General features: G+C 68.6%; 231 protein-coding genes, 2 tRNA genes, 2 pseudogenes and 1 riboswitch (1 of these 236 only partly in view). Of the genes and pseudogenes, 137 read left to right on the plus strand and 98 right to left on the minus strand.

Annotated features, from left to right (window positions below):
• Nucleotides 1-215: 215 nt before the first annotated feature.
• Nucleotides 216-530, minus strand: coding sequence for an IS200/IS605 family transposase (gene tnpA / locus KME78_RS39615; protein ID WP_219534632.1), 315 nt, complete (start codon nt 528-530; stop codon nt 216-218).
• Between the two features lie 24 nt (nt 531-554).
• On the opposite strand from tnpA, the gene KME78_RS39620 reads away from it, so the two are divergent.
• Complete coding sequence (locus KME78_RS39620) at nt 555-1,868, plus strand: RNA-guided endonuclease InsQ/TnpB family protein (RefSeq protein ID WP_308127319.1); 1,314 nt, start codon at nt 555-557, stop codon at nt 1,866-1,868.
• Between the two features lie 28 nt (nt 1,869-1,896).
• Complete coding sequence (locus tag KME78_RS39625) at nt 1,897-2,046, plus strand: hypothetical protein (protein ID WP_219534633.1); 150 nt, start codon at nt 1,897-1,899, stop codon at nt 2,044-2,046.
• Between the two features lie 277 nt (nt 2,047-2,323).
• On the opposite strand, the gene KME78_RS39630 is transcribed toward KME78_RS39625, so the two are convergent.
• Entirely contained in the window at nt 2,324-3,454 is a 1,131-nt protein-coding gene (locus KME78_RS39630) for an NAD(P)/FAD-dependent oxidoreductase (protein WP_219534634.1), read from the minus strand.
• Nucleotides 3,455-3,504: 50 nt separating this feature from the next.
• Nucleotides 3,505-4,884, minus strand: coding sequence for an FAD-dependent oxidoreductase (locus KME78_RS39635; RefSeq protein ID WP_219534635.1), 1,380 nt, complete (start codon nt 4,882-4,884; stop codon nt 3,505-3,507).
• A 97-nt stretch (nt 4,885-4,981) separates the two neighbouring features.
• Here KME78_RS39635 and KME78_RS39640 point away from each other — a divergent pair, with 97 nt between their 5' ends.
• Nucleotides 4,982-5,359, plus strand: a complete 378-nt coding sequence (locus KME78_RS39640) for a glutaredoxin domain-containing protein (RefSeq protein WP_219534636.1) — start codon at nt 4,982-4,984, stop codon at nt 5,357-5,359.
• A gap of 13 nt (nt 5,360-5,372) precedes the next feature.
• Here the strand turns inward: KME78_RS39640 and KME78_RS39645 are convergent, their stop codons facing one another.
• A complete protein-coding gene (locus KME78_RS39645) occupies nt 5,373-5,945 on the minus strand; it encodes a hypothetical protein (RefSeq protein ID WP_219534637.1) in 573 nt (190 codons plus the stop codon).
• 126 nt (nt 5,946-6,071) lie between these two features.
• Here KME78_RS39645 and KME78_RS39650 point away from each other — a divergent pair, with 126 nt between their 5' ends.
• Nucleotides 6,072-6,761: a TetR/AcrR family transcriptional regulator gene (locus KME78_RS39650; protein WP_219534639.1), complete on the plus strand. Its 690-nt coding sequence runs from the start codon at nt 6,072-6,074 to the stop codon at nt 6,759-6,761.
• A gap of 251 nt (nt 6,762-7,012) precedes the next feature.
• Here the strand turns inward: KME78_RS39650 and KME78_RS39655 are convergent, their stop codons facing one another.
• The 3 genes from KME78_RS39655 to KME78_RS39665 form a co-directional block, all read right to left on the minus strand.
• Complete coding sequence (locus KME78_RS39655; RefSeq protein WP_219534640.1) at nt 7,013-7,375, minus strand: hypothetical protein; 363 nt, start codon at nt 7,373-7,375, stop codon at nt 7,013-7,015.
• Nucleotides 7,376-7,559: 184 nt separating this feature from the next.
• Nucleotides 7,560-7,871 (minus strand): XRE family transcriptional regulator, encoded by a 312-nt coding sequence (locus tag KME78_RS39660; RefSeq protein WP_219534641.1) that lies wholly within the window; start codon nt 7,869-7,871, stop codon nt 7,560-7,562.
• A complete protein-coding gene (locus KME78_RS39665; RefSeq protein WP_308127305.1) occupies nt 7,861-8,217 on the minus strand; it encodes a type II toxin-antitoxin system RelE/ParE family toxin in 357 nt (118 codons plus the stop codon). The genes KME78_RS39660 and KME78_RS39665 overlap by 11 nt, the downstream gene beginning before the upstream one ends.
• Before the next feature lie 387 nt (nt 8,218-8,604).
• Between KME78_RS39665 and KME78_RS39670 the strand changes: the two genes are divergently transcribed.
• Nucleotides 8,605-9,273 carry a Type 1 glutamine amidotransferase-like domain-containing protein gene (locus tag KME78_RS39670; RefSeq protein WP_219534642.1) on the plus strand — a complete coding sequence of 223 codons (669 nt, stop codon included), beginning with the start codon at nt 8,605-8,607 and terminating at the stop codon, nt 9,271-9,273.
• A gap of 70 nt (nt 9,274-9,343) precedes the next feature.
• On the opposite strand, the gene KME78_RS39675 is transcribed toward KME78_RS39670, so the two are convergent.
• Nucleotides 9,344-10,330 (minus strand): aminoglycoside phosphotransferase/kinase family protein, encoded by a 987-nt coding sequence (locus tag KME78_RS39675; protein ID WP_219534643.1) that lies wholly within the window; start codon nt 10,328-10,330, stop codon nt 9,344-9,346.
• Between the two features lie 25 nt (nt 10,331-10,355).
• On the opposite strand from KME78_RS39675, the gene KME78_RS39680 reads away from it, so the two are divergent.
• Nucleotides 10,356-11,063, plus strand: a complete 708-nt coding sequence (locus tag KME78_RS39680) for a 2'-5' RNA ligase family protein (protein WP_219534644.1) — start codon at nt 10,356-10,358, stop codon at nt 11,061-11,063.
• 83 nt (nt 11,064-11,146) lie between these two features.
• Here KME78_RS39680 and KME78_RS39685 read toward each other — a convergent pair whose 3' ends face one another.
• The 3 genes from KME78_RS39685 to KME78_RS39695 all read right to left on the minus strand — a co-directional run bounded on the left by KME78_RS39685 (nt 11,147) and on the right by KME78_RS39695 (nt 15,904).
• Nucleotides 11,147-11,536 carry a hypothetical protein gene (locus KME78_RS39685; protein ID WP_219534645.1) on the minus strand — a complete coding sequence of 130 codons (390 nt, stop codon included), beginning with the start codon at nt 11,534-11,536 and terminating at the stop codon, nt 11,147-11,149.
• Between the two features lie 83 nt (nt 11,537-11,619).
• On the minus strand, nt 11,620-14,877 hold the full coding sequence (locus tag KME78_RS39690; RefSeq protein WP_219534646.1) for a tetratricopeptide repeat protein: 3,258 nt from the start codon (nt 14,875-14,877) through the stop codon (nt 11,620-11,622).
• A 340-nt stretch (nt 14,878-15,217) separates the two neighbouring features.
• On the minus strand, nt 15,218-15,904 hold the full coding sequence (locus tag KME78_RS39695; RefSeq protein ID WP_219534647.1) for a response regulator transcription factor: 687 nt from the start codon (nt 15,902-15,904) through the stop codon (nt 15,218-15,220).
• 175 nt (nt 15,905-16,079) lie between these two features.
• Between KME78_RS39695 and KME78_RS39700 the strand changes: the two genes are divergently transcribed.
• From KME78_RS39700 to KME78_RS39745, 10 genes are all read left to right on the plus strand, one after another.
• Nucleotides 16,080-16,331: a MoaD/ThiS family protein gene (locus KME78_RS39700; protein WP_219534648.1), complete on the plus strand. Its 252-nt coding sequence runs from the start codon at nt 16,080-16,082 to the stop codon at nt 16,329-16,331.
• 73 nt (nt 16,332-16,404) lie between these two features.
• Nucleotides 16,405-17,070, plus strand: coding sequence for an LmeA family phospholipid-binding protein (locus KME78_RS39705; RefSeq protein ID WP_219534649.1), 666 nt, complete (start codon nt 16,405-16,407; stop codon nt 17,068-17,070).
• Nucleotides 17,071-17,107: 37 nt separating this feature from the next.
• Nucleotides 17,108-17,620 (plus strand): sigma-70 family RNA polymerase sigma factor, encoded by a 513-nt coding sequence (locus KME78_RS39710; protein WP_219534650.1) that lies wholly within the window; start codon nt 17,108-17,110, stop codon nt 17,618-17,620.
• Nucleotides 17,620-18,429 carry an anti-sigma factor family protein gene (locus KME78_RS39715; protein ID WP_246652936.1) on the plus strand — a complete coding sequence of 270 codons (810 nt, stop codon included), beginning with the start codon at nt 17,620-17,622 and terminating at the stop codon, nt 18,427-18,429. The genes KME78_RS39710 and KME78_RS39715 overlap by 1 nt, the downstream gene beginning before the upstream one ends.
• A gap of 28 nt (nt 18,430-18,457) precedes the next feature.
• The gene (locus KME78_RS39720) at nt 18,458-18,901 is read left to right on the plus strand and encodes a thioredoxin family protein (RefSeq protein ID WP_219534652.1); all 444 of its coding nucleotides are present in this window, start codon (nt 18,458-18,460) and stop codon (nt 18,899-18,901) included.
• 177 nt (nt 18,902-19,078) lie between these two features.
• The gene (locus KME78_RS39725) at nt 19,079-19,510 is read left to right on the plus strand and encodes a DUF4395 domain-containing protein (RefSeq protein WP_219534653.1); all 432 of its coding nucleotides are present in this window, start codon (nt 19,079-19,081) and stop codon (nt 19,508-19,510) included.
• Nucleotides 19,507-20,346 carry a sulfurtransferase gene (locus KME78_RS39730; protein WP_219534654.1) on the plus strand — a complete coding sequence of 280 codons (840 nt, stop codon included), beginning with the start codon at nt 19,507-19,509 and terminating at the stop codon, nt 20,344-20,346. The genes KME78_RS39725 and KME78_RS39730 overlap by 4 nt, the downstream gene beginning before the upstream one ends.
• Complete coding sequence (locus KME78_RS39735; protein ID WP_219534655.1) at nt 20,346-20,675, plus strand: DUF1416 domain-containing protein; 330 nt, start codon at nt 20,346-20,348, stop codon at nt 20,673-20,675. Before KME78_RS39730 ends, KME78_RS39735 begins: the two co-directional genes overlap by 1 nt.
• Nucleotides 20,676-20,918: 243 nt before the next feature.
• Nucleotides 20,919-21,488, plus strand: coding sequence for an RNA polymerase sigma factor (locus tag KME78_RS39740; RefSeq protein WP_308127306.1), 570 nt, complete (start codon nt 20,919-20,921; stop codon nt 21,486-21,488).
• On the plus strand, nt 21,485-22,225 hold the full coding sequence (locus tag KME78_RS39745; protein ID WP_219534657.1) for a methylated-DNA--[protein]-cysteine S-methyltransferase: 741 nt from the start codon (nt 21,485-21,487) through the stop codon (nt 22,223-22,225). The genes KME78_RS39740 and KME78_RS39745 overlap by 4 nt, the downstream gene beginning before the upstream one ends.
• Before the next feature lie 7 nt (nt 22,226-22,232).
• Here the strand turns inward: KME78_RS39745 and KME78_RS39750 are convergent, their stop codons facing one another.
• Nucleotides 22,233-22,787: a helix-turn-helix domain-containing protein gene (locus KME78_RS39750; protein WP_219534658.1), complete on the minus strand. Its 555-nt coding sequence runs from the start codon at nt 22,785-22,787 to the stop codon at nt 22,233-22,235.
• A gap of 157 nt (nt 22,788-22,944) precedes the next feature.
• Between KME78_RS39750 and KME78_RS39755 the strand changes: the two genes are divergently transcribed.
• The gene (locus tag KME78_RS39755; protein WP_219534659.1) at nt 22,945-24,273 is read left to right on the plus strand and encodes a hypothetical protein; all 1,329 of its coding nucleotides are present in this window, start codon (nt 22,945-22,947) and stop codon (nt 24,271-24,273) included.
• 14 nt (nt 24,274-24,287) lie between these two features.
• Here KME78_RS39755 and KME78_RS39760 read toward each other — a convergent pair whose 3' ends face one another.
• From KME78_RS39760 to KME78_RS39770, 3 genes are all read right to left on the minus strand, one after another.
• The gene (locus KME78_RS39760) at nt 24,288-24,890 is read right to left on the minus strand and encodes a hypothetical protein (protein ID WP_219534660.1); all 603 of its coding nucleotides are present in this window, start codon (nt 24,888-24,890) and stop codon (nt 24,288-24,290) included.
• Between the two features lie 335 nt (nt 24,891-25,225).
• Nucleotides 25,226-25,855, minus strand: a complete 630-nt coding sequence (locus KME78_RS39765; protein ID WP_219534661.1) for a hypothetical protein — start codon at nt 25,853-25,855, stop codon at nt 25,226-25,228.
• Nucleotides 25,852-26,511, minus strand: a complete 660-nt coding sequence (locus tag KME78_RS39770) for a hypothetical protein (protein ID WP_219534662.1) — start codon at nt 26,509-26,511, stop codon at nt 25,852-25,854. Before KME78_RS39770 ends, KME78_RS39765 begins: the two co-directional genes overlap by 4 nt.
• Nucleotides 26,512-26,674: 163 nt before the next feature.
• On the opposite strand from KME78_RS39770, the gene KME78_RS39775 reads away from it, so the two are divergent.
• A complete protein-coding gene (locus KME78_RS39775) occupies nt 26,675-28,609 on the plus strand; it encodes a hypothetical protein (protein ID WP_219534663.1) in 1,935 nt (644 codons plus the stop codon).
• Nucleotides 28,610-28,683: 74 nt separating this feature from the next.
• On the plus strand, nt 28,684-31,659 hold the full coding sequence (locus tag KME78_RS39780; RefSeq protein WP_219534664.1) for an ATP-binding protein: 2,976 nt from the start codon (nt 28,684-28,686) through the stop codon (nt 31,657-31,659).
• A gap of 368 nt (nt 31,660-32,027) precedes the next feature.
• On the opposite strand, the gene KME78_RS39785 is transcribed toward KME78_RS39780, so the two are convergent.
• Nucleotides 32,028-33,410, minus strand: coding sequence for a pyridoxal phosphate-dependent decarboxylase family protein (locus KME78_RS39785; protein ID WP_219534665.1), 1,383 nt, complete (start codon nt 33,408-33,410; stop codon nt 32,028-32,030).
• Nucleotides 33,411-33,527: 117 nt separating this feature from the next.
• Here KME78_RS39785 and KME78_RS39790 point away from each other — a divergent pair, with 117 nt between their 5' ends.
• Complete coding sequence (locus tag KME78_RS39790) at nt 33,528-34,871, plus strand: aminotransferase-like domain-containing protein (RefSeq protein ID WP_219534666.1); 1,344 nt, start codon at nt 33,528-33,530, stop codon at nt 34,869-34,871.
• Between the two features lie 35 nt (nt 34,872-34,906).
• On the opposite strand, the gene KME78_RS39795 is transcribed toward KME78_RS39790, so the two are convergent.
• Nucleotides 34,907-35,338, minus strand: a complete 432-nt coding sequence (locus tag KME78_RS39795) for an RlpA-like double-psi beta-barrel domain-containing protein (RefSeq protein WP_219534667.1) — start codon at nt 35,336-35,338, stop codon at nt 34,907-34,909.
• Between the two features lie 390 nt (nt 35,339-35,728).
• On the opposite strand from KME78_RS39795, the gene KME78_RS39800 reads away from it, so the two are divergent.
• A complete protein-coding gene (locus tag KME78_RS39800) occupies nt 35,729-35,998 on the plus strand; it encodes a hypothetical protein (RefSeq protein WP_219534668.1) in 270 nt (89 codons plus the stop codon).
• Between the two features lie 12 nt (nt 35,999-36,010).
• On the opposite strand, the gene KME78_RS39805 is transcribed toward KME78_RS39800, so the two are convergent.
• Nucleotides 36,011-36,472: a GNAT family N-acetyltransferase gene (locus tag KME78_RS39805; protein ID WP_219534859.1), complete on the minus strand. Its 462-nt coding sequence runs from the start codon at nt 36,470-36,472 to the stop codon at nt 36,011-36,013.
• Nucleotides 36,473-36,799: 327 nt separating this feature from the next.
• Here KME78_RS39805 and KME78_RS39810 point away from each other — a divergent pair, with 327 nt between their 5' ends.
• The 3 genes from KME78_RS39810 (at nt 36,800) to KME78_RS39820 (ending at nt 39,978) form a co-directional block, all read left to right on the plus strand.
• Entirely contained in the window at nt 36,800-38,071 is a 1,272-nt protein-coding gene (locus KME78_RS39810) for a Fic family protein (RefSeq protein WP_219534669.1), read from the plus strand.
• A 381-nt stretch (nt 38,072-38,452) separates the two neighbouring features.
• Nucleotides 38,453-39,295 (plus strand): AraC family transcriptional regulator, encoded by an 843-nt coding sequence (locus KME78_RS39815; protein WP_219534670.1) that lies wholly within the window; start codon nt 38,453-38,455, stop codon nt 39,293-39,295.
• Nucleotides 39,296-39,369: 74 nt separating this feature from the next.
• Nucleotides 39,370-39,978 carry a dihydrofolate reductase family protein gene (locus KME78_RS39820; protein WP_219534671.1) on the plus strand — a complete coding sequence of 203 codons (609 nt, stop codon included), beginning with the start codon at nt 39,370-39,372 and terminating at the stop codon, nt 39,976-39,978.
• Between the two features lie 572 nt (nt 39,979-40,550).
• Here KME78_RS39820 and KME78_RS39825 read toward each other — a convergent pair.
• From KME78_RS39825 to KME78_RS39835, 3 genes are all read right to left on the minus strand, one after another.
• The gene (locus KME78_RS39825; RefSeq protein ID WP_219534672.1) at nt 40,551-41,756 is read right to left on the minus strand and encodes an MFS transporter; all 1,206 of its coding nucleotides are present in this window, start codon (nt 41,754-41,756) and stop codon (nt 40,551-40,553) included.
• Between the two features lie 187 nt (nt 41,757-41,943).
• Complete coding sequence (locus KME78_RS39830) at nt 41,944-42,636, minus strand: hypothetical protein (protein WP_219534673.1); 693 nt, start codon at nt 42,634-42,636, stop codon at nt 41,944-41,946.
• Between the two features lie 48 nt (nt 42,637-42,684).
• Nucleotides 42,685-43,098 carry a hypothetical protein gene (locus tag KME78_RS39835; protein ID WP_219534674.1) on the minus strand — a complete coding sequence of 138 codons (414 nt, stop codon included), beginning with the start codon at nt 43,096-43,098 and terminating at the stop codon, nt 42,685-42,687.
• Between KME78_RS39835 and KME78_RS39840 the strand changes: the two genes are divergently transcribed.
• The 4 genes from KME78_RS39840 (at nt 43,088) to KME78_RS39855 (ending at nt 45,998) form a co-directional block, all read left to right on the plus strand.
• Nucleotides 43,088-43,510, plus strand: coding sequence for a helix-turn-helix domain-containing protein (locus KME78_RS39840; RefSeq protein ID WP_219534675.1), 423 nt, complete (start codon nt 43,088-43,090; stop codon nt 43,508-43,510). The two genes, KME78_RS39835 and KME78_RS39840, sit on opposite strands and share 11 nt — an antisense overlap.
• Nucleotides 43,511-43,732: 222 nt before the next feature.
• A complete protein-coding gene (locus tag KME78_RS39845; protein ID WP_219534676.1) occupies nt 43,733-44,032 on the plus strand; it encodes a hypothetical protein in 300 nt (99 codons plus the stop codon).
• Nucleotides 44,032-44,676 (plus strand): nucleotidyl transferase AbiEii/AbiGii toxin family protein, encoded by a 645-nt coding sequence (locus KME78_RS39850; protein ID WP_219534677.1) that lies wholly within the window; start codon nt 44,032-44,034, stop codon nt 44,674-44,676. Before KME78_RS39845 ends, KME78_RS39850 begins: the two co-directional genes overlap by 1 nt.
• 356 nt (nt 44,677-45,032) lie before the next feature.
• Entirely contained in the window at nt 45,033-45,998 is a 966-nt protein-coding gene (locus KME78_RS39855) for an alpha/beta fold hydrolase (protein ID WP_219534678.1), read from the plus strand.
• Nucleotides 45,999-46,325: 327 nt separating this feature from the next.
• Here KME78_RS39855 and KME78_RS39860 read toward each other — a convergent pair whose 3' ends face one another.
• On the minus strand, nt 46,326-46,751 hold the full coding sequence (locus tag KME78_RS39860) for a YjdF family protein (RefSeq protein WP_219534679.1): 426 nt from the start codon (nt 46,749-46,751) through the stop codon (nt 46,326-46,328).
• A gap of 169 nt (nt 46,752-46,920) precedes the next feature.
• On the opposite strand from KME78_RS39860, the gene KME78_RS39865 reads away from it, so the two are divergent.
• Both KME78_RS39865 and KME78_RS39870 read left to right on the plus strand, forming a co-directional pair.
• A complete protein-coding gene (locus KME78_RS39865) occupies nt 46,921-48,150 on the plus strand; it encodes a MurT ligase domain-containing protein (protein ID WP_219534680.1) in 1,230 nt (409 codons plus the stop codon).
• On the plus strand, nt 48,140-48,853 hold the full coding sequence (locus tag KME78_RS39870) for a type 1 glutamine amidotransferase (protein ID WP_219534681.1): 714 nt from the start codon (nt 48,140-48,142) through the stop codon (nt 48,851-48,853). The genes KME78_RS39865 and KME78_RS39870 overlap by 11 nt, the downstream gene beginning before the upstream one ends.
• A 97-nt stretch (nt 48,854-48,950) precedes the next feature.
• Here KME78_RS39870 and KME78_RS39875 read toward each other — a convergent pair whose 3' ends face one another.
• The 3 genes from KME78_RS39875 to KME78_RS39885 form a co-directional block, all read right to left on the minus strand.
• A complete protein-coding gene (locus KME78_RS39875) occupies nt 48,951-50,210 on the minus strand; it encodes an RNA polymerase sigma factor (protein ID WP_443687878.1) in 1,260 nt (419 codons plus the stop codon).
• Nucleotides 50,207-50,620 (minus strand): YciI family protein, encoded by a 414-nt coding sequence (locus tag KME78_RS39880; protein WP_219534683.1) that lies wholly within the window; start codon nt 50,618-50,620, stop codon nt 50,207-50,209. The genes KME78_RS39875 and KME78_RS39880 overlap by 4 nt, the downstream gene beginning before the upstream one ends.
• A gap of 75 nt (nt 50,621-50,695) precedes the next feature.
• Entirely contained in the window at nt 50,696-51,058 is a 363-nt protein-coding gene (locus KME78_RS39885; protein ID WP_219534684.1) for a DsrE family protein, read from the minus strand.
• A 67-nt stretch (nt 51,059-51,125) separates the two neighbouring features.
• On the opposite strand from KME78_RS39885, the gene KME78_RS39890 reads away from it, so the two are divergent.
• The 4 genes from KME78_RS39890 (at nt 51,126) to ygfZ (ending at nt 53,936) form a co-directional block, all read left to right on the plus strand.
• Entirely contained in the window at nt 51,126-51,626 is a 501-nt protein-coding gene (locus tag KME78_RS39890; protein ID WP_219534685.1) for a heme-binding beta-barrel domain-containing protein, read from the plus strand.
• A 5-nt stretch (nt 51,627-51,631) separates the two neighbouring features.
• Entirely contained in the window at nt 51,632-51,928 is a 297-nt protein-coding gene (locus KME78_RS39895; RefSeq protein WP_219534686.1) for a DUF2470 domain-containing protein, read from the plus strand.
• Nucleotides 51,929-52,573: 645 nt separating this feature from the next.
• Entirely contained in the window at nt 52,574-52,987 is a 414-nt protein-coding gene (locus KME78_RS39900; RefSeq protein ID WP_219534687.1) for a Fur family transcriptional regulator, read from the plus strand.
• Between the two features lie 10 nt (nt 52,988-52,997).
• Nucleotides 52,998-53,936: a CAF17-like 4Fe-4S cluster assembly/insertion protein YgfZ gene (ygfZ, locus tag KME78_RS39905; protein ID WP_219534688.1), complete on the plus strand. Its 939-nt coding sequence runs from the start codon at nt 52,998-53,000 to the stop codon at nt 53,934-53,936.
• Nucleotides 53,937-53,947: 11 nt separating this feature from the next.
• On the opposite strand, the gene KME78_RS39910 is transcribed toward ygfZ, so the two are convergent.
• Genes KME78_RS39910 through dtd form a run of 3 tightly spaced genes read right to left on the minus strand, consistent with a single transcriptional unit; the run spans nt 53,948 to nt 55,712 of the window.
• Nucleotides 53,948-54,817, minus strand: a complete 870-nt coding sequence (locus KME78_RS39910; protein WP_219534689.1) for a DNA-3-methyladenine glycosylase family protein — start codon at nt 54,815-54,817, stop codon at nt 53,948-53,950.
• Nucleotides 54,814-55,251 carry a MarR family winged helix-turn-helix transcriptional regulator gene (locus KME78_RS39915; RefSeq protein WP_219534690.1) on the minus strand — a complete coding sequence of 146 codons (438 nt, stop codon included), beginning with the start codon at nt 55,249-55,251 and terminating at the stop codon, nt 54,814-54,816. Before KME78_RS39915 ends, KME78_RS39910 begins: the two co-directional genes overlap by 4 nt.
• 35 nt (nt 55,252-55,286) lie before the next feature.
• Nucleotides 55,287-55,712 (minus strand): D-aminoacyl-tRNA deacylase, encoded by a 426-nt coding sequence (gene dtd, locus KME78_RS39920; RefSeq protein WP_219534691.1) that lies wholly within the window; start codon nt 55,710-55,712, stop codon nt 55,287-55,289.
• Between the two features lie 62 nt (nt 55,713-55,774).
• Here dtd and KME78_RS39925 point away from each other — a divergent pair, with 62 nt between their 5' ends.
• Entirely contained in the window at nt 55,775-56,683 is a 909-nt protein-coding gene (locus KME78_RS39925; protein WP_219534692.1) for an asparaginase, read from the plus strand.
• Nucleotides 56,684-56,690: 7 nt separating this feature from the next.
• On the opposite strand, the gene KME78_RS39930 is transcribed toward KME78_RS39925, so the two are convergent.
• Nucleotides 56,691-58,301 (minus strand): DUF2207 domain-containing protein, encoded by a 1,611-nt coding sequence (locus tag KME78_RS39930; protein ID WP_219534693.1) that lies wholly within the window; start codon nt 58,299-58,301, stop codon nt 56,691-56,693.
• A 46-nt stretch (nt 58,302-58,347) separates the two neighbouring features.
• Complete coding sequence (locus KME78_RS39935; protein WP_219534694.1) at nt 58,348-59,442, minus strand: FAD-dependent monooxygenase; 1,095 nt, start codon at nt 59,440-59,442, stop codon at nt 58,348-58,350.
• Between the two features lie 118 nt (nt 59,443-59,560).
• Here KME78_RS39935 and KME78_RS39940 point away from each other — a divergent pair, with 118 nt between their 5' ends.
• On the plus strand, nt 59,561-60,640 hold the full coding sequence (locus tag KME78_RS39940) for a TetR/AcrR family transcriptional regulator (RefSeq protein ID WP_219534695.1): 1,080 nt from the start codon (nt 59,561-59,563) through the stop codon (nt 60,638-60,640).
• Here the strand turns inward: KME78_RS39940 and KME78_RS39945 are convergent.
• A complete protein-coding gene (locus KME78_RS39945; protein WP_219534696.1) occupies nt 60,637-61,371 on the minus strand; it encodes an alanyl-tRNA editing protein in 735 nt (244 codons plus the stop codon). The genes KME78_RS39940 and KME78_RS39945 overlap by 4 nt on opposite strands.
• A gap of 169 nt (nt 61,372-61,540) precedes the next feature.
• Here KME78_RS39945 and KME78_RS39950 point away from each other — a divergent pair, with 169 nt between their 5' ends.
• Nucleotides 61,541-62,158 (plus strand): SGNH/GDSL hydrolase family protein, encoded by a 618-nt coding sequence (locus tag KME78_RS39950; RefSeq protein ID WP_219534697.1) that lies wholly within the window; start codon nt 61,541-61,543, stop codon nt 62,156-62,158.
• Here the strand turns inward: KME78_RS39950 and KME78_RS39955 are convergent.
• The 5 genes from KME78_RS39955 to KME78_RS39975 all read right to left on the minus strand — a co-directional run bounded on the left by KME78_RS39955 (nt 62,143) and on the right by KME78_RS39975 (nt 64,868).
• Complete coding sequence (locus KME78_RS39955) at nt 62,143-62,511, minus strand: DUF2516 family protein (protein WP_219534698.1); 369 nt, start codon at nt 62,509-62,511, stop codon at nt 62,143-62,145. The genes KME78_RS39950 and KME78_RS39955 overlap by 16 nt on opposite strands.
• A gap of 115 nt (nt 62,512-62,626) precedes the next feature.
• Nucleotides 62,627-63,055, minus strand: coding sequence for a hypothetical protein (locus KME78_RS39960; protein WP_219534699.1), 429 nt, complete (start codon nt 63,053-63,055; stop codon nt 62,627-62,629).
• Between the two features lie 3 nt (nt 63,056-63,058).
• Nucleotides 63,059-63,550, minus strand: coding sequence for a helix-turn-helix domain-containing protein (locus KME78_RS39965; RefSeq protein WP_219534700.1), 492 nt, complete (start codon nt 63,548-63,550; stop codon nt 63,059-63,061).
• Nucleotides 63,551-63,609: 59 nt separating this feature from the next.
• Nucleotides 63,610-64,515, minus strand: coding sequence for a M56 family metallopeptidase (locus KME78_RS39970; protein WP_219534701.1), 906 nt, complete (start codon nt 64,513-64,515; stop codon nt 63,610-63,612).
• On the minus strand, nt 64,512-64,868 hold the full coding sequence (locus KME78_RS39975) for a BlaI/MecI/CopY family transcriptional regulator (protein WP_308127307.1): 357 nt from the start codon (nt 64,866-64,868) through the stop codon (nt 64,512-64,514). The genes KME78_RS39970 and KME78_RS39975 overlap by 4 nt, the downstream gene beginning before the upstream one ends.
• A 54-nt stretch (nt 64,869-64,922) precedes the next feature.
• Here KME78_RS39975 and KME78_RS39980 point away from each other — a divergent pair, with 54 nt between their 5' ends.
• Nucleotides 64,923-65,426 (plus strand): O-acetyl-ADP-ribose deacetylase, encoded by a 504-nt coding sequence (locus KME78_RS39980; RefSeq protein WP_219534703.1) that lies wholly within the window; start codon nt 64,923-64,925, stop codon nt 65,424-65,426.
• Here the strand turns inward: KME78_RS39980 and KME78_RS39985 are convergent.
• Nucleotides 65,423-66,214, minus strand: coding sequence for a class I SAM-dependent methyltransferase (locus tag KME78_RS39985; RefSeq protein WP_219534704.1), 792 nt, complete (start codon nt 66,212-66,214; stop codon nt 65,423-65,425). The genes KME78_RS39980 and KME78_RS39985 overlap by 4 nt on opposite strands.
• A complete protein-coding gene (locus tag KME78_RS39990) occupies nt 66,207-66,950 on the minus strand; it encodes an SDR family NAD(P)-dependent oxidoreductase (protein ID WP_219534705.1) in 744 nt (247 codons plus the stop codon). Before KME78_RS39990 ends, KME78_RS39985 begins: the two co-directional genes overlap by 8 nt.
• A 93-nt stretch (nt 66,951-67,043) precedes the next feature.
• Between KME78_RS39990 and mshA the strand changes: the two genes are divergently transcribed.
• Genes mshA through KME78_RS40005 form a run of 3 tightly spaced genes read left to right on the plus strand, consistent with a single transcriptional unit; the run spans nt 67,044 to nt 69,586 of the window.
• Nucleotides 67,044-68,321, plus strand: a complete 1,278-nt coding sequence (gene mshA / locus KME78_RS39995) for a D-inositol-3-phosphate glycosyltransferase (protein WP_372455042.1) — start codon at nt 67,044-67,046, stop codon at nt 68,319-68,321.
• A 10-nt stretch (nt 68,322-68,331) separates the two neighbouring features.
• Nucleotides 68,332-68,820: a type III secretion system chaperone family protein gene (locus KME78_RS40000; protein ID WP_219534706.1), complete on the plus strand. Its 489-nt coding sequence runs from the start codon at nt 68,332-68,334 to the stop codon at nt 68,818-68,820.
• Between the two features lie 22 nt (nt 68,821-68,842).
• Nucleotides 68,843-69,586 (plus strand): phosphoglyceromutase, encoded by a 744-nt coding sequence (locus KME78_RS40005; RefSeq protein ID WP_219534707.1) that lies wholly within the window; start codon nt 68,843-68,845, stop codon nt 69,584-69,586.
• Between the two features lie 37 nt (nt 69,587-69,623).
• Here KME78_RS40005 and phoU read toward each other — a convergent pair whose 3' ends face one another.
• Nucleotides 69,624-70,268: a phosphate signaling complex protein PhoU gene (phoU, locus tag KME78_RS40010; protein WP_219534708.1), complete on the minus strand. Its 645-nt coding sequence runs from the start codon at nt 70,266-70,268 to the stop codon at nt 69,624-69,626.
• A gap of 123 nt (nt 70,269-70,391) precedes the next feature.
• On the opposite strand from phoU, the gene KME78_RS40015 reads away from it, so the two are divergent.
• Nucleotides 70,392-71,570, plus strand: a complete 1,179-nt coding sequence (locus tag KME78_RS40015; protein WP_219534709.1) for a sensor histidine kinase — start codon at nt 70,392-70,394, stop codon at nt 71,568-71,570.
• The gene (locus KME78_RS40020) at nt 71,567-72,259 is read left to right on the plus strand and encodes a response regulator (RefSeq protein WP_214642201.1); all 693 of its coding nucleotides are present in this window, start codon (nt 71,567-71,569) and stop codon (nt 72,257-72,259) included. Before KME78_RS40015 ends, KME78_RS40020 begins: the two co-directional genes overlap by 4 nt.
• A gap of 46 nt (nt 72,260-72,305) precedes the next feature.
• On the opposite strand, the gene KME78_RS40025 is transcribed toward KME78_RS40020, so the two are convergent.
• The gene (locus KME78_RS40025; RefSeq protein WP_308127308.1) at nt 72,306-72,890 is read right to left on the minus strand and encodes a copper chaperone PCu(A)C domain-containing protein; all 585 of its coding nucleotides are present in this window, start codon (nt 72,888-72,890) and stop codon (nt 72,306-72,308) included.
• 241 nt (nt 72,891-73,131) lie between these two features.
• Here KME78_RS40025 and KME78_RS40030 point away from each other — a divergent pair, with 241 nt between their 5' ends.
• From KME78_RS40030 to KME78_RS40045, 4 genes are all read left to right on the plus strand, one after another.
• Nucleotides 73,132-73,614 carry a CarD family transcriptional regulator gene (locus KME78_RS40030; RefSeq protein ID WP_043624891.1) on the plus strand — a complete coding sequence of 161 codons (483 nt, stop codon included), beginning with the start codon at nt 73,132-73,134 and terminating at the stop codon, nt 73,612-73,614.
• A 17-nt stretch (nt 73,615-73,631) separates the two neighbouring features.
• Nucleotides 73,632-74,087, plus strand: coding sequence for a 2-C-methyl-D-erythritol 2,4-cyclodiphosphate synthase (gene ispF / locus KME78_RS40035; RefSeq protein ID WP_219534710.1), 456 nt, complete (start codon nt 73,632-73,634; stop codon nt 74,085-74,087).
• Between the two features lie 208 nt (nt 74,088-74,295).
• Nucleotides 74,296-74,583: a GlsB/YeaQ/YmgE family stress response membrane protein gene (locus KME78_RS40040; RefSeq protein ID WP_219534711.1), complete on the plus strand. Its 288-nt coding sequence runs from the start codon at nt 74,296-74,298 to the stop codon at nt 74,581-74,583.
• Nucleotides 74,584-74,677: 94 nt separating this feature from the next.
• Nucleotides 74,678-74,953 (plus strand): GlsB/YeaQ/YmgE family stress response membrane protein, encoded by a 276-nt coding sequence (locus KME78_RS40045; RefSeq protein WP_219534712.1) that lies wholly within the window; start codon nt 74,678-74,680, stop codon nt 74,951-74,953.
• A 97-nt stretch (nt 74,954-75,050) separates the two neighbouring features.
• On the opposite strand, the gene KME78_RS40050 is transcribed toward KME78_RS40045, so the two are convergent.
• Nucleotides 75,051-76,595 carry a DUF2637 domain-containing protein gene (locus tag KME78_RS40050; protein WP_219534713.1) on the minus strand — a complete coding sequence of 515 codons (1,545 nt, stop codon included), beginning with the start codon at nt 76,593-76,595 and terminating at the stop codon, nt 75,051-75,053.
• Nucleotides 76,596-76,653: 58 nt separating this feature from the next.
• Between KME78_RS40050 and KME78_RS40055 the strand changes: the two genes are divergently transcribed.
• Both KME78_RS40055 and cysS read left to right on the plus strand, forming a co-directional pair.
• The gene (locus KME78_RS40055) at nt 76,654-77,040 is read left to right on the plus strand and encodes a PPOX class F420-dependent oxidoreductase (RefSeq protein WP_219534714.1); all 387 of its coding nucleotides are present in this window, start codon (nt 76,654-76,656) and stop codon (nt 77,038-77,040) included.
• Nucleotides 77,041-77,083: 43 nt separating this feature from the next.
• Nucleotides 77,084-78,475, plus strand: a complete 1,392-nt coding sequence (gene cysS, locus KME78_RS40060; protein ID WP_219534715.1) for a cysteine--tRNA ligase — start codon at nt 77,084-77,086, stop codon at nt 78,473-78,475.
• Nucleotides 78,476-79,027: 552 nt separating this feature from the next.
• Here cysS and KME78_RS40065 read toward each other — a convergent pair.
• Nucleotides 79,028-79,462, minus strand: coding sequence for an organic hydroperoxide resistance protein (locus KME78_RS40065; RefSeq protein WP_219534716.1), 435 nt, complete (start codon nt 79,460-79,462; stop codon nt 79,028-79,030).
• 102 nt (nt 79,463-79,564) lie between these two features.
• Between KME78_RS40065 and KME78_RS40070 the strand changes: the two genes are divergently transcribed.
• The 6 genes from KME78_RS40070 to KME78_RS40095 all read left to right on the plus strand — a co-directional run bounded on the left by KME78_RS40070 (nt 79,565) and on the right by KME78_RS40095 (nt 84,906).
• Nucleotides 79,565-80,542 carry an LLM class flavin-dependent oxidoreductase gene (locus KME78_RS40070; protein ID WP_219534717.1) on the plus strand — a complete coding sequence of 326 codons (978 nt, stop codon included), beginning with the start codon at nt 79,565-79,567 and terminating at the stop codon, nt 80,540-80,542.
• On the plus strand, nt 80,539-81,468 hold the full coding sequence (locus tag KME78_RS40075) for an alpha/beta fold hydrolase (protein WP_219534718.1): 930 nt from the start codon (nt 80,539-80,541) through the stop codon (nt 81,466-81,468). The genes KME78_RS40070 and KME78_RS40075 overlap by 4 nt, the downstream gene beginning before the upstream one ends.
• A 9-nt stretch (nt 81,469-81,477) precedes the next feature.
• On the plus strand, nt 81,478-82,158 hold the full coding sequence (locus KME78_RS40080; RefSeq protein ID WP_219534719.1) for a winged helix-turn-helix transcriptional regulator: 681 nt from the start codon (nt 81,478-81,480) through the stop codon (nt 82,156-82,158).
• Between the two features lie 280 nt (nt 82,159-82,438).
• Nucleotides 82,439-83,635 (plus strand): MFS transporter, encoded by a 1,197-nt coding sequence (locus tag KME78_RS40085; RefSeq protein ID WP_219534720.1) that lies wholly within the window; start codon nt 82,439-82,441, stop codon nt 83,633-83,635.
• Between the two features lie 217 nt (nt 83,636-83,852).
• A complete protein-coding gene (gene rlmB / locus KME78_RS40090; RefSeq protein ID WP_219534721.1) occupies nt 83,853-84,812 on the plus strand; it encodes a 23S rRNA (guanosine(2251)-2'-O)-methyltransferase RlmB in 960 nt (319 codons plus the stop codon).
• 21 nt (nt 84,813-84,833) lie between these two features.
• A tRNA-Thr gene (locus tag KME78_RS40095) sits at nt 84,834-84,906 on the plus strand.
• Between the two features lie 259 nt (nt 84,907-85,165).
• Here the strand turns inward: KME78_RS40095 and KME78_RS40100 are convergent.
• A complete protein-coding gene (locus tag KME78_RS40100) occupies nt 85,166-86,323 on the minus strand; it encodes a phosphoribosylaminoimidazolecarboxamide formyltransferase (protein ID WP_219534722.1) in 1,158 nt (385 codons plus the stop codon).
• Nucleotides 86,324-86,353: 30 nt separating this feature from the next.
• Nucleotides 86,354-86,438, minus strand: a riboswitch (ZMP/ZTP riboswitch).
• Nucleotides 86,439-86,680: 242 nt separating this feature from the next.
• Between KME78_RS40100 and KME78_RS40105 the strand changes: the two genes are divergently transcribed.
• Nucleotides 86,681-87,019, plus strand: a complete 339-nt coding sequence (locus KME78_RS40105; RefSeq protein ID WP_219534723.1) for a hypothetical protein — start codon at nt 86,681-86,683, stop codon at nt 87,017-87,019.
• 19 nt (nt 87,020-87,038) lie between these two features.
• On the opposite strand, the gene KME78_RS40110 is transcribed toward KME78_RS40105, so the two are convergent.
• Together KME78_RS40110 and KME78_RS40115 are read right to left on the minus strand one after the other, a co-directional pair.
• Nucleotides 87,039-87,332 carry a DUF1330 domain-containing protein gene (locus tag KME78_RS40110; protein WP_219534724.1) on the minus strand — a complete coding sequence of 98 codons (294 nt, stop codon included), beginning with the start codon at nt 87,330-87,332 and terminating at the stop codon, nt 87,039-87,041.
• Between the two features lie 360 nt (nt 87,333-87,692).
• Nucleotides 87,693-88,073 carry a hypothetical protein gene (locus KME78_RS40115; protein ID WP_219534725.1) on the minus strand — a complete coding sequence of 127 codons (381 nt, stop codon included), beginning with the start codon at nt 88,071-88,073 and terminating at the stop codon, nt 87,693-87,695.
• A 327-nt stretch (nt 88,074-88,400) separates the two neighbouring features.
• Between KME78_RS40115 and KME78_RS40120 the strand changes: the two genes are divergently transcribed.
• Entirely contained in the window at nt 88,401-89,309 is a 909-nt protein-coding gene (locus KME78_RS40120; protein ID WP_219534726.1) for a YxiH-YxzG fusion protein, read from the plus strand.
• A gap of 177 nt (nt 89,310-89,486) precedes the next feature.
• On the opposite strand, the gene KME78_RS40125 is transcribed toward KME78_RS40120, so the two are convergent.
• The 7 genes from KME78_RS40125 to KME78_RS67485 all read right to left on the minus strand — a co-directional run bounded on the left by KME78_RS40125 (nt 89,487) and on the right by KME78_RS67485 (nt 96,734).
• Nucleotides 89,487-90,206, minus strand: a complete 720-nt coding sequence (locus tag KME78_RS40125; protein ID WP_219534727.1) for an anti-sigma factor family protein — start codon at nt 90,204-90,206, stop codon at nt 89,487-89,489.
• Nucleotides 90,206-90,715 (minus strand): sigma-70 family RNA polymerase sigma factor, encoded by a 510-nt coding sequence (locus tag KME78_RS40130; RefSeq protein ID WP_246652910.1) that lies wholly within the window; start codon nt 90,713-90,715, stop codon nt 90,206-90,208. Before KME78_RS40130 ends, KME78_RS40125 begins: the two co-directional genes overlap by 1 nt.
• Before the next feature lie 24 nt (nt 90,716-90,739).
• On the minus strand, nt 90,740-91,516 hold the full coding sequence (locus KME78_RS40135) for an enoyl-CoA hydratase-related protein (RefSeq protein ID WP_219534729.1): 777 nt from the start codon (nt 91,514-91,516) through the stop codon (nt 90,740-90,742).
• Between the two features lie 32 nt (nt 91,517-91,548).
• On the minus strand, nt 91,549-92,829 hold the full coding sequence (locus KME78_RS40140; RefSeq protein WP_219534730.1) for an FNR domain-containing protein: 1,281 nt from the start codon (nt 92,827-92,829) through the stop codon (nt 91,549-91,551).
• Nucleotides 92,826-94,358: an amino acid adenylation domain-containing protein gene (locus KME78_RS40145; RefSeq protein WP_219534731.1), complete on the minus strand. Its 1,533-nt coding sequence runs from the start codon at nt 94,356-94,358 to the stop codon at nt 92,826-92,828. The genes KME78_RS40140 and KME78_RS40145 overlap by 4 nt, the downstream gene beginning before the upstream one ends.
• A gap of 327 nt (nt 94,359-94,685) precedes the next feature.
• Nucleotides 94,686-96,017, minus strand: a complete 1,332-nt coding sequence (locus tag KME78_RS40150; RefSeq protein ID WP_219534732.1) for a carboxypeptidase-like regulatory domain-containing protein — start codon at nt 96,015-96,017, stop codon at nt 94,686-94,688.
• A 300-nt stretch (nt 96,018-96,317) separates the two neighbouring features.
• A complete protein-coding gene (locus KME78_RS67485) occupies nt 96,318-96,734 on the minus strand; it encodes a class I SAM-dependent methyltransferase (protein WP_308127309.1) in 417 nt (138 codons plus the stop codon).
• A gap of 44 nt (nt 96,735-96,778) precedes the next feature.
• Between KME78_RS67485 and KME78_RS40160 the strand changes: the two genes are divergently transcribed.
• Nucleotides 96,779-97,171 carry a hypothetical protein gene (locus KME78_RS40160; protein WP_219534733.1) on the plus strand — a complete coding sequence of 131 codons (393 nt, stop codon included), beginning with the start codon at nt 96,779-96,781 and terminating at the stop codon, nt 97,169-97,171.
• On the opposite strand, the gene KME78_RS40165 is transcribed toward KME78_RS40160, so the two are convergent.
• Nucleotides 97,137-98,000 (minus strand): pentapeptide repeat-containing protein, encoded by an 864-nt coding sequence (locus KME78_RS40165; protein ID WP_219534734.1) that lies wholly within the window; start codon nt 97,998-98,000, stop codon nt 97,137-97,139. The two genes, KME78_RS40160 and KME78_RS40165, sit on opposite strands and share 35 nt — an antisense overlap.
• A gap of 391 nt (nt 98,001-98,391) precedes the next feature.
• Nucleotides 98,392-100,629 (minus strand): helix-turn-helix transcriptional regulator, encoded by a 2,238-nt coding sequence (locus KME78_RS66560; RefSeq protein WP_219534735.1) that lies wholly within the window; start codon nt 100,627-100,629, stop codon nt 98,392-98,394.
• A 77-nt stretch (nt 100,630-100,706) separates the two neighbouring features.
• Between KME78_RS66560 and KME78_RS40175 the strand changes: the two genes are divergently transcribed.
• The 3 genes from KME78_RS40175 to KME78_RS40185 all read left to right on the plus strand — a co-directional run bounded on the left by KME78_RS40175 (nt 100,707) and on the right by KME78_RS40185 (nt 102,412).
• Nucleotides 100,707-100,922, plus strand: coding sequence for a hypothetical protein (locus KME78_RS40175; protein ID WP_219534736.1), 216 nt, complete (start codon nt 100,707-100,709; stop codon nt 100,920-100,922).
• Nucleotides 100,919-101,914: an NAD(P)-dependent alcohol dehydrogenase gene (locus KME78_RS40180; RefSeq protein WP_219534737.1), complete on the plus strand. Its 996-nt coding sequence runs from the start codon at nt 100,919-100,921 to the stop codon at nt 101,912-101,914. Before KME78_RS40175 ends, KME78_RS40180 begins: the two co-directional genes overlap by 4 nt.
• An 81-nt stretch (nt 101,915-101,995) precedes the next feature.
• Nucleotides 101,996-102,412 (plus strand): VOC family protein, encoded by a 417-nt coding sequence (locus KME78_RS40185; RefSeq protein ID WP_219534738.1) that lies wholly within the window; start codon nt 101,996-101,998, stop codon nt 102,410-102,412.
• Nucleotides 102,413-102,418: 6 nt separating this feature from the next.
• Here the strand turns inward: KME78_RS40185 and KME78_RS67490 are convergent, their stop codons facing one another.
• On the minus strand, nt 102,419-103,123 hold the full coding sequence (locus KME78_RS67490; protein WP_219534739.1) for an AraC family transcriptional regulator: 705 nt from the start codon (nt 103,121-103,123) through the stop codon (nt 102,419-102,421).
• 202 nt (nt 103,124-103,325) lie between these two features.
• On the opposite strand from KME78_RS67490, the gene KME78_RS40195 reads away from it, so the two are divergent.
• Nucleotides 103,326-104,303 carry a zinc-binding dehydrogenase gene (locus tag KME78_RS40195; protein WP_219534740.1) on the plus strand — a complete coding sequence of 326 codons (978 nt, stop codon included), beginning with the start codon at nt 103,326-103,328 and terminating at the stop codon, nt 104,301-104,303.
• Here the strand turns inward: KME78_RS40195 and KME78_RS40200 are convergent, their stop codons facing one another.
• Complete coding sequence (locus KME78_RS40200; RefSeq protein WP_219534741.1) at nt 104,304-105,029, minus strand: VOC family protein; 726 nt, start codon at nt 105,027-105,029, stop codon at nt 104,304-104,306.
• A gap of 187 nt (nt 105,030-105,216) precedes the next feature.
• Here KME78_RS40200 and KME78_RS40205 point away from each other — a divergent pair, with 187 nt between their 5' ends.
• From KME78_RS40205 to KME78_RS40220, 4 genes are all read left to right on the plus strand, one after another.
• Entirely contained in the window at nt 105,217-106,122 is a 906-nt protein-coding gene (locus KME78_RS40205; RefSeq protein ID WP_219534742.1) for a LysR family transcriptional regulator, read from the plus strand.
• An 82-nt stretch (nt 106,123-106,204) separates the two neighbouring features.
• On the plus strand, nt 106,205-106,600 hold the full coding sequence (locus KME78_RS40210) for a hypothetical protein (protein WP_219534743.1): 396 nt from the start codon (nt 106,205-106,207) through the stop codon (nt 106,598-106,600).
• Nucleotides 106,597-107,778 carry a vWA domain-containing protein gene (locus KME78_RS40215; protein ID WP_219534744.1) on the plus strand — a complete coding sequence of 394 codons (1,182 nt, stop codon included), beginning with the start codon at nt 106,597-106,599 and terminating at the stop codon, nt 107,776-107,778. Before KME78_RS40210 ends, KME78_RS40215 begins: the two co-directional genes overlap by 4 nt.
• Entirely contained in the window at nt 107,775-108,965 is a 1,191-nt protein-coding gene (locus KME78_RS40220; protein ID WP_219534745.1) for a vWA domain-containing protein, read from the plus strand. The genes KME78_RS40215 and KME78_RS40220 overlap by 4 nt, the downstream gene beginning before the upstream one ends.
• Before the next feature lie 12 nt (nt 108,966-108,977).
• On the opposite strand, the gene KME78_RS40225 is transcribed toward KME78_RS40220, so the two are convergent.
• From KME78_RS40225 to KME78_RS40240, 4 genes are all read right to left on the minus strand, one after another.
• On the minus strand, nt 108,978-109,856 hold the full coding sequence (locus KME78_RS40225) for a sigma-70 family RNA polymerase sigma factor (protein WP_219534746.1): 879 nt from the start codon (nt 109,854-109,856) through the stop codon (nt 108,978-108,980).
• Nucleotides 109,857-109,904: 48 nt separating this feature from the next.
• On the minus strand, nt 109,905-110,282 hold the full coding sequence (locus tag KME78_RS40230) for a VOC family protein (RefSeq protein ID WP_219534747.1): 378 nt from the start codon (nt 110,280-110,282) through the stop codon (nt 109,905-109,907).
• Between the two features lie 93 nt (nt 110,283-110,375).
• Entirely contained in the window at nt 110,376-110,966 is a 591-nt protein-coding gene (locus KME78_RS40235) for a hypothetical protein (protein WP_219534748.1), read from the minus strand.
• Between the two features lie 50 nt (nt 110,967-111,016).
• The gene (locus KME78_RS40240; protein WP_219534749.1) at nt 111,017-112,681 is read right to left on the minus strand and encodes a sugar transferase; all 1,665 of its coding nucleotides are present in this window, start codon (nt 112,679-112,681) and stop codon (nt 111,017-111,019) included.
• Between the two features lie 490 nt (nt 112,682-113,171).
• On the opposite strand from KME78_RS40240, the gene KME78_RS40245 reads away from it, so the two are divergent.
• Nucleotides 113,172-114,641, plus strand: a complete 1,470-nt coding sequence (locus KME78_RS40245) for a sialidase family protein (RefSeq protein ID WP_219534750.1) — start codon at nt 113,172-113,174, stop codon at nt 114,639-114,641.
• Nucleotides 114,642-115,023: 382 nt separating this feature from the next.
• On the plus strand, nt 115,024-115,827 hold the full coding sequence (locus KME78_RS40250; protein WP_219534751.1) for a hypothetical protein: 804 nt from the start codon (nt 115,024-115,026) through the stop codon (nt 115,825-115,827).
• Between the two features lie 80 nt (nt 115,828-115,907).
• On the opposite strand, the gene KME78_RS40255 is transcribed toward KME78_RS40250, so the two are convergent.
• Nucleotides 115,908-116,264, minus strand: coding sequence for a hypothetical protein (locus KME78_RS40255; RefSeq protein ID WP_219534752.1), 357 nt, complete (start codon nt 116,262-116,264; stop codon nt 115,908-115,910).
• Nucleotides 116,265-116,491: 227 nt separating this feature from the next.
• Between KME78_RS40255 and KME78_RS40260 the strand changes: the two genes are divergently transcribed.
• Entirely contained in the window at nt 116,492-116,893 is a 402-nt protein-coding gene (locus KME78_RS40260) for a hypothetical protein (protein WP_219534753.1), read from the plus strand.
• 150 nt (nt 116,894-117,043) lie between these two features.
• Here the strand turns inward: KME78_RS40260 and KME78_RS40265 are convergent, their stop codons facing one another.
• A complete protein-coding gene (locus KME78_RS40265; RefSeq protein WP_219534754.1) occupies nt 117,044-117,532 on the minus strand; it encodes an ATP-binding protein in 489 nt (162 codons plus the stop codon).
• A gap of 210 nt (nt 117,533-117,742) precedes the next feature.
• Here KME78_RS40265 and KME78_RS40270 point away from each other — a divergent pair, with 210 nt between their 5' ends.
• Nucleotides 117,743-119,467 (plus strand): FAD-dependent oxidoreductase, encoded by a 1,725-nt coding sequence (locus KME78_RS40270; RefSeq protein WP_219534755.1) that lies wholly within the window; start codon nt 117,743-117,745, stop codon nt 119,465-119,467.
• Between the two features lie 11 nt (nt 119,468-119,478).
• On the opposite strand, the pseudogene KME78_RS40275 reads toward KME78_RS40270, so the two are convergent.
• Nucleotides 119,479-120,177 (minus strand): annotated as a pseudogene (locus KME78_RS40275) (ETEC_3214 domain-containing protein); the annotation flags it as partial.
• A 407-nt stretch (nt 120,178-120,584) separates the two neighbouring features.
• On the opposite strand from KME78_RS40275, the gene KME78_RS40280 reads away from it, so the two are divergent.
• Nucleotides 120,585-121,064 (plus strand): peptidoglycan-binding domain-containing protein, encoded by a 480-nt coding sequence (locus KME78_RS40280; RefSeq protein WP_219534757.1) that lies wholly within the window; start codon nt 120,585-120,587, stop codon nt 121,062-121,064.
• Between the two features lie 71 nt (nt 121,065-121,135).
• Here the strand turns inward: KME78_RS40280 and KME78_RS40285 are convergent, their stop codons facing one another.
• Nucleotides 121,136-121,834, minus strand: a complete 699-nt coding sequence (locus tag KME78_RS40285; protein WP_219534758.1) for a DUF4386 domain-containing protein — start codon at nt 121,832-121,834, stop codon at nt 121,136-121,138.
• Between the two features lie 135 nt (nt 121,835-121,969).
• Between KME78_RS40285 and KME78_RS40290 the strand changes: the two genes are divergently transcribed.
• Nucleotides 121,970-122,623: a TetR/AcrR family transcriptional regulator gene (locus KME78_RS40290; protein WP_308127310.1), complete on the plus strand. Its 654-nt coding sequence runs from the start codon at nt 121,970-121,972 to the stop codon at nt 122,621-122,623.
• A gap of 6 nt (nt 122,624-122,629) precedes the next feature.
• Here KME78_RS40290 and KME78_RS40295 read toward each other — a convergent pair whose 3' ends face one another.
• On the minus strand, nt 122,630-123,064 hold the full coding sequence (locus tag KME78_RS40295) for an SRPBCC family protein (RefSeq protein WP_219534760.1): 435 nt from the start codon (nt 123,062-123,064) through the stop codon (nt 122,630-122,632).
• A 136-nt stretch (nt 123,065-123,200) separates the two neighbouring features.
• Between KME78_RS40295 and KME78_RS40300 the strand changes: the two genes are divergently transcribed.
• From KME78_RS40300 to KME78_RS40315, 4 genes are all read left to right on the plus strand, one after another.
• Entirely contained in the window at nt 123,201-124,169 is a 969-nt protein-coding gene (locus KME78_RS40300) for a DUF1838 family protein (protein ID WP_246652911.1), read from the plus strand.
• Nucleotides 124,170-124,208: 39 nt separating this feature from the next.
• Nucleotides 124,209-124,748 (plus strand): hypothetical protein, encoded by a 540-nt coding sequence (locus KME78_RS40305; protein ID WP_219534762.1) that lies wholly within the window; start codon nt 124,209-124,211, stop codon nt 124,746-124,748.
• 367 nt (nt 124,749-125,115) lie between these two features.
• Entirely contained in the window at nt 125,116-126,660 is a 1,545-nt protein-coding gene (locus KME78_RS40310) for an alpha-L-arabinofuranosidase B (RefSeq protein ID WP_219534763.1), read from the plus strand.
• Between the two features lie 74 nt (nt 126,661-126,734).
• The gene (locus tag KME78_RS40315) at nt 126,735-128,747 is read left to right on the plus strand and encodes an NHL repeat-containing protein (protein WP_219534764.1); all 2,013 of its coding nucleotides are present in this window, start codon (nt 126,735-126,737) and stop codon (nt 128,745-128,747) included.
• Here KME78_RS40315 and KME78_RS40320 read toward each other — a convergent pair.
• Nucleotides 128,729-130,684 (minus strand): hypothetical protein, encoded by a 1,956-nt coding sequence (locus KME78_RS40320; RefSeq protein WP_219534765.1) that lies wholly within the window; start codon nt 130,682-130,684, stop codon nt 128,729-128,731. The genes KME78_RS40315 and KME78_RS40320 overlap by 19 nt on opposite strands.
• A gap of 71 nt (nt 130,685-130,755) precedes the next feature.
• Nucleotides 130,756-133,044 (minus strand): hypothetical protein, encoded by a 2,289-nt coding sequence (locus tag KME78_RS40325; protein WP_219534766.1) that lies wholly within the window; start codon nt 133,042-133,044, stop codon nt 130,756-130,758.
• A gap of 172 nt (nt 133,045-133,216) precedes the next feature.
• Here KME78_RS40325 and KME78_RS40330 point away from each other — a divergent pair, with 172 nt between their 5' ends.
• From KME78_RS40330 to KME78_RS40360, 7 genes are read left to right on the plus strand one after another with little or no spacing between them, the layout of a single operon-like run.
• Complete coding sequence (locus KME78_RS40330; RefSeq protein WP_219534767.1) at nt 133,217-134,581, plus strand: extracellular solute-binding protein; 1,365 nt, start codon at nt 133,217-133,219, stop codon at nt 134,579-134,581.
• Nucleotides 134,578-135,444, plus strand: a complete 867-nt coding sequence (locus KME78_RS40335) for a carbohydrate ABC transporter permease (protein ID WP_219534768.1) — start codon at nt 134,578-134,580, stop codon at nt 135,442-135,444. The genes KME78_RS40330 and KME78_RS40335 overlap by 4 nt, the downstream gene beginning before the upstream one ends.
• 5 nt (nt 135,445-135,449) lie before the next feature.
• Nucleotides 135,450-136,289: a carbohydrate ABC transporter permease gene (locus tag KME78_RS40340; protein ID WP_308127311.1), complete on the plus strand. Its 840-nt coding sequence runs from the start codon at nt 135,450-135,452 to the stop codon at nt 136,287-136,289.
• Nucleotides 136,286-137,134, plus strand: a complete 849-nt coding sequence (locus KME78_RS40345) for an NAD-dependent epimerase/dehydratase family protein (protein ID WP_219534769.1) — start codon at nt 136,286-136,288, stop codon at nt 137,132-137,134. The genes KME78_RS40340 and KME78_RS40345 overlap by 4 nt, the downstream gene beginning before the upstream one ends.
• The gene (locus tag KME78_RS40350) at nt 137,131-138,387 is read left to right on the plus strand and encodes an enolase C-terminal domain-like protein (RefSeq protein ID WP_219534770.1); all 1,257 of its coding nucleotides are present in this window, start codon (nt 137,131-137,133) and stop codon (nt 138,385-138,387) included. Before KME78_RS40345 ends, KME78_RS40350 begins: the two co-directional genes overlap by 4 nt.
• A 25-nt stretch (nt 138,388-138,412) precedes the next feature.
• The gene (locus KME78_RS40355) at nt 138,413-139,429 is read left to right on the plus strand and encodes a LacI family DNA-binding transcriptional regulator (RefSeq protein ID WP_219534771.1); all 1,017 of its coding nucleotides are present in this window, start codon (nt 138,413-138,415) and stop codon (nt 139,427-139,429) included.
• 22 nt (nt 139,430-139,451) lie between these two features.
• A complete protein-coding gene (locus tag KME78_RS40360; protein ID WP_219534772.1) occupies nt 139,452-141,053 on the plus strand; it encodes an FAD-dependent oxidoreductase in 1,602 nt (533 codons plus the stop codon).
• A gap of 27 nt (nt 141,054-141,080) precedes the next feature.
• On the opposite strand, the gene KME78_RS40365 is transcribed toward KME78_RS40360, so the two are convergent.
• From KME78_RS40365 to KME78_RS40410, 10 genes are all read right to left on the minus strand, one after another.
• A complete protein-coding gene (locus KME78_RS40365) occupies nt 141,081-142,415 on the minus strand; it encodes a Dyp-type peroxidase (protein ID WP_219534773.1) in 1,335 nt (444 codons plus the stop codon).
• A gap of 21 nt (nt 142,416-142,436) precedes the next feature.
• On the minus strand, nt 142,437-143,453 hold the full coding sequence (locus KME78_RS40370; RefSeq protein WP_219534774.1) for a hypothetical protein: 1,017 nt from the start codon (nt 143,451-143,453) through the stop codon (nt 142,437-142,439).
• A 12-nt stretch (nt 143,454-143,465) separates the two neighbouring features.
• Nucleotides 143,466-143,999 (minus strand): hypothetical protein, encoded by a 534-nt coding sequence (locus tag KME78_RS40375; RefSeq protein WP_219534775.1) that lies wholly within the window; start codon nt 143,997-143,999, stop codon nt 143,466-143,468.
• Nucleotides 144,000-144,130: 131 nt separating this feature from the next.
• On the minus strand, nt 144,131-144,337 hold the full coding sequence (locus tag KME78_RS40380; protein ID WP_219534776.1) for a cold-shock protein: 207 nt from the start codon (nt 144,335-144,337) through the stop codon (nt 144,131-144,133).
• A gap of 222 nt (nt 144,338-144,559) precedes the next feature.
• Nucleotides 144,560-145,375 (minus strand): DUF8094 domain-containing protein, encoded by an 816-nt coding sequence (locus KME78_RS40385; RefSeq protein ID WP_219534777.1) that lies wholly within the window; start codon nt 145,373-145,375, stop codon nt 144,560-144,562.
• Nucleotides 145,376-145,579: 204 nt separating this feature from the next.
• The gene (locus KME78_RS40390; RefSeq protein ID WP_219534778.1) at nt 145,580-146,533 is read right to left on the minus strand and encodes a branched-chain amino acid ABC transporter permease; all 954 of its coding nucleotides are present in this window, start codon (nt 146,531-146,533) and stop codon (nt 145,580-145,582) included.
• Nucleotides 146,530-147,390, minus strand: a complete 861-nt coding sequence (locus KME78_RS40395; RefSeq protein WP_219534779.1) for a branched-chain amino acid ABC transporter permease — start codon at nt 147,388-147,390, stop codon at nt 146,530-146,532. The genes KME78_RS40390 and KME78_RS40395 overlap by 4 nt, the downstream gene beginning before the upstream one ends.
• Nucleotides 147,387-148,046, minus strand: a complete 660-nt coding sequence (locus KME78_RS40400) for an ABC transporter ATP-binding protein (RefSeq protein WP_219534780.1) — start codon at nt 148,044-148,046, stop codon at nt 147,387-147,389. Before KME78_RS40400 ends, KME78_RS40395 begins: the two co-directional genes overlap by 4 nt.
• The gene (locus tag KME78_RS40405; RefSeq protein WP_219534781.1) at nt 148,043-148,798 is read right to left on the minus strand and encodes an ABC transporter ATP-binding protein; all 756 of its coding nucleotides are present in this window, start codon (nt 148,796-148,798) and stop codon (nt 148,043-148,045) included. Before KME78_RS40405 ends, KME78_RS40400 begins: the two co-directional genes overlap by 4 nt.
• 2 nt (nt 148,799-148,800) lie before the next feature.
• Nucleotides 148,801-149,979: an ABC transporter substrate-binding protein gene (locus KME78_RS40410; RefSeq protein ID WP_219534782.1), complete on the minus strand. Its 1,179-nt coding sequence runs from the start codon at nt 149,977-149,979 to the stop codon at nt 148,801-148,803.
• A gap of 153 nt (nt 149,980-150,132) precedes the next feature.
• Here KME78_RS40410 and KME78_RS40415 point away from each other — a divergent pair, with 153 nt between their 5' ends.
• Complete coding sequence (locus tag KME78_RS40415; RefSeq protein WP_219534783.1) at nt 150,133-151,233, plus strand: 5-methyltetrahydropteroyltriglutamate--homocysteine S-methyltransferase; 1,101 nt, start codon at nt 150,133-150,135, stop codon at nt 151,231-151,233.
• 13 nt (nt 151,234-151,246) lie between these two features.
• Here KME78_RS40415 and KME78_RS40420 read toward each other — a convergent pair whose 3' ends face one another.
• Entirely contained in the window at nt 151,247-152,014 is a 768-nt protein-coding gene (locus KME78_RS40420) for a class I SAM-dependent methyltransferase (RefSeq protein ID WP_219534784.1), read from the minus strand.
• A gap of 100 nt (nt 152,015-152,114) precedes the next feature.
• Here KME78_RS40420 and KME78_RS67495 point away from each other — a divergent pair, with 100 nt between their 5' ends.
• Nucleotides 152,115-152,654: a CGNR zinc finger domain-containing protein gene (locus KME78_RS67495; protein WP_308127312.1), complete on the plus strand. Its 540-nt coding sequence runs from the start codon at nt 152,115-152,117 to the stop codon at nt 152,652-152,654.
• A gap of 4 nt (nt 152,655-152,658) precedes the next feature.
• Here KME78_RS67495 and KME78_RS40430 read toward each other — a convergent pair whose 3' ends face one another.
• A complete protein-coding gene (locus KME78_RS40430; RefSeq protein ID WP_246652913.1) occupies nt 152,659-153,585 on the minus strand; it encodes a D-2-hydroxyacid dehydrogenase family protein in 927 nt (308 codons plus the stop codon).
• Between the two features lie 161 nt (nt 153,586-153,746).
• Here KME78_RS40430 and KME78_RS40435 point away from each other — a divergent pair, with 161 nt between their 5' ends.
• Nucleotides 153,747-154,223 carry a CHRD domain-containing protein gene (locus KME78_RS40435; protein WP_219534787.1) on the plus strand — a complete coding sequence of 159 codons (477 nt, stop codon included), beginning with the start codon at nt 153,747-153,749 and terminating at the stop codon, nt 154,221-154,223.
• Between the two features lie 407 nt (nt 154,224-154,630).
• Here the strand turns inward: KME78_RS40435 and KME78_RS67500 are convergent.
• Both KME78_RS67500 and KME78_RS40445 read right to left on the minus strand, forming a co-directional pair.
• Nucleotides 154,631-154,789 (minus strand): annotated as a pseudogene (locus KME78_RS67500) (ClpX C4-type zinc finger protein); the annotation flags it as partial.
• 17 nt (nt 154,790-154,806) lie between these two features.
• Nucleotides 154,807-155,148, minus strand: coding sequence for a hypothetical protein (locus KME78_RS40445; protein WP_219534789.1), 342 nt, complete (start codon nt 155,146-155,148; stop codon nt 154,807-154,809).
• A gap of 332 nt (nt 155,149-155,480) precedes the next feature.
• Between KME78_RS40445 and KME78_RS40450 the strand changes: the two genes are divergently transcribed.
• From KME78_RS40450 to KME78_RS40495, 10 genes are all read left to right on the plus strand, one after another.
• A complete protein-coding gene (locus tag KME78_RS40450) occupies nt 155,481-157,307 on the plus strand; it encodes a glycosyltransferase family 2 protein (RefSeq protein WP_219534790.1) in 1,827 nt (608 codons plus the stop codon).
• Nucleotides 157,308-157,383: 76 nt separating this feature from the next.
• Nucleotides 157,384-158,394: an energy-coupling factor ABC transporter permease gene (locus KME78_RS40455; RefSeq protein ID WP_219534791.1), complete on the plus strand. Its 1,011-nt coding sequence runs from the start codon at nt 157,384-157,386 to the stop codon at nt 158,392-158,394.
• A 44-nt stretch (nt 158,395-158,438) separates the two neighbouring features.
• On the plus strand, nt 158,439-159,194 hold the full coding sequence (gene cbiQ, locus KME78_RS40460; protein WP_219534792.1) for a cobalt ECF transporter T component CbiQ: 756 nt from the start codon (nt 158,439-158,441) through the stop codon (nt 159,192-159,194).
• Entirely contained in the window at nt 159,191-159,931 is a 741-nt protein-coding gene (locus KME78_RS40465; RefSeq protein ID WP_219534793.1) for an energy-coupling factor ABC transporter ATP-binding protein, read from the plus strand. Before cbiQ ends, KME78_RS40465 begins: the two co-directional genes overlap by 4 nt.
• 116 nt (nt 159,932-160,047) lie before the next feature.
• On the plus strand, nt 160,048-160,386 hold the full coding sequence (locus KME78_RS40470) for an STAS domain-containing protein (RefSeq protein WP_214643247.1): 339 nt from the start codon (nt 160,048-160,050) through the stop codon (nt 160,384-160,386).
• Between the two features lie 48 nt (nt 160,387-160,434).
• Entirely contained in the window at nt 160,435-161,208 is a 774-nt protein-coding gene (locus KME78_RS40475) for an SDR family NAD(P)-dependent oxidoreductase (protein WP_219534794.1), read from the plus strand.
• A 6-nt stretch (nt 161,209-161,214) separates the two neighbouring features.
• Nucleotides 161,215-161,979 (plus strand): crotonase/enoyl-CoA hydratase family protein, encoded by a 765-nt coding sequence (locus tag KME78_RS40480; RefSeq protein WP_219534795.1) that lies wholly within the window; start codon nt 161,215-161,217, stop codon nt 161,977-161,979.
• Between the two features lie 102 nt (nt 161,980-162,081).
• The gene (locus KME78_RS40485) at nt 162,082-162,699 is read left to right on the plus strand and encodes a rhomboid family intramembrane serine protease (RefSeq protein WP_219534796.1); all 618 of its coding nucleotides are present in this window, start codon (nt 162,082-162,084) and stop codon (nt 162,697-162,699) included.
• Nucleotides 162,700-162,801: 102 nt separating this feature from the next.
• Entirely contained in the window at nt 162,802-163,335 is a 534-nt protein-coding gene (locus tag KME78_RS40490) for an RNA polymerase sigma factor (protein ID WP_219534797.1), read from the plus strand.
• Complete coding sequence (locus tag KME78_RS40495) at nt 163,332-164,189, plus strand: hypothetical protein (RefSeq protein WP_219534798.1); 858 nt, start codon at nt 163,332-163,334, stop codon at nt 164,187-164,189. Before KME78_RS40490 ends, KME78_RS40495 begins: the two co-directional genes overlap by 4 nt.
• Here KME78_RS40495 and KME78_RS40500 read toward each other — a convergent pair whose 3' ends face one another.
• Nucleotides 164,190-164,726, minus strand: a complete 537-nt coding sequence (locus KME78_RS40500) for a TIGR00645 family protein (RefSeq protein WP_246652915.1) — start codon at nt 164,724-164,726, stop codon at nt 164,190-164,192. It lies immediately after the preceding gene.
• Between the two features lie 133 nt (nt 164,727-164,859).
• On the opposite strand from KME78_RS40500, the gene KME78_RS40505 reads away from it, so the two are divergent.
• Nucleotides 164,860-165,234, plus strand: coding sequence for a BlaI/MecI/CopY family transcriptional regulator (locus tag KME78_RS40505; protein WP_214643254.1), 375 nt, complete (start codon nt 164,860-164,862; stop codon nt 165,232-165,234).
• On the opposite strand, the gene serC is transcribed toward KME78_RS40505, so the two are convergent.
• Both serC and KME78_RS40515 read right to left on the minus strand, forming a co-directional pair.
• The gene (gene serC / locus KME78_RS40510) at nt 165,213-166,334 is read right to left on the minus strand and encodes a phosphoserine transaminase (protein ID WP_219534800.1); all 1,122 of its coding nucleotides are present in this window, start codon (nt 166,332-166,334) and stop codon (nt 165,213-165,215) included. The genes KME78_RS40505 and serC overlap by 22 nt on opposite strands.
• Nucleotides 166,335-169,144: 2,810 nt before the next feature.
• Complete coding sequence (locus KME78_RS40515; protein WP_219534801.1) at nt 169,145-170,251, minus strand: citrate synthase 2; 1,107 nt, start codon at nt 170,249-170,251, stop codon at nt 169,145-169,147.
• Between the two features lie 176 nt (nt 170,252-170,427).
• Between KME78_RS40515 and pdxH the strand changes: the two genes are divergently transcribed.
• From pdxH to KME78_RS40540, 5 genes are all read left to right on the plus strand, one after another.
• The gene (gene pdxH / locus KME78_RS40520) at nt 170,428-171,081 is read left to right on the plus strand and encodes a pyridoxamine 5'-phosphate oxidase (RefSeq protein ID WP_219534802.1); all 654 of its coding nucleotides are present in this window, start codon (nt 170,428-170,430) and stop codon (nt 171,079-171,081) included.
• A gap of 10 nt (nt 171,082-171,091) precedes the next feature.
• Nucleotides 171,092-172,327, plus strand: a complete 1,236-nt coding sequence (locus KME78_RS40525) for an MFS transporter (protein WP_308127313.1) — start codon at nt 171,092-171,094, stop codon at nt 172,325-172,327.
• Nucleotides 172,328-172,523: 196 nt separating this feature from the next.
• Nucleotides 172,524-173,228: an iron-dependent transcriptional repressor DtxR gene (locus KME78_RS40530; RefSeq protein ID WP_219534803.1), complete on the plus strand. Its 705-nt coding sequence runs from the start codon at nt 172,524-172,526 to the stop codon at nt 173,226-173,228.
• A gap of 123 nt (nt 173,229-173,351) precedes the next feature.
• Nucleotides 173,352-175,571 (plus strand): ATP-binding SpoIIE family protein phosphatase, encoded by a 2,220-nt coding sequence (locus KME78_RS40535; protein WP_219534804.1) that lies wholly within the window; start codon nt 173,352-173,354, stop codon nt 175,569-175,571.
• 17 nt (nt 175,572-175,588) lie between these two features.
• Entirely contained in the window at nt 175,589-176,365 is a 777-nt protein-coding gene (locus tag KME78_RS40540) for an alpha/beta fold hydrolase (protein ID WP_219534805.1), read from the plus strand.
• Here the strand turns inward: KME78_RS40540 and KME78_RS40545 are convergent.
• Nucleotides 176,362-176,730, minus strand: coding sequence for a winged helix DNA-binding protein (locus KME78_RS40545; RefSeq protein ID WP_219534806.1), 369 nt, complete (start codon nt 176,728-176,730; stop codon nt 176,362-176,364). The genes KME78_RS40540 and KME78_RS40545 overlap by 4 nt on opposite strands.
• A gap of 20 nt (nt 176,731-176,750) precedes the next feature.
• Here KME78_RS40545 and KME78_RS40550 point away from each other — a divergent pair, with 20 nt between their 5' ends.
• Nucleotides 176,751-177,179 (plus strand): MarR family winged helix-turn-helix transcriptional regulator, encoded by a 429-nt coding sequence (locus tag KME78_RS40550; RefSeq protein ID WP_219534807.1) that lies wholly within the window; start codon nt 176,751-176,753, stop codon nt 177,177-177,179.
• Here the strand turns inward: KME78_RS40550 and KME78_RS40555 are convergent.
• From KME78_RS40555 to KME78_RS40570, 5 genes are all read right to left on the minus strand, one after another.
• Complete coding sequence (locus KME78_RS40555) at nt 177,176-179,443, minus strand: transposase (protein ID WP_219534808.1); 2,268 nt, start codon at nt 179,441-179,443, stop codon at nt 177,176-177,178. The two genes, KME78_RS40550 and KME78_RS40555, sit on opposite strands and share 4 nt — an antisense overlap.
• A 109-nt stretch (nt 179,444-179,552) precedes the next feature.
• Nucleotides 179,553-179,714: a hypothetical protein gene (locus tag KME78_RS40560; protein ID WP_214643264.1), complete on the minus strand. Its 162-nt coding sequence runs from the start codon at nt 179,712-179,714 to the stop codon at nt 179,553-179,555.
• Between the two features lie 40 nt (nt 179,715-179,754).
• Nucleotides 179,755-179,880, minus strand: a complete 126-nt coding sequence (locus KME78_RS66585) for a hypothetical protein (protein ID WP_281428996.1) — start codon at nt 179,878-179,880, stop codon at nt 179,755-179,757.
• A gap of 67 nt (nt 179,881-179,947) precedes the next feature.
• Complete coding sequence (locus tag KME78_RS40565; protein ID WP_219534809.1) at nt 179,948-181,000, minus strand: HesA/MoeB/ThiF family protein; 1,053 nt, start codon at nt 180,998-181,000, stop codon at nt 179,948-179,950.
• 11 nt (nt 181,001-181,011) lie between these two features.
• On the minus strand, nt 181,012-182,157 hold the full coding sequence (locus KME78_RS40570) for an acyl-CoA dehydrogenase family protein (protein WP_219534810.1): 1,146 nt from the start codon (nt 182,155-182,157) through the stop codon (nt 181,012-181,014).
• A gap of 160 nt (nt 182,158-182,317) precedes the next feature.
• Between KME78_RS40570 and KME78_RS40575 the strand changes: the two genes are divergently transcribed.
• The 6 genes from KME78_RS40575 (at nt 182,318) to KME78_RS40600 (ending at nt 188,401) form a co-directional block, all read left to right on the plus strand.
• The gene (locus tag KME78_RS40575; RefSeq protein WP_219534811.1) at nt 182,318-183,673 is read left to right on the plus strand and encodes a hypothetical protein; all 1,356 of its coding nucleotides are present in this window, start codon (nt 182,318-182,320) and stop codon (nt 183,671-183,673) included.
• Nucleotides 183,670-184,443, plus strand: coding sequence for a class F sortase (locus KME78_RS40580; RefSeq protein ID WP_219534812.1), 774 nt, complete (start codon nt 183,670-183,672; stop codon nt 184,441-184,443). The genes KME78_RS40575 and KME78_RS40580 overlap by 4 nt, the downstream gene beginning before the upstream one ends.
• 220 nt (nt 184,444-184,663) lie before the next feature.
• Nucleotides 184,664-185,431 carry a hypothetical protein gene (locus KME78_RS40585; RefSeq protein ID WP_219534813.1) on the plus strand — a complete coding sequence of 256 codons (768 nt, stop codon included), beginning with the start codon at nt 184,664-184,666 and terminating at the stop codon, nt 185,429-185,431.
• Nucleotides 185,432-185,436: 5 nt separating this feature from the next.
• Nucleotides 185,437-186,189 (plus strand): class F sortase, encoded by a 753-nt coding sequence (locus KME78_RS67505; protein ID WP_308127314.1) that lies wholly within the window; start codon nt 185,437-185,439, stop codon nt 186,187-186,189.
• 25 nt (nt 186,190-186,214) lie between these two features.
• A complete protein-coding gene (locus KME78_RS40595; protein ID WP_219534814.1) occupies nt 186,215-187,183 on the plus strand; it encodes a hypothetical protein in 969 nt (322 codons plus the stop codon).
• A gap of 72 nt (nt 187,184-187,255) precedes the next feature.
• Nucleotides 187,256-188,401 carry an acetyl-CoA C-acetyltransferase gene (locus KME78_RS40600; RefSeq protein ID WP_219534815.1) on the plus strand — a complete coding sequence of 382 codons (1,146 nt, stop codon included), beginning with the start codon at nt 187,256-187,258 and terminating at the stop codon, nt 188,399-188,401.
• 435 nt (nt 188,402-188,836) lie between these two features.
• On the opposite strand, the gene KME78_RS40605 is transcribed toward KME78_RS40600, so the two are convergent.
• Nucleotides 188,837-191,323, minus strand: a complete 2,487-nt coding sequence (locus tag KME78_RS40605) for a tetratricopeptide repeat protein (RefSeq protein WP_308127315.1) — start codon at nt 191,321-191,323, stop codon at nt 188,837-188,839.
• Nucleotides 191,324-191,499: 176 nt separating this feature from the next.
• Here KME78_RS40605 and KME78_RS40610 point away from each other — a divergent pair, with 176 nt between their 5' ends.
• Nucleotides 191,500-191,955 (plus strand): carboxymuconolactone decarboxylase family protein, encoded by a 456-nt coding sequence (locus KME78_RS40610; RefSeq protein WP_219534817.1) that lies wholly within the window; start codon nt 191,500-191,502, stop codon nt 191,953-191,955.
• A gap of 83 nt (nt 191,956-192,038) precedes the next feature.
• Entirely contained in the window at nt 192,039-192,482 is a 444-nt protein-coding gene (locus KME78_RS40615) for an iron chaperone (RefSeq protein WP_219534818.1), read from the plus strand.
• Nucleotides 192,483-192,491: 9 nt separating this feature from the next.
• On the opposite strand, the gene KME78_RS40620 is transcribed toward KME78_RS40615, so the two are convergent.
• Together KME78_RS40620 and KME78_RS40625 are read right to left on the minus strand one after the other, a co-directional pair.
• Nucleotides 192,492-193,106: a TetR/AcrR family transcriptional regulator gene (locus KME78_RS40620; RefSeq protein ID WP_219534820.1), complete on the minus strand. Its 615-nt coding sequence runs from the start codon at nt 193,104-193,106 to the stop codon at nt 192,492-192,494.
• Complete coding sequence (locus KME78_RS40625) at nt 193,103-193,534, minus strand: hypothetical protein (RefSeq protein WP_219534821.1); 432 nt, start codon at nt 193,532-193,534, stop codon at nt 193,103-193,105. Before KME78_RS40625 ends, KME78_RS40620 begins: the two co-directional genes overlap by 4 nt.
• Nucleotides 193,535-193,642: 108 nt before the next feature.
• Between KME78_RS40625 and KME78_RS40630 the strand changes: the two genes are divergently transcribed.
• The 4 genes from KME78_RS40630 (at nt 193,643) to KME78_RS40645 (ending at nt 197,355) form a co-directional block, all read left to right on the plus strand.
• The gene (locus tag KME78_RS40630) at nt 193,643-194,185 is read left to right on the plus strand and encodes an RNA 2'-phosphotransferase (protein WP_219534869.1); all 543 of its coding nucleotides are present in this window, start codon (nt 193,643-193,645) and stop codon (nt 194,183-194,185) included.
• A 76-nt stretch (nt 194,186-194,261) separates the two neighbouring features.
• A complete protein-coding gene (locus tag KME78_RS40635; RefSeq protein WP_219534823.1) occupies nt 194,262-195,701 on the plus strand; it encodes a serine hydrolase domain-containing protein in 1,440 nt (479 codons plus the stop codon).
• Entirely contained in the window at nt 195,698-196,705 is a 1,008-nt protein-coding gene (locus KME78_RS65140) for a sensor histidine kinase (protein ID WP_219534825.1), read from the plus strand. Before KME78_RS40635 ends, KME78_RS65140 begins: the two co-directional genes overlap by 4 nt.
• Entirely contained in the window at nt 196,702-197,355 is a 654-nt protein-coding gene (locus tag KME78_RS40645) for a response regulator (RefSeq protein ID WP_219534827.1), read from the plus strand. The genes KME78_RS65140 and KME78_RS40645 overlap by 4 nt, the downstream gene beginning before the upstream one ends.
• Here the strand turns inward: KME78_RS40645 and KME78_RS40650 are convergent.
• Entirely contained in the window at nt 197,345-197,827 is a 483-nt protein-coding gene (locus KME78_RS40650; RefSeq protein ID WP_219534828.1) for an Lrp/AsnC family transcriptional regulator, read from the minus strand. The two genes, KME78_RS40645 and KME78_RS40650, sit on opposite strands and share 11 nt — an antisense overlap.
• A gap of 80 nt (nt 197,828-197,907) precedes the next feature.
• Between KME78_RS40650 and KME78_RS40655 the strand changes: the two genes are divergently transcribed.
• From KME78_RS40655 to KME78_RS40675, 5 genes are all read left to right on the plus strand, one after another.
• Entirely contained in the window at nt 197,908-199,092 is a 1,185-nt protein-coding gene (locus KME78_RS40655; protein ID WP_219534829.1) for an APC family permease, read from the plus strand.
• A 91-nt stretch (nt 199,093-199,183) separates the two neighbouring features.
• Entirely contained in the window at nt 199,184-201,046 is a 1,863-nt protein-coding gene (locus KME78_RS40660; protein ID WP_219534830.1) for an acyl-CoA dehydrogenase family protein, read from the plus strand.
• Between the two features lie 188 nt (nt 201,047-201,234).
• Nucleotides 201,235-202,494, plus strand: a complete 1,260-nt coding sequence (locus KME78_RS40665; protein WP_246652921.1) for an extracellular solute-binding protein — start codon at nt 201,235-201,237, stop codon at nt 202,492-202,494.
• A 70-nt stretch (nt 202,495-202,564) separates the two neighbouring features.
• Complete coding sequence (locus KME78_RS40670; RefSeq protein WP_246652923.1) at nt 202,565-203,449, plus strand: carbohydrate ABC transporter permease; 885 nt, start codon at nt 202,565-202,567, stop codon at nt 203,447-203,449.
• Nucleotides 203,449-204,333, plus strand: coding sequence for a carbohydrate ABC transporter permease (locus KME78_RS40675; protein WP_246652925.1), 885 nt, complete (start codon nt 203,449-203,451; stop codon nt 204,331-204,333). The genes KME78_RS40670 and KME78_RS40675 overlap by 1 nt, the downstream gene beginning before the upstream one ends.
• Nucleotides 204,334-204,437: 104 nt before the next feature.
• On the opposite strand, the gene KME78_RS40680 is transcribed toward KME78_RS40675, so the two are convergent.
• A complete protein-coding gene (locus tag KME78_RS40680; RefSeq protein WP_219534831.1) occupies nt 204,438-205,175 on the minus strand; it encodes a class I SAM-dependent methyltransferase in 738 nt (245 codons plus the stop codon).
• A 108-nt stretch (nt 205,176-205,283) separates the two neighbouring features.
• Here KME78_RS40680 and KME78_RS40685 point away from each other — a divergent pair, with 108 nt between their 5' ends.
• Both KME78_RS40685 and KME78_RS40690 read left to right on the plus strand, forming a co-directional pair.
• A complete protein-coding gene (locus tag KME78_RS40685) occupies nt 205,284-205,841 on the plus strand; it encodes an RNA polymerase sigma factor (RefSeq protein ID WP_308127316.1) in 558 nt (185 codons plus the stop codon).
• Nucleotides 205,828-206,667 (plus strand): hypothetical protein, encoded by an 840-nt coding sequence (locus KME78_RS40690; RefSeq protein ID WP_219534832.1) that lies wholly within the window; start codon nt 205,828-205,830, stop codon nt 206,665-206,667. Before KME78_RS40685 ends, KME78_RS40690 begins: the two co-directional genes overlap by 14 nt.
• Here the strand turns inward: KME78_RS40690 and KME78_RS40695 are convergent.
• Nucleotides 206,656-207,675 carry an adenosine deaminase gene (locus tag KME78_RS40695; protein WP_219534833.1) on the minus strand — a complete coding sequence of 340 codons (1,020 nt, stop codon included), beginning with the start codon at nt 207,673-207,675 and terminating at the stop codon, nt 206,656-206,658. The genes KME78_RS40690 and KME78_RS40695 overlap by 12 nt on opposite strands.
• Before the next feature lie 68 nt (nt 207,676-207,743).
• Here KME78_RS40695 and KME78_RS40700 point away from each other — a divergent pair, with 68 nt between their 5' ends.
• The 4 genes from KME78_RS40700 to KME78_RS40715 are packed head-to-tail and all read left to right on the plus strand — an operon-like array spanning nt 207,744 to nt 210,360.
• On the plus strand, nt 207,744-208,244 hold the full coding sequence (locus KME78_RS40700) for a SigE family RNA polymerase sigma factor (protein WP_219534835.1): 501 nt from the start codon (nt 207,744-207,746) through the stop codon (nt 208,242-208,244).
• A complete protein-coding gene (locus KME78_RS40705; RefSeq protein ID WP_219534837.1) occupies nt 208,241-209,152 on the plus strand; it encodes a PASTA domain-containing protein in 912 nt (303 codons plus the stop codon). Before KME78_RS40700 ends, KME78_RS40705 begins: the two co-directional genes overlap by 4 nt.
• Before the next feature lie 41 nt (nt 209,153-209,193).
• A complete protein-coding gene (locus tag KME78_RS40710; protein WP_219534838.1) occupies nt 209,194-209,823 on the plus strand; it encodes a hypothetical protein in 630 nt (209 codons plus the stop codon).
• A 42-nt stretch (nt 209,824-209,865) separates the two neighbouring features.
• On the plus strand, nt 209,866-210,360 hold the full coding sequence (locus tag KME78_RS40715) for a hypothetical protein (protein ID WP_219534840.1): 495 nt from the start codon (nt 209,866-209,868) through the stop codon (nt 210,358-210,360).
• 17 nt (nt 210,361-210,377) lie between these two features.
• Here KME78_RS40715 and KME78_RS40720 read toward each other — a convergent pair whose 3' ends face one another.
• Nucleotides 210,378-211,586, minus strand: a complete 1,209-nt coding sequence (locus KME78_RS40720; protein WP_219534842.1) for a pyridoxal phosphate-dependent aminotransferase — start codon at nt 211,584-211,586, stop codon at nt 210,378-210,380.
• Nucleotides 211,587-211,745: 159 nt separating this feature from the next.
• Here KME78_RS40720 and KME78_RS40725 point away from each other — a divergent pair.
• From KME78_RS40725 to KME78_RS65145, 9 genes are all read left to right on the plus strand, one after another.
• Nucleotides 211,746-211,818: transfer RNA gene (locus KME78_RS40725), tRNA-Trp, on the plus strand.
• Nucleotides 211,819-211,891: 73 nt separating this feature from the next.
• A complete protein-coding gene (gene secE, locus KME78_RS40730; protein WP_214643290.1) occupies nt 211,892-212,137 on the plus strand; it encodes a preprotein translocase subunit SecE in 246 nt (81 codons plus the stop codon).
• A gap of 65 nt (nt 212,138-212,202) precedes the next feature.
• A complete protein-coding gene (gene nusG, locus KME78_RS40735) occupies nt 212,203-212,985 on the plus strand; it encodes a transcription termination/antitermination protein NusG (protein WP_219534843.1) in 783 nt (260 codons plus the stop codon).
• A gap of 116 nt (nt 212,986-213,101) precedes the next feature.
• A complete protein-coding gene (gene rplK / locus KME78_RS40740) occupies nt 213,102-213,533 on the plus strand; it encodes a 50S ribosomal protein L11 (protein WP_219534844.1) in 432 nt (143 codons plus the stop codon).
• Between the two features lie 134 nt (nt 213,534-213,667).
• Complete coding sequence (gene rplA, locus KME78_RS40745) at nt 213,668-214,387, plus strand: 50S ribosomal protein L1 (RefSeq protein ID WP_219534846.1); 720 nt, start codon at nt 213,668-213,670, stop codon at nt 214,385-214,387.
• Nucleotides 214,388-215,199: 812 nt separating this feature from the next.
• Nucleotides 215,200-216,027, plus strand: a complete 828-nt coding sequence (locus tag KME78_RS40750; RefSeq protein WP_246652927.1) for an SCO4651 family lipoprotein — start codon at nt 215,200-215,202, stop codon at nt 216,025-216,027.
• A 291-nt stretch (nt 216,028-216,318) separates the two neighbouring features.
• Complete coding sequence (gene rplJ / locus KME78_RS40755; RefSeq protein ID WP_219534847.1) at nt 216,319-216,843, plus strand: 50S ribosomal protein L10; 525 nt, start codon at nt 216,319-216,321, stop codon at nt 216,841-216,843.
• Between the two features lie 69 nt (nt 216,844-216,912).
• The gene (gene rplL, locus KME78_RS40760; RefSeq protein ID WP_219534848.1) at nt 216,913-217,302 is read left to right on the plus strand and encodes a 50S ribosomal protein L7/L12; all 390 of its coding nucleotides are present in this window, start codon (nt 216,913-216,915) and stop codon (nt 217,300-217,302) included.
• A gap of 200 nt (nt 217,303-217,502) precedes the next feature.
• A complete protein-coding gene (locus tag KME78_RS65145) occupies nt 217,503-219,908 on the plus strand; it encodes an ArnT family glycosyltransferase (protein ID WP_308127317.1) in 2,406 nt (801 codons plus the stop codon).
• A 698-nt stretch (nt 219,909-220,606) separates the two neighbouring features.
• On the opposite strand, the gene KME78_RS40770 is transcribed toward KME78_RS65145, so the two are convergent.
• Nucleotides 220,607-220,993: a nuclear transport factor 2 family protein gene (locus tag KME78_RS40770; protein WP_219534849.1), complete on the minus strand. Its 387-nt coding sequence runs from the start codon at nt 220,991-220,993 to the stop codon at nt 220,607-220,609.
• A gap of 103 nt (nt 220,994-221,096) precedes the next feature.
• On the opposite strand from KME78_RS40770, the gene KME78_RS40775 reads away from it, so the two are divergent.
• Together KME78_RS40775 and KME78_RS40780 are read left to right on the plus strand one after the other, a co-directional pair.
• Complete coding sequence (locus KME78_RS40775) at nt 221,097-221,651, plus strand: TetR/AcrR family transcriptional regulator (RefSeq protein ID WP_219534850.1); 555 nt, start codon at nt 221,097-221,099, stop codon at nt 221,649-221,651.
• 154 nt (nt 221,652-221,805) lie between these two features.
• A protein-coding gene (locus KME78_RS40780) for an ABC transporter ATP-binding protein (RefSeq protein WP_219534851.1) crosses the window boundary here: on the plus strand, nt 221,806-222,027 show its beginning. 780 nt of this gene lie beyond the right edge of the window; 222 of the gene's 1,002 nt are visible here — the first part of the coding sequence; the start codon lies at nt 221,806-221,808; the stop codon falls past the right edge of the window.

The raw sequence follows: 222,027 nt of genomic DNA on the forward strand, positions 1-222,027 counted from the left end.
TGCGTCCTTGGGCTCCTTGCGTGCCACCGCGGTGTCCTCTAGGTCGATCTCCGTCGATGCCTGGATCACAGTACTCATCAGGTGCGTTCTCCTTGATCAGGAGTTACACCGAAAACCGTACAGTCCCGACACGCCGAATTGGGCAACGGAGTCCTTCATGCGAGGGATGAAGGCCCACGCGGGAGTGCCTTCTGGGGTGCGAGTGTGTCCGAATCTTAGTGGGTGGGTCGGTCCTGGTTCTGGATGTACCTGCTGACGGTGGCGTGGTTGGCTGCGCCGGTTGAGCCCGCGTAGTAGGAGCGGGACCAGAGATGTCCGTCCCATAGGTGCTGGCGGACGTGGTCGTCGGCGCCGTTGAACTGCATCAGCTCGCATCCGAAGTCGGCGCAGACGTTGTTCATGATCTCTTCGCAGCGAGTCAGCATCGGCTGCGTGAAGACGTTGCCACGGTATTTGGTGACAAAAACGATGTGGACACTGAGTTCGTGCACCCAGTGTCTTCCCTTGCGTATATCGGGGTTTTGCTCCATGACACCAAACGATACGATCACAGTGTGGAGCGAGTTGAACACAAACGTGCGCACGTCGCGCGCCTGGAGCTGAACAAACGGCAATCAGCCGTCTTGGACGCTCAGGCGCACACCGCGCGTGCCGTGTGGAACCTGCTCCATGAGTTCGCCACCTTCCGCCAGGGCCGCCTCGCGTCGTTGAAGGAGTGCGACGCGGCGATTCGGCAGGCTCGCCACGAGATCGAGTGGTTGGGGCAGCTGCCCGCTCAGGCTGCGCAAGCCGTCTTGAAGACCTATCGGCAGGCGTGGGTGAACTTCTTCAACCCCGACCACCCGGCCGAGCGGCCGACGTTCAAGGGCCGGCTCGGGTCCTGGATGGCCGTGGATGTCCCTCAGGCCCGCGACTTGCACATCACTCGGATCAACCGCAGGTGGGGTGCGGTGAACTTGCCCAAGGTCGGGCGGGTGAGGTTCCGGTGGACAAAGGACCTGCCGGGCGTCATCAAGGGCGGACCGTCCGGGAGGGTCACCGGGGCTCGCCTGGTGAAAGACGCCCACGGATGGACCATCGCCTTCCGTACCGAGCTGGTCGTATCCGCCCCCGTCCCGCACACCGGGCCGAAGGCCGGCATGGACCGAGGTATCGCAGTCGCCCTCGCTCTGTCGAACGGGGAGCACCTTCGGCACGGCCCGTGGCTGTCCAGCGGGCAGCGCGAGCGGCTGTTGCGTCTGGAGCGCAAAAGCGCCCGTCAGCGTGCCGCCCGCAAGAAAGGCGGCCCGGTCTCCAACCGGGAACGCCGCACCTACGACCAGATCGCCCGGCTCCGCGCGACAGCCAAGCGCCGAGCCGTCGACTGGCAGCATCAGAACACGACTGACCTCGCGCGGCGGTTCAGCGCGATCGTGGTCGAAGACCTGAACATCACCAACATGATGGCCTCGGGGTCTGGGACCGTGCAGGGGCCGGGGGTCAACGTCGCCCAGAAGCGGGGCCTGAACCGCTCGATCGCAGGCCAGGCGTGGGGCCGAACGGTGACGTTCCTGACCTACAAGAGCGCCGAGCGCGGCGGTCTGGTCGCCCAGGTCCGCCCGCACGGCACCAGCCAAGAGTGCCACCGCTGTCACACCACGACTGCGGGATCACGCGAAACGCAGTCGCGGTTCGTGTGCAAGAACCTGGCGTGCGGATGGATCGGCAACGCTGACACCAACGCCGCCCGAAACCAGCTTCATCGGTACAACTCTGCCGCCGGATGGGCGGTCACAGGACGTGGAGACTCCGGGATGCCGGGGCCTGTGAAGCGTCAAGCATCCTGTCCCAGAGTCTCGCCCGCATCCGCGCTGCGAGCTGCTGCGTAAGCAGCACAGGAATCCTCCACATTTATTTATGCGGAGGAGCACGTCAAGTCCCGGTCCTCGCCACACCCGGCCCGTCATCGCCAAGGCCCTCAGCCGATGGGGACACCTCCTCCAGCCCATCGTCCTGATCGCGCTCGGCCTGCTCATCCTCATCCAAGGCGGCGCCTTCGGCCTCTAGCCTGCGCGGCGGTGCGACGCGCGACCGGCGAGGTCGTCGCCGCGACGGTGAGCACCGTGCGGACCGGTGATGGCCCAGCGGCGCGACAGCACGACACCGCGGTGCTCCCCGCACCGGCGGCGCGGGCTCGCCCGCTGGATCAAGGCCGAGCAGACCCTGCGGTTGCACGGACGTTTTCCACACATAGATACCGTCACCACCACCGTCAACCAGCAGAACCTGGCGATGATCGCGGTGAATCAAGCCCTGAGTTACCGAACGGTTTTTGAACGGCTCCTCATCGAGTCTTCTCGAAGCGTTCGGGACGGAAGTCCTTCAGGAGCGGGTGCCTGGCGCCGGTGAGCACTTCGTACGCGGTGAGCTCGCCCGTGATGAGCCCCAGCGTCGCGCCCGAGTGGGTGAACGCCACATGGCACCCGGGCACCGCCTCGAGCTCACCGAAGACCGGCTGGCCGTCCCCCGGAATGGGTTTGCGCCCGAGCTTCCACGAGGCCGCCTCAAGCGAGATGTCACCGTCGAGCAGGGCGGATGCTTCGGCGACGAGCTCCTTGACGTAGATCTCGTCGATCGAACAGGTGCCGTCCTCGTGCTCGACGATGTGATCTTCGTACCAGCTGTGGTCGATCGCGAACGTCGAGCCCGGATTGGGGCGCATCGCCGCGCGCGGAGTGTTCAGCACCGTCGTGACCTCGGTTGCGACCGGTTCGGTGATGACGAGCATGGACAGCGGAGACCCGTCGGGGATGTCCACGCCGAGGTCCGCGAGCACGGCCGGGGTCTGCGCGCCGCAGGCGACCACGACGGCGTCACCGCGCCATGAAGTGCCGTCGGCGCCGGTCACTCCGCGCGCGCGGCCGTCCTGCACCGTCACCGAGCAATGCCCGGCGCCGGTGACGATCTGGCCCCCGCGGTGGACCAGTTCGTCCGCGAGCTCCTGGATCAGGTGGGGGAGGGACACCCAGCCCTCGCCCGGATTGTGGATCGCGAGTTGCCCGCTCGGCCCCGCCTGGACGCCGCCGGCCCGCCGGCCGACGTCCGCGCGGTCGACGAGGTGTGACTCGTAGCCGTTCGCGACTTCGTGCGCGTGCTGTGCGCGGGCCGCCTCGGTTCTGTCAGGGGTCGGCCACCACAGGCCGCCGTCGAAGCGCAACCACTCCCGGGCCGGGTCGGCGGCGAACAGGGTGCGATAGCGATCGATGCCGGCCAGACGCAGGAGATGGTACGAAGGGGACCGCGTCCCCGCCGAGTTGAGCCAGGACAGCGAACGCCCCGACGCCCCGCTGCCCATCTCCGCCTCGGTGACCAGGACGACTTCGGCGCCGCCGCGTACGAGATGCACGGCGGTGGACACGCCGAGGATGCCGCCGCCGAGGACGATGACCCGTTGAGCCGCGCTCTGGTCTGTCATGTGACTCCTCACTTCTTCGAGCAGGCCTTCGAGCAGGCGTGAGCCACTCGCTACACCATCGCCAAATAATCAGCGAGCTCTTCCGCCGAAGAGGTCGAGATCCCCACATACCCATCCGGCCTGATCAGCGTATGGCGCGCGTCGCCATACGGCTCGGCCGGCTCGTACGCCCGCACCTCCGGCCCATTCACCACAAGAGGTGCGGGATCCGGCGACAGCAGCGTGAAATGCGTCCCCCGCAACAGGTCGAACATCCGCGCCTCACTCCCGTCGGCCAGCCGCACCCGGCCGTCCGGCACCCGGTCCCCGCCGCGCCGGGCCAGCGAGCCGCCCCGGTAGCTCACCAGCAGCTGATGGGTCTCCTCGTCGCGTTTGTAGGACTTCTTGTCGTGCAGGTCGGTGCTGAGGCCGAGCACGCGGGCGGCAACCGGCCGGCGTTCCTCCTCGTACGTGTCGAGCAGCGCCTCCGGCGCGCCGGCCAGCACCCGGGCGAGCTTCCAGCCCAGGTTGTAGGCGTCCTGTACGCCGGTGTTGAGCCCCTGCCCGCCCGCGGGCGAATGCACGTGGACGGCATCCCCGGCGAGAAAGACCCGGCCGGACCGGTAGCTGTCGGCCAGGCGGATGTTCACCCGATAGAGGGACGACCACAGCAGCTCGGTGATCCGAACTCCGCGCAGCATCGACCGTTCGGCGAAGAGCCGCTGGAAACCCGACAGCGTCTGGTCCGGAACGACGCCCGGCTTCAGCGGGGCGAGCAACTGGAAGGTGTCGGTGCCGGCCATCGGGTACAGCACCACCATCCCCTTCCCAGGCCGGAACCAGACATGGATGTGCTCCCGCCCGAGCCCCTCGACCCGCACGTCGCCGAGGACCATCCGCTCCTCGTCCCGGGTCTCCCCGGCGAAACCGATGCCGAGCGCCTTGCGTACGAAGCTCTTGCCGCCGTCGGCCGCGACCAGGTAGTCCGCCCGCAGGCTCATCCCGGTGCCCAGCCGGGCCGTCACCCCGCCCGCGTCCTGCTCGAACCCGGTCAGCGTGACGCCCTGCTCCACCTTCCCGCCCAGCTCGGCCAGCCGCTCGCGCAGCACGGCCTCGGTGCGCCACTGCGGGTGCATCATCACCATCGGGTACGGCACCGCGTCCGTGGGGGCGGTGAGCTTGTGCATCCGCCCCTGGTACACCGGCACCCTGCCGATTCTCACCCGCAGCGGCGGATAGAGCGTCGTGGCCGCCAGAACCCGGTCGATCACTCCCAGATCATCGAAGATCTCCTGTGTACGCGGCTGCAGCCCCTTGCCCTTGGAGCCGCCGGAGGGCTCCGGCGCCTGCTCCACGATGCGGCAGTCGACTCCGCGCCTGGCCAGATCCACGGCGAGGGTGAGCCCGGTGGGTCCGCCGCCGACAATGAGGACGTTCGTCTTCTCGGTCATGCTGCGACCGTGCCAGCCCGTACTGCCAGATCTCTGTCAGCATCATGCCCGCCGCTGTCATCGCCCATCGGAACACCGGCTTTGAGATACTTCGCCCATGTCCTCCGGCGTGTTCTCCGTGATCGCGATCCTCTTTGTCGTCCTCTATCTGACGTGGACGATCGTCGCGAACCTGCCCCGCCGAGACCGGGCGACCTCGCACCGGCTGGCGGACCGCACGGGCGTGGTCATCTACTGGAGGCCAGGCTGCAAGTACTGCATGCGGCTGCGCATGCGCCTGCGCTTCACGCCGCTGCGCTACGCCGAGGTGAACATCCGGCAGGACCCCGAGGCGGCGGCGTTCGTCCGCTCGGTCGCGGACGGGAACGAGACCGTGCCGACCGTGACCGTGGCCGAAAAGGCGATGGTGAACCCGTCGAAGCAGCAGGTGCTGGAAGCGGTCAAGACGTACGCCCCGCACCTGGCCGGGGAATGACGAACCGGCCCTCTCAGGACTTCTCCCTGCGGAAATAGGCCTTCGCAGATGGAACTGCCAGCAGGATGACAACGAGCAGCGAACCCAGGGTCGTCAGGGCGAGCTTCCCGATGTTCGCGGGAAGGAGCCAGCCGGGCATGACGTGCACGGCCGCGTCGACCATGGCCCGCACGTCGATGCGCGCCAGCACCGGGTCACCGGAGCTCTTGAAGGAGGATTCGAGGACCTGAGCGGTGAACACCTGGCTGGGCACGATGACGCAACCAGCGACGAAGAGGATCGGCTGCAAGATCCAGGACAGGATCCGGCCGATCCGGTTCCCCTTCAGGTTGAGCAGCGCCAGGGTCGTCAGGACCAGGGCGATTCCGAGGGCGAGCGGTATTTCCGCGAGGTTCGACCCGAAGCTGATGCCGTGCTCGGCCAGGACGGCCGCGGGAAGACCCTGCCGTACGACCTCGGCCTCGGCCGCCGCCTGAGCGCCGGCCCCGTAGAAGAAGACGATGACGGATCCGCCCAGGAAGGGCACGGCGGTCAGCAGTTGCAGCGTCGCCGCGAAGACGACACTACGCGGAGCTGGATTGATCATGGCGTAACCCCGTTTCGAGTGCCGTCAACACGCGACTTGAACACTGTGCAAGTAGCGTAGAACATCACTTGAACACTGTGCAAGTAGCACTCGAACACTGTGCAAGACATGGCCTATCCTGGGAACATGCCGCGCGACACGCTGACCCGTGAGCAGATCGTCCGGGCCGCCATCGAGATCCTGGACACCGAAGGCGTGGACGGTCTGAGCATGCGGCGCCTCGGCACCCGGCTCGGCTCCGCCGCGACGGCCGTCTACTGGCACGTCAAGAGCAAGGACAATCTCGTCGTACTCGCCGGCGACGAGGTGTGGGCCGAGGTCGAACTCCCCGACCCCGGCGAGGTCGGCTGGCGCACGGCGGCCACGGCGATGGCCAACGACACCCGCGCGATGATTGCCAGACACCCGTGGCTCGTGACGGCCATGAGCACCCACCTCATGTACGGCCCAGGCAAGGCACGCCGTGACGACCACTGCCTCGCCGTCTTCGAAGCAGCCGGGTTCGTCGGCGTGGACGCGGACAACGCCAGCAAAACGGTCCTCACGTACGTTCTCGGCACAGCCCTCAGCGAGGTGGCCGAGGCCGCCTGGCGAGCCCGGCTACGCCGCAACGGCGGCAACGAGGAGGAGCAGATGCGGGACGCCATGACCCAGGCGAGCGAGATCGCGATGCGCTTCCCGCGGCTCCGCGCCCGTCTCGAAGCGTGGGAGGAGGCCGACGCGGCCGCACCCCCCGACCAGAGCTTCGAACTCGGCCTCCAAGCCATCCTCGACGGCCTCAAAGCCCAGCTCACCACCCGGGCCACGCCCATCTGAGCCATCGCAGCGGTAGAAGCGTCTCCCCGGCCTGACCACCGCCCCGGGAATGTCAGTGCGATCGCCTGACATCACCAAGAGGTCGGCACTGCGCCCCGCCCCTTTTACACCGGATTCCGGACGCCACCTCGGTTCTCGGTCAACCGGGCATGGCCGCAGAGGCTTTCTTGGGGTTGAACGCGTGTATCCACAGTCCCGCCGCTCAGACGATCGAGCAATTGTCAATACTTGTGGATCGGTGGTGAGGGTTGTCACGCCTCGCTGTCTTGGCGGTCCTTTTCGGCAAGTAGCTGACGGAGTCGTTTGATCTCGGCGATCGGACGAGGGATATCTTGGCGGGCATTCGCGATGAACTGGGCGTTCTCATCCCAGCGTGCGTTGGCGACGTTGACGTAGCGAGGTTGCTGGATGAGGGTTGCGGCCACGATCTCGTGATGATCGAAGTCCGGCCAGCGTTCACCGTGGCCGGTGTCGGGAACGGTACTGATGGCCACGAGGTTCATGGCGTCCTTGTCGTCGAGATTCCGGCTGAACCACGGCCCTGGAGTTGCCTCCTCGGCCAGTTCTTCAATCGCAGCCAGTTCCTCATCGGTCAGTGGCTCGTGGGTCGTCATTAGGATGCTCGCTTTTCACGTTCGATCAGGCACCCCTTCACAAAGCGGGATCCGGCGGGGACCAGGGCGACAAGGTGGGGCGCGTTGACCGCACGCCTTGTCTCGACACCATTATCGGATGATCCCGGAAGGTGCCCCCCTTCCTGGCAGATCCACAGGTTTCGATCATTCTTCGGCGCATCTTCTAGCCGAGTATGAGCTTCTCGTCGCCGAAGTCGGCGACTATTTCTAGCTTGCCGCCAAGGGCAGCGACATACGCGGCGAGCGTGCTTAGTTCGGTTCGATCGATCTGCCCTCGTTCGATTGCGCTAACACGGGCTTGGCTGATTCCCATGACTCCAGCCAGTTCCCGCTGGGTGAGGTGGCGGCGCTTGCGAGCCTCCGCGAGGCGATGGGCCCGCTCTTCGGCCAGCATCCGGCCACTGCGACGTGCGACCTCAGCTTCGTCTTCAGGGCCGATCAACTCGCTTCGCAGGTCGTTCCAGTCAACGCTCATCGGGTCCCCCTTCTTTCGGCGCCGTTTCCATGGCTTTCACGTGCTCCCAATACCGGTCTTCAGCCAGCGGTATTGCTCTTGCGTACCAGCCGCGCCAGTCGGCTGACTTGTCTCCGCCCACCAAAAGAACCGCTCTCCGAGCCGGATCGAAACCAGGTCTGAGTTCTTTGAGATGCGGCAGCTCTGAACCTCGCACGGTATCCACCAGCGGTCGGCCGAGTCCTGGCCCGCGCAGTTGCAGGACGTCGATGGCGGCGGAGATCGACATCAGTGTGTCATGATCGCTGCGCCTCATCGCGTGAAGCCAGTCGCGCACGTCTTTGTGCACGTTGATGGTCCAGGTCACTGGCGTGACTCACTTTCTACAACGAGAGTATTGTACAACGCTTATGTTGTTTTTGGCGACAGCGTTGTGACAGATCAGGCGCCCGCCCGACGTAGCCGGGTCTTCGCCTCGTGCGTTAGTCGGTCGCGGACTCGCGCGCCGCTGGCCGTCAGCGAGGCTTTCTTGGGGTTGAACGCACGCACCCACAGCCCCGCCGCCCAAGCGATCTCGTGCTCCTCCACCCCTCAGCCGGCCTCTCGCGCGTACGCCGCCAGGAACCGTTCGACTCCACTTTCGGAGGAGCGTCGTCGACGGCGTGGCAAGTTCTGCCCTCAGCGGCGATGAGTCTCGCGGTGGTCCCAGGTCTACACGTCACACCGCTCCATCGCACTCGACTCAGGAGACATCTTGAAGCTTCTTCTCACGTCCGGAGGCGTCACGAACACGAGCATCCGCGATGCGCTGGTCGACCTGTTGGGCAAGCCGATCACCGACTCCACTGCCCTCTGCATCCCTACGGCGGAGTATGGCCACCCCATGTGCACGCCGGCCTCAGCCTGGCGCTTCATCGCCGGACAGAGCCCGGCACCCATGTCTGACCTGGGCTGGAAGTCGGTAGGCGTCCTCGAACTCACGGCACTGCCCAGCATCGGTAAGGACCGCTGGGTCCCCTGGGTCCGGGAGGCCGATGTCCTGCTGGTGGACGGCGGCGATGCGACGTACCTGTGCCACTGGATGCGGGAGTCCGGGCTGGCGGATCTCCTGCCGTCGCTGCCCGAGACGGTCTGGGTGGGGGTGAGCGCCGGAAGCATGGTGATGACCCCCCGCATCGGTGACTACTTCGTCGAGTGGACGCCGCCCACCGGAAGCGACCGCACCCTGGGGGTCGTCGACTTCTCGATCTTCCCGCACCTGGGACACGAGCTCATGCCGGGAAACACCATGGCCAAGGCCGAGAAATGGGCCGCCGACATCGCCGGTCCGGCGTACGCCATCGACGACCAGACGGCCATCAAGGTGACCGACGGCACCGTCGAGGTCCTCTCCGAGGGGCACTGGAGGTCCTTTTCCTCCTGACCACCGACGCCAACGGGCCCAGGTCGATGGGATCTGTTCGTGTCGACAGACGCGATCAGGCCCCCACGCCTCAGGCGCCCGCTCGACGTAGCCGGGTCTTCGCCTCGTGCGCCAGCCGGTCGAGGACCCGGGCGCCGCCGGCCGTCAGCGAGGCTTTCTTGGCGTTGAACGCGCGCACCCACAGCCCCGCCGCCCAGGCGATCTCGTGCTCCTCCGTCCCCCAGCCGGCCCCACCCCCGTACACCGCCAGAAACCGGCCCGTCTCGTCGATCGTCGCGGTCTCGAACGGCTCGCCCGTCTCCGTGAACACGGCCGCCGCCGCTCCCGCGATGGCGGGCTCGGGCAGGCACACCACGCTGTCCCAGTCGTGTACGGCGTGCAGCCGGTGACCCTGCCAGCGGAGGTTCTGCGACTCCCAGTCCCCGTGACCGATCACCGGCGCATGCCGTACGGCCAGCAGGCGCTCGCGGACGCGGCGCCCGAGGTCGTCCAGCCAGGCAGGGCCGGGACGGGTGTTGAGATCGACGTCCATGTCGTCCGGCCACGGCCAGACGCCCGCCGAGCCGTGCGCCCAGCCGACCCACGGCGGCGCGGGCGCGACGGAGGAGACGGCATCGGGGGAGGGGGCCAGTCGCACGAACCGCGCCAGAGCCTCCGCGAACAGCCGGGCCCGGTCGGCACCCCGTTCCAACTGCGCCCCGCCTGGAACATAGGCCTCGGCGGTGACGGTCCAGGCTCCGGATGGCGCGGTGACGGTCCAGGCTCCGGATGGCGCGGTGACCGTCCAGGCTCCGGATGGTCCGGTGGTCGTCCGACCGGCGAGTGGCACGGCGTCCGTGAGCGGGGCAGGGCACGGGAAGCCCACACGCGCCAGGTGCCGCTGCACCTCCACACATCCCTGGACGCGATCCGCGGCAGGACGCCGCTTGAGCACCACAGCCCGGCCGTCCGCCAGCTCGACCCCCAGCACCACGGACAGATGCCCGGTACGGAACAACTCACGGACCGGCACCGAGCCCAGCCACTTCTCACACCATCCGGGTACATCCATGATCACCAAAGAATCCTGGCATACTGCCCGGATGTCCGATTTCACCGCCTTCTTCGCCGCCGGCCGCGACGCGCTCCTCTCGGGCCGCGCCACCCACGACCGGCCGATGGTGGAGGGAGCCGCCCGCTGGGGAGCCACCACGATCCTGCGGCCCGCCGGCACGGTGCTCGACCGGCTGGCGGAGCTGGCCCAGCAGGCGGGTGCGGTCGCCGGGCCCGGGCACTGGGCGCACGGCACGGACTGCCTGCACGTCACGCTGCGTTCCCTGGAGCCCTACCGGTCCGTCATCCCCGTGGACGATCCGCTCCGGTTGGCCTATGCGGACGCTCTGCGGGAGGCGGCCGCGGGGTTGCCGCCGGTCCCGGTGGAGCTGCGGGGTGTGAGTCCCCACGCGGGCGGGGTGCTTGTCTGCGGACATCCGGTCGACGACACGCTGGTCACCCTCCAGAAGCGGTTCGCGCACGAGCTGGCCGCTCGCGGGGTGCGCGACTTCGAACACGGCCGCGTGCGTGATCGCTGGTACGTCAGTCTCGTGCACTTCGCCGACCCCGTACCCGTCACCGCGGCCGAGGCGATCGTCGCGTGGTGCGACGAGCGGGCCGACCTGCCGATCGGTGTCGCGGAGCTCGCCGCGGCCGAGATCGTCCAAGCCGTCCACACCGGGACCGGCGTGCGGCTCGACACGCTGGAGCGGGTCCCGCTGAGGTGGGCGCCGGCGCACGCCCCCGAGCCGCGCTGACGCCCACCGGCCCGCACCGCAGGGCCCAGGACCACCGCCCGGCCCAAGACCACCGCGCCCCACGGTGGTCAAGGCCCCAGCGGCTACCGCACCAGCAGCGCGGTGACGAACTGCAGCAGATGCCAGGCCACGTAAGCGCTGAGCGAGCAGAACGCCCACTCCTTGGCCCGCGAGATCCGCGACACCCGCCGCAACACCTCGACCGGCTCCCGCTGCGGCCGAGCCGTGATGGCCAGGAAGTACGCCGACACCAGCCAGGCCGCCCCCGACGCGGTCAGCAGGCCGAGTGAGATGGCCAGCAGCGGTCCCGATGCGGGCATGGGGTCAGCGGGGGAGAGCTGGCGGTACCAGAAGGCGAGCACGCCGGTCAGCACCGAGACGGTGATCCGCCGGTCCTTGCGTGCCTGTCGCTTGAGCCAGTGCAGGTCCCGACTGAGCCAGCGCAGGTCTCGACGTAGCTGGTTTCCGAGCATCCGGTTCACCTCCGTTGGAGTAGCTGGTCGTACCAGCTAACGGCAGGAACCCGGTCAAGATCTGCGACCTCAGGTCGCAAAATTTACGACATTTGGCGGAGTTCGGCGGAGGCTTTCTTGAGTTCGAAGACATCGCCCACCTCCTCCAGGATGCGTACCGCCTCCCTCAGGTTGGCCACGGCCTCGGCGCGGTCGCCGGCCCGGTGGGCGATCAGGCCGATGGCCCGTAACGCGCAGCCCAGGTCGCGCCGGGTGCCGCAGACGAGATGCACCTCCTTGGCCTGCGCGGCGAACGTCAGCGCCTCATCGGGCCGGTCCAGGTCGAGCAGGATCATGGCCAGCGTGGTCAGCGCCGCCGCCCAGCGGTCCTTGGTGGCGCTCTCGTTCTGCAACTCGACCGTCTCCCTGGCGTACTCGAGTGCGGCGGCCGTCTTGCCCGCGACGTGCAGGGCCTGCGCGATGGACAGCAGCGCGCTGGCCTTGTTGTCGCGTACCTCCTCCCGGATCTCCAGCGACGCCTTGGCGGCGCGCAGCGCGTCCTTGTGCCGGTCCAGCGACAGGTACGTGTAGGCGAGCGTCTCCTGGACGTCCGCCTCGGCCCGGCGGTTGCCCATGCCCTGGACGAGGTCCAGCGCCTCCAGCGCGTGGACGAACGCGACCTGCGGCAACCCCTGACGGCGCCGTACCCGCGCCAGCCGGTTGAGCATCCGGGCCTCCACGGGCAGGTCGCGGATCTCCCGGCTGATGGCCAGCGCCTGGTCGAGGTAGTCGTCGGCGCGCAGGTAGTCGGCCAGCCGCCAGTGCACCAGCCCGATGTCGCCGAGCGTCTCGGCCCGTCCCTGCTCGTGATGGAGCTCCCGCTGTACGGCCAGCGCCTGCTCGTAGTGTTCGAGGGCCTCGTCGTAACGGGAGCCGTTGCGCGCGATGCGGCCCAGCGCGCACAGGGCCCGGCCGCATCCGTGCTGGTCGCCGGTGGCCGTGTACCCGGCCAGGGCCCGCTCGGCGTCGCGCTGCGCGTCGTGCGGCAGCCGGAGCGAGTCGTAGATCTCGGCCAGGCAGAGCAGCGTCTCGGCCTCGCTGTGCTCGTCGCCCAGGTCGTGGCAGATCGCCAGGGCCTCCAGCCCCTCCGACAGGGCCGCGTTCAGCTCGCCCAGGTGGTGCTGGACCCGGGCCAGGATGATCAGACTCTGGGCGGTGCCGTGCAGGTCGCCGAGCTGCTCGCGTACCTCCAGCGCCTGCCCGGCGTGGTGCAGCGCGAGCTCGTGCCGTTCCTGCGACAGGTGCAGGCGCGACAGCGAGTGCAGGCAGTCGGCGACCCCGGCCAGGTCGCCGATCTCCTCGTAGAGCTCCAGCGCCTCGCCCGCGCACTTGAGCGCGTCCTCGCTGTTGCCCGCGATGCCGTGTACCTCGGCCAGGTCGTTCAGGGCGCGGGCCCGGCCCTCGCGGTCGCCGAGCGAGGTGAAGTCGGACAGCGCCTCGCCGATGTAGCGGGCGGCCTGGGTGGACGGGCCGATGTCGCGGTGTATCGAGCCGAGATGGCTGCGCATCAGCGCGATCGCCCGCCGGTCGCCGATCCGCGCCGCCGAGTTGAGCCCGATCTGCTGGATCTCCAGGTCGTTCTGGTAGTAACGCAACCGCCTGAACGGCTCGAACACCGCCTCGGCCAGCCGCCAGGCGGCGTGGTGCGCGCCGGTCTCCTCCGCCAGCCGTACGACGGAGACCAGCGAGCGGCGCTCGGCCCCGAACCACGCGCGTGGCGTGGCCGGGTCGGTCGCCACGCCCAGGTAGTGGTCGAGCAGCCGGACCCTGGCCTCGCGCACGCCGGCCTCCGCGTGCCTGCCCAGCTCCCTGGCCAGCCGCTTGACCAGGTCGTGCACGCGATAGCGCGGCCCGGCCATCGGCTCGATCAGGTACGCCCGGTGCAGGCCCTCGACCGCGATCACCGCCTCGCCGACGGAGGTGCCGAGCGCGGCGGCCAGGACCTCGGGCGTGAAGTCCTGAGCGGGCAGCAGCCCGACGTGCCGGAAGGCGCGCCGCTGGGGCGGCGTGAGCGACTCGTAGGCCAGGTCGAGCGCGGAGCGGAAGGCGTCCTCCGGGTCGCCGGAGAGCGGCTGCCGCCGGTCGGGCCCGCGCAGCTCGCGTACGCGGGACTCGACGCTGAGCCCGGGGTCCTCGGCGAGCTTGGCCGCCGAGATGCGCAGCGCGAACGGATGGTACGAGCAGACCCTGGCCAGCTCGGCCAGCGCGTCACGGTCGGCGGCCCGCGGCGACTCCTCGCCGAGCACCGCGACCAGCAGCGCGACGGCGTTGCCCGGATCGAGCACGGACAGGTCCATCAGGTCGGCGTGTCCGGTGGCGCGCAGCGGGGCCATCCTGGTCCTGCTGGTCACCAGCACGACGCAGTCCTTGCTGCCCGGCAGCAGCGCCCGCACCTGTGCCGGGTCGGCGGCGTTGTCCAGGATGAGCAGCAGCTTCCGTCCCGCCAGCCGGCTGCGGTACAGCAGCATCAGCTCGGCCTCGTCGGAGGCGGGCATCTGCTCGCCGACGCCGAGCGAGCGCAGGATCTGCCCGAGCGCCTCGGCCGGGGTCATGGGCGGCTGGCTGGGCGACTGGCCGCGCAGGTCGATCACGATCTGCCCGTCGGGGAACCGCCGCGCCTGCTGGTGCGCCCAGCGCGTGACCAGCGCCGTCTTCCCGACGCCCGGTAACCCCTGGACGACCATCGTGTTCGGCCGGCGCGTCCGTTCCAGCCATGAGCTGAGCAGGTCGAGACTCTGCTGCCGCCCGGTGAAGTCGGACACGTCGGCGGGCAGCTGAGCGGGCCGGGGCACCTCCCCGGCGGGCAACGCCTCGACCGGCGCGCCCGGCCGGGTCAGGAACGGGGTGACCCGCCCCTCCCAGGGCGCGGACAAGTGCTCCCAGGCCCCGGCGACGCCCCGCAGCGCCGCCGCGTCGGAGATCCGCAGCCGCCGGTAGCCGGGCCGGATCAGCCAGCCCCGCCGAACCCACTGAGTGAGCTGCCGCTGCACCACATCGGGCGCGCTGCCCACCAGATCGGCCAGCGTCTCCATGGACAGGGGCGGCGCCGACTCGCCGGCCAGCCCGTAACGCTCGTCCAGGTGCAGCAGCCACACGGCCAGCCGCGCGGCGACGGGCGCCCGGGCCAGCGCCTCATGCCTGCGGGCGGCGACGTCCCTGGCGAACAGTTCCTGCACCAACGCCATGGCCACCGCCGTATTGGCCGCGGCGTGTTCGCGCAACGTCCGCACATCGATCGGCCACGCCCGAACCTCGGTCAGCGCGTCGATCCGGACCCGCTCGGCCGGACTCCAGAACGCCAATTCCCCGACGAGATCACCGTCGGCCCGCAGATCGTGAATGCCTTCGCGCTCGCCGCCCGCCAAATATTCCCGCGCATAGCCGTAATCGATGACAAATACTCGGTTGGCAGGCCGCAATACAGAGCAAATACTTTCGTTACGCCGGAAAATCCGGGGCCGCGCACCTTCTTCGACGAGCGACCGAAAGATCCCCACCCCGACACCACCCCCCTCGGGACGGCGGTGTCCGCGACGAAACAGCCCACACGACATGACAGCGACACGACCGCCAAGGGCCGTCCTGTCACATCAGTGGAACCCTGGCGACAGCAGCTGTCAACCGCAGGCTACCCGGGGAAGATCACGCGTGGGCCGGCTCGGTGCGGTCGGGGACGAACCGGTAGCCCACGTTGCGGACCGTGCCGATCAGGGACTCGTACTCGGTGCCCAGCTTCGCGCGCAGCCGCCGGACGTGCACGTCGACCGTCCGGGTGCCCCCGAAGTAGTCGTAGCCCCAGACCTCCTGCAGCAGCTGGGCGCGGGTGAACACGCGGCCAGGATGCTGCGCGAGGTATTTGAGCAGCTCGAACTCCTTGAACGTCAGATCGAGGACCCGCCCGCGCAGCCGCGCCGTATAAGTCGCCTCATCGATGGACAGGTCGCCACTGCGGATCTCGTCCGGAACATCCTCGGCCTGGGTCGTACGGCCGATGGCCATGCGCAGCCGCGCCTCCACCTCGGCCGGCCCCGCGCTGTCGAGCAGCACGTCGTCGACGCCCCACTCGGCGGTCATGGCGGCCAGTCCGCCCTCGGTGACGATCACCAGCAGCGGGCAGTCGATGCCCGTCGTGCGGATCAACCGGCACAGGCTTTTGGCCTGCACCAACTCTTTTCTGGCGTCGACCAGAACCGCGTCCGCGGGCGGCGTGTCGATCAGCGCGGACGCCTCGGCCGGCGAGACGCGGACCGAGTGGAGCAGCAACCCCAGTGCCGGTAGCACCTCGGCGGATGGCTCAAGGGCGTTGGTCAGCAGGAGCAGGTTGCTCATATCGGCCTCCTCAAACACACAAGGACCCGGGGGCTTCATCGCCCAGGTCCTGTAGGCGAGGATATCCCACGCGAACGCGGCGTCCATTGCGCGTCCAACAGATGAACAGCGTAAACGGTGGGTCGGGGATGTTAACGCGGTCCCACAATGGAGCTGAGACGAATGTGAGGTGGCCATGGCCACGGGAAAGGTACGTTATTGGGCCGCTGCCAAAGAGGCGGCCGGAGTCGCCGAGGAGCCGTTCGAGGCGGCCACACTTGGTGAACTCATGACCAAAATCACACAAAATCGTGCCGAGCTGGCCCGGGTGGTCGGCCGCTCGTCGTTCCTGGTCGACGGCTCGCCGGTGGGCAAGCGGGCCCACGAGGAGGTGATCCTGGGCGACGGAGCGACGGTCGAGGTGCTGCCGCCCTTCGCCGGCGGGTGATCGGACGCTTGGCCGGGGAATGAGGCATCCCAGTCGATAAGCTCATGATCCCCCGTTGTGAGAAGGATGTCCGATGCGCAAACTGATCATTTTCCTGATCGTGCTGGTCGTTCTCCTCGCCGTCGTCGATCGAGTGGCGGTCGCCGGCGTGCAGCGCGATCTCGCCAACCGGATCGGTGCCGCCGCCCACCTCGACAGCACGCCAACAGTGACTATTGAGGGCATCCCATTTCTCACACAGGCCGTCTCCGGAAGGTATCCAGAGGTACGGTTCAATCTCGGCACTCTCACCTACGGGGGAGTTCCGGTGAAGAACCTGCAGGGCGTCGCCTACGACGTGACCGCCCCGCTGGCCGACGTGCTCCAGAACAGAGCCAACGTCCGGGCCGGGCGCCTGACCGTCCGCGGCACGCTGACCAGGGCGACGATCGACAAGTACGCGCCGCAGGGCGTCAAGATCTCCGGGAACGGCCAGCGGCTCGTCGCATCGGGTGAGGTGACGGTGGGGGTGAGCAAGGTGAAGTTCAACGCGGAGCTGCGCGTCCAGATCACCGACGGGGGCATCAAGCTCCAGGCGGAGAAGATCGAGGGCGTGCCCGCCGCGGTCGCGCAGTTCGTGACGTACACGATCCCGTTCAAGGGGAAGCTCCCGTTCGACGTGAAGGTGACAGGAGTGAAGAGCGTGGCAGACGGATTGGAGTTCGCTGCCGAAGCGTCTGACGTGCCGCTCCGTGGATGACTTCGAACCGGTCAGCCCCGCCGTACGTGATGAGGGTGTGACTGCAGCAGACACCGCCGACGAGGAGTTGGTCAGGACCCTCTTCGACGAGCACGCTGGGCCACTTTACGGATACGTGCTGCGACTCACGGGCGATTCGGGACGAGCGGAGGACGTCGTGCAGGAAACGCTGCTGCGGGCTTGGCGGCATCCTGACGCCCTCACCGGCCGCCCGATTCGTGCATGGCTGTTTACGGTTGCCCGTAATCTCGTCGTGGACCAGCACCGCGCCCGTAAGTCCCGCCCGCCGGAGACCGGTGATGAGGCGCTCGCCGTCCTTCCGGCGGACGACGAGCTGGAACGGGCGGTCGAGTCGTGGGCCGTGGCCGAGGCGCTGGCCGCGTTGCGGCCCGAGCACCGTGAGGTGCTGTTGGAGGTCTACTACCGGGGGAGATCGGTGAAGGAGGCGTCGGCCACGCTGGGCATCCCGCCGGGCACGGTCAAGTCACGCACCTACTACGCGCTGCGCGCGCTCAGGCTCGCGCTCGAGGAGCGAGGGCTGGCGCCGTGATGACGTGTGAGGAGGTACGGCTGTCACTGGGCGCGCACGCGCTCGGCGCGCTGGACCCCGAAGAGGCGATGGAGATCGACGTCCACCTGGCGACCTGCGAGGTGTGCGGAGCCGAACTCCTGGACCTGGAGGGCGTCGCGTCCTTCCTCGGCAAGGTGTCGGAGCGCGACGTCGAGCTGGTCGCCAGCCCCCCGCGCCAGGTGCTCGACCGGCTGCTGAACGCCCGCGCCCGGCGCCGCAGGAGGGGCCGCGCGCTGCTGGCCGTGGCCGCCTCGGTCGCGGTGATGGCGGTCGGCGGCACGGTGTGGACGGCCGCCCAGCAGTCGAACGCCCACCAGACCTCAGCCGCCGCGCCCGCCACCACCGTCTCGCCGGCCGCACCCCAGGAGAACTCGGCGTTCTCCGCACAGGACAGCGCGCCCAGTGACGGGAAAGCGAAGCGCAAGTCCGACGTGCTGCCGACCCCGAGGCCGTCGGTGAGCCCGACGACGCCCGGCCGCGAGTTCCCCGGCGAGAACGAGGCCAAGGGCTACTACGCGACCGTGGCGGCCTTCCCCGGCGACGACGTGACCAAGCTGGCGGTGCGGGTCACCGGCGTGCCGATCGGCACGACGTGCCGGCTGGTGGTGGTCGGCAGGGGCGGCGAGCGCGACTCCACCGAGAGCTGGACGGTGGATCGCGAGACCTACGCGGACAAGGCCGTCTTCCCCCGTCAGACCCGGATCCCGATGAACCACATCGCCAGGTTCGAGATCGTCGGCACGGGCGGCAAGGTGCTCGTCAAGATTCCGGTCCCGACACGGAAGTAATCCGGACCGCCTGAAGTTGCACCAGGGGATGGCAGGACTGTGGGTGGCGCTGGCGACGCTGGCGCTCGGCTCGGGGATCGGGGTGGTACGGCTGCGCCGCGACGGCAGGGTGCGCGACACGGCTCAGGCGGACGACCGCCTGGTCATGGCCGACCTGGGTGCGGATCTGGGGGAGCGGGCGACGCTCGTGCAGTTCTCGACGGCCTTCTGCCAGCCGTGCCGGGCGACCCGGCGGGTGCTGGCCGACGTCAGCGAGCTGGTGCCCGGCGTGACGCATGTCGAGATCGACGCCGAGTCGCGCCTGGATCTGGTCCGGCGGCTCGACATCATGCGTACGCCGACGGTCCTCGTCCTCGACAGCTCCGGAAATATCGTGAAAAGGGCCTCTGGCCAGCCCCGCAAGGCGGACGTCCTCGCCGCTCTGGCAGGGGCCGTGTCTCACGTTTCGTCTCAAAACCCGGACGACATGTGACAGATGGCGAGACGGCGGGTAGTGTCATCGCCATGAACCCATCGACAGAGCTGCTGACGAAGCGGCGCGCGGTTGATTTCTGCCGCGTAGCCACCGCGCTCTGTCGCGCTGCCTGAGGACGGTCTCGCGCGGACTTCCGATCCGCCCCAATCCGACCCCCTTCAGGAGCATCCTTCGATGCGTGCCGACCCTAGAGCGCTGCGCTTCGGCGCGACCATTACGACTGTGGTCCTCGCCCTCGTCCTGGTGACAGGGAGCGTGTGGCCGGCGGCTGCCACCGTGCTGCTCGCCGCTCAGGCGCTGGTCTTCGCACTCGGCGTGGCACACCGCTCGCCGTACGGGACGCTGTTCAAGGCGCTCGTCAAGAGCGCTCCGAAGGTGACGGAGGACGCCCGCCCGCCCCGCTTCGCGCAGGGTGTCGGGCTGGTCTTCGCGGTCGCGGGCCTGGTCGGATACCTCGCCGGGATCACGCCGCTGGCCCTCGTGGCCACGGCCGCGGCTCTCCTCGCCGCTTTCCTCAACGCAGCCTTCGGATTCTGCCTTGGCTGCGAAACGTATCTGCTGATTCGCCGTCTACTGCCCGCCGCCAAATTGGAGGTTCCCCAATGAGCCGCTCCGCCGTCCTGGTGGATGCCGAATGGGTCGAGGCCAATCTCGACACCCCCGGCGTCGTCCTCGTCGAGGTCGACGAAGACGCCAGTGCCTATGACAAGGGCCACATCCGTGGCGCCGTGAAGGTCGATTGGCAGAAGGACCTTCAGGACCCGGTCCGCCGTGACTTCGTGGACAAGACCGGCTTCGAGACGTTGCTGTCCGAGCGCGGCATCTCCAACGACGACACCATCGTGCTTTATGGCGGCAACAACAACTGGTTCGCCGCCTACGCCTACTGGTACTTCAAGCTCTACGGCCACGACAACGTCAAGCTGCTCGACGGCGGGCGTAAGAAGTGGGAGCTCGACTCGCGCGAGCTGGTCAGGGACGTGCCGCAGCGCGCCAAGACCTCCTACGTGGCCCAGGAGCAGGACCTCGCCATCCGCGCCTTCCGCGACGACGTGGTCGCCGCGATCGGCAAGCTCAACCTGGTCGACGTCCGCTCTCCCGACGAGTTCACCGGCAAGCTGCTCGCCCCGGCCCACCTGCCGCAGGAGCAGGCGCAGCGCGCGGGCCACGTGCCCACCGCTCGCAGCATCCCGTGGTCCAAGGCGGCCAACGACGACGGCACGTTCAAGACCGACGATGACCTGCGCACGCTCTACGGCGAGGCGGGGGTCAACTTCGACAAGGACACGATCGCCTACTGCCGCATCGGCGAGCGTTCGGCGCACACCTGGTTCGTGCTGCACGAGCTGCTCGACCAGGCCAACGTGAAGAACTACGACGGTTCGTGGACCGAATACGGCTCGCTCGTGGGCGTGCCGATCGAGTTGGGGGAGGCCCGCTGATGAGCACCACTCAGACCGCACAGACCACACAGGCCGCACCGGGTTGCGGAGCTCCGGAGCAGACCATCGCGCTGCCCGCGGGGATCGACCTGGCCAACCAGGCCGTGATCCAGGGCGTCGTGACGGGCGCGGGCACCGCGTACGCGCGGCTGCTCGACCACTCCGGCGAGTTCACCGGCGAAGTCGTCGTGTCGGACGAGGGCGTGTTCCGCTTCTTCGCCGCACCGGGCGACTGGACCGTGCGCATCATCGCCGGCGGCGGCGTCACGCGTGACGTCCAGGTCGAGGCGAAGCTGGGCGAGGTTTCCCAGCTGGCCGTGGCCGTCTGATCCGTCTGTCTCCAGAAAAGGCTCGCGTTCTCCTGGGCGCGGGTCTTTTCGTTTTGCCGCTGTTGTGGCTCTCTTTCTTTCTGTTACGGCACGGCCCACCAGGCCGCCACCCGCCGCACAGAGCTGGGGGCCTCCAGGAATACGGCCGCTGATCCCGCACGGGGCCGGGCGCCGTGACGAGACGGTGAGACCATGGCCGGTCAAGTGCGCAACCGAATCCGCGCCGGCGGTGTTCTACCTGGTGTGAGTGATATCGACTGCCTCGACCCGGTGCGAAAGGCGCTGCTCGACGACCTCGATGAGGGGTTCGCCGAGCTGTTCAGCGTCCATCGCGGCGTGGTGTTCTCGACCGCGTTGCGGCTGAGCGGTCGGTGGGCCGACGCCGAGGACCTCACCGCTGAGACGTTCCTGCGTGCCTACCGGGCCATGGCCGGCTATGAGCGGGACCGGATCGCCGCCCTGCAACCGCGGGCCTGGCTCCTGACCATTCTGCTGAACATCTGGCGCAACTGCGCCCGTACCAAGTCCCGCAAGCCGCCACCCGACCTGCGTGAGGAGCCGGTCGACACCGTTGATCCACGGGAGAGCGTCGAGGACGCGGCGGCCCGGCATGAGACCGGTGACGAGCTCGCCGAGTTGCTCGGGATGCTGCCCGACGAACAGCGGGCGGCCGTCGTGCTCAGGCACGTCGTCGATCTGCCGGTCAGTGAGATCGCCACGGTGCTCAGGGTTCCGCAGGGCACCGTCAAGTCGCACGTGTCGCGGGGACTGAAGCGACTGCGCACACTAGGCACACCAGGAGGTGCCCAATGACCCAGGATCCGCTGCTCGCCGGACTCGCGGCTCTCGCCACGGACGCGCCCGACGGGCTGCTCGACCGGATCGCCGCGCGCTGGGTGACGGCGCCGACCCCGCTCGGGGAGGTGTCCGTCGCGTTCACCGACCAGGGCATCGCCTACGTTCATCTGGGCGACGGCTTCGCCGCGGCCTTCAGGGCCCGCGCCGGACGTCCGTTGCTGCCCGCCGACCGGCCGCCCGCCGGGCTGCTGCCCGCCCTGCGCACCGGACGGTCCTCGGGGCTCGCGCTCGACCTGCGGGGGCTGAGCGACTTCCAGCGCGACGTCCTGCTCGCCGCCCGGACGATCCCCCGGGGAGAGGTGCGGCCCTACGCCTGGATCGCGGCCCGGGTGGGCAGGCCCAAGGCGGTGCGCGCGGTGGGTGCGGCGCTGGGCGCGAACCCGGTCCCGCTGCTCGTCCCGTGCCACCGGGTGATCAGGTCGGACGGGGTGGCGGGCGACTACGTGTTCGGCGCGACGGACAAGGAGCGGCTGCTGCTGGCCGAGGGCGTGGATCTGGACGCGCTGCGCGGGCTGGCGCGGGAGAGGGTGTTCTACCTGGCCAGCGACACCACCGGTGTGGTGTGCTTCCCGACCTGCCACAACGCCCGGCGCATCACCTCCGCGCACCGGCACGGCTTCCGCAGCCTCGCCCAGGCTCAGGAGGCCGGCTACCGGCCCTGCCGTACGTGCAAGCCCGCCCTGGCCGCCTGAGCGCTCCTCAGGGACGGGCCGGCGTCGGGTAGCGCATCAGTAGTGAGGCTCTGACCTCTTCCGGGCCGACCGCGCGGTAACTGTGCGGGACGTCCGATAGCCACGAGATGTGGTGGCCCGGTCTCGCGGTCAGTGGCGCGTCCACCGGGCCCGCGATCAGCGTGCCGCTGTAGACCGTGAGGTGCTCGCTCACCCCTTCGAGGTGCGGGGCCGAGGTCTGGGTGATGCCGGACGGGATGCGCAGCCGATACAGCTCGTAGGTCACCCACTCGTCCTCGAACAGCTCCAGCAGCGACGCCTCGACCGCCGTGCCCCGCATGATCTGCGGCGACGGCGGCGTGTCGAGTATCGCGCCGATCGGCACGCCGAGCTGGGCGGTGATGGCCCAGAGCGTCTCCATTGTCGGGTTGCGCGTGCCGGTCTCCAGGCCGGACAGAGTCGCCGTGCCGATGCCGGCGCGCTTGGCCAGCTCGGACAGCGAGACGCCGGCCGCCTGCCGGAGCACCCGCACTCGCTCCCCGACCACGCGCGGATCTGTGTCCAGTGCGGGCCGCGATTCCATGCCGCCATGGTCCCTCAGAATCCCGCTGGATTGTGCTGAGCGCTCCGGGTTTGTTGTCACCATTTCGCGCTGATCATTACGGTCCGGTTCGGGAGGGCAGCGGACGATCATCATGCCTGATAGGCGCATGTGTCGACATGTCTGTAGGATCCCGTGGGTGTCTGCGTTGTCAGGAGTGATGGCCCCGTCCCGGCCCGTGCCCGCACCAGGGCAGGGACCGATGCCGTCGCCGTTCTCGCTGCCCTTGCACGCGCTACGCATCGCCGGGAAGTGTGCGCTCCCGCTGATCGCCTGGTTCTCGGCCGGTCAGGCGGTGCGGTTCGCGCTGCTCTATCTCGGCACCGAGATCTCTCATGGAGATGCCCGGCAGTTCCGCCTGGTCGTGACCATCGCGGTGCTGACGCTCATCGTCATGGCGTCGATGACGGTCACCGCGGGCATGCTGTGGTCGCTGCGCGGCGCGCTCTGGGAGATCAACGCCCGGCGGGCGTCGGGCGAGGAGGACGAGCGCTACTGGGTCTCGATGAACCGGGTCGCCCCGGCTTTCGCGGTCATCTACCTGACCTGGGGGTTCCACGTCGAGGACGCCCGGAACTTCGTACAGACCGACTTCCTGCACAACATCGACGACTTCTTCAGCGACAGTTTTCTGGGCAGGAGCAGCACGGTCGGGCGGGGGCTCATCGACCTCGACTGGCGGATCTCGCTCGGTCTGATGGTCGTCGCGTTCCTGCTGCGCGCGCTGTTCAGCAGGATGGTGGAGCGGGGGGACGGGAAGGTCTCCGGCCTGGCCACGGCGATGTCGGAGTTCGCCTTGGTGTTCTTCGGTTTGAACGCCACCTTCGTGCTGGCCAACGCGCGCTCCGACTGGGTCTCGCACCGCGCCGCCGTGTCCACCTCCGGTCAGCTCGTGTCGCAGGCCGAGCAGAGCATCCCGGGTTGGGAGGCGTTCTGGGGAGCGGTCGGCGACGTCTGGCCGTACATCGTGGACGGTGTCCTCATCCCGCTCACCTGGCTCACAGTGGCGGTGCTCGTCTTCGGCACGTACGCCGACGACGCCCGTACCATGCTCCGCGACACCCGCTTCGAGAAGGGGATCGACAAGCTCTACTCGACCCACACGCTCACCCAGAAGTCGGTCGAGAGGGTCACCGGCGGCTTCCAGGAGCGCTGGGTGCCCCTGGCCAACTCCTTCAGGCAGACGCTGACGGGCGGCATGGCGCTGTTCGGGATGATGTGCCTGTGCTACGTGTCGCTGCACGTCGGCGCGGAGTACGCGATGCGCGGCGTGCGGACGCTGATCGGGTCGAGGACGGAGTGGTTCTGGATGGCCATCGGCGCTCCGGTCGACTTCGTCAAGAACCTGCTCGTCACGGTCCTGACCATGGCCCTGCTGGCCGCCGCGTTCGACATCGCGGCCACGCGTGGCCGCCGGATGGCGCCGGCGCCCGCCGTACCTGACGGCCGGGTGGGTGCCGGCGCCTGAGCGCCTGACGGGCGTCAGCGCTTGAAGCGCAGCACGTCCTCTTCGGGTTCCGTCTTCGTGGTCATCAGTCTGCTCGTGGGGATGTCCGAGCGGTAGTTGCTCGGCGTGAGCAGCAGCTCGACCTCGCCCGCCTGCGCGGCCGGCACCCGGGCGTAGGCCGTCATCTGGTACGGCTTGCCGACCTCCATCTTCTCGGGCGGCGTCGTGTCGTTGGCGACGAGAGCCACCCAGGTGCGACCCCGGCGATCCGTCACGAAGAGTTCCTTGGGCTTGCCCGTCTTGACCGCGCCGTCCGCGTCGACGGCCGACCGGACGATGTCGATCTTGGCGTAGGCGGATCCCGGCTGGGGCTTGTCGCCGGGCAACTGCGGCACGGTCTCCAGCGTGGACTTCCAGGTGACGTGCTTGACCGTGACGGACTGCCCGGCCGCCACCACCTGCTCATGCTTCGGCGAAGCCTGCCCTGACCGGACGAGGTAGACGTGATAGCGGTCGTAGCTCAGCGCCCCGAGCGCCACGGCCAGCGCGGCCGCGGCCCCGAGCGCCGTCAGCACGGGCCGGCGCCGGCGTGGCGGCGGAGCCACGGCGGCCGGGACCTCGATGGTGGGCGGTTCCACCGGTGGTTCTACGGGTGGCTCTGCGGGTGGGGCTACCGGAAGGGGCGGGGCTACGGCAGGGGGCTGCTTGGCGGGCCGGGGTAGCGGCCCGGCGCTGGGGACGGCCGGGAGCGGCTGGGTGGAGCTCTCCACCGTGAGTTCCACCCGCTTGGGCGGCCACACCTGCTGGTCGGGAGGGACGACCCGCGGCACGGCATGCGACGGCGCGACCGGACGCCGGCGTCGCGGCCTCCCCTGAGGCTGGGCCGGGGGCTGAGCTTGGGGTTGGGGCTGACGCTGAGGGTCCGGATTCTGGCTGGGCGGAGGGGAGAACCAGCCGCGGTCGTCTGTGCTCATCAGCTCTTCTTCAGGGTGTAGACATCGCTGGGCGCCGACTTGAGCCGGGCCGCCGCCGGGCCGTCGATGCCCAGGTCGACCTCGGCCTCCGGCTCGAAAGGCTCGACCAGTGCGGTTCCGGGCAGCTTGAACACGACCCGCGCGCCTTCGAGCGCCGACGGGGGGATCTCGAAGACGAAGTAGCCGTTGACCCAGAAGCCCGGCTGCACCCAGGGGTTGGCCAGCGTCTCGGTCGACTCGATCTTGTCCGTGGCGTCGTAGGTGACGCCGTCCGGGGTCAGCAGCGCGGGCGTGCCCAGGTGCATGGGCTTGGTGTCCGAGGTCGCGGACGCCTGGACGACCAGGAACAACTGCTCGGTCTCCACCTTCCCGGACGCGCCCTGCACGGCGCGCGCCGACGCGACCGAGTTGACGCGTACCGCGAACCTGCCCGCGTTCACGTCCTGGCCCTTGGCGCCGACGGTGGTGATGGGCGCGCTGATCTCGTTCGGGGTCAGGTTGAGCGTCTGGAGGCCGACGGCGCTGCCCAGCAGCACCAGGCCGGCGAGGGCGCCGAGCACGCGTGAGCCGCCCGGCCGGCGGGAACGGGAGCCGCGACCGCGCGGGCGGCGGGAAGCCGTGGCCGTCATGCCGTCTCCGCGTCGTGCACCGGGAGCGTCACCTGGGCCTTTACGACAGCCTGCTGGACGTCGTCCTCCTCTTCCGACTCCATGCTCCAGTGGAAGCTCGGGTCGTTGAAGCCCCCCTCGTAAACGAAGCCCCCTACGTCCAGCGTCATCTTCTTCGGGGGCGTGGCCCCCTTGTCCAGGTCGTACCGGAGGATGACCGTGGTCGGGACGCCCGGCTGGAGCTGGCCGCTCTTCGCGTTCTTCGACAGGCTGTAGACCGTCGGCACGCCCTTGACCTGCACCTGCGGGGTCACCTTGACCAGCGACCCGGCGAAGCTCGTCAGCGCGGCCGCGCGCTCCGGCTTGTCCGGCGGGAGGCCGACCATGGCCGTGGCCTTGCCTTGGTTTGTCACCTTGAAGACCAGCTCCACGAAGCGCTTGTCGGTGTCCCAGTCGGCGGTGGCCTTCTGCGTGGTCACCTTGGCCGTCACGAACTGGGTGCTGAACTGTCCCTGGTCGAGCACCGCTCCCTCACCGTATTGGGGAGGCGCGGGATCGGGAACTTCGGCGAAACCGCCGAGCAGGGCGGTGATGCCGAGGGCGGTGACCGCCACCAGGGCCACTGCGGGCACCACTACCGGGCGTTTGGGGTTCTTGCTGCCGGAGGGTTCCGTCATGGGTAAGGATGGTAATAGGTCACGCTTGCCCCATCTGCCGCTAGCCTCCCATCTGGCTGGTCTAATTGCCGAGAACCCTGCCGCAGCAGGGGGTGTAGCTCATACGCTGTCACGGAGCGGAGGGTCAGCTCCCACTAACGACATATCGCGGCCGGAGGGTCACGTGGCGGACGTGCATCCCGAGCATGCGCAGCTTCAGGCGGACCGCATCTACCTGGGCTGGCAGTACATCCTGCTGCACCCTGATCCGGGACCGCCGCCGAAACGCCCCTCGCCCGCCGAGGAGGCGGCCACCTCCGCGGTGGCCGACCAGGAGCTGCTGCGCCGCGAACGCTTCCAGGAAGACCTGCTCAACCGGCCTGTGCGTATTTTCCGGGTGTTCATGGTCATCCTCACGGTGCTGATACTCGGGCTGGCCGTCGCCGGCCTCCTGCAGTGGTCGTTCGCCCTGCTCGGCCTGGTCGCGGCCGGCGGCGTGGCGATCATCTGCAGCTACGCGCTCGCCCAGGGCGACCGGGCGGTCCGCTACCGGGTGAGCGAGCAGCAGGCCCGCGACGACCGGCAGCGTCAGGAACGTGACAAAGAGCTGTTCCGCGCGCAGGAGGAGCACGCCCAGCGCTACCGCGAGTGGCAGGAGGTCAAGGAACGCCACGACCGCCAGCTCACCTGGTACGCCGTGGCCGTCCCCGACGAGATCGACCGCATCGACGTGGCGGGCGGCACGCTGCCCGGCTGGTCGGCGCTGATCACGCTGCTCGGCGCCACCCGCCTCTACAGCGGCGGCCACCTCACCGTGCTCGACCTGTCCGAGGGCGCCGTCGCCAAGGACCTGATCGAGCTGGCCCGCCGGGGCGGCGACGACCCGCTGGTCTGGGTGCTGCCGACGGACCTGCCCCGGCTGGACCTGGGTGCGACGCTGAAGCCCGAGGCGTTCGCCGACGTACTCGCGCACGTGGTCAGCGTGAGCGAGGAGCACCGCACCACGCGCGACCTCAGCTTCGACAACGCGATCCTCGAACGGGTGCTGGAGGTGCTCGGCGAGAACGCCACGATCAACCAGGTCACCGCCGCGCTGCGGGCGCTCGCCCAGGTCGGCGACCCGCGCGACGACCTGAGGTTCGGGCTGATCACGGCGACGCAGCTCGAACGGATCGGCACGCTGTTCGGGCGCGGCGTCAGCGACCGGGTGGTGATCGAGCGCGCCTGGGCCCTGGAGTCGCAGCTGCGCAAGCTGGAGACGCTCGGCACGCAGGCCGTACGCCTGCCGCCGGCCAGGCTCAGGGTGGTGAGCATGGACCGGCAGGCCGGTGTGTTCGGCAACCGGGTCCTCGGCACCTACGTGGCCACCGCGCTCACCCACATCCTGCGCCAATCGCCCGCCTCTGACCGGCCCTGGTATCACACGATCATCGTGGCGGGCGCCGACAAGCTCCGCGGCGACGTGCTCGACCGGCTCATGGACGCCTGTGAGACGTCCAGGACCGGCCTGGTCCTGACGTACCGGAGCCTGACCCCGACCGTACGGGAGCGGCTCGGCAGGGGCCACGCGGCGGTGGCGTTCATGCGCCTGGGCAACGCCGAGGACGCCAGGGTGGCCAGCGAGCACGTCGGCACCGAGCACCGGCTGGAGCTGGCCCAGCTCACCGAGACGATCAGCGACTCGATCCCCGGCCTCGACGGCGGCTACACCTCGACGATCTCCGAGGTCGAGGACGCCTCGGGGGCGCGCGACGACAACCGTACGGACCTCGCGGAGGACCTCGCCGAGTCGACGGAGTGGGGCAGGACGGCCGACAAGATCGCCGAGAAGGAGCGGGTGCTGCAGCGTTCCCGGGAGTTCCTCGTCGAGCCGCATCAGCTCCAGCAGTTGCCCACCACGTCCGTGATCGTCACTGACGCGACCGCGCAGGGCCGCCGGGTCCGCCTGGCTGACGCGAACCCGGCAATCCTCACATTCCCCAAGACCACGCTCGGCGAGCTGGAGGACGTGCGCGAGGCCGTACTAGCGATCGACGGAAAGCGGGGAGACGGCGATGGCGAGCCGCCACCGAACCTCGGGCCACCGCCGCCACGCCTGGACTGGCGCAAGGAAAGGTAATGACATGGTCAATGTCAAGGTGACGTGCGGACGGTCGGCGGGACTTTACTAACAACCGTCTGTGGGGGAATGAAATGCAGCCGAGTGTCTCGCTGAGCGGGCCCTGGTACCGAATCCAGTCGATCGCGGCACCCTCGCGAAGCTCGTCGGCGGAGTGGGACTTCGTCACCGTGCTGCCCGCCGTGTTGTCCGCGGCGCAACGTGACCGGCCGTTCGTCATCGGCTGGCTCTCCCGTGGTTCCGGTGCGCCGCTGGAGCTCATCACCAACGCCGGGCCGCTGTCGCCGCCGCGCCAGCCGCGCCGCGCCACCGACGCGCCGGGGGTGCCGGCCGGTCCGCAGCCGCTGCTCTTCCCCGGCGGGGCGCGCGGGGTGCAGCTCGACGAGGAGTACTTGGCCGACCTCGCCGACCTGGTGTGGACGCCGTGCCCGGGACGGCAGGCGCCGCCGCTCGGTGGCCGGCGTGAGTTCGGCGAGCCTGACGAGCTGAAGCGGCCGACGCTGTTCGAGGCGACGCTGGTCACGCTCATGTCGAGGCCGTTCGCGTGGCTGGTGGTGGCCGAGCCGACCGACCTGCTCGACGCCGAGGTCGCGCACCTGCGTACGCAGCTCAACGTGCTCAGGCAGTACGGGGACGCCTCCGAGCGCAGCAGGTTCGACGCCGAGCGGGCCGAACGCCGCATGCAGGAGCTCGACGCCTTCCGCGAGGCCGGGCTCTGGAACGTCCGCGTGCTGGCCGGCGGCGCCACGGCCGAGGAGCTGCGGCAGATCGCGCCTGTCCTGGTCGGCTCCGTCGAGATGAGCCACCATCCGTACCGGCTGCGCAGCGCCCAGGGCGCCGTCTACGGCCTGTCGGAGGCGCTCGGCCTGACCATGCAGGACCCGGCCGACGGCGCGGCCGCCCCCTTCGCCGCCACCGCCGGGGCGCTCGCGGCGCTGGCCGGGCTGCCCAGGCGCGAGGTGCCGGGCGTACGGGTGCTCGACTCGGGGTTCTTCGACGTGACCTCCGAGGCCGAGGAGGGCGAGCTGGACCTGGGCGAGATCCTCGACGGGCAGGACCGGTGCGTCGGCTCGTTCCGGGTGCCGCTGAGCACGCTCAACAGGCACGCCTTCGTCACCGGGGCCACCGGCTCGGGCAAGTCGCAGACGGTCCGGCACCTGCTGGAGCAGCTCAGCAGGGCCGGCATCCCGTGGCTGGCGATCGAGCCCGCCAAGTCCGAGTACGCCGCCATGGCCGGGCGCCTGGAGCCGGATTCAAGTGTGGCGGCTCAGTCGGTCACCGTGATCAACCCGTCGGCGCCCGCGGGCGTGCCGTTCAGCATCAACCCGCTGGAACCCGAGCCCGGCTACCCCGTCCAGGCGCACATCGACATGGTGCGGGCACTGTTCATGGCGGCGTTCGACGCCGAGGAGCCGTTCCCGCAGATCATGTCGCTGGCCCTGCAGCGCGTCTACGAGGCCACCGGCTGGGACGTGGTCACCGGCGGCGCCGTGCCGGGCTCCAAGGTGCCGCCCAGCGTGCCGACCCTCGAACTGCTCCAGCAGCACGCCATGGACGTGATCAGGGAGATCGGCTATGGCCGCGAGGTCCAGGCCGACGTCGAGGGCTTCATCTCGCTGCGGCTGCGTTCGCTCCGAGTCGGCTCGGCCGGCCGCTTCTTCGAGGGCGGCCACCCGGCCGACATCGGCGGCCTGCTGGAGCGCAACGTGGTGCTGGCGATCGAGGACGTGGCCAACGACGAGGACAAGGCGTTCCTGATGGGCACGCTGATCATCCGCATCGTCGAGCACCTGCGGATGCGGGCCAGGCAGGAGAAGTCCACCGGCCTGCGCCACGTCATCGTCATCGAGGAGGCCCACCGGCTGCTGCGCGACCGCGGCACCGGCCGCGCCTCCACCCACGCCGTCGAACTGCTGGCCGGCATGCTCGCCGAGATCAGGGCCTATGGCGAGGGCATCGTGGTGGCCGAGCAGATCCCCACCAAGCTCGTCACCGACGTGGTGAAGAACACCGCGCTGAAGGTCGTCCACCGCCTCCCCGCCGAGGACGACCGGCAGCTCGTCGGCGCGGCCATGAACCTCAGCGAGGAACAGTCCCGCCACGTCGTCTCCCTGCAGCCGGGATCCGCCGCGGTGTTCGCCGACGGGATGGACCGCCCGCTACGCGTCCGGGTGCCCCTCGGCGAGTCTCGCGAGCGGCTCCTGGCCGGCCCGCCCCCGCCGATCCGGGGCCGAAGATCGGCGGCCTGCGGCAGCCAGTGCCGTACCGGGCAGGCATGCACGCTGGTCGAGCTGCGCGAGGCCGACGTCCTCGCCGACGCCCCCGACTGGGCCTGGCTGCGCATCTGGTGCGACACGGTCGTCCTGGCCTTCGTGAGCAACCGCCCGCTGCCCGGTGTACCGCGCGTACTGGCCGCCGCCTGGTCCGACCTGCCGGCCAGGCGCAGGGAGTGCCTGCTGGCCACCCTGATCGAACGGTCGGTGCAGCGCCGGGCCTGGTCGCTGCGGAGCTGGTTCGACCCGGCCCTGCTCACCGAGAAGGCCGCGGAGACGGCCACGCGCCTGCTGGCCGCCGTGGAGAGCGGCGGCGAGCGCCCCGGCGCCTCCTGGGTCATCCCGCAGGTGCGCTGGCTGCACGAGGTCGACAGACTCTTCCCGTACGGCCAGCCGGCCCCGAACCTCCGCAGCCCCGCACCCCCGATGGAGTACGCCCTGTTCCGCAACGCCCCCAACGGCGGCTCCGCCGAACTCCAGCACTCGGAGCTGCTCGGCCACCGAGCCAAGGCACTGCGGCACCACCCGCTGTCCATGGAGGTCGACCACAACCGGTCTCTGGCCTGGCGGGTCATCCTGGGCGACGACGAGAACGAGGGCGTCCAGCGCGACATCACCACGGTCGCGATCGGCGTGGACCCTTCGGCACGGCTGCGGCACGTGGGGCAGACCATGGGGGCGGGGTGGCTCGAAGGGGTACTGTCCTGGCCACGCCGCTTCGTCCTGCCCTTCGACCGCGACGGCGCCCCGGAACTCTCCTTCGCCGAACCGGGCTGAAACCCGTTTACCGGCTGACACCCACAAAGGGCTCGCCAATCGGCGCTTCGCGCTCTTGGAAGCTCGACGTTCTTCCTTTGGCGCTCACGCGCACGGCAAGGGCTCACCCGATCAGGCGCTCCGCGCCTCAGGGCCTCGGCGTGCCCCCCGGGGCCTTCGGCCCCTCCCCTGCGAGGGCAAGCCCTCGCGCTCCCCGCTCCGCCACGGCCAGACCACGGCGAAAAGCCGGTGTGGCCAGCCGGTACCACCGCCACGTCCACGATCAGCGCGGCCAGCCCGTACCACCGCCATGCCGATAGCTGCCTCACTGAACTCTTCGCACCCTGATTGCCCTGATCACGATGGTTCAGCCGAGAGCGGCCTCCCTGTCAGGAGTGGCGCACGGCGGTGCGCAGGGATTCGGCGATGCGGTGGGCGTCGGCTGGTGTGGTCCGCCAGTTGCTGAAGGCGGCGCGCAGCGCGGGCACGCCGTTCAGGACGGTGGGGGTGAGGAACGCCTCGCCGGCGAGGCGTTCGCTGAGCGCGGCCAGTCGCTCAGCGGTGGGGTCGGCGCTCAAGGTGAAGCACACGACATTGAGCCGGACGGGCGCGAGCAGCCGCAGACCGGGGATGCCCTCAATGGCCTCGCCCAGCACCCGGGCGCAGGCGATGCACCGTTCGGTGATCTCACGGTGGCCGTCCTGTCCGTAGGCGCGCAGGGTGAACCAGGCGGCCAGCGCCCGCAGGCGCCGGGAGTTCTCCGGGGTGAGGTGGCCGCCGTCGGGCGTGTCGCCGAGCGGGCCGAGGTAGGCGGCGGCGTTCTGGAACACGGCCGTCTGCAGGTCGGGGCGGCGGGTGAATTGAAGGGCGCTGTCGTACGGCACGTTCAGCCATTTGTGCAGGTCGACGCAGATCGAGTCGGCCAGGTCAAGGCCGTCGCACAGGTGGGCGTGGGCGGGGGAGAGAGCGGCGAAGGCGCCGAACGCGGCGTCCACGTGCAGCCAGAAGTCGTGACGCTCGCGCAGTGCCGCGATGGCGCGCAGGTCGTCGAAGTCGGCGGTGTTGACGGTGCCGGCGTTGGCCACCACGATGCACGGGCCATCGACCTCGCGCAGTGCGAGCTCCAGGGCCGCCGGATCGACGCACTCCCGTCCCGGGCTGGTGGGCACGGTGACCAGGGCGCGGCGCCCGAGCCCGAGCATGGACAGGCCCTTGGGCACGCTGGAATGGGCGGTGCCCGACAGCACCGTCACCGGACCGAGGGCGCCGACCCCGTGCTCGGCCGGTGAGACGCCTGTCCGTTCGCCGATCCACTCGCGGGCGATGGCGAGCCCGACGGTGTTGGACATGGTCGCGCCGCTGACGAACGTCCCGTGATGGTCGTCGGACAGGCCGAACAGGGTACGCAGCCAGGCGATCGTCTGGCGCTCCAGGTGCTGCCCCGCTGCGTCGAGGGAGGTGAAGGAGTTCTGGTCCCAGGTCGCGGTCAGCCAGTCACCGGCCAGCGCGGCCGGTGTGACCCCTCCGGTGACGAATCCCCAGTAGCGGGGGCCGGCGCTGGCTGACAGCGTCGGCTCCCAGCGGGCGGCGAACTCCGCCAGCGCCGCGAGCAGCCCTTCGCCCGGCACGGGCAGCGCCGCCGGCTCGGGGATCGGTGCCGCGGGGACTACCGGGCGTTCGGCCAGATGTCCCAGCAGGTCGGCGCTGTGCTCCTGAACCGCCCGCAACAGCTCGGGCAGCTCGTCGCGGTCGGCGGCGAGCGTGGGATGCATGGTGTTTCGCCCTTCGTCAGAAACTCGTCTGCAACGGTTACGACGGTAGGCGGACCGGCTCCCTGCCGCCTGGTCCAATCGTGGAAAACTGGACCAGTGCGGATGGGAGAACAGCAGATGGCCAGGGCTCTGGGGTCCTGGCGCGGCACGGGGGAGCCGCTCGGCACGGCGCTGGCCGGCGCCGTACGGGAGGCGTTGCTGGACGGCCGCATCCGCCCCGGCAGCGAGCTGCCCGCCGAGCGCCGCCTGGCCGCGGCGCTGGGCGTCAGCCGCGGTACGGTGACGGCCGCCCTGGCGCGGCTGCGCGAGACAGGATGGGTCCACACGCGGCACGGAAGCGGCAGCCTTGTCCGGCTGCCCGCGGCGGCGGCCGACCGGGTCGCCCCACTCTCGGCGACCGGGGACAACGGGTCGATGATCGACCTTCGCCGGGCCGTCCCGGCCGCACCGCAGAAGCAGTACCTGGAGGCCACGCTGCGGGCGGCCGAGCGGGCCGGGCCCGTTCTTGCCGAACACGGGGAGCCCAGGCCGGGGCTGCCGGAACTGCGCGCGGTGATCGCCGAGCGCTACAGCCGCGAGGGGACGGCCACCCGGCCCGAACAGATCCTGGTCACCAACGGGACGCGGGCCGCGCTGACTCTGCTGGCGGCCCATTTCCAGCCCCGCCTCACCGCGGTGGAGATACCGACGTACGTCGACGCGCTCCACGTGCTGCGCGGCACTGGTACGAGGCTGGTCGGCGTCCGGGTCACCGGTGACGGATGGGACCTGGAGCAGCTGGAGTCCGCCTTCGCCGCCGCGCGCGGCCACCTCGCCTACCTGGTGCCCGACTTCCACAACCCGACCGGGACGCTGATGTCCCCGCGCGTCCGCCACACCGTCGCCGAACTGGCCGCCCGCTACCAGGTGACCGTGGTCGCCGATGAGACACTGCGCGACCTGGACCTGCGTGAGGAGCCGGCCGGCATACCGCGGATCGCCGGTGCGCTGCTCATCGGGTCGGCCAGCAAGTCGGTGTGGGGCGGGCTGCGCGTCGGCTGGATCCGTGCGCGCGCCTCACTCGTACGCGACCTGCGGGAACACCCCCTGGCCGGGCCCCTGTCGGCGGCTCCCATGATGCAGCTCGTCGCCGCCGAGCTCTTGCGCGACCCGTATCCGGTGCTCAGGCGGCGCCAGGACGAGTTGCGGGCGCAGCGCGACCACCTCTGCGCCCTGCTCGACGGCGACGACCGCTGGCGCTTCACCTGCCCGCCCGGCGGACTGGCTCTGTGGCTGCAGCTGAGCGCCGTACCTGCGGACACCGTCGTGCGCCATGCGAACGAGCACGGGATCGCGCTCGTCGCGGGCCCGAGCTTCGCGGCCGACGCCACCCTGACTCACTACCTGCGCGTCCCGTTCACCCCGCCGCGCCCCGTCCTGGATCGCGTCGCCGCGGTCCTCGGCGACGCCTGCGCGCTCTGACGTCCTCCGGCCCGCGGCGCTCGTTCGGTCACGGCTCAGCTGTCCCACGGCCTTCTGATTCCCCAGGGAAGCTCGATCTTGGCCGGCGCCGACTTCCCGGTGACCTGTTCGAAGGCCGGCTGGCTGAGATTCAATTGATTCGGCGCACAGCTCGAGCAGCGCCCGCCGATCCGGAATTTATAGACCTTGCCCTGGTAGTCGACCCTGACCAATTTCCGGCACAGGGGATCATTGCTGGACTTGTTAGCAGTCCAGTACGCGGCCGGCGCACTGGCGATCGCCCAGGCAGCCGGGTTCATTTTGGTGCCGCAGGCGCGGTAGTTGGCCAAGGCATCGTCATGGGTGATGACGCCCTTTTTGACATTTGCCGGTGGGGTGTCGCCATAGGCAGCGGGAACAGCCACTGTCGACAGTGCGCAGGCGGTCAGCGTTGCCGCTGCGAGGACGTTACGGCCGAGGGTTTTCATCGAGGACCTTTCTTGGAATGCGGCTCGCGTCGCCGTAGTCGGGCATATCGCCGAGCGATGGTGGTAATCACCAGGCATTCGTCAGATTATTCCGGTAGCGCGCAAGATGGCCAGGACGCCACGGCGATTTTGAACCGAGTTTCAGCTGGTCCAAGCTGGTCGAAACGGTTAATTGCCGCTTATTGTCCACCGCTCTGCCGGTAATTATCAGGATGGCAATATGTCGAGATAAACGCGAGACCCGGCGACCGCTCGCTGGGTTCGACGTACGCGCCCGCGTCAGGCTTCCTGTTCGATCTCGGCCAGTCGTGCCCGCACCTGGTCTCCAGCAACTCCCACGAGGCCGGCGCCCAGATCGCCCATCTCGCCAAGGCGCTTGGGCTGTCAGCCGTGGAGCTGGGCAGGATCGACGAGGGCGGGCGCCTGATCCAGGTCCCCAACGCCCTTGTCCTCAGGAACCTCACCGAACTGGAGAACGCCGACGCCGTGCTCGCCGACACCCTCGCCATGGACGTCGATTTCATCGTCCCGGAACTCACCATGGCCACCCGCAACCCAGCGATGTCCCACCTGATCCCGCTGCACGAAGCTGCACGCCAGCACGCGCTCGACGGCGCCGCGTCCAAGGCCAAGGCCGTCGCAGCCCGATTCGCCGCGTAAGATCCGGCATCATCATTGAGACTCAAGCTGAAGCTGGAACACGATCCGGTCGACTTCTGGGCCGTCATAGTCGGGCACGGGCCCCACGACCGTGAAGCCCATCGCGGTGTGGAAGGCGATGGAGCCGTGGTTCTGCGGTGAGGTGATCGCCCGGATGCTCGTACGGTGCCCGGCCCTGGCAAGCTCGAAAAACCGCTGGTAGAGAAGCCGGCCCAGCCCACTACCGCGAAGGCGCGGGTCGACGCCGACAAAATGGATGTAGGCCGCGTCGGCCACGGACGGGGACAGGAACCCGACGAGGAACCCCACCAGTTCCCCGCCCTCCTCAGCCACCATGCTGGTGCGATGGAAGTGGTCGAGGAACAGCCGCGGCAGAATCGACCGAATCGGCCGCCCCCACCAGTCATCCACCACGGCAACGATGCGATCGTAATCACCGGGGTCGGCCGCCCGCAGACGCGGGCTCTCGCTCATCATCATCCACATGCTCCCTGCGTTCGTGTACGTCCCGGTCCGGGAAGCGGACCTGCTTGCGCCGTGCCCGACATGCTCTACTGCCTGGCATGTCGCTGCTGATGCTTGACCTCGACAACACCTTGGCCGACCGGGATGCCGCCTTTCGGGACGCGACGGCCGAACCGTGCGGCAGACGAAGATCCGGAACGTCGGCCTCGACAGGCTGGTCCACGGGATTCCCCACAGGCCGACGACGACGCATCCGCGATCCCAGGAGTTCTCTCGCTGCTTCCATAAGAACGGTTAGCATCTAAGTGTTCTTATGAGCGAGAGGTGGTAACGCTTGTGGCCGAGTACATCCCCCTGTCGTGGGAGGGCACTCCGAACGGCGCCACGCGAGCGGAACGTCAGCGCTGTGACTACAGAGCTTACGTTCCCGACCCTCTGCTGAGTCGTCCGCTGATCCTGACGGGACAGCGCGCAGCGGACGTCAGCGACGTCGAACGCCGACTCATAGAGCTGAACACTTCCGAACACGCTCTGGTCAGCCTTGAAGCACTGGCCAGACTTCTCCTGCGAGCCGAGGCCGTAGCGAGTTCTTTCATCGAAGGCCTGCAGATCAACGTGCGACGTCTGGCCAAAGCCGACGTTGCGGAACGTACAGGCATAGAGGCGCGCGACGATACGGCGCACGCAGTCCTCGGAAATGTCCGGGCGATGGAATCAGCCCTCGAGCTCGCGGACGCACCAGCCGTACAGGTCGACGGCTTGATGGATCTTCACCGAAGGCTTCTCAACGGGACCCGGGACGCACGCTTCGGTGGACTGATCAGAACCGAGCAGAACTGGGTCGGCGGAACCGGGATGTCACCCTGCAGTGCTGATTTCGTCCCTCCACCGCCGGACCGAGTGCACGCGCTCCTCGAGGACCTGTGCGCATACGTGTCAGGGGACGAACATCCCGCTCTCGTCCAAGCAGCTATTGCGCATGCGCAGTTCGAGACGATCCACCCGTTCGTGGACGGTAACGGCCGTACTGGGCGGGCTCTCATCCACCTGATCCTCCGGCGTAGGGGACTGGCATCCCGTTTCGTGCCGCCGATCAGCCTCATCTTGGCATCACACGCTGACGCGTACATCTCCGCGCTCACCTCATACCGATATGAAGGCGCCGCCGACTCCCCGGAGGCCCAGGAGTCCATGGGTAGGTGCATCGATCGATTCACCGTGGACACGACCCGCGCCATTATCGATACGGACCGCTTCGGTGCGGAACTTGATGCCCTGGAAATGGACTGGCGAAGGAAACTGGGGAGAGTCCGCGCGGGATCTTCCGTCGATCTGTTGCTGCGAGTGCTGCCCTCCGCTCCTGTGCTCACAGTGGCCACCGCCGCCGACCTGATCGGAAGATCCAGCCAGCGAGCCAACAACGCCGTCAATCAACTGACAGCGGCAGGAGTACTCCGACAGACCACCATCGGCAGACGCAACCGCGCATTCGAGGCCCCTGATCTCATCAATGCCCTCACCGGATTCGAGCGAGCACTCGCCAGCCCTCTGGGCGACACCCGGCAGGCGCCGCCCGCGCGTCCAGTCCCCTACCGTACCCAGGGGTGAGGTCCCCTGTGGCCTGGCCATCCAGTTGCCACCGGTGGCGGGTGGCCGGGGGCGTAGGCGAGGCGTTATTCGAGCGTGGCGTGGCGGAACTGGTACACCGCGCCCGCCTGGCGTAGTACGCCCAGGCGGTGAGTGTCGGCCAGGACCTATACGGCCGGGTGTGATCGAGTCAGCCACTCTGCGGCTCAGCCGGGGTGGGCTGTTATCCACGCTGTCGCATTTGGCGGAGACCTCGCCCTCACTGAACTTTCGCCAGTAGTCGGTTGCCCGGCTCGGAGCGTAGATAGAGGCCCGAACGGGCATGTCGTACCGAGGTGAGCAGGCTGGCGGCGCGCATGGACCTTCCTCGCGAATTGCACCTTTGTTGGCCACACTGGGTCCATGGAATACGTCGGCCGGGTGCCCGCCCCGCCGCTCGACCTGTTCATCGACGACATCTACTGCCTCACCGGGGTCCCGCGCCATCGCCGGACGAACGTTCCGCCGATGCCGTCGGCACACCTGTTCGTCAATCTGGGCGGACCCGCCCGCCTATGGGATTCCGACCCTTCGGTGCTGCCGGAAGTGTTGACCGATGGGTGGTTCATGGGTGTATGGACCAGGCGTTTCCTCGTCGAGTACCCCACATGGGTGCGGCTCGTCGGGGTGCACTTCAAGCCTTGGGGGATTTCGCCGTTCGTCGACATGCCGGCGACGGAACTGCGAGACCGATGGGTGCCGGTCGACGCCGTCTGGCAACGGTCTCTGGACCGGATCCGCAACCAGGTCGGTGACACCGCATCAGCCACCGAGACACTGCGGGTATTGGAGGAGGAGCTGCGATCGCGACTCGCCGAGGCACCGTCGCGCGGTCTCGACCTGGTCCAGCACGCAGGCAGGCGCTTGGAGACTTCCCACGGCGCGGTCCCGATCGGTGCGCTGACCGATGCCGCCGGGGTGAGCGGCAATCACCTGGCCACGCAGTTCAAGTCTCATGTCGGGGTCACCCCGAAGCGGGTGGCGCGGATCTACCGCTTCGCGCGGCTGATCCTGTCGGTAGACGCCCGGCGTCCGGTCGACTGGTCGGAGCTCGCCCAGACGGCGGGCTACTTCGACCAGGCCCACTTCAGCAGGGAGTTCAAGGACTTCACCGGCCACACCCCGACCGAATACCTGGCCCTGCGGCGCCGATTCCCGGCCGAGCAGGGGTTCCCACCGGACAGCGGCCCGATGCCCGCTGATTGATTTTTTACAAGCCCGGTCGCCGCCCCGGACGACAAGATTGGGGGCGAACGCGCAAGGAGACTTGAGGAGAACCTGTGGGCACGGTAATCATGCACGACGTGGTGTCGGTGGACGGCTTTATCGCCGACAAGAACGACGATGTCGGGCCACTCCACGATTGGTACTTCAACGGGGACACCCCGATCAGAGAAAGCGACCAGCAGTACGATCATTCCGGAGCCGGCAACCGCTTCAAGGTCTCACGTGCGTCGGCGGAATACGTCCGGCCGATGTGGGAGTCGATCGGCACGATTGTGATGGGCCGCAACCTGTTCGACCTGGTGAACGGCTGGGAGGGTCAGCCGCCCGCGGGCGACCACGTGGTCGTGGTGTCCCACCGGCCCAAGCCCGAGGGCTGGCACCCCGAGGCGTCGTACCATTTCGTCGACGACGTGACGGCCGCGATCGACAGGGCCCAGGAGCTCGCCGGGGAGCGAACCGTCGCGGTGAACGCCGGCGAGGTGGGCGGCCAGATCCTCGCGGCCGGCCTCGTGGACGAGGTGGCGATGGATGTGGTGCCGGTGGTGTTCGGGTCGGGCAAACGCTACTTCGGCAGCATCGACGGGCAGCTTCTGCTGGAGCATCCCCACGTGGTCATCCAGGGTGATGGGGTGCTGCACCTGAAGTTCAAGGTACGCCGCTAGACCCTGAGGTTCAGAGTTCCGCTGGCAGGGACCAAGGACCGATCATGCTGGTATCCGGATGAGCGCACCATCATTTTGTTGTTGCCGATTCAACGAGGACGGGCGCCGCGCAGGGGCTATCAGCACGTCCCACGCGCTGCGACGTGATACACCATGATGGATAAATGATCACTACTTTGACTCCGTCGCCCAGCAACGGCGATATCTTCAAAGCTCCCGTCCCTGAGGAAACATTTCCCTCCCTGTCTCTTCGTGGGATGTCGGTGTGTTCTCTGGGTGGGCGTGGTCTCCTTTTCTGGTCGGTGTGATCACAGGGGCACTCATTGCCGCACTAGCCGCCGTGACCATAGTCAGGGGGCAACGCAATCGAAACCGACCCCGCGAGGACTACAGCCGCCGGCCATACCCCGATGTGGACGGCTGACCCTCCCAACCCATGGCGCGGAGGAACGCCACTACCGTGCGCATAGGCGGCGGCCAGAGATCCGGATCGAGTCCGGGCACTGTCCACTGCACGCATTCGTACCGCAGCCGCACCCACCAGGCGCTGAGGCGGAGCTCTCGGGACAGCCTCAGCCGGACGTGCGTGGGCGGATCGCCTTGCGCAGGAGGAGGGTGGTGATCACGCTGCTCACCCCGGTCAGGGCGATCGCGCGGCCGACCGGGAGGAATTCCGCGAACACGCCGAAGACCAGGGGTCCGATCCCCTGGATGGTCATGGTGGTGGTGTTGAGCAGCGCGAAACTCTGTCCCTGGAGGTCAGCGGGGACCGCCTCCAGGAAGCGTCGCTGCAGTCCGAGCAGGTAGGCCGATCCCACGCCGGTGATCACGTACACCGCGGCGACCGCCGGATACGGCAGGTCCAGGATGAGCGCGATCGAGGGCGTGCCCATGATCAGCAGCAGTGGCAGGACGAGTCGTTCTCGGGTGGCAGGCGCGAACGCTCGCCCGACAACGACGTCGCCGATGAGCATGCCGACCGACGTGGCTGCCAGCAGGAGGCCGGTCTCCGTTGGGCTGAACGCACGCTGCGCGGCGTACGGGATGAGCAGGCTTCCCGCTGCGGCCAAGTACGCGGCGGGCAGGCACTGGACCATGATCAGCTTGATGACCCCGGGGGCGGAGACGAGCGCCGCGTTACCTTGCCAGGTCTTACGTACGATCGACCCGCCCGCGCGGACCACCTCGGTGCGCGCCAGGAACAGGCGGCTGATCACCAACGCGAGCAGATGCGCCCCTGCGGTGACCAGCATCGTCCGCTCCACGCCCAGCCACGCGGTCAGCGCCCCACCAGCGGCCATGCCCACCAACTGCGCCGCGACCGCGACGAGGTAGTTCAGCGAACGCCCGAGCACGTAGGTATCGCCGGTGAGGATCTCCGCCAGGACTCGGCCCGCGGCCCCTGTGGTGACCGGTGTCAGGCAGGCCACGGCCGCGACGAGGAGCAGGCTGACCGCGACCGGGAGGCGTCCGAACGCGAGCAGCAGCCCGACCGCGCACTGGAGAGCGTAGCCCGTGGTGATGAGGGTCCGCGGCGAGAACCGGTCCGCCATCGCGGCAAGAAACAGGCCGCCTGCGGCTTGTGGGAGGAAGCCGATCGTGAACGCCACCGCCGCCAACAACGGCGAGCTGGTCTGGCTGAACACCAGTACCGCCAGCGCGACGGACCGCAGCGTGTCCGACATAACGCCAAGCAGCCGAGCTGCGAATAAGGCACGGAACTGTGTGACCGCGAAGACCTGGCCATAGGTGGCCTTCGTCGTGAACTTATCGGTCATGGACTGGGATGCTCCCGAAACTTGAGTGGGCCGAACCGCGCCTACCGGTTAGTCGCGGTCAGGGCCCGCCACACCTCAGGTGCCGGGCAGGGAATCGCGCCGGTACGGCCCCAACGCCAACTCGAACCATCCATCCTCGCCATGGCCCGGGACCGTACCAAGCGGCCGGCAACCTGGACCACACGTTTTATCCGCACCCGGAGGTTGGCGTGGGCATCGTCATAGCCGGCTGATCGTGTCGTCGCAGGGCGGTGGTGGCGAGGATGACGATGACGGCCAGGTCGAGGGTCATCCGTGCCAGGTCGAGGTCGAGCCAGAGCCCGACCTGGGACAGCGGTACGGCGTCGCTGCCGGTGGTCCAGCCGAGGACAGTCGGGGCGAAGTACAGGTAGGTGGTCAGGCGCTGGAGGTAGTACACCGTGGCGCCGATCAGCAGCGGACGGCGTTGCCTGGTGTGACGCCAGGCCAAGGTGAGTGCGGCGGGGATGAGCAGCCATTCGAGGAGCGGGTTGATCATCATGTACAGGCCGGTGGCGCCGCCGGAGGCCGGGGAGCGCATCAGCGCCTGGTATGCCTCGGGGGTGGGGTACATCAGGTGCTGAACCAGCCCGGCACCGAGGGTGAGCGTGGTGACGAACGCGGCGGCGAGCGCGACGGCGGCGGGCAGCACCGTGGATCGGTCGCGCAGCCGCAGCAAGGGGCCCGCCAGCAGCGCGGCCAAGGCGGTCCATACCAGCCCTCCGGCGGCTCCGGCCAGCGCGAAGACCGGTGAGGAGGTGGCAAGGCCGCCCAGCGCGCCCAGCGCCGCCGCCAGGGGTGCGATGGCCAGAAACGGTCTGATTCGACGGGTGGCTGGACGGGTGTCGGTGGCAGCGATCATTGTGGGTCCTCCGTTGGGGGCGGTCAAAGCGAGGGGAGTCGGTGAGGGCTAGGGCTGGGGAAGCCGGTCGGAAAGTCCGGTCAGGAAGCGACGGATCACCGCGATGTCGGTCTGCCTGGTGCCGGTGCGCCTGATGCGGACGGTGCAGTGCCGGATCTGGCCGGTCAGGCGGATGTGTCCGCCGGTGGCATGGGCCCCGTGCCGGTCCTTGACTCCGCCACGGCCGATTTGGTGCAGCGCCTCGTCGTCGATGACCGCGTCGCGGGGCACGAGGAGGGTGAGCGAGCTGCGTTCCAGGTCCAGGGCCAGGTCCACGGTCATCTGCCGACCCAGGTGACGGAGGTCCAGCGTCGTGGCGCCGCGACGACCTCGCAGTTCGATTCGTTCGGCGTCGGTCCAGTGGCCGTGCTTGGTGAGGGCGCTGTGGGAGTTGTCGAGACGCTCGACACGCATGGTCTTCATCGCGATCCTCTCGATCGTCATGTATCTTGGCGTTCAAGATGAATTTAGTTTGATGGTCGAGAGGCTTGAGTGTCAAGAGAATGGCGAGGATGAACTTCATCAGGCGGTTGCCGAGGAGATGCACGCGCTGCAAGCAGCCCTCTGGGCGTCTTCTACGACGAGGCAGCCACTGCCGTGCTCGGTGTCAACCCACAGACCCGCGCTGCCCGGAACTGCTCAACCAGCACTGACCCCCGGCCGCCTGGGACCGGCACTCGGCCTGACCGCCGGCAGCGTGATCTCGGTGCCGGACCGGCTACAGTGCCTGGGCTGCCCGGCCCGTTGCCCCGACATCACCGACCGTCGCAAGGCCCCGGTGCAACTTGCCGAGGTCGCCCGCGACGAGACCCGGCAGCAATGGGGGCCTCCTTGAGGCCTCGCGACTGCGAGTAGCCCTCGTCGGGGCCGGTGCATCTTTCGTGTCACTCAGACAAATGTCCGGAGATGTAGGTGGTCCACCACCGGGCCATCTTCAACCGCTAACGGTGGCGCGGTCGTTGCGGTGATCCCGAGTGCGCTGCCGCGTAAACGGATCAGCCTGCATGAACAGACCTGCATGGGTCACACTGGAAGTATGACTGGCAGAGGATACGGAGTGCTCCGACCTTACGTCGTGCCTGCAACGCTGGACGAGCTCACCGGGCCGGTGAAGGGTGTTCTCACTTTGCCCAGGCATATCGACTGGGGGCCGGAGCGCCAGTACGACCTGGACCAGGTCGCCGATGCACGACTGCTGTACATGCGAGTCATCCGGGAGAGCAGCACACCTGACGACCTGCGCCGCTTCCTCAACGCCTCGGTCCTGCGCAAGCTCTGGCCCGAACTGGTCCTGCCCCCACGCGTCCGCGCCCTGTGGCTCGATCGCTTCCCCGAACTCCACCGCCACGCTGCCTGATGGACGACTTCCACCATCGTCTTGCCCGCATCGCCCTGGCTGCGGCTGCCGAGCATGGATTCGCCTTGGCGGGCGGCTACGCCGTTCAGGCTCATGGCGTTCTCCAGCGGCCCAGCGAGGATATTGACCTGTTCACCTCCAGCGTTCGCGACGACTTCTCCGTGGGGGTGGCCAAGATCTGCACCTCCTATGCCGAACATGGCCTGTCGGTCAAAGTCGACGTCGACAGCCCTCAATTCGTCCGGCTCAGCGTCTCCGACCTCACCATCGGTCGGACCAGCAAGGTAGAACTGGCCGCCGATCTGCGTTCCCATTCACCCGTCACCATGGAGATCGGTCCGGTTATCCATCTCGATGACGTCGCGGGCGGCAAGGTCGAAGCCCTCTTCACCCGTGCCGAAGTACGTGACTTCATCGACATCGATGCCCTTCTGGCCGGCGGACGATTCACCTGCGAACAACTGCTTAACCTGGCAGCGTCCCGCGACCTTGGCTTCGACAGAGCCATCTTCGCCCAGATGCTTTCCGCCCTGGATCTCTATCCAGACAGCGAGTTCCTCGCTTACGGCCTGACCGAACCGGAAGTGCACAGACTCCGATCTCGGTTCAACGACTGGCGAGCGGCCTTGATCCGCGGCGACTGATCGTGCGCGTTGCAGCGAAGGTAACTTCATGGAGCTCGCAGTCTGCTGGGGCTCAGCAAGTCGCGATGTCTGGAATGAGGCAAGTGGATGGCGGCCGCATGCGCCGGCCGAGGCCTGACACCAACCGTTGATCCCAACGGTTCCCTTGCGCCTCCCATAGGAACAGTTGGCAGCTAAGTGTTCTTATGAACGAGAGGTTGTCACCCTTAGGTGCCGCCTTCGTCCGTCCGCTGCCGGACGGACTCCTCTTGCTCCTTGAGGGCCGAATCCTAGTCACTATTATACCATAAATTGCCGCTAATTGCACTTAAACTATGGCTACCATTTGATGGGCGGATTTCGCTAAATTAGCGCCTGTGAACGCAAGTGAAGAGAAGTTCGTCGCGTCCGGGAATGTACGGCTGTGGACCGAGCGATTCGGCGATCCGGAGGATCCCGTGGTGCTGCTCATCATGGGCACCTCCACAATGGGAATGGGCTGGCCGGACGAATTGGTGGATGCTCTCCTCGACGGCGGGCGCCAAGTGATCCGCTTCGACCATCGAGATACCGGACGGTCCGACTGCGTGGACTTCGCGACATATCCGTACACGCTGGCGGACATGGCCGCCGACGCGACGGCAGTGCTGGACGGGCACGGTGTCGCCGCCGCGCACATCGCGGGAGCGTCCCTCGGCGGCGCGATCGGGCAATGGCTGGCGGTGCACCGCCCCGAGCGGGTGCTCACCCTGACCGCGATCATGACCGGTCCGATGGGCCACAGCGCGGGGGCCGCTTTCGCGCGGGCCTTCGCCGGGCAGGAGCCCGACCCTGATGACCTGCCGCCGCCCGCGCCACGATTCCTCCAGCACCTCGTCCGCCTGGCCGCCGCGCCACCGGCCACTCGCGATGAGCACATCGCGGCCAGCGTGGAGACCTGGCGTGTGCTGAACGGCGACGTCCTGCCCTTCGACGAGCAGGCAGCACGGCGGCTCGTCGAGGCCGCGTACGACCTGAGCGGCGACCCCCACGCCGCGACCAACCACGATCTGGCCGGGAAGGTGATGACCGAGGACAGGCTCGCGCCGCTCTCCTCGATCACCGCGCCGACGCTGGTCGTCCATGGCACCGAGGATCCCCTCCGCCCACTGCCACACGGCGAGGCGGTCGCCGCGCAGATCCCCGGCGCGCGCCTGGTGACGGTATCCGGGATGGGGCACGGTTTCTTCTCTCCCGAACTGCCCCGCCGAATAGGCGAGATCATCCGTGACCACACCTCTCTTACTGAACGCGAGGAAAGGGCCGCGATAAATTCAGAAGTAGCGGACTGTACAGGTAAGTAATAGAGAATTATCCAACGCCCGCGGGTACTAATCGTGGGAGCCTGCCGAGTCGGTTTCTCACTCATCGCGTGGCCACATAGAAGGCAAGCGGTGGTGTCTCGCGCATGGTCTGGCCGTGGCGGAGCGGGGAGCGCGAGGGCTTGCCCTCGCATGGGGAGGGGCCGAAGGCCCCGGGGGGCACGCCGAGGCCCTGAGGCGCGAAGCGCCTGATCGGGTTGAGCCCTTGCCGTGCGCGTGAGCGCCAAGGGAAGAACGTCGAGCTTCCAAGAGCGCGAAGCGCCGATTGGGGAGCCCTTTGTGACCGAGCACGAGCGCCTTTGTGAACGGTCAGCGGTCTCGGCGGCGTTCGATGCGTTTGCGGCGTGCGACCTCACGTCTGTGCCGGGCCGCCTCCTCCCGGCGAGCCCGCCGATCCCCGCTGGCCTCCTGTTTGCGGCTCTCCAGTTCCAACCGCATGGCCTCCTGCGCCGCCGTACTCCTCGAAGACACCCGAGCCGCGGCCCGCGCGGCCAGCTTGGCGGCTCGCTTGGGATTGACCCGCCCGTCTCCCCGGGCCTCGCTGGCGCGTACGGGGGGTGCGGAAGACGCCTGGGCCAGGAGCGCAAGGCCGTACCGCATCAAATAGTCGTACAGCTCCGGGTCGGTCGGTTCGGCGCCGAGTGTGAAGCGGGTGGCTCGTAGTTCGCCGTTCTCGACGAGCTCCAGCACGCCGACCCAGAACGGCCCGTCGAGATAGACGGACAGCGTCACCATGGTTGCCCTCCAGCGGGTATGCCGAACGACGGCCTGACGAGGCCGCTGCCGGCACACCGGACATCCCTGGAAGGGCGGATACGAGAAGCGTCGCCCGGGCTACCGAACCGGGCCGCGTTTTCGTGTGCGTCACCAGACTAGCGCCCAACGCCGACTAGGATCCTGTGCCATGACCCAGCTTCCACTGCGGGCTCAGCTCGCGAGCGCCCTGGGCCGCAGTGCCGCCACGCTGTCGAGGATGACCGGGCGCGGCGACGGCTCGGTCATCGGCGGTCGGGTCGGCCTGATGCTCGAGCCCGATCTGCTCCGGCAGCTCGCCCGTGACCGCAGGCTGGCCCTGGTCAGCGCCACGAACGGCAAGACCACCACGACCCGGCTGATCACCTCGGCGTTGCTGGAGCTCGGCGAGGTGGCCACCAACGCGTTCGGCGCCAACATGCCCGCGGGTCACGTCTCGGCGCTCTCCACGCACAAGGACGCCCCCTACGGTGTGCTGGAGGTCGACGAGAAATACCTGCCCGAAGTCCTCGACACCACCGGTGCCGGCGTCGTCTGCCTGATGAACCTCAGCCGCGACCAGATGGACCGCGCGGCCGAGATCTGGCTGCTCGCGCAGAAGTGGCGCAGGGCGCTGTCCGGCAAGCCGACGCACGTCATCGCCAACTGCGACGACCCGCTCGTCACCTGGGGCGCCTCGACCGCGGCCAAGGTGACCTGGGTCGCGGGTGGTCAGCGCTGGAAGGAAGACTCCTGGTGCTGCCCCGAGTGCGGTGGGCCGCTCGACCGCAAGGACGCCGACTGGGCGTGCCGGGAGTGCACGTTCCACCGGCCTGAGCCGCAGTGGGTCCTCGACGACGACGCGGTGATCGATCCGCGCGGGCAGCGGTGGCTGCTGGACATCCAGCTGCCCGGCCTGGCCAACCGGTCCAACGCCGCGATGGCGCTGGCGGTGGGCGAGGCGTTCGGGCTGTCGGTCGAGCGGGCGCTGCCCCGGCTGCGCGAGGTCACCTCGGTGGCGGGCCGCTACACCACGGTCGAGCGGGACGGCCGCTTCGCGCGGCTGCTGCTGGCCAAGAACCCGGCGGGCTGGCTGGAGGCGTTCGACGTCTCCGATCCGCAGCAGCCGATCATCCTCTCGGTCAACGCGCAGGGGCCCGACGGGCGGGACACCTCCTGGCTGTGGGACGTCGACTACCGCATCCTGCGCGGCCGCCCGGTGTTCGTCACCGGCGAGCGGCGGCTGGACCTGGCGCTCCGGCTCGACGTGGCCGACGTGCCGTTCGTGCTCTGCGCCACGTTCGCCGAGGCGCTGGCCATGCAGCCGCCGGGCCGGGTCGACGTGATCGCCAACTACACCGCCTTCCAGCAGATCCGATCGGAGTTCGGTCGTGCCGTCTGACAGCGCCCTTCGCATTGTCTGGATCTATCCCGACCTGCTGAGCACGTACGGCGACCAGGGCAACGTGCTCGTCCTGGAGCAGCGGGCTCAGCGCAGGGGCATCGAGACCGAGACCGTCTACGTGCGGTCGGCCGACCCGGTGCCGGAGACCGGCGACATCTACCTCATCGGCGGCGGCGAGGACCGCCCGCAGATCCTCGCGGCGGAGCGGCTGCGCAAGGACGGCGGGCTGCACCGCGCGATCGCGCGGGGCGCGGCGATGCTCGCGGTCTGCGCGGGCTACCAGATCATGGGCAGTACGTTCGGCGGCGAGGAAGGCCAGCCGGTCGACGGCATCGGCCTGCTCGACATCGCCAGCTCCCGCGGCCCCCAGCGGGCGGTCGGCGAGCTGGTGGCCGAGGTGGACGCCGAGCTGGGGCTGCCGACGCTGACCGGCTTCGAGAACCACATGGGAGTCACCCGCCTGGGCCCGGGCGTCAAGGCGCTTTCCCGGACGGTCGTGGGGATCGGCAACGGGGACGGGTTCGAGGGGTGTTACGCGGGGCACGTCGTCGGGACCTACCTGCACGGGCCCGCGCTGGCCCGCAACCCGGCGCTCGCCGACCTGCTGCTGTCGTGGCGCGCGGGCGAGCTGGCCCCGCTCGACGACACCCGCTATGAGCAGCTCCGACAGGAGCGTCTGGCCGCCGTTCGGCCCAACTGATTCAGAGGTACGGCACAGCCAGGCAGGTCCCAGTCGCCGACCATGGCCGGGCGCCTCCAGGGATACGGCCGCTGATCCCGCACAGGGCCGGGCGCCGTTACGAGGCGTCCTCAGCCGCCCGCGTGGTCAGCGCGGCGGCCTTGGCGTGCAGGTAACGCTGCTGCTGGAGGCTGCTCGTTCGCCGAGCGGCCGCTTCATACGCCGCCCGGGCCGCCCGGTGCTCCCCGGACCTCTCCAGCAGGTGCGCCCGGACCGCGTGCAGCCGGTGGTCCTCGGCTATCCGGGCGTCCTTCTCCAGCTCTGCGAGCAGGGCGAGACCCGCTGCCGGGCCGTCGACCATGGCGGCCGCGACGGTGTGGTTGAGCGTGACCACCGGGTTGTCGGAGAGCCGCATCAGGAGCTCGTACAGGGCCTTTATCTGCGGCCAGTCGGTCTCCTCCGTGGTGGGGGCCTCGTCGTGCAGGGCGGCGATCGCCGCCTGGAGCTGGTACGGGCCGGTCGGGCCGCGGGGGAGGGCGTTGGTGATGAGGGCGATGCCTTCGGTGATGTAGGAGGTGTTCCAGCGGGTTCGGTCCTGTTCGGCCATGGGGATCAGGGAGCCGTCCGGGCCCGTACGCGCCGGTCTGCGGGCGTCGGTCAGGAGCATGAGGGACAGCAGGCCCGCCACCTCGGCGTCGTCCGGCAGCAGGCGGTTGACCAGGCGGGTCAGGCGGATCGCCTCGGTGGTCAGCTCGGTGCGCTGCAGGGCCGGGCCGGAGGTGCTGGCGTAGCCCTCGTTGAAGATCAGGTAGAGGACGTGCAGGACCGCGGCGAGCCGTTCCGCGCGGTCCTCGCCGGAGGGCAGGCCGAAGGGGAGGCCGCTGTCCTTGATGCGGTGTTTGGCCCGGGTGATGCGCCGGGTCATGGTCGACTCCGGGACCAGGAACGCCCTGGCGATCTCCGCGGTCGTCAGGCCGCCGACGGCCCGCAGGGTGAGCGCGATCTGCGCCGCGGGCGACAGCGAGGAGTGGCAGCACATGAACAGCAGGATGAGCGTGTCGTCGGAATCCGCCGCCGCCCGGTCCGCCGCGGGCGCCAGCCACTGGTCGGGCAGGGTCCAACGGGAGACGGCGTCCTCGCGCTGCTGGCGGGCCTGCTCGCTGCGCAGCAGGTCGGTCAGCCGGCGCGCGGCGACCGTGATCAGCCAGCCGCGCGGGTTGTCCGGAAGGCCCTGTTCGGGCCACTGCAGGGCGGCCGCGAGCAGCGCCTCCTGCGTCGCGTCCTCGGCCGTGGCGAAGTGCCCGTAACGCCGTACCAGCGCGCCGAGAACCTGCGGCGCCAGCCCGCGCAGCAGGTCCTCGACCTCGCGGCCGATCACAGCTCCTCGAAGCTCCCGGCGATCGGCCGCACGTCCACGTGCCATTCGTGGGTCAGGGTCGCGTTCGCGGGGTGGGGTGTGCCGGCCAACCGCGCGGCGATCTCGGTCGCCCGGTCGAAGCTCGCGCACTCGACGATCGTGTAACCGGCCAGGACCTCCTGCGTCTCGGAGTAGGGGCCGTCGGTCACGACCGGCACCCCGTCCTTCAGCTCGACCCTCCTGGCGTGCACGGGCTCGGTCAGGCCCTGCGCGTCCACGAACTCCCCGGACTCGACCAGGGCGTTGTTCCACGACTCCATGAAGGCGTGCAGCGCCCCGACGTCCTCCCCGGACCAGACCGGGTTGTCGGGCTTACCGGCCAGGTTGTCGTAGTCGCGCTGGGTGCCGAACATCATGATCATGTACTTCATGATCTCTCCTCTCGGTCGGCACCACCGCGGTGCCGCACATCAGAGACGTCGGAACCAACGGACCGCTCCGGACAGCTAGTAGACGAGAGCCTGGGCGCCCTCCGCCACGGCCTCCTCGACGAACGTGGAGGCGCCGGCGATGCGGATGCCGGAGATGAGGTCGTCGGCCGTGATCTCGCGCCGGGCCGCGCACTGGGTGCAGACCGTCACCCGGCCGCCCGCCAGCACGGCGTCCAGCAGGTCCGTGAGCGGAGCGGCGTGGGCCAGGTTGAACTCCTTGGCCCTCCCCGGCAGCCCGAACCATGAGGACTCCCCGGTCAGCCAGAGCGAGACCGGAACACCGCTCGCGAGCGCGGCGGCCGCGACCGTGAACGCCTGGTTGCAGCGCTCAGGGGCGTCGGCCCCGGCGGTCACCTTGATCACCAGTGATCGTGCCATGTTCGTCACCCTAACGCCCCTTCCCATCGGACGTCTTCGAGCGGGTGGGCCAGTAGAGTTTGATGCCATGGAAGATGCTGATGTCCAGGTGCCGGTGCATCCCGATCTGGAGCCGATCGCGTTCCTGATCGGCCGCTGGGAGGGCGCCGGTGTCGGGGGTTATCCGACGATCGAGAGCTTCAACTTCGGTCAGGAGATCGAGTTCGGCCACAACGGCAAGCCGTTCCTCTCGTACGTGAGCCGCACCTGGCTGCTCGACGACGACGGCAACCGGGTCAGACCCCTCGCCACCGAGTCCGGCTACTGGCGGCCGCAGCCCGACCGGCAGATCGAGGTGCTGCTGGCGCATCCGACCGGCATCGTGGAGATCTACATCGGCGAGGTCGTCTTCCACAAGATCGAGCTGCGCACCGACGTGGTGGCGCGCACCGCCTCGGCCAAGGAATACACCGCGGGCACCCGCCTGTACGGGCTGGTCAAGGGCAACCTCATGTGGGCCTACGACATGGCCGCGGTCGGGCACCCGCTCACGTCGCACATGTCGGCGGAGCTCATCAAGGTAGCTTGATCCGTATGAGCACCCCTTTCACCGCCGAGGCGGTCGAGGCGATCAAGCGGCACATGAACGACGACCACTCGGACGACGCGCTGATCATCGTGCGGGGGCTGGGTGGGCGGCCCGACGCGACGGCCGCGACCACCAGCGGGGTCGACGGCGAGGCGATCGAGTTCACGATCGACGGCGGTGAGCGGGTCAGGGTTTCGTGGGGGGAGACGCTGACCGAGCGCCCGCAGGTGCGTATGGCGGTCGTCCGCCTCTATCGCGAAGCCTGCGACCAGCTCGGCATCCCAGCCCGCGGCGCGCACTGACAGAGGGTAAAAAGAAGGGCCCCAGGCGGCGTTCCACTCGTGATTGAGCGGGCCGGATGGACCACGGACGGGACAGAGGATCCCGCCCTCCGACTGCCGGGGGCCCCGGTGGTTGTCTCGAATTCGCCCAACAGACGAGACGTCAGTCCGCGTCGTTAGCGGACAACCACCTCGCTAGTCCAACTATGAATCACCATTGTTTGGACCACCTCCTTTCCGCGTACCCCAGAAGCTATGCGCTCGGGCGCGAAGGGGGCAAGCGATTAATACTCAGCCTTGACGTGCTCCTCGCGCTGAAGAGGCGAGGATTCCCGTGCTGCTCACGCAGCAGCCCATGCTGCGCAAGCAGCACGAACTGTGGAACAGGATGCTTGACGCTTCACCGACCCGCCTACCGGCAAGTCTCCACGTCCTGTCACCGCCCGCCCGGCGGCCTCGATGTACCGATGAATCCAGGAAGCGATCTCACGGCCAGCTTGGTTATCGCTTGCCAGTTCGATCACAGAAACCTTACCGTACGTGACTGCAGCGTTGCAAGCAGTTCCGATCACCGCACGCTCGCGCCCCAGAGGACACTCACGCGTGGGCCTACACCATCCCGCCTGAAGACGGGGCACTGGCCCGCATCTCGGTAGACTCGGAGGCATGACGGAGACGCAGTGGCACGAAGAACTCCGCGCCAAGGGCTACCGGGTGACCCCTCAGCGGCAGCTCGTGCTCGAGGCGGTCAAGGCGCTCGAACACGCCACCCCTGAAGAGATCTCCGTCAAGGTGCGCGAGACGGCGCGCGGCGTCAACATCTCGACCGTCTACCGCACGCTGGAGCTGCTCGAAGAGCTCGGCATGGTCACCCACACCCACCTCAGCCACGGCGCCCCCACCTACCACCTGGCGGCGGAGGCCGACCACCTGCACCTGGTCTGCCGGGGTTGCGGCGCGGTCAGCGAGATCCGCCCGGAGATCGCCGACGGGCTGGTCAAGGGCCTGGACGAGGAGCTCGGCTTCGTCGCCGACGTACGCCACCTGACCGTCTTCGGCCGCTGCCGCGACTGCCGATAATCTGGAAGGCATGCGTAGCCCTCTGCTCGACCTCCCCGGTGCCGTCGCCGCCGATGGCCCTGATTCCGACGTAGCCGCCCACTACGGTGACTTGTTCGCCGAGCAGCGGGCACTGGTCAAGGGCGAGGCGGTGGTCGACCGCAGCAACCGCGAGGTGATCCGCATTTCCGGGGCGGACCGGCTGAAATGGCTCAACGACCTGACCTCGCAGAAACTCGACACGCTGGCTCCCGGCGAGTGGACGCAGACGCTCGACCTCGACCTCCAGGGCCGGGTCCTGCACCACCTGACGCTGGTCGACGACGGCGAGAGCGTGCTGGCGCACGTCGAGCCCGGCACCGCCGACAGCCTGGTCGCCTACCTCGACCGGATGCGGTTCATGCTCCGCGTCGAGGTGTCGCGCGCCGACGACCTGGCGGTGCTCTCGTCCGCGACCGAGGACTTCCTGGTGCCGCGCGCCGAGCTGCCCGATCACCTGGGCAAGCCGCTGGCCGGGCTCTGGGCGTACGAGGCGCTGCGCATCGAGCAGCACCGGCCCCGGCTCGGCTTCGACACCGACCACAAGACGATCCCGCACGAAGTGGGCTGGATCGGCTCCGCCCTTCACCTCAGCAAGGGCTGCTACCGGGGCCAGGAGACGGTCGCCCGGGTCCACAATCTGGGGCATCCGCCGCGGCGGCTGGTGTTCCTGCACCTCGACGGCAGCGTTGACACGCTGCCGGTGCACGGCGCTCCGGTGATCTTCGAGAGCCAGGAGGTGGGGGTCGTCGGCTCCGCCGCCCGCCACCACGAGCTGGGCCCGATCGCGCTGGCCGTGGTCAAGCGGACTGTGCCGGTGGACGCGCCGCTGCTCGCGGGGGGCGTCGCCGCCGCCCAGGAGGTCATCGTCCCGCCCGACGCGGGCCGCAACGTCACCATTGACCCGGCTATGCGGCGGCGCCTCCGATAAAACCGCACGCGTTACGCGCGCAGGTAATGGGCCCAATATCCCTGCCAGGAGCCATATCTTCCGGCCAGACCACGGAGCTCGTCCTCCGAAAGCTGCCTGCCATAGACCCGGGCGGCGGAGCGGACCAGCTCGCGGTCCATCGGGGCTTCGTCCATCCTGCCCAGGCCCCTGATGAGGATGAACGACGCCGACCACGGCCCGATGCCGGGCAGGCCGCGCAGGAAGTCCTTGACCTCGTCGTAGGGGGCGGTTCTGAGGAAGTGCTCGTCCACTTCCGCCCACGCCCTGAGGCAGGCGTGCAGGCGCTCGCCCTTGGTGGAGTTCCTGGCGAAGGCCGTGAGCAGGTCGGCGGGCAGGGCGAGCAACTGGTCCAGGTCGGGGAAGGCGGCGTACTCCGCGCCGTCGAAGCTCAGCCGGTTGCCCACGTGTGACACGAGGGCGTCCTTGGCCTTGGTGGCCACCGCCATGGGCACCCGCTGGCAGAGGATGGCCCAGACCAGGTTCTCCAGGGGAGAGGGGAACTTGACCTGGTGGTAGCCGTACAGGTGGTCCATGACCAGGGCGAAAGGCAGGTCCTGCTTGCCGATCGCGTAGAAGGGCGTGAGGTCGTCGGTGAGGCTGAGGTAGAAGGACAGGCGGTCGGCGGCGGCCGCCACCGCCTGTTCGGTCAGGGGTTGGTCGGCGTGCAGGTCGCAGCGCAGGCCCTGGTCGGCGGCGGTGAGCCGGGCGACCATGGTCTGGCCGCCGGCACGCAGGGCCTTCGTCAGCGACTGCTCGGTCAGCTGTTGCTCGCCTGCCGTCGCGGGGAAGCGCCGCAGGAACCTCAGCGAGGCGGCGAAGTCGAACGGCGCCGTCGCGGGAAGAGTGATCGTCGTCGTCATGACATGCTCGCCAGAGGGCGGAGCATGGCTATGAGGCCGGTGCTGTCGGGGACCGACCGGAAGAACTCCGTGTCGGCCCGCTCCACCTCGGTGACAGCGCGCTGAGCCAGCTCCTGGCCCTGCGGGGTGAGGCGCAGGCGCCTGGCCCGGGTGTCGCCGGGGTCCACCTCGCGTACGACGAGGCCCTTCTCTTCCAGCTTCCGCAGCACCTGCGAGGTCATCTTGACGTCGGTGTCCGCGTGCCTGGCGATGCTGAGCTGGTTGGGGTGCTCGCCCTGCGTGTTCAGCCACCACGTACTGGCCAGCAGCACGAACTGGACGTGCGTGAGGCCGAGCGGTGCCAGGACCGCCGTGACGGCCCGCTGCCAGCGCAGCGTGACCCGCCAGAGCAGGAATCCCGGACTGTCGTCAGCCGCGGTGGGCATAGGCGTCATGCCTATAGACTATACGCAGATCATCTGTGCGCAGACTATATGTCGAGCACCAGCGTGATCGGTCCATCGTTGACCAGGGACACCTGCATGTTCGCGCCGAACCTGCCGGTCTCCACGTGGGCCCCGAGTGCCCTGAGCTCCTCCACCACGGCGTCCACCAGCGGCTCGGCGACCGGTCCAGGGGCTGCGGCCTGCCAGGTGGGCCGTCGGCCCTTGCGGGCGTCGCCGTACAGCGTGAACTGGCTGATCACCAGGAGCGGCGCCGACACGTCGGAGCAGGACTTCTCGCCGTCCAGGACGCGCAGGCCCCAGAGCTTGGCGGCGAGCTTGCGCGCCTCGGCGCGCGTGTCGGTGTGCGTGACGCCGACCAGCACGAGCAGCCCCGGCTCGTCGATCGCTCCGACGCTCTCGCCGTCGACCACCACGGACGCGGTGCTCACCCGCTGCACGACTGCTCGCATGACACCCCATTCTGGCCCAGGACAAAAGCTTCGTAGACTTCGTGCCGAAAAGGGGGTGGCGAATGTCGCTGGTTGTGGAGGTTGTCCGGTCCGGGTTCGTGGAGTCGACCCACCAGGTGCGCATGCTCACCATGGACGCGGCAGGCGAGCCGGTCGAGGCGCACGGCGAGGTGCACGTGCCGGCCTCGCCGCGCTCGGCGATGAAGCCGCTCCAGGCCGTCGGCATGCTCCGCGCGGGGCTCGCGCTCGACGGCGAACTCCTCGCGCTGGCCTGCGCGTCCCATTCCGGCGAGCCCTACCACGTGGACGGCGTACGGAAGATCCTGGCGGGAGCCGGGCTGTCCGAGTCGGCGCTGCTCTGCCCCGAGGACTACCCCAACGACCGGGCGGCGACCGACTACGGCCGCGTCTACATGAACTGCTCGGGCAAGCACGCCGCCATGCTCGCCACCTGCGTGCTGAACGACTGGCCGCTCGCCACATACCTGGAGCCCGCGCATCCGCTGCAGCGGACGATCCGTCGCACGGTGGAGGAGCTGACGGGGGAGCGGGTCGCGGCCTCGGGGGTGGACGGGTGCGGCGCGCCGCTGTTCTTCGTCTCGATGGTGGGGGTGACGCGGGCCTTCCGCGCGCTGCCTCTGGGGGAGGCGGGCTCGTACGAGCGGCGGATCTTCGACGCCATGCGCGCGCATCCGGAGTGGACCTCCGGCACCATCCGGCCGGAGGCCGAGCTGATGCGGGCCCTGCCGGGGCTGATGGTCAAGGTGGGCGCGGAGGGGTTCGACGCGTTCGTGTTCGAGGACGGGCGGGCGGGCGCCGTCAAGGTCGAGGACGGTGCCCAGCGGGCCCGCATGCCCGTCACGGTGGCGGCCCTGCGCTCGCTCGGCCTGGACTCCCCGGAGCTGGACCCGATGGCCCGCCCGCCGCTGATGGGCGGCGGACGCGCCGTGGGCGAACTACGCGTCCGCTGAGGGGCCCCTAAAGGGTGCGGAACTGGCGGCTGGCCGAGATCGCGCCTGAGGTCGTCGTGGTGAACGTACGCATCGACCCGGCGAACTTGGACAGATCCCACTCAGCCGGGCCGTGATACCAGTACAGATTGTCGGACTGGTGGCCGTTGCCGGTGACCGAGGCGACGACCCGGGACCAGTGCTCGACCCCGTCGAAGATCACCGCGTACGGGAGATACCGGGAGAACAGCTCCACCCGGTGCTGCTCGGGCACCTCCCCGAGATCACCGGAGAACAGGTACTCGCGGAAACCCAGCGTGTGCGCCAGCGCGGCCGAGCCCTTGGCGGTCTTGGCGGGCATGTACTGCCCGCCGACGGCCAGGGCGCCGCCCGCGATGACCAGCGCCAGGCCCAGCAGTCCGTACGTGGTGAACCAGGCGAGCGCGACCGTGGCCAGCAGGCCCAGGCCGATGAGGGCCACGCCGATGACGGTCCAGCGCGTACGCTCGGTGTCGGGACGGCGGGCGAACCACCCCTGCGTCACCACGTCGGTGTAGAGGGCGTCGCGGACCTTGCCCAGATGGCTGGCGAACGAGCCGGACAACTGGGACAGCAGCACCATGTCGCGCCCGTCGAAGATGGCGTCGTAGAGCGCCCGCTCGTACGGCAGCAACGTGTTGACCGGCGCGTTCGGCAGCCTGACCAGCGTCCAGTCGGGCGCGTCGTAGGCCTGCCGCGGCTGCTCGTCGATCCGCAGGTAGCCGCGGACCGCGAGGTCCACGATCGTCGCGGTGACGTCGACCACGTCGGCCTGTTCGTCCACCAGCGTGCCGATCTGGCCGGGCCGTACCCCGTCGGGCGGGGAGAAGTGCCCGTTCTGCACGGGTGCGACCGTGTTCCGCTCGTTTCCGGCGGCTACCCGGGAGTCGCGTCCGCGCGTCCAGTAGAGCAGGCCGACGCCGCCGAGCAGGAGCACCAGCAGGGCGGCGAGCGCGCCGCCGGTGACGGCGTTCAGTGTGAAGGCGCCGGCCAGCGAGAAGCGACGTTCCAGGATCGGCGCGCCGCTGGTGGAGCCCTTGGTGTAGCCGACGACCACGGTCAGCGCCTGGCCGGGGCCCACGTTCTGCTGCTCGAAGGCGGCCTCGGTGGCGCCGTGGTCCATGGAGGCGGACGTGCAGCCGATGGCCGAGGTCAGCTCGCCGGCGAAGCACGACAGGTTCTGCACCTGGCCGGGGCCGCTCACCTTGACCGTCGCCTTGGTGACCGGCGTGCTCCAGCCGTTCACCGCGAACCAGCGCAGCTCCTCGATCGCGCCCGCGGGCGTCACGGCCCCCTTGACGTCGTACTCGACGGTGCCGGGCGCCTTCATGGTCAGCACGTCGCCGGCGAGCGTGCCGCCCTTGACGTTCGAGATCTGGTACAGCCGGTCGTTGTCGTCGTCGAACCGCGTCCTGGTGAGGAACGTCCGCTTGAGCTCCCCCGAGCCGCCGCTGATCTTCTCCACCACGTGCAGTGTGCCGTTCTTGGCGAGGCTCATGGTCACCTCGTCGGTGATCCCGGCCGCCGCCGTGGCGGGGACGGCGGTCAGCGATAGAGCGACGGCCCCCAGTATGGCCAGCGTGCGCCTGATACCCGTCATGGCGGCACATCGTAGCGGTTCATACACCTTGCGCGGGCAAGCGGGATCAATCCAGCGTGATGCCGTTGGCGGCCCGCTCGACGCTCTCCGGAGCTGCAGCCTGGCCCGGGTTCTCCAGGGCGAGCGCCTGGTTGAGCTCGACGAACGGCCGCATCCGTGCCTCGTAGCGCTCGAACGCCTCGTTCGTGTCCCTGGCCAGCTCCTGGGCCAGCACGTACGCGCCGACCATGGCCAGGCTGGTGCCCTGACCGGACAGCGGCGAGGCGCAGTAGCCCGCGTCGCCGATCAGCGTGACCCGGCCCTGGGACCAGCGGTCCATCCGGACCTGCGCCATGGAGTCGAAGTAGAAGTCGTCGGCTTCCCACATCGCCTTCAGCAGCCGGGGCGTCTCCCAGCGCAGCTCCGCGCAGTGCTCCTCGATGAGCCGCTTCTGCTGCTCGACGTCGCGGTAGTCGTAGGCGATGGGTTCCGAGCCGAAGCCGATGTTGACTCGGATGGAAGCGTTGCCGGGGGCGGTGTAGAGACCGAACCCGGCGTCGCCCTCCCGGTGCCACACCTGCCAGCGGTCCAGCTCGAGGAAGTTGTCGGCGCTGTAGATCGCCACGTACATGCCGAGGTGGTTGATGAACCGCGACTCCTCGCCGAACACCAGCCCGCGCACGTTGGAGTGCAGCCCGTCGGCGCCGACCACGTAGTCGAAGCGCCGCCTTAGGCCGCTCTCGAACGTCACCAGGACTCCCTGGTCGTCCTGGTCCAGCGCCGCGATCGAGTCGCCGTAGAGGTATTCCGTGCCTTCGGCCGAGGCGGCGATGACGAGCGCGGTCAGGTCGTCGCGCATGAGCTCGATGTCGGGGCTGTCCAGCCGGCCGCCGCTGACCGTCTCCTCGGTGGTGCGCATCAGCTCGTTGCCGTCACCGTCGACCATCGACATGCCGCGCATGTCGGTTTTCAGGGCTCTCGCCTGCTCCAGGATGCCCATGCGCGCGGCCACCTCCAGCGCGGCTCCCCGGATGTCGATCGCCTGGCCGCCCCGGCGGGGCTCGGGGGCGCGTTCGACGATGGTCACGTCGAAACCGTGCTCGCGCAGCCAGTAGGCCAGGACGGGGCCGCCGATGCTGGCGCCGGAAATGAGGACGTTCATGGCGGGGTCTCCCTTGTCGGTTGTTGACGCTGTACGAGGTGAATGTACGGCGTACAGACATGGTTTGCAACAGGGATTCTGCTAATCTCTGTACTAGTACAGGGTTGAGGGAGGTCGGATGGTCGAGGAAGCGGCGCCGCCGTACGTGCGGATCGTCGATGACATCAAGCGCCGCATCGCGGACGGCGAGTTGCGGGCCGGGGATCGGGTGCCCTCCACCCGGCAACTGGCCAGGGACTGGGACGTCGCGCTGGCCACCGCCGCCAAGGCGCTGGCCCGGCTCGCGCAGCTGGGCGTGGTCGTGGCCGAGCCACGCGTCGGCACGGTCGTCGCCGGGACGCCGGGCCGGTCACCACGACGCCAGCACGGCGACCCCGACGAGGCAGGCCGCGACGCGAGCCACGGCCCTCCGCACGGCCCTCCGCACGGCCCTCCACACGGCCCTCCACACGGCCCTGCGCATGACCCGGCGCGTGATTCCGGGCGTGACCGGGGACGCGACCCCGTGCGTGACTCCGGGCGGGATGCGGCACGGGATCTGACGCGTGATCGGGTCGTGCGGACCGCCATCGAGATGGCCGACGCGGAGGGGTTGCCCGCGCTGTCCATGCGCGGCGTGGCGAGCCGGCTCGGCGTGGCCACCATGTCGCTCTACCGTCACGTGGGCAGCAAGGACGACCTGGTCGAGCTGATGATCGACCAGGTGCTCGGCGATTTCCCGCTCCCCGCCGAGCCCCCGGACGGCTGGCGGACCCGACTGGAGGTGGCGGCCCGTGCGCAATGGGCGGCCTACCGGCGGCACCCGTGGATGGCCCGCGTCACCTCGCTGGCCCGGCCGCTGCCGTCACCCAGCCTGCTCAAGCACACCGAATGGGCACTGGCGGCGATCGACGGCCACGGCCTCGACCCGGAGACCATGATGCACGTGCACATCCTGATGTACACCTACGTTCAGGGCATCGCCGCCCACTTCGAGTCGGAGGTCCGGGCGCGGGCCACGACCGGCCTCACCGACGACGAATGGATGCGGGCCCAGGACGACCAGCTGACGGCCATCGTCACGTCGGGGCCCTACCCCACATTCGTCGACGTCGTCGCGCGCATGGGGGGCGACTTCGACTTCGACTTCGACCGGCTCTTCGAGTTCGGCCTGCGGTCGCTGCTCGACGGATTGGCCGGGATCATCGAGAAGGACTAGTCGGAGATCGCGATGCGGAGGCGGCGGAAGCCGCGTCCCTTGCTCTCGATCTTGGCCACCCTGATGTGCCCGATCTGCTTCGTCGAGGCGACGTGCGTGCCGCCGTCGGCCTGGGTGTCCAGCCCGACGATGTCGATGATCCGGACGTCGGCCACGTGCTCCGGCACCAGGTTCGTCGCCGTCCGGATGATGTCCGGGATCTCGAAGGCCTCCTGACGCGGCAGCACCCGTACGTCGATCCGCCGGTCCGCGACGATCTCGGCGTTGCACGCGTCCTCGACCGCCTCCTTGAAGCCCGGCGGCACCTCCGGCAGGTTGAAGTCCATCCGCGCGCTCAGCTCGTCCATGTTGCCGCCCGTCACCAGCGACCCGTAGTCGCGGAACACGACGCCGCACAGGACATGGAGCCCCGAGTGGGTACGCATGAGGGCCGAGCGGCGTTCGTCGGCCACCGCCCCCTGGACGACCGTGCCGACCGGCGGGATCGGGTCGCCCTCTGCCGGAATCAGGTGCAGATCATCGGATTTGCGCACCCCGACGATCCGGGTTTCCACTCCCTGCCAGAGCAGAACTCCGTGATCTGCCGGTTGGCCGCCTCCGCCCGGATAGAATGCCGACTTGCTCAGGACGATCCCGTCGGGTGTGGATTCCAGGACGACGGCTTCGAAGTCGCGCAGATTCTGATCCGACAATTCGAGCCGTTGTGTCCGCCCGTGGAGGTCATGAGTCATGTCGGCAGCTTAAAGCCCCGAGGTGGTTATGCGCGGCCTGCTGGATCGAGCCCTGATCGCACCGGCTGTCGCGATATTGGGGATTTGTTGCGCGATATCGGGATGCGGCAGCGGAGCCGGTGAAGCGTGGCCGAGCCCCGCGCAGCTCCGCTCCGAAACCCCCGCGCCGATGCACGGCTGGCCGTCGGCGAGCGGATCGGCCGCGCCCGTCGTGATGTTCGTCGGCGACAGCTTCACGGTCGGCTCCGGCCCGGTCCCCACCTGGCGGACCTACGCCGCCGAGTCGGCCCGGCTGCTGGGCTGGCAACCGGTCATCGCGGGCGCGGGCGGCACCGGCTATCTCAACAAGGGTCGTGTCGGCCGTACGTTCCGGCAGTCGTTCGAGGCCGAGCTGGCCTGGCGGCCCGCACCCGACCTGCTGATCATCTCAGGCGGCCACAACGACTGCCGCTGGTCCGCGGAGAGCGTGCGGCGGGCGGCGGAGGGCCTCGTCTCCGAGGCGAGGGCTCACTGGCCGCGAACCCGCATCGTCATGATCGGCCCCATCTGGCTGCGAGACACCCCGCGCAAGGCTTATCGGGTGCGTGACGCCCTGTCAGGCTTGGCCCAGCAGGAAGCCATCCCCTTCCTGGACCCGCTCAACGAACCCCGGATCACCGGCACCCCATCAGGCCAGTTGCTCCCCGACAGGATCCATCCGACCGCCGAAGGCCATTTCCAGGTGGCCAGATGGCTGACGGACGCCATCGGCCGACTGCCGAAGGGGGAGGATCACCAAGGTCCGTAAGGGCCGTTGTTGCCGCCACGCCCGCCCATGCCCTTGACGGCGGGCTTGACGTCGACGATATAGACCGTCGCCGCGATGACGGCGATGATCGAGAAGAATCCCAGCCCGATCCCGATGAACTGCGTGCCGCCCACGATCATGAAGGCGTTGTAGTAGTCCCACGCGCCCGCGGCGGCGAACAGCGTGGCCAGGATCAGGATGATCAGCCAGAGGTTCTTCTGCAGCTTGCCGGCCGACACGAACGCGTTGGTCGGCACCCGTAGCGCGTGCACCAGCGCATAGATCGACATGCCGAGGATGCCGGCCGCGAGCAGCAGAAAGAGGAGATTCAGCCCGCCGTTGATCATTTCCATGTGAGTCCGCCCAACGCTCGCGATGAAACGGCCCCAGCCTAGTAGGCACCCCTGACAAACGAGCACCCCCAACGCGGAAAGGCCCGTCTCGATGGAGACGGGCCTTCGCCGACGGTCAGGCCTTGGGCGTGGTGGCCTTGGTGGTGGTCTTGGTGGTGCGAGGCTTCTTGACGGGGGTGGCGACGGGCGGCTCGGCGGCCTCCGACACCTCCTCCAGCTCCAGCGCGGCCTCGCCGCTCGCCTTGCTGACGACCTTGCGCCCACGGGTGGCGAAGTCCTCGTAGACCTCGGTGGCGAGAACGGTCAGCTGGTCGGCGTAGGTGCGCGCCTTCTCGGGGAACTCCTTGGCGAAGCCCTCGGCCTTGTCGGCGTAGGTGCGGGCCTTCTCCGGCAGGTCCTTGGCGATCTCGGCGCGGCGGGACTGCAGCTTCAGCAGCTGCTCGGGCAGCTCGCGCAGCTTCTCCACGGCGTAGTCGCCCACGCCCGCAACCGCGTAGAAAGGCTTGGAGTCGGTGAGCTTCTTGACCTCGGTGGCCAGCGTCATGGGTTAACCTTCCTTGGTTTCCTGGTTGGCGGTGCCGTTGCCGGTGGACGCCGCAAAAGGCTCAAGCGCGGCGAGATATTCCTCGGGCAGCGGCTCGTCGTCCGATTCGGAGTCGTGCCGGAGATGAGCGTTCTGGGAGGTCTGCTCATCTTCGGCGCGCTTCTCTTTGCGGAACGACTCATAAATGTCGATCAGCACCTGGCGTTGCCGCCCGCTCAGGAGCGGGTCGGCGCGGATCGCGGTGATCACGTCACTCGGCGGCTCGCGATCCTCGATGAGGCCCGCTTGCACGTAGAGCGCCTGCGAAGAGATGTGCAGGCCTTTGGCGATCTGGTTGAGGATCTCCGCGCTCGGCTTACGCAGACCGCGCTCGATCTGGCTGAGATAAGGGTTGGACACCCCTGCGGCCGTCGCGAGCTGGCGCAGCGAGATCTTCGCCTGCTGCCGCTGCTCGCGGATGTATTCGCCGATCGAGCCGACCTTCGGTAGTGCCATACCGATAGTCTGCCTCAGAGTGCTTGCAATTGCAAACGCTGAGCTAGCACCTGCAAGCGTCAGAGCTGGATGGTCCAGAGGAACGGCGTGGCTGTGACCAGCGTCACGGACAGCGCGATGATCCCGTAGCGCGCCGCGGCGGGCAGCGAGGGACCCGGCTTGATCAGGCGGTCCACCCTGGCCATGACGTTCTTGGCGTGCACGCCGAGCATGCCCTGCGGGGTCGGCATGGCGCCCGCCGTACCGAACCTGAGCAGGGCGGTGGCCAGCCTGCGCGGCGAGCAGTAGCGGCGCGCGCGGTCGTCGGCGGCCATCTCGATGAGCAGCTCGACCTGCCCCTGCGCGTCGGAGGCCACCTTGGACCAGGGCAGTGCCCGGCGCAGCGCGGCGAACGGCAGCAGCACCAGGTCGTGGCGCTCCCGTACGTGCGCGGCCTCGTGCGCGAGCACGGCCGTGAGCTCGTCGTGGGACAGCAGCTTGAGCGCGCCCTCGCTGACCACCACCTGCGAACGCAGCCCCGGCACGCAGTAGGCCGCCGCGCTCGGATGGTCGAGCACCCGCACGCCGGGCACGCCCGGGTCGTCGCGGGCGATCAGGGCGAGCAGCACGCGGTGGCGCCGGCGGGCCCGCAGGGCCTGCACGCCCGCGGTGATCAGCACCACGACGAGCACGGCCAGCGCGGCCAGCCCGGCGATCATCGCCGCCACGTGCAGCGCGTCCCAGCTCTGGCGCGGGGGCTCGCCGCTCGCGAAGGCGATCATGCTCTGCAGCACGCCCACCTCGTACGGCTGGACGGCGTAGGCCAGCATGGCGCCCGTCGTGGCCAGGCCCCAGGCCACGCCCAGGGACTGCCAGAGAATGATGGCGATCCGAGGCGCCCGTGACGTCCAGCGAGCGGTCGTGAGACGCCAGGAGCCGAGCCCGCACGCCATGGCGAGCGCTGCCAGCGTCACTGCCGTGATCACTCGTCCTCCAGCTCCGTGAGAGCTCTCCGCAGGATGTCCGCCTCCGAGCCCGACACGGCCTGGGCGAAGCGGGTGAGGGCGGCCGAGCGGTCGCCCGTCAGGTCCAGAGCCTCCAGCATAAGCTCAGCGATGTACGCGTCGCGGCTCGCCGCCGGTTCGTAGCGCCAGGCGCGGCCGTCGCGGGTCCGCTCGAGGAACCCCTTGCGGGTCAGACGGTCGAGGACGGTCATGACGGTGGTCGGGGCCAGATCGCGGTCGGCTATGAGACGGCCGACCTCACGGGCCGTCAGCGCGCTGTTCTCCGCCCAGATGATGTCCATGATGCTGCGTTCGAGCTCGCCAAGACCCTTCACACTCATCAGCGTAGTACTACAAAGCGTCGAGCAGCCATCCGGGATGCTGGTGAGATGGACATCACGCTCGTCCAGGGGGACATCACCGCGCAGACAGTCGACGCGATCGTCAACGCCGCCAACTCCTCGCTGATGGGCGGGGGCGGGGTCGACGGCGCGATTCACCGGCGGGGCGGCCCGGAGATTCTGGCCGAATGCCGGGCACTGCGGGCGTCCCACTACGGAAAGGGACTGCCGGCGGGGCAGGCCGTGGCCACGACCGCCGGACGGCTCGACGCGACCTGGGTGATCCACACCGTCGGGCCGGTCTATTCGCGGACGGATGATCGATCCGGCGTCCTGGCCTCGTGCTATCGCGAGTCGCTCCGCGTCGCCGACTCGCTGGGGGCCCGGTCGGTGGCCTTTCCGGCGATCTCGACCGGCATCTACGGGTGGCCGCTGGACGACGGCGCCCGCATCGCGCTGCGTACTGTGCGGGAGTTTTCCACAGCTGTGGACGAGGTGCGGTTCGTGCTGTTCGACGCGGTGGCCTACACCGCTTTCCAGGCGGCTCTTTAGAGCGGCGCCACTGCCTCCCAGGGGAGGGTCAGTTCCCCCAGGCGCCACCGGGCAGTGCCGCCCAGTGGCGGAGTCCGATGGATGGGCCAGGTGCCCGCCAGGACGTCCACGGCGGCCAGCCAGCGCTGCCTGCGGCCGTGGGCGCCATAAGGGGCGGCTCTCGCCCAGGCTCGGTCGAAGTCGCTCAGGAACGCATGGATGCGCTCGCCTGGGACGTTCCGGTGGATGAGGGTCTTCGGCAGGCGGTCGGCCAGGTCCGAAGGGCGGTCGAAGGCATCGAACCTGGCCGACAGGGTGAGCGTGCGCGGTCCGGTCCGATCCACCCCGGCCCAGATCGCCCGGTGGCCGGTCTCCGAGCAGGTGCCCTCCACCAGCACGCCGCCGGGGGCCAGCTTGCCGCGCAGCGCCTCCCAGTAGCGCCAGGCGTCCGCCTCGCCGTACTGCCTGAGCACGTTGAAGGCCCTGATCAGCACCGGGGGACGGGAGACCGGCAGCTCGAAGCCGCCCAGCGCGAAGCTCAGGCCCGGGCGCTCGTACGGCTTGGCCAGGGCGACCCGCGCGGGGTCGATCTCGATGCCCACCACCTCGATGTCGGCGCTGATCCGGCGCAGCCTCGTGAAGAGCTCCAGCGTGGTGGTGTGGGAGGCGCCGTAGCCGAGGTCCACGGCCAGCGGCCGGGCGGCGCCGCGCAGCACGCGGCCGTGCGCGGCGGCGATCCACCGGTCGGCGCGCCGCAGCCGGTTGTGCCCGGTCGTCCCTCGGGTGATGGAGCCGACCGGCCTAGCCACCGACGCGGTGCACCTTGTGCTGGGCGGCCTGGGCGCGCGGGCGCATGACCACGCGGTCGATGTTGACGTGCGCGGGCCTGGTGACGCACCACGCGATCGCGTCGGCCACGTCGTCGGAGGACAGCGGGTCCGGTACGCCCTGGTAGACGCGGGCGGCGGCCGCCTCGTCGCCGCGGAAGCGGGTGACCGCGAAGCCCTCGCTCTGGACCATGCCCGGCGCGATCTCCACGACGCGCACCGGCTGCCCGACCAGCTCGAGCCGGAGCGTCTCGGCCATCGACCGCTGTGCCTGCTTGGCCGCCACGTAGCCGCCGCCGCCCTCGTACGCCACCAGGGCCGCGGTCGAGGTGAGCATCACCAGCACCCCGTCGCCCGACTCGACGAGCTTGGGCAGCAGGGCCTGCGTCATGCGCAGCGACCCGATGACGTTCGTGTCGTACATCCGCTGCCAGTCGTCGATCAGTCCCTCGGCCACCGTCTCCATGCCGAACGCGCCGCCGGCGTTGTTGACCAGGACGTCACAGCGGTCGAGCGAGGCCGCCAGCGCGTCCACCGACTCCTGAGAGGTCACGTCCAGGGACACGGGGCGGATCCCGGGCACTTCGGCGGCCAGCTTGTCCAGCCGGTCCTGCCGTCGCGCGCCCGCCACCACGTCATAGCCTTCGGCGGCCAGCCGCCTGGCCGTCGCCTCACCGATCCCGCTGCTCGCGCCTGTCACCACAGCCGTCTTCTTCATGGCTCACATCTTGCCAGCCCACTCATGACACCCCGCTTGTCGGGAATGTCGGAATGTTCGGCATAGTTGTACTTCTTCTGGAGGTGGTGTCGGGTGAGGCGACGGCGGGTCAACCGGGTCGCGACCATCAGCATGCACACGTCTCCCCTGGAGCAGCCCGGCACGGGCGACGCCGGCGGGATGAACGTGTACATCGTCGAATCGGCCAAGCGGCTGGCCGAGTCCGGCGTCGAGGTGGAGATCTTCACCCGGGCCACCAGCGGAGACCTGCCACCGGTGGCCGAACTCGCCCCCGGCGTCCTGGTACGCCACCTGACCGCCGGCCCGTACGAGGAGCTGACCAGGGCCGACATGCCCGCTCAGCTCTGCGCGTTCCTCTCGGGCGTGCTGCGGACCGAGGCGATGTACGACCCGGGTCGCTATGACGTCATCCACTCGCACTACTGGCTGTCCGGACAGGTCGGCTGGCTGGCCAAGGAGCGCTGGGGCGTGCCGCTCGTGCACACCATGCACACCATGGCCAAGGTGAAGAACCTGCTGCTGGCCGCGGACGACCAGCCCGAGCCGCAGGCCCGCGTGGTGGGCGAGCAGCAGGTCGTGGAGATCGCCGACCGGCTCGTGGCCAACACCGGTGACGAGGCGAGCGAGCTCATCGAGCTGTACGGCGCGCCGGAGGAACGCGTCGCGGTCGTGAATCCGGGTGTCAACCTCACCCTCTTCCAGCCCGCTTCACAGGGCGCCGCCCGGCGCCGGCTCGGCCTGCCGCAGAACGCGCACGTGCTGCTGTTCGTGGGCCGGATCCAGCCGCTCAAGGCCCCCGACGTGCTGCTGCGCGCCGCCTCGCGGATGCTCATCGACGACCCCTCGCTGCGCGGCCGCCTGGTCGTGGCGTGCGTGGGCGGTCCGTCGGGCAACGGCCTGGCCAGGCCGTCCCTCCTCGTCGAACTCGCCGCCGAGCTGGGCATCTCCGACGTCGTCCGGCTGGTGCCGCCGGCGCCGCAGCACGAACTGGCCGACTGGTACCGCGCGGCCGACGTGACCGTCGTGCCCTCCTACAGCGAGTCGTTCGGCCTCGTCGCCCTGGAGTCACAGGCCTGCGGCACCCCTGTGGCCGCGGCCGCCGTGGGCGGGCTGCGCACGGCCGTACGGGACGGCGTGTCCGGGGTGCTCGTGGACGGCCACGACTCGCACGAGTGGGCGCGGGCGCTGCGCCGCTTCGTCACCGCTCCGGCCTGGCGCGACGGCCTGTCGGCCGGCGCCCGGGCGCACGCGGCGGCGTTCGGCTGGCAGGCCACGTCGTCTCACCTGATGGAGGTCTACGCGGCCGCCGTCGCCGACCTGAACAGGTTGCCGGTCGCCGTCATTTCGTAGGCTGTACGACATGCGCGATGTCGTAGAAACCGCGCTCAAGGCCGCGGACGTCTCCTTCGACGAGCCGCGACCAGGGGCGTTCCTGGTGAAGCTACCCGGGCAGCACAAGCTCGCCACGATGACGTGGTTGATCATCGGCGATCAGGCGCTGCACGTCGAGGCGTTCTTCTGCCGCCAGCCTGACGAGAACCACACCGAGTTCTACAAGTGGCTGCTCGCCAAGAACGGCGGCATGTACGGCGTGCACTTCTCCATCGACACCGTCGGCGACGTCTACCTCGTCGGCCGGGTGCCGCTCACGGCGATCACCGAGGAGGAGATCGACCGGCTGCTCGGCTGCGTGCTGACCTACTCCGACGACTGGTTCGACCGGGCGCTGGAGCTCGGCTTCGCCTCGTCGATCAGGCGCGAGTGGGAATGGCGCGCCAAACGCGGCGAGTCGCTGGCCAATCTGCAGGCGTTCGCCCGTTTCGCGGATCCGGCGCGGAACGGTGGCTGAGGCCCGCCATAGGATTGCCCGCATGGCGACTTTGGTGCTGCTACGGCACGGCGAGAGTGACTGGAACGCGAAAGGCCTGTTCACCGGATGGGTGGATGTGAGCCTCTCGGCCAAGGGCGAGGACGAGGCCCGCCGGGGCGGCAAGCTCCTGGTGGAGGCCGGCGTGCGGCCCGATGTGGTCCACACCAGCCTGCTGACCAGGGCCATCCAGACGGCCCAGCTCGCCCTGGGCGAGGCCGACCTGCTCTGGCTGCCGGTCAAGCGCTCGTGGCGGCTCAACGAGCGCCACTACGGCGCGCTCCAGGGCAAGAACAAGGCGCAGACGCGCGAGGAGTTCGGCGACGAGCAGTTCATGCTCTGGAGGCGCTCCTTCGACGTCCCGCCGCCCCCGATCGCCGACGGCGACGAGTACTCCCAGGCGGGCGACCCGCGTTACGCCCTGCTGCCGCCCGAGCTCATGCCGCGCACCGAGTGCCTCAAGGACGTCGTCGACCGCATGCTGCCCTACTGGTACGACGAGATCGTCCCGGATCTCGCGGCCGGGCGCACCGTGCTGGTGGCGGCGCACGGCAACTCGCTGCGCGCGCTGGTCAAGCACCTCGACGGCATCCCCGACGAGGAGATCGCCGGACTCAACATCCCCACGGGCATCCCGCTGCGCTACGAACTGGACGACGAGTTCCGGCCGCTCAAGCGCGGCGGCGAATACCTCGACCCCGAGGCGGCGAAGGCGGCGATCGAGGCGGTCGCCAACCAGGGCCGCTGACACCCTGGGTGGGGCGCGTACGAGCGCCCCACCGATGTCAGCTCGGGCGGGCGCCCGTCACCAGGTAGACGACGTCACCGGCCACGCGGACCGCGTGGTCGGCGTAACGCTCGTAGTAGCGGCCGATCAGCGTGATGTCGATGGCCGGCTCCACGCCGTGCGGCCATTCCTTGGACAGGATGTTCCTGAACAACCGCCGGTGCAGCTTGTCCATGGCGTCGTCGTCGGACTCGAGCTCCAACGCCGACTCCACGTCCTGTGAGGCGATGCAGCTACCCGCCTTCGTGACCAGGGTCTCGGCGATCTGGCCCATCTGCAGGATCGTGGGCCGCACCTCCGGCGGGATCGCCGTGTCGGGGTGGCGCAGCCGCGCGACCTTGGCCACGTGCACTGCCAGGTCGCCCATACGCTCCAGGTCCGTGCCCATCCGCAGAGCCGTGATCACCATCCGCAGGTCGACGGCCACCGGCTGCTGCCTGGCCATCAGCTCGAAGATGGACGTCTCGATCTCCTCGAACGTCGCGTTCACCTCCGCATCCCGGGAGATCACGCTCTCCGCGATCTGGAGGTCGGAGTCGAGCAGGGCGGTGGTGGCCCGGGAAATGGCCGAGCGGACCAGCGTGGTCATCAAGACCAGCTTGTTAGTCAGGGAATCGAGTTCTTCATGGTATGCGTCGCGCATGCCGTCAACCTACGTGGATCTCGATGAACGAACTCCTACCACGAGATGAACTTTCCCAGAAAGAGACGTTCATCCCCAGGTGAGAGGGGTGCCCCTTGGGGAAGGCCACCTACCATCGAAGACATGAGTGAGATGGCCATGAGCTTGACGGCCCTGGCGGGGTTCGTCGTGGGAGCGCTGGCGGTCCTGTTCTACCGCAACCAGGTCGAGGCCCAGAGCAGGACCGCGACGGCCGGCGACCAGGAGCCCGGCGCCCTCCCGCAGGGCGTGGCCTCGGTCCTGGCCGTGCTGCCCTCGTCCGCGGTCGTGCTCGACGCGCACGACCGCGTGCTGCGAGCCAGCTCGGCCGCCCGCGCGTTCGGGCTGGTCAAGGGCGACCGGTTGATGGCCGCCGAACTCCTCGCCCTGGCCCGCCAGGTACGACGGGACGGCGAGATCCGGGAGAGCGAGATCGACGTCGCCGGGCACAAGTTCGGCCAGGAGATCACGAACTTCGCGGTCCGCGTGGCGCCGCTCGGCTCGTACGGCCAGGTCCTGGTGCTCGCCGAGGACCAGACCGAGCGGCGCAGGGTCGAGGCCGTCCGCCGCGACTTCGTGGCGAACGTCAGCCACGAGCTCAAGACCCCCGTCGGCGCGCTGAGCCTGCTCGCCGAGACCATCCAGGACGCCGCCGACGATCCCGAGGCCGTCACCCGGTTCGCCGGGCGCATGCAGCACGAGGCCGCCAGGCTCACCTACCTGGTGCAGGACCTGATCACGCTGAGCCGGATCCAGGGCGCCGAGCCCATCCCCACCCCCGGCCAGGTCTCGATCGACGAATCCATCAACGACGCCATCGACCACTGCAACACCAGGGCGATCGCCAAGGACATCACACTCGTCACCGGCGGCACCGAGGGCCTGCGCATCTGGGGAGACGACGAACTGCTCGTCACCGCCCTGCGCAACCTCATCGACAACGCCATCGCCTACAGCCCCGAACACACTCGGGTCGTCGTCAGCGTCAGACCGGCGGGCGACTCGGTCGAGATCAGCGTCAGCGACCAGGGCATCGGCATTCCGGAAGAATCCCTGGAACGCATCTTCGAACGCTTCTTCCGCGTCGACGCGGCCAGGTCCCGGGCGACCGGCGGCACCGGTCTCGGCCTCGCGATCGTCAAGCACGTCGCCGCGGCGCACGCCGGCGAGGTCTCCGTCTGGAGCAAGGAAGGCTCCGGCTCCACATTCACGCTGCGGCTGCCCGCATTCGGCGGCACCGCGGTGGTCGTTCCACCCCCGAACACCCTGGAGGCCGCAAAATGACCCGAGTTCTCGTGGTCGAGGACGAGGAGTCGTTCTCCGACGCCCTGTCGTACATGCTCCGCAAGGAAGGCTTCGAGGTCTCCGTCGCGGCGACCGGGCCGGAGGCACTCGACACATTCGACCGGAGCGGCGCCGACCTGGTGCTGCTCGACCTGATGCTGCCCGGCCTGCCGGGCACCGAGGTGTGCCGCTCGCTGCGGCAGCGTTCCAAGGTGCCGGTCATCATGCTGACCGCCAAGGACAGTGAGATCGACAAGGTCGTGGGCCTGGAGCTGGGCGCCGACGACTACGTCACCAAGCCGTTCTCTTCACGCGAGCTCGTCGCCCGCATCCGCGCGGTGCTGCGCCGCCAGGGCGACGTCGTGGACGAGCTGGAGTCGGCGGTGCTGGCCGTGGGGCCCGTGCGCATGGACGTCGACAGGCATGTGGTGGCCGTACGCGGCGAGCAGGTGCAGTTGCCGCTGAAGGAGTTCGAGCTCCTGGAGGTGCTGCTGCGCAACGCCGGGCGGGTGCTCACCCGGGGCCAGCTCATCGACCGGGTGTGGGGGGCCGACTATGTGGGTGACACCAAGACGCTCGACGTACACGTCAAGCGTCTGCGCGCCAAGATCGAGTCGGACCCGTCGAACCCGCGCTGCATCCTGACCGTGCGCGGGCTGGGCTACAAGTTCGACGCGGTGGAGAGCTGAAGATCTGAAGGGAGCCCCGGTACGTACCGGGGCTCCCGCTTTTTTGCTAGTGGGCCGCTTCGGTGGTCTCGGCGGAGGCCGAGGGCGACGGCGTCGGCGCGGCGGTCGCGTTGGGCGCCGGCGGGTAGTCCTTGAACTCGCGGCTGCGCGTGACCACAGGGACGTCCATGGACACGACCCCGGCGTTGGCGAACTGGAGGTCCAGGCGGATGCTCTCGCCGCCTCTGAGGGCCTTGGAGAGGCCTTCCAGCATGATCTGCGGGCTCGGCTTGCCGGTGTTGACGAGCTGGTTGCTCGGCAGCTGGATCGGCGCCGCCACCTTCGCGGTGGCCATGGTGCCGGCGCTGACCGCCGTGAGCGTGTCGGGGGCGCCGTTGGTGTTGAGGACGTTCAGGTAGACCGGGGCGGAGCCGCGCCAGGCGAGCTGCGCGCCGGAGTCGGGGCCGAGGATGAACGCCTGGGGGATCTGGATGCCGTGCATGCCGTAGTTCTTCGCCTGGTCGAAGAGAACCCCTGCCTCATTGGGTGCATACGGCTTGTTGGTGTTGGCGTCGAATCCGGCCGAACACCCGGCCAGCACAGGGGCGACCAGGAAGACGGCGGCGGCGACAATCCAGCGGCGGCGGGTCACGAGCGGGTTCTCCTAGGGTCTTGCACATGCGTGTAGGGCAGCGCCCACCATATCCATCCGAATCCATGGTCATATCCGCACCCCTGCAGGTCATTAGCTATGCGCGCATATGCGATTCATACAGTTGACCGCTTGTCAACCCCCAATATGCCGCTTTGACCTGCAGTTATGATGATTTCACTGTTCCGGGAGCCTGTGGATGCGTGGTACTCTGGAGTACAGCGGAAGGGGTACTTGTCACATGACTTTCCAGGTCGGCGACACTGTCGTCTACCCCCACCATGGGGCTGCTCGGATCGAAGCAATCACGAAGCGATCCATCAAGGGTGAGGAAAAGACCTACCTGGTGCTCAAGGTCGACAAGGGCGACCTTACCGTCCAGGTGCCAGCTGAAAACGCGGAACTAGTCGGCGTGCGCGACGTTGTCGGCCAGGAAGGCCTTGAGCGGGTTTTCGATGTTCTTCGGATGCCGCACACCGAGGAACCGACCAACTGGTCCCGGCGCTATAAGGCCAATCTCGAGAAGCTCGCGTCCGGCGATGTCAACAAGGTCGCCGAGGTGGTCCGGGATCTTTGGCGGAGGGACCGCGAGCGCGGCCTGTCCGCTGGTGAGAAGCGTATGCTCGCCAAGGCCCGTCAGATCTTGGTGAGTGAGCTGGCCCTCGCCGAGAAGACCAATGAGGACAAGGCGGAAGCCCTGCTCGACGAGGTCCTCAACTCCTGAACACGAAACTTCCACGGGTGGGCGTCGGAGTCGACGTCCACCCGTTCGTTTCAGGGCGAGATCTGCACCTCGCCGGCCTCTACTGGCCGGGTGAGACCGGACTCGCGGGCCACTCCGACGGCGATGCCGCCGCGCACGCGGCCTGCGACGCCTTGTTGTCCGCCGCCGGGCTCGGTGATCTCGGCGGCCTGTTCGGCACCGCCGATCCACGCTGGGCGGGCGCCTCGGGTGTCACCCTGCTGGCGGAGGCCGCGCGCCAGGTGCGTTCGGCGGGCTTCGAGATCGGCAACGTGGCCCTCCAGGTCATCGGTAACCGGCCCAAGCTGGCTCCGCGCCGTACGGAGGCCGAGAAGGCGCTCAGCGCCGCTCTGGGGGCGCCTGTGAGCGTCAGCGCGACCACCACGGACGGGCTCGGGCTGACCGGGCGCGGCGAAGGGGTGGCGGCCATCGCGACCGCGCTCGTTGTTCTCTAGCGCTTGGTCAACCTGTGGCCGGACTGCCGCGTCCTTTACCGGGATGCGTGAGGGTATCCCGGCGGGTGCGGCCTCCGGCCCGCCGAGTCGAACGGGGCGGCGGTCCGTTACTGGCGCGGTACGGATCGCCGCCTTCCCATGGGTAGCTTCCCGATATGTCGGGTAGGTCCTCCAAAGACATGTGGAACGTCTTCGGGGGGAGCAACACATGATCGGCGCGATTGTTTCCGCAGTCGTCATCGGCGCCATTGTCGGAGCGCTGGCCCGGCTGATAGTGCCCGGCAAGCAGAACATGTCCATCGGCCTGACATTGATCGTCGGCATCGTGGCGGCTCTGCTCGGCACGCTCATCGCCCAGGCGTTCGGCTGGGCCGACACCAGGGGCATCGACTGGATCGAACACATACTCCAGCTCGCCCTGGCCGTCCTCGGAGTCCTGATCGTCACCAAGATGACCACCGGGAAGAGCGGCCGCGCCGGAGGAACCCCGATCTGACCTGCCGTTTCGAGCCGACAACGCATATTCGCCGATGCTCGGGTACTGATCTCTCCCGAGAGTGAACGGCTCACTCTCACTGGGAGGTTTGGTCATGACAATCCAGTCCATCCTTGGCGCCATCGTGATCGGCGCCGTGATCGGCGCCCTCGGTCGTCTGCTGCTTCCCGGCAGACAGGCCATCGGGTGGATCCTCACCATCGTCGTCGGTATCGTCGCCGCCCTGGTGGGCACGCTCATCGCCCAGGTCCTCGGCGTCGCCACCACCAATGGCATCGACTGGATCGAACTGGTCATGCAGGTCGTTCTCGCCGTTGTCGGTGTCGGGCTCGTGGCTGGGCTGCGGCGGGGCAGCGGTACGAACGTTTAGACGATGGCTAGACGGTCCCGTGACCGTGCCGGATCCCCTTCGGCGCGGGACGGTACGCGAAGACCCGCCCGGTGCTCACACCGGGCGGGTCTTCTACTCATTCCTCTGGGGGGAGGGGCGTGCTGCGGAGCCTGCCTGAGGGGGCTGGGGCGTCGTCTTCTATGACCGGGTGTGGGGCGGTGTCCTCCAGGTCCCGGTCTTCGAGTGAGCGGGCGGTGGCGGCCTCGGCCGGGTCGGCGGCTTCCGGGCCGTGGTCGGGGTCGGGGCTGGCTGGTTCTTGGGTTGTGCGGGCTGATGTGTCCGGGGTGTCGCTGAAGACGCGGACCGGTTGGGTGTCGGTGTCTCGGTCGGAGACGGCGGGGGTGCGGGGGTGGACCAGGACGTCGGTCGGCTTGATCCGATCACCCCAGCGCACGGGGCGCTTGAGCTCGGGTTCCGGCTCTGGCTGTGAGGTGCGGGCCGCGGTTTCTGGCCGTGGTTCCCGGGATGTGTCGGGCCGGGATTCTCCGCCTGCCACGGGCGCTGCCTCGCTGTGGCCCGCCGCGTGGTGGTCTGTCGCCTGGTGGTCTGTCTCCGGGGCCGGCTCGGGCTCTCGGCTGAGGCGGGGCTCCGGCTCCGGCCGGGGGTCCTCGTAGGTGGGTTCCTGAGCGCGCTTGCGGAGACCACGGCGGAGTTTCGGCGCCCGCGTGGGAGCGTCGCCGACTTGCGATCCCGTGCGCCCGCTCGGCTCCGTGCGTTCACCTGGCTCGGTGCGTGTGCTCGGCTCGGTCCTTCCGCCTGACTCAGTCCGTCCGCCTGGCTCGGTGCGGGCGCCTTGCTCGGTACGGCTGCCCGGCTCCGGCTCCTGCCACGGCGCGGTGGCCCGCGAGGCCGTACTCGCTCGCTGGGCATCGTCCTCTTTGCGGGCCTGGGCGCGGGGATCCGGCTCAGGCGGCAGGTCGTCGGCCTGCTGGCGTGGCCGTGGCGGCGCTCCCGGCTCCGTGAGCGCCTCACGATCGCGACGGTCCTCGAACTCCGGCTCCTGGTCCGGGGTGGCGGGCCAGCGGGTCACCTGGGCGGAGATGGGCGGGGTCTCTGGAGCGGCCGTGGGGCCGACGACCGGTGTGGTCTCCAGCACGGGGTGAAGCGGTTGGGTGAGCGGCGGCGGCGTGTCGGCGGGGCGGCCCCGGTGGAAGGGCACGATGTCCTGCTCCGCCGTACCGTCGTCATCGTCGTCCATGGACGTCCTGCGGCCCTGAACGTGCTTGATGAGCAGCAACCACAGCCAGAGGGCGAGCGCCAGCATGACCCACGGGGCGAGCGCCACCCCCACCGCGAGAGGTTGTACGTCGAGCTGGACCTGGAGCGCCGGCGCGACGTTCGACGCGGCCGCGGCCACGATGAGCAGGACCAGCACGACCGCGGCCTGGGCGCGTACCAGCAGGTGGGCCGAGCGCAGCAGGAGGACGCCGATCAGCGCGACGACCAGGAGCGCGTCGAAGCCGGCCGGATAGAGGAAGGCGAGGTCGGGTCGGGACTCGCCACGGATGGCCAGTGCCCGCAGGTCGTCGAAGGAGAGCACGCAGGCGACCGCCGTGAGGCCGGCCACCGCGAGACCGGCGAGGGCGATGCCCAGGCGTCGGAGCGTAGAAGGGGGAGTCACGTCCATGGCGGTTCGAGCCTACAGAAGAATGGGGGTCAGGACCGATCAAGGGAGATACATGGCCGAGCTCTCAGAGGGCGTGCGCGAGCTGTTCGACGGGCCCAACTACGCGACGGTGACCAGCCTCAATCCCGACGGCGGGCCGCAGTCGACGGTCGTATGGGTGCGTACGGACGGAGACGACGTGCTCTTCTCCACCGCCAAGGGCCGGCGCAAGCCGCGCAACTTCGAGCGCGACCCCCGGGCCAGCCTGCTCATCATCGACCCGGCGAACCCCTACCGCTACGCCGAGGTGCGTGGTCACGTGACCATGGAGGACGACCCCGCCGGCGACCTCATCCAGGAGCTGTCGCACAAGTACACCGGTAAGCCCTGGGAGGACAAGCCAGGAGTTGAGCGGCTAATTGTCCGGATAAGCCCAGAGAAGGTCACCATGCGTGAGTGATTAAAGGGCCTGCGATGGTGGAGTAGGCGTTAGCCTTTCTTTCGTGAGCCTGCACATCTACGACACCAGCGCACGCGCCACTCGCGAATTCGTTCCGGTCGAAGCCGGCCGGGCGTCGATCTACCTGTGTGGGGCGACCGTGCAGGCTCCCCCGCACGTGGGGCACATCCGCTCAGGGGTCAACTTCGACGTGTTGCGCCGCTGGCTGCTGCGTTCGGGATATGAGGTGACGTTCTGCCGCAACGTCACCGACATCGACGACAAGATCATCCGGGTGGCCGCCGAGGACGGCGTCCCGTGGTTCACGGTCGCCGAGCGCAACCAGCGCGCCTTCACCTGGGCGTACGACACTCTCGGCTGCCTGCCCCCGACCGTCGAGCCCCGCGCGACCGGTCACGTGCCCGAGATGATCGTCCTGATGCAGCGGCTCATCGACCGCGGCCACGCCTACGCCTCGGGTGGCGACGTCTACTTCGACGTCGTCTCCTACGAGGACCGCTACGGCACTCTGTCCAACCAGAAGCTGGCCAACATGCGGCCGGCGGCCGACACCGACGACGAGTCGTGCAAGCGCGACCCGCGCGACTTCGCCCTCTGGAAGGGCGCCAAGCCCGGCGAGCCGACCTGGCCGACCCCCTGGGGCCCCGGCCGTCCTGGCTGGCACCTGGAGTGCTCGGCCATGGCCACCAAATACCTCGAGGCGACGTTCGACATCCACGGCGGCGGCCTCGACCTGATCTTCCCGCATCATGAAAACGAGCTCGCCCAGTCCCAGGCGGCCGGTGACGGCTTCGCCCGCTACTGGATGCACAACGGCCTGGTCAAGATCGGCGCCGAGAAGATGAGCAAGTCGCTCGGCAACTCACTGCTGATCCCGGAGATGGTGCAGAAGGTTCGCCCGGTGGAGCTGCGCTACTACCTCGCGGCACCGCACTACCGCTCGTCGATCGACTACTCGGAGGAGGCGCTGCGGGAGGCCGCGGCCGCCTACCAGCGCATCGAGGGCTTCGTGACCCGAGCCGCCGAAGTGATCCACGACGTCGACGCCGACGCCCCGCTGCCCCAGGCGTTCACCGACGCGCTCGACGACGACCTGGGCACCCCGCAGGCGCTCGCGGTCGTGCACGAGGTGGTGCGCGAGGGCAACGTGGCACTGTCCAGAGGCGACAAGGAAGCGGTGGCCCGGCTGCTGGCCGAGACCCAGAACATGCTGGACGTGCTGGGCCTCGACCCGCGTTCCCCGCAGTGGCGCTCCGCGAAGTCCGACCTCAAGCCGGTGGTCGACGCGTTGGTGGCCGTGGCGCTGGAGCAGCGCAAGGCGGCTCGGGCGCGTAAGGACTACGCTGCGGCCGACGCGATCAGGGACCAGTTGGCTGCGGCCGGGGTCACGGTGGAGGACACGCCGCACGGGGCTCGTTGGGAGCTGTCCCGCTAGTCCTGTTTTCCGCACGTGCCGCCTGGTCGCAGGTCAGCCGCTGTCGCTGATCCAGCTATCGCCGTGATCGGCGCAACTCAGGGTTCGTGACGTGCGGAAAGCGGGGCGGGCCCTCTCCGTAGTCCTCAACAAGATCGGCAGGTGTGCCGCCGTTTGCCGGCCCACGCCCTGGCCTGACCCGACCCCAGGCGGTCGTCGACCATTCGATCTTCGGCGGCACGGACCTGCTGATCATCAACCTCCGCCGGCGCACCTCGGCGGCATGCTTCGTCGGTGACCTTCGCTGGTGACCTTCGGTGGCGAGCTCCGCTGACAACCTTCACCAGTGACTTTCGGCGGCAACCCTCATCAATACCCTTCACCGACAACCTTGGCCAGCGACCTTCGGCGGCAACCTGCGCTGGCTAGCTTCGTTGGCAGCCTTCGGCGGCGGGATTGCACGGGTGGCTGGACACAGCCTCGGTGGCACAACACGGCATCTCACCGCCTCGTTCGGAGCCCACTGCTTCGTTCAGAGCCCACCGCCTCGTTCTCGCCGATGTGGCCGCTACCTCAAAGCGCCGAGCCATTCACTGACAGGGCGACGTCGATGTTGCCGCGTGTGGCGTTGGAGTACGGGCACACCTGATGCGCGGTGCGCACCAGACCGGCGGCCTGCTCCGGGTCCTCGATCGAGGGCAGCGTGATGTCCATCTCGACTCCGAGCTTGAACGTGCCGTCGGCGTTCGGGATCAGCATGACCTTGGCGTCCACAGCCGCGTCCCCAGCCTTCAGTCCCTGTCGTTGCCCGACCATCGTCAGGACGGTCGAGAAGCAGGCGGCATAGCCGACCGCGAACAGTTGCTCCGGATTTGTCCCGTCGCCATCTCCACCCAGTTCCTTCGGCTGACGCAGGTTCACGTCCAGCATCCCGTCGCTGGAACGCCCATGCCCGTGCGCCCGGCCGCCGGTCACCTGAGCCTGCGCGGTGTAGAGCGGTTTCGTCATTTCAGAGTCCTCCTCGTTGATTTCTCGAAAGTGAATCATAGACTTCAAAAACAGGAAGTCAATGATCTAAGATCCGGTTGCGATCACTTCACTGGAGGAACCATGGCGACACTGAAGGTCGGCTTCCTGCTGCCGACACGTGACTGGATCGTTCTGGGCGATCGGGAGCCGTCCGCGCTGATCGAGCAGGCACGACTGGCCGAAGATCTCGGCTTCGACTCCGTTTGGGCTGGTGACAGCCCCGTGACCCGCCCCCGCGCAGATCCGCTGATGCTCCTGTCCGCGCTGGCCGCCGTGACGGAACGGGTGACCCTCGGCACGGCCGTGCTCCTGCCCGCCTTACGCCATCCGATCCTGCTGGCTCACCAGCTCGCCACGCTGGACCGGATCTCCGACGGACGCCTCATCGCCGGGATGGGCGCCGGATTCCCACATCCGAACACCGAGGCTCAGTGCGAAGCGCTCGGCATCGAGTTCAAGCGCCGTGTCAGCCGTACCGAAGAGTCGATCGACGTGATGCGGCAATTGTGGGCAGGTGCGACGGTGTCGCACCGGGGGACGCACTTCGCCTTCCACGACGTGACGCTGGAACCCAAGCCCGCACAGGCAGGAGGGCCGCCGATCTGGTTGGCGGGAAGCGGCGCGGCTGCGCTGCGGCGCGTGGGACGACTGGCTGACGGGTGGCTCCCTTATCCGCCGACAAGCCAGATGTACGCGGATGAATGGGGCGTGGTCCAGGAGATGGCACGCCTGCGCGACCCTGCGTCAGGCGAGGCGGCGGCTCGTTCGGTCACGCCCGCGTTGTATGCGACGGTCTGTCTCGATGATGAGCCTGAGAGGGCGCGAGATCGGATGCGGAGCAGTATTGAGCGGTACTACAACGTGCCGCTCGAGTTCATCGAGTCCATTCAGGCCACGTTCGCGGGGCCTGCGGATGATGCGGTCGATTGGCTGAACTCGTATGCGTTGGCTGGGGTGCGGCATGTGGTGATCCGGTTCGCGGTCGATGACTATCGCGGGGCCTTGGAGGAGTTCGCCGAGCGGGTGCTGCCGCGGCTTCACGTGGGGGTGGGTTCGTGACCACCTTTGTGCTGGTTGCCGGCGCTTGGCATGGTCCCTGGGCTTGGGATCGCGTCGTTCCGTTGCTCGGACGCGCCGGAGCGCGAACGATCGTTCCTGACCTCGCGTACGGTCGGGACGTGGGGTTGCACGACCATGTGGCACAGGTCGTCGCCGCCCTCGACGCCGGCACCGGCACCGGCACCGGCACCGGCAGGGGTACGGGTACGGGCTCCGGCTCAGGCACGGGTACGGGCTCCGGCACCAACGCCAACACGGGTGTGGGCACCGGTACAGGCACCGGTCCTGAGACGCGTCAGAATGCTGGCGTTCGCGGGGGCCGCTACGACACTGACATTCGTGAGCCCCGGCATGCGGCTGATGCGCATGTTGGTGGAGGTGTTGTGCTGGTTGGGCACAGCTACGCGGGGTTGGTCGTGCGGCAGGCAGCCGATCTTCGTCCCGAACGCATAGATCATGTGATCATGGTCGATGGCTGGGCCGGGGCGGATGGGGACAGCATGTTCAGCCTGGCTCCCGAAGGGTTCGTGAAGTTCGTCCAGGATTCGGCGGAGCTCATCGGTCAGGGGGCCTCGGCTCGTACCTCCGCCGGAAGTGAGCCTGATGGCTGGCAGGTGCCCGCGCCCGCGCCGGCGCTCTTCGGCATCACCGATCCGGACGAAGCCCAGTGGCTTCAGGAACGGTTGCGTCCGCAGCCGCTGCGTACCTTCACCGAAGGTACGCGCCTGACCGGAGCCGTCGATCGGATCCCTGGGACGGCGGTCTACTGCAGGCCGCGGACTTTTGCCTTCGACAAGTTCGCCGAGGCGGTCGGGTATCGGACCGTCGCTCTGGATGGGCCGCATGATGTGATGCTCACTGATCCGGGTGCTGTTGCTGACGTACTTATGAGTACGAGATTCAGAAACAGGAAGCTCGAAGCTTAGAATGTTGAAGTGGATCAGCGAACGTACAACCAGTTCTGTGCCACTGCCCGGACCCTGGACATCGTCGGCGAGCGGTGGACGCTGCTGCTCGTGCGCGAGCTGCTGACCGGGCCGAAACGGTTCGGGGATCTGCAGCACAGCCTTCGCGGACTGGGCACCGGGCTGCTGGCGGCGCGGATGAAGCATCTCGAGCGCGAGGGGCTGGTGCGCAAGGTCGTGCTGCCTGCGCCGGCGCGTACTCCTGCCTACGCCCTGACCGAAGCCGGTGAGGAGTTGGGGCCCGCGGTGCTGGCTCTGGCGCGGTGGGGCATGAAGTGGGCGATGGGGGAGCGTCGCGAAGGGGAGGCGTTTCAAGCAGGGTGGGCGGTGCTGGCGTTGCGGGCCGGCTTTGATCCGGAGGCGGCGGTGGGGATGCGGACGGTGTACGAGTTCCGGGTCTCCGATGAGGTTTTTCACGCTCGGATCGACGACGGGACGATCGAGACGGTACACGGGCCCGCTCAGCGGCCGGATGCGGTTATTGAGATGGATGACGATGTTCTGGTGGAGATGGGGGAGGGGAAGACGACGTTTGGTGACGCGATCAAGAGTGGGGCTGCTCGGGCATTTGGTGATCTTCCGGCTTTGGGGAGGTTGCACGGGCTGTTCCGGTTCCCTCAGCCGGAGGCTCGGACGGGTGGGCATTCGTAACTGGGGGCTCGGGGATTAGTCGGGTGGTTCGCTACTTGTGACTCGGGGCCTGTGGTGTGTTGCTTGGCTGCTCCGCGTACTTCGTGAATTCTGGCATTTCGGGCGACGGACACCCGTACGGACTCTTCACACCTCGTGGTGGCATAGTGGGGCCTCGGCGCCGCGCGGTCAGGCATCGGGCGGCCCGCAAGCCGGCGTTTCGGGATCCGGGCGATTCGTACGCCACGGTAGGAAGCGCCGTACCCCGTGACTTGCTGGGCGCGCGATCGGAGAGCGACGGATGCCGGCTGGACTGATCGCGCTGGCACTCGGCGGGTTCGGCATCGGTCTGACGGAGTTCTTGATCGCCGGGCTGTTGCCGCAGGTGGCGTCGAGTCTCGCGGTGTCCGAGGCGGCAGCGGGCTGGCTGATCTCCGGGTACGCGTTGAGTGTCGCGATCGGTGCGATCGCGCTGACCGCGGCGACGGCGCGACTGCCTCGCAAGGGGATCCTGGTCGGTCTGGTGGCGTTGTTCGTCATCGGCAATCTGTTGTCCGCTGTCGCGCCGAATTATCTGGTGATGCTGCTTGGGCGGATCGTTGCGGCGTTATGTCATGGTTCGTTCTTCGGGATCGGCTCGCTGGTCGCCCGCAGTCTGGTCGCGCCGGAGAAGAAGGCCCGCGCGGTGGCGGTCATGTTCGCCGGGCTGACGGTGGCGAACGTGCTGGGCGTGCCGTTCGGCGCGCTGGTCGGTGAACGCTGGGGCTGGAGAGCGGCCTTCTGGGCAGTCACCGGGATCGGCGTGCTCGCTCTGGCGGGAATCGCCGCTCTTGTCCCCGGCTGGGCGGGAGAGGCGCGGCCGCCCGGCCGCTCCGCTCCGGTAGCGCCCAGCGGCTTGCGGGCGCAGTTTCGTGCGTTCCGGTCTTGGCAGGTCTGGCTGACCCTGACGGCCACCGCGCTCAGCTATGGCGGGATGTTCGGTGCGTTCAGCTACATCGCCTACACGTTCATCGAGGTCGGCGGCTTCTCCTCGGCGGATGTCGCCTGGTTGCTGATGGTGTACGGCATCGGTCTGGTCGTCGGGAACCTGATCGGCGGGCGTGCGGCCGACCGTGACCGTGACCGCGCCTTGGTCCTCGCCCTGCTCGGACTCACCATCACCCTGGCCGTGTTCGGTCTGCTGGCCGGCAGTGCCATCGCGTCGGTGATCCTGGTGTTTTTGATGGGGCTGTTCGGGTTCGCCAGCGTCCCCGGCATGATCATTCGCGTCACCGACCTCGCGCAGGGGGCGGCGCTGGCCGCCAGCGCCAACGTGTCCGCGTCCAACGTCGGCAACGCCCTTGGCGCCTGGCTCGGGGGTCTGGCCATCACCGCGGGCCTCGGCTATGCCGCGCCGCTCTACGTCGGCGCCGGCATTGCTCTGACCTCGGTCATCGTCATGATCGTTGCCGCACGCCAAGCTAGGTCGCCCGCGCAGCGGACCGGCCACTACATGTGAATGAAAGCTGTCGCGAACCTTGCGGTCGACACTGGGGTGTCTTGAGCTTGCGTTCACGGTCCGTCGTCCCCCCAGACCCGAGCCGGCCACGGTGTCCAGCCGCAGTTGTCCTCTTGGTGCCGGTCGTGCAGCTCTGGCACCCGTACGAGAGCGTGTGCTTGGGTTGTGATCTTTAGCGAGGCGTGAGGTGGGTGGTGGCCCGAGTACCCTTAATGCCATGGCAGCTGGGGGTAGGGCATCGGGCAGGCCCGCGAAGAAGAAGGGCCCGTCCAAGGGCACCGGTGGGCAGGGTCGCCGCGGGCTCGAGGGCAGGGGCTCCACCCCGCCTGCTGAAATGCGTCACTGGTACAAGGACAAGGCGCGTGCCGAGCGGGTCGCCCGTGAGGAGCGGGGTGGGCAGCGGCCTGGCCCGGCGCGGCAGCGACGTTCCGAGGACGCGCCCGAATACATCGGTGGACGCAACCCGGTGCTCGAGGCGCTGGTCGCCGGGGTGCCGGCCAACGCGCTTTATGTCGCGCAGCGCATCGAGAGCGATGACCGCGTACGCGACGCGATCAAGGTCGCGACGGCGCGGGGCATCGCGCTGCTCGAATCGACCCGCGAAAAGCTTGACCGGCTCACTGAGGGCGCCGTTCACCAGGGGGTCGTGCTCCAGATCCCCGCGTACGACTACGCGCACCCGTCCGAACTGGTCGAATTGGCGCAGGACGCGGCAGAAGTGCCGTTGGTCATAGCGCTCGACGGGGTCACCGATCCGCGCAATCTAGGCGCCATCGCGCGCTCGGCGACTGCTTTCGGCGCGCACGGCATGCTGATTCCGTCGCGGCGTTCGGCCGGGGTGACGGGCGGGGCGTGGAAGACGTCCGCGGGCACGCTGGCCAACCTGCGCGTGGCGCGGGCGGCCAACCTCACGGCGGCGCTGCGGGAGTATCGGGAAGCTGGACTGTTCGTGATCGGGCTCGATGGCGAGGGCAGTGCGGACATCGGTGATGTCGACCTGCTGGGCGAGCCGTTGGTGGTCGTGGTGGGTTCCGAGGGCAAGGGGCTGTCGCGGCTGGTGCGGGAGCACTGCGACGTTGTGGCACGGATTCCTATGCGGGCGGCTGCGGAGTCGTTGAACGCGGGGGTGGCGGCTGGCGTGGCGTTGTACGAGGTGGCTCGTCATCGGCGCCGTTGACCGTCTACACTGATAGGCCGCGCCGACGTAGCTCAATCGGCAGAGCATCTGTCTTGTAAACAGAAGGTCAGGGGTTCGATTCCCCTCGTCGGCTCTGCAACTGAAAGGCCCCTGAACAGGCATTACGCCGTCAGGGGCCTTCTGCTTTCCGACCTTCAACCGGTGTCTTCGGTGTCTGTGGGAGCCACCGGGGTCTGTTTCCCCAGGAGAGCGCTGGAAATGGCTTCGGTCGCGGAGCGGCGGTCTCCCTCCAGCAGGTGTAACGGCACCGTCGGATATCAGAACTCTCCGAATACCTCCGGGTGGAGCGGCATAGATAGCCGCTTGCTTGGTCGCGGACACGCTTGGACGCGTCAATGGTGGAACAGTCTGAGGCTGGTGTGGGCGAGAGTGATGCCGTGCTCGCGGCAGGCATCTGCGACCTCGTCGGATCGGATGGATCCGCCGGGCTCGGCGATGTAGGTGACGCCATGACGGTGCGCGTGGTCAATGTTGTCGCGGAAGGGCAGATAGCCGTCAGAGGCGAACGCGACTCCGGTCAGTCGCCGTCTCCACGTGGCGCGCTGGGCCGATGTGAGCTCGTCGGCGGGTTCCGTCAGCACCTGCGTGAAGCGCTGGTGTTCTTGCGGAGTGAGGTCTCCCTCGATGAAGCGGATCTGCCAGTTGATCTTCTCCTGGCGGCGTATGTGGGGAACGAAGGGCAGGCCGCGGACGGCTGGATGGCGGCGAAGCCACCAGGAGTCGGCCTTTGCGCCGGCGAGACGGGTGCAGTCCACCCGGGACTGCTGCCCAGCGCCGATGCCCAGAGCCATCCCGTCCCGCAGATAACAGACCGAGTTCGACTGGGTGTAGCGGAGGACAGCCAGTCCCAGCAGCAGATCGTCGAGAGCCTTAGTAGGCAGTGCTTCGCCCACGATGAGTTCGAAGAGGTCCTGGGAGAGCCTCACCCGGTCACGATCCTGGGTCAGGCGGACACCGTAGACCTCCCGCGATTCCTGCTCGGGAGGGATGAATCTCGGGGCCGCTTCCATGATCAGGAAGCGGCCGTTCTTCTTCTTGCTGAGTTGTTCGACCGTGCCGGGTTCGAAGCCGGGGGCGATGATGCCGTCACAGACCATGCCGGTGAGCAGGTCGGCAAGACTGGCGTCAACGGGATGGGAGACGGCGGCGAAGTCTCCGTAGGAGGATTTGGGGTCAGCGTCGCGGGCGCGCAGATAGGCGCTGGCCAGGCCGGTGATGCGCTCGCTGTCGATGCCGTGCAGCTCGGCGGTGACCTGATCGATGGGGCCGGACAGGGCCGCGCCCGCAGGTGAAAGGTGCTTGAAGGATGCAGCGGCCGGCTTGCCCAGCGCCTGATTCGCCTCGTGGACGAGCTGCCAGGCGTTCAGCGCATCGAGCATGTTGATGTATGAAGGTTGCCCGTGCAATACCTGGATGGGGTAGCTGCCCGGTGTCGTCGGGCTGGCGTGCGCCTTTGACCGCTGTGGATTGATTCCATAGCGCAGCTGCATGTCCTGATCTCCTCAGCGTGGCATCGCTGACGGAGTCGCCCAGGCGGTCGACGCTCACATCGAATCCAGGCCGCTCCCCAGTGGTGCTCCACCTTCGCCAGTTGCGACCGGACATGAGTATATGAGCCACTACCACGCTGCGGCGGATCCAGGAAGGTTGTGCAGGTCACATGAGTTTGACAGGCCGGTGGCTGATGTCAGTGGCGTAGGTGATTTCGCCGATGTCTAGCAGCAGCGTTTGCGGGTCAGTTTTGACAGCGCTCCACGTCTATCCTGTCGAGGAATGTCGGAGAGAAGTACCAGCGCTGAAGGTCATGGCTCTCCGCTCCCGACGCCACGCCGATGGGTGTCCCGGATGTGGGCGAGCTGGCGCCTGAGTGGGCGTTGAAGAACCCCGTGCCTGCCCTGATGATCATCGGTCGAGAGCGGGTGCCCGGCGTAGGGGGTCGCAGCTCTGGCGCCGTCGAGCATGGCTTCGCGCACCTGAAGACTTGGCGCATCCTCACCAAACTCCGCACGAGCCCCGCCCGCGCCACCAACCTGCTCCGCGCCCTGCTCGTCCTGACGAACCTCGAACTCGACCGCGGACAGACGATCAAGACCGAAAACAGCCGCCCACGACCAGCACGAGCACCCACGAACCCCGCCACACCAGCAGTCGCACCAGCGAAAACCAAGATGGTGGATCTTCAATGAAGATCCGGCTGGACCTCGGTCAGTCGATGCCTTCGACGATGCGGAAGTCGCGCTCGACGCCGTCGGAGAGGACGACCAGCGCCTCCTGGTAGGCCGCACTCTCGTGCGCCGCGACGGCCTGCTCGAAGCTGTCGAACTCGATCAGGACGGTGCGCTCGGCGATCCCGGCGTCATGCGCCACGACCCGACCGCCACGGGCGAAGGTCCGACCGCCCCCGGCCTTGACGGCCGGACCGGCCAGCTTGTTGTAAGCAGCCAGCTTCTCAGGGTCTGAAATGGTGCGGTAGACGCTGACCCAGTAGCCCTTGGGCATGGAACCTCCAGTGTTGGGATGAGTGCATCTGACTTACGGGTTGGTCTCGGACGAGCGTCGGCGGGCGAGAGCGAGGCTTGTCGGCGTCGTGATCGCCATGGCGCTGATGCCGACCAGCGCTGCGGTGGTGTAAGCGCTGTCGTCGGGGAAGAGGTGGCCGGGGCCGGTGCCCGCGGCGAGGATCAGGCCGCCGATGGCGCTGCGCGGTCATGGCACACCCCTTATCGTCGAAGTGACGATACCCATGATGGCACATCATCCGGGGTGGGACATATGTGACGAATGCCACGGGAGTGCCGACGCTGCGGACGACGTAGTTGAAGCTCTTGGTGCTCGACGTCTTGCTCTTGGGGGTGACGGTCAGGATGACGCCGGGCATCGCGGCCGACAAGCCGCCGACGCCGAAGGTCCGAACAGGTTGCGCAGGCCCTCGATGATGTCGAGATCACCTTCGTCGCCGAAGCGGATGACAGGAAGTGTGGCGAAGTCGGTGCGGTCGTCGCAGTGCCACAGGGCGTAGAACGAACCCGAGCCGGTGGCCTGAGCGAAGGGGGTGAGCCGATCGAGGTGGCCTCGTACCTCCTCTTCCCGCCCCTCAAGGCACAGCCACTCCACCAAGCCGGCGTCGGGTCGGTCGTACTCGTAGAACTCGAACCCATCCGAGAAGGCGTCCTCTCCAGGACCGTCGGAGAACTCCTTGAGCAAGTTCAGTTCGGGAATGGGCGAGTAGGTGTCGGTCATATCAGGTCCGGTGCGGAATCGAGTGGGTGACATATGCGGTGCGCACGCTACCGCCCGGGGCTGATACCGAAGGCCGCCCTGCTCGAAAACAGGCGCTCAGTCGTGCCGGACAACTCACCCTGAACACCGACAAAAACGTGCGAACACCGACAGCTTCAACTGCAACCGACAGATCGCAAGCACTGGCTGGTATTTCAGTCGAGATCCAGCCACGCGATCAATAATGTATCTTCCATGCGAGGCCGAACCAGGAGAAGTCGGAAGGCAGGTGTTGCGAGGCTGCGTCACCATGCGGACTTGGTTCTACCATTCCAGGGTGCGGAGCTGGTGAGTGCGGCGGCAGGTCCCGAGGGGGAACTGGTCGTTGCGTGGGCCTCACAGGACAACGCCGATGCGCTGGCCGCACGGACTATTTCACCAGGTGGGGCGTCTTTTCCCGATTCACGTACGGCCGCGCTCGTCTCGGTGCATGTCGCCACGTACCGTCCCCATCTAGCGAGGACGGTGCCCATCGCTGAGCAGTCACTTGCGCACAGCCATGTCCAGCCACTGCCGGACGGGGGCGTGCTCTTGGTGGGTGCGCGGTGCCGTTGGCGTAACGGGGCGGCCGAGTCCAACGCCGCCGTCTACGATGCCGACGGGAAACTTCTGCGGGAGGGTGTGTTTGGAGACGGAATTGCTGATGTGCAGACGACGCTCTCCGGCGACATTTGGGTGAGCTATTTCGACGAAGGCGTGTTCGGCAACTTCGGATGGGGAGAGGCGGGCACTCCCGCACCCATCGGCTCCCCTGGGCTGATCCGCTTTCGGTCTGACCTGGGCCTCGCGTGGCGTTACCCGTATGACGGTGAGTTCGGTGCGATCTCCGATTGCTACGCGTTGAACGTGACGGGGGATGAAGCGTGGGCGTACTACTACACAGACTTCCCGATTGTGCGGGTCCGAGCTGCCGCGATCGCTGGCTGGCCCACGGAGGTGCGCGGTGCTCATGCACTCGTTGTTGTCGATGACCGGGTGGCGCTCGTCGGCGGGTATAACGAGCACCGGCACCGGGTGATCTCGGGGAGCATTCGAGGAGAAGCCTTTTCGGCGGATCGTCCCACCCGGCTGGTAATGCCCGACGGACGACCGGTTCCCAGGACAGCGACCATACTGGGCCGAGGCAATGAGCTTCACGTTGTCGCGGGCACTAGTTGGCTGAAGCTGGGTTTCGAGGACCTTGTGCCAGATGAGTGAACAACTGGGTGACAACCGCGGGGATCGCCGGAACCTGCGCGAACCACAACGGGCGCGGGGTATGGGCTGAACAGCAGATCTGCACATCATGCAGTCACGTCTCATGGCTTCGACGAAAGTATTCCAGGGGCGGTCCTTGTCGCGCGCCGTCAGTCTCTAGCTCAATTCAACGGTTCGTTACAGGCGCCTGTCGAGTAGGATGCGCCCGTTCTTGGTAAGCCGGACGTCGATGCTCCTGATTTGCTTCATGGTCAGCCCGGTCGTGCCGACGGGCATGGTCGTGGTGTCGGGCGACGCCATCCAGGTGGCCAGCCTGGTGCTGCTGCCCATAAGGTCGGTGACGTACAGGGCGTACTCGAACGTCTTGGGCGGGGCTGGGTCGGCGGGCACGGCGTAACGGCAGGTCAACTCCACCCGGGTGCCCCAGGGTTCCTGGATGACGCGCACCTCGGCGGTGACAGGGCTGGGAATCGTCTGCAGCATCGGCAGGGCGGTCTCCTGCTGCTCGGGCAGGAGCGGGGACGCCTGCATCGGCAGAGCGGCCTCTTGCCGCTCGGGCAGGAGCGGGGACACCATCACCCCGGCAACGGCCGCCGCGATGGCGACCGCGGCGGTACGTATCCGGCCCCACCGCCGGGCCCGTCGGCTGGATTTCATCAGCTCGGGCAGCAGACTCGTCGGCACCTCGGCAGGCGAGGGGTCGGCGTGCGGTGGGCGCAGGGCGCGATCCGCCGGGACGGTCGAGAGGATGCCGGGTATGCCGGCGAGCGAGGCGACCGCCTGCGAGCAGGCGGCGCATCCGCTCAGGTGCTCTTCGTATTCGAGTCGTTCGCGGGGTGACAGGGCTCCGATGACGTACGCCGCGTCCCATTCCGCGTACGGATCCGTTGAGGACATCAATGAGTGGTAACCCCCCTTTCCTGCAGCGCGAGTCGCAGGGCCCTGAGAGCGTAGTGCAGCCTCGACTTCACCGTGCCGGGCGGCAGGTCGAGCTTGTCGGCGAGTTCGGCGACGGATTCGCCGCCATAATAGGTGCGCACGATGACGGTTCTGTGGTTCTCCGACAGTTGCGCGAGGGCGTCGGTGACCAGCCAGGCGTCGAGGGTGGCGTCTATCTGGTCGGCGCTGGACGTTTCGGGGAGGCGGTCGGTGCCGACCTCCCGGCGTACCCGAGCGCTGCGGCTATGGTCGATCACCACGTTCCTGGCCACGGTGTACAGCCAGGCGCGCGACGCCGTCTCACCCTTGTGGAAGACCTCCGGACTCTTCCACGCTCGTAGCAGCGTTTCCTGGACGACGTCATGGGCGAACTGGTTGTCGCCGGTCAAGCGGACAACGAAGCGCCACAGTGCGGGCGCGTGCTCGTCGTACAGTGCCCGCAGGAGTGCCGCATGCGCGTCGGTCATGTCCACACCCATGTGAGAAGGAGGTTACTTTCCCGGGAAAACGGGCTTCCGCTTGCTCAGGAAGGCTTGCGTGCCCTCGCGCATGTCCTCACTGGTGAACGTGCGGCGGAAAGCGTGCGCCTCGATGTCGAGCGCGGCGCCGATCTCCCGGCCGCGCGAGTCGTTGACGGCCTCCTTGCACAACGCCACGGCGATCGGCGAGTTCGCTGAGACCAGTGCCAACGACTCGTACGCCGCCTCCAGCATCTCCTCCCTGGTCCCGAACACCCGGTTGACCAGGCCGATCCGCAGGGCCTCCCCGGCATCGACGTTGCGGCCCGTGTAGATCATCTCCCTGGCCCGGCCGGGGGTGACGTGACGTTGCAGCCGCACGCATCCGCCGAAGGCGGGGATCAGCCCGAGCCGTACCTCCGGCTGGCCGAATACGGCGTTCGTCGTCGCGTAGATGTAGTCGCAGGCCATGGCCAGCTCACACCCGCCCCCGAGCGCGTACCCATTCACGCAGGCGATCACCGGGAACGGCGCCGCCTCGATCAGCCGGGTGACCTCCTGGCCCAGCCTGCCGAACTCCTCGCCCTCCTCTGGCGTCATCGCCGCCATCTCCCGGATGTCGGCTCCGGCGACGAAGGCGCGGTCTCCCGAACCGGTGAGGATCATCCCGCGGAAGCCGGTCAGGCCGGTGAGGAAGCGTTTCAGTTCGGTGAGGGTCTGCCGGGACAGGGCGTTGAGCACGCCGGGTCTGTCAATGGCGAGCGTCACGATCTCGTCCTTGTCGTGGACCGTCAGTGTTCGGAAAGCCATGGATCGTCCTCCAGAGATCACGCGCTGTCAGGTCAGGAATCCCAGATCGCTCCGTACGCGGGAACACCCCGCATCTCGAGTTGTTCGACGAGGTGCCACGTGGTCTTCTTGTTGGAGATGCAGATGATCGCCTCGGCGTCGAACTCCACGTACACCCGGTAGGCCAGGGCCAGCAGGTCGGGCTTGCCTTTTGCATCGGTGTCCCAGACGACCGCGTCCGGCTGCACGGCGAGGATCTCCTCCACCAGTTCGTCGCCGTATGTCGTGCGGGGACGCCGTGTCGACCAGACCAGCCGCGACGGCGTGTCGCGGGACAGCAGGTGCGGCAGGCACGGGCCGATGCCGCTGCCCGTGGCCACCCAGACGACGCGCGTGAACAGCTTGTCGATGTTGCCGACGCCGGCCGTCGGTATGCCCTTGACCCACAGGTGGGAGGGGCTGTCGTCGATCAGCGACCCCGTCCAGTCGCCGGCCCGCGAGACGGTGAGCCGGAAGCCGTTCCTGCCGGGGGTGGGCACATTGGCGAAGGAGTGCCACTCGAGCAGCGGGTTACGGCTCACGGTGGTCGACGAGCCCGCGAACGGCGTGACGCCGTAGTCGAACCCGAGCAGGGCCACGTGCGACGACGGCCTGGAGATCCGGACAGGCACGCGCCGCAGGCGCAGCCACGGCAGCGCGATGCTGAGGGTGATGGCCGTGAGCGCCCAGAACGTCGCCTGGTGGGCCGCGGTCAGCAGCGCATGCGCCCAGAACAGGGCGAGCACCGTCCAGCCGCCGAACCGGTGCACAACCTCGAACACGTTGTGGAGCCGCGCCCGCAGCGGGGGCAGCGCGAAGACCACCATCGCGACCAGCAGCGCCAGGATCGCGTACGTGAGCGTGAGCAGCCCTGCGGAGACCTCGGCGGGGCGCATGGTCATCACCCCGGTGAGGAAGGCGAACCACAGGGTGGCCGCGACCGTCCCGCCGACGTGTAGTCCACCGAAATGGTAGACCTTGCCCAGAATGCGGCGGATCCCCAGCGGCCAGCGGACGGGGGCATCGGTGGCCACGTGAAAGAGCAGGTTGATGACGTACTGCTGGCGGATCAGCACGGCCAGGGTGACATTGGCGAGCACCAGGAGGGACAGTGTGCTCGGGTCGGCCCACCAGCCGGTGGTGATCGCGTGGACGAGGAACCCCGTGTTGACGGCCAGCACGACGGCGGCGAGCCGGTTGTAGTGCATGAAGCGCCGGCCACTGCCGAGAGTCCTGATCGCCGAGCGCGGCGGAGGCAGCTCGAGCGCATCCGACAAGGAGCGCACGACCGTCATGCGACCACGTCGATCAGCGGGTCGATCAGGGCGTTCTTGTCGACCTTGCCGCGGTCGGTCATCGGTAACTCGTCCACGGCCACGACGCGGGAGGGCACGCAATAGTACGGCAGCGACTGCTCGACGGACTTCCGCGCCGCCTCGACGTCCACGCTCGCCGGGCTGACGAAGCCGATCAACTCACCCTCGCGCAGGACCGTGGTGGCGCGGGCGCAGTCCGCGGTCAGCTCCAGTGCGCCGGTGACCGCGTCCAGCTCGACCCGGAAGCCTCTGACCTTCACCTGGTCGTCGGTGCGGCCGTGGTGTTCCAGCTCACCGTCCGGTGTCCAGCGGCCCAGGTCGCGAGTGCGGAACATCATGTGGCCGCCGCCACGGAAGGGATCGGGCCGGTACCTCTGCATGGTCGCGACGTCGTTTTCAAGATAGCCCGCGGTCACGCAGGCGCCGCCCGCCCACATCTCGCCGATCTCGCCGATCGGGCACGGCCTGCCGTTCTGGTCGAGGATGTAGACCGTGGTGTTGGGCAGCGGTCTGCCGATGGTCAGGACGCGGCGCCGCGGATCGTAGCGCTGAATCGTGTTGACGATGGTGACCTCGGTGGGTCCGCACGCGTTGTGGAAGGCGCAGAAGCGAGACCAGGTGTCCGCCAGATGCTGGGGGCAGCGCTCGCCCGCGACCGCGACCACCTTGACGTTGCGGCACCGAGCGGCGTCGAGGGAGGCCAAGATTCCCGGGGTGGCGATGACGACGTCGACGTCGCGCACGGTCTCCTCGATGTCGTCGCCGCGGATGACGAGCGTGGCGCCGTGCGACAGGGCGCCAAGGATCTCCCAAACCGCCATGTCGAAGGCGATGTTGAGGATCTGGGCCACCCTGCTGTCAGGGCCGATTCCCAGGGAGCCCGGCTCGTTCAGCAGGATGTTGCACAGGTTGGCGTGGGTCACGTTGACACCGTTGGGATGGCCGGTCGTCCCAGAGGTGAAGATGACCACCGCCACGTCGCCCGACCCGCCCGGGACCGGCGAGGACCACTCGTCCGAGCGCGGGATCTCGTCCACCGCGATGACCTCGTGACGATCGCCGGCGGGGATCCTCGGCGCCGAATCAGAGGAGGTCAGGATCACCTTGATGGAGGCCGTGTCGACAATGTGGCGCAGGTGGACGGCCGGGGTGATCCGGACATCCTGCGGCACGTAGGCCGCGCCGACCTTCAAGATTGCGAGGATGCCCACGACCATCGGGATCGACCGTGTCATGAACAGGCCGACGCGGTCGCCGGGACGCACGCCACGGTGGGCGAGCGACGCGGCGAGGCGGTCGGCGTGGCGGTCGAGTTCCAGGTAGGTCATGCTCTCGCCGAGATGAGTGACGGCGGTCGCGGTCGGCGTGGCCTTGGCGTGGGCCTCGAAGGCATGGTGAATGCGGTCGAACGCCGGGGCGGCCTCCGGGCCGGCGCCGAAACTCTGGAACAGGATCCGATCCGCAGAACGAAGATCGACGAGAGCAGAGCGATTCAGACGCAGTGTCACTGGAAGTCTCCCGCTGAGTCGACGTGAGCTTGCTGTCCGCGTTTTGCTGATCTTCGAAACGATGTAGCCGCCGACCCGGTTCAACGATGGGGTGAACTTTTCGCAATCGATTCGCCCTGGCTGCGACGGGGTCTCGGTAACCACCCCCGGCGCCTGCCGGATGTCACACCGCTGTCACGCGGGCCTCGCCGACCATCCCGGTCGAGCCATTTGGAGCGATCCAAAGTACTCGTGTGGCAACGGAAATTGAGGTATGCCCAGCTTGGGCCGTCTACGGTTCGCGAGCCCGTGACCGCGGTGAGGTCACGGGCTCGCGTCGTTCATCCGCTACTGTGCGGCGCCCACCTCGACGCTCTGGCTCAGCGCGTCCTGGAAGTGTTCGCCGCCTTCGAAGCGGGCTCGCCAATGGCCGGCCGCAGGCTCGGTGATGGCGTCACCGAAGGCGTAGCCGCTTCCGTCCCAGTAGGCGGGTCGGGTGGACCGAGCGGCCCAGGTGGTTCCGTCGGCGGAGAATTCGATGATCGCTTGTGGGTCGGCCGGCGTGGAACTGCCGGTGAAGGCGAGATGGCCCGTCACGACGACCTCAGCCGCCTCCCGTACAGCTTTGAAATCGGAGAAGGAAGCGGGGTGGGCGACGGTGAACGGGACGATGGTGCTCGAGTTCGCCTTGAAGGGGTCTTCGGTGGAGTAAGCAACGGTGACGGTGCCTGTGGTGTAGGGCACGAACGTCAGGCTGTAGCGACCTTGGGCGTCGGTGGTGACGGACCTGGGCGCGTTATTGGTGTTCTCGACCCGGACGCCGAGTGTGGCGTCGGGGATGGGCTGCCACCCTGAGGGGGAGCGCCATCTGGCCAGGCCGGAGACGGTGAGCTGGTCTCCAGCGTTGACCCTGACCGGGGCGACGTTGACCTTTACCTCGGTGGCTGACTCCTTGGCTTTGACGATCAGCTTGTCGGAGGTGCCACGCATGTACCAGAGGTGGTCGTTGCTGTAGGGGTAGGTCGCGGTGAACTCCGCGCCCATCTTGAGGGTGAGCGAGTGCTGGAACCGGCCCTTGGCGTCGGTAGTGAGTTCGGCGTGGTCGAAGTCGGCGTAGCCGCCTTGCTTGTTGAGGTACGAGATGGCGAAGGAGATGGGGAAGCCTTGCCCCAGCGGTTTGCGCTCCCCGCTGCCTGGCCAGATGCCATAGATACGGCCTTTGACGGTGACATGGCGGTGGGTGTAGTCGACGGTGGGGCGGCTGGGGGCGAGCGGGTCGAAGACGGTCTTCACCATGTAGATGAGCTGGCCGGTACGTTCGGCGGTGACGTGGGTGCCTTCGGTGTCGGTGGCTTCGACGTCGATGCGGTAGGTGCCGAGTTCGGTGAGCTGGACCCGGGTGCGGGTGGTCCAGATGCCGTTGGTGGAGGTGCCTGAGGTGAGGGCGAAGTCGTCGATGGCGGCCAGTTCCTGGCCGGTGGCGGAGATGACATGCGCCTTGAGAGTGGCGATCGGCTGGTCGGAAGTGGTGGACACGCGGATCTTGCCGAGGTCGTCATTGTCGCTGCCGGACCAGTTGATCGTGATCGTGCCCAGAGATTGGGCTGTCGCGGGTTGTGGACCGGCGATGAGCGTCAGGCCGGCAAGGATGCCGGCTAAAGCCGCGATGATACGTCGCACGTTGTTTCTCCCCGTGGTGTGATGTGACCCCTTTGCTGGTGATATTGAAGCCTTTGAAGGTTATCGGCAAGAGCGAATTTTGTTGATGTGGAGGTGCAAGGGTTCTGGCGCGATTGTGCTTCACCGGTCGGCAACGGCCGCCTGAACAGGTGAAAGGCTGTGGATGGTGGTCGGTCAGCCGTCGAGGTCGACATCAGAACAGCGGACCGGTTGTTGCATTATCGAGACCGACGGAATGTCGCGACAGCGGGACGACAGCGGGGCGACAGCCCGAGCGGATAAAGTGCCGATCGGCTGTTTCTATATTGACGGTGATTCTTTTCGGCGGTCGCGAAATGGGGAAGGCGTGCATGGTTTATTCCGTGCTTTTGCGACGCCCGCCGGAATGTGATGGGTTGAGTACCAGGCGACGACCCCGCCCAGCTCGCCGTCCTTGAGGTCCAGCGCGGTCATCGAACCCACCTCAAACCGTAGGCCTGAGTATCTCTGCCGGGCCACCTCGACCATCTTGGGCGACAGGTCGACGGCGACGGTGTTGTAGGACTCCCGGGTGGCGGCCAGGTAGGAGGGCTCGGTCATGCCGGTTACCGCAGCCGTCACCAAGCGCGCGAGGACCGACGTGATCAGCGCTGAGGCACTCTCCGCGTTCTTCAAGCAAGAGCCACGTATCTCGCCGTCGTCGAGGGCGCTGATCTGCTGGTAGGACAGTCGGCCCACGTCTGTTGCGTGCCGTATGGGCTTGATCGGTAGAGTGGCCGGCCATGGGTGTTCTCGTCGACTACTTCACGGCAGACTCCGACCAGTCCGCCCGGCTGGCCCTTGCTGGTGGGCCGGCCGCGGTGAACCTGCCGTACGTCGACTGCAAAGGGTGGCTCGACGAGCTCGACACGCTGGTCGCGGAGCTCACCGGACGTGATCTCAGTGAGTTCGGGGACAGCGAGACCGTCGTGGACGACGGCGAGTCAGCAGGCGTGGACCGGGCAGCACCCGAGACTGTCGCAGCGCTCGCCGCCGTGAACGACTCGCGGCTGCGCGGGTACGCCGAAGACGAACTGCTCGACGAGTTCGAGGTCGAACGTATGACGGCTTTGCGGGACCTGGCGCGCGAGGCGGTGCGGCTCAACCAGGGGCTATACCGCTGGACGTGCGTCTGAGCGCCTCGAACAACTCCTCGCGGAGCGCGGGCGGCACCTTGCGGCCCATATCCAACGGACTTACCAGCGCCTGGTCGTCGTTCTGCATCAGGGCCGTGTCCGCGAGAAACTCCAGGCTGAAGCGCGCGAGCTTCCGGTGGTCTGCGTCCTGCCACTGCTCCACCAAGGGCAGCACCGCCTCCACGCGCGCGCTGATCCGGTCGAGGAGCGCGTAACCGGGCAGGCCGGGCCAGCGTTGGGCCTGCAGGTCGATGTGATGTAAGGCGACGTAATCCAGCTCCGCGTCGGTGAAGTCGTTTCCGGTGAAGTCATTGCGGTCCCTGCGCAGTGCGGCTTGGTGGTCGGTCGGGCGACCCCAGAAGTTGACGCTCCGCACGCGACCGAGGAAGACGCAGTCGACGAACTCTGCTTCGTAGGTGTTCGTCTGGTCTCTCAGGCGAGACCGGTCGAAAGTGCACCTCTCGAAGCGGACGTTGCCGAAGAACGTGGACGACGCGAAGCGGGTGCGCCGAAACACGCAATCGCGAAAGACCGACTGCGGCCAGCCGACACCGTCCCATGGCCCTCGCAGGCAGGTCGTGCCCATCGACAGTTGCTCGAAGACGGCGTCGGTGAAGTCGCATTCCTCGAATTCGCTGCCGTGAACGGTGAACTGGGCGAACCGCGTTCCGGAGAAGTCCACGTCCACCAGCTGTGCCCGGTCGAAGGTCACGCTCGACACTCCGGCGGGCAATTCGAACCGTTGACCGCGAAGCTCACCGCGCGCGATCCACGCAGGGTCCCATGCCTCTGGACCGGGCTGGAGGCTGAACCGCTCGAACGCGCTCATATGGGCCGCCTGCTGCGAGTGCGATCGGAACGCTTGTCCGCGGAGCGTGTCATCGCGCTGGGAGGACCGGCTGCGACGGTGCTCGCTGAAAGAACGAGATCATGCATGTGCGGAGTCTGGCAGTCCCATCCGACAAACCGCAGGCCGAGCCGGTACTGGCGTCCAACGCTCTTGCGCCTGGTGCGCCCGTCAGCAATTCGGCAGGCATGCTAGGCACTCCTACCTGGTGGCAGTTCGAGCGCATGGACGTATTTCTTCCAGCTCAGCAATTCCGAGAAAGGCATGTACGAATCATTGTTGGCTGAGAGCGGCGTGGGTTACGGCTTTCTCAGCTCCGACGAGCAGGAGGGCCGCTTCCTGTGGCAGTGCTAACTCAGTCCACGAGCTCTCTTCACCGGTCGGACGCTGCCATCCAGACGGCAATTTGAGTACGCGACTTGAACCCGAGCTTGTTCAGAATATGGCGAACATGGCTGTCCACCGTGTGCTCGGAAATGAAAAGCCGGGCCCCGATCTGCCTGTTGCTCAGGCCGTCCGCGACCAGTCGCGCGACCTCCGCCTCCCGCCTCCCGAGCGGCGCCACGTCAGTGGAGGCGGCGACCTGGGACGATTCGCCGAGGGCCAGTCCGATGGCGGCGGCCCGGCTCAAGCGTTTTCCCGCCTCGAATTCCGTATCGAACCTGGAGGGTCCGAGGTCCGCCGCCGCCGATTGTTCGGCCCGGGTGACGAGTGGCACGAGAAAGGGGAGGGTGCTCGCGCCCGCGCCCATGCGTACGGTTTCCGCCGCCCCCAGCAGTCGCGCCGCGAGCCGTGCCTCGCCCGAGTCGGCGGCGTGGCAGCCCAAGGCGTCGAGCAGGCAATACTGCGCCACCCGGTCGTCGATCCGCTGGGCGATTCGCAGTGCCTCCGTGAACAGTGGCTTGGATTCGCCGAGATCACCGGCCATCAGCATGACGGAGCCGTGGTTGAACAGCATCATGTCGAGGCTGTAGAGGTCGCCGATTTCCCGGCTGATCCGCACGCCTTGTGACGACGCGGATCGCACGCTGTCGAGATCGCCGTCGAACAGTCCGTTGAGCGACTGGGCCTGCAGCGACATGAGCGTGGCCGGGAGGTCGTCGCACGCCGCGCGGGCCTCGGCGAGCAGGCGCTCGGCGGATTCGCGATCGCCGGTCATGTTCGCGGCCATCGAGGCCAGCGAGAGCGATTGTGACAGCAGGCTCGGCTCCTGGGCCGTCGCCGCCGCCTTTTCGAGCGCCGATCCGGCGGTTACCGGATCGGACTGCAGTACGGCCAGGAATCCGCGCATGAAGTGTCCTCGCGCATCATCGCCTCCGGACGCGATCAGCTCGTCGAGCCATCGAACGCCTTCATTGGTCGCCCGTGTCATCCAGTACCAGCCGAGGGAGGTGGCGAGGGAGATTCCGCCGGAGAAATCCTGCTGGTCCAGGGAGCGCTGAAGGACCGAACGGACGTTGTCGATCTCCAGGTCCATCCATTCGAGCCACTCGACGAGTCGAAAGCGGGCCTCGGCCGTGGAACTTAGGCACCTCGTTCGGTAGTAGTCGGCGAATCGCTGTTGGACGGTTTCTTCCTCGCCGGCCGCTCGCAGCTTGAGGACGGCGTATTCGCGCATCGTCTCGTGCAGCCGATAGCAGGCGAGATCTCCGGCGTCCTCCTTCATCACCAGGGATTTGTCGACGAGCGAAGACAGAAGGTCCAACGCGTCCGGGGAATCGCAGACGTACTCGATGTCTTCGAGCGTGAACCTGCCCGCGAACACGCACAACCGCCGCAACAGCGTCTGCTCGCCCGCCGCCAGCAGGTCGTGGCTCCAATCGATGGTCGTACGCAATGTCTGATGGCGCGGCAGCGCGGCCCGGCCACCCCCGACGAGCAGCCCGAACCGGTCGGTCAGGCGATCGAGGATCTGCCCGGCGGTGAGCACTCGGGTTCTGACGGCCGCCAGCTCGATCGCCAGGGGCAGGCCGTCGAGCCGGCGGCACAGATCGACCACGGCCGACTGGTTCGCCGCGGTCAGCTCGAACGCGCCCGATCCGGCCGCGGCCCGTTCCACGAACAGCGCGACCGCCTCGTTCTGCCGGAGTCGCGTGAGAGGCGTGTGAGCCACGGGCAGTTCGAGCGGTGGCACGGGGACCACGTGCTCGCCCGGCGCCGACAGCGGCTCGCGGCTGGTGACCATCACCCGTACGCCCGGTGCGGCCTTCAGCACCTCTGTCACGAGCCGGGCGGCCGCTTCGACCAGGTGCTCACAGTTGTCCACCACCAGCAGCAGCTTCTTGTCGCGTAGGTAGGACAGCAGCCGGGGCAGGGGCTCGGTCGCCGCCTGGTCGCGCAAGTCCAGGGTCGTCAGCACGGCGTCGCCGACCCGGGCCGGATCCCGTACCTCGGCCAGCTCCACCAGCCACGCCCCGTCCGGGAACCCGCGGCCGAGATCGGCCGCCATCCTGATCGCCAGGCGCGTCTTGCCAACCCCGCCCGGCCCGACCAGGCTGACCAGGCGTGCCTCGGTGAGTTTCCTCCTGACGTCTGCCAGCTCGTGGCGGCGGCCCACGAAGCTGGTCGCTTCGGCCGGTAGGTTGCCCGAGAGGCGCGGCGGTCTGGCCATGGTTGACCTGGACACTACTCCCGAATCACGAATCTCCGTGATATTCGCGGCCCGGCCCGCTGCCTACCGTGACGAGCATGTCCGAGGAGCCGGTGATACAGCGCGTCGAGGTCAGCTTCGTCGGCGCCCCGCCCGTACGGCAGGTGGCGCGCGCGTCGGGAGTAAGTGACGTGCAGGTCGACGGCACGGTCCTGCGCTGTTGCGTCTGCGGCAGCTTCCAGCCGTTCCTCGAGGCGCTGCGCGGCCACGAGGTCATCACCCTGAGGTCGCATTCCGTTGAGGAGACGTCATGAAGGCAATCCGCTTCAACCGGTATGGTTCGCCCGATGTCCTGAGCTTGGAGGACGTCGACCTGCCCGCTGTCGGCGATGACGACGTGCTGGTCAGGGTGAAAGCGGCCGCCGTCAGTCCGCTCGACGTCCGCACCATGACGGGCACGCCGTACTTCATGCGCCTGCTGTGCGGCCTGCCCCGGCCCAAGCCCATCGGTCTGGGCGGCGAGATGGCGGGCTGCGTCGAGGCCGTGGGCGGGAACGTCACCAGGTTCCGGCCGGGAGACGAGGTCTACGGCGGCCGTGGCATGGCGCCCACCGCGCGCAGTGCGGCGTTCGCCGAGTACGCCAGCCTCCCCCAGGACGGGATGGTGGCCAAGAAGCCGGCCAACCTCTCCTTCGAGCAGGCGGCGGCCATGCCGGTGTCGGGGCTCAGCGCCCTTCAGGCATTGCGTGACAAGGGCCGCATCATGCCTGGGCACAGGGTGCTCGTCAACGGCGCTGGGGGAGGCGTGGGCACGTTCGCGGTGCAGCTCGCCAAGGCGTACGGCGCCGAGGTGACCGGCGTGTGCGGCACCCACAACGTGGACATGGTCCGCTCGATCGGCGCCGACCACGTCGTGGACTACACCCGCGACGACATCACCGGGACGGGACGCCGCTACGACCTGATGATCGACATGGCCGGCAACCACCTCCTGCCCGTGATCAGGCGGCTGCTCGCCCCGAACGGCGTGCTCGTGGCCGTCGGCGGGCCGCTCAAGGGGATGTGGATCCGCCCCTTGCTCGGTCCGCTCAAGCTGCTCGTGCTCTCGCCGCTGATCGGTCAGCGGCTGGCGCCGATGATGACGAAGGCGAGCGGCGATGATCTCGATGTGCTGCGACGGCACGCCGAAGCCGGGAAGATCGCTCCGGTCATCGACCGGACGTACGCGCTCAGCGCGGTCCCGGATGCCATCCGCTATCTCGACAAGGGACACGCTCGGGGCAAGGTGGTCATCACCGTCTCATAAGTCTTTGTATCGCTGCGTGACGCACCCCGGCCGACGAGGGTTGCCGCAGTGAGTAAGGTGATCTTGCAGAAGGAGATGACCATGCGCACCTTGCTCGTCGGACTCCGCGTCACCGACCCGGATCGCTCTCGCGCGTTCTACCAGGCACTCGGCTACACCGTCGTCGGAACCGTTCCCGACACCCCGTTCGGCGCTCTGACCATGCTTCAACTGCCGGATGACCCGTTCGTCACCATTGAGCTTGTGCACAACCCCGCCCGGCCGGTCACCGATACCGGCGGCCTCAACCACCTCGCCATCCAGACGCACGACCTGCACGCCACCATCGCCACCCTGGCCGCCCATGGCATCCAGGCCGATCCGGCGCGGCCGACCGCCGGTCCCGATGAGCCGCTGGTCACCATGGTGCGCGACCCCGACGGCTACCTGATCGAACTCGTCCAGTGGCCGGAAGGACACGCCGACGGACTCACCGCCGACGACTTCAAGACCGGGTGACTGCCATCACGGGCGCTGGTGACCGGATCGGTAGCGGCCCGGGGTGGTGCCGACGAGGTTGGTGAAGGCCGAGATGAAGCTGCTGGGATTCGCCCAGCCGCAGGCATGGGCGACGCGGGTCGTGTCGTGGCCGTCGGCGAGAAGGACGAGTGCGTGATAGATGCGGAGTTGTGTGCGCCATTCGTAGAAGGTCATGCCGAGTTCGTTGTGGAACAGCCGGCTGAGAGTGCGGGCACTGGCTCCGATCGCCTGCCCGAGTTCGGCCAGTGAGGAGTTGTCCCCGGGCTGCTCGTACATCATCCGGGCAATGGCCTGCAACCGGTCATCGTGCGGTTCCGGAAGGTGCAGTGCCTGCTCGCGTGCTTCGTGGAGTTCGTCGACGAGGACTCGACGGAGGCGAGCGCTCGCGGCCCGATTGGGGTCGCCCCCGGCGCGGTCGTAGTTGCGTGGGCCCGTGAGGGCGAGCAGGATTTCGCGGGCGAGGTCGGAGACCAGGAACACGGCCGGATGGCCGGGTACGAGCCGGGCCAGGGACGCCGGTAGGAAGAGGATCCGCATATCGGTGTCGCTGTGAGCGCGGTGGTAGTGCGTGAACCCGGCAGGGGTCCAGGCGACTCGATTGGCCGGCACGATCGATGTGCCACGTTCGGTGTGCACGGACAGGACGCCGCGGGCCGCGTACACCAGATGCCCGCGTGAATGGGAATTCACCGGGCTCGTTCCGCCCGACGGCCATAGATGTACGCCTCCGGACGGCCATAGATGGGACGTCGGACCGGACCGGGCAGGTTGGCGGCCAACGGGCATAACTTGGCATTCTACCGGTGGCCGGTCACAGCGCTTTCTCGCGACAGTGGATGTACGCGCGATGAGGTCTTCGTCGCGACCACCCATGTCGAGAGGGAGTACGACCATGCGAGCAGCGGTCTGTGTCAGGGCGGGTGGCCCGGAGGTGCTGGAGATCCGCGAGCTGCCGGTACCGGTGGTTCGGGAGGGCTGGAGCCTGGTGCAGGTGAAGGGCGCGGGCTTGAACCGGTCGGAGCTGAGGACCCGCCAGGGGCATTCCCCGAACGTGAAGTTCCCGCGGGTGCTCGGCATCGAATGTGTGGGGATCGTGGCAGCCTCGACCGATCCCGACCTGCCGGACGGGACGACCGTCGCGGCGGTGATGGGTGAGATGGGCCGGGAGTTCGACGGCGGCTATGCGGAGTACGCGTTGCTACCGAATTCGCTGCTGATGCCGATCACCACCACCTTGCCCTGGGACGTCTTGGCCGCGCTACCTGAGACGTACCTGACCGCACAGGGCTCGCTGGACGCGTTGGGGATCGTGCCGGGTGGCCAGGGGCGGTTGCTGATCCGTGGCGGGACGTCGTCGGTGGGGATGGCGGCCGCGTCGATCGCGGCCGGCTACGGTGTCGAGACCGCGGCCACGACCCGGCGGCCGGACAAGGCCGACGCGTTGACCGCGGCCGGCGTCGACCACGTACTCGTCGACGCCGGGGGATCGCTGGCGGCGAGCGTGCACGCGGTCTGGCCCGAGGGACCGGACCACGTTCTGGATCTCGTCGGGGCGCGTACGGCGGTGGACTCGCTGCGCCTGGTCCGTCGTGGCGGGACGGTGTGCGTGGCGGGCTCCCTCAGCGGATGGCTGATCCCGGACTTCGAGCCGATCGCGATGATCCCGTCCGGAACCAGGCTCACGGCTTTCCACAGCGACGACTTCAAGGGCAGCGCGGGCGCGACCGTGCTGCGGCGGATCGTCCACGAGGTCGAGGCGGGCGTCTATCGACCCAACGTCGACCGTGTCTTCGCCCTGGACGACATCGTCGCGGCCCACCGGTACATGGAGAACGACCAGGCCACCGGGAAGCTCGTCTTGGTGCCCTAGTCAGCCCTGATAGAGATCGATGCGGTTCCCGCTGGGATCTGCCACGCACGAAGACCGCGGCTTCCATGGCTTGTCCACCGGCGGGTGGACCTCGATGGCCCCGGCATCGACGGCGCGGCGGTGCGCGGCGTCCACGTCCTCGACGAGCAGACCGAACCGGGACACCCCGGCCGGACCGTCGTGCTCGCCATGCTCGGTGGCCTCATGCGCGACGGTCAGCAGGAAGAACTCCTCACTCGGCCAGGCACCGAACTGGAACGAGGAGATCTCCTCGTTGAACACCGCGTCGAACGCGGCCCGGTAGAAGGTGATCGACTCGGCCAAGTCCGCGACGTTGATCGTCACTTGGACGATGCGCGGGGTCTTCAGGTCAGGCATAGCCACTCCGTGTTCGATGTAGTGGTCCACAACGCGGACCATGCGTGACAGAACCTGGGCGCGATCCACCAGCCGCACTCGGTGCTGCTGCAGCACGGTGCGCAACGACTCGCCGTCCGGGTCGTCCGTGACGATGCGAACAGAGTCGATCGGCACATCGACGCGCCGCAGCGCACAGATCAGCCTGGCTTGCCGGACCTGCTCAGGGCGGTAGCGGCGATAACCAGTGACCGGGTCAACGACCGCCGGCCGCAGCAGGCCGAGTTCGTCGTAGTGCCGTAAGGCATGGATCGACAGGCCGCTGACGAGGGCGAAGACACCGATGCCCAGGAGATTGTCGCTGCTCACCCAGACAGCATCCAGTCTCGGACTACCCGAGAGTCAAGCGCGGGCTCCTTGGTCGGCTTCGCCTCGATGTCCGGTACGTGCCGGTAGGCCACCGGCGAGGTCAGGTCCCGACGGCCAAAGTTCTCGCCGTGCTAACACCTGCCCTGACCGGCCCGAATACTGGATGAGCGAGGGGAGGAGGGCGCGCATGGAGTTGCGGCATTTTCGCTATTTCGTGGCGGTAGCCGAGGAGGGGAGCTTCACGCGGGCGGCAGCCCGGCTGCACGTGTCGCAGCCTACGCTGAGTCAGCAGGTGCGGGAGCTGGAGCAGCGGGTGGGCGCGATGTTGTTCGCCCGTGACCCGGCGGGCACCTGGCTCACCGCCGCGGGCGATGCGTTCTACGAGCGGATCAAGGCCGTGCTGAGCGCGGTCGAAGAGGCGGCCAGAGCGGCCAGGCACATCGCCGGTGCCGGGGAGGGCGCGTTGCGAGTCGGGGTCTCCCTGCCTCTCCCCGATGAGCTGCACTTCTCGGTGCTCAGCGCCTTCACCGCGGCGTACCCGAGGGTGCGGACGAGTTGGCGGCAGGTGGGGCTGATCGATTTCGACCGTCCGCTCATCAACGGGGAGCTCGACGCCGCGCTCATATTCATGCCTGTCGACTCCGAGCGGCTGACCTGGGAGCCGCTCACCACGGTGCCGAGGGCGGTCGCGGTACCGGCCGGCCATGCGTTCTGGGACGCGGGGAGCGTGCCGTACACGGACGTGTTCGACGAGCCGCTGGTGCCGGTGGCCTCCGCCGTACCCGAGAGGGTCACGCGCTGGTGGCACATGCACGAGGAGCGCAACGAGGAGACGCCCCGCCTGGTCGGCGACCCGGGCGCCACCCCGGACGAGCTGCTGATGGCCGTACGCCTGAATCGGGCGCTCTGTCCCGGCCCGTACCACTTCAAGGACACCCCGCTGCCGTCGGGCATCCGCATGGTCGAGGTCACCGGCCTGTCCCAGGCGGTGGTCGTGGCGGTACGGCGGGCCGGCGACAACGGAGGGCTCGCCGAGGCGTTCTGCCGTCTGGCGGCGCGCACCGCCCGGGAGGTCACGAACCTACGCACGTAAGGCCTGCGCCTATAGGCATGGCCAATGGGGTATTGGCGACGGGACTTCGACAGGCCTGGCGCGGCGCCTCGATGCTGATGGCGTGGATCCGTTCATGGTGGCCGCCGGGTCGGCGGTGGTGGGGGCGATGGCCTCGGAGGGTTGGCAGGACGCGCGGCGGGCGATCGCCGCGCTCTGGCGGAAGCCGCATCCCGAGCGGGTGCCGGCGATCGAGGCGGACCTCGAGGAGGTACGCGTGGAGGTGCTGACCGCCAGGAAGGCCGCGGACCAGCAGACCGAGGAGGAACTGGCCGTGGAGTGGCGCCGCCGGCTCGGGCGCCTGGTCGCGGCCGATCCGGAGCTGGCGGAAGAGCTGCGCCGGATCGTGGACAGGCTCAACCCGCCGGCCGCCGGCGCCCCCGGCGTCATGATCGCCCGGGCGTCGGGCCGGGCCAGCCTGTTCCAGTCCGGCGGGGACATGCACGTACGCGAGCGATGACCGCACCCTCCCAGGCGCCGCGAGACGACGCGAAAACGGGGGTGACGCTCGAGGCCAAAGCCTTCTTCTTGGCGCGGATCTACCAGGCGGCCCGCGACCTGTACGTCACCGTCGTCAACCTGCCGCGCAGCCTCACCGTCTCCCTGGTCACGTTGATCGTCGGGGCGATGGTGGCGGGCGTCGCCTGGTTCGTCGTGGGGGTGGTCCTCCCGCAGTACGCGCCGACGTACAAGACGCAGTTCCTGATCGACGCCACCTCCGAGCCCGGCGACATCACCAGGTCGCTCATGACCGTCGTCGGCTCCGCCGGCGACCGGGACGCGCTGGCGCTGCGCCGCTTCGGCGGCGAGTGCGGCGCCGACGACAACACCACGCAGCTCGTGTCCTTCGGCACCGGCAATCGGCAGGACATCAAGGCGGCGGCGGGCCAGGTGCGAGCCGGGGGCCAGAGCACGCTGCTGCGCGGCATCGTCGCGGCGGTCGAGGATTTCGCCGCGCCCTTCGCGCAGCGGGCCAAGCAGGTCAACCGGGTCATCGTGATCAGCAACCACGGCGCCGACGCCTGCGACGCGGACACCGCCTTCGTCGAGCGCGAGATCCGAGAACGGGTCGCGTCGGCGGGGCTGAACATCCAGTTCCGTGTGGTCGGCTACCGGGTCCCGCGCGCTCAGCGCGAGGCGCTGGAGCGCATCGCCGACGCCTCCGGCGCCACCGCGCCGCTGTACGCGGGGACGCCGGCGCAACTGGACTCCGCCCTCGACTGGTTCACCAATGTCGAGCCCGTGCTGGAGAACGCCAGGCGGGTCATCACCACGCTCAACGCCACTATCGACCGGGTCAAAGCCGGTCTGCTGGCCATCCGGGACGGCAGGCTGGACGTCGCCGAGCGTGAGCTGCGGCAGGCCGGAACAGGCGGCGTGGACACCGAACTGGACGACCTCGCGGGCCGGGCCAAGACCCCCGCCGCCCGCGACCTCCACGCGCGGGCGGCCGACCTGCGCACCCGACAGGGCCGCCTGCTCGACGGCGCCCGGCGGTTGCTGGACAGCGCGCGCGCCGGCTCGCCGCCGGAGCTCACCTCGCTCGAACGGGCCATCGCGGATTACAACGACAGGGTCAAGCACATGAACGACGCGATCAAGGCACTGCGCGCCACAGCCCCGGCGAGCACCTCATGACCGCCCCGGCCAAGACCCGCAAGCGGCGGGTGGCGGTGGTCGTCGTGCTGCTGCTCATCCTGGCGGCGATCGCCTATCTCATCTACCTCGCCATTCCCGGCCACCGTACGGCCTTCCTCGTGGACACCTCGGAGAGCCGGGTCGACATCGGCGCGATCGCCGCCTCCATCGGGTCGGCCGCGCGGAACGCCGGTGACCGCGACGCCGTCTCGCTGCGCAGGTTCGGCGGGACCTGCGGGGCCGCCGACAACACCGCCGAACTGGTGAGCAGCGGCACCGGGCAGGGCGAGCAGGTCGCCTCGGCCGCGCGGAAGCTGACCTCGGCGGGCAAGGTCACCCTGGAGAGCGGCGTGCTCGCGGCGATCGACGATTTCTCCGGCCTCTACCCCTTCCGGGGTCTGCGGGGCAACCGCATCGTCGTGGTGACCAGCCACGGCACCGACGCCTGCGCCCGCGACCAGAACGCGGTCCTGAAGGCGATCCGCGAGCGCGTGGCCGCCGCCGGGCTGACGCTGGAGTTCCGTTTCGTCGGCTTCCAGGTGCCCGACGGGCAGCGCGACGAGCTCCAGACGCTGGCCAGGGCCAGCGGCGCGCCCGAACCGCGCTTCGTCCGCTCCGCCGCCGAGCTGGACGTGGCGCTCCGTGAGCTGGTGATCCCCGACTTCGGCCTGGCCAAGCCGTTGGAGCTCCCCTCTGAACGGGAGTCGAAGCCGGCCAAGGAGTACGACTTCGCGGTCGCCCTCCTGACCGGCTGGGGCGTCACGGTCACCGGCGCGCCGGTCCAGTGCCACGCCGCGACCGGCGAGACGGACCACAGCCGGACCTTGTGCCGCTTCCGCCTCGCCGAGGGGCAGCGCATCCGCTTGGCCGCCAAGGTCTCGGGCCCCGACCCCAACCCGATGCGCGCGCGGAACAACCCCAACTACCGGCCGATCAACACGCCTTTCTGGTACGGCTGCGACGAGGGGTCGATGTCGCGTACCTGCACCGTGACCATGAGCCGCGAGCGCCTGGCGAAGGCCGTGGCCAAGTCCGGCGACGCGCCGTCGACCTCGATGATGGCCTGCGTGACCACCCGGGACCCGGCCACCGACGTGCTGGCCGCGACGTGCGCCGCCATCACCGGCTCCGAGCCGCCCCCCACGCCCGCCGTCACCTACGCCGACGGCTCAGTCGACAGCGGCTGAATCACCGGCGGCTCACGCAGGGTCCGGCAGGCACATCGATGCGATCCTGGCGGGATCGGCCACGATCGCGATGGCGCTGATCCGGCCGCCGGCGACCGTGAACGAGATGATCGAGAGCGGGGTTCCGTCCTCGCGCCAGGAGACGTACCCGGGAAGGCCGTTGACGAGCACCGCCCGATGCCGTGCGACCTGGCCGGAGAACATCTTCGCGCCGGCGGCGACTTCGGTGGCGCCGAGCGTGACGACCAGCCCGCCGGGGGTGTCGACGGTCAGTCTCACGTCCGGGTCGAGCACGCGCAGCAGTGCTTCGAAATCGCCGCCCACCGCTGCCGCGCGGAAGGCATGGATGACCTGCCGTTGTTCGCGTCCGGCGACCGTCGGCCGTTCGGTCGCCTGTACCTTCTTGCGGGCGCGGCTGGCGATCATCTTGGTGGCGTCGGCGGACTTGCCGAGGATCTGGCCGATCTCGGCGAACGGCACCCCGAACAGGTCGTGCAGCACGAACGCCAGCCGCTCGCTCGGCCCGAGCGAGTCCAGGACGACGAGCAGCGCGAGCCCCACCGAATCGGCGAGCGCCACGTACTCGTCGGGCTCCGCGCCGTCGTCGGCCGTTACCAAGAGCCCGGGAAGCCCGTCGCCGTAGGACGCCTCGGGGCGGGTCTGGCGGGACCGCAGGACATCCAGGCTGATCCTGCCGACCACCGTGGTCAGCCAGCCCGCCAGGTTGGCGATGGTCGCCGTGTCCTGGCGGGCGAGCCGCATCCAGGCCTCCTGGACCACGTCCTCGGCGTCGGCGTGCGATCCGAGCACGCGGTAGGCGACCGCGCGCAGCCTGTCGCGCTGGGCCTCGAACGCCTCGGCCACCAGGTCTGTCCGGCTGGTGTCAGTCATCTCGTCCTCGTCCTCGGATCTGCTCGCTCACGGTTTACGGGCGGCCAGTCATCGGCGGCGCTGCTGGCGGAGCGAGATCCGGTTGCCGTCCGGATCCACCGCCTCGATGCGGACGCCGAACGGGTAGTCCTCCGGTTCGGGCTGATCGAAGGTCACGCCTCGCCGGCGAAGCACCTCGAAGTCCTTCCTCAGGTCGTCCGACTCGAGGAAGAGCGGACCGGGGTCGCCGCTCGGCCGCTCCCCGAGCGGCTGCCCCGACCAGAGGACGATCTCGACCGGACTGCCGGCGACGCCCACGGTGAGGAAGCGGGATTCCGGTCCCGGGTAGTCGATTCGCTTCTCCAGGCCGAGCCCTTCAGTGTAGAACTCCAGCGCGCGGTCCTGGTCGGTGACATAGACCGTCACATACATGATGTTCGTCAGCATCCTGGTCTCCCATCCATTCGTTGGTCCGACGACCGCGGGCGTACGCGGTCGTCGCCTGTATGACGGGAGCCGGCGCCCGAAGGTAACCGGCGGCTACCGGCGCGCGAGGCGGTCCTGAATCAGTCGCCGGCGTTCCGCTGGAAGCTGGTGAGCGTCCATCGCCCGCTGTAAAAGAGCGGAGTCGAATCCGTGCTTGCCCATGTGGCCGAGGAGAGGTTCGTAGCGATCAGGCCGCTCTCGCAGGAGCTCTGTGGCCAGCCGTAGCTCCAGGCGAATCACCGGGACACGATGAGAGCCACATGTGATCAGGACGTAGTGCTCCCACGGGCCGCGGCCAACGCATTCCATCACGTCGGAGTCGGTTTCCGTCTCGACGGTGCTGACCTCCACATCGACCCCGTTCACCTCGTACCTGGTGAAGTACTGCGAACTTTCGGGGATCCAGGACGCGGGATAAAGGCATGGAAACGAGGAGAGGGCGGCGGCGAACGTGTCGACGTCCTCTCGTCGAGCTACCAGAATGTCAATGTCGCCGGCAGGGAGGTGGACACCCTGCAGAAGCGCGGCGCTTGTGCCGCCCACGCGGTATGCCGAGTCGGCGCCTGCGGCTCTCAGGGCGGTGAGTGTCATGTCCAACGTCGTAGTTACGTCCACCAGCTGCAGAGATGGTTCGCGGTTGCCCATGGAGGTCAGCGTACCGATCACGGAAGGGCGCAAGTCAGGAAAGATCGAGACTAGGAAATGCGCTTCCAGTAAGCGGAAATGGACTCCCAAAGGATCTTCCGGTCCGAGGCCAGGCTCGCGCTCTGGTCATGCCAGATGCCCTGGTGCCCTCGTTGAACGTCGTACGCATTTGTCTTCGGCGTGAGATTGAGCTCGAGGATCTTGTTGGCGAACCGACCGAACAGCCCAGGCTTTCCGGCCTGATCCTTTTCATTCCAGACCGGGCCCAGGGTGGGGCCGAGGGCATTTATTGTTTTCTGCCGGTCGACCTCAAATATCGGTCGGTCGTTCACGACTGACATGTTGCTCTTGTAGAGCACGTTGTAACCCAGTTGGACGAACTCGTCGAGACTGGTCTTCGCCCAACCTTTGCCGACCCACGTGCGCCGCTGATCCGATGAGCCGGCGCTGCTGTCCTTGCCGTCGGTCGTCCTCATCGTACGGCCCTTGGCCATGTCGAACTCATGGCCGAACTGGCCGGTCCGTTTCTGCAGGAAGAAGGGATTCCTTCTGTCCTCGGCGAACTTCGCGAGCGCGAAGGCGAAGACCGCGGGAGCGGTGATCGTGAGCATCCCCAAGGCCCACTTGACGTCATGCCACCGCTTGGCCGGACTCTGTTTCCAGGCTCTGCCCCGCAGACTCCGGTAGCCCGGGACGGGCCAGGTTCGGGCGGCGATCGCCGCGCCGGTGCTGAGAACGGCCATGCCGAATCCCATTTCAGCGGCGTGCTTCCCATTCCAGCCGGCGCCGGCGGCCCATCCCGCGGTCGCCAGCGCGGTGGTGCTCACCGCCCCGCCGACCAGGATCCGGGAGAATGCCCGCTCCCAGGTGGCCGACTCCATGGCCTCGGCCAGGCCGGTGAGCGCGGGTCCGCCTCGGCGCAGCAGCGCCGGCAGCGCGGCGTGCGCACCGGCCATCAGCCCGCCGGCGAGCGCTCCGTGCACCGTACTCCGGAGCAGCCCCGCCGCATCGATGGTGCCGGTGGCGAACAACTGATCGATCGAGCTCAGCCCGCCGGAGTACATCGCGCCCAGCGCGGCCTGACGGATGATCAGCAGGATGATCCGCAGCGCCAGGCCCTCCGCTCGGAGCAGCTTTTTCACCACGGCGTCGAGCAAGGGGCCGAGCCGGGGGGCCAGTAGCTTCGCGAGGATCATCAATGCCAGCACGAACGCTGCGCATGCGACGAATCGCCACCTGGCCTTGACGATCGCGTCATAGGCGATCTGGCCGCAGCCGGCGAGATGCTCGCACCGCCGCCGCAGGTACGCCAGCTGCCCCTTCTCGCCGTGCACCAACCGCGCGGCCTGTCCGAACGCGGCCGTGGCCGGCCCGCCCCCGGCTCCGGCCGCCCGCCTGGACTGACCGGCGATCTGCTCCTGAACATCGCCGATCACGCGTCCCAGCGCCGTCGCGGCATCCCGCAACCGCGCCACACCGTCGAGATCGCCATCCGGCCACGCGGCCCCGACCCCTACGGACTCGAGGAACCAGAGCGCCTGGCTCACGATGGCGGGCGGTGGCGTGGTCGTCGGCAGGCCGCACGAACCCTGCGCGGGCTTGTACTCCTCCGGATCCGTCAGCCATGCCGGGCACGACCGCGCGCTCGGGATCCCGGCGTTCGCCCCCTCGGCTGTGGCATACGTGCCCCCGGTGACAACCAGCCCGGCCGCCATCCCGCGCAGCAGATTCACCGCCACGACCAGGTCTTTCAGCAGGTCATCACGTATTCGGGCGAACCCCGGCAGGCCCGCCTCAGGGTCGCCCTCGAACAGCGCCCGGCCCAGGTCGTCCTGACCGAAGGGTTGTTCATCCATCGCCCGGCAGAACGCGTCCACGCCCCGGGCCGCGTCCTCAGCGGCCTCCCAGACGCCTCTCCCCGCGCTGATCCAGATCTCCGGGGTGAACCGCAACACCCATGCAGGGGCCAGATGGTTGGGGACGATGTCTCCTCAACGCCGTGATCTCCAGCAAACGCTTTCAGACTCTAACGGATCATCTACGCCGATGGAATGTGTGGTGGTGGGCTTGGCGATCATTCGGCAGACGAAACTGATCTTGCGCCGGTAATCTTCGCTGCGTCGTTCGCCGGACGCCTGGGAGATGCCACTTTCTCCCGGTGAGCCGGTGACGTCTTCATCAACACAACGAAGATGAGGAAAGCTCGTGATCCGACGCTTCAGGGCTCTGTTACCCGCATCGGCCATCCTGCTGGCCTGCACCGTCGCGCAGCCCGCTGCCGCGGACGATGCCGCGACCGGCGGGCCCGCCGTCGTACGGCCGCTCTCGGGCACCAGCTCGCTGCCCGCAGGCTGCGGACTCCCCCCGGCCGACGGCTACACCCTGAACCCCAACACCGAAGTCCTGCCCACCCTGGCGCGGGACCCGAACCGTCCGCAGCACCTCGTCACGGTGTACCAGCAGGATCGCTGGAACCGCTACGGCAGCAACGGCGCGGTCACCGCCGTCTCGGACGACTACGGCCTGACCTGGCAGCGGTCCACGAACCTGCCCGCCTTCTCCAAGTGCAACGGCGGCACGAGTGCCAACGGCGGGGACTACGCCGTCACGACGGACAACTGGGTCACGGTCACGCCATCGGGCGCCGCGATCGCCGCGTCGTTGTCGATGTCCCGCGCCGGCGACGTGACCGCCATCCTGGTGGCCCGCTCCGGCGACGGCGGCCGGACCTGGGACGCGCCGACCACTCTGCAGCGGGACGACAACCCGCAGTTCTTCAACGACCGCCCGACGGTGACCGCGGACCCGTACCACCCGGGCGTGGTCTACGCGGTGTGGGACCGCATCGACGACCAGTCGACCAGCACCACGCCGAACTGGGTGCAGCCGATCTACCTGGCCAAGTCCACCGACGACGGACGTACCTGGACCACCAGCAAGGTGTACGACGTGCCCACCAACGAGGGCGCCATCGGCACCCAACTGGTGCCGCTCCCGGACGGGACGCTGCTGATCGGCACGCACTACGAGACGATCACCGACGGCTCCACCCGGGTCATCCGCTCGACCGACGGCGGCAAGACCTGGTCGGCGCCGACGCTGAACGTCCCGGCCCCGCTCGCGGTGGGCCCCCGCATCCCGGACCCGGACAACTCGGGTGACCCGGTACGCAACGCCTCCCTGCCGCTGCTGTCCGCCCAACCGGGCACCCAGGTGGTCAACGCCACCTGGCAGAGCCAGGAGGCCGACGGCACCTTCCACGTGGCCTACTCGCGCTCGGCGGACGGCGGGCAGACGTGGTCCGCCCCGATCCGTCTGGACAAGACGCCCACCGGTTCCGCCGCCGTACCGGTCGTCGCCGCGTCCAAGACGGGCACCGTGGCGGTCACGTACTACGACTTCCGGAACAACACGCCCGACCCGGCCACCCTGCCCACCGACCTGTGGGCCGTGACCTGCTCGAGCAACTGCACGAAGCCGGGGGCGTGGCGCGAGCAGCACATCGAAGGGCCGTTCGACACGCGGAAGGTCCCGTTGACGAGCGTGGGACGCCTGCTCGGTGACTACACCGGCCTCGTCTCGACGGTCGGCAACGCCTTCACGGCCGCGTACGGCGTCTCCACCGGCGATGCCGCCAACCCGGTGGACGTGCACAGCGCGATCTTCTCCGGCTGAGCAGCCGTACGTCTGACGGCGGGGTCCGGTCCGGGTGGACCGGGCCCCGTCGTTAGGACGCGACTGTCGCGCGGTGGCGTCCGCGCAGGCGTACCAGCCCGGTCGTCGAAGCCGCAGCGCCCGCAGTTCAGCGCCCGTCGAACTGCTGACCTGGCCGTTCGATTTCAACATCACCCGCACCGATCCCGTCGAGGCAGCGAAGCTGGAGTCCGGTTACGGCGCGGGTGGGACGTCCTTCCTGCGCGGGGACACGCCCGGGCAGCGGCCCGTACTGTATGCCGCCTCCGAAGGAGAGGCGGGACTGATCGGCCGCGGTCCAGCTGATCGTGAGGGTCCATCTTGCCGTGATGAGATGGAGATCATCATCTGTGATCATCCGCGCATGAAACGCCTGAGCGTAGTACTGGTGGTAGCCAGCCTGCTGAGCGTCGCGATTCCCGGCGGCGCCGTGCACGCGACTCCCGAATCGAAGTCTCTCGACTCCGTCGTAAAAGCGATCAAGAAGCAGTTCGCGAAGAAGAGCAGTGTGCGCTTCTCCGTCAAGCGACGCGGCGGGCCTCCGGCCACCTGGGACATCAAGGCGTCCGGTGCGTACCGCTTCAGGGCTTCAGGCGTGTACGCCGCCGACACCACGACGATCTCCCAGGAGCCAGAGGGGACAGGCCGGTCCCGGGAAATCAGCATCGGCCGGGAGTTCTACTCTCAGGACTACGTGCGTTCCAAGGACGGCAAGTACACCTGGAAGTCGCCGTCGACGCTCGGGAAATGGTCCTACGGGCGGAACCTGGCCGGGGTCATCTGGGGAGAGGACCTGATCAACGGGATCAACCCGGGCTTCCTCAAGCTGGTCGCCTCCCACGGTGTGACCAGCACCGACGGCGGAACTTTCGAGGGAGTGAAGACGACCCTCCACAGCGGCACGGTGACGGTTCCCAAGCTGGATGAGAGGCAGGCCGGGATGTACTTCGAGACCCGGGAGGAGGAGTTCGCGTATGGCGGGCCGATCACCTGGAAACTCTGGGTGGGCCCGGACAACCTGCCGCGACGCTTCCACGCCATCATGAAGTTCACCCGGCCGGCGGGCGGTAAGGCCGACACCATGACCATGAGCATCATCTACCGAGGATGGGGAAAACCCGTCAAGATTACGGCTCCGCCCAAGCACCTCATCACCGACGACTGGTGATCGACGATCTGTCGGCCAACACCCTCGTCTTGCTTGGGACGTTGTCCGCTCAGCGCGCTGGCTCTAGGCCCTCTTTGGGATCAACGTTCGCTCTGCGGAGAGTCGTCGTGGGCGCGGATCGCGATAGTGCTGACGGTGCCGTTGCCCCAGACGGTGGTGTTCATCATCGTCCGCCCGTCCAGGGACGCAACCGTGAACTCCGGCACAAAGCGTGTGGTGAACAGCCCTGCCATCCCGCTTCGCAGCATGTCTACTTCGCTCGCGACGAAATCCCAGCCATCGAGGAGGCGTACCTGAACCCACGCGAGGTCATCGTCCCCATCATCTGTTTCGTAGTATCTCGCGTAGCAGGCTGAGAGCAGGAACTCGCGGTCATCGTTGATGAGCCCGTATTCGGTTGCCATCCGGAACCAGCTCGCATTGACCTTGTCAGGCATGTCCGTGTCATCGACATTGGCTATCTCATCCGGGCGGGAATCGTACCGGCCGTGCTCAGGGCCAGCACTCGCGGGTCCGTATCCCGGTGGCAACGGAGGCAACTGTACTTCCTCTTGGTTCCTCCGCGATATGAAGTGGGGACGGCGTGGCAGCCGTACGGGAAGACTATGGCGAAGGTGACGGGAATGGGCCGTGTGATCTCATGAGGCGAGGTCTGTGGATCTCCATGACGGCTGTGTTCGCGCCGATTGCCACGGTGTTCATCTTGGTCATGACGCCTGTATGGCGGGACAACGCCCGTCTCGAAGCCCTATACAAGCGCGTCCTCGCCTATCCTCTTCCACCACGTACCGGAGACGTTTTCCCGGTGGATCGTGACGTGACCTTCGGGAAGAATCTGGCCAAGGGAAGCGGAGCCTACTGCGACTATCGCGTCAGGATCACGCTGCAAACTGCGCTGACGCCGCAGGAGATCCATCGCCACTATGGCAACGCATCGATCAGGGGTGCCGAGGAAAAGGCGATGATCTCTCTGTTTTTCGAAGACGAGGGACCTGCCGGCGGACGCCGAGTCATTGTCGAGGTGTACGACTCCCATGACTGGGACTGGGACTGGCGCTGTATGTAGAGCGAAACGGAGCCGGGTGGTTTCGTGGTTTGCCACCGTCGAAGACCGCTACGAACACGTGGTCACCGCCGCCTGGAACTGCTCGACTGAACCTGACGCGGCCCTGCCCGCAGGCTCGCGCGGGCCGCCGCTCGGGCCGGTACCGAGCGATCAGCATCGACTGGATCGCAGCGAGGCAAGCCCCTCAAGCTGCCGGACGACCTGCTCTATCGGAGCGGACGTGTCGATCTCCATGGTCGCGGTGGCTCGCAGCAGCGGCTCGACAACACGAAGGTTCTCCAGGATGGCTGCTCGTTCTTCCGGCCGCTTGCCATACGGATTGTTGGTCCGCGTCATGACCCGGGCCAACAGCATCTCAGCGGGCGCGCTCAGCAGCACGACGTGGTCGAACTGCGGGTAGAACTTCCCCTGATTGCTCTTACAGCCGGCCACGAACAAGCCGCCCTCCTCGTGCCCGGTGAGCAGGTCGGTCATGGCCTCTTCGCGCCACACCCAGTCCGACGACCCGTCTGACAGCGTGACCTCGTGGCTCCACCGGCCGTAGTCCGTATCCACAGTCCGGTGTCCCCGTGAGTCCAAGATTCGAAGAGCGGTCGATTTGCCAGTCCCCGACATTCCCGTGATCAATACCTTGGACATGGCATCACCCTAACGAGCTCGACAGGGGTTGCTTCCGCCCCTCCTGTACGGTGATGAGACAGTCGACCAGCAGCGCGCCGCCGTCACCGCTGATCAGGGTCGAGGTGGAAGGCGCGGCTCTTCCGGCAGTCGGTGCAGCCAGATTGCCGCCCACTTTCGCGAACACACCAGCATGAACACGTCACCTGACCTGTCCGCTAGGGGGTTCTGATGGACACGGATCCAGCTGAAGCTTCTGCGGAGCCGCGTCTGGTCTCGCTGGTGGGGCGCTCTCCCGTCCTGGACGCGGCCCAACTCGGCGTGCTGCGCGGCTATGGCAGCGAACGTGACGTGGCCGCCGGTGACGTGCTGTTCGCCGATGGCGACGAGACCTACGACCTGATCGTGCTGCTCGCGGGCACAGCCGACATCGTGGAGGGGTACGGCAGGCCAGGGGCGGCCGTCGTCGCCGGCTACGGTCCGTCGGAGTTCCTCGGCGAGATCGGGATGCTCACCGGGCAGCGTGCCTTCCTCAGCGCCGTCGCCACGTCCGCGGGGCGGGTTCTCGCCGTGCCGGTGGCGCAACTGCGCCGGATCATGGCGCAGGAGCCGGGCCTCAGCGACCTCTTCCTGCGAACCTTCCTGCTCCGTCACTCCATCCTGATGAGCCGCAGCACAGGCCTGACCCTGATCGGATCGCGCTTCGATCGTGACACGCGGCGGCTGCTGGAGGTGCTGGCGCGCAACCGCCTGGTCTGGAACTGGCTGGATCTGGAGGAGTCGCCCGAGGCCGAGCAGATCCTGCAGGGGCTGGACGTTCCGATCGCCGATCTTCCGATCATCATCGTCCCTGGCGGGCCGGTGTTGAGGAATCCCGGCAGCCGCGCGCTCCTGGACGCCCTGGCCATCTCGGGGCACGCCGGTGCGTATCCGCCGGGTGTGTGTGACCTGCTCGTCGTGGGGGCGGGCCCAGGCGGGCTCGCGGCCTCGGTCGCCGGCGCGTCCGAGGGCATGGCGACCACCCTGGCGGAAGACACCGCGCTCGGCGGCCAGGCGGGGACCTCGTCACGTATCGAGAACTACCTCGGTTTTCCCGCGGGCTTGTCCGGGGAAGAGCTCGCGGCCCGGGGGACGCTGCAGGCGCAGAAGTTCGGCGTACGCATCAAGCTGGCCGCGAAAGCCACCTCATTGTCGTTCCAGGATGGTGTTCACCAGGTCGCCTTCGATGATGGCGAAGCCATCCAGGCCAAGTCGGTGATCATCGCAACGGGCGCACGGTACAACAGGCTTCCCCTGGACCGCCTGGCGGAGTTCGAGGGCGTCGGGGTCTACTACGCGGCGACCCAGACGGAGGCCCAGGCCTGCGGCACCGGGCCGGTCGCGATAGTCGGCGGCGGGAACTCCGCGGGGCAGGCCGCTCTTTTCCTCAGCCGCTCATGCGCCGAGGTGTACGTGATCATCCGTCACGATGCGCTCGACACCTCGATGTCGCGGTATCTGGTGGACCGGATCGAGCGCAACCCGCGCATCGTCGTCCGGCCTTCCACCCATGTCACCGCCCTGATCGGGACGGACCAACTCGAGGCGGTAAGGCTCCGCCGCGAAGGCCGGCAGGAAGCGGACGAGCTTGCTGTGGCCGGGCTGTTCATCTTCATCGGCGCGAAGCCGGGAACCGGCTGGCTGGCCGGCCAGTTGGCCGAGGACAGGCACGGCTTCCTCCTGACCGGCAGCGACATCCCCGCCGACCGGCTGGAGCACGGGGGCCGGACACCACTGTTCCTGGAGACGAGCAGGCCCGGCATATTCGCCGTCGGCGACGTGCGCAGTGGCTCCGTCAAGCGCGTCGCGGCCGCCATCGGTGAGGGCTCGGTGGCCGTCCGCCTCGCCTTCGAACGCCTCCAGTCGGCAGGTCAGGCCGACCTCATCGGCCCGGCCGCTCCCCAGCCGACAAGCTGAATCGCTTTCGGCTACGCCGACGTCCACGGAACGAGATCTTGGCCGGGGTAACTTCGGACAATGATCCGATCCACCCCCAGCTGTTGAGGGTAAAGCTCCTTGATGCCACGTCCATCGGTGAAGATATCGACGGCGTTGGGCGCTGTTTCCATGTACGTGTTGACAGCGGATATTGCGAGAAGTTTCCTCATCTCCGGGCCGATGCTCTTGTTCTTGGCGAACTTCCGCCCTTCTTCGGAGGCGTTCCAGGTGAGCCATCTGCCTCCTACGCCTTTGCCGTCCTTGCTCGAAAACCATTGGCAAGCGTCATTCAACCCCCAAGCATGCGTTTTGTAGTTCGACGGATTTCCTTGATAGATGGCCTGGTAGATGTAGCTGTTCGCTGTCGCGCCGGAGAGGAAGGCTGTCGTATCTGCGGCACTGTTCACCGGTACATCCGCGAACGTAGTCTTGTTGAGCGTTATAGGACTCGATGGATTCATGTTGGGCCTGAACGTCGGCTGGAACTGGCGATTGCAGGACGTTACAGAATACGCGAGCACCACGTCTGAGTCATCTGAGAGAACGTCGACCCAGTATTCGCGCCCAGGAAATACGCTCTCGATCAGTTTGCGGCCCGCATTGCCGATCTTGGCGCGGTAGAGCGGGTCTCCGAGGGTCGACTTGAATTTTTCCATACTGAAACCCGCCTGCAGGCCGGCCAGCTTGCGGTACTCGCCTTCTCGCCAATGAAATGTGCGCGTATACCAGCGAACTTTTCACCGTAATTCGGGCGCAAGGCTTCTTCTGTAACTACTGCCCCAGCGACCGGATGTCGGGCATGAACAGGTATGCACTTCCCCTGGTGATCGCCGGTGCCGGTGCTGCGCCATGACGGGGCTCCGGCCCTGGTTCACCCCGCCACCGGACCCGCGTTTCGAGCTCTTCAGCAGCGTCAACAAGTCGTATCGACACATTCCAGAACGGGTTAAATCATCAGCGTCCGCAGAGTACCGCCGAGGGTGCTGGGTATCCACCTGCCGTTAACGCGGATTAGGGCGGCGAATTATGGGCCATGACCCTGCCCAGAAAGCTGGACGAACGCCGCCCTTGCCGACGACTCGACGGAGGACGACTCGTGACCGTTACGCCGACTTTGCAGGCACCGCCATTTCCCGGCATCATCAAGAAACCGCAGCAGGGCGAAGCCGTAAAGAAATGGCAGCAGCGGATGCAGGACCGCGGCTGGCATATCAAAGTAGACGGGATCTATGGGGCAGAGAGCGAGCGTCTCTGCAAGAACTTCCAGGCCGAGAAGCACCTTCAGGTCACCGGCATCGTCGACGAGACGACGTGGGACAAGACGTGGACGGCCCCTAGCGCGGTGGCTCCGCCGTTCCCCGGTCGCGTCCTCAAGCACCCGCCGATCATGAACGGCGAGGATGTACGGCAGTGGCAGGAAGAGATCAGCATGCGCGGCTGGCCCATCACGGTCGACGGGAGCTACGGGCCGCGGAGCGAAGAGATCTGCCGCCAATTCCAGAAAGAGCATGCTCTCGTGGTCGACGGCATGGTCGGGCGGAACACCTGGACCAATACCTGGGTAGAGACGATCTGAATTAGATTTACCCCGGCCAGAGCGGCCCTTCACCGGTGAAAAGCGGTGAGCGGCCGCTCTCGTCATTTTCTTCAGGCGGCGTCCGTCGGTACGGGCTGCGCCGTTTTCGCGTGGTCGGTCGCCGGCCGGGCGGGAAATCCCTTCACGATGAGCAGGATCCCCAGGGCCACCTCGAAGAGACCGCCGGGGATCGACGTCGTCAGTGCGATCTTGTAGCCGAGGAGTTCGGCGATCGTGCCGGCCATGAAGAGCGCGTACCCGCCCAGCCCCCACACCGCCAGGAAGGCGGGCACCAGCCGCTCGCGCAGCATCGCGCGGCAGAACACCATCATGGCGGCGCAGACCGCGAGCATCCCGAAGTGGAAGGCGTAGTAGTTCCCCTGCTCGGCGACCCGTGCCAGCGCGGGGAAGACCGAGGCGTGGCCGCTGGCCGCGTACTCCTGCGCGAGCGGTATCAGCAGCAGCAGGAAGAGGATCCCGACGGCCAGCACCACCACCTCGATGGTCCTGATCGTCAGGTAGGCGGTGGCGGCGAACGGGCGGCGCGTCCGCAGCAGGTTGAAGATCAATAAGCCGTTGACGATGTCGAAGACGGAGTTGGCCAGCATCAGCAGGGCTCCCGCCGACAGCGCCGTCTTGGCGGCGAGAACGCCGGACAGCACGTCGGCGCTGTCCGAGGCGGCATCGACCAGCGCGCCGCCCGCGAGGTAGACGACGAACGCGAGCAGGTAGCAGGCCCCCACGATCCGGCCGACGGTATGCGCTGACATGGTAGTTCCCTCCTGTGGACGCTTTCGTACTTAGTACTTTTGTACTTAGTACGGGAAGATAACGTACTAAGTACAAAAGTGCTAGAGTCTCGAAGCGAGATGTCAGAGCCGAAGAGTAAGAGAGCCGCGCCACGTGTGCCGCTCACCCGGGAGCGGGTGCTGCGGGCAGCCATCGACGTCGCCGACGCGGGCGGGATCGGCTCGCTGACGATCCGCTCGCTCACCCAGGCGCTCGGCGTCAAGCCGATGGCGGTCTACTATCACGTCGCCAACAAGGAGGAGATCCTCGACGGCATCGTCGACCTCGTCGCCAGTGAGATCGAGCTGCCGTCTCCCGACGGTGACTGGCGCGCGGAGATGCGACGGCGGGCCGATTCGACCCGGCGCGTGCTCAGAGGCCATCCTTGGGCCATCGGCCTGCTCGAGTCGCGAGCCACCCCCGGCCCATCGACGCTGCGGCACCTTGACGCGACCATCGCCACGCTGCGCTCGGCCGGCTTCTCGGTGCCACTGACCGCGCACGCGCAGACCCTGCTCGACAGCTACACGTACGGCTTCGCGCTGCAGGAGGCCTCGTTGCCCTTCAAAGGCCCGGACTCAGCGGCCGAGGTGACCGAGCCCATCATGGAGCAGTTCGCCGACGGCGCTTATCCACACCTCGTGGAGATGGCGACCGAGCACGTCCTCCTGCCCGGTTACGACTTCGGTGACGAGTTCGAGTACGGCCTCAACGTGATCCTCGACGCCCTCGCGCGATCGCTCCCCGGTGACGGTGGCCACCATCCATGAGGGCGGTCATGACAACCGTTCTGCCAGGATCCGAGCGCGGGCGAGCTGGACATTGCGCGCCTGGCCGGCGGCGAAGCCGACCAGGAGCCACGGGGCCGTCAGGTCGAGCCGGTCGCTCACCCGGGTGCCGGTGCCGTCCGGCTCAAGGTCGAAGCGGTAGGCCAGGCGAATGCGGGCCGGGCTCCGCACCTCGCCGTAAAGGGACAGCTCGTCGGTGTGGAGCGCCACTTTGATCGGGTTGTCGTACGTGAAGATCGAGAGGAAGCGGAAGCGCTCGACGGCGGTGTAGCGGATCACACCCGGCTCCGAGCGGTCCACATCGCTGACGGCGACCACGAGCGGGGACAGGCCGATGTAGCTCTCCGGAGCCGTGAGGTGCTCGAACACCTTCTCCGGGGCGGCGCCCACATGGAATTCGTGGGTCAGCACGCTGTTCGACACCCGGCCTCCCGCACCTGCGCTCCTCGCCGAGGATGGGCAAGGCCTGGTTGAGGCCGGGGCTCGGCAACTGAAATGATCAGAGTAGTCCCCATTGCCCCTCTGTATCGCAGGAGCCCTCTTGTTCAAGCGTCGTGGTTTGACCTTGTCCGCAGCCCTCGCCGCGCTGTTGGTGTGTGTCGCCGTTCCCGGCGCGGCGGCGGGTGACCAGCAGGATGATCCGACAGATCCGGGGCCGGTCTACAAGACGGTGACGGACAAGAGCGGGCTGCTGTCCTTGCAGACCAATGGGCGGCCGGACGGGCGGGACATGGTCTTCCGGATTTCGGGAGCGGTTTACGCCAACATCGAGGGCAACGCTTACGACCCGCAGTTGCGCCATGGCCAGAAACTGTTCAACGTCGAGGGCTACAACATCCGGCGGCTGTATCGGGTGCCCGGCACCACGCAGCTCTACCAGCTCTCCCGCGAGATCGTGTTCTACACCGACCCCGCCGACCCCACGAAGATCCTGCGGGAATGGAAGAACCCGATCGACCTCCGGACCTACCCGGTCGTTCCCATCAACAACGACGCGGTGAACTTCGGTCCGTTCAACGTCACCTCCTCCTACGTCGGCCCGCCCCTGCGGCAGATGTACGACGAGACGGAGTGGACCAGCGACATCCCGGTTCGCACGGATCTCAAGCTCGCGTTGGGCGAGTCGTTCGGCCTGGTGAAGGGCGTCTACGCGGCGCAGGAGATGTTCGACTTCTACGTCGACGCCCGCGAGGTCGAGGCCCGCACGAACGCGGGCACCATCCCCAACGGCGCGATGAAGACCAAGATCAGCTGGTCCAGGACGAGCCCGTGGGCGCCGTTCATGTGCCTGCCGGAGACCGACGTCCGCGGGCAGCTCACCTACCACGCCCGCAGCTGGTCGCTGCCGTCCTACCTCGACATCGAGCCGTGGCTGCGGGCGGAGGTCGAGGCCTCCTACCCGCTCTTCAAGGCCGCTCCCACCGCTCCCGGCCCGAGCGAGAACTCCTGGACCTCCTTCTACAACAAGCAGTTGGGCAAGGGTGCCACCACGTGGACCGACTGGTGCGCCGCCAATGGAAAGGCCTGACTTTCGAACTTCTCCGACATTCCTCGCATCAGACTGGTCATGAACTCACCAGCTGAGCACAAGAGCAGCCGCCGACTCCGTACCTGGGCGGGGACCGTCGTCATCGCGACCTCGCTGGCGCCGTTCCTCGTCATGGGCACCGCCACCGCGGACGCCAAGGGGTTCGACTGGGGGCCCGTGGTGGAGCGGGCGCTGCACTGTCTCAAGCCGCGGCCGAGCGACACCTGGTACGTCATACGCGCCCGCGTCGCCGCCGTAGGCGACCTCACGGGTGACGGAAAGCCCGAGACCGTGGTCGTGTCGTCATGCCCGAGCCCTACGTCTGGCAACCCGGTGATCTCCTTCGTCTACGACGGCGCCGCCAAGCGCTCGGCCCCTCACCTGCTCGGCGCGCTGGGCAAGAACCGCTACTTCAAGTCCCAGACCGTCGCCATCCGGAAGGGCCAGGTGCACCTGCGCGGCAAGGTGGTCAGCGACCGGGCCGCCAATTGCTGCCCCGATCTGATGGTGAGCCAGACGTACAAGTGGAACGGCACGAAGTTCCTCAGGACGGCTGAGAAACTGACCCGCATCTCCTGATCGTCGGCTCGGCGCATGAAATCTCTCAGCGTTCGTTGCACGAAGCGGGACAGGTTTCTCTGACGCTTCTTTCGAACGTGGTCGCGAAAATGTCCGTGGCTGTGGCCGCTAGCTCCTGGATCGCCTGAGCATGGACGCGAGCCTTTCGGCCGCGGCATTTTCCTGACTCCACTGAAACCTTGACGCAACATACGCTTCCGTTTCATAGTGAGCCAGTCACTCCAGGGCGCATCTTCGGAGGCCATATAGAACCGAAAAATGTTAGCGCTAACATAAGCAACTTCCTTTCCGTCCCTGCCGTGATGTCGCAGGTCGGCGGGGCATCTCCCGGCATCGCGGCGCCCCCCTGAAAGGCAGTGGTTTCATCATGCTCAAAAAGGCACTGTTATCCGCGGGTGCGGCCGTCGCGCTCGTCGCCGGCCTGCTGGTCGGCATCACCACGCCCTCGCAGGCCGCGACGTCGCTCGCGTGCGACATCTACGCCGCCGGCGGCACCCCGTGCGTGGCGGCGCACAGTACGACCCGCGCCTTGTACGCCGCCTACAACGGCCCGCTCTACCAGGTGCGCCGCTCCTCGGACAACACCACCCGGGACATCGGCCTGCTGAGCGCGGGCGGATATGCCAACGCCGCCACGCAGGATTCGTTCTGTGCGAATACGACCTGCCTCATCACCATCATTTACGACCAGTCTGGACGCAATAACCGCCTCACCCAGGCGCCCCCCGGCGGGTTCTCCGGCCCGGCCCCGGGTGGATATGACAACCTCGCGGTCGCGACCGCGGCGCCGACCATGATCAATGGCCACAAGGCGTACGGCGTCTACGTGGCGCCCGGCACCGGCTACCGCAACAACAGCACCAACGGCGTCGCGAAGGGCGACCAGCCCGAGGGAATGTACGCGGTCTTCGACGGCACGCACTACAACGGCGGCTGCTGCTTCGACTACGGCAACGCCGAGACGAACAGCCGGGACAACGGCAACGGCACCATGGAGGCCATCTACTTCGGGAACATCAAGGTCTGGGGCTATGGCACGGGCAACGGCCCCTGGGTCATGGCCGACCTCGAGAACGGCCTGTTCTCCGGAGTGAACCCGGGCTACAACGCCAACGACCCGACCGTGAACCATCGGTATCTGACCGCCATCATCAAGGGCGAGCCGAACCACTGGGCGATCCGGGCCGGCAACGCGCAGTCGGGCAGCCTGTCGACCTACTACAACGGACCGCGCCCCAACGTCTCGGGCTACAACCCGATGAAGAAGGAGGGCGCCATCATCCTCGGGATCGGCGGCGACAACAGCAACGGTTCCGCCGGTACCTTCTACGAAGGCGTGATGACCTCCGGCTATCCGTCGGACGCCACCGAGAACGCGGTGCAGGCCGACATCGTGGCCGCCGGATACACGACGTCGAGTGGTGGCGGCGGCACGCCCGGAACGCTCACCCCCGGCTCGTCGATCTCGCTACGCGCGACGACGTCCTGCTGCACGACCCGCTACATCCGTCACCAGAACGACCAGGTCATCACCTCGGTGATCACGTCGTCCAGCTCGTCTCTCGACAAGAGCGACGCCTCGTGGATCGTCCGCAGCGGCCTGGCCGGCAGCTCGTGCCTGTCGTTCGAGTCGAGGAACTACCCCGGCGACTACCTGCGGCACCAGAACTACCAGTTGTACCGGCAGCACAACGACGGCAGTACGCTGTTCGCCGCCGACGCCACCTTCTGCCCGCAGGCGGGCAAGAGCGGCCAGGGCACCTCGCTGGCCTCCTACAACTTCCCGACCCGGTTCATCCGCCACTACAACAACATCGTCTACATCGCCAGCAACGGCGGCTCGAACTCCTTCGACAGCGCGACCTCGTGGGCCGCCGACGTGAGCTGGTCCGTCGACCAGCCATGGGCATGATCAAGCACCTAGATACGGGCGCAGCCGTAATCGCTTCTATTGACGACAATGCGCCTATTTCTTAGATTTCGGCCATGACCTTAATAAGGCGAATCGTGGTGGCGGGGATCGCCGTCACCACGCTCCTGGGTGTGGCGGCCCCCGTCGACGCGGGTGTGGGCAAGGTGACCGACCTCGGTGTCCCGCTGCAGGACGTGCTCCTCCTCGGCGGCGTCGTGGCTCCGGGCCCCGATGGCCGTACGGTGCTCTGGGGTGCCTCCTCGGGCACGCCCGCCCACCTCAACGCCGTCGACCCGGCCACCGGTGACGAACGCGGCCGGTTCGACCTGCCGGGCGCCGCCGGGGCCTGGGCGGTGGACGCGACGCCGGACGGCAGCCTCTACGCCGGTACGTACGGCGACGGCCGCCTCTACCGCTGGACCCGCGAGAGCGGCGTCGCCGACCTGGGCCGCCCCCTGCCATCGGAGAACTTCATCTGGTCGGTGGCGGCCGGCGAGGGCGCGACCGTCTACGGCGGCACGTCACCGGGCGGCCGGCTGTTCGGCTACGACCCGGCCGGCGGCGTCCGAGACTACGGCCGGCTGTCCTCGGCGCACGCCTACGTCCGCAGCGTCTCCTACGCCAACGGCAAGATCTACGCGGGTACGGAGGCCCCGGCGGCCGTCTTCGAGGTGGACTCCGCCACGGGTGTGGCCGAACGGCTGCCCGACCCGCCGGGGCTCGACCCCGCCGGCAAGTGGGCCTACGACGTCAACGCCGCGGGAGGCTTCCTCTACGTCAGGTTCGGGGGCGCTTTCCCGGGGCCGTTGCACGTCTGGGACATCGCCGCTCGTACCTGGACGGACTCCATCGAGTCGGCCCACGGCCTCGACGTGTCGCCGCCGGACGATCAGGGCCGCGTCTACTTCGTCAAGGCCGGCGAGCTGGTGGGCTACGACCCGCGCACCCGTACGGTGACCGGGACCGGCATGCCGTTCACGGGGCGGGTGGCGAACACCCGGGGCATCGGCTGGGCGGAGCTGGGCCTGCCCGACTACCCCGGTAAGAGCCTGGTCGGGCTGCTGTGGCGGGGGCTGATGTTCCGCTACAACCCGCAGACCGGCGCGCGCTCGTTCGTCCAGAGCGGCATCAAGGGCGAGCCGATCGACATCACGGCCATCGCCGACGGCCCGGACGGCCGTGTCTACACCGGCGGTTTCCTCAACGGCGGGTTCGCCGCGCTCGACCCGAGGACGGGGGAGCGGACCGAGTTCCACACCTTCTCCCAGAGCGAGGCCATGACGGCGCACGCCGGCAAACTGTATGTCGGCGCCTACCCCGAGGCCAGGGTCTACGCCTACGACCCCGCGCTGCCGTGGAACAGCACCGAGTACTCACCCAGTCCGGAGCCGGGACCGGAGCCCAACCCGGCCAGGCTGTTCGACCTCGCGGCCGACAAGCAGATCAGGCCGCGCGCCCTGGTGTCGGCGGGCCGCTACCTGGTCGCCGGCACGATGCCCGACCTCGGCAGCCTCGGCGGAGTGCTGGCGGTGTGGGATCCGGAGAAGGGCGCGCTGAAGTACTCCCAGCGGAATGTGATCCAGGACCAGAGCATCGTGTCGCTGGCCTACCGCGACGGCGTGGTCTACGGCGGCACCTCGATCTACAGCGGCCAGTCGGCCACCCCGCCCACACAGCCCGAGGCCAAGCTGTTCGCCTGGTCGGTCCGGGAAGACCGGCTGTTGTGGGAGATCGTTCCCGCGCCGGGCAAGCCGGCCATCCCGGCGCTCACCTTCGACCGCCTCGGGCGGCTGTGGGGCATCGCGGGCGGCGCGGTGTTCAGGGTGAACGTCGCGGCCCGCAAGGTGGTCTCCACGATCACCCTCTCGCCGAGTACGAGCGCGAGCGGCGCCCTGGCCCTCAACCGGGTGGACGGTCTGCTCTACGGCGCGCACGCGGGGACGGAGGTGTTCGCGCTGAACCCGGTCACCGGGCACCGGACGGTGTTGCGGCAGGGACCTGTGCACCAGCTCGCGGTGCACAGGTCCGGAGACGTCTACTTCGCCGAGGGCCCGAGACTGTTCAGGTATCAGCCGCAGAGGCGGTAGGTGTAGAAGTTCTCGAAGCGTGACAGGTACATGTGCTCGTCCGGGCCTTTGAGCAGGATCGAGATCGGGCGGGCGATGAGCGTGAGCGTCATCGTCGCCCGGTCGATCCGGTAGGCCTTGCCCTGCACCTTGCCGTACAGCATGCCGTCGCGGCCCAGTTCGATGTTGGTGTCGAGCCAGACCTGGGTGGCGGTGGACCACGGGTAGGTCTGGTGCTTCACGGTGCGCAGGACCGTCCCCGTGGCCGGATCGAGCTCGAAGAGCGCGTCCGGCGAGAGCCCCCAGAGCTTGCCTTCACCGTCGAAGGTGATCGAGCCGAGCGCCAGATCGCCGGGCACCGGGGTGCTGGTCCACTTGAGGGTGTCGGTGGCGATGTCGTAGGCGAAGGCGTGGGCGGCGTCGCCCTGGGGCGTGCTGGTGCCGCCGAACGCCGACGTCGTGCCGTACAGGACGCCGTCGCGGTAGGCCAGGGCGATGATGCTCTGGCCGGGGATGAGGTTCCGCCTGATCACCGACTTGCCGGTGGCGGGGTCGAGCAGTCCCAGCGCGCCGCCGACCGTACCGGCCTTGGGCACGGTGCCGAAGGCGAGCCGGTCGCCGGCCGAGACCATCGCGAACGGCCGGTCCTGCTCCTGGTCGGCGAGGCCGAGCAGCAGCCGGGGTGCGGTGCCGTCGAACTCGTAGATGCGGGCGCCGGGATAGACGCCGAGGTAGAGCTTGCCCTTGTGGGTGACGATGCCCTCGCTCTGGCCGACGTTCGGCCAGAACTGCGATGCGCCGGTCGCGGGGTCGTAGGCGGCCAGGCCGCCGGTGAAGAAGCCGCCCGCGTAGACGCGGCCGTCGGGGCCGATTCCCATCGACCTGATGGAGACGGGCTGGCCGGTCAGCGTGGAGTCGAACAACCTGCCCTGGCCGCTCTTGCGGTCGTAGTGCCACATGCGGCCGGTGGAGGAGGTGCCGACGAGCGTGCGGCCGAGCCAGCCCAGCGGCCGGGCGGCGCCGCCGCCGAAGTCGGTGAAGCCGAGCCGGGTGGTCTTCCGGCGCTCGATGTCGTAGACGGCGAGCTCGTCACCCTGGAACAGGTAGACCTGGTGCCCGTGCGCTCCGCCGCCGACAGTGAGGCTGTCGACGTCGTCCACCAAGTCGCGCCACCTGTTCCTGACCAGGTCGTAGACGCCCATGGGGTTGGTGCCGGTGGAGGTGGTGAAGCGGACCAGCAGGTGACCGGCCACGACGTCGAGGTCGTAGGCGTAGCCGCTGCCCGCGATCGGCGGGTCGATCACCTTGATCAGGGTGCCGTCGGGCTTGAGCACCGCCACCTTCATGCCCGTGGCGCCCATGCCTGCGTAGATCGTGCCGTCCTTGGCGATGGCGAGGTCGCGTACGTACTGTTCGCCGGGCACCGGGCTGCCCAGGTCCGTGATCTTCCCGGTGGCCGTGTCGTAGCGGAAGAGCCGGCCGTTGGGCGAGGTGCCGCCATAGACGGCCGAGCCGTCAGGACTGGCGGCCACGGTCCACACGAACGTCTCGCCCGGCACGGCGATGCCCAGCTCGCTGACCACGTCGGTGGCGGGGTCGTAGCGGAAGAGCCGGCCCATGGCCCCGGCCGTGGCGTTGTAGCTGCCCACGTAGACGGAGTGATCGGGGGCCACGGTGACGGCCCAGGAGCCGAGCGCGTACGGCAACGGCCGCTCGGCGACCAGGGTGGCGTCCGCCGCGTTCCTGATGCCGAGCATGGCGGGGCCGGACGCGCTGGAGGTGACCGAGTAGACGCGGTCGCCGTCACGCGCGGTGCCCGCGGTGGTAGCGCCGATGAGCGGCAGGGTGCCCAGGTTCTGGAAGCCGCAGCCTGTCGGCGGTGCGGCTGCAGCTGTTTCGGCCTTGACCGGAGATGTAAGGGAAAGTGCGATGGCTAACGCAACGGCGAGGATGCGCATGGGGGCCTCCGATGAGAACATAACGGCCTTGACCGTAATTCTTCGGCAGACCCCCTGACAAGATGGTGGCCTCACGGCAGTTGGTCAGGCGTCTCCGTCAAGCCGTAGTAGATGCGCGGAGCGCCGTCCAGGTGGACCTCGACCTTGCCGTCGCGGGCGGTGAGCCGCCGTTCCCTGCCGATGCAGTCGAGCTCCCTGACCGAGCGCCCGGCTGCGGCCACCTTGAGCTCCGTCTTGGTCGGCCAGCCGTCCACCCACGGTTCCGGCGCGGCGAACCACGTGGAGCCCGGCGCGTGGTCGGTGTTGAGCAGGTAGCCGTCCTTCCTGCTCCACAGGATGGAGACGGGTCCTTCCGGCGTGTCGAACAGCAGCCCCTTCAGGTCGGGGTCGGCCGGCTTCAGCCAGCGGACGAACGTCGCCTGGTCCAGCACCTGTGCGGCGGTGGCGTAGGCGAGCATGGACGGCTTGGCGCTGGTGTCGCGGTTCATGAGGCCGTAGTGGTATTCGGGGTTGGCCGGGTCGGCCATCTGCGGTTTGCCGAGGACGCTGTCGTGCAGCTGGTACCAGTTCACGCAGCGCACCCCCTCGGCCATGGCCAGCGCCAGGGTGAGCAGGACGTTCTCCGCGGCCTGCCGGTAGGTGTCGTGCCACCAGCTGTTCGGTTTCGTGCAGGCGTAGGCCTCGGTCAGCCACAACTCCTTCTGTCCGTACTCCGTGATCGTCTCGCGGGCCTTGCGCAGGCCGCCGAGGAAGTTCCAGTAGGAGCCGTTATCGCCTTGCGTCCACTCCTCAGGAGGCGGCGCGTAGTCCGGCGTGAAGTTGCCCCTGCCCGGATGGAAGGCGAACCCGTCGATGAGGTCCCAGCCGCCGGCGTCGTGGAAGTTCTTGGTCCAGACGTGGTCCATACCGGCCAGACCCGCGTTGAGCACCTTGGTGGGCGCCCCCGCGGCGGTGAGCCGGTCGCGTACCGGGCGCAAGCCGTCCCGTACGTAGGCGGCGGCGGTCTCGCCGCTCATCCACGGCTTGTTCACCTCGTTGGCGACCTCGAAGTAGCCGGCGCCTGAGCTGATCGCCTTCTGCGTGTTCGTGTCGGCCCAGGCGGCGACCTGGGCGGCGGTTCCGCCCAGGGGGATCCCGGCGAGCTCGATGTTGTGACGGATCCCGGCCGCGTCGAGGGTGGCGGGCGGCAGGCCCGGCCCGCCGTCGTAGGAGATGCGGACCCGCTGGATGCCCAGGCGTTTCATCAGCCCCATGACGGCGGCGGCGTCGGGCTTGAGCAGCCAGGGGTAGTTGGCGATGCCGAACATGCTGTCGGCCCCCGCCTGATAGGTATGCGGCGGCAGGACGGCGAGGTTGGTGCGGGCGAACGCGCTGTCCGTGTCCGCGGTGGCCTGCACCTCGGTGAACACGATCCCGCGGGGTGGTGAGGTGACGGTGAAGGTCTGTGTCCAGGCGGCTCCCGCCGCGACCGTTCCGGTCACGCTGCCCTTGGCCAGCGTCTTGCCGTCGAAGTCGCGCGCCCACCACGACAGCTTCACGCTGCGGGCCGCGCTTCCTCCGTTGGCCACCTCCGCGTGCAGGGCCATGGCCTGGCCGCCGGCGTCCCAGAGCGAGAAGGGCTGGTCGGTCCAGACCTCCACGCCGAGGGGCAGCCCCGCGCCCATGGTGCCACCCGCGGCCGGTCGCATCGAGCCGAGCACCAGGTCGGCCTCCGTCACGGCCGCGCTCGCGGTCCCGGTGCCCGGCGCGTGGATCCAGGTGGCGTTGGTCCAGGCGGGGGTGGTGGTGGCCAGCCGGAAGTAGGCGCGGGTGTCGGCCCAGGTCTCCTGGTAGACGACCCCGGCATTGCTCTCGTACGGCACTCCGCCCCCGGCATCGCGGTTCCATGTCGTCAACGCGGCGAAGGACTCGGGCGCCGAGGGCGAGATGACGGCGCGGCCGAGCATGAAACCGGCCGGGATCAGCGTGGTCGAGCCGCCGACCTCCCAACGGAGCTTCGCGCGGTGCGGCGCGACGCGGAAGACGCCGCGGACGGTGATTCCCCCGGCCGCGGTGGGGAGTGTGTAGTCGACCTGGATGGCCTGCGTGCCGTCCTGGAGCGTGACGAGCGACGGCGTTCCGCCGGTGGTGCGCTGGATGCCGGTGACGGAGTCCTTGGTCATGAACCCGGTGAGCCTGATCCGTTCGACACCGCCGCCGTCGCGGACGGTGATGCCGCCGTCGGTCCCGGCGGTCAGCGTGATGCCGTCAGCGGAGATCGAAGGGGTCTCGGCCTTGGCCGGGGTCGTGGGAAGCAACGCTCCCGCGAGCCCGGCGGCGACGGCTCCGCCGAGGAAGCGGCGTCGGGGGATGTCAGACATGAAGATCTCTTCCCTGTCGACCTAATGCGGATTAGGGAGATGTGTACTCCGGCCGGAACGAGAGTGTCAAGGGTGATTTGTGCGCATCACGTAATCTGGCGGTAACGCCTTGACACCATCTCCTAATGCGGATTAGATGCCACCTAATCCGCATTAGGCCAGAGGAGTCGCCATGGATGTATCAGCCTCCAGAAGGTGGATGGCGGGGGCGCTCGTGCTCGCCGCCGCGACGGCGGGCTGCTCGTCCGGCTCGTCGGGTGAGGACTCGGGCAAGACCGCCATCACCGTGGCGGGCATGCCTCCCACCACCGCCGCCAAGACCCGCAAGCAGTTCCTCGACGCGGTCGCCGCGTTCGAGAAGGCCAACCCCACCATCAAGATCAAGCCGACCGACACGCAGTGGGACGCCAGGACGTTCGCGACCAGGCTGGCCGGCGGCAACGCGGAGACGGTGCTGACCGTGCCGCTCACCGAGCCGCCGGGGCTCATCGCCCGGCGCCAGGTCGCCGACCTCAGCGCCGAGATCAAGAGCCTGCCGCACGCGGGAGACTTCGACCCGCGCGCGCTGGCCCCGGCGACCGGCGCGGACGGCAAGGTCTACGGCCTGCCCGTCACCGAGTACGCGCTGGGCCTGGTCTACAACCGCGCCCTGTTCACCAAGGCGGGGCTCGACCCGGACAAGCCACCGGCCACCTGGGACGAGGTCCGGGCGGCGGCCAAGAAGATCGCCGGGACGGGTGCGACCGGCTACACGCAGATGACGGTCAAGAACACCGGCGGCTGGATCCTGACCGCGATGACCTACTCCTTCGGCGGCCGGATGGAGAAGCAGGAGGGCGACAAGTACGTGTCCTCCCTCCTGGACGGCCCGGCGGAGGAGGCGCTGCGGCACCTGTCCGCGATGCGGTGGCAGGACGACTCCATGGGCGCCAACCAACTGCGCACCCAGCAGGACGCGGAGCGCGACTTCGCGGCCGGCAAGATCGGCATGCTGATCGGCACCGTGAACAGCTACAGCCGCTACACCACCCTCTACTCCGGCAAGCCGGACGACTTCGGCATCGCGGCGCTGCCGCAGCAGGGCGCGGGCAAGGCGACGCTGCTGGGCGGTCTGGTGGCGGCCGTCAACGCCAAAGCCACGGCCGCGCAGCGAGCCGCCGCGGTGAAGTGGATCGACTTCTATTACCTCAAGCCCAACTACGACCCGTCGGCCGCCGAGCAGTTGGCCGTGGCCAACGCGGCGGACAAGCTGGCCGTCGGCCTGCCCACGCTGCCGTTCTACGGCACCTCGGTGGCGGGCCCGGTGAACAGCGCGATCGCCAAGCACGCCAACATCCCGGTGTCGAACTTCGCGCCCTACGTGAAGGACACCGACAAGCTGGAGTACGTCGTCGAGCCCCCTGTCGCCGCCCAGGACCTGTACGGTGCGCTCGACACCGCCGTGCAGGCCGTTCTGACCCGTAAGGACGCCGACCCGCGCGACGAGCTGACCAAGGCGGCGGCGCGAGTCGCGCCGCTGCTCGAGAAAGCACAGTGACCCGGCCCAAAGGCGTCGCGGCCGCGCTGTTCCTCATCCCGACGGTGCTGGTCTTCGGCCTGTTCTCGTGGTGGCCGATCATCCGTAGCGTGGTGCTCGGCTTCCAGCGGACCAACCTGGTCGAGGCGGCGACGTTCGCGGGCCTGGACAACTTCCACACCCTGCTCGCCGACCCCCTGCTGGGCATGGCGGTGCGCAACACGCTGCTGTTCACCGGCCTGGCCCTGCTGATCGGCTTCCCGTTGCCGATCTTCCTGGCGGTGCTGATGTCGGAGATGCGGCGCGGCTCCGGGTTGATGCGGGTGCTGGTGTACCTGCCGGTGGTGGTGCCGCCGGTGGTGGCCGTGCTGATGTGGAAGTGGTTCTACGACCCGGACTCCGGTCTGTTCAACCAGTTGCTCGGGTTGGCCGGGCTGGGGCCGTACCCCTGGTTGCAGTCCACGGGCATGGCGATGCCGAGCCTGGTCCTGGAGGCGACCTGGGCGGGCGCCGGCGGCGCCGTGCTCATCTACCTGGCCGCGCTGTCCGGCGTGCCCACCGAGCTGTACGAGGCGGCCGAGCTGGACGGGGCGTCGGTGTGGCGCAGGTTGTGGCACGTGACGCTGCCGCAACTGCGGCCCATCCTGCTGATCATGCTGCTGCTCCAGGTGATCAGCACCTTCCAGGTGTTCACCGAGCCGTTCGTGCTGACCGACGGCGGGCCGGAGGACTCGACGGTCACGGTGCTGTTGTTGATCTACAGGTACGCCTTCGTCAACGGCGACTACGGCACGGCAGCGGCGCTGAGCGTGAGCCTGGCCGTGGTGCTGGCGGTGCTGTCGGCCGTATACCTGCGGCTCACCAGAACGTGGGGGACGAAGTGAGGGGAGTGATCTCCGACACCGAAAGGCGCGGGATGCGCCTCGGCCTGGGCACCACCCAGGTGCTGCTCATCGTGGCCCTGGTCCTGGAGGGTGCCGGGCCGATCTACTGGATCTTCAAGGGCGCGATCTCCTCCACCCAGGAGTCGCTGCGCCGGCCGCTGGCCCTCTGGCCGGCGGACGTGCGATGGTCGAATCTGGCGGAGGCATGGACCACCCTGGAGGTCGGCCACTACCTGACGAACACCGTCGTACTCGTCGGCGGCTCCTGGTTCACGCAGCTGTTCGTCGCGACGACAGGCGCCTACGCGCTGTCGGTCCTGCGGCCCTCCTACGGCAAGTACGTCTACGGCGCGGTCCTGGCGACGCTGTTCCTGCCTGGCACGGTCTCGATGGTCTCGCTGTACCTGACGGTCCTGGACCTGTCCATCGCCAATACCCCGCTGTCGGTGTGGCTGCCCGCCGGTGCGCACGCCTTCAACGTCCTGCTGGTCAAGCAGTTCTTCGACGGTATCCCCAAGGAGCTGTACGAGGCCGCGCGCCTCGACGGCGCCGGGCCGTGGCGGATCTTCACCCGGCTGGTGCTGCCCATGTCGCGTCCGATCCTGGCCGTGGTATCACTGCTGGCTGTCATGAACGCGTGGAAGGACTTCCTCTGGCCCATGATCGCCCTCACCGACACCGAGAGCCAGCCGCTGGCGGTGGCCCTGCCCCGGCTCGCGGACACCTCGGACCAGGCCCTGCTCATCGCCGGGATGCTGATCGCGATCATCCCGCCCGTCGTGGTGTTCCTGCTGTTCCAGCGGCAGATCATCCGGGGCATCGGCTTCACGGGGCTGAAGGGATGAGGGTCCTGGTCACCGGTGCGGCCGGCCGCCTCGGTTCCGCCGTACTGACCGAACTCGCCTCGCGGGACATCGCCGTGACCGCGCTCGTCGCGGAGGATCCTGGCCCGCTTGCGGCGGAGCGGGTCGTCGTGGGCGACGCCCGTGACCCGGCCGCCGTCCGCGCGGCCCTCGAAGGGGTCGACGCCGTCGTCCACACGGCGGCGCTGGCCTCGCCCGAGGTGGCGGCGCCCGAGGTGGTGTTCTCGGCCAACACGCTGGCGACGTTCGTCGTGCTGAACGAGGCGGGAGAACAGGGAGTACGCCGGGCCGTGATCGCCAGCAGCTTGTCGATCACCGGTCTGCCCTTCGCCAGGTCGCGCCCTCGCCCGCCGTATCTACCCCTGGACGAGCAGGTGTCGTTGCAGATCGAGGACCCGTACGCGCTGTCCAAGCAGGTGGACGAGGCCACGGCGGCGATGATGCACCGGCGGCACGGCATGACCGTCGCAGCGCTGCGCTTTCCCTTCCTCGGCGACCAGGCCAGGCTCGCCGCGCGCGCGGAGCGGCTGACCAGGGAGCCCGCGGCCGGGGCCGCGGAGGTGTGGAGCTACCTCGACCTGCGCGACGCCGCGCGCGCCTGCCTGCTCGGGCTGACGGCCCCGCTGTACGGCGCGCCGGTCATCTTCGTCGCCGCGCCCGAGACGCTCGTGACGACTCCCACCGAGGAGTTGCTCGCGACACACCACCCCGGCGTGCCGCGTCGTACGGCATTCCCCGGCAGGACGGTGGCCATCGATCTCGAACCGGCCAGGCGGCTGCTCGGGTTCACCGCCTTGCATCCGTTTCCAGAGGAGCGACAATCATGATCATGCCGGAGACGCAGGCGCCGTGGCAGGCCAGGGACGGGCTGCGCATCACCGGTGTGCGCACGATCGTCACCGCCCCGGGCGGGGTGCCGCTCGTCGTCGTGCGGATCGACACCTCGGAGCCCGGCCTGTACGGCCTGGGCTGCGCCACCTTCACCCAACGCTTCCACGCCGTGGTCGCCGCGATCGAGCAGCACGTCGCGCCCATGGTCATCGGCCGGCATCCGGCTGATATCGAGGACATCAGCCGGATGCTGCACTACTCCTCGTACTGGCGCGGCGGGCCGGTGCACAACAACGCGCTGTCCGGCATCGACCAGGCGTTGTGGGACATCGCGGGCAAACGTTTCGGCGTGCCGGTGTACGAGCTGCTGGGCGGGCGGGTCAGGGCGGCAGCCGCCGTCTACACCGGGGCCCGCGGTGGCGAGATCGAGGAGTCGATCGAGCGGGCCGCCGCGCTGGCCGAGCAGGGCTACCGCTACGTGCGGCTGCAGGCGGGCGGGCCGGGGCTCGGCACGTACGGCGGCGTCGGCACGCCCGGCGGCTATCCGGGCAGCCCCCATCCTGACGGCTGGGACGTCGGTCACTACCTGCGGACCACGCCGCGGTTGTTCGAGCGGGCCCGCGAGGTCCTCGGTGAAGAACTCGGCCTGCTGCACGACGCCCACAACCGGCTCACGCCGAAGGAGGCCGTCGTGCTCGCGCGGTCGCTGGAGCCGTACCGGCTGTTCTTCCTGGAGGACCCGCTCGCGCCCGAGCACTTCGACCGGCTGCCCGAGGTGCGGGCGGCGGCGCCGATGCCGATCGCCTCCGGCGAGCTGGTCTCCTCGGTGACCGACGCGGCGCGTCTCATCACCTCCGGTGGCGTCGACTACCTGCGCCTGCACGTCTCGGCCGTCGGCGGGCTGACGCCCGTGCGCAAGCTCGCCGCGTTGTGCGAGCTGACCGGGGTGCGGACGGCCTGGCACGGGCCGCCGGACGTGTCGCCGGTGGGTGCGGCGGCCAATGTCACGCTCGATGTCACCAGCCCCGCGTTCGGGATCCAGGAAGCGCACGTCTACCCGGAGACCGTGCACGAGGTGTTCCCGGGAACGTTGCGGACGGTCAACGGCTACCTCACCCCCTCCGACCGGCCCGGTTGGGGTATCGACCTCGATGAGGGCGCCGCCAGGCGGTATCAGCCGGAGACGCACCTGCACGAGCGGTGGGCCGCCCAGGTGCGCAGGCCGGACGGCGGGATCGAGGCTCCGTGAGCTACTACTTTTTGGGGGATATGCCATGAGTCGCCCTCGTCAGGCGGACATCGCTCGACTGGCCGGCGTCTCGCAGCCGACCGTGTCGCTGATCCTCGGCGGCGGCGCCGCCGCCGTGGGGATCGCCGAGGAGACCCAGCGCAAGGTCATGGAGGCCGCCGAGCAGCTCGGGTACATGCCCGACCCGATCGCCACCCGCCTGGCGGCCGGTCAGAACAACCTGCTCGGCCTGTACACCTTCACCTCGACCTTCCCCACCGAGATGTCCCACGCCTACTACCCGTTCCTGGTGGGCATCGAGGAGGAGTCGGCGGCGCAGGGCTACGACCTGCTGATGTTCATCGCCTCCAGCATCACGGGCGAGCGCCCGCACGCCCAGGTGCTCAACCGGGTACGACTGGCCGACGGCTGCCTGTTCCTGGGCAGGCACCTGCCCGTGCCGGAAATGGATCGCCTGCTGGCCACCGATCTGCCCGTCGTCTACATAGGGCGGCACGACGAGTTCGGCGACCGCCTGCCCTATGTCGGCGCCGACTACGTCTCCGCCAGCGCCGCCGTGGTGCGGCACCTGGCGGGGCTCGGCCACGAGCGCATCCTGTACGTGCGCGAAGCCGACGAGGCGATCACCTCCGTCGACAGGGAGGCGGGCTTCAGGCGCGGCATGGACGAATGCGGGCTGGCGGCCGAGGTGGTGCGCACCGACGGCACCGACCTGACCCCCGAGCGGTTGCGCGCCTGGCGCGAGCAGGGCGTCACCGCGATGGTCACTGAGGCCACCGACACCGACGCCGCACACCGCGCCCTCCTGGTGGCCGCCGAGCGCGCGGGTCTCCGATTCCCCGACGACCTCTCCTTGGCCACGCTCGGCGACCCCCGCGACCGCGCGGCAGGTCTCACCGGCTTCGCCGTACCCCGTCGCGAGATGGGGGCCGCGGCCGTCCGGCTGCTCACGAAACTCATCGCGGGAGACCGTACGGTCCTCAGGCACCAGCTCATGGCCTGCGAGCTGGAGCCGGGCGAGACCGCGGCACCTCCCCGCTAGCCCCCTTGGAAAGGCACCACCCATGACCGACATCCTCATCGTCGGCGGTGGGCTCGGCGGCGTCGCCGCGGCCGTGGCCGCCTGCCGCGCGGGCCACGACGTCGTACTCACCGAAGAGACGGACTGGATCGGCGGCCAGCTCACCGCGCAGGCCGTGCCCCCTGACGAGCACCCGTGGATCGAGAGCTACGGAGCCACCGCCACCTATCGTGAGGTGCGCGGCTCCATCCGCGACTACTACCGGCACTGGTACCCCATGACCGGCGGCGCGCGGCGCTGGCGCGAGCTGAACCCCGGCGCCGGATATGTCAGCAAGTTGTGCCACGAACCGCGCGTCTCCCTGGCGATCCTCAAGGCCATGCTGGCTCCCCACCTCGCCGCCGGGCGGCTGCGCGTCCTCCTGGAACACCGCCCCGTCGACGTCGAGGTGGACGGCGACCGCGTCAGGGCCGTCACGCTGCTGGACACCCGCTCCGGCGACTCGCACACCATCGCCGCCGCCTATGTCCTCGACGCGACGGAGACGGGCGAGTTGCTGCCGCTGGCGAAGACGGAGTACGTCACGGGCGCGGAGGCCAGGAGCGAGCACGACGAGCCGCACGCGCCGGAGGCGTATCAGCCGCTGAACATGCAGGGCATCACCTACTGCTTCGCCGTCTCGCACCACGAGGGCGAGAACCACGTCATCGACCGGCCGGTGGACTACGGATTCTGGCGCGACTACCGGCCTGACTTCTGGCCCGGGCCGCTGCTCGGCTTCAGCGCACCGGACCCACGCACCCTGGAGCCCGAAGCCCGCTGGTTCGACCCCAACCCGCCCGGTGACCCCCGCGGGGTGCTGGCCGACCAGAGCGCCCAATCAGGGGACAAGGACCTGTGGATGTTCCGCAGGATCCTCGCCCGCGACCTGTTCGAGCCCGGTTTCGCCGCTTCCGACATCACTCTGGTCAACTGGCCGCTGAACGACTACTGGCTACGCCCGATCATCGAGGTGGATGCCGGCACGGCCGCGCTGGCGCACCGGGAGGCCAAGCAACTGTCGCTGTCCTTGCTGTACTGGCTCCAGACCGAAGCGCCCCGTCCTGACGGCGGTACCGGTTTCCCCGGACTCCGGCTCCGCCACGACGTGGTCGGCAGCGCCGACGGGCTGGCGAAGTCCGCCTACGTCAGGGAGTCGAGGCGCATCCGCGCGGTCACCACCGTCACCGAGCACCACGTCTCCAGGGCCATCGTCGGTGACCGCGGCACGCCGCGGCACCATGACTCCGTCGGGGTCGGCGCGTACCGCATCGACCTGCACCCGTCGACCGGCGGGGACAACTACATCGACATCGCCAGCGTGCCCTTCGAGATCCCGCTCGGCGCGTTGCTGCCTGTCACGATGCGCAACCTGCTGCCCGCGGGGAAGAACCTCGGCACCACGCACATCTCCAACGGGTGTTTCCGCCTGCACCCGGTGGAGTGGAACGTGGGTGAGGTCGCGGGCCATCTGGCGGCCTACTGCCTGCGCCGGGGGGTGGAACCGCAGGAGGTCAGGGAGCGGGAGGCGTTGCTGGCGGAGTTCACCGGGGAGCTGGACAAGATCGGGGTGGAGCGCCACTGGCCGGCGCCCGCGGGCTACTGAGCCTCAGCTGGATCTCCGGTCCTCGTGCTAGTCCGTGAGGTCACCCAGCCGGCGCAGCGCGGTCAGTCCCGGCATGAAGCAGTATTCGCCGCCGCGCGTGACCACGAACCGCGGCAGCGCGACCAGGCGTCGCCGTACGGGACGCCGGGGAATGGTGAAATCGTCGGAGCCGTCGCGGGAGCCGACGACCGGATCACGCGCGGCGCCCGCGCCGAAGAAGACGCCGTCGTTCATCCATTCGGACTGGGCGAACTCGAACTGCCGCCCCAGATGCGCCCCGACGAAGGCGAACATCAGCCCGCGATCGGCCCCGTCGTCGTCCAGGACGCCCTCGGGCAGCAGCGGGCCGTAGGCGGTGCCGCGTCTGATCATTCGGTGCAGCCTCGGCACGCCGGCCACCGCCGCGTCCCGGGGGTTGCCCCGTCGGATGTGGCTGCCGCCGGGCGTGGCGAAACCGGCAGGATCGTCCTGCTCGTACAGGAAACTGTTGTTGCGGTACGGGTCGGCGCCGAGCGCGGGGTCGTCGTGCAGCGGGCAGAGGGCCAGAGGCGCGCCGCTGCGCCAGCGGCCCATGATCTTGGCGGCCAGGAGTTCCTCGTCCTCGGGGCTGGTGGCGTTGTCCTTCAGGTAGCGCCGGAACAGGGCGACGCGCTGGTGGAGCTTGCGGAAGACCACGTAGGTGCCGTTGCGGCCGAGCACCTCGGGCTGCGGCGTCTGGATGCCGCCGAGCTCGTCGGGGTAGCCGAGCACGAATTCGCCGGCCTTGAGCGGCACCTCCAGCTTGTTGGATCCGGGGATGCCGCTGCCCTCGACGGCCGGATGGCTGATGCCGTCGCGGTAGCCGAAGGGTTCGGTCTCGGTGGGCAGCGCGTGGCAGTTCTGGCGCCAGATGGCCGTCACGCCGGAGAGGGCGTCGTAGGCAGGGCGGGCGCGGTCGATGGCCGCGTCCAGCTGCGTGCTGTCGGGAGCGAGTGCCACCAGCGCCACGTGGACATCGGGCGTGCCCAGGGGCGCCTCCCAGTTCTCGGGGGCGCTCTCGCCGACGTCGCCCAGCGCCTTGGCGCGTGCGGCCATGCCCTGCCGGAACTCCCAGGCGAACGTCTCCAGCGACTCTCGCGGCACCCCGAGCGCCTTGAGTCCGTGGTAGGTGAGCGCGACACTGACCCAGGTCTCACCCAGCGGGCTCACCGTGTCGGCGGCCGAGGTCACCACGGCGCTGACCCGCCGCATCAGCTCCCGCCCATGGTCGCGGTCGTCGATGCGGAACAGGATGTAGGTCGCCGCGTACGGGCTCGGCCGGGGGCTGAGGACCCCGCGCTGGATGTCGTCGAGTTCGAGCTCGACATGGGTACGCTCGCTCACTGCGACCGGCCTTCTTCCGCGCTACTTCGCCGAGACGATGTTGTGCCAGAAGGCGCGCAGGCTTTCGTCGACGCCGAACAGCGAGCTGAAGATCGTGGTGTCGGCCATGATCACGTCACCGGCCCGGTCACCGCTGGGCGGCATCCACAGGAACATGTTGAACTCGGTGTTCCCGGCCTCCGTGAAGGGATGCGGTCTGGACAGGTCGATCGGCTGTCTGCCCAGCACATGGATGACGTTCGGGTCGTCGGTGGTCACCGCGTAGTGGGGGAGGTGCATGTGGAAGTTGAAGCTCGACACGCCTTCCAGCCACCTCTTGGTGTCCAGATCCCGGGCGATGGACAGAGGGGCGCTCTTCTTCCCTTCCGTCACGGCTGGACGCAGGCCGTATTGGTTCTCGACGGGCACCCCCAGGCCGGCGATCAGCGATCGGGTGTACCTGCCGAAGCGTTGCTGGCGGGGCACCAGCGCGTCGCCGTGGTGCCGATATTCGATCTCGCGCACCGCCAGGTCGTCCGACGCTCCGACGTCGTGATGCGGCCCCAGGGCCAGGCAGGTCCCTTCGCGGGTGAGGAAGTCACGCACCGCCTCGATCTCGGCGGTTGTGGCGTCCTGCCCGGTGATCATGTGGTCCAGCCCCCACACGAACATCGTGTCGGTGTCGGCCAGCACCCGCTCGTCCAGCGGGGTGTGGAACCCGGCCTGGTCGACGCGTTGATACACGGGTACGGGATGTCCGGTGGTCTCCTGGACGAACTGCTGGAACGGCAGCCAGCCCCAGAAGAACAGCTCCAGCCCGCCCGCGATGCCCTGCTGGAACCGCAGCGGATCCGACCATTTCGGGTCCTCGTAGGCCGGCCAGGTCACGCGGCGCACTTCGGTCATCGTGGAGAACCGGTTGTCCAGCTCGGCCGGGTTCCTGCCCGCCTCGGCTGGATAGCTCCATGCGACGTAGATGCTCAACCGCCGCCGGCCGGGGGTGTAGGGACGCGGTACGTGGTTCTGGTTGTAGGTGCGCGCCGTGCTGAACTCGATCATCTCGCATCCCCCTCATTGCAGCTGGTCGAGCATCTCCGACAGGGCGCTCTTGATCCGCAGGGCCTTTTTGATCTCATCCGCGGTGACGTACGGATACTCGCCGTACTCGATGAAGCTCGGACAGTGATGCTCGCGGACGAACCTGATGAACGCCTCGGGGTTGGTTCGCCAGTCCTCGGGGAAGCCTTCGAGGTTCTCGAAGGCCGTACTCACGCCCGCCTTGCTGAACAGCGCGATGGCGTCTTCGGTGTACTTGTCGAAGTCGGTGTCGAAGATCCCCTGGTACATGAAGCGCGTGTCGTCGTCGAAGAGCACCCAGCGTAGGTAGTGCAGCTTGAGCGGCGCGAGGAGATGCGGATCGGCTTCCAGGGCCTTGGCGAGCGTGGCGCCGTACTCTCGCATGGCTTCTGCTCGGCCTGGTTTGACCTTCGCGATGACGGTGAACCCGTAGCATGCCGGGCTACGCGGGTAGACAGGGCCGTATTTCCCCTGCTCCAGCCGGTCGGTCTCCTTCGGGATGACGACCGCCTGCGGCCTGATGTCCATGGCCGTCCCTCTCCATCGTCCTGCTCACGGGGGGAGACTCAAGCGGCCTGACCAGCACAATTGTCGCACAGAACGCGGTCGGGGCCCGCATCCGTGTGGATGCGGGCCCCGACCTGAGGCATGCGCCGTGACTAGGCGGGAACGATGTTCTCCGCCTGCGGGCCCTTCTGGCCCTGGACGACGTCGAAGGCCACCTTCTGGCCCTCGGTCAGCTCACGGTAGCCACCGTTCGAGATGATGTTGGAGTAGTGGGCGAAGACGTCGGCGCCGCCGCCGTCCTGCGCGATGAAGCCGAAGCCCTTTTCCGAGTTGAACCACTTCACGGTGCCGGAAGCCATATTGATCTCCTTCTGATGGTTGCAGATACGGGATCCGCACTTTACGGATCCTGTGTCGCTTTGATGAGCCCATCCGGAGATGACCGGCAAACAAAAAACGCACCTGAAGATCATGCTCGTTCAGGTGCGCACAAGTCTTTATGGGTACCACAACTGCAACGCCCAGACCATAGCACACATATCACCGCAACCGCAAAGCTCGCCGGTCGGCCGGTCCAGCCTTCATGATCCGTTGATGCTGAACGGCGAGAACCACTGGCCGATGACCCGTACCTTCCCGGGCGACGGAGGAATGACGGCGACGTAGATGGCGCCGCTCCTCATGGTGACCTTGGACTTGTAGAACGCGCCGCGGCTCAGCGCCGCCCATCCGCGCTGCGTCAGCCGCAGCTCCGCCGCGCCGGGACGGGCGGTGTAGGTGTCCTGCTGCCGAACGCCGTACCAGACCACGGCACCGCCGTCCGCCGTCTGCAGCGCGAAGATCTCCGGTACGAGCCGCGGCTGGTATTTCAGCGTCCACTGACCCCGCGCCTTCTGCCGGTCGCTCCGCAGACCTGCGACGAGCTCGGTGGTGTAGTCACCGGAGGCGAACATCCGCTTGGCGGCCGCGTCCTCGCCGAGCGTGCTCATCAGGCGCGTGTGCGTCTCGGCCGCCTCCCGGGGAGAGACGGCCAGGTCATTGCGCTGGTCCACGTTCACGGCGATGGCGAGACCGTTGGGATCCGTCGCGATCTCGGGTGTCCGTGCCACCGAGCCGGAGACCACGCGCCATCCCTCGGCGGTCTTCTGGAAGATCAATTGTGTCCAGTTCGACCCGGTCTTGTATTCGGCCAGGAACCAGGCGCCACTCGGCGGAATCGCGAACCGCGTCTTGGTGAAGGCGGGTCGTTTTCCCGGGCGTTCGCCGAGCAGCGTGTTCACCCGGTTGTCGGCGTTGGTCATTTGCAACGAGAGCCCGGCTTCCGCGGACTTCCAGTTCGCCTGTTTCGCCAGGCTCTCGTACTGGTCGAGAAGGCGTTTGGCCTCGGCCTGGGGCACCGGGGCGAAGGCCGCGGGAGAGGGCGCCGTGCCCCCCGCGAAAGCCGGTTGTGCGGGTTCGCCACCGCTACATGCGGCGACCCCGGATAATGCGCAGAAAATGGCTAGATACCGGATCTTCATGGCCGTCTCCGGAAAGTCGATTGCCACGAAGTACGTAGTGCGCCCCATTAGAGGTTCACTTGTATGCCGGATGAGTAAATCTCAACGATCTTTAAATCGTGCCCGGGTGAACGTGGGTAGCAGCCCGCGGGGCAGGAAGAGGACGACGAGGATGAGCACGAGCGCGTAGACCGCGTACGACAGCACGCTCGGCGCGTACGTGGGCATCCCTGGCAGGCTCGCGACCCGGTCGAGCCCCTGCACCAGCAGCGTGATCGCGGTGGCCCCGACGACGGCTCCCCAGATCGTGCCCAGGCCGCCGACGACGGCCATGACGATGTACTGGATCGAGATGAGCACCGGGAACGACCCCGGCGCGACGTACCCGGTGTAGAAGCAGTAGATGCCGCCCGCCAGGCCGGCGAAGGCGGCCGACAGCGCGAAGACGATGAGCTTGTAGCGGCCGACCGGGATGCCGGCGGAGGCGGCGGCGGTCTCGCTGGTGGCCAGGGCGCGCAGGGCCCGGCCCGGCCGGGAGGTGATCACGTTGTGCGTCACGAGCATCACCAGCGCCAGGCCCGCCCACGTCAGGTAGGCGTACGCCGGCGCGCTGCCCGCCTCGAACGAGCCGACGCCGAACTGGGGGATGGCCTGCAGCCCGATGTCGCCGCCGGTGACGTCCAGCTGCCCGGCCAGGGAGAGCAGGATCAGCTGCATGGCCAGGGTGGCGAAGGCCAGATGGTGGCCGCGGAGCCGCAGCAGCGGCGTGCCGATCACGAGGGCGAACGCGGCCGCCGCGACCGGGGCGGCGATCAGCCCGACCAGGGGAGGGACGCCGTTCAGCGCGAGCAGGGCGGCGGTGTAGGCGCCGATGGCGTAGAAGGCGCCCTGGCCGAGCGAGACCTGCCCGGCGTACCCCATGAGCAGGGAGACCCCGACCGTGACCATGGCCGCCAGGCCGAGCAGGATGTACACGGCCAGCGAGCTGTCGTCCAGCACGGCGGGCAGGGCAAGTGTGACGGCGGCGATCAGCAGCCCGCCGGCCAGCCGTTTCACACCGCCTCCTGGTGGATGGTCGATCGGCGGCTTGCCTGTACGACCATGACCACGAGCATGAGACCCAGAGCGACCTCCAGTTGGTGAGACCCGTACCCGTACCCCGCGGCCATGGTCTCGGCGACGCCGAGCAGCAGCGCGCCGCCGAGCGCGACGGCCGGACGGGTGAGCCCGCCGAACACGGCGGCGGCGAAACCGTTGACGATGAGCGTGACGTCGGTGTCGAACGAGATGGGCCGCAGCGGCGTGACCAGCACTCCGGCGATGCCGCCGAGCAGCCCGCCCAGGGCGAAGGCCAGCAGGCCCATCAGCCGGGTGTCGATGCCGATCACGCGGGCGGCGTAGGGGTTGGAGGCGCACGCGGTCAGCGCCTTGCCCAGATAGGTGCGGCCGAAGAAGAGGACGAGCAGGACGAACGTCGCCGCGGTGACGGAGATGACCAGCAGGTGCTGGGTCTGGACGTGCGCCCCGGCGATGGTCACGGAGCCGGCCAGACCGGGAGCGGAGCGCGGCTGGTCACCCCACAGGACGATCTCGACGGCGTAGGCGAGGACGCCCACGCCGAGCGTGATGATGAGCGACGACAGCGGGGTGGTGTCCCGTTTGCCGGTGGCGGCCAGGCCGGTCAGCAGCCCCGCGAGCGCGGCGACCAGGACGGCGGCGACCTCGCTGACCCCGTGCGGGACCCCGAGCCCCAGCAGCGAGGAGGTGCAGAGCCCGGCGACGACGGCGAAGGTGCCCTGGGCGAAGTTGACCACCCCGGTGACCCGGTAGATGGTGACCAGCCCGCTGGCGATGAGCGCGATCGCGCACCCGACGGCCAGCCCGTTGAGCAGATAACCGATGAACGCGCTCATGTGATCGCCCCACCCAGGTACGCGCCGGCCACGCGCGGGTCGTCGGCCAGCTCGGCGCACGCGCCCTCGGCCACCACACGGGCGGATTCCAGGACGTACGCCCGCTCGCACAGGTCGAAGGCCAGCCGCGCGTTCTGCTCGATGAGCAGCACGGTCAGGCCCAGCGTCCGGTTGAGCTCGACCAGGTGACCCGCCAGCTTCGCGGTGAGCAACGGCGCGAGCCCCAGCGACAGCTCGTCGACCACGAGCACGTCGGGCCGCGACATCAGGGCCTGGCCGAAGGCCACCATCTGCTGTTCGCCGCCCGACAGCACGCCCGCGCGCCTGTGGGACAGCTCGGCCAACTGGGGCAGCAGCCGGTAGACGGAGGAGGGGTCGCGCAGGCCGGAGCGCCAGCCGCCGAGGGCGAGGTTGTCGGCGACCGACAAATCCGGAAAAACTTGGCGGCCCTCCGGGATGAGCGCCAGGCGGCCGCCGATCCGCACCGTGCCGGACGCCGGGGTGAGGAGGCCCGCCAGGGTGTTGGCCAGCGTCGACTTGCCCGCGCCGTTCGGGCCGAGCAGCGCGACCATCTCGCCGCGCGCCACCGAGAGCGCGACGTGGTCGAGCGCGGTGGCCGCGCCGTACGAGACGACCAGGTCGGAGACGTCGATCATGAAGCCTGTCCGAGATAGGCGGCGAGTACGAGCGGATCCGCGCGGATTTCGGCCGGAGAGCCGTCCGCGATGACCCGCCCGAGGTCGAGGACCACGACCCGGTCGGCGAGCCGGGTCACGAACGCGACGTCGTGCTCGATGAGCAGAACGGTCAATCCGCTCGCCCGCAGCTCCTCGACCAGGGCCGCGAGCCGTTCGCGCTCGCCGCCGCGCAGGCCGGACGCGGGCTCGTCGAGCAGCAGCAGCCTGGGCCGCGCGCACAGGGCGCGGGCCAGTTGCAGCGCCCGCTGCTGGCCGATCGGGAGCTCGTCGGCGGCCCGGTCCGCCCACTCGGCCAGCCCCACCCGGTCCAGGGCGAGATCCGCCTCGCGGGCGATCTCGCGCTCGTCGGCGCGATGCCGCGGCAGCCGCAGCGCCGCCGCGACGAACCCGGCCCGGGTACGGCTGTGCATCCCGACCATGACGTTCTCCCTGACCGTCATGCCGCGGAACACCCGGGCACCCTGGAAGACGATGGACATGCCGAGCCGGGCCCGCCGGTGGGGCGGCAGCCGGTCGACCCGGCGCCCGAGAAAGGTGATCTCGCCCCGGTCCGCCGGCAGATGGCCGGTGATGAGGTTGAACAGCGTGGACTTGCCGGCGCCGTTGGGCCCGATGACCCCGCACACCTCGCCCTCCGCGACGCTCAGCGTGACGTCGCCGACCGCGTAGACGCCTCCGAAGGAGCGTGAGATCCCGGTGACCGTCAGCACCGCTACTCCGCGGCCACGGTCTTGGCGAGCTGCGCCTTGGCCCAGGCCGTGGTGATGAACTGACCGTTCTTCACGGTGTTGACCGAGATGTACTCGGGGGAGAGCCCGGAATGGTCGGTGGGGGAGTAACGGAACCGGCCGTTCGGCGTGACCAGGTCCATGGTCTCCAGCGCCTGCTGGATCTTGGCCTTGTCGGTGCTCCCCGCCTTCTTGATCGCCTCGAACAGCAGCAGGCTCGCGCTGTAGCCGTCCTGCGCGAACTGCGGTGGCGGATAGCCGTGTTTCTGCTGGTACGGCTTGGCCATCTGCTCGATGACCTGCTTCTGCTTGCCGTCGGGCAACTGCTCGCCCACCACGCCGATGGCGCTCTGCACGGTCATCCCCTCGGCCGCGGCGCCCATCGGCTCCAGCCAGAGCTTGCTGGCCTGGGACGCGGTCAGGAACAGCGGCACCTTCAGCCCGGCGGCGGCGTACTGCTTGGCGGCGGTGACGCCGGGCGCGCCGGAGCCCCAGAAGACCAGCGCCTGGGCGGCGGAGCCGCGTACGTGGGTGAACAGGGGGCTGAAGTCGGAGGTCGTGGTCTCGTACGGCTCGTCCACGGCTATCTTCACGCCGTACTTCGCGGCCAGCGCGACCATGGCCTTGTGGCCGGAGACGGAGTAGGCGCTCTTGGAGTCGTAGGCGACCGCGATCGTCTTGAGGCCGGTGGCCTGGATGTACTGCAGGTAGCGCTCGGCGTACATGCTGGACAGCGCGGGCGTGACGAAGACGTAGGACTTGATCGGCTCGACCTGCTCCTGGGCGGGCGCCAGCGACAGGTACGGCATCTTGTCCCGCTGCGCCAGCGGCTCGATGGCCAGCGCCGAGTTGGAGAAGACCGGGCCGATCAGCGCGTCGATCTCGCCCTTGATCTGGTTGTAGGCCACGATGCCCTGGTCCGGTGCGGTCTTGTCGTCGCGGGCGACGAGCTCCACCTTGCGGCCCAGCAGTCCGCCGCCGTTGTTGATCTGTTCGACGGCCAGCTCGACGGCCTTCTTGTCCTCGCTGCCGAGCGGGGTGTAGTTGCCGGTCAGCGAGACGATGAGGCCGACTTTGATGGGGTCTTGGGCGCCTGATCCGCCACTGCCGCAGGCGGCTGTGGCGAGAACGAGACAGGCCAGGGACGGGAGAAGCCTGCGCATCAGGACCTCCAGGACCGCGAATGTGGCCCTGAATGTAGGCAGGCTTTTTACGCCTGTCAATAGAGTGCCCAACATTGTGATCCGGAGAACGGTGACAGCCCTTGTACGGTGGCCTAGCTTGGGGCGTACGACGCTCAAGAGAAGGTGATCCACATGCGCACCTCACCCCCTTTCCGCGCAGACCACGTCGGCAGCCTGCTCAGGCCGCCCGCCCTGCTCCACGCCCGTGAGAGTTTCACCGGCGGGGCACTGCGCGAGGTGGAGGACGAGGCGATCCGCGAGGTCGTACGCAGGCAGGAGGAGCTCGGCCTGCAGGCGGCGACCGATGGGGAGTTCCGCCGGGCCTCCTGGCACATGGACTTCATCTACCAGCTCGGCGGCATCGGCCAGGCGACCGGCGAGCACATCACGGTCCGCTTCCACAACGAGCAGGGCGACATCGAGTTCACCCCGGCGGCGATGCGGGTGCACGACAAGATCAGGCTGGCCGAGCCGATCTTCGCCGACCACTTCTCCTTCCTGCGCGACACCGTGACCACGGCGGTGCCCAAGCTGACCATCCCCTCGCCCAGCATGGTCCACTACCGGGGCGGGCCCGCCTCCATCGACCCGGACGTCTACCCGGACGTCGAGGAGTTCTGGAGCGACCTCAGCGCCGCCTACGCCGAGCAGGTCCGCCGGATCGGTGAGCTGGGCTGCACCTACCTGCAGTTCGACGACACCAGCCTGGCCTATCTCAACGACCCGGCGCAGCGGGCGGAGCTCGCCGAGCGCGGCGACGACGCCGAGCACATGCACCTGCGTTACATCAAGCAGATCAACATCGCGCTCGCGGCCAAGCCCGAGGGCATGGCGATCACCACGCACATGTGCCGCGGCAACTTCCGCTCCTCCTGGGCCGCCTCCGGCGCCTACGACTACGTCGCCGAGGCGCTGTTCGGTGAGCTGGCCGTGGACGGGTTCTTCCTGGAGTTCGACGACGAGCGCTCCGGCGGCTTCGAACCCCTGCGCTTCGTGCCGCCGGGCAAGATGGTGGTGCTCGGCCTGGTCACCACCAAGCGCGGCGAGCTGGAGTCCAAGGACGCGCTCAAGCGGCGCATCGACGAGGCCGCCAAGTTCGTTGACCTGGACCAGCTCTGCCTGTCCCCGCAGTGCGGCTTCTCCTCCACGGTCGAGGGCAACGTGCTCACCGCCGACGAGCAGTTCGCCAAGCTGGCCCTGATCGTCGAGACCGCGCGGGAGGTGTGGGGCTGAATCGCGGCGGGCGTCAGGCGCGGACCGCGCAGAGCAGGCGGTTGTTGCCGCGCTGCCAGAGCGTGCCGACCTCGGCGAAGCCCGCCTGGCGCAGGGCCTCGACGTGCTGGGACAGCCGGCCGGACTCGCTGCCGCTGTGGGCGGCGCCCGCGGTGGTGCGAGCGGTACGGGCGTCGTTGAGCTCGCTGAACGCGGGCTCGGCCGCGATCGCGTCCCACCACTGCCGCCAGTCCTCCGGGCGGTCGCCCGCGAACACCCGGTCGGTGTGGCGGTCGTGGATGGCGCGTTCGAGCCGGGCGATGGCCGGGGTGGCGTCGTCGTCGGAGTCGAAGTGGTCGCCGTTGAGCAGCAGCCCGCCCGGACGCAGCACGGTGACCAGGTCGGCGTACAGCTTCCGGAGGTCCGGCTCGGCCAGCCAGTGCAGTGCGGTGGTGCTCACCGCGACGTCAGCCGGGCGGTCCAGGCCCAGGAGCTCCGTCCAGCCCGGTGTCCGCAGGTCCACGTCGACGAAGCCGAGCCGCGGGTAGGCGGCCCGGCCGAGCCCGAGCAGCAGCGGGTCGGCGTCGACCGGGATCACCGTGGCCTTGGGCAGCCGCTCCAGGAGGCGGGCGGACAGCGAGCCCGGCCCGCAGCCGAGGTCGATGACCAGCGGATCGGGGCGGCCCAGCGCCTCGACGGCGTCGATCAGCGCGGTGAAACGCTCCTCACGGTCGGGTAGGTAGCCCTCCTGCTGCCGGTCCCAGCGCGTGATCCAGTCGAGTGCGATCTCATGAGTGAGCACGTCGTCTCCTTGTGACTATCGTTTACCCTTTAGACAGTCACAAGCTAAAGCATAGGATGTAACTGGTCAAGTGAATTTCAACAGTCACACGGACACGGTCGTGAGAGTCGCCGTGACGGTGGTCAACGCGCTGACTCCGGGCGAGAGCCGAGGGCGCCCCTGGCCGGCGCCGCGCGATCTCGCCGCCACCGCCACCGACGTGTTCCGTGCCGTCTACCCCACGCATCCCGAGGTGACCGAGGCGGAGGCGGGCGAGTACGCCGAGGTCGCGGCGCGCCTGCGGGCGGTCTTCCAGGCCGTCGCGGATGACGACATCGACACGGCCGCGACGCAGGTCAACAGCCTGCTCGACGAGTCGCGCGCGCGGCCGATGCTGCAGCGGCACGACGGCGAGCCGTGGCATCTCCACTTCCACGGCACGGGCGGCACCCTGGCCGGCGACTGGGCGGCGAGCTGCGCCACCGGGCTCGCGATCGTGCTCGGCAGCGAGTTCTCCGACCGGCTCGGCGTGTGCACGGCGCCGCACTGCGACCGGGTCTACGTGGACGTGTCACGCAACGGCACGCGCCGCTTCTGCTCCACCGCCTGCCAGAACCGGGTCAAGACCGCGGCCTTTCGCGCACGCGGAAAGGTCACGTGAACAGTTACGTGAGGAGCCGGACCGGGGTGCCCGCGAGGAAGGCGTCGATGTCGGCCACGGCCTCGCCGAAGAAGGTGCGGTAGTTGCCCTGAGTGACGTAGCCGAGGTGCGGCGTGGCCAGGACGTTCGGCAACGTGCGCAGCGGATGGTCGTCCGGAAGCGGTTCCCGGTCGAAGACGTCCAGCCCGGCGCCGGCGATCCGGCCCTCGGACAGCGCCTCGATCAGGGCGGTCTGGTCCACGATGGCCGCCCGCGAGGTGTTGACCAGATAGGCCGTGCGACGCATCAGCGCCAGCTCCGGAGCGCCGAGCAGCCCGCGGGTCCGGTCGCTCAGGACGAGGTGGATCGACACGATGTCCGACTCGGCCAGGAGCGCCTCCTTCGTGGCCGCGTACCGTACGCCCAGCTCATCGGCCCGTTCGGCGGTCAGACTGCGGCTCCAGGCGACGACGTCCATGCCGAAGGTGCGGCCGATGGTGGCCATCTGGGAGCCGATCTTGCCGAGGCCGAGCAGGCCGAGGGTGCTGCCGCGCAGGTCCAGGCCGATCGTGTGCTGCCAGGGGCCGCCGGTCCGCAGGGCGGTGGCCTCGGGGATCAGGTGGCGGGCCAGGCCGAGGATCAGGGCCCAGGTCAGCTCGGTAGGAGGCGCCGAACTACCGCCCGTGCCGCAGACCGTGACGCCGTGGGCGCGGGCGGCGTCGAGGTCGATGGAGGCGTTGCGCATGCCCGAGGTGATGAGCAGACGGAGGTTCGGCAGCCGGGCGAAGACCTCGGCGGGGAACGGGGTGCGTTCCCGCATGATCACCACGATCTCGTGCTTGTCGATGGCCCGGACGAGGTCGTCCTGGGTGGCGAAGTGCTCGCGAAAGCTCGTCGCCAGGACCGCGGACCAGTCGGCGAGGCCGAGTGCGATATCCTGATAATCATCCAATACAGCACAGCGCAGCATAAATGCGGATATTACCGGCGCTGTCCCCGGCAGGCACAGGTCGCTTGCCGTGTCGTCGCTTCGCCCTGACTTCGCCGTCTTGGCATTCCGCCACATACGTGCGGAAGGGTGTTCTGAAGTCTGATGGGAGAGGAAATCATCCCATGCGCAGACCCTTGGCAGCCGCCACCCTCACAGCAGCGGCCCTCATCACCGCCTTCGCGACCGTCCCTGGCGCGGCGAACGCGAGCTCGGCCGACCGTACGCACCGCGTCTTCATGAACGGCAGCCAGGAGGTGCCCGGCCCCGGTGACCACAACGGGGTGGGCGTCTTCACCTACCAGGTGAAGGGCGCGGAGCTCTGCTACACCATCACCGCCCGCCACATCAAGCCGGCCACGGCCGCCCACATCCACAAGGGCAAGAAGGGCGTGGCGGGTCCGATCGTCGTCACGCTGAAGACCCCGGCCGACGGCTCCGCGAAGGGCTGCATCAAGGCGGTCAAGGAGGAGAACAAGAAGGACGCCGCGCTCGTCCTGACCCAGAGCGAGCTGCACGGCATCGTCGACTCGCCGCAGCGCTACTACGCCAACGTGCACAACGAGAAGTTTCCGATGGGCGCCATCCGCGGTCAGCTGTGACCCCCTGCTCCAGCTCCCCGGTGCGATGCGGGGAGCTGGAGCCCGTTCAGCCGGTGGACAGGCGTTCCGCCTCCTCGTGCAGTGCCACGATGAGGATCAGCTCCAGGTGGAGCTCCGCCAGATCGGGTGCCGTGAGGCTGTCGAGGACATGCATGATGGGCCTCCCTCAAGCAAGGACGTCCCATCCGTCACAGGGGTTTACCAGATCATTCCCGGAAGCGTTCCCAGGCCGACTGCCGCGTCATGCTGAGCGAGGCGCCGATGCGCTCCCAGCTGACGTTTCTGGTGCGCAGGTGCCGCACCCACTCGTGGAGATTGTCGTCGATCTGCACCTGCACGGCGGCGATCTTGGGGAGGTGGTCGAGGATCTGGTCCTCGGTCATGGTCTCCCACACGGGCAGGCGCGGCTCGGTGGAGGAGGCGAGCTGCTCCTCCTTGAGGATCTCGGCGCACAGTCCCACGCACTCGTCGCAGATGTGCACGCCGGGTCCGGCGATGAGCTTGGTCACCTCTGCGGCGCTCTTGTGACAGAACGAGCAGCGCGTGTTTTCCTTCCAGTCAGGCATGGCCTGACAGTAGCGCGTCAGGTTGCCCCTGACAAGCCGGTGAGCGTCTGCATGATCTCCTGCCGCTCCTCGTTGATCCTGCGGCAGATCGTCACGTACGCGTTCAGCACCTTGCAGTACGACTGACGCGCCTCGTCGAGCTGGGCCGCGCGGATGACGATCCGCTCCTGGTCGCCCTGGATCTCGGCCTCGATGAGCAGCGCCCGCGCCTCGTCCACGATCTCTTCCGCCCTGATCCGCGTACGGCGAAGCAGGGCGGAGCATTCGTGGAGCTCTCCCAGCCGCGCTGAGGAGACGATGAACTCCGCAGCGTGTACGGCCGAGCCGGTCACCCTGGGCCCGCGAAGATCGGATCCCACTCTCGCCACCTCCCCGGTCAAGGTTGCCTCACTGTAGACGCGCCACCCCATCGGGTGGATCACCTGGCCTGACGTGGGGGTACGGCATCCTTCCCCCGGGGGAGGTTCTCTCCTCCCGGGTGGGAAAACAGCGTCCCTGAACCCCGTTCGGTCATGCCAGATTGCGGTAATAGGCAGCCCCACCTGCACTTATGTGAAGAGTGCGATGAATCTTCGGCCTGCGGAAGAGGTTGGGATGAAGAGATGAGATCGGCCACGCGACGCCTACTCGCCATCACATACTGAAACGACGTGACAGCGGATTGTGACGGCTGAAGGGCGCGCTTGTGGCTATGGCGACTTCGAACGGCGACGAGGACGCGGTGGACGTCAGCGTCATCATCCCTGCCCACAACTGCCGGCCATACCTCGACCGGTGCCTCACCTCGGCGCTGGTCCAGCGGATCAGGAAAGAGATCATCGTCGTCGACGACGGATCGACCGACGGCAGCGACGAGCTGCTCGACCTCTACGCCACCTACCACAAGGGCAGCGTCAAGGTCGTCAGCATCGCCGGCTCCGGCGGCGCCGGGCGGCCGCGCAACGTGGGCATCGAGCACGCCACCGGCCGCTACGTCTTCTTCTGCGACGCCGACGACTACCTGGGCCCCGAGGCGCTGGAACGCATGGTCGCCATGGCCGACCGCAACGGCTCCGACATCGTGCTCGGCAAGGTCGTCGGGCACGGCCGGCGCGCTCCGATGTCGATGTTCCACCGCGGCGCCGAGCGGGCCGAGCTCGGCGACAGCGCCGTCTACAACAGCCTGAGCTGCTTCAAGCTGTTCCGCAGGGAGATGCTGATCAGCCACGGCATCAAGTTCGGCGAGGGGATGCTCGTCGGCGAGGACATCCACTTCACCGTGCACGCCTACTGCCACGCCAAGGTGATCTCCGTGGTGGCCGACTACGACTGCTACCACCTGGTCTCCAGGGCCGACGGCAGCAGCATCATGCAGCAGCCGGGCAGCCGCGACCCGCGCGGCTGGCTCACCATGATCCGCGGCCCGATCCAGCTCATGACCGAGCACGTCCCGCCGGGGCCGCTGCGCGACCACCTGCTCCGCCGGCACTTCAGGCTCGACGTGTTCGAGCAGCTCGGCGCGCCGTTCCTGGAGGCGGACGAGGTGCAGCGCAAGGAGATCGCGCAGGAGGTGGCCGCGCTCTGCGACAGGTGGATGACACCCGGCGTCTACGAGCGGCTCAACCGGACCGACAGGCAGCGGCTCACCGCGCTCGGCGACATCAACCGCCTGGTACGACTGGCTGAGATCGAGGGCGCCGCCGTACGCCGCCGGCTGACCGGCCTGCGCTGGGAGGCGAACCGGCTGGTCGTGACAGGGATCGCCGGGCTCGACGGCATGCCGGAGCACGACGGGGTCGCGGTCGTGCTGCGCGCCCGCAACGTGCGCGGGCAGGAGCTGATCGTGCCCGCCGAGCGCGACGGCGCCGCGTTCACCGCCCGCATCGACGTGGCCGCGCTCGACTCGGGCATCTGGGACCTGCGGGTGGCCGTCGAGATGGAGGGCGTGGTCAGGTACGGCCGGCTCGGCGCCGACCGCGACGGCTGCGTCACCCGGCCGGCGCCCCGGCTCATCGGCGCCGTGGTGACCCTGCCGTACTTCACCAAGGACAACGGCAACCTCAGCATCGACGTCGGCGGCCACCTGATGACGGTGCCGGGCCGGGCCAGGATCCACCGGACACGGTGGACGCTCGGGCGGCGGCTGGTCATCGACGGCGAGGTCACGGTCGTCGGGGTGGTCCCGGCGGCGTCGGCGATCACCCGGCTCGTCTGGCGCGAGCGGCAGACGGGCAACGAACGGGCCGAGCGGGTGGTCGCGCTGCCCGGCGGCGGGTTCGCGGCCCGGCCCGCGATGGGCAGGTTCGCGCCGGGCATCTGGGACGCCTACCTGGAGGTCGAACTGGGCGGTCCGCCGGCCAGGTTCCGGATCGAGACCGACGCGCAGTCCGTCGCCGCGCCGCGCCGGCTGTGGGGCCGGTTGCGGGGCGGGGCCGTGGTCAGGAGCGTGCGCCCGTACGCGACCTCGGGCAAGGGCCGGCTGAGCACGGTGGTGCGCAAGATGAAGACCCGTACGGCCTTCCGCAAGATCCTCGGCTAATTGCCACCTATGTGCAGGTGCAAGTCAATGTCCTAAACTAGGCGTGTTGCTGCACCGCTTGATGAAGGGCTTTGCCGTGCACGTACCTGATGGCTTCTTCAACGCGGCCGTGTCCGTGTCCGCCGGGGCGGTCGCCGCCGCCGGCCTGGCGGTCTGCCTGCGCGGAGCCAGGCGCGAGCTCGACGACCGGACCGCGCCCATGGCCGGACTGGTGGCCGCGTTCATCTTCGCCGTCCAGATGCTCAACTTCCCGGTCGCCGCGGGCACCAGCGGCCATCTGCTGGGCGGGGCGCTGGCCGCCATCCTCGTGGGGCCTTATACGGGTGTGCTCTGTATGGCCGTGGTCCTGCTGGTGCAGTGCGTGTTCTTCGCCGACGGCGGCCTCACGGCGCTGGGGATCAACATCTCGATCATGGGCATCGTCACCGTGGTGGTCGGCTGGGGGGTCTTCCGGCTGGTCGCGCGGCTCACCAAGAGCAGGGGCGGGGTGACGGCGGCCGCGTTCCTCGCCGCGTTGATCTCCGTGCCCTCCGCCGCGCTGGTGTTCTCGGCGCTGTTCTGGGTCGGCGGCACCGCGCCGATCGAGGTCGGCGCGGTGGCGGCGGCCATGGGCGGCGTGCACGTGCTGATCGGCATCGGCGAGGGCGCCATCACGGCGCTGACCGTCGGCGCGGTGCTGGCCGTCCGGCCCGACCTCGTGTACGGCGCCCGCGGGCTGACCCAACCCCTCGTGCTGAGGGGAGCGAGCGCCGGGGAGCCGATCACGGTGGCCGCCGAGGAGCCGGCCCCCGCCCGCGCCACGGTGAAGCCGTTCCTGCTCGTCGGCCTCGGCCTGACACTGCTGCTGGCCGGGATCGTCTCCTTCTTCGCCTCCTCCAGCCCCGACGGGCTGGAAGCGGTTGCTGAGAACAAGGGCTTCCTCGACCAGGCCACCCACCACGTGTTCGGCTCGTGGGCGCTGGCCGACTACGGTGATGTGGGCGGCATCCCCGTGGGGGTCGCCGGGATCATCGGCGTCGGGCTCGTGCTGCTCATCGCCGGCGGCGTGGCCTACGCGGCCCGTGCCCGAGGGAAAGTCCGGGTTTGAGCAGCATGGGCGATGACCTATGAACGAGAGACGGTGAGTAGCGGGTGGGCGCTGGGCACCATCATCAGCTCTACCTCGCGGGGGACTCGGTCGTGCACCGGCTGCCGCCGCAGTGCAAGCTGCTCGCCGTCGCCGCGTTCGCCATCGTGGTGGTGGCGACGCCGCGGGAGCGGTTCTGGGCGTTCGGGCTCTACGCGGTCCTGCTCGCGGGCGTCGCCGTGGCCGCCAGGGTGCCGTTGACGTACGTGCTGCGGCGGATGGTGGTCGAGCTGCCCTTCGTGCTGTTCGCCTTCCTCATCCCGGTGATCGGGCTGGGGGAGCGGACGACCGTGCTGGGGGTCTCGCTGAGCGTGGCCGGGCTCTGGGCCGGCTGGAACATCCTGGCCAAGGCGACGCTGGGCGTGGTCGCCTCGATCCTGCTCGCGGCCACCACCGAGCCGCGGGTCATCCTCATCGGGGCCCAGCGGCTCCGGCTGCCCAGCCTGCTGGTGCAGATCGCGATGTTCATGCTTCGCTACATGGACGTGATCATGGATGAGATGCGGCGGATGCGGGTCGCGCGGGAGTCTCGTGGCTTCGAAGCACGGAATTTCCGGCACATCCCGGTGATCGCCCGCTCGGCGGGCGCCCTGTTCATCCGCTCGTACGAACGCGGTGAGCGGGTGCACCTCGCGATGCTCAGCCGCGGCTATTCCGGGCGGATGCCGATAATGGACGAAATTTCGGGATCTGTTGGGCAGTGGGCCACGGCCCTCGCCCTGCCGGCCGTGGCTCTAGCCGTACTAGGACTCTCGCTGTGAACTCTCTGGAAGTGACCCGGCTCGCCTACGCCTATCCCGACGGGACGCAGGCCCTGTTCGGTGTGGACTTCGCGATCCGGCGCGGCGAGCGCGTCGCGCTGCTCGGCCCGAACGGCGCCGGCAAGACCACGCTCGTCATGCACCTGAACGGCATCCTCACCGCCGGGCACGGCTCGGTGAGCGTGGCAGGCACACCGGTGCGCAAGGACACGCTCAAGGAGATCAGGCAGCGCGTCGGCCTCGTCTTCCAGGACCCGGACGACCAGCTCTTCATGCCCACGGTCCGGGACGACGTCGCGTTCGGCCCGGCCAACTCGGGCGTGGCCGGCGAGGAGCTGGAGCGCGCGGTCAAGGGCGCGCTGGAGCGGGTCGGCATGCTGGAGGTCATCGACCGGCCGCCGCACCACCTGTCGTTCGGTCAGCGCCGGCGGGTGGCCGTGGCGACCGTGCTGGCGATGGAGCCGGAAATCCTGGTGCTCGACGAGCCGTCCTCCAACCTTGATCCGGCCGCGCGCCGGGAACTGGCCGAGGTTCTGCGCTCGCTCGACGTGACCGTGCTCATGGTCACCCACGACCTGCCGTACGCGCTGGAGCTGTGCGAACGCTCGCTGATCCTGTCCGACGGGGTGATCGTCGCGGACGGGCCGACCCGCGAACTCCTCGCCGACTCCGAGCTGCTCGCCCGGCACCGCCTGGAGCTCCCTTACGGCTTCGCCATCCCCGCGACGGCTGATTAGAGCGGATCACAACTGGTTTTGTCCGGTTTTGGCGCCTCACATCAAAACCATCCGAGTTTGTGCATGCCCGGTATCCGGGGATGTCGAAGTACAGTGGCTCATCGAGGAGGGGCCAAATGAAGCTGCGGCTTGCGCGACACGCCCTGGGTGATGCCGTGGTGGTGGCCGTTGAGGGGGAGCTTGACCTGTTCACGGCGCCGTTCCTTCGCGACGAGGTCCGCGACGCCATCAAACAGGATGGCGCCTGGCTGGTGCTCGATCTTCAGCAGCTGTCGTTCATGGACTCCAGCGGGCTGTCGGTGCTCATCGAGGCCTGGCGGCTGGCCACGGGAGAGGGCGGCGGCGTGTCCCTGGCCGCGCCACAGGCCCCCGTCGCCCGCATCCTGCGCACGACCGGCCTCGACCGGCGGATCAAGGTATATTCCGATGTCGACACGGCCGTAGGTGAGATTTAACCCACTCCGAGTAGAACTTCATTCGGTTGGCGGGTTAGGGTCCGGGATATGGACGTGAACGGATCTGCAGCAATCATCTCCGGCGGGGCCAGCGGCCTCGGCGAGGCGACGGCCCGCGAGCTCGCGGGTCACGGCGCCACAGTGGTCATCGCCGACCTCAACGAGCAGCGCGGCAAGGCCATCGCCGACGAGCTCGGCGGCGTCTTCGCCAAGACCGACGTGACGGACGACGAGCAGGTGCAGGCGGCCGTCGACGCGGCCGTCGCCACCGGCAAGCCGCTGCGCGTCGTGGTGAACAGCGCGGGTATCGGGTGGGCCGAGCGCACCGTCAACCGTGACCGCGCCCCGCACAACCCGGCCTCCTTCCGCAAGGTGGTCGAGGTCAACCTGATCGGCACGTTCAACCTCATGCGGATCGGCGCGGCGGCGATCGCCAAGACCGAGCCGGTGGACGCCGACGGGCAGCGCGGTGTGGTGGTCAACACCGCCTCCGTCGCGGCGCTGGAGGGTCAGACCGGGCAGCTCGCCTACTCGGCCTCCAAGGGCGGCATCGTGGGCATGACCGTGCCCGCCGCGCGCGACCTGGCGGCCATCGGGGTGCGGGTCAACACCGTCTGCCCGGGGATCATCGACACCCCGATCTACGGCTTCTCGGCCAACGCCGACGAGTTCAAGGCCAAGCTGGTGGCGCCTGTGGTGTTCCCCAAGCGCATGGGACGGCCCGACGAGTTCGCGCATCTGGTCAGGTCGCTCATCGAGAACGACTACATGAACGCCGAAGTCGTCCGCTTCGACGGCGGCATCCGCTTCCAGCCCAAGTGAGGTTCCGTGTCTGACGAAGTGCTCGTCGAAGAGTCCGACGGCGTCGCCGTGATCACGATCAACCGGCCCGCCGCGCGCAACGCCATCAACGGCGCGGTGGCCCGCGGCATCGCGGCCGCCTTGGACGAACTGGAGGCCCGCACCGACATTTCCGCCTATGTCCTGACCGGCGCGGGCGGATACTTCTCGGCGGGCATGGATCTCAAGGGCTTCCTGTCCGGCGACTTCCCCGTGGTCGAGGGCCGCGGCTTCGGCGGCCTGGCCGAGTCGCCGCCCAAGAAGCCGATCGTGGCGGCGGTCGAGGGCTACGCGCTCGCGGGCGGCTTCGAGCTCGCGCTGTCGTGCGACGTGATCGTGGCGTCGTCGGAGTCCAAGTTCGGCCTGCCGGAGCCCAAGCGGGGTCTCGTGGCGGGCGCGGGCGGCATCATGCGGCTGCCGCAGCGGATCCCGTACCACGTCGCCATGGAGATCGCCCTGACCGGCGACCACTACCCCGCCTCGCGCCTGTACGAGCTGGGGCTGGTCAACCGGATCACCCCGGCGGGCGAGGCGCTGGACGGGGCGCTGGAGCTGGCCCGCAAGATCGCCGCCAACGCCCCGCTGGCGCTCGCGGCCACCAAGAAGGTGATCATCGAGTCGCAGGACTGGTCGCTGGAGGAGATGTTCGCCAAGCAGGGCACGATCATCGGCCCGGTGTTCGGCTCGAAGGACGCCATGGAGGGCGCGGCGGCCTTCGCCGAGAAGCGCGCCCCCCAGTGGAAGGGCGAGTAGCCCTTTTCCCGGCCCCCTCCCTGTTTGGGAGGGGGTTTCCTTAGCGCACGCATAAGTTCTTCTGCGTACGGTAAAGAAGGAGACGGCTAGCGGGAGGGGCGCATGAGCGACTATTCGAGATCCGCGTACGAGTCCGCCAAGCGGCGCGCGGGCACCCTCCTCACCGGTGCGCTGAGCGCGGCCTTGGTCATGATCGTGCTGCTCGGCGTGATGTGGGCGGTCGAGGTCGTCGACTTCACCATGAACGGCAGCCTCGACCGGGAGTTCGGCATCGTCGGCCTGGAGCCTTCCGGGCTCATGGGCATCTTCTTCGCCCCGTTCCTGCACGTGGGCTTCGGTCACCTCATGGCCAACTCGCTGCCGCTGCTGATCCTGGGGTTCCTGGCCGCATTACGCGGGATCGGGCGGTTCTTCGCGGCCAGCCTGCTGATCATCGTGATCGGCGGGATCGGCACCTGGGCCACCAGCGGCCTCGACACGGTCACGGTGGGCGCGAGCGGCCTGGTGTTCGGATATTTCGGGTATGTGCTGGCGCGCGGGATATTCGACCGGCGCGTGTTCGACATCCTCATCGGCATCGGGGTGGCGGTCGTCTACTACTCGATCCTCTGGGGGCTGCTGCCCAACCAGCAGGGCATCTCGTGGCAGGGCCACCTGTTCGGCCTGCTGGGCGGCGTCATCTCCGCCTGGCTGCTGCGCCGCAAGCGCGAAGCGCTGTAGGGCGGCATTTCCCCCCGATCGGGGTGAAATGCCGGAACGGCCTCAGACATGTAGGGGGTGTCCGTAACCCCCGACTGAGGAGGCCGACCATGGGATTCGCCAGTGGATGACGACCGGAGACGCCGGTTCGAGGCCGTGTATGCCCAGACATACGAGCCGATTCTCGGATACGCCATGCGCCGCTGCGCGTCCCCCGAGGACGCGGCGGACGTGGTGGCCGAGACGTTCGCCATCGCCTGGCGTCGCGTCGACGCGCTGCCGCCTGACGCGGAGGTCAGGCTCTGGCTGTACGGCATAGCCAGGAACGTCCTGGCCAACCACCGGCGCGGCCGGGTCAGGCGGCAGTCCAGGAGCGTGCGGCTCGACGCCGACCTCGCCGACCTGTACGCCTACTCGCCCGAGGGCAGCGTCGAGCTGGGCGCGATCGCGCAGGCGTTCAAGGAGTTACACGAGGACGACCGGGAGCTGCTGTCCCTGGTCGCCTGGGAGGGGCTGGACCACGCCCAGCTCGCCAAGGTCCTCGACTGCTCGCGCAACGCCGTACGCATCCGGCTGCACCGCGCGCGCAAGCGCTTCGCCAAGGCGCTGGCCGGCGCGGGCGTCTCCGTCAACCGTCTTTCCGTGGAGTCCATATGAACGAGTTGAGCGAGCTCGCCAGGATCCGGGACGAGCAACTGGCCGGTCAGGCGTCCCGCGCGGGGGCCCGTGCGCTGCTGGCGGCCATCGTCGCCGAGGAGCCGGGCACGGAAGCCGCCCGGAGCCGGACGCCGAGATCGCGCCGCGCCCGCCGCCTGGTCGTGGGGTTGGTCGCCACGGCCGCGCTCGCCACCGTGGCCGTCATGGGCCCGAGCCTGCTGGAGCGGGACGCCACCTCGTACGCCAACAGCGCCATCGACATCGAGCTGCGCGGTGACGAGTACGTCGCCACGATCAAGGACCCGTTCGCCGACCACGCCCTGTACGCCGAGGGGTTCCAGGCGCTGGGCCTCAATATCGGCGTGGAGCTGATACCCGTCTCACCGACCCAGGTGGGCGAAATCGTGCGCTTCGGGTTCGCCGGCACCACCCAGGCCGACAGGCTCGGCGGCGGCCTGAAGCCGGACGGATGCACGCTCGGCCAGGAAGGTTGCTTCCTCACTGCCACGGTGACCAAGGGATTCAAGGGCCATGGCATCTTCTACCTGGGTCGGCCGGCCAAGCCCGGGGAGAAGTACCAGGCTTACGCGGACGCCGGCAGGAAGGGCGAGATGCTGGAAGGCTACGACGTCGACGGGCGGACGGTGGGCGAGGTCGCGGCCGAGGCGCACAGGCGTGGCCTGCGGGTGGTCTTCGAGATCATCGAGGAGGTCCCGAACGGCTACTCCACGAAGCAGTCGGCCGAGGCCGGCGACGACTGGTATGTCTGGGCCGCCAGGCCCGACCAGGCCGGCACGGTGCGACTGATGGTCACGGAGAAGCACCTCAAGAAGAACCCGGTCACCGGCGAGTAGCTAGGAGGGGTGCACCCGCTCGGCCGGGGAGGATGAGAGCAGGCGATCTATCAGTGCCAGGCCGATGGCCGAGAGGACGAAGGCCAGGTGGATGATCGTCTGCCACATCATCTTGCTGTCCGGGATCGACTGGGCCTTGATGAACGTCTGCAGCAGGTGGACCGACGAGATGCCCACGATGGCCGTCGCCAGCTTGACCTTGAGGACGTTCGCGTTGACGTGGGACAGCCACTCCGGCTCGTCGGGGTGCTCGTTGAGGTTGATCCGCGAGACGAACGTCTCGTAGCCCCCGACGATGACCATGATGAGCAGGTTGGAGATCATCACCACGTCGATGAGCCCCAGCACCGACAGCATGACCGTGACTTCGATGTCCTTGTTGCTGCCGTGGAGGACGCCTTCGATCAGGTGCCACAACTCGACCCCGAACTGCCACACGTACACGCCCTGGGCCACGATCAGCCCGAGGTAGAGCGGGACCTGGAGCCAGCGGCTGGCGAACATCAGGTAGCCCAGGCCGTTGGGCCGCCTGCTCATACTCATCCGGTATAACCCCCGTCACATGACGATATATCCGCCCAACTGGGCAGAAGGAAGATCAGCCCCGGTCGCGCGTGTGGGCTTTTTCGGTAAGAATGTTTCCTAACTCACCTAGCCGGAGGTCGGTCAGTTGGCGAAGCTGGGGTCCCTGGAGCGCGCGATCATGGACGTGCTGTGGGATGCCGGTAAGCCGATGCGGGTGCGCGAGCTGCTCGCCACGCTCAACGAGGAACGCGAGCTCGCCTACACCACCGTGCAGACCGTCGCCGAACGGCTGGTGAAGAAGGGGCTGCTCGTCCGCACGCCGTACCGGAACGCCTTCAAGTACGCGGCCGCCTACTCCAGGGACGAGCACGTCACGCGGCTCATGCTGGAGGCGCTGGCGGCCAGCACCGACCGGCTGCCGGTGCTGGCGAGGTTCGCGCAGAGCGTCGAGGAGGAGGACGCCCTGGCCCTGCTGGACGAGCTGTCGCGCCGGACGGGTCAGAGACGCTCGACCACGTAGTCGACGCAGACCGTCAGCGCCTCGACGTCGGCCGGGTCGATGGCCGGGAACATCGCGACGCGGAGCTGGTTGCGGCCGAGCTTGCGGTAGGGCTCGGTGTCGACGATGCCGTTGGCGCGTAGCGCCTTGGCCACGGCGGCCGCGTCCACGTCGTCGGAGAAGTCGATCGTGCCGACCACCTGCGAGCGGAACTCGGGAGCCGCGAACGGCGTGGTGTAGGAGGTCTTCTCGGCCCAGGTGTAGAGGCGCTGGGCGGAGTCGGCGGTGCGGGCGGTGGTCCAGGCCAGGCCGCCGTTGCCGTTCATCCAGTCGAGCTGGTCGGCCAGCAGGAACAGCGTCGCCACCGACGGGGTGTTGTAGGTCTGGTCCTTGCCGGAGTTGTCGATCGCGACCGGCAGGCTGAAGAACTCCGGCACGTAGCGATCGGTGGCGGCGATCTCCTCGACCCTCTCCAGGGCGCGCGGCGACATGAGCGCGATCCACAGGCCGCCGTCGGAGGCGAAGCTCTTCTGCGGGGCGAAGTAGTAGACGTCGGTCTCCTCGATGGCCACGGGCAGGCCGCCCGCGCCGGAGGTGGCGTCCACGAGCACCAGCGAGTCGTCGGAGCCGCCCAGCTCGATCGGCCGCTCGATCGGCATGGCCACGCCGGTCGAGGTCTCGTTGTGGGTGAGCGCGTAGACGTCGATCCCGTCCTCGGGCACCGCGGCCGGGTAGGTGCCCACCTCGGACTTGATCACCGTGGGCTCGCCCAGCCAGGGCGCCTTCTTGGCGACAGTGGCGAACTTCGAGGAGAACTCGCCGAACGACAGGTGCTGTGACCGCTCCCGGATGAGCCCGAAGGAGGCGATGTCCCAGAACGCGGTGGTGCCGCCGTTGCCCAGCACGACCTGGTAGCCCTCGGGGAGCGCGAACAGGTCGATGAGGCCGGCGCGTACGCGGCCGACCAGGTTCTTGACCGGCTTCTGGCGATGGGAGGTGCCCATGAGACTCGCGCCGGAGGCGGCGAGCGCGGCCAGTTGCTCGGTGCGAACCTTCGAGGGCCCGCAGCCGAAACGGCCGTCGACGGGCTTGATGTCAGCGGGAATCACGATGTCAGCCACCTGACCAAGGGTACTTACCCGTGAAGGTTGCCTGGACCCGGGTCCGGATGGTGAGAAAGGATGAACCATTCCCACTGATCAGTCGTTGGACCAACAGCACAGATGAGCACCGGCTGGAGGAGCGTCCGGATGGCCGATCTGCGGAGTGTCGTCGAGGGTTTGATTCGCCGGCCGGCGTTCTGGCGGGCCGATCCGCCGTTGCCCACGGTGTACGTGACGGGTCCCGAGGCGCTCACCGCGGCCCTGACGCTCGCCAAGCCGTTCGTGGGCTGCGTGCCCTACGCCCATGTCAAGGAGGGCGCGCACAAGTCGATCCAGACGCTGGTGGAGGAGCTGGCGGGGGAGCAGCAAGGCGAGCTGGGCAACCCGGTGAGCGGGTCGCTGCTGCCGCCGCCGCGCTTCCCGCTCGCGCAGTTCGTGCTGTGGGCGAGGAAGCAGCGCTATCTGCCGTCGCCGGGCGGTGATCCCAAAGATCCCGGGAGCTGGCTGCCCGCTCCGCGCACGCACGAGGGATACCGGATGTTCAAGAAACGGCTCAAGGAGTGGCGGCGGAGCAACCGCGACACCGATCGGGGGCGCAGGACGTCCGCCGACTTCCTGGCGCGCGCCGTGACAACCTGGGTGCCGGTCGGCACGCTGGCCGTCTGGTGGTTCAACGGCCCCGCCGACCTCGTCGGTCTCCTTCCGTGGGCGCTCGGTCTGTTGGTGGCCGCGCTCGGCACCGCCGGCCAGGCCTTCTTCTCGATCAGGGGCACGTTGTTCACCGGCTGGTTCCGCAAGCAGCCGTACATACCGCGGGATCGGTTCGATCCGCTCGCCAAGTACGCGCTCCTCCTGGCCAACGCCGAAGGCGCGGATGACGACGCGGATATCGAGCGTGATGACACGGATATAGAGCGGTTATTGGTGCACGCGCTGATGCGCGATCTGCGCGAGGCGTACAAGAAGTGGATCATCCCGTGGCCGAGCTGGGGCAGGGGGCAGTACGCCCTGCTGGTGATCGAGGTCGTCAATCCCGCCGGGGTCAACGCGAGGTTCCTGCGGCTCGTGGAGGAGACCACCCGGAAGACCGGGTTGCTGCCTCCGATGGTCGTGCTGGCGGCCGTGCCTTCCGTCCCGCCCGTACCGCCGACCGAGTCCAAGGGGCTGGGCGAGCTCGCCGAGGCCGTCGGGCGGTGGCGGCCGGTGGCCCGGTCGCGCGTCCCGGACCTGCGGATCCACGTCCATGCCACGGACGTGCCCGCCGCCGGGGAATACCAGCCCGTGCTGCCGCGCAGGAAGCGGGCCCTGGGCTACTGGACGGCCATCGGGCTGCTGCTGGTTTTCCCGTTCGCCTTGGTGTTCTGGGTGCAGCGGGACAGCACCGCCCACTGCGGCGGCCTGGAGTGGGCGGAGCGGATCGGCCCCGAATGCGTCGGCGTCGTGAACGCCACCGGCGACACGCCGGACGGCCTGCTCGCGGATGACGCGAAGGAGCTGGTCAAGAAGATCGACGCGAACAACGCCTACGCCATCGGCTCGGGACGGTATGTCAGCGTGGTCGTCTTCGGCGAGTTCTCGATCACGAAGACAGAGGCGAACGACACCCGGCTCTCGTCCGCCGTGTCCGAGCTGGAAGCAGTGGAGGAGCAGCAGCGGACCGCCAGCACCACGCCCCGGCTCCGCGTGCTGATCGCCAACGCCGGCGACAACTTCCGCCACGGCCGCCGGGCGGCGCAGCTCATCACCGCGCTCGCCGGGCAGGACCAGCACGTGATGGGCGTGATCGGCCTGCCGCGCAGCGTGGAGGGCGTCAGCCAGGCGATCGAGGAGCTGCATCTGGCGAAGATCCCGATGGTGTCGAGCACGGCGACGGCGGACCGGCTCGGCTACGTCGGCGACTCCGCCGACGGCAAGGACCCCGGCCAGCCGTCCCCTTACTACTTCCAGGTGGGGCCGACCAACTTCCGTGAGGCGACGCTGGGCGCGCGGTTCGCCCGCCGCATGCTCCTCCCGCACGTGGACAAGCCGGTCGCGGCCATCGTCCGGGACGAATCGACCACTGACCAGTACACGAAGAACCTGGCCGACGATTTCGTGACAGCGCTGAAGGACCAGGGCATCACGGTCAAGGAGCCGAAGGACTACACCGTCGACTCGGGCGGCGTCCAGGAAGCCGCTGTGGGGGCCTGCGGCCTCAAGCCGGACGTCTTCCTCTATGCCGGGCGGGCCGCGGAGTTTCTCGCCTTCCTCACCTCGCTTGAGGGCAGCGGCTGCAAGGACGCGAAGGTGATCGCGGGCGACGACGTCGTCAGGGCGATGACCGACCACGGCGGTGAGATCGGTCACATGAAGCGGATGGAGGTCTACTACCTGGCGCTGGCGCACCGGTCGGTGTGGAAGCAGAGCCCCGCCAGGCAGACCGCGTTCGTCAGCAGCCTGCTCGTGGGCGCGCACGCGAAGTCCTCCGAAGACAGTCTCATCCTCACCTTCGACGCGGCCAACGTGCTCTACCAGGCCGCCAGTACGGCCTACCGGGCCGGAGCACAGGAGGGCGGCGGCCTGCCCAGCCGGGGCGACATCCTGTACCGGCTCACCCGAAGGGTCTGGAGCGGATCCAGCGGGAAGATCGACTTTGGCACCGCCGATCTGCACACTCCCGTCGACAAGGCCCTCTCGATCATGAAGGTGGACGTGGACCAGGCAGGTCACCCGAAGCCGGTCGTCCGCTGTGGCTCTCTGGACGTCGGCGAGGCGCCCCCGAAGAACGCCGTGTGCGCCGCCCTGCCCGACACCGTCGACTCGCAGCCGTACAGATCAGGATCGAGGCGTCAGATGGTGCCGACGACCTCGGAGGCGCCGGGCACGTCGCTGAGCGGACGCGACGCCGGGCCGATGTACTTGGCACTCGGGCGGACCAGCCGGCCCGTGCGCTTCTGCTCCAGGATGTGCGCGGCCCAGCCGGCCGTACGGGCGCAGGTGAACATCGAGGTGAACATGTGCGAGGGCACCTCGGCGAAGTCCAGCACCACGGCCGCCCAGTACTCCACGTTCGTGGCGAGCACCCGGTCGGGCTTGCGCGCGTGCAACTCCTCCAGCGCGGCCTGCTCCAGAGCGGCGGCGACCTCGTAACGAGGCGCGTTGAGCTCCTTCGCGGTACGGCGCAGCACCCGTGCGCGGGGGTCCTCGGCACGGTAGACGCGATGGCCGAAGCCCATCAGCCTGCTGCCCTTGTCCAGCTCGCTCTGCACGTACTTCTTGGCGTCGCCCAGGTGCTCGACGCCTTCGATCATGTGCAGCACCCGGGCCGGGGCACCGCCGTGCAGCGGGCCGGACATGGCGCCGACGGCACCGGAGAGCGCGGCGGCCACGTCGGCGCCGGTGGAGGCGATGACCCTGGCGGTGAACGTGGAGGCGTTCATGCCGTGCTCGGCGGCCGAGGTCCAGTAAGCGTCGATGGCCTTGACGTGGTTGGGGTCGGGCTCGCCACGCCAGCGGACCATGAACCGCTCGACGATGGTCTTGGCCTCGTCGACGCGGCTCTGCGGCACCATCGGCAGGCCGAGGCCGCGCGCCGACTGCGCCACGAAGGAGAGAGCCATCACGGAGGCACGCGCGAGCTGGTCGCGGGCCTCCTCGTCACTGATGTCGAGCAGCGCCTTGAAGCCGTAGGCCGGGGCCAGCATGGCCAGCGCGCTCTGTACGTCTACGCGGATGTCACCGGAGTGGACAGGAATGGGGTACGGCTCCGCCGGGGGCAGGCCCGGCTGGAACTTGTTGTCGACCAGCAGGCCCCAGACGTGCCCGAAGGGGACACGGCCGACCAGCTCCTCGATGTCGACACCCCGATAGCGAAGGGCGCCCCCTTCTTTGTCCGGTTCCGCGATCTCGGTCTCGAAAGCTACAACGCCCTCGAGGCCGGGTTTGAAGTCGGACATTCTCGGCCGCCTCCCTTTCTTGCCATGTTCCGGCAATGCCTTGATGTCGAGATACCGGCGGGTCAATTTAACCCCCTACCCGCCCGTGGTCGGTCTCCGGACCCGCCGGAACGTGAAAGCCGCTGGTAGGGAGTGTTGTGTGGGATCTGCCACCAAGCGCGCAAGAATACCGTCTCGTGGATGGAACCTCGCGCCCGCCCGCGCTGGCGGGGCTTCGCCGTACGTATGAGGGCGAGCCGCTGCTCGAAGCCGATCTCGCCCCCGATCCGATCACGCAATTCGCCGTCTGGTTCCAGGAGGCGCTCGCCGCCGGCCTGCCGGAACCGAACGCCATGGTGCTGGCCACCGCCTCGGCCGGCGGCCGGCCGAGTGCCAGGACCGTCCTGCTGAAGGGCTACGACGAGCACGGATTCGTCTTCTACACCAACTACGAGTCGCGCAAGGGCCGCGACCTGGCCGAGAACGCCCGCGCGTCGCTGCTGTTCCCCTGGCACCCGATCCGCCGCCAGGTACGCGTCGAGGGCACGGTGGTGCGGCTCTCGAACGAGGAGTCGGCCGACTACTTCAACTCCAGGCCGTACGGCTCGCGGATCGGGGCCTGGGCCTCGCGCCAGTCCGCGGTCGTGCGGTCCAGGGAGGAGCTGGACGCCCGCTACGAGGAGCTCGCCGCCCGGTGGCCGGAGGATCCGCCCGTGCCCGAGTTCTGGGGCGGGTACCGGGTCAGCCCGCTGGAGGTGGAGTTCTGGCAGGGGCAGCTTGACAGGATGCATGACAGGCTCCGCTACCGGCGAACCCGCCCCGGGTGGGTCTTGGAGAGACTTGCCCCTTAATGTGCTTTAAGTGGCAATCGGGGAGCTGGTCAAGCGTCATCTCATAGACATACGGCCGCTTGGCGTTCCCACCTACCGGCGGCTCTGGTCCGGTCAGGCCATCGCCAACATCGGCATCGGCGTGACCGTCGTCGCGGTCAGCAAGCAGGTCTGGGACCTCACCCAGTCCTCCTTCTGGGTCGGCCTGCTGGGTCTGGCCAACCTGATCCCGCTCCTGGTGTTCGGGCTGTGGGGCGGGGCGTTCGCCGACGCGGTCGACCGGCGCCGGCTGCTGATCACCAGCTCGCTCATCTCCTGGGGCGCGACGCTCTTCATCCTGGCGCAGGCCCTCCTGGGGCTGGGCAACGTCTACCTGCTGCTGCTCGCCTCGGCGGTGAGCGCAACCGGGTTCGCCATGACCTCACCCGCCCGCGGCGCGATCATCCCCAGGATCCTGCCCGCCGAGCTGGTGCCCGCCGCCAACGCGCTGAACTCGCTGGTCTTCGGGTTCGGCGCGATCGTCGGGCCGATGATCGCGGGCGTGCTGCTGGCCTGGCAGGGCTACCCGCTGGCGTACGCGGTCGACGCCGTCCTGTTCACGGCCAGCCTGTACGCGGCGATCCGGCTGCCCGAACTGCTCCCCATGGGGGAGATCCAGCGGCCCGGCTGGCGGTCGGTGATCGACGGGCTGCGTTACATCGCGACCGGGCCGGTCCTGCTGATGTCGTTCGTCGTGGACATCATCGCGATGGTGTTCGCCCTGCCGCGGGCGCTGATCCCGCAGGCCGTGGCCGAGCGCTTCGACGGCTCCCCGATCGCGCTCGGCTGGCTGTCGGCCGGCATGGCCATCGGCGCGGTGCTCGGCGCGCTCGGCTCCGGCTGGCTGGGCCGGGTACGCCGCCAGGGGGTGGCTCTGACGGTCACAATCGCCCTCTGGGGCCTCAGCGTGGCCGCGGCCGGGTTAGCCCAGCAGCTGTGGCTCATGGTCGTTCTGATGGCCGTCGGCGGCGTCGCCGACATGGTCTCGTCGGTCTGGCGGCAGTCGATTCTGCAGTTGCACGCTCCCGACGAGATGCGCGGGCGGATGCAGGGGGCCTTCATGGTGGTCGTGGCGGGTGGTCCGCGCCTGGGCGACCTGCGGGCCGGCCTCACCGCCGTGTGGTTCGGGATGACCTGGGCGTGGGTGGGCGGCGGCCTGGCGTGCGCCATCGCGGTCCTGGTCGTCGGCCTGTCGGTGCCCAGCTTCCGGAACTACCGGGCCGGTTAGCCGTCCGCCACCGGACCGGTCGGCCGTACGAGTGGGCGCGCCCCCCGGCGGTCGGGAAGGAACTGGGTCGCACCGGTGTTGTCGTCCTTCGCCATCGTCGGTCGTTCTCCCCATAGGGTTCCGTGTGACTTCTGTGCCCGTCACGGACGGGTCCAGTCCCTGCCCTGACCGGCGTAGCATTCAGATGGGAGGAGCCTTGACCGCACACGGCCTGATCGACACCACGGAGATGTACCTCCGCACGATCTTCGAGCTCGAGGAGGAGGGCATCGTCCCGTTGCGCGCGCGCATCGCGGAGCGGCTTCAGCAGAGCGGCCCCACCGTGAGCCAGACAGTGGCCCGGATGGAGCGCGACGGCCTGGTCCGCGTCGAGGGTGATCGCCACCTGTCGATGACCGAGCTCGGCCGCACCCTGGCCACGCGCGTCATGCGCAAGCACCGCCTGGCGGAGTGCCTGTTGACCGAGGTCATCGGCCTGCCCTGGGAAGAGGTGCACATCGAGGCGTGCCGCTGGGAGCACGTGATGTCCGAGTCCGTGGAGACCCGCCTGGTGACGCTGCTCGACAACCCGACTGTCTGCCCGCACGGCAATCCGATCCCGGGTCTGGGCGAGCTCGGGGCCAGAGAGCCCATAGAAGGCGGCCCAGACCTCTTGACATCCATGTCCGACCTCGCCGGGCCCAGAGATCTCCCCGTAGTCGTGCGGCGAATTAGCGAACAAGTGCAAAGCGATCCTGCTGTGATGCTTAAACTCAAGCAAGTTGGGATACAACCCGGACGCGAGGTGACGCTCGCGGCGAGCGACGACGGTGTGCGGGTGACAGGTGACGGTGACGCGAACGACACTCTCGCGGAGCTTCCGCGTGACGTTGCCGCGCATGTTTTCGTCTCCAGACGCTGACTCGTCCGCTACTCCTTGGTTGAATCCCTATTGGGAGGCCCTCCACTCCCCGCCGGTCAACACTGTTGCAGGAGTGCCCGTGGTTCGCTTTGCGCACATGCCCTCCCTAGGAGTGGTCTCCGGATGAAGCGTTGGGGGGATCTGTCGCACGACGAGGCTGATCAGCTGGCGGCCGAATCCGTACTTGATCATGCGGAGATGGCGGTCGTCGTGACCGACCGTTTCAGCAATCTCCTGTATTGGAATCCGTTCGCCGAGAAGCTCTTCGGGCGCCCTTCGAAGTCGTCACGTGACACCTCGATGCTGTCGCTCGGCATCATGGAGAAGGACCACCCGCTCGCCATCGAGCTGACCAAGCACGTACTCAAGGGCGGCGTGTGGGAGGGCACCTTCGACGTGCGGCGGGGTGACGGCACGATCGTCTATGTGCGTGCCCAGGCCGTGCCGCTGCGCCATCCCTCCGGGTCGGTGACCGGCATCGTCGTCACCGCCCGCGAGGCGCTGCGCAGCAACGAGCGGGAGAAGGACCGCTTCGGCCTGCTGGAGCGCATCGGCGAGCGGCTGGCCGGCTCGCTGTACGTCGAGGAGACGCTCAAGCGGGTGGCCGAGATGCTCGTCCCGCAGTTCGCCGACCACTGCTTCATCGAGTTGATGGAGGGCGACCGGCTGGTCCGCCGGGTCTCGCAGCACGTCCAGGGGTGGAGCCCGCCGCCCGGCACCTGGAAGCCGATCGGCGCGGAGATCCGCTACCCGGCCAGCCACTACGCCGACACCGCGCTGCGCCGCCAGGAGACCCTCCTCGTCGAGGACTTCGCCACCAGCAACTTCCCCTCGCCGAGCGAGGGCAGCGCCAAGCTGTGCGGCGAGGTCGGCATGACCTCCGCCATCGTCGCCCCCCTGTGCGTACGCGGTGAGACGCTCGGCCTGATGTACCTGGGCCTGTCCAACCTCACCGACCGCCGCAGCCCCCACTACGACGCGTTCGACCGCGACTTCGTCGGCGCCATCGCCACCCGGGTCGCGCTCGCGATCGACAACGCGCTGCTGTTCGAGGAGGAGCGGCACACCGCCGAGTCGTTCCAGAAGCACCTGCTGCCGCGGGCACTGCCCCAGCTCGACGGCCTGGAGATCGCGGTGCGCTACTACCCGGCGGCGCCGCTCGCCTCCCACGGCCAGGGCATCCAGACCCAGGTCGGTGGCGACTGGTACGACGTGATCCCGCTGTCGGCCGGGCGCGTCGGCATCGTCATCGGCGACGTGGAGGGCCGGGGCGCCAAGGCCGCGGCCATCATGGGCCAGCTCAGGGCGGCACTGCGGGCCTTCGCCCAGGACGACAAGTCACCGGCCGACATCCTGGCCAGGCTCGACGAGTGGACCCGCATCATCGCCGATCCGGAGAAGGACGACAGCGGCGCCGACATCAGCGTGCCGCCGATCGTGACCTGCCAATACCTCGTCTACGACGCCTGGTCGCGGCAGCTCTCCTTCGCCAACGCCGGGCACGCGCCGCCGCTGCTGCTGGTCGACGGCCAGTGCGTCGAGCTCGACATCGAGGAGGTCGGCCAGCCGCTGGGCGTACGCGCCAAGGGCCTGCACGCCGACCTCGTCTACAAGGAGGAGACCCGCACGCTGCCGCCCGGCGCGGCGCTGCTCCTCTACACCGACGGCCTGGTCGACCGCCGCCCCGGCCGCGACGGCCGGATGCCGACCGACGCCGAGACGCTGGGCGTGCTCTGCGAGAAGCTGGCGAAGATGGCCGACGCCGAGGTGGAGCGGGTGGCCGACGCGGCCACCGTCGCGGTGCCCGGCGAGATCGACGACGACATGGCGATCCTGGTGGTCCGGTCGAGCCAGTCGGACCTCGACGTCGAGGAGCGCACGTTCCCGGCGCAGCCGATCATGGTCGGCGAGGCGCGCCGGATGGCCTCCGAGGCGTTCGGCGGCTGGAACGTCCCCGAGGAGCGCGCCGAGCTGGCCTGCCTGCTCGTCTCCGAGGTCGTCACCAACGTGGTGCTCCACGCGGCCCACGGAAGCGTGCCCCGCAGAGAGCTGGTCGTCGAGGGGCCGCCGCTGCCGTTCGAGGAGTCCTGGGACGTGCCCGGCTTCGAGGACGAGGTGGTGAGCGACAAGGAGTTCACGCTGCGGCTGCGCAGAGGCGAGGAGTCGGTCTGGGTCGAGGTGTTCGACCAGGACCTGCGCCTGCCGCGGATCCGGAGCGCGGGCGAGAACGACGAGGGCGGACGCGGCCTTTACCTGGTCGACCAGCTCGCCAGGCGCTGGGGGTCACGACCCACCAGGGAAGGCAAAGCCGTCTGGTTCGAGATTCCCACCCGTAGCCGCTGAGTGGTTGACTCGAGGCCATGGAGCTGGCCTATGAGCGTCGCGGCACCGGCGCGTCGCTGATCCTCATTCACGGCATCGGCCACCACTGGCAGGCGTGGCTGCCGGTCATGGACCGTCTCGCCGTCTCGCGTACCGTCATCGCCATCGACCTGCCCGGTTTCGGGGTCTCGCCTGGCCTGCCCGACGCCATTCCGTACACCGCGGAGTCGCTCGCCGACGCGGTCGAGTCGTTCTGCGCGCTGCTCGGCGTGCGCGATCCGCACGTCGCGGGCAACTCGCTCGGCGGTTACATCGCGCTGGAGCTGGCCTCGCGCGGCGTGGTCACGACGGCCACCGCGCTGTCGCCCGCGGGTTTCTGGACGCGCCCCGAGCTGCTGTACTGCCAGGCGGTGCTGCGCGCGCTGCGGGCCACGGCCAGGGCGCTGCCGCCGGAGCAGGCCGTCCGGCTCGCCGAGCACCCACTTGGCCGGGCCCTGTCGGCCGGGCTCCTGGTCGCCCATCCAGCCCGGATGTCGCCGACGGCGCTGATCGCCGCCACCCAGGCGCTGGGCTCCTCGTCCGGCTTCGAGGAGACGCTGGCGGCGTTCTCCGGCGTGATGCCGCCCGCGCCGCCCAAGTCGCCCATCACGATCGCCTGGGGCGAGCACGACCGGCTCCTACCGCGCCGCCAGGCCGTACGCGCCGCCAGGTGGTCGGGGCAGCGGGTCAAACTGCTCAAGGGCTGCGGTCACGTGCCGATGAGCGACGATCCGGGGCTGGTGGCCCGGGTGCTGCTGGAAGGCAGCGGGGGTTAGGCGGCTTCGAGGTTGGCGGCCATCTGGTTGAGCACGGCGAGAGTGGTCTGGAAGTCCTCGGTGCTCACCCCTTGGGTGGCCAGGCGCCTGTAGCCCAGCACGCGGCCCATGACCGCCGCGTGGACCGCCTTGCCCTCTTCTGTGAGGGCGGTGCCGATGATCCATCCCTTGGCGGTCAGCTCGCCCATGGCGTCGCCGGTGCCGTCGAACGCCTTCAGCGCCTCATCAGGGTCATCGCCCTCGGCCACGGCGTTGAGCGCCTGCCACTCGCGGCGCGAGAGCTTGTGGTCGTGCAGTGCCTGGCCCATCGTCTCCTCAAGGAGCGAGTGGACATGTACCAGTAAGTAGCCGATTCTTCGTTCCATGCATGTATAATAGCAACTATATGTACTTTGACAAGGATATTGCAGCGGTCGAGCGCGCGATGGTCGCCATCAGGCGCAGGCAGAGCAGGCGCGCGCTGGCGCGGCTGCAGGGCGCGCCGGGGCCGGAGTTCGAGGTGCTCGACGTGATCGAGGCCGCGAGCCCGCCCGTCACCGTCTCCACCGTCGCCGACGCGCTCTCGGTCGACCAGCCGAGGGCGAGCAGGCTGGTGGCGGCGGCCGTCGCGGCCGGCCTGGTCAGGCGTGCGGCGGACCAGGCCGACGGGCGCAGGGCGCTGCTCGTGCTGACCTACGAGGGCCGGACGGCGCTGGAGCAGGCGCATCACGGCAGGCAGACGGCGTTCGCCGAGGCCATGACGGGATGGTCGGACGCGGAGCGCGCGGAGTTCGCGCGGCTCCTCACCCGCTTCGTCGAGGGGCTCCCCGGCTAAGAGCTATCCCGTAAGTGGGGATAGTCCGGGTTGCGGGTACGTCTGTCCGGCGTGGTCCCCGGTCCGGGAGGCTCATCCGGGGTCGGCGTCCCGTACTCTCCGGCACTTCGCCGCGCAGGGGCCACCGGGGTGGTGGCTGCCGCGTGGTCCGTTCCCGCCGGTGGGGCGGGCGGGGGACACGATGCGGTTGACGCGGACAGGACTTCTTGCAGCCCTGGGATGGTGTAGGTCTCGATGAGCTGGGCGGCCCGGGTGTAGTCGACCCGGGCGGTGGCGGGGTCGCTGGGATCGGTGAGGGTGACGCAGGAGGCCAGCGCGGCTGAGACCAGGTCCCGGGGCGCGCTCAGCCCGCACTGGTCGCAGTGGTGCATCCGGACCGACAGGGTTTTGGTTACCAGGGACCCGCACAGGCAGTGCTGGGACATCGCGGTGGGGGTGGTGGCGGCGCGCAGGACGGCGCCGCCGCACGCGGTGGCCTCACGGGCCAGGGCTGCGGTGAGCATGCCGGGGGTGAACCGGGCCACCGCGGCACCCCACAGGCGGGTCCAAGTGCGGAGGTCGCAGTCCTCGATGACCAGGTTCGCCCCATGGGTTTCGACGATCTGGGCTGCGGCGCGGCGGGCCCGGTCCTGGCGGGCTTCGGTGAAACCGCGGGCGGCCTGGGCGTGCCGGGCCCGGATCTGGTGATAGCCGCGCGACAGGGTGTCGCTCCGGTAGGCGTTCTTCGCTACCCCAGCCTTGGTGGCGACCCGAGGGCCTTTGGGCAGGTTGACCTGCCGGGCGGGCAGCCCTTTGCCGGCGCGGCGTTCGGCCCGAGCCTGCTGCCGGGCCGAAGGGTGGTAGCGGCCGGGGTTGGTGGCCCGGCGGGACCGTTCCAGCGCCCGGGCCCGCCCTTTGGCTTTGCGTCGTTCCCGTGCCAGGCGGGCGGTTTCCTGCTCGCTGAGAGTGAGCAGGGTCGCCGCGACCTGCCCGCCACCAACGTCCGTCCGACCGCCCGTCCCGCTGTCCGTCCCAGCGTCCCCACTGGTGTCCGCGCCGGTTGCGGTGTCCGGCCTGCCCGGTGGCGGGGAGCCGGGCGGCGGTGTAGGCAGGTGGGCGGGCGCGGAGACGACGGCGAGGTTGGAGACGTTGCCGTCGACCCCGGCCCGCCGCTCCAACTGCGCTGCGCGGGTGCGGCGGGCGCGGGTGGCCGCCGACGCGTACCCGGCGTCCAGGATCAGCAGATGCGCCTCATAGGTCCACCCGCCCGGAGCCGAGGCCTTCCGCCGCCGCACCAGATCGATCTTGTGCCACAGATGCGGCCGGTCCAGGAAATGCGCCACATACGGCCAACGGCCTGATCCTTGCGGCAGCCGGACCGGCAGCACCAGATCCGGGGCGCCCGCGCTGGTGTAAACGACCGACAGGGGGCCGGTGTGATCCCACCACGAGATCCGCCGCCCCGACGACGCGGAACCGGACGGGCCGGCAGGGGCGGGCAGACGGCGGGGCTGGGCCAGCACCGCCGAACCCGCCCCCATCGCCAGCGCATCGGCGACGGTGAACTCCGACGCCCTACCCACCAGATCGGCTGCCGAGGCCGCCGCCGCGACCACTGTGGTCTGCCCGCTGGTCCGCGTGGTCATGGCAGGAGAGCCGTAGGCGGCCAGATGCCCGGCCAGGGTCCCGGCCAGCCGGAACGTCTCCCACTTGCGCTCCCTGGTGTGTGAACGGGCCCTGCCCGGGATCCGGGTGAACCCCCACCACGATCCCACCCGTGGCCGCCCGGCCCGTTTCCCGGCCGCGTCCGCAAACAGGTGCCGGTCCACCCCCGCCCACACCTCATCGGCCAGATGCATGCCCAGCGCCTTGGACAGATGATGCGTCAAATGCCCGGAGGACTCCAGATGGGCGTAGGCGGCACGCTCCAGCCCCGCACGGGTCAGCCCGAGCTCGGACCGCCAGGCCTTCGCCTCCGCCGCCCGTCGATGCGAACCCGCCCAATAGGCCTCCACCCGAGCCCGCGCATCGTGTTGCAGCGCTCGCTTCAGCGACCAGGCCGCGCAGAACAGTCTCTCCACCCGGGCCCGGACCGCCGCATCCGACACCTCCACCGGCAGCCGGATCACCGAAACCGGAGCCCCCTCAGCCCGCCGCCACGCCGGTCGCTTGTTCTTCCCCCGAAACCGCCGCCCGCCAGCACCACCACCGCCACCCTTGACATCGGGAGAAACCAGGACATCGGCCGCACCGGCTGTCCCGCTGTTCTCCCTGGTCACGGCCATGACACCACCATGCCCGAACCCACCGACAATTCTCGAACGATGCTCTCCGCGCCGGTGATTGAGAGGTTATGTGGGTCCGCGCCCGGGACTGGCGGATCGTCGCCATCTCTTAGCGGAACGTCTGGCCATAGACGAGCAGCATGACGATGACAAAGACGATCATCACCCCGACATAGCCCACCGGCCCCAGGCGCAGCGCCCGGCGCACGCGGTTGAGGCCCCAGGCGAACAGCAACGCCAGGAAAACCAGCAGGATCAGGCCGCCATCCATGCTGACCAGTATGCGGTGTCGGAGCCCTTCCCGCGCGGTGTCAGTTGGAGTTGCCGTGGCTGGCCGGCCAGCCCTTGGTCTCCATCTTCGCCAGCCGGCGAACGGTGATCTTCTTCTTCGGCTGGGTCTCTCGGCTGTCCTCCGGCGCGATCTCTTCGGGACGCACTCAGCAGCCTCCTGGGTCGGTTTCGGTATGGGCGACTGACGCGATTCTGAACGATCAACCACTGCTGTCAAGCACTACACACGTCACACCCGTCACGCGCGGGGAAGCGGACGAAGATCTGGTCGTCGGGCGCCACCAGGTTGAGGCCGTACGCGTAACCGGGGGCGACGTCGGGGATGCCGGTCAGCAGCGAGATCACCGCGTGGGCGGTGAGCAGGCCCGACAGACCGCCCGAGGTCGAGAGCACCCCGGGCCAGCCGGAGTCGGTCATCCGTCCCTGGCGCTCGCCCTCCGCCCGCAGGCACTCGTAACACGGGAAACCCGGCGCGAAGACGCCCACCGACAGCTGCGGGCCCTCGTAGCCGCCGCCCACCCAGGGGATGCCCGCGGCGGCGCAGGCCCGGTTCGCCCACCGGCGGATGCCGTCGGGCTCTCGTGGCTCGTCCGCGCAGAGCGCGAGCACGTCGAAGCCGGTGATCAGCCCGGCCAGCTCCGCCGGGCTGCCGATCCGCCGGTTCTCGCCGGTCACCTCGACGTGGGAGTTGACCGCTCGCAGCCGTTCCGTGGCGACGTCCACCTTGGGCCGGCCCACGTCCTCCTCGCCGTACAGGGTCTGGCGGTTGAGGTTGGACAGCTCGACACGATCGCCGTCGACGCAGTGGACCGCGCCGACGCCGGCGGCGGTGAGGGCCCAGGCGGCGTGCGAGCCGGTGCCGCCCAGGCCGAGCACGACCACCCTGGCCCGCTTGAGCAGGAGCTGCGGTGCCCAGCTCGGCTCGCGCGGGCGCAGGCTCGCCCAGCGGAAGTAGGCGGCGTTCCTGGCGTACCGGTCCAGCTCGTCGGGGGCCAGCTCCGCCGGCGGCGCGGCCGACGCGTCCTCGACGTGGCCGGAGTCCAGCAGCGTCGTGACGAGCTCGGCCGAGTTCGGGCAGCGGTCCGCGAGCGCGGTGACGATCTCTCCTCGGGTACGGGTGCCGTCCATGAGCTGGAGGGCGTGCCAGGCATGGCCGTTCGGGTCCTCGATCTCACTGGCGAGTCCGTAGATTTCCCCACCTATCCGGATCGTGCCGTTGTCGAGACGATACGGGCGATGCTCCGGTTTTACCCGAGGACGCGTCATGCGTCCGGATTCTAGAACCCGAAGGACCGTCCGATGATCTCCTTCATGATCTCGGTGGTGCCGCCGTAGATGGTCTGGACGCGGCTGTCGATCCAGGCCTTGGCGACCGGGTACTCCATCATGTAGCCGTAACCGCCGTGCAACTGGAGGCAGCGGTCGATGACCTTGTTCTGCAGCTCGGTGGTCCACCACTTGGCCTTGGCGGCGTCGACTACGGTCAGCTCCTTGGCGTTGAGCGCCATGATGCACTTGTCCACGTAGTGACGGGCGATCTCCGTCTCGGTCGCCAGCTCCGCCAGGACGAACCGGGTGTTCTGGAACGACCCGATGGTCCGCCCGAAGGCCTGGCGGGACTTGCAGTACTCGATGGTCTGCTCCAGCACCACCTCCGCCGCCGCGACCGCCGCCACCGCGATGGACAGGCGCTCCTGGGGCAGGTTGTTCATGAGCTGGAAGAAGCCCTGGCCCTCTTCGGCGCCGAGCCGGTTGGCCACGGGAACGCGGACGTTCTCGAAGAACAGCTCGGCCGTGTCCTGCGCCTTCATCCCGATCTTGTCGAGGTTGCGGCCGTGCCCGAACCCCTCCATACCCCGCTCGACGACCAGCAGCGTGGTGCCGCGCGCCCCCGCCACGGGATCGGTCTTGGCGACCACCACGACGAGGTCGGCGTTGATCCCGTTCGTGATGAACGTCTTCTGCCCGTTGACCAGGTAGTGATCGCCATCGCGGACCGCGGTCGTCCTGATCCCCTGCAGGTCGCTCCCGGCACCCGGCTCGGTCATCGCGATCGCCGTGATGAGCTCGCCACTGGCGAACCCGGGCAGCCACCGCCGCTTCTGCTCCTCATCGGTCAAGTCGACGAGGTACGGCGCCATGATGTCGTTGTGCAGGCCGAATCCGAGCCCGGACGCGCCGTGCCGGATGATCTCTTCAACGATGACCGCGTTGAACCGGAAATCGGTGACACCGGCGCCTCCGTACTCCTCCGGGACGGAGAACCCGAACATGCCGATCTCGCCGGCCTTCTTCCATACCTCGCGCGGGACGATGCCGTCCTTCTCCCACTGACCGTGGTGGGGTGTCACTTCACGGGCCATGAACTCGCGCACGGTCTCCTGGAAAAGCAGGTGCTCCTCATCGAAGAGGTCTCGCCGCATCAGTCGCCTCCAAGCAGGGTGGGTGTGCAGAACAGAATACGATTCTGTTGCGGCTTTTGAAGGGGCGGACACGGGTTCATCACAAGTGCCGATAGTTACGGTGTTCGACGGATATCGACCCTAAGATCGACCTTCGGCTTAGTGTTGATCGGAGTGTGCCGTGAGTCGGTGGCGGAAGGCGTTAATCGCCGCATCGGTCGGCATGGCGGCATCAGCCGCGTTCGTGGTGACATCTACTCCAGGCGAGGCGGAGTCATCGCTCGTCGCGAAGTATCTCTGCACGGGTGGTGTCGCCGGTTCGAGCGTGCAGCTGGAGGCCACGATCACGCCCAGGCTGACCGAAGGCGGCATGTTGAATGTCGGCTGGGCGCTCAAGTATCAGGGCACTCGCCGCTTCGGGTCGCCAGGCTTCTTCCCGGCGGGTTCCACGCTCAACCTCGAAGGCGTGGTCGACATCAGCGGCGCCTGGACCGGCCAGCTCCGGCCGAAGGGCAGCAAGGACCAGGCGGACCTCGTGCCCGGCGACCAGCTCGTGCTCCCCGAAGGCCTGTCCGACGCCGGCTCCGTGCAGCGCTCCGGCACCGTCCGGGTCAAGCCGGGCGCGCTGGTCGTCCGGTTCAAGCCCGCCGAGGGGGAGGTGATGGTCAACAACCACAAGAGCGTCATCTCGTACACCTCCGACTGGAGCCGGATCCACACCGAGGAAGAGTTCGGCGACCACCTCTACGACCTGCACAAGACCACCACGAAGGACGGCGTCGCCAAGCTGAGCTTCATCGGCACCCAGGTCGCCTACATCAGCAGGCGCGAGCGGGACCTCAGCGATGTGCAGGTGCGCCTCGACGGTGACACCGTGACCGACGGGCTGGTCGAGCCGGGTAAGGACCGCAGCGGCACCGAGATGACCGGCACCGAGGCCCAGGAGGTCCTCTGGGAGTCGCCGGTGCTCGACTACGGACCCCACACGATCGAGGTCGTCAACACCGAGGCCAGGACCGCGTACGTGGACGCCTTCAAGGTGACCACCGGCGACCTGGACGAGCCGCCGACCCACAACCAGGCCACCTGCACGCTGCAGGGCGACCCCGGCGCCATCGAGGTGACGGTGCCCGGCGCCACCCCCAACTCGCCCACCCCGACCCCGACCCCGACACCCACGCCGCCGACCTCCACCCCCACCACCAAGCCGAGCGGCTCGGCCACCCCGTCGAGCACCCCGACGGTCTCGTATCCGAACGTGAACCCGGGTATCGACCGCAACCTGGTGAGCGTGGTGCCGGGCGGCGTGAGCACCAGTACGGCGACCCCCAAGCCGACCACGACCAAGACCAAGTACGTCAAGGCGCAGGTGGCCAAGACGCCCAAGGGCGGTGTGGACTCCGGTGTGGCGCCGGAGCCGGGGCGCGGGTCGTACGGGCTGATCGCGGGCGGCTCCATGCTGCTGATGGGGAGCGTCACAGGAGGGCTGCTGCTACGGCGCCGCAAGGCCGGGCACACCGGAGGAGTCGAGTCATGACCGAGCAGAAGTCGCTGCTGAACAGGGCACTTCCCGGGCTGCTGATCGCCGGGTCGCTGGGCGGGGTGGGCGCCATCATGGTCGGCCTGCTGTCGCTGGCGCCGACCGTGGACGACGGCTCCGGTCCCGGCCCGCAGGCCCAGCCGAGCACGGTCCAGATCCAGAACGCGGCGGGCGCCTTCGTCCTGCCCCCGACCGTGGGCCCGGGCGGCAAGAACGTGCCGCTCACCCCGGCACGCCTCGATGCCCCGCCGCCGCTGGCCGCCGCCCCGGTCGTCGCACCGATCCCGCCGGCCAAGACCAAGGCCAAGAAGGCGGCGCCGGTCCGCATCAAGATCCCGAAGATCAAGGTCAACGCCACGATCGGCTCGGTCACCGTCGACATCAAGGGCAACCTGACCACCCCGCCGCTGTCGAAGCCGACCCTGACGGGCTGGTACAAGTTCTCGCCGGTCCCGGGCGAGCTGGGGCCCGCGGTGATCAACGGCCACGTGAGCACCACGCAGGGCGCGGCGGTGTTCTACCGGCTCTCCGAGGTGGCCAAGGGGGACCAGATCTACGTGTACCGGTCGGACAAGAAGGTGACGCGATTCACGGTGAGCGGGGTCGAGCAGGTCAGCAAGTCCTCGTTCCCGACGGCTCGCGTGTACGGGAACACGAAGAACGCGCAGCTCAGGCTGATCACTTGCGGGGGCGTCTTCAACAAGGCGGCCCACAGTTACACGGACAACATCATCGTGTACGCCACCCTGTCCAAGAAGAAGGGGTGAGGCGGGCAAGTGCTTGCTTGTAGGGTTTACGCGAACTTCACAGGGACAGTTCGTATCATCTCTACCTAACCGTGACCAACGGCTGGGATTCTGATACGCCTGTTGTTACTGCGCTGAACGGAGAAGGACAGTGCTGACGTCCAAGGCGAGGCGCCGCCTCGCCCTCAAGGCATCTGGCCTGGCCGTAGCGGGTGCAGGTATTTTCTGGGTTGTCCCGGCGGTGGCCGCCATAGCGACCCCGGTTGATGTGCCCTACACCTGCAACGGCACCAGCTATCCGTTCCAGATGGAGCTGAAGACCCCTCTCGGGACGATCACTCCCAGCTCCACCGTGACCGTGACCTGGGATATCGCGCAACCTACGGCCACCGTGAGTCATTTGCCGGCGACCGCGCAGATCACGGCCAACAGCACGGTCATCGCCGAGGGCACCGTCAGCCCCAGCGGCAGCCCCCTTCCTTTGACGCCGGTGACCGTCACGGCGACCGCCACTCAACTGACGGCCGTGCCCCAGAACTCGCCCATGCCGCTGCCGACCATGGCGATCGTCGTGAAGCCAACAGCCACCGGAACGGTCGCGATCAAGGGCGGCAATTTCGCGCTGAAAGTGAACAGCTCCACCTGGTACACCTGCTCACCCGGCGTCTCCGGCGGACCGTCGATGAACCTGGTCGTCTCGACCGCCCCCGCCAGTACCCCAACCGGCACCCCGACCACCAGCTCCACCCCCTCCACCACCCCAACGACCACCCCCACCAGCTCGTCCCCCAAGCCCACCAAGACGCACACCAAGATCGTCACTAAGACGCCCACGGCGACGAAGACCACCACCAAGAGCTCCAAGACCCCCAAGGCCGGAGCCGACACAGGTGGTGGCGGTGACATGGGTCCCGACGGCAGGATGGTCGTGCTGACCGGATCCCTACTGATCCTCGCCGCCGGCGTTGGAGGACTCGTGCTGCGTCGCCGTACCATCTCCAAGGGCTGACCGACGTGGCCGGACAGTACCCCTACGGGGGTGAGCCGCCGCAGGACAGGGGGAGCACGGCCCTCAGGTCGGTGCTGATCCTGGCCGCCGTGGCCGGGGTGGTGACCGTGGTGGCGGGGCTGTTGATCGTGCTGCGTTCGCCTCAGGAGTACGGTCTGGCCAGCCAGCGTGACATGCTGCCCGTCACCGTTCAGCCCGACGGCAAGGCCACGGGACAGCCGGCGCAGGCCCTGTTCAAGGCGGCACCCACGGTGCCGCCGCCGTTGCCGCAGCTGAACCCGGCGCCCCCGATGTTGCCGTCCACCCCGCAGCGGATCGTGATCAAGCGGCTGGGGATCAACGCGCCGGTCCAGTCCGTCGGGCTCGCCAAGGACGGGACCATTCAGGTGCCGCCGGCCGACAACCCCAACCTGGCCGGCTGGTACCGGAACATGTCCACCCCGGGCGAAGCCGGTCCGGCCGTGATGCTCGGGCACAAGGACACCCGGACGCGCAGCGCCGTCTTCAGCCGCCTGTACGAGATCCGCAACGGCGACACCATCGAGGTCAAGCGGCAGGACCACACGACCGCCGTGTTCACCGTCGGCGGCGTGGAGCAGGCGAGCAAGAAGACGTTCCCCACCCAGCGGGTCTACGGCAGCCAGAGCAATGCCCAGTTGCACCTCATCACCTGCGGCGGCACGTACAACCGCAGCATCGGTCACTACACCGACAACATCATCGTCTATGCGACGATGACAAGCTCCTATCGAGGCTGAACGCGGAGGCGCGCGCATGGGCTGGATGGCTAAGCGGAGACTGCGTACTGGCCCGACGGCGGCCCTGCCCGCCAAACCGAGCCAGGCAGATCTCCTGCGAGTGGTACGACTGGCCGACCCGGAGGCCCGCGAGGACGGCGGCGACATCGTGGCGGTGGACGTCCGCGTGCACGCCCCGGTCGAGGCCGAGCCCGAGTTGGTGGGCGGCGAGCTGGAACAGGTGTGGGCCTGCCGGGTGGTGGCGGAGGGGCCGCTGCCGTTCGACTACTTCGACCGTTACCTGGCCGAGGGGATCGCCTTCCGCCTCGGTGGGCTGTCCGTGTGCAGGGGAGAGGTGTCCGATCCCGCCGACGACGATCGCGGCGGTCCGGCGGTGATCCTTCCGGTACGGCCGACGGCGGACGAACTGCGGACGGTGCTGAGCCGCCTCGAAGGTGACCACAGAGCCGAAACAGGCGACAGCGACGATGCCGCCGACGCCAGCGCCACGGACGCCGTGACCGAGAACGCCGTGACCGAGAACGCCGCGATCGCCGACGTCGCGACCGCAGATGCGGACGTGGATACGGATGCGGACGGCGACGCCAAGCCCGACGCCGCGACCGCGGACGCCGATAGTGCTCCGGACGTCGACAGCGAAGCCGACTCCGAGCCCGAGACCGACGCCGCGACAGTGGACGCGGAGACCGACGGAGAAGCCGAGGCCGAAGCGGCTGCCGAGGTCGCCCCGGCCGGCGGCGACACCGACCAGGACGATTTCCTCTACACGGTCGGCGACATCCGGATCCTCGTGGTCCCGGAGAAGGGCCGCCCGCCCGCCGTACAGGAGCTGCTGCCCTTCGCCACCGAGCTGACCGCGATCGAGCTGCGCGGCGATGACCCCGCGAAGGTCGGCGCGCTCGCCCTGCGCCTGTCGGACGAGCTGAACGGGCTGATCGTGGACCGCTGGCGGTTCCGGATCGACGCGGTGGAGGACCTTCTGCCCCCGGGGTGACGGGGCGCAGAGCATCGTTCTGTTGTAGTCTCTCCCTAATAACCGAACAATGCTCGGTTTCAGGAGGGCACTGTGGCAGAGGCGTACATCGTCGGGGCGGTCCGTACCCCGGTCGGCAAGAAGAAGGGCGGCCTTTCCACCGTCCACCCCACTGACCTGGCCGCTCACACGCTGAAGGCGCTGATCGACCGCACCGGCGTCGACCCCACCGCGGTGGAGGACGTCATCATGGGGTGCGTCATGCAGTTCGGCCCCCAGAGCATGGACATCGCGCGCAACGCCTGGCTCTCGGCGGGACTGCCGGAGACCACGGCCGGTGTCACCATCGACCGGCAGTGCGGCTCCTCGCAGCAGTCGATCCACTTCGCGGCGCAGGGCGTCATGTCCGGCACCCAGGACCTGGTCGTGGCGGCCGGGGTCGAGTCGATGAGCATCGTCCCCATGGGCTCGTCGATCACGGCCGCGCTGGAGAAGGGCATGCCGTTCCCGTTCGGCGACATGTGGGTCGAACGGTACGGCAAGCAGGAGATCTCACAGTTCCGCGGCGCTGAGCTGATGTGCGAGAAGTGGGGCCTCAAGCGCGACGAGCTGGAACGGTACGCCTTCGAATCCCACCAGCGAGCCGCCAAGGCCATCGCGAACGGCTACTTCAAGGACCAGATCGCCCCCATCAACGGCGTCTCCGACGACGAGGGTCCGCGCGCGGACACGACGCTCGAGAAGATGGCCGGGCTGAAGACGCTCAAGGAAGACGGCCAGATCACCGCCGCCACGGCGTCGCAGATCTCCGACGGCTCCGGCGCGGTGCTGATCGCCTCGGCGCAGGCCGTGAAGGACCACGGGCTGACCCCGCGCGCCCGCATCCACCAGCTCGCGCTCATGGGTGACGACCCGGTGTACATGCTGACGGCGCCGATCCCGGCGACGCGGCGGGCGCTGAAGAAGGCGGGGATGTCGATCGACGAGATCGCCGTCACCGAGATCAACGAGGCGTTCGCGCCGGTGCCACTGGCGTGGATGAAGGAACTCGGCGCCGACCCGGCCACCGTCAACCCCAACGGCGGCGCCATCGCCCTGGGCCACCCGCTGGGCGGGACGGGCGCGATCCTGATGACCAAGCTGCTGCACGAGCTGGAGCGTACGGGCGGCAGGTACGGCCTCCAGACCATGTGCGAGGGCGGCGGCCAGGCCAACGTCACCGTCATCGAGCGCCTCTGACCCGGTTACGCAGTCCTCACGACGGTGCCCCGGCTCCTCGAACGAGGGGCCGGGGCACCGCGGGGAGTGCGGCGCGCCCATGGCGTCGGGTTACGCGCCGCACGTACTACCATCCCGGGTAGTGGACTAGCGTCCCTTGGACGGGATCCGCCTGGGCGGCGCGATGGGCCGCTGTGGCATCCGCGGCATCTGCCGGGGAACTGGCGGGGTCTCCTGTCCAGGGAGGTTCTTGCCGTGTTTCTTCTTGCCTGAACGAACTCGCATGAGGAAGCTCCTTTACAAAACTCACGACGCGGCCCATGGCCGGTCGACAAGCTCAGCTGCCGCGTCTTGGACGAGATCGGCGGGTGTGCGCACCGCCGGACGGGATGCCGAATTACAGGTAAAGGCGCATGTCATCGACCCTATGCGGGTCCACTGCCCATCGCAACTGATTTATTCGCGGCTCTGTATGAGCTCCTGGCGGATGGCCTGCGCCGCCGCGCGGTGCTCGGTGGCGGCAGCCGGGTCCGTCTCGTCGAGCACGGCCGCGATCCCCTCGTGGGCCAGTGCCTCCTTGTGCCGGTAGCTCACCTTCCGGGCTAGTTCGAGTGCCTGACGGTGCAGGCGCAGGGCCTCGTCGGGCAGGCTGGCCAGCCGGCAGGTCTCGCCGTAATCGTGGAAGAAGTGCATCTTCCACTCTTCTTCGAACAGCTCGTCCAGGAGCGTGAACGCCTGCCGATGGCTGGCCAGCGCCTCCTCGTAGCGGCCCATCTGGCGCAGGGCGACGCCCAGGCAGTTGAGACACCACGCCTCGTTGTGTCTGTGGCCGTCCTCGCGGGCGAGTTCCAGGGCTTGGCGCAGGTGCTCCGCGGCCTCGTCGGGCTGCTCAAGGGCGATGGCCATGCCGAGGGTGATCCGGGCGGTCAGCGCGGCCGGCCAGGCGGGGTCGGGGTGCGGGATGTCCAGCACCTCGCGGGCCAGCCGCGCCGCCTCCTCACGGTGTCCCAGCTGCAGCATGGCCCAAGCCTCGTACGCGCTCGCATGGGCCGCGCCCATCGGGCAGCCGGCGTCCGCGTACAGCTTGCCCGCCAGCCGGAACAGGTCGAGTGGCTCCTCGACATAGCCCTCGTCCCACCCCAGGAGGCCGCGGCGCATGATCAGATCCGCCTCGGAGCGGGTGTCCCCGGCCTGGGACAGCAGCGGTGCCGCCGCCTCGTACGCGGCGCCGGCCTCCGCCATCCGGCCCGCGTTGTAGCGGGCGAAGCCCAGATCGCTGTGCGCCTCTGCCACTTGCCGCGGATCGCCCAGGCGCTGGGCGGCCGTCAGCGATCGCTCGAAGAGGACGTTGAGGTGCGTCGTGCCGCAGCGCCGCGCGAAGAACGCCCGCATGAAGCGCGGCAGCTCGCTCGCGTGCGCGTCGGCTCCGGTGGCGACCGCCACCTCGAAGACGCCCATCAGGTTCGTGTACTCCGTGCCGAACCAGCCGAGGGCCGCATGCTTGTCGGTGAACCGCGGCAGCTCGGCCGGAGGCCGGCCCGCGGAGGCCGCGCGGCTGCCGGACACGTCCGGCATCGCGGCGTCGGCGGCGGCCGCCGCGTGCACGTAATAGTCGAGCACCCGGCCCAGCGCCTGCTCCCGCTCCGCCGGGGAATCCTGCTCCGCGGCGGCTCGGCGCGCGTGCTGGTGCACCAGGTCGTGCAGCGTGTAGCGACCAGCCGACGGCTGCTGGACGAGGTGCGCGTCGAGCAGGTCCTCCAGCATCGCCTGTGCGCTGCGCAGCGGCACGTCCGCCAGGGCCGCGGCCACGTACTCGTCGAAGGACGACCCGGACAGCAGGCCCAGCAACCGGAACAACCGGCGCTCAGCCCGGCCCAGCTGCCGTACGGACATGGCGAACGCGGTGTCGAACTCGCTCGCGCCCTCCGCCATACGCTCGACGAGGATGCCCACGGTCCAGCCCGGCCGGTGCCGCAACCGAGCCCCGGCCAGCCGCAGGGCCAGCGGCAGATGGCCGCACAACCGCAGCACCTCGGCCGCCGACTCCGGGTCGCGGGCCAGCCGGCCGTCGGCGCCGCTGGGATCGCCGCTGGCGCGGACCAGTAGCTCCGCGCTCTCCTCCGGGGTCAGCACGTCCAGCGACACCGGGGGCACCTCCTCCAGGCCCAGCAGCCGGTTGCGGCTGGTGATCAGGGCGACGGAGGGGCCCGCACCGGGCAGCAGCAGGCGGACCTGGTCGGCACTGGCGGCATTGTCGAGGACCACGACGGCCCGCCGACCGGCCAGTTCCGACCGCCAGCAGGCGGCCAGCGGCTCGACACCACCCTCCTGCGGGATCTTTTCCGATGGGACGTCGAGCGCGGCGAGCAAGGTCCGCAGCGCGGGATCGGGATCGAGCGGCTCCCGCCCGTCGGTGAACCCGTGCAGGTCCAGATAGAGCTGGGCGTCCGGGTACTCGGCGGCGAGCCGGTGCGCGGCGTGCACCGCCAGGCAGGTCTTGCCGACGCCCGCCATGCCGTCGACGGCGACCACCCGGCTGCTGTCCACCGCGGCGAGTACGGCGGCGAGCTGGGCCTCACGTCCGGTGAAGTCGGCCACGTCGCGCGGCAGATCGTTGCGGGGTGGGCGGGGGGCACCGGCGGGCGCCGACGGCGGCTGGACCTGGCGGCTCGCCTTCGGGGGCGCCGGCAGGGGGTTCGTGGCCCGTTCCCACAAGGGGCGCAGCGGGCGGGGGTCACGCTTGACGAGGCGGCAGAGCTCGATCACCGCGGGCCAGGGCGGCACCGACTGGCCGCTGAGGTAGCGCGACAGCGACGACGAGCTGAGGCCCGTGTCCCGCGCGAGGGCCCGCACACCGCGCCCGGACAGCTCCTGGAGCAGACGCAGCCGGGCGGCCAGTTCGTCTTGGGGGTCCGCCTTGGCCGTCCGCTGTCGCTCCACCACTGTGCCCTGCCTCTCTGTCCCGTCGCGGAAGCAACTTACCCGGACGAATCGCCGCAGGCCATAGCCGTTTCAGCTGTCCCACGGTGTCCCACCGGCATCGTCATGGCAAGCCCGTTCCGCTGTTATGGAGTCACGCCCCGAGGGACGGGGCGCAGATCCGAAAGAGGAGAACCACGATGCAGTCCCGTATGAAGAACCCGGCCGCCATCCTGCCCGACGCGATGCAGCCCATCCAGCAGCTCTTCAAGGCCGTGCACGCCGGTGGGGTGGATGGTCAGACCCTGGAGCTGGTGCATCTGCGGGTCAGCCAGATCAACGGCTGCAGTGCCTGTGTCGACGGGGGCGCCAAGACGGCTCGTAAGGCCGGAGTGAGCGACGAGCGGCTGGCCACGGTCGTCGCCTGGAGAGAGGCCCCGTACTTCACCGAGGAGGAGCGGGCGGCGCTGGAGCTGGCCGAGGCCGCGACGCGGCTGGCCGACCGTCCCGACGCGGTGAACGACGAGGTCTGGGACAGGGCCGCCACCTATTTCGACGAGAAGCAGTTGGCCGCGATCGTGCTGATGATCGGCGTCACCAACCTGTTCAACCGGCTCAACGCCACCACCCGGCAGATCGCCGGCGCATGGGGGTGATCGGTGCGCGGTCCCGGACCCGCGGCCCGGGACCGCTCGCCTGACCTTCACCAGACCTTCGTACCAAGAGGGAGATTCCCACCATGAACGAAACGCCTAAGTTCGACGGGTTCACCGACGATGAGCGAGCCGCGATGAAGGAGCACGCCCAGGAGCTGAAGACGGCCGCGCGCCGCGGCTCGCGGGCGAGCAGAGCCGACGGGGAGCGTGACGTGCTCGCGAAGATCGCCGAGATGGCGGAAGCGGACCGGGTCCTCGCCGAGCGGATCCACGCCGTCGTCACAGCCGGCGCGCCGGCGCTGTCGCCGAAACTCTGGTACGGGATGCCCGCCTACGCCAAGGATGGCAAGGTCGTCTGCTTCTTCCAGAGCGCGGAGAAGTTCAAGGCGAGGTACGCGACCCTCGGCTTCAACGACCCGGCGAACCTCGACGACGGCACCATGTGGCCGACCGCCTTCGCACTGACGAAGTTGACCGCCGACGACGAGGCGAGGATCGCCACACTCGTGAGGCGGGCGGCGGGCTGAGGACCGCGGTCAATGCTCTTGACCGAGCCGCCCCTCGAACCCCGAAACCATGGCCCGCATCCCCGCCTCGAACCACTGGTCGTAAAACGCCAACGCCGCCGTGCCGTTCGGTTGCGGGGCGTCAGTGCTGCCCGGTGGGGTGCCGACCTGGGCCAGGGCGTGGCCCAGGACGTAGACGGCGATCGACTGGACGGCGGTGAGCGCGTCCTGACGCGGGATCCCCGCCGCCCCGAAGCGGTCCAGCAGCCCGGCCAGCAGCTCCAGCCCCAGATCGATGTCCACCGGATGGGTCGCCAGCAGTGGCACGGCGTGCGGATGGCCGAGCAGCATCCGCCGGTAGGCCCCCGCGAACCGGGCGAGTGCCTCGGGCCACGGCGTGTCCGCTTCGAGGTCGATCACGGCCTCGGCGAACAGGTGATCGACCACCGCGGCGAGCACCGCGTCCCGGTTCGGCAGGTGGCGATACAGGGACATGGCCGCGACCCCGAGCCGGGTGCCGAGACGGCGCATGGTGAGCGCGTCGAGCCCCTCGGTGTCCAGCACGTCGATGGCCGCGGCCACGATCCGTTCGCGGGTCAGGACGGCCGGGCGTCCCCTGCCGCGCCGGGGTGCGGGCTCGTTCATCCATCCAGGGTAACGATCAGCGTGGTGGCCAGCATGAGCAAGGACAGAGCGCCCACCACCAGGTGCTGAACGTCGATCACCACATCATGCCCCTCGGCCGGAAGGATCTTGAGCGTTCGGCTGTGGTCGCGCCGGTAGATCTCCCGCTGGGCGGCCGTGCCGCCGCCGAAGTAGGGGAGCCACCAGCTTCGCACGTGTCCGCCGACTATGAGCACGCAGAGCACGGTGGCGGCGATCAGCGACCAGGTCTGGTGCAGCGCGACCCCGGCCGCGATCAGTAACGGGAACGGGTAGTTGACGCAGGCCGCGAGCACGCGCCGGCCGACGTTGCCGGGCCGGAGGTCGTTCAGCGGGAACATCGGCACCCACTCGGTCACGACGAGCCAACCGAGCCAGACGAACGGGACGATGATCGCGATGGTGGACATGGTGCTACCTCCCGATTGATTTTGAGTACGTTGTAAGCTTACGTCGTACACAAAATGACCACAATAGGGTTGCCGGAGATCGGGTCGCTGGGACATGCTCGGGAGATGATGGACGACCGGAGGCTGGTGCGGATCTCGAAATACCTGGCCAAGCACCTACGCCATGAGCCCGAGCGGATCGGGATCGAGCTGGACGAGCGCGGCTGGGTGGAGGTCGACGTCTTCCTGCGGGCCGCCGCCTCCCATGGGTTCCCCATCGACCCGGCCGACCTGCAGCGGGTCGTGGCGGGCAACGACAAGCAGCGGTTCGCGCTGGCGAACGGCAGGATCCGGGCGAACCAGGGCCATTCCCTCGAAATAGACCTGGACCTGCCGGTGGCGGAGCCGCCCGCGTACCTCTATCACGGCACGGTGGCGAGGAGCCTGCCCGCGATCCGGGCCGAGGGCCTGCGGCCGATGAACCGCCACCACGTCCACCTGTCGCCCGACCGCGAGACGGCCACGCGGGTGGGAGCTCGGCGGGGCAAGCCGGTGGTCCTGTCGGTGGACGCGGGGGCGATGCACGAGGCCGGACACGAGTTCCGCGTCAGCGCCAACGGAGTGTGGCTGGCGGACGGGGTGCCACCGGCGTTCCTCCGGTTCCCGGACTGACGTCAGACTTTCGTCAGGGGTGGTCCTGGACGGTCGGCGGATCTTTTCTGGTCCGCCGATTTCTACCGTCGTCATCATGAAACGCAAGCTCATCGGCGCCCTCGCGGCGGCGACGGCGCTGATCGCCGCACTGTCCGGACCTTCGAACGCACAGGTCGCCGCGTCAACCGCCGAGCTGACCCCCGCCGCCATCGACGCCTACCTCGGCAAGGTCATGGAGGCCACCGCTCTGCCGGGCATATCCGTCGTGGTCACCCACAACGACCGAGTGATCCACGCCGCCGGCTACGGTCAGGGCTCCGACGGCAAGCCCGTCACCGCAGACACCCCCATGCGGGTCGCTTCGCTCAGCAAGTCGTTCACCGCCATGGCCGTGCTGACGCTGGTCGACGCGGGCAAGATCCAACTGGACGAGCCGGTCGCCGAGCAACTGCCCGGCTTCCGCATGGCGGACCCACGCGCCACGACGATCACCGTACGCCAGCTGCTCAACCAGACCTCCGGCCTGTCCGACACCACCCTGGACATCGGCGCACTGGAGGAGACCACCTCCCTCACCCAGTACGTGGACCGGCTCAAGACCGGCACGCTCGCCACCGACCCCGGCACCCGCTGGGCGTACTGCAACGTCAACTACGACCTGGCCGCCCGCCTGGTCGAGGTCGCCGGAGGCCAGAGCTTCGACGACTACCTGAAGCAGCACGTCTTCACCCCGCTCGGCATGACCCACAGCGCCCTGCGGCAGGAGGCGGTCCGGCCGTCGGACGGCTACAACTCGGTGTTCGGCGCCTGGATGGCCCGTCCCGAACTGCCCGGGTTCCTCGACGGCAGCGGCTCCGGCGGGGTCATCACCACCGCCGCCGACATGGGCGCCTGGCTGGTGAGCCAGAACGGCAAGGGGACGCAACTCGTCGAACCCCAGAGCCTGCGGACCATGCACTCCCCGTCGAAGGTCAGCGACTACGGCATGGGCTGGAGCCTCGACGACGACACCAAGCTGCTCGTGCACTCCGGCAACCTGTTCACCTACACCGCTGTCGAAGCGATCTCCCCGGAGACCGGCTACGGCTTCGCGGTCATGACCAACAGCGCGGCCCTCACCGACGACACGTACACCGTCGCCACCGGTCTCTTCGCGATGGCCGAGGGGCGGACGCCCGAGGTGCCCGGTGGTGAGCGGCAGACGTTCGAGCTGGTGCTCGGCCTCATCGGGCTGGCAGCCGTCGGGTTGGGCATCGTGGGCGTAGCTCGGTCACGACGCTGGGCGGCCGGGCGGGCCGGGCGTCCCGGGTGGCGGGTCGCGTCGCGGATGGTGCCCGTGCTGCTGCCGGTCGCAGTATTGGCGGCATATCCGGACCTGATCTCGTTCATCTCGAACGGGCGGACGGTCACCTGGGCCCAGCTCACCTACTTCCCCGTACCCCTCACGATCACGCTGACGGTCGCGGCGCTGGCAGGCGCGGCCACGGCGGTGATGCGGCTCATCCGGCTGCGCTCGATAAGGTCTAGCAGGTGAGAAACGGGGCGATTCTGGCGGTTGTCGCGGGGATCAGCCTGGTCAACGGGCTGCACCTCGACTTCATCCCGGTCTGGCGGCAGTTGCTGTTCGTGGTGGTGTCCGTGGTCGCCTACCTGCACGGCAGGCATCTTCCGGTACGCCGGGACTGGCTGGTCCTGGGGGTGGTCGCGATACCCGGTGTCGTGGCGCTGGGGGTGAACCTCTGGGACGGGGTGGGCGCGCTGATGGCCATGGGGCTGTTCGCGGTGCTGCCCTGGTTGGCGGGGCGGTTCCGGCGGCAGCAGGCGGAGCTGGTCGAGGCGGGACGGCAGCGGGTCGGTCAGCTGGAGCGGGAGCAGCAGTACACCGCCGAACGCGTCAAGCTCCACGAACGCGCTCGTATCGCCTCCGACATGCACGATTCGCTCGGCCATGAGCTGGCGCTGATCGCGCTGCGGGCCGGGGCCCTGGAGCTGGCCGCCGACATGAGCGAGGCGAACCGGGAGGCGGCCGCCCAGCTGCGGGTCTCGGCGGTGACGGCCACCGACCGGTTGCGCCGTACCGTCGGCCTGCTGCGGGACTCGGGCGGCGCCCCGACGGACCCACCGGACGAATCGATCGAGGCGCTGGTCGAACGGGCGGTGCGGGCCGGCATGACGGTGACCCTGCGTCGCGACGAACGCTCGGCGGTCCTGCCGCCGCTGCTGGACCGGGCCGTGCACCGCGTGACGCAGGAGTCGCTGACCAACGCCGCCCGCTACGCACCCGGCGCCGAGGTCCAGATCACCATCGAACGCGACGCCGGTACGCTCACCGTCACTGTGTCCAACGAAGCGGCTTCGGCCGGCGACGGCGCCCAGCAAGGGCCCGTCCCGGCTCCCGGCGGTGGCACCGGGCTCGCGAGCCTGCGGGAACGGGTCCGGCTACTGGGCGGCACGCTGGAAGCCGGGAAGCGTATGGGCGGGTTCGCCGTGACGGCCCGGTTCCCCTGGCGGCCGTCCGAAACAGGAGAAAGCGCATGATCCGAGTCCTGCTGGCCGATGACGAGCCCATGGTCCGGGCCGGGGTCAGGTCGATCCTGGCCACCGACACCGGCATCGAGGTGGTGGCCGAGGCCGGAGACGGCCGGGAGGCCGTCGAGTTGGCCCTCGCGCACCGGCCGGACGTGGCGATGCTCGACATCCGTATGCCCCGCCTGGACGGCCTGGCCGCGGCGGCCGAGTTGCGGGCCGTGCTGCCGGACCTCGCGGTGGTCATGCTGACCACGTTCGACGAGCGCGAGTACGTGGCCAGGGCGCTCGAGGTGGGCGCGGGCGGTTTCCTGCTCAAGGCCGCCGATCCGCGCGAGCTGATCATCGGCGTCCGGGCGGTCGCGGGCGGCGCGGCGTACCTGTCGCCCCGCATCGCCCACCAGGTCATCGCCGAGCTGAACGACGGCCGGCTCACCCGCACCACCACCGCCCGCAAGCGGACGGAATCCCTCACCCCGCGCGAACACGAGGTGCTGGCCCTCATCGGCCGCGGCCTGTCCAACCAGGACATCGGCCGCGAGCTGTTCGTGTCGCAGGGTACGGTCAAGGCCCACGTCAGCGCGATCCTCCTGCGGCTGGAGGTGACCAACCGGGTCCAGGCCGCGATCATCGCCTATGAGGCGGGCCTGGTCACGGACTGAGGACATCCGGCGGTTCGTACGGCAGCAGGCCCGGCGCGGTGTTGTGCACCTGCTGGAAGATGACCGACGTACGGAACCCGGCGATCTCCCGCCGCTTGCTGAGCCGGTCGAGCAGGAAGGCGTGCAGGTGGTCCAGGTCCTGGACCGCCACGTGCAGCAGGAAGTCGTCCCCACCCGCCAGGACGAACACGCTCAGCACCTCCGGCTGCTCGGCCGCCGACTGCTTGAACGTCTCGATGACCGTCCTGCTGAGCGGACGTACCTGGACGGAGACGAGCGCCTGCACGCTGCGGTTCAGTGCCGCCGGGGCGATGTCGGCGTGGTAGCCCCGGATGACCCCGCGCCGGGTCAGGGCGCGGACGCGTTCCAGACAGGTGGAGGGGGCGACGCCCAGCTGTCTGGCCAGTTCCCGGTTCGATTGCCGCGCATCCGTTTGAAGAAGCCTAATGATCCCCGAATCAAGTTCATCCACAGCGGCATTATCCCTGCAGAACCAATCAAACGTTCGCCAACGGGCGGGCACCGGCACGCATCCGACTAATTTCGACAGATATGTCGGAGCAATTGAATGCCGGACAGGGCACGGCGATGCTGCTGGGCGGGGTACTCGGACCGGGCATGCTGGTGCTGCCCCAACTGGCCGCCAAGGCCGCAGGGCCGGCGTCGATCCTCGCCTGGGTGGGCCTGCTGGTGCTGAGCGCACCGGTGGCGATCACGTTCGCCACGCTCGGCGCCCGCTACCCGAGCGGCGGCGGGGTGGCCGCCTTCACCGGCCTCGCCTTCGGCGGCCGGGCCGCCACGGTGGTCGGCTGGTGGTTCTACGGCGCGGTTCCGCTGGGCATCGTGGCCGGCGCGCAGGTGGGCGCGGTCTACGTCGCCGCGACCCTGGGCGTGGACCAGACCACCGTCGCCGCCACCCTGCTCGCCGCCGCCTTCCTCGCCAACGCCGCGGGCCTGCGCACCTCGGGACGCCTCCAGGTGACCTTGGTACTCCTCCTGATCGCACTCCTGGCGACGGCTGTCATCACCGCCGCGCCACATGCCAGCGCCGCGAATTTCACCCCTTTCGCCCCGTACGGCCTGGCAGGCGTGATCTCCGCGGCCGGCGTGCTCTTCTTCGCCTTCGTCGGCTGGGAAGCCGCCACCCACCTGTCCGCGGAGATCGGCGACATCAGAAGGGCCACCATGGTGAGCCTGCTCGTGATCGCCGTCCTCTACCTGAGCGTCTCCATCGTCTCGATCGCCGTCCTGGGCCGCCCGGCCCCCATGTCCGCCCTGCTGGAGACCGGCATCGGCGGCGCGGCCGGTCCGATCACGATGGTCGCGGCCATTGCCCTCACCTTCGGCGCCATCAACACCTACATAGCCGGCGCCGCCCGCCTGGGCGCGTCCATGGCCGCGAACGGATCCCTGCCGTCCTGGTTCGGCAGAGGCGGCACACCCGGACAGACCCCCTACCGCAGCCTGGCACTCCTGGCCGCCCTGACCGGTCTGGTCATGCTGTTGCCGGCGGACCTCGACACCCTCATGAGAGCCACCTCGGCCTGCCTGGCCGCGGTGACCACGGCGGGCGTGGCCGCGGCCACCCGAATCCTTCCGCGGGGACGGCAGCGCAACACGGCCGTCGCGGCGACCGCTCTGTCATGCATAGCCCTGGCCTGCTGCGGCACATACCTGGCAGTGCCGGCGGCTCTCTCCCTGATAGCCCTGCTGGCGGCAAAGCGGCAACGGGTGTAGGCCCGAAACCGGGTGCGGCGGGTGGCGGGCGACCCAGGCTTGCCGTAGAAGGAAGAGAAAGAGACCCCTCACCGAACGGAAGAGGGACGCGATGACCGACTACGCAAAGGCGAGAGAGCTCGGCGAGCAGGCCCGGGAGAAGGAGTGGACCCGCCCGAGCTTCGCGAAGCAGTTGTTCCTTGGAGACTTCCGCCTCGACCTGGTCTATCCCGCACCCACGCTGGCCGACGAGGCGACCAAGCGCGGGGAGGACTTCGTCAGAGCCGTCCGGCGGTATCTGGACACGCACGTCGATCCCGCCGCGATCGAGCGGACCGCGCAGGTGCCCGACGAGGTGGTCAAGGGACTGGCCGAGCTCGGGGCGTTCGGGATCACGATCAGTCAGGACTACGGCGGTCTGGGCCTGCCGTACCTGTACTACTGCCGCGCGCTCATCCTCGTCGGGTCCTACTGCCCGGCGCTGGCCACGCTGCTGTCGGCGCACCAGTCGATCGGGGTGCCGCAGCCGCTGAAGCTGTTCGGCACCGAGGAACAGAAGCGGGAGTACCTTCCGAGGTGCGCGCGCGGCGAGGTGTCGGCGTTCCTGCTGACGGAGCCGGACGTGGGCTCCGACCCGGCGCGGCTGTCCACGACCGCCGTCAGAGACGGCGACGACTACGTGCTCGACGGCGTCAAGCTGTGGACGACGAACGGCGTGGTCGCCGACCTGCTCGTGGTCATGGCCCGCACCGGCAAGAAGATCAGCGCGTTCGTGGTCGAGGCCGACTCGCCCGGCATCACGGTCAAGCGGCGCAACGCGTTCATGGGGCTCAGGGGCATCGAGAACGGTGTCACCGAGTTCTCACAGGTCAGAGTGCCTGCCAAGAACCTCATCGGGCGCGAGGGCGAAGGGCTGAAGATCGCGCTCACCACCCTCAACACCGGGCGCCTGTCGCTGCCGGCCACGTGCGCGGGCAACGCCAAGTGGGCGGTGAAGATCGCTCGTGAGTGGGGCAACGCCCGGGTGCAGTGGGGGCGCAAGGTCGGTGAGCACGAGGCCGTCGCCACGAAGATCGCTTTCATCGCGGCCACCGCCTACGCCCTGGAGGCCGTCTGCGAGCTGACCAGCCGCATGGCCGACGACCAGCGCAACGACATCAGGATCGAGGCCGCGCTGGCCAAGCTCTACGCCTCCGAGCTGTCGTACCAGGCGCTCGACGAACTGGTCCAGATCAGGGGCGGGCGCGGCTACGAGACCGCCGAGTCGCTGGCCGCGCGGGGCGAGCGCGGGGTGCCGGTCGAGCAGATGCTGCGCGACTCGCGGATCAACCGGATCTTCGAGGGCTCCTCCGAGATCATGCGGCTGCTGATCACCCGCGAGGCGGTCGACGCCCACCTGTCGGCGGCCGGGGAGCTCATCAACCCCGACGCCTCCAGGAAGGAACGCGCGCAGGCGCTGCGACAGGCCGGCCGCTTCTACGCCCGCTGGCTGCCGACCCTGGTCGCGGGCAGCGGCAACCTGCCCGCCGGCTACGCCGAGTTCGGCCCGCTGGCCACCCACCTGCGCTTCGTGGAGCGGACCAGCAGGAAGCTGGCCCGCTCCACCTTCTACGGGATGTCCCGCTGGCAGGGGCGGCTCGAACACAAGCAGTCGTTCCTCGGCCGGATCATCGACATCGGGGCCGAACTGTTCGCCATGACGGCGGTCTGCGTCAAGGCCGAGGAGGACGCCCACGACCTGGGGCGGCGGCCGTACGAGCTGGCGGACACGTTCTGCCAGCAGGCGCGGCGGCGGGCGGAGGCGCTGTTCGCCAGGCTCTGGGACAACAGCGACAGCCAGGACGCACGGCTGGCCCGCTATGTCCTCGAAGGCCGTTACACCTTCGTCGAGGAGGGCATTCTCGACCCGTCCATCGAAGGGCCGTGGATCGGATCGCCGCAGGGCGGGGAGAACGTACGGAGAAAGATCCTCTGACGCGCGGTCTAGACCGGTTGTGAGGTTTTTTGCGTCTGAGTGTTTTCAAACCGAGACCAACCGGTATAGACCAGACGCCAAATCGGGGCTTACTCTGACGCAAACGCGTTGAGCTGCGACTCACGCACCCGGTGGCTGGTACGGACCAGCGCGACCCGTCAGATGAGAAGGCGGTACTTTCGGTGAACATGAAACTTGTGGGCGGCGCCGCTCTCGGTCTGGCGACCGTGCTGGTCCTGTCCAGCTGCGGCTCGGGAGGCGACTCCGGGAGCACCTCGAAGTCCTCCGCCGGTGGCGCGGTGACGCTCAAGATGGTCGCCGCCGACTACGGCGACGGTCCGGGCAAGCCGAACTCCGGTGAGACGTTCTGGAAGGGCGTCGTGGACGAGTTCCAGGCGGCCAACCCGAACATCAAGGTCGAGGTCCAGGTCATCAACTGGAACGACATCGACAAGCAGGTCGCCACCATGGTCCAGAACGGCCAGGTGCCCGACATCCTGCAGACCGGCGACTACTCCGGCTTCGTCAAGGACCAGCTCCTGTACAAGGTCGACGAGGTCCTGTCGCCCAACGTCTCCGGCGACATGCTGCAGAAGTTCGCCGACTTCGGCAAGGTCGACGGCGCCGCGTACGGCATCCCGTTCGTCTCCTCGGCCCGCGCCCTGTTCTACAACAAGGACCTGTTCAAGAAGGCCGGCATCGCCGAGCCGCCCAAGACCTGGGACGAGCTCAAGGCCGACGCCGAGAAGCTGAAGAAGGCCGGCGTCAGCCAGCCCTTCGGCCTCCCGCTCGGGCAGGAGGAGGCCCAGGCCGAGTCGTTCCTGTGGATGCTCGGCAACGGCGGCGGTTACAAGGACGCCTCCGGCAAGTGGGCGATCAACTCCCCGCAGAACGTCGAGACGTTCAACTACGTGAAGGGCCTGGTCAACGCTGGCCTGACCACCCCCAACCCGGGCACCAAGGACCGTAAGACCGTCTGGGAGGACTTCGGCGCCGGCAAGGTCGGCATGGTCAACGGCGGCCCGATGTCGATCCCGATCTTCGACGCGGCCGGGCTGAAGGACTACGGTGTCGCGCCGATCCCCGGCAAGTCCGGCCCGCTCGACACCACGCTCGGCGTCATGGACTGGATCATGGCGTTCAACAAGAACGGCCACGCCGCCGAGATCAAGAAGTTCTTCGACTTCTTCTACACCGGCAGCGCCGCGCAGAAGATCAGCGACACCTACAAGCTGCTGCCCGTGACCAACGGCGGCATCCAGAAGCTGTCGGGCGACGAGAAGCTCAAGCCGTTCCTCGACGCGCTGCCCAACGCCAGCTTCTACCCGTTCCAGGACCCGAAGTGGGCCGAGGTGAACCCGCAGATCAAGCAGACCATCGGCGGGGCCGTCAAGGACGACCCGGCCAAGGTGCTCGGCGAGCTTCAGAAGACCGCCGAGGCCAGTTGACCCGTCGAGGGTCCGTACGGTCGGCGCTCCGCGTCCAGGGCGCCGGCCGTACCGTATCGGAAGGTTCCGCATGAAAAGGTTGCGCGCCCTGGAGCCCCTAGCCTGGGTCGGGCCTGCTGTCGTACTGATCGCGCTGGTTGTGCTCTGGCCGGTCGTCGAGATGATCCGCTCGTCGTTCCTGAAGATCAGCCGGTTCGGCGTGATCCAGGGCGGGAACGGCGTGGCGAACTACGAGAAGCTGTTCGGTGAGAAGGACTTCTCGGACATCATGCTGCGCAGCGTGATCTGGGTGGTCGCGGTCGTCGCGCTCACCGTGCTGATCTCGCTGGCCCTGGCCCAGCTCTTCAACCAGCGTTTCCCCGGCCGCAAGCTGGCCCGCTGGGCGCTGATCGCGCCGTGGGCGGCCTCGGTGCTGATGACGGCGATCATCTTCAAGTGGATGCTCGACCCCGAGGTCGGCGTCATCAACCAGATCAGGCTCAAGCTCGGCCTGATCGACGCGATGGGCGGCGCCTCGGCCGACCAGCTCGGCGACGCCTCGACGGCGATGCCGTGGCTGGTGTTCGTGGCCGTGTTCGTCTCGGTGCCGTTCACCACGTACGCGCTGCTGGCCGGTCTGGCGACGATCCCCGCCGACGTCTACGAGGCGGCCAAGATGGACGGCGCCACCCGGCTGCGGACGTACTGGTCGATCACCCTGCCGCTGCTCCGGCCCGCCCTGACCGTCGCCGCGCTGATCAACGTCATGAACGTCTTCAACAGCTTCCCGATCATCTGGGCGATGACGCACGGCCAGCCCGGATATTCGACGGCGACCTCGACGATCCTGATGTTCATCCTCAAGGGCTCCAACATCGGCGAATCCGCCGCCATGTCGGTCGTCAACTTCGGCATGGTGATCATCCTGACCGCCATCTTCCTCAAGGTGTCCCGCTGGAACAAGGAGGTGGCGTGATGGCCGTCAAGACGGCGCCGACGCTGGCCACGCACCACCACGCCAAGCCCCACCGCGCCCCTGCGCGCCGGATGCCCAAGCTCAAGACCGTGGTCATCGCGGGCAGCGCGTACGTGATCGCGCTCATCTTCCTGTTCCCCTACCTGGTGATGCTGCTCACCTCGCTGCGTCCCCAGGAGTCGCTGCGCGACGCGACGTTCTTCCCCTCGCAGTGGGAGTGGTCGAACCTGGCCAACTTCTGGGCCAGCGGCCTGGCCGGGAACCTCATGGTCACCCTCAAGGTGGCGGCGGGCTCGACCGCTCTGGTGCTGCTGGTGGCGCTGCCGGCCGCGTACTACTCGGCCCGGCACAACTTCAGGGGGCGTACGGCGTTCCTGATCCTGGTGCTGATCACCCAGATGTTCCAGCCGACGGCCATGCTGGTCGGCATCTACCGGGAGTTCTACCAGTTCGGGCTGGTGGACTCGATCTGGTCGCTGATCCTGGTCAACGGCGGGTTCAACCTGGCGTTCGCGGTGTGGATCCTGAACGCGTACTTCTCCTCGATCCCGCGTGAGCTGGAGGAGGCGGCGTTCATCGACGGCAACGGGCGGTTCGGGGCGTTGTTCCGGATCACGCTGCCGTTGGCCATGCCCGGGGTCATCACCGCGCTGATCTTCACCTTCATCGCCGCGTGGAACGAGTTCGTGGTGGCGCTGACGCTGACCACGACCCCGGCGAACCAGCCGCTGACGGTGGCGCTCAACTCGTTCATCGGTCAATACCAGGTGGACTGGCAGAATCTCTTCGCCGGCTCGGTGATCGCCACCATCCCCGTGATCATCCTCTTCGCTCTGATCGAGCGAAAGGTGGTGGGAGGTCTGACGGCCGGCTCCATCAAATAGCCGGCCACGACAGCCATCCCCGCCCGGGCCCTCCTCCACCGGCCCGGGCCCCTCAGCCGCCCCGCTCGCCGGTGGCGGCTGAGGTGGTTTCTACTGCTGGTTTCTTACTGCTGGGGTACGCGGGCGACGCAGAAGACGGTCTGACCGAAGGGGGGCCGGATGAAGCGCTCGATGAGCCGCGTGGCCGGGACCACCGTCCGGTCGTAGATCTTCACGAGTCGCGGATCCGGGTAGCCCACGCCGCCCCGGCGCACGGCCGCCCACCAGGCGATGCCGCCCAGGAAGTTGATCGGCTTCAGCACCTCGGCGTCCAGCCCCGCCTTGGCGACCGTCGCGCCCAGGGTCTTGGGGGTGTAGCGCTGGACGTGCCCGACCTTGCGGTCGAAGTCTCCATAAAGCTGCATGTAGCCGGGCACCCAGATGATGATCCGCCCGCCGGGCTGCGTGACCCTGGCCAGCGAACGCAGCGCCTCGGCGTCGTCCTCGATGTGCTCCAGGACGTTCATCAGCACGACGGTGTCGACCTTGTCCTCAAGCGGGATGTCGGTCGGCAGTCCGAACTGCAGCACGTCGATGTCGTCGCGCCCCTCGAAGCGCTTGCCGAGCTGCTCGACGCAGTAGGGGTCGAAGTCGCTCACCACGAGGCGGTCAAGACGCGGCAGGAACTGCTCGGCGAAATGTCCCAGCCCAGAGCCGATCTCCAGCATCGAACGACCGACATGCGGGGCGACCATGTCGAACTCGTACTGCCGATAGTTCTTGGCCTCGTCCCCACCTAGGTGGTTCTCCAACGCCTCGTCGCCGGCCGCCGGTTGTACTACACGGTCATACCCAGAAGACATAGTGCCGTTCCTTCGAAGGGCTCATGGATTTGCCCGAGTCTAATGCCCCAGCAGCGCCGATGGTCACCTGATGCGCCAACCGCCCTTCCCTGAACCCCCTCGAATGCGGTGAAATCTGACTCATTCATGGACGACGACGAGGCGATCAGCCGCTCGCTCGCCGGTGACCTGTCCGCCTACGAGGCGCTGGTCGCCCGGTACAGCGCGCTCGCGCACCGCACCGCCGCGATGCTCGGGGCGGGGGACGAGGCCGAGGACGTGGTGCAGGAGGCGTTCGTCAAGGCATTCAGGCACTTGTCGTCCTTCCGCAGGGACGCGCCTTTCCGGCCGTGGCTGCTGCGGATCGTGGCCAACGAGACGCACAACCTGACCCGGTCGCGCGGGCGCAGATCCGAGCTCGCCGTACGTCTCAGCGCCACGGCCGACGTCACGGCCCCCGACGACCCGGCGGGCTCGGCCATCGCCACGGACCGGCGCGCCCGCCTGCTGGCGGCGGTACGCCACCTGCCCGAACGGGAACGCCAGGCGGTCGTCTGCCGGTACTTCTTACAGCTGACGGAAGCGGAAACCGCCCAGGTGCTCGACTGGCCGCTCGGCACCGTCAAGTCCTGTACTCATCGCGGCCTCGCGAGGCTCAGGGAGGAGGTGGGCAGTGAGCTCGCATGACCCCTTCGACGACCTGGCCGCCGAACTCACGGCCCTCGCCGACTTCCTCGACGTCCCCAACCCACCGCCGGACGACGTGGCGGCGGCCGTACGCGCCCGCCTGGAGCCCACCCCGGACACGCCCGCGACTCCCCAAGCAACTCCCGAGACGGCGCCCGAGGTGCCCGGCGTTCCCGGCACCAGGCCGCCCTCCCCGGCGCCGGGCCGGCGGGACGCTGAGCGGCGGCCTCCGGCGCGACGTAGGCGGCGCGCCAGGTGGCAGATCGTGACAGCCATCATCTTGGCCGTCATAGCCATCACAGCCGCCACCCCCCAGGGCCGCGCCGCCGTGCGCGCGATCCTCCACTACGCCGGGATCGAGCTACGCCTGACCGACTCCACTCCTCAACCCGTCACCACCCCCACCCCGCTGCCAGGCGAGCACACGGTGGCCCCGGCCGACCTGGCCGAACAGGTGAAATTCCCCATCAAGACCCCCACCGCGCTGGGCACCCCCGAACGCGCCACGGTGAGCGACAACGGCCGCGTGGCGTCGATGTTCTGGCCGGGCGGCGTCCGCCTGGACCAGTTCGACGGCACGCTCAGCCCGTACTTCTTCAAAACCCTGGGCCCACCCTGGCCCGAGGATATCCAGGTCGCGGGGGTCACCGCCTGGTGGCTCGGCGGCTCGCACCCCCTCGGCTACATCAAGCGCGAGGACGGCACGTCGGTCCCCCTGCGCCAGGCCGAACCCACCCTCATCTGGCAGTCCGGCACCACCGGCTACCGTCTGGAAGGAGCCGGCACCAAGGAGCACGCCGCCGAAATAGCCGCCTCACTCCGGTGAGGTCAGCCAATCGTCGATCTCCTTCAGCAGCTCCTTGCGCACGCCCTCCGGCGCCGTGGACGCCTTGATCGACTGCCGCGCCAGCTCGGCGATCTCGGCGTCGCCGAAGCCGTAGGCCTCCCGCGCCAGCTCGTACTGCCGCAACAACCGCGCCCCGAACAGCAACGGGTCGTCGGACCCCAACGCGATCGGCACCCCCGCGTCGAACAGCCTGCGCAACGGCACGTCCGCCACCCGCTCGACGACCCCCAGACCCACGTTGGAGGTCGGGCACACTTCGCAGCAGATCTGCCGCTCGGCCAGCCGTTGCATCAGCCACGGGTCCTCCGCCGCCCGCACCCCGTGCCCGACGCGATCCGCGCCGAGGTCGTCCACGCACTGCGCGACGCTCCGGGGCCCGAGCAGTTCGCCCCCATGAGGTGCGGCCAGGAGCCCGGCGCGCTTGGCGATGCGGAACGCCCGCTCGAACTCCCGGGCCGCCCCGCGACGCTCGTCGTTCGACAGCCCGAACCCGACGACCCCCTTGTCCACGTATTGAGCCGCGAGCCTGGCCAGCGTGTTGGCGTCGAGCGGGTGCTTGGTGCGGTTGGCCGCCACGATCACCGCGATCCCGATGCCCGACCGGGCGGCGGCCTGGGCGGCGGCGTCCAGCATGAGCTCCAGCGTCGCCGTCAACCCGCCGAACCGCGGCGCGAACCCCGACGGGTCCACCTGGATCTCCAGCCACCGCGACCCGGCCGCCGCCTCGTCCTCGGCCGTCTCCCGCACCAGCCGGTAGACGTGCTCCGGCCGCCACAGCACCGACCTGGCGATGTCGTACAGTCGCTGGAACCTGAACCAGCCCCGCTCGTCGGTTGCGCGCAGCTGGGGCGGCCAGTCCTGCTCCAGCGCGTCGGGCAGGTGCAGGCCCTGTTCGCGAGCCAGCTCGATCAGCGTCGTGTGCCGCATCGAGCCGGTGAAGTGCAGGTGCAGATGAGCTTTGGGCAGCAGGTCAAGCGGGCGTGGCATTTCCATATCTTGCCACTCAACCTGTCCGGGCGTTCGCGCGTTGGGAGGGGCGAAAGGGGACCCCGCTCATGACGGATGAAGACGAAACGGCATTCGACGAGTTCCTTGCCGCACGCAGCACGTCGTTGTTACGCACCGCGATCCTGGTCTGCGGAGCCACCCACCACGACGCCGAGGACCTGGTCCAGCACGCTCTGGAGAAGGTCTACCGGCACTGGCGGCGGATCCGGCACGACAACCCCGAGGCGTACGCGCGGAAGGTCGTCGTGAACGCGGCGATCAGCCGGGCGCGGCGTCGGCGCGTCGTACAGGAGATCACGTTCGCCCGGCCGCCCGACACCGCCGCGAACTCTCCCGACCTGGATCTGCGCGACACCCTCATCGAGGAGCTGCGCAGGCTGCCGCCGAAGATGCGGGCGGTGATCGTCCTGCGCTACTGGGAGGACCAGTCGGAGGCGGCCACCGCGTCGCTGCTCGGCTGCTCGCCCGGCACGGTGAAGAGCCAGGCGGCCCGGGGCCTCGCCAAGATCCGCGAACGCATGACCCTCGCAGAAGGAGCGATCCGATGAAGGTTGAAGACGCCCTCGCCGACGCTATGGCCACGCACGTCGCCGACGTGCAGGCCACGCCGTCCCTGGGCAGGGACGTGCGGCGCCGCCACCGCGCGCACGTGATCAGATTCCGTACGGCCGGCGCCGCCCTCGCCACCGCGCTGGTCGCCGTGGCCGTGCCGGTGATGCTGAACCCGGCGGAACCCGCCAAGACCCAGCACACCGCCACCACCCCCACCACCGGCCCGGACCGGGCCGTGGTGGACTCGGTGATCGTCCCGGAGGTCAGGGACATGCCCGCCGCCAAGGCGATCGAGACGCTGAAGCAGGCCGGACTGGTCGTCGAGGACCCGGAGACGGCCACCGCCAAGGGTCTGGTTCAGACACAGGAACCCGCCGCGGGCCAGGAGGTGGCGAAGGGGACGAACGTGCAGCTCACCGTCGCCCGGGCGTCGTCGATGCCGCAGGATCTCGGCGACCTGGGCGACGGCAGGAAGTTCGGCGGCATCCATCTCGGCTACCTGCCCGACGGGCTCGAATGGGGCAAGTGGTCGGGCAAGAACGGCTTCGGCAAGACGAGCTATACGACCACTTTCAAGGAGCCCGGACAGGAAGAAGGCTTCTACGCCGTTCAGGTGGTGGTGTTCGCGGATGAGGCGAGCAAGGAGATCACGGAGCGGCTGGCCAGGTACCCCGATGAGGGCGCCGAAACCCTCGACGTTTCCGGCAAGCGGGCCTACCTGACAAAGGTCACCGAAGGCGGCGAAGTCGCCGCCAAGGGCGACGACGTCTCGACGAGCACCATCGGCTGGACGCTGCGCAAGGGGCTGGCTGTCGAGGTGTACATCAGCCCGGACTATTCGAAAAAGGTCGACGCGCAGGTCGAGTTGAAGAAGATCGCCGAAGGGATCGAACCCGTCGAGTGAACGGGTGGTACGGGTGAGATCAGACCGGGGATCTACCGTGCATGATGCCGGAGGGCGGGACCAGTGGGCAGGCACTCCGCGCGATGCTGGCGTTCCTCGCGCTCGGGGTCACCGCCTCGATCATCTACGGGCTGTTCTCCTCCGGATTCGGGCGGGTCCATCCCGTACCGGTGGGGGCGCCCTCACTGGTACGGACCGGCGGGCCTGCACCGGTCGCGGGTGGGGCGACTGCCCCCGCGCCCGCGCCCGCACCTGTCCGGGGCGCGAGCGTCACCGCTTCCACCCGGATCGCGGTGGTCTCGAATGACTTCTGGCTCACCTACCTGCCCGCCGGGCTGGATCGCGCCGACGGGGGAGCGATCGAACCCGACCAGGGCGCCTGGGCCAGATTCGCCCCCAAGACGAAGTCGGGCGGGTACGTCGAGGTGCGGGTCGAGCACGGCCCGGTGGCCGCCGACTGGCTCACCTACCAGCGGCGGATCTCGCTGCGAACCCCCAGGGACACCACCGTCCGCGGCAGACCCGCCCTGGTCGGCAGGTATCCCGGGGGTGGCCTGATGATCGTCTGGCTGGAGCGGGCGGGCACCGGAGCGTCGGTCCGGGTCAGCGAATCCTTGGGTGAAGAACTCCTTCGTGTTGCCGCCTCGGTCAAGGCTCCTGTAGGAGACTAGGGACCTTTTCTGCGGTATCTCACTCGAAGTCATGGGGGACTGATGCGACGCCTGGCAGCGGTCTTCCTCACGTTCGCGCTGACCGCGTGCGGTGGACCCGCCGTGCCGGAGGCGGATCAGGGGACGAACACAGCCACACCTGAACCAAGCCGGGCCGAGCTGACGAACACCTCTCTGACCTGCGATTCCGGCGAGCTCGACATCGTGAACCTGCCCGCGGGGGTGGAACGCGCGGGCACGTTCGCGCGGGTGAAGTCACTGCGCGCGCGGCTCAAGGTGAGGGGCGTGCGGTGGCGCAAGAACGACGAGGAACTGCTCGTCGCCGTGGTGTGCGGGGTGCATGGCGCCGAACGGTTCGCCACGCTGGTCAGCCGGTCGAGCCTGGGCGCGTACCACGGCAAGCCCGCCCTGCGCTGGCGCACGCGGGGCGGGCTGAGCAACTTCATGTGGCTGGAACGGCCGGGCACCGCGGTCTACATCGGCGCCACGCCCGGACTGGCCCGCGACATCGAGAAGGTGGCCGCGGGAGTCGGCTGACCCCTCACAACCTGCGGCTAGTGGGCTTCGGCGAGGAGCTTGGCCAGGCGGCTGACGCCCTCCGCCAGGTCGTCGTCCCCCAGGGCGTACGAAAGTCGGAAATATCCGGGCGTGCCGAACGCCTCGCCCGGAACCACCGCCACCTCCGCCTCCTCCAGGATCAGCTCGGCCAGCTCGGCCGACGACTGCGGCCGACGGCCGCGCAACTCCTTGCCGATCAGCTCCTTGACCGAGGGGTAGACGTAGAACGCCCCCTTCGGCTCCGGGCAGACCACGCCCGGGATCTCGTTGAGCATCCGGACCATCGTCCGGCGGCGACGGTCGAACGCCTCACGCATCTCCGCCACGGCCGACAGGTCGCCGGAGACGGCGGCCAGAGCGGCCATCTGGGACACGTTCGAGACGTTGGACGTGGCGTGCGACTGGAGGTTCGTCGCGGCCTTGACCACGTCGGACGGGCCGATCAGCCAGCCCACCCGCCAGCCGGTCATGGCGTACGTCTTGGCCACGCCGTTGAGGATGACGACCCGGTCGGCCAGCTCGGGGACGGCCGTGGCGATGCTGGTGAACTCCGTTCCGTCGTACACGAGATGCTCGTAGATCTCGTCGGTGACGACCCAGAGGTCGTTGGCGGCGGCCCAGCGGCCGATCGCCTCGGTCTGCTCGCGTGAGTAGACGGCGCCCGTCGGGTTGGACGGCGAGACGAACAGCAGGACCTTGGTGCGCTCGGTGCGGGCCGCTTCGAGCTGTTCGACACTCGCGAGATAGCCGGTCGTCTCGTCCGTGACGACGTCGACCTGGACGCCGCCGGCCAGCTTGATCGCCTCGGGGTAGGTCGTCCAGTAGGGGGCGACCACCAGGACCTCGTCGCCCGGGTCGAGCAGCGTGGCGAACGCCTCGTAGACGGCCTGCTTGCCGCCGTTCGTGACCAGGACCTGCGACGCCTCGACCTGGTAGCCCGAGTCGCGCAGCGTCTTGGCGGCGATCGCCTTCTTGAGCTCGGGCAGGCCGCCGGCCGGGGTGTACTTGTGGAAGCGGGGGTCGTGCGCCGCCGCGACCGCCGCCTCGACGATGTAGTCCGGCGTCGGGAAGTCGGGCTCGCCGGCGCCGAAGCCGATGACCGGGCGGCCGGCCGCCTTCATCGCCTTCGCCTTGGCGTCCACGGCGAGGGTGGCTGATTCGGAAATCGCGGAAATTCTGGTGGAGATACGAGGTCGGGTGGACATGGGTCCATGCTGTCACGAGCCCCGTGACCTGGGCGATCGACTTTTGGTTCGACGTAGCGGGCATTACCCCGATACACTTTCGCCTGGTCGTGCCGCCGCATGTCGACGTGCGGTTCGGTCCAGGCAGTGAGCTGATCAGGGTAGTGTGGTTGGCGACATAGGGCACTGGCGCAATTGGTAGCGCACCGGTCTCCAAAACCGGCGGTTGGGGGTTCGAGTCCCTCGTGCCCTGCGAGTGCGGTCCGCGCAATGGCGTGTAAGCGCGCCGCAAACTGCGTTGGATACGACAGATTCAGGTGAGGACTGTGGCGATCGACACGCGCGGCGAGACCGCAGGCAAGCCTAGTGGCGAGAAGAAGACGCGCACCTCGCCGGCTCTTTTCTACCGGCAGGTAGTCACCGAGCTGCGTAAGGTCATCTGGCCGACACGCAAGGATCTCATCACTTACACCACGGTCGTTCTGGTATTCGTTCTGATCATGGTTGGGATCGTGTACGGGCTCGATGCCGCGCTCGGCTGGGCCGTCCTCCGCGTCTTCGGCGGATCCTGATCCGGACGCCGCCGGTTTCGGCCGACGGGGTAGCCATTCGATTCGACGAAAGAGGAAAAGTCACCGTGTCCGAGTCTTCAGTGCCGGCGGACGAGTCCCGCGAGGAGTGGGACACCGAGCCGGAAGAGGCCGCCGAGGCCACTGAGGAGACCGTCGACGAGTTCGACGCCGACGTCGCGGACAGCGACGAGAGCGACGAGGACGAGGTCGCCGACGAGGCTCCCGCCGTCGACGAAGACGGTGACATCCTGCCCGACGTCGACCCGGTCGAAGAGTTCAAGCGCTCGCTCCGTGGTCAGCTCGGCGAGTGGTACGTGATCCACTCCTACGCCGGCTACGAAAACCGGGTGAAGTCCAACATCGAGAGCCGCAACGTGTCTCTCAACATGGAGGACTACATCTTCCAGGTCGAGGTGCCGACGCACACCGTCCAGGAGTTCAAGAGCGGCAAGAAGGTGCCGGTCAAGGAGCGGGTGCTGCCCGGCTACGTGCTGGTGCGCATGGAGCTGACCGACGAGTCCTGGGCCGCCGTGCGTAACACGCCCGGCGTGACCGGCTTCGTGGGCCTGTCCAACAAGCCGAGCCCGCTCAACCTCGACGAGGTCGCCAAGCTGCTGGCGCCCGAGCCGACCGAGGAGAGCAAGAAGACCTCGGCCAAGACCAGCACAGGACCGACCGTCGAGTTCGAGATCGGCGAGTCCGTCACGGTCATGGACGGCCCGTTCGCCACCCTGCCCGCCTCGGTCAGCGAGATCAGCCCCGAGTCGCAGAAGCTCAAGGTGCTCGTCTCGATCTTCGGTCGTGAGACTCCGGTCGAGCTGTCGTTCAACCAGGTCTCGAAGATCTAAGACGATCACGTAAGCTGATATGTCGTCCCCACACGCGTGGACGGTGACCCCTGTGTTCTGGGGTCCGCACGCCCGTGGGGGTTTGCAACACCATTCTCAGGACCCGGAGAAGGATCATGCCTCCAAAGAAGAAAATCGCGGCGCTGGTAAAGGTGCAGCTGCCCGCTGGCCAGGCCACGCCCGCGCCGCCGGTCGGTACCGCCCTCGGCCCGCACGGCGTCAACATCATGGACTTCGTCAAGCAGTACAACGCTGCCACGGAGTCCCAGCGGGGCAACATCATCCCCGTTGAGATCACGATCTTCGAAGACCGCAGCTTCACCTTCATCACGAAGACGCCCCCGGCGCCTGAGCTGATCAAGAAGGCTCTGGGCCTCGACAAGGGCAGCCCGGTCCCGCACAAGGAGAAGGTCGGCAAGCTCAGCCGCGAGCAGCTCCGCACCATCGCCGAGACCAAGATGCCGGACCTCAACGCCAACGACATCGCCGCGGCCGAGAAGATCATCGCCGGCACCGCCCGGTCGATGGGCATCACCGTCGCCGACTAAGACCTTCCCGATCCGCGGGAGGGCCAGCACCTTGGCCCACACCGCGATCCGTGGGAGAGCCGCTTTCCGGCTCATGCCCACACCCGATCAGTGGGAGGGCCGCACACCGGCCCGCACACCACAAGGAGACAGACATGAAGCGCAGCAAGGCGCACAAGGACGCGTCGGCCAAGGTCGACCACGACAAGCTCTACGCCCCCGTCGAGGCCGCGAAGCTGGCCAAGCAGACGTCCACCACCAAGTTCGACGCCACCGTCGAAGTGGCGCTGCGACTGGGCGTCGACCCTCGCAAGGCCGACCAGATCGTGCGCGGCACGGTCAACCTCCCGCACGGCACCGGCAAGACCGCCCGGGTCCTGGTCTTCGCCACCGGTGACCGTGCCGAGGCGGCCCGCGAGGCGGGCGCCGACATCATCGGCGCCGACGAGCTCATCGACGAGATCGCCAAGGGCAACCGGCTCAGCGAGTTCGACGCCGTCGTCGCCACCCCTGACCTCATGGGCAAGGTCGGCCGCCTGGGCCGTGTCCTCGGCCCGCGTGGCCTCATGCCCAACCCCAAGACCGGCACCGTGACGCCCGACGTCGCCAAGGCTGTGACCGAGATCAAGGGCGGCAAGATCGAGTTCCGTACGGACCGGCAGGCCAACCTGCACTTCATCATCGGCAAGACGTCGTTCAACGAGCGCCAGCTCATCGAGAACTACGCCGCCGCCCTCGACGAGGTGCTCCGGCTCAAGCCGTCGGCTGCCAAGGGTCGTTACCTGAAGAAGGTCACCTTCTCCACGACCATGGGCCCCGGCGTCCCCGTCGACCCCAACCTCACGCGCGGCCTGACCGCTGACCTGGACGCGTAGCAGGCACCGACCGCCAGAAGCCCCGCTTCCGGCGCTCATCGCACCACCTGGCCCCCGCCGACTTCGGCGGGGGCTTGTTGCGTTCTCGGGCTCGCTTCGGACGGCTGGCGACCACACGCCCGTTGCTCGTCGCTGCGGCGCGTTCCCTCTGGGCGGCGTGCGCTGTGGCGTGTGCTGGACGCAGAGTCGTGCGCCCCGTAGGTGGTTTTGGATGCGGTGCGCCTCCATGGAGGCCTCCACGCGTGCGGACGTTGTCCGCTCTGCGGGTGCCGTCGGATGCGGCGCGCTTATGGGCAGCCTCCGCCGTGGGCGCGCCCCTATGGGCAGCCTCCGCCGTGAGGGCGCCCTATGGGCAGCCGTCCGCCGTGGCGCGCGCTTGTGCGGTCGCCGTGGCCGCCGCGGCCCTATGGGCAGTTGGCGCGGCTCCTTGGGACCTCCGCCGTGGTGTGCGCTCGTGCAGTCGTCGCCACCGTCGCGTCCCACAGGGCCTTGTGGGTGGGCTCCGTTGCGGCGCTTCCCCGTGGGTGGTCATTCGACGTCACGTGGCTTGCGGTTGGCGTGTGCCTTGTGGGACTCCCTGGTGGGGTGTGTCTGATGAGCGCGATCTCGTACGGCCGGTGGGGAAACCGGGGGGACGAGTACCGCATGCCGTGACGTACACGAAAGAAAGATCAGAGCACCATACAAAGACAGACGCCGAGGCAGCGAGCACGTTGACCCGCGCGGGAAAGTGGGTCGGGGATGACCCTGGGTTTTCCCTGAAAAGTCAGGGGAAGACGGCAAATCGGGTCACCGACACGTAGGGTCAAAACATGCTGAAGCGCAGAATTTCTCTCGCTACCGCCGCGGCCGGTGCCGCTCTGGTCGCGGTAACGGTTGCCGGTTGTGGAACGAACGCGCAGCCCATCCAGGTCAATCTGGCCGCGTCAGAAGTACTCACGCAGGCCGCGCAGAAGACCGCGGAGGTCACCAGCTACACCGTCGACGCCGTCGTCGACGTCAAGCACCCCCAGGAGGGAAGCGGCAAGGTGCAGGGGCGGATGCTCTACCAGAGCAAGCCGCAGCTGGCCGTCGACCTCACCATCGACACCATCGACATGGGCGGTAAGGGTCTGCCCGGCGGAGCGCGAGCCGTGCTCCAGGGCGACGCCGTCTACGTCAAGGTCGAGGCGCTCAAGCAGCTCGTCGGCGCGGAGAAGCCGTGGATCAAGGTGCCGCTGACCGAGGTCGGCGGTCCTGGTGAGATCAAGACGTACCTCGACCAGATCCAGCAGTTCGACCTGGCGGCGGTCACCAAGATGGTGACGGCCTCCCAGGACGTCAAGGCGGCCGGCAACGAGACCGTCGGCGGGGTGGACACCACCCACTACAGCGGGACGTTCCCGGTGGACGCGGCGGTGCAGCAGCTGCCGGCTGACAAGCAGGAAGCCGCCCGCTCGAACCTGGCCGAGCTCAAGGACATCAAGTTCGACATCTGGGTCGGCAGCGATGGCCTGCCGCGCAAGGTCGCGCTGAACGGTGCCAAGGAAGGCGCCACGATGGACGCCACCCTGCTTTTCAAGGGGTTCAACGAGGCCGTCAACATCCAGACGCCGCCCGCCGACCAGATCGGTGAGCTGCCGAAGAACGTCTCCAACTAAGGACGATCGCTGAGCGGCGCCGCCTGAGTGCGGCGCCGAAAGCATCGCCGACCGAGAGCGATTTGGAAACTCGGCGACCAGGACGTACTCTGGTCGTTGCCGAAGACCGCCGGTTGTCGTCAGGTTCTCAAGACCTGGTGACCGAAGGATCCACAGTCTGTGGACAGCCCGCGCAGGTGTGATACGAGTTTCCTACACGGTCTTGTCCGTGTGTGAGCCCCGTGTGCGCCCTGCGCCCGGGGCCGTTCTCATTTCTGGGCCTTCACCGGTGGCACATCTGGAAGGAGGCCCATGGCGAGGGCGGATAAGGCGACAGCGGTTGCCGAGCTCAGGAGCGAGTTCGAAGGCAGCGCTGCGGCCGTTCTGACCGAGTACCGCGGTCTCACCGTCGCGCAGCTCAAGCAGCTGCGTGTTTCTCTTGGTGAGAATGCGAAGTTCGCCGTGGCGAAGAACACCCTGACCAAGATCGCGGCCACGGAGGCCGGTTTCGCAAGTCTTGAAGACCTGCTCACCGGTCCGACCGCGATCGCCTTCGTCAACGGCGACGTTGTCGAGGCAGCCAAGGGTCTGCGTGACTTCGCCAAGGCCAATCCCCTTCTGGTGATCAAGGGCGGCGTCCTTGACGGCAAGAGGCTGGACGCTACAGAGATCACCAGGCTCGCCGACCTCGAGTCCCGCGAGGTTCTCCTCGCGAAGCTGGCCGGCGCCATCAAGGCGAAGCAGAGTGCTGCCGCCGCGATGTTCGCCGCGCTGCCCACCAACATGGCCCAGCTGGCCGACGCCCTTCGCGCCAAGCGCGAAGAGGCGGGCGAGTAATACGGGGATTGCCGCAAAACCCGCGGTCCCGTTCCTAGTTATCGCAAGATCCATACGGAGGAAACCATCATGGCGAAGCTCAGCACCGACGAGCTGCTCGGCGCGTTCAAGGAGATGACCCTCCTCGAGCTTTCCGAGTTCGTGAAGCAGTTCGAGGAAGTGTTCGACGTCAAGGCCGCCGCCCCCGTCGCGGTTGCCGCTGCCCCCACCTCCGGTGGTGGCGAGGCCGCCGCCGTTGAGGAGCAGGACGAGTTCGACGTCATCCTCGAGGCTGCCGGCGACAAGAAGATCCAGGTCATCAAGGAGATCCGCGCCCTGACGTCCCTGGGCCTCAAGGAGGCCAAGGACCTGGTCGACGGCGCTCCCAAGAACGTCTTCGACGGCAAGGTCAACAAGGAGCAGGCGGAGAAGGCCAAGGCTGCCCTTGAGGGCGCCGGCGCCAGCGTCACCGTCAAGTAACACTTTCGAGGCATATCACTCGAAGAGCATTACCGAATCGCCCATTGTGGCGTTTCACCCCAGAAGGGGCGGCTGCACCCAGGTGCCGGGTGTGCCGCCTCTTTTGTGTTTTCTGCCTGGCCGGCGGCCGGCGTACAGAGCTCACGAGATTCTCATGGTCGTCTCATCGCAGGGCGAGAGGCCGTGTTTAGCGTTCGAGTGTGTTCAAGGATGTGCGTGTCAGAGATCGATGGGCGTTGGCCGGGCTGCTCGCCGCCACCGCGGTGCTCTACGTATGGGGGCTCAACGCCTCCGGATGGGCGAACTCGTTCTACTCGGCTGCCGTACAAGCGGGTAGCCAGAGCTGGAAGGCGTTCTTCTTCGGGTCGTCCGACGCGGCCAATGCCATCACCGTGGACAAGACGCCGGCCTCGCTGTGGCCGATGGAGCTCAGCGCCAGGATCTTCGGCCTGAACTCCTGGAGCATCCTCGTGCCCCAGGCGCTCATGGGCGTGGCGACCGTGGGCGTGGTCTATGCCGCCGTACGCCGCCGGTTCCCCGCGTGGGCCGCGTTGCTGGGCGGGGCGGTCATGGCGCTTACGCCGGTGGCGGTGCTGATGTTCCGCTTCAACAACCCGGATGCGCTGCTGGTGCTGCTGCTGACCGTCGCGGGTTACTGCGTCGTGCGGGCTCAGGAGAAGGCGGGGACGCGGTGGTTGGTGCTGGCGGGGGCGTGCATCGGGTTCGCGTTCCTGGCCAAGATGCTGCAGGCGTTCGTGGTACTGCCGGGGTTCGCGCTCGTCTACCTGATCACGGCGCCGACCACGATGGGGCGGCGGCTCTGGCAGCTCGTGCTCGCGGGGGCGGCCATGCTGGTGTCGGCCGGATGGTGGCTGGTGGCGGTGGCGCTGGTGCCCGCCGCCGACCGTCCGTACATCGGCGGCTCCCAGACGAACAGCGTCCTGGAGCTCGCGCTCGGCTACAACGGGATCGGGCGGCTGAACGGCGGCGACTACGGCGGGCTCGGCAACCTCAACCAGGAGGCCGGCTGGTTGCGGATGTTCGACACCGAGGCGGGCGGGCAGATCTCCTGGCTGCTGCCGGCGGCGCTGGTGCTCCTCGTGGCCGCGATCTGGCTGACGCGGTCGGCGCCGCGGACTGATTCCGTACGGGCCCAGGTCGGTGTGTGGGGGAGCTGGCTGGTGGTGACCGGGCTGATCTTCAGCCTGATGCAGGGCATCTTCCACGCGTACTACACGGTGGCGCTGGCTCCGGCGATCGCGGTGCTGGTGGGTTCGGGGGTGGCGCTGCTCTGGGAGCGCAGGGAGAACCGGGTGCTCGCGTTGGCGGCGGCTGTTACGGCTGGGTGGGCGTACGTTCTGCTGGCGCGTAGTTCGGAGTGGAATTCCTGGCTGGGGCCGATCGTGCTCGTCGCCGGGTTGGCGGCGGCAGTGGGGCTCCTGGTCGTCGGGCGCTACCAGGAGGTCGAAACGGGTCCGGCCGGGGTGCCTTCTGAGGGATTGGCTGGCGCGCCGACTGAAGGATCGGCGGGGGCTTCGTCCGCGGGATTGACGGGCTCGCCGTCTGGGGGATTGACGGGCGCGCTGTCTGCGGGAACTGCGGCGGTGTCGGCTGAGGGGCCTGAAAAGGTGTTGTCTGCGGGAGCTGCGGGGGAGTCGTCGGCGGGAACCGCCTGGGTGCTGTCTGCGGGACCTGCGGGAGAGCCAACCTCGGGAGTGTCATCGGAGAGGTCTGCCGAGGTGCTGTCTCGGGATCCTGTGGGGGTGCCGTCTGAGAGGCCTGCTGAGGTGCTGTTTCGGGGTCCTGTGGAGGCGTCGTCCGAGGGGCCTGGAGCGGTGCGGTCCGAGGGGCATGGAGGGGTGGCGTTTGCGGGGCGTGGTTGGTGGTCGCGGCGGTTGTCGGGGATTGTCGCCGGTGTGGCTGTCGTGGTGTGCCTGGCTGGGCCGGCCGCGTACGCGCTGGACACCGCCGCGTCCGCGCACACCGGCGCGATTCCCACGGCGGGTCCGTCGACGGGAGGTTTCGGCGGACCTGGAGGGTTCCGCGGCGGCGGGCCGAGGGCTATGGGACCGGGTGGGTTCGGCGGGGGCGGCCAGCCAGGCGGCGTCGGTAGGGGCGGTCAGCAGGGCGCCGGTCAGCCGGGTGGCACCAGCGGTAATGCGAGGTCTGACGGTATGGGCACCGGCGGGTTCGCTCGCGGCGGCCGGGGAGGCGGGATGGGTGGGCTGCTCCAGGCCGCCACCCCCAGCGCCGAGCTGACCGCCCTCCTGACGAGCAACGCCTCCGCCTACACCTGGGTCGCCGCGGCCGTCGGCTCGAACAACGCCGCCGGATACCAGCTGGCCACGGGTCAGCCGGTGATGGCGGTGGGCGGCTTCAACGGGACCGACCCCGCGCCGACACTCGCCCAGTTCAAGCAGTACGTGGCCGACGGGAAGATCCACTACTTCATCGGCGGTGGCATGGGTGGCATGCGCGGCGGGGCCGGTACGGGCGGCACAGGCGGTAGCAGCGACGCGAACGAGATCGCGGCGTGGGTGCAGGACACATTCACCGCCAGCACCGTCGGCAACACCACGCTGTACGACCTCACCGCCACCAAGTGACTGACCGCAGCTGACCCACCCCGCCCTAACTCCCAGCTGGCCGACTCCTCCCGGGCCGGCTCGCCTCAGGTGGGCTCCAGGCAGGATCGGTCCCCGGCTCCGGGTCGGTCGCTCGCCCTGGGTCGGCGACGGGTCGGCCCCAGAGTTGATCCGCTTGTCCGGGGCTGGCCCCCGGGTCGGGCCCGCTCGCCTCGGGTAGGCCCCCAGGCAGGTCCCGGCTCCGGGTCGGTCGCTCGCCCTGGGTCGGCCACGGTCGGCCCCAGAGTTGATCCGCTTGTCCCGGGCCGGCTCCTGGTCGGCCCCAGAGCCGATCCGCTCGTCGCGAGTCGGCGCCCGAGTCGGTCCGTTCACGCCGGGTCGGCTCCCAGGGCCGGTCCGCACGTGCCGTCCGCACGTGCCGTCCGCACGTGCCGTCCGCACGTGCCGTCCGCACGTGCCGTCCGCGCGGCCAGGGCACGTGTCGTCCGCGCGGCCAGGGCACGTGTCGTCCGCGCGGCCAGGGCACGTGTCGTCCGCGCGGCCAGGGCACGTGTCGTCCGTTTGGCCCGGCCGCTTGTGCCGTCCCTGCGGCCTCGCCACCTGCCTCGTGCGCGCGGCCTGGCCGTACGCTCCGTCCGTGGGGGCTCCGTCCCCTGCGCCCCAGTACGTGCGGGCGGCGCTTCTACCAGGCAGCCGGTGAACGTCAGCCGGTCACCGTGCTAGGCGGCGCGGACGCGGGCGATGGCGCTGGTGTCCATGTAGTCACGCGTGTGGACGATCAGCCCGTCCCTGACCCGCAGGATCAGCAGACCCGGCACCGTCAGCTCCTGATCGGCCACCGTGACCACCGTCTCGTGCTCCGCCACGACCACCTCCGGGTCCGTGGTCTGGCGGATGGCCACGTCGCGGATCTCCTTCACCAGCGCCTCCATGGCGCCCCACATCATCGTGTACCCCGCCCGGACCCCCTCCCTGCCCTTGAACGGCGGCAGCCCGCCGAACGGGAACTCGTGCAGACCGTCCTCGGCATAGAGATCGGCCAGCTCGTCGGCCGATTTGTGCAGCATCGCGGCGTGATAGGCGGCGACAACACCAGCAACAGACATGGGAACTCCATTTCGCTCAACGGACGTTGACTCAACGAGCGTAGAGCGGAACGAGACGAACGGTCAACGCCTGTAGAGTGAACGGCATGACGGAGTGGGTGGCGTGACCGAACGAGCGGAACGCCGTCGCAGGACCGAGCAGCGGATCCTGGAAGCGGCCAGGAAGCTCTTCGCCGACCTGGGGTTCGAACGGACCACGATCCGCGCGGTCGCCAAGACGGCCGAGGTCGACCCCGCCCTCGTCATGCAGTACTTCGGCAGCAAGCAGGACCTGTTCAGCGAGGCCGTACGCGTGGCCCCGGCGCCCGTGGCCCCGGGCGACACCGACGAACTGGTCGAACAGCTCCTCGGCAGCCTCGGCATGAAGATGGGGGAGTTGTCGCAGGGGTCCCTGGCCATGATGCGGTCGATGCTCACCCACCCGGAGGCGGCCGCGTCGGCGCGGGCCGTACTGAGCCGGCAGATTCACCAGATCGGCGAGTCGATCCCCGGCGATGACGCGCGGATGCGGGCGGCGCTGATGACGACGATCATGCTGGGCGTGACCGTGGGCCACCAACTGCTCGAACTTGACGAGCTACGCGAAGTGCCTCAAGCAGACATCGCACGAGTCCTCCGCCCAGCCCTGAAAGCGATCGCCAGCCCTCAGCCCGAATGAAGATCCAGGATCCCGTTGCTGGACTCCGTGTCTCATAACCGGCCAGTAACAAGTTATTGGAACTGGTTCCAATTCGCTCGCACGCCGCTACCGTGATGGCAAATGTGTGGTTAGAGTGTGCGGCACGTTACCCCCTGCGCATGGAAGGTGACCCGTGGGCGTCGAAGTCGTGGTCGACGGGCTGACCAAGTCGTTCGGCCGGCAGGTCATCTGGGAGGACGTCTCACTCACCCTGCCCGCGGGCGAGATCTCGGTGCTGCTCGGCCCGTCCGGCACCGGCAAGTCGGTCTTCCTGAAGACCCTGGTCGGGCTGCTCAGGCCGGACCGCGGGCACATCTGGATCGACGGCTACGACCTCGCCAACTGCAACGAGAAC

This window comes from Nonomuraea guangzhouensis (assembly GCF_019396345.1).
Taxonomy (GTDB): domain Bacteria; phylum Actinomycetota; class Actinomycetes; order Streptosporangiales; family Streptosporangiaceae; genus Nonomuraea; species Nonomuraea guangzhouensis.

Coding starts and splice junctions, on each gene's coding strand:
- tnpA (WP_219534632.1), bottom strand. CDS start 530: ATGGAGCAAAACCCCGATATACGCAAGGGAAGACACTGGGTGCACGAA.
- KME78_RS39625 (WP_219534633.1), top strand. CDS start 1,897: ATGCGGAGGAGCACGTCAAGTCCCGGTCCTCGCCACACCCGGCCCGTC.
- KME78_RS39630 (WP_219534634.1), bottom strand. CDS start 3,454: ATGACAGACCAGAGCGCGGCTCAACGGGTCATCGTCCTCGGCGGCGGC.
- KME78_RS39635 (WP_219534635.1), bottom strand. CDS start 4,884: ATGACCGAGAAGACGAACGTCCTCATTGTCGGCGGCGGACCCACCGGG.
- KME78_RS39640 (WP_219534636.1), top strand. CDS start 4,982: ATGTCCTCCGGCGTGTTCTCCGTGATCGCGATCCTCTTTGTCGTCCTC.
- KME78_RS39645 (WP_219534637.1), bottom strand. CDS start 5,945: ATGATCAATCCAGCTCCGCGTAGTGTCGTCTTCGCGGCGACGCTGCAA.
- KME78_RS39650 (WP_219534639.1), top strand. CDS start 6,072: ATGCCGCGCGACACGCTGACCCGTGAGCAGATCGTCCGGGCCGCCATC.
- KME78_RS39655 (WP_219534640.1), bottom strand. CDS start 7,375: ATGACGACCCACGAGCCACTGACCGATGAGGAACTGGCTGCGATTGAA.
- KME78_RS39660 (WP_219534641.1), bottom strand. CDS start 7,871: ATGAGCGTTGACTGGAACGACCTGCGAAGCGAGTTGATCGGCCCTGAA.
- KME78_RS39680 (WP_219534644.1), top strand. CDS start 10,356: ATGTCCGATTTCACCGCCTTCTTCGCCGCCGGCCGCGACGCGCTCCTC.
- KME78_RS39685 (WP_219534645.1), bottom strand. CDS start 11,536: ATGCTCGGAAACCAGCTACGTCGAGACCTGCGCTGGCTCAGTCGGGAC.
- KME78_RS39695 (WP_219534647.1), bottom strand. CDS start 15,904: ATGAGCAACCTGCTCCTGCTGACCAACGCCCTTGAGCCATCCGCCGAG.
- KME78_RS39700 (WP_219534648.1), top strand. CDS start 16,080: ATGGCCACGGGAAAGGTACGTTATTGGGCCGCTGCCAAAGAGGCGGCC.
- KME78_RS39705 (WP_219534649.1), top strand. CDS start 16,405: ATGCGCAAACTGATCATTTTCCTGATCGTGCTGGTCGTTCTCCTCGCC.
- KME78_RS39715 (WP_246652936.1), top strand. CDS start 17,620: ATGACGTGTGAGGAGGTACGGCTGTCACTGGGCGCGCACGCGCTCGGC.
- KME78_RS39720 (WP_219534652.1), top strand. CDS start 18,458: ATGGCAGGACTGTGGGTGGCGCTGGCGACGCTGGCGCTCGGCTCGGGG.
- KME78_RS39725 (WP_219534653.1), top strand. CDS start 19,079: ATGCGTGCCGACCCTAGAGCGCTGCGCTTCGGCGCGACCATTACGACT.
- KME78_RS39730 (WP_219534654.1), top strand. CDS start 19,507: ATGAGCCGCTCCGCCGTCCTGGTGGATGCCGAATGGGTCGAGGCCAAT.
- KME78_RS39735 (WP_219534655.1), top strand. CDS start 20,346: ATGAGCACCACTCAGACCGCACAGACCACACAGGCCGCACCGGGTTGC.
- KME78_RS39745 (WP_219534657.1), top strand. CDS start 21,485: ATGACCCAGGATCCGCTGCTCGCCGGACTCGCGGCTCTCGCCACGGAC.
- KME78_RS39750 (WP_219534658.1), bottom strand. CDS start 22,787: ATGGAATCGCGGCCCGCACTGGACACAGATCCGCGCGTGGTCGGGGAG.
- KME78_RS39765 (WP_219534661.1), bottom strand. CDS start 25,855: ATGACGGCCACGGCTTCCCGCCGCCCGCGCGGTCGCGGCTCCCGTTCC.
- KME78_RS39770 (WP_219534662.1), bottom strand. CDS start 26,511: ATGACGGAACCCTCCGGCAGCAAGAACCCCAAACGCCCGGTAGTGGTG.
- KME78_RS39780 (WP_219534664.1), top strand. CDS start 28,684: ATGCAGCCGAGTGTCTCGCTGAGCGGGCCCTGGTACCGAATCCAGTCG.
- KME78_RS39785 (WP_219534665.1), bottom strand. CDS start 33,410: ATGCATCCCACGCTCGCCGCCGACCGCGACGAGCTGCCCGAGCTGTTG.
- KME78_RS39790 (WP_219534666.1), top strand. CDS start 33,528: ATGGCCAGGGCTCTGGGGTCCTGGCGCGGCACGGGGGAGCCGCTCGGC.
- KME78_RS39795 (WP_219534667.1), bottom strand. CDS start 35,338: ATGAAAACCCTCGGCCGTAACGTCCTCGCAGCGGCAACGCTGACCGCC.
- KME78_RS39805 (WP_219534859.1), bottom strand. CDS start 36,472: ATGAGCGAGAGCCCGCGTCTGCGGGCGGCCGACCCCGGTGATTACGAT.
- KME78_RS39815 (WP_219534670.1), top strand. CDS start 38,453: ATGGAATACGTCGGCCGGGTGCCCGCCCCGCCGCTCGACCTGTTCATC.
- KME78_RS39825 (WP_219534672.1), bottom strand. CDS start 41,756: ATGACCGATAAGTTCACGACGAAGGCCACCTATGGCCAGGTCTTCGCG.
- KME78_RS39830 (WP_219534673.1), bottom strand. CDS start 42,636: ATGATCGCTGCCACCGACACCCGTCCAGCCACCCGTCGAATCAGACCG.
- KME78_RS39840 (WP_219534675.1), top strand. CDS start 43,088: ATGGTCTTCATCGCGATCCTCTCGATCGTCATGTATCTTGGCGTTCAA.
- KME78_RS39835 (WP_219534674.1), bottom strand. CDS start 43,098: ATGAAGACCATGCGTGTCGAGCGTCTCGACAACTCCCACAGCGCCCTC.
- KME78_RS39850 (WP_219534677.1), top strand. CDS start 44,032: ATGGACGACTTCCACCATCGTCTTGCCCGCATCGCCCTGGCTGCGGCT.
- KME78_RS39860 (WP_219534679.1), bottom strand. CDS start 46,751: ATGGTGACGCTGTCCGTCTATCTCGACGGGCCGTTCTGGGTCGGCGTG.
- KME78_RS39865 (WP_219534680.1), top strand. CDS start 46,921: ATGACCCAGCTTCCACTGCGGGCTCAGCTCGCGAGCGCCCTGGGCCGC.
- KME78_RS39880 (WP_219534683.1), bottom strand. CDS start 50,620: ATGAAGTACATGATCATGATGTTCGGCACCCAGCGCGACTACGACAAC.
- KME78_RS39885 (WP_219534684.1), bottom strand. CDS start 51,058: ATGGCACGATCACTGGTGATCAAGGTGACCGCCGGGGCCGACGCCCCT.
- KME78_RS39890 (WP_219534685.1), top strand. CDS start 51,126: ATGGAAGATGCTGATGTCCAGGTGCCGGTGCATCCCGATCTGGAGCCG.
- KME78_RS39895 (WP_219534686.1), top strand. CDS start 51,632: ATGAGCACCCCTTTCACCGCCGAGGCGGTCGAGGCGATCAAGCGGCAC.
- KME78_RS39900 (WP_219534687.1), top strand. CDS start 52,574: ATGACGGAGACGCAGTGGCACGAAGAACTCCGCGCCAAGGGCTACCGG.
- ygfZ (WP_219534688.1), top strand. CDS start 52,998: ATGCGTAGCCCTCTGCTCGACCTCCCCGGTGCCGTCGCCGCCGATGGC.
- KME78_RS39910 (WP_219534689.1), bottom strand. CDS start 54,817: ATGACGACGACGATCACTCTTCCCGCGACGGCGCCGTTCGACTTCGCC.
- KME78_RS39915 (WP_219534690.1), bottom strand. CDS start 55,251: ATGACGCCTATGCCCACCGCGGCTGACGACAGTCCGGGATTCCTGCTC.
- dtd (WP_219534691.1), bottom strand. CDS start 55,712: ATGCGAGCAGTCGTGCAGCGGGTGAGCACCGCGTCCGTGGTGGTCGAC.
- KME78_RS39925 (WP_219534692.1), top strand. CDS start 55,775: ATGTCGCTGGTTGTGGAGGTTGTCCGGTCCGGGTTCGTGGAGTCGACC.
- KME78_RS39930 (WP_219534693.1), bottom strand. CDS start 58,301: ATGACGGGTATCAGGCGCACGCTGGCCATACTGGGGGCCGTCGCTCTA.
- KME78_RS39935 (WP_219534694.1), bottom strand. CDS start 59,442: ATGAACGTCCTCATTTCCGGCGCCAGCATCGGCGGCCCCGTCCTGGCC.
- KME78_RS39940 (WP_219534695.1), top strand. CDS start 59,561: ATGGTCGAGGAAGCGGCGCCGCCGTACGTGCGGATCGTCGATGACATC.
- KME78_RS39945 (WP_219534696.1), bottom strand. CDS start 61,371: ATGACTCATGACCTCCACGGGCGGACACAACGGCTCGAATTGTCGGAT.
- KME78_RS39950 (WP_219534697.1), top strand. CDS start 61,541: ATGCACGGCTGGCCGTCGGCGAGCGGATCGGCCGCGCCCGTCGTGATG.
- KME78_RS39955 (WP_219534698.1), bottom strand. CDS start 62,511: ATGGAAATGATCAACGGCGGGCTGAATCTCCTCTTTCTGCTGCTCGCG.
- KME78_RS39960 (WP_219534699.1), bottom strand. CDS start 63,055: ATGACGCTGGCCACCGAGGTCAAGAAGCTCACCGACTCCAAGCCTTTC.
- KME78_RS39965 (WP_219534700.1), bottom strand. CDS start 63,550: ATGGCACTACCGAAGGTCGGCTCGATCGGCGAATACATCCGCGAGCAG.
- KME78_RS39980 (WP_219534703.1), top strand. CDS start 64,923: ATGGACATCACGCTCGTCCAGGGGGACATCACCGCGCAGACAGTCGAC.
- KME78_RS39990 (WP_219534705.1), bottom strand. CDS start 66,950: ATGAAGAAGACGGCTGTGGTGACAGGCGCGAGCAGCGGGATCGGTGAG.
- KME78_RS40000 (WP_219534706.1), top strand. CDS start 68,332: ATGCGCGATGTCGTAGAAACCGCGCTCAAGGCCGCGGACGTCTCCTTC.
- KME78_RS40005 (WP_219534707.1), top strand. CDS start 68,843: ATGGCGACTTTGGTGCTGCTACGGCACGGCGAGAGTGACTGGAACGCG.
- phoU (WP_219534708.1), bottom strand. CDS start 70,268: ATGCGCGACGCATACCATGAAGAACTCGATTCCCTGACTAACAAGCTG.
- KME78_RS40015 (WP_219534709.1), top strand. CDS start 70,392: ATGAGTGAGATGGCCATGAGCTTGACGGCCCTGGCGGGGTTCGTCGTG.
- KME78_RS40020 (WP_214642201.1), top strand. CDS start 71,567: ATGACCCGAGTTCTCGTGGTCGAGGACGAGGAGTCGTTCTCCGACGCC.
- KME78_RS40030 (WP_043624891.1), top strand. CDS start 73,132: ATGACTTTCCAGGTCGGCGACACTGTCGTCTACCCCCACCATGGGGCT.
- KME78_RS40040 (WP_219534711.1), top strand. CDS start 74,296: ATGATCGGCGCGATTGTTTCCGCAGTCGTCATCGGCGCCATTGTCGGA.
- KME78_RS40045 (WP_219534712.1), top strand. CDS start 74,678: ATGACAATCCAGTCCATCCTTGGCGCCATCGTGATCGGCGCCGTGATC.
- KME78_RS40055 (WP_219534714.1), top strand. CDS start 76,654: ATGGCCGAGCTCTCAGAGGGCGTGCGCGAGCTGTTCGACGGGCCCAAC.
- KME78_RS40065 (WP_219534716.1), bottom strand. CDS start 79,462: ATGACGAAACCGCTCTACACCGCGCAGGCTCAGGTGACCGGCGGCCGG.
- KME78_RS40070 (WP_219534717.1), top strand. CDS start 79,565: ATGGCGACACTGAAGGTCGGCTTCCTGCTGCCGACACGTGACTGGATC.
- KME78_RS40085 (WP_219534720.1), top strand. CDS start 82,439: ATGCCGGCTGGACTGATCGCGCTGGCACTCGGCGGGTTCGGCATCGGT.
- rlmB (WP_219534721.1), top strand. CDS start 83,853: ATGGCAGCTGGGGGTAGGGCATCGGGCAGGCCCGCGAAGAAGAAGGGC.
- KME78_RS40100 (WP_219534722.1), bottom strand. CDS start 86,323: ATGCAGCTGCGCTATGGAATCAATCCACAGCGGTCAAAGGCGCACGCC.
- KME78_RS40110 (WP_219534724.1), bottom strand. CDS start 87,332: ATGCCCAAGGGCTACTGGGTCAGCGTCTACCGCACCATTTCAGACCCT.
- KME78_RS40115 (WP_219534725.1), bottom strand. CDS start 88,073: ATGACCGACACCTACTCGCCCATTCCCGAACTGAACTTGCTCAAGGAG.
- KME78_RS40125 (WP_219534727.1), bottom strand. CDS start 90,206: ATGTCCTCAACGGATCCGTACGCGGAATGGGACGCGGCGTACGTCATC.
- KME78_RS40130 (WP_246652910.1), bottom strand. CDS start 90,715: ATGACCGACGCGCATGCGGCACTCCTGCGGGCACTGTACGACGAGCAC.
- KME78_RS40135 (WP_219534729.1), bottom strand. CDS start 91,516: ATGGCTTTCCGAACACTGACGGTCCACGACAAGGACGAGATCGTGACG.
- KME78_RS40140 (WP_219534730.1), bottom strand. CDS start 92,829: ATGACGGTCGTGCGCTCCTTGTCGGATGCGCTCGAGCTGCCTCCGCCG.
- KME78_RS40160 (WP_219534733.1), top strand. CDS start 96,779: ATGGGTGTTCTCGTCGACTACTTCACGGCAGACTCCGACCAGTCCGCC.
- KME78_RS40165 (WP_219534734.1), bottom strand. CDS start 98,000: ATGAGCGCGTTCGAGCGGTTCAGCCTCCAGCCCGGTCCAGAGGCATGG.
- KME78_RS66560 (WP_219534735.1), bottom strand. CDS start 100,629: ATGGCCAGACCGCCGCGCCTCTCGGGCAACCTACCGGCCGAAGCGACC.
- KME78_RS40175 (WP_219534736.1), top strand. CDS start 100,707: ATGTCCGAGGAGCCGGTGATACAGCGCGTCGAGGTCAGCTTCGTCGGC.
- KME78_RS40180 (WP_219534737.1), top strand. CDS start 100,919: ATGAAGGCAATCCGCTTCAACCGGTATGGTTCGCCCGATGTCCTGAGC.
- KME78_RS40185 (WP_219534738.1), top strand. CDS start 101,996: ATGCGCACCTTGCTCGTCGGACTCCGCGTCACCGACCCGGATCGCTCT.
- KME78_RS40195 (WP_219534740.1), top strand. CDS start 103,326: ATGCGAGCAGCGGTCTGTGTCAGGGCGGGTGGCCCGGAGGTGCTGGAG.
- KME78_RS40205 (WP_219534742.1), top strand. CDS start 105,217: ATGGAGTTGCGGCATTTTCGCTATTTCGTGGCGGTAGCCGAGGAGGGG.
- KME78_RS40215 (WP_219534744.1), top strand. CDS start 106,597: ATGACCGCACCCTCCCAGGCGCCGCGAGACGACGCGAAAACGGGGGTG.
- KME78_RS40220 (WP_219534745.1), top strand. CDS start 107,775: ATGACCGCCCCGGCCAAGACCCGCAAGCGGCGGGTGGCGGTGGTCGTC.
- KME78_RS40225 (WP_219534746.1), bottom strand. CDS start 109,856: ATGACTGACACCAGCCGGACAGACCTGGTGGCCGAGGCGTTCGAGGCC.
- KME78_RS40230 (WP_219534747.1), bottom strand. CDS start 110,282: ATGCTGACGAACATCATGTATGTGACGGTCTATGTCACCGACCAGGAC.
- KME78_RS40235 (WP_219534748.1), bottom strand. CDS start 110,966: ATGGGCAACCGCGAACCATCTCTGCAGCTGGTGGACGTAACTACGACG.
- KME78_RS40240 (WP_219534749.1), bottom strand. CDS start 112,681: ATGGCGGCCGGGCTGGTTGTCACCGGGGGCACGTATGCCACAGCCGAG.
- KME78_RS40250 (WP_219534751.1), top strand. CDS start 115,024: ATGAAACGCCTGAGCGTAGTACTGGTGGTAGCCAGCCTGCTGAGCGTC.
- KME78_RS40255 (WP_219534752.1), bottom strand. CDS start 116,264: ATGCCTGACAAGGTCAATGCGAGCTGGTTCCGGATGGCAACCGAATAC.
- KME78_RS40260 (WP_219534753.1), top strand. CDS start 116,492: ATGACGGCTGTGTTCGCGCCGATTGCCACGGTGTTCATCTTGGTCATG.
- KME78_RS40265 (WP_219534754.1), bottom strand. CDS start 117,532: ATGTCCAAGGTATTGATCACGGGAATGTCGGGGACTGGCAAATCGACC.
- KME78_RS40270 (WP_219534755.1), top strand. CDS start 117,743: ATGGACACGGATCCAGCTGAAGCTTCTGCGGAGCCGCGTCTGGTCTCG.
- KME78_RS40285 (WP_219534758.1), bottom strand. CDS start 121,834: ATGTCAGCGCATACCGTCGGCCGGATCGTGGGGGCCTGCTACCTGCTC.
- KME78_RS40305 (WP_219534762.1), top strand. CDS start 124,209: ATGAACTCACCAGCTGAGCACAAGAGCAGCCGCCGACTCCGTACCTGG.
- KME78_RS40310 (WP_219534763.1), top strand. CDS start 125,116: ATGCTCAAAAAGGCACTGTTATCCGCGGGTGCGGCCGTCGCGCTCGTC.
- KME78_RS40315 (WP_219534764.1), top strand. CDS start 126,735: ATGACCTTAATAAGGCGAATCGTGGTGGCGGGGATCGCCGTCACCACG.
- KME78_RS40320 (WP_219534765.1), bottom strand. CDS start 130,684: ATGCGCATCCTCGCCGTTGCGTTAGCCATCGCACTTTCCCTTACATCT.
- KME78_RS40325 (WP_219534766.1), bottom strand. CDS start 133,044: ATGTCTGACATCCCCCGACGCCGCTTCCTCGGCGGAGCCGTCGCCGCC.
- KME78_RS40330 (WP_219534767.1), top strand. CDS start 133,217: ATGGATGTATCAGCCTCCAGAAGGTGGATGGCGGGGGCGCTCGTGCTC.
- KME78_RS40345 (WP_219534769.1), top strand. CDS start 136,286: ATGAGGGTCCTGGTCACCGGTGCGGCCGGCCGCCTCGGTTCCGCCGTA.
- KME78_RS40350 (WP_219534770.1), top strand. CDS start 137,131: ATGATCATGCCGGAGACGCAGGCGCCGTGGCAGGCCAGGGACGGGCTG.
- KME78_RS40355 (WP_219534771.1), top strand. CDS start 138,413: ATGAGTCGCCCTCGTCAGGCGGACATCGCTCGACTGGCCGGCGTCTCG.
- KME78_RS40360 (WP_219534772.1), top strand. CDS start 139,452: ATGACCGACATCCTCATCGTCGGCGGTGGGCTCGGCGGCGTCGCCGCG.
- KME78_RS40370 (WP_219534774.1), bottom strand. CDS start 143,453: ATGATCGAGTTCAGCACGGCGCGCACCTACAACCAGAACCACGTACCG.
- KME78_RS40375 (WP_219534775.1), bottom strand. CDS start 143,999: ATGGACATCAGGCCGCAGGCGGTCGTCATCCCGAAGGAGACCGACCGG.
- KME78_RS40380 (WP_219534776.1), bottom strand. CDS start 144,337: ATGGCTTCCGGCACCGTGAAGTGGTTCAACTCGGAAAAGGGCTTCGGC.
- KME78_RS40395 (WP_219534779.1), bottom strand. CDS start 147,390: ATGAGCGCGTTCATCGGTTATCTGCTCAACGGGCTGGCCGTCGGGTGC.
- KME78_RS40400 (WP_219534780.1), bottom strand. CDS start 148,046: ATGATCGACGTCTCCGACCTGGTCGTCTCGTACGGCGCGGCCACCGCG.
- KME78_RS40410 (WP_219534782.1), bottom strand. CDS start 149,979: ATGCGCAGGCTTCTCCCGTCCCTGGCCTGTCTCGTTCTCGCCACAGCC.
- KME78_RS40415 (WP_219534783.1), top strand. CDS start 150,133: ATGCGCACCTCACCCCCTTTCCGCGCAGACCACGTCGGCAGCCTGCTC.
- KME78_RS40435 (WP_219534787.1), top strand. CDS start 153,747: ATGCGCAGACCCTTGGCAGCCGCCACCCTCACAGCAGCGGCCCTCATC.
- KME78_RS40450 (WP_219534790.1), top strand. CDS start 155,481: ATGGCGACTTCGAACGGCGACGAGGACGCGGTGGACGTCAGCGTCATC.
- KME78_RS40470 (WP_214643247.1), top strand. CDS start 160,048: ATGAAGCTGCGGCTTGCGCGACACGCCCTGGGTGATGCCGTGGTGGTG.
- KME78_RS40475 (WP_219534794.1), top strand. CDS start 160,435: ATGGACGTGAACGGATCTGCAGCAATCATCTCCGGCGGGGCCAGCGGC.
- KME78_RS40485 (WP_219534796.1), top strand. CDS start 162,082: ATGAGCGACTATTCGAGATCCGCGTACGAGTCCGCCAAGCGGCGCGCG.
- KME78_RS40495 (WP_219534798.1), top strand. CDS start 163,332: ATGAACGAGTTGAGCGAGCTCGCCAGGATCCGGGACGAGCAACTGGCC.
- KME78_RS40500 (WP_246652915.1), bottom strand. CDS start 164,726: ATGAGCAGGCGGCCCAACGGCCTGGGCTACCTGATGTTCGCCAGCCGC.
- KME78_RS40515 (WP_219534801.1), bottom strand. CDS start 170,251: ATGTCCGACTTCAAACCCGGCCTCGAGGGCGTTGTAGCTTTCGAGACC.
- KME78_RS40535 (WP_219534804.1), top strand. CDS start 173,352: ATGAAGCGTTGGGGGGATCTGTCGCACGACGAGGCTGATCAGCTGGCG.
- KME78_RS40540 (WP_219534805.1), top strand. CDS start 175,589: ATGGAGCTGGCCTATGAGCGTCGCGGCACCGGCGCGTCGCTGATCCTC.
- KME78_RS40545 (WP_219534806.1), bottom strand. CDS start 176,730: ATGGAACGAAGAATCGGCTACTTACTGGTACATGTCCACTCGCTCCTT.
- KME78_RS40550 (WP_219534807.1), top strand. CDS start 176,751: ATGTACTTTGACAAGGATATTGCAGCGGTCGAGCGCGCGATGGTCGCC.
- KME78_RS40555 (WP_219534808.1), bottom strand. CDS start 179,443: ATGGCCGTGACCAGGGAGAACAGCGGGACAGCCGGTGCGGCCGATGTC.
- KME78_RS40560 (WP_214643264.1), bottom strand. CDS start 179,714: ATGGATGGCGGCCTGATCCTGCTGGTTTTCCTGGCGTTGCTGTTCGCC.
- KME78_RS40565 (WP_219534809.1), bottom strand. CDS start 181,000: ATGACGCGTCCTCGGGTAAAACCGGAGCATCGCCCGTATCGTCTCGAC.
- KME78_RS40570 (WP_219534810.1), bottom strand. CDS start 182,157: ATGCGGCGAGACCTCTTCGATGAGGAGCACCTGCTTTTCCAGGAGACC.
- KME78_RS40580 (WP_219534812.1), top strand. CDS start 183,670: ATGACCGAGCAGAAGTCGCTGCTGAACAGGGCACTTCCCGGGCTGCTG.
- KME78_RS40595 (WP_219534814.1), top strand. CDS start 186,215: ATGGCTAAGCGGAGACTGCGTACTGGCCCGACGGCGGCCCTGCCCGCC.
- KME78_RS40610 (WP_219534817.1), top strand. CDS start 191,500: ATGCAGTCCCGTATGAAGAACCCGGCCGCCATCCTGCCCGACGCGATG.
- KME78_RS40615 (WP_219534818.1), top strand. CDS start 192,039: ATGAACGAAACGCCTAAGTTCGACGGGTTCACCGACGATGAGCGAGCC.
- KME78_RS40620 (WP_219534820.1), bottom strand. CDS start 193,106: ATGAACGAGCCCGCACCCCGGCGCGGCAGGGGACGCCCGGCCGTCCTG.
- KME78_RS40625 (WP_219534821.1), bottom strand. CDS start 193,534: ATGTCCACCATCGCGATCATCGTCCCGTTCGTCTGGCTCGGTTGGCTC.
- KME78_RS40630 (WP_219534869.1), top strand. CDS start 193,643: ATGGACGACCGGAGGCTGGTGCGGATCTCGAAATACCTGGCCAAGCAC.
- KME78_RS40635 (WP_219534823.1), top strand. CDS start 194,262: ATGAAACGCAAGCTCATCGGCGCCCTCGCGGCGGCGACGGCGCTGATC.
- KME78_RS40645 (WP_219534827.1), top strand. CDS start 196,702: ATGATCCGAGTCCTGCTGGCCGATGACGAGCCCATGGTCCGGGCCGGG.
- KME78_RS40655 (WP_219534829.1), top strand. CDS start 197,908: ATGTCGGAGCAATTGAATGCCGGACAGGGCACGGCGATGCTGCTGGGC.
- KME78_RS40660 (WP_219534830.1), top strand. CDS start 199,184: ATGACCGACTACGCAAAGGCGAGAGAGCTCGGCGAGCAGGCCCGGGAG.
- KME78_RS40665 (WP_246652921.1), top strand. CDS start 201,235: ATGAAACTTGTGGGCGGCGCCGCTCTCGGTCTGGCGACCGTGCTGGTC.
- KME78_RS40670 (WP_246652923.1), top strand. CDS start 202,565: ATGAAAAGGTTGCGCGCCCTGGAGCCCCTAGCCTGGGTCGGGCCTGCT.
- KME78_RS40675 (WP_246652925.1), top strand. CDS start 203,449: ATGGCCGTCAAGACGGCGCCGACGCTGGCCACGCACCACCACGCCAAG.
- KME78_RS40680 (WP_219534831.1), bottom strand. CDS start 205,175: ATGTCTTCTGGGTATGACCGTGTAGTACAACCGGCGGCCGGCGACGAG.
- KME78_RS40695 (WP_219534833.1), bottom strand. CDS start 207,675: ATGCCACGCCCGCTTGACCTGCTGCCCAAAGCTCATCTGCACCTGCAC.
- KME78_RS40700 (WP_219534835.1), top strand. CDS start 207,744: ATGACGGATGAAGACGAAACGGCATTCGACGAGTTCCTTGCCGCACGC.
- KME78_RS40705 (WP_219534837.1), top strand. CDS start 208,241: ATGAAGGTTGAAGACGCCCTCGCCGACGCTATGGCCACGCACGTCGCC.
- KME78_RS40710 (WP_219534838.1), top strand. CDS start 209,194: ATGATGCCGGAGGGCGGGACCAGTGGGCAGGCACTCCGCGCGATGCTG.
- KME78_RS40715 (WP_219534840.1), top strand. CDS start 209,866: ATGCGACGCCTGGCAGCGGTCTTCCTCACGTTCGCGCTGACCGCGTGC.
- KME78_RS40720 (WP_219534842.1), bottom strand. CDS start 211,586: ATGTCCACCCGACCTCGTATCTCCACCAGAATTTCCGCGATTTCCGAA.
- rplK (WP_219534844.1), top strand. CDS start 213,102: ATGCCTCCAAAGAAGAAAATCGCGGCGCTGGTAAAGGTGCAGCTGCCC.
- rplA (WP_219534846.1), top strand. CDS start 213,668: ATGAAGCGCAGCAAGGCGCACAAGGACGCGTCGGCCAAGGTCGACCAC.
- KME78_RS40750 (WP_246652927.1), top strand. CDS start 215,200: ATGCTGAAGCGCAGAATTTCTCTCGCTACCGCCGCGGCCGGTGCCGCT.
- rplJ (WP_219534847.1), top strand. CDS start 216,319: ATGGCGAGGGCGGATAAGGCGACAGCGGTTGCCGAGCTCAGGAGCGAG.
- rplL (WP_219534848.1), top strand. CDS start 216,913: ATGGCGAAGCTCAGCACCGACGAGCTGCTCGGCGCGTTCAAGGAGATG.
- KME78_RS40770 (WP_219534849.1), bottom strand. CDS start 220,993: ATGTCTGTTGCTGGTGTTGTCGCCGCCTATCACGCCGCGATGCTGCAC.